The following is a 192500-nucleotide window of genomic DNA, read 5'->3' as shown; positions in this document are numbered from 1 at the left end:
GGGTTTTTTAGTTTTGTTGTTTGCGGCCCGGTTGCGCTTGGTGTTTGCCTTTATTTAATTACCCATTACACCCCCTCTACCCCCCCGCGCCCCCCCGGCGGGGGGCCCCCCGCTTCTCGTCGTGCTCGCGTCCGCGCGTCGGAAGGGCAGAGCGGCCTCGGGGCCGCTGCGGTACCCTGACGCCATGCGTGCCGTACGCCTTCTGCTTACCGAGCCGCGCTGATCAGTCCCGACCCGTCGAGCCCACGGATGCGGTCGGCATCGGCGCGGCGCCCCCTCCTGTGCGAGGGGTTTTTTCGTTTGGGCAGGCAGAGACGGCAGAGACGATCGATGGAGCTTCAGAAATCATGAGCGAGACGAACACCCCGGCCCCCGAGGCGGCCGAGGGGCACCGTTACACGGCTGCCATGGCCGCCGACATCGAGGCACGCTGGCAGGACGTATGGGACGCGGAGGGGACCTACGAGGCCCCCAACCCGACGGGTGACCTGGCCGGGGACCCCGCGGTCGTCGCGCGCCCCAAGAAGTTCATCATGGACATGTTCCCGTACCCGTCCGGTGCGGGGCTGCACGTCGGCCACCCGCTGGGGTACATCGCCACCGACGTCTTCGCCCGCCACCAGCGGATGACCGGCCACAACGTCCTGCACACCCTGGGCTTCGACGCCTTCGGCCTGCCGGCCGAGCAGTACGCCGTGCAGACCGGCACGCACCCGCGGGTGTCGACCGAGGCGAACATCGAGAACATGAAGGTCCAGCTGCGCCGGCTGGGTCTGGGCCACGACCGGCGGCGCTCGTTCGCCACGATCGACCCGGACTACTACAAGTGGACCCAGTGGATCTTCCTGCAGATCTACAACTCCTGGTACGACGCGGACGCCGCCAAGGCCCGGCCGATCGCCGAACTGGTCGCCGCCTTCGAGGACGGCTCCCGTGAGGTTCCGGGCGGCCGCGCGTGGGCCGCGCTGACCGCGGGCGAGCGGGCCGACGTACTGAACGGCTTCCGGCTGGCGTACGCCTCCGACGCGCCCGTGAACTGGTGCCCCGGCCTGGGCACCGTACTGGCCAACGAGGAGGTCACGGCCGACGGCCGCTCCGAGCGCGGCAACTTCCCCGTCTTCAAGGCCAAGCTGAGCCAGTGGAACATGCGGATCACGGCGTACGCCGACCGCCTGCTGGACGACCTGGACGCGCTGGACTGGCCCGAGGCCATCAAGCTGCAGCAGCGGAACTGGATCGGCCGCAGCGAGGGCGCACGCGTCGACTTCGCCGTCGGCGAGGACGCCATCACGGTGTTCACCACGCGTCCCGACACGCTGTTCGGCGCCACCTACATGGTGCTGGCGCCCGAGCACGAGCTGGTCGAGGAGATCGTCCCGGCCGAGTGGCCCGAGGGCACCCGCCAGGTGTGGACCGGCGGTGCGACGAACCCCCGCGAGGCCGTCGACGCGTACCGCAAGCAGGCCGCGTCCAAGTCGGACGTCGAGCGACAGGCCGAGGCCAAGGACAAGACCGGTGTCTTCACCGGCGCGTTCGCGATCAACCCGGTCAGCGGCGAGAAGGTGCCGGTCTTCATCGCGGACTACGTGCTGATGGGCTACGGCACCGGCGCGATCATGGCCGTCCCGGCGCACGACACCCGCGACTTCGCGTTCGCGCAGGCCTTCGAGCTGCCGATGCGGTGCGTCGTGGAGCCCTCCGACGACCGCGACGCCGACCCGACGGAGTGGGACGACGCGTTCGCCTCCTACGACGGCACGATCGTCAACTCGACCGGCGAGGGCATCGCGCTGGACGGCCTGGGCGTCGTCGAGGCCAAGGCCGCGATCACCGAGTGGCTGACCGAACGTGGCGTCGGCGAGGGCACCGTCAACTTCCGCCTGCGCGACTGGCTGTTCAGCCGCCAGCGCTACTGGGGCGAGCCCTTCCCGATCGTCTACGACGAGGACGGCGTCGCGCACCCGCTGCCCGACTCGATGCTGCCCCTGGAACTGCCGGAGGTCGAGGACTACTCGCCGCGCACCTTCGAGCCGGACGACGCCGCGTCGAAGCCGGAGACCCCGCTGTCCCGCAACGAGGCGTGGGTCGACGTGGAGCTGGACCTGGGCCGGGGCGAGGGCGTCAAGCGCTACCGCCGCGAGACCAACACCATGCCGAACTGGGCCGGCTCCTGCTGGTACGAGCTGCGCTACCTGGACCCGAACAACTCCGAGGCGCTGGTCGACCCGGCGATCGAGCAGTACTGGATGGGCCCGAGCGAGAACGCCCCGCACGGTGGTGTCGACCTGTACGTCGGTGGCGCCGAGCACGCGGTGCTGCACCTGCTGTACGCGCGCTTCTGGTCGAAGGTGCTGTTCGACCTGGGCCACGTCTCCTCGGTGGAGCCGTTCCACAAGCTGTTCAACCAGGGCATGATCCAGGCCTACGCCTACACCGACGCGCGCGGTGTGTACGTCCCGGCGGCCGAGGTCGAGGAGCGCGACGGCGGCTGGTTCCACCAGGGACAGCCCGTCAAGCGCGAGCACGGCAAGATGGGCAAGTCCCTGAAGAACGCCGTCACGCCCGACGAGATCTGCGAGGAGTACGGCGCGGACACGCTGCGCCTGTACGAGATGGCGATGGGCCCCCTGGACGTCTCCCGTCCGTGGGACACCCGCGCCGTCGTCGGTCAGTACCGCCTGCTGCAGCGCCTGTGGCGCAACGTGGTCGACGAGGAGAGCGGCGAGGTCACCGTCGTGGACGGCGAGCCCGGCGAGGACACCCTGCGGGCCCTGCACAAGGCGATCGACGGGGCGGGCGCCGACATGGCCGCGCTGCGTTTCAACACGGCCATCGCGAAGATCACCGAGCTGAACAACGCCCTGACCAAGGCCGGGCGCCCGCTGGAGCGCTCGGTCGCCGAGCGGCTGGTGCTCCTGGTCGCCCCGCTGGCGCCGCACATCGCCGAGGAGCTGTGGCACCGGCTGGGACACGGCGAGTCGGTCGTCCACCAGGACTTCCCGGTGGCGGACCCGGCGTACGTCGTGGACGAGAGCGTGACGTGCGTCGTGCAGGTCAAGGGCAAGGTCAAGGCACGGCTGGAGGTGCCGCCGACGATCTCCGAGGCGGACTTGGAGCAGTTGGCCCTGACCGACGAGGGCGTCGTCGCGGCGCTCGGCGGCGCGGAGATCCGCAAGGTGATCGTGCGGGCGCCGAAGCTGGTGAACATCGTCATCTGACGTCGTTCGCCCTGGTCCGACGGGGTCAGGGGGCCGTCCGGCGGCCGTCCGGCGGTCAGCCGGCGTGGCTGAGGGTTCTCCCTTACGGGCAGGTTGGGGGTTCGATTGGAACCCCTGGCCTGCCCGTTGCGTTTACCGTGGAAGGGACGGAAAAAGCAGGGGAAAGGGAACCTCATGGAGCCGGGCTCAGTGCTCATCATCGTGGCCCTGTTGATGCTGTTCACCTTCCTGGGGCTGGGGGCGTGGGCCACCGTGAAGGTGATCGGGGCGGCGAAGCGCGGCGTGGACCGGACGATCACGCAGGCCCGCCGGACCGTCGAGGACACCACCCTGAGGGCGAAGAGCCTGGGTCAGGTCGGGGTCCCGGGTGCGCTGGCGCAGCTGCGGTTGGACCTGCGGACGTCGATGCGGGCCACCCAGCAGGCCCTGTACCGGGGAGTGCAGCAGGACCCCTCGCTCAAGGAGTCCATCGGCCTGTTCGAGCGACTGAGCGCGCACGGGTACGAGCTGGACGACGAGCTGAAGCGGCTGGAGCAGGAACCGGACCGCAAGCGAACCGCGGAACTCCTGCCCGACCTGCGGGAACGCACCGCGAAGATCGTCCAGTCCGCGGATTCGCTGCGGTGGGCCGCCCGCGACCGGGCGCGTCGGTTCGCGCAGGACGACCTGTCCTCGCTGTCCGAGCAGATCGAGGTCGAGTCGGGCGCGCTGCGGGACTGGTCCCGTGAGTCGGTGGACGAACTCGCGGAGGCCGCCGCGGCCTGGGACGCGGCGCAGGAGCGGTCCTCGGGTTCCACGGCGGCCCCGGGCACCGGCCCGGGCCCGGCGGCGCGGCCGGCGGCGTTGGACCCCTCCAAGCCGGCGCAGCGCCACCCGTGGCAGAAGACGGCCCGCCCGGAGCCCACCACCTGAGACCGGCCGCGGGGGAGGTCACGATTGCGGACCGGGATCCCCCCGCGGGGTCCTGACATGGGCCCCTGGCTGCCGGACGGCCCCCTGTGGCGGTAACCTCCGGCTCATGTCCCGCCATGTCGCGATCGTCACCGATTCCACGGCCTACCTGCCTCATCCGGCGATGGCGCGGCACGGGATCACCGCCGTGCCCCTGACCGTGGTGCTCGGCGACGAGGCCCTCGAAGAGGGCACCGAGATCTCGGCACGCAGCCTCGCCCTGGCCCTGCAGAAGCGTCGCTCGGTCACCACCTCCCGACCCAGCCCGGAGGAGTTCGCCCGGGCCTACCGGGCAGCGGCGGACGCCGGCGCGGCCGGCATCGTCAGCCTGCACCTCTCCGCCGAGTTCTCCGGCACCTACGACGCCGCCGTGGTCGCCGCGAAGAACGCTCCGGTGCCCGTCCGCGTTGTTGACACCGGCATGGTCGCGATGGCCCTCGGTTTCTGCGCGCTGGCGGCGGCGGAGGTCTGCGAAGCCGGGGGATCCGTGGACGAGGCCGTGGCCGCCGCCGAGAAGCGGGCCGCGGACATGTCGGCGTACTTCTACGTCGACACCCTCGACTACCTCCGTCGCGGCGGACGCATCGGGGCGGCGCAGGCGCTCCTCGGCTCGGCCCTCGCCGTCAAACCGCTGCTCACGCTGGACGGAGGGCGGATCGAGATGCTGGAAAAGGTACGAACCGCCTCCAAGGCCATCGCGAGGCTGGAGGAGCTCGCCGTCGAGCGGGCCGGTGCGGCCCGGGTGGACGTGGCGGTGCACCACCTGGCGGCGCCGGAGCGGGCCGAGAAGCTCGCCGAGCGGCTGCGGGAACGGATCCCCGGGCTGGTCGAGCTGCACGTCAGCGAGGTCGGCGCGGTGATCGGGGCACACACCGGGCCGGGGCTGTTGGCGGCGGTCGTATCACCCCGCTGATCACCGGAACGGGTGGCCCGGTTATCCACAACGGGCTCTTCATCCACCGGAATTGATGGCTCCGAACGGAGATCGGGGCAGAGCCCTACCGTCGTGGCATGACGACTCGAACGCGTACGCGCACCCGTACTTCGCGGCCCCTGGGGGCCGGCGCCGGAGCCACCCGTGGACCTGGCCGAACGCACCGTTTCGACGATGGTCCTGGCGACCGTTCCGGTGACCGCTTCGGTCGCCGTCTCGGCCATGGTTTCAGGGGTCGGTCCGATGGTGGTGCCGGTGGCCGGTCCGGTGGTCGGGCGGTACGGATCGTGGGGCGGCGGCCACGACCGGATCCATCGGCGATGCGACGCAGGGCCGAGGCCATGCTGACGGCCCCGCCACCTGACGGTGCGGGGGAGGTGGTGGGGTCGGATCCGGTGCCCGAAGCGGTGGTGGGGCCGGTGCCGGATCCGTTGACGAATCCGGTGGGGCGCGTCGGGGAAGTGGCGACGGGTGACCCGGTGATGGGGCCCGCGGGCCGGGACGCGTGGTCCCTCGCGGTGCGGGAGCGGATGCCGGTGTGGCTCCAGGCGCACTGCGGGGTGCAGCCGAGGACGGTGGCCGCCGTGGCGGTGGTCCTGGTCGGGGCCGTCGGGTTCGCCGCGCAGCAGTACTGGACGGCGAGGCCGGAGCCGGTGACGGCGCCCGCCGTGGTGGCCCCGGCCGCGAGCCCCTCCCCGGCGGCGACCCCGGCCCGGGTCGTGGTGGACGTCAGCGGCAAGGTCCGGGAACCGGGGGTGCGGCGGCTGCCCGCGGGCGCGCGGGTGGAGGACGCGCTGGCCGCCGCCGGGGGAGCGCGGCCGGGCACGGACACCACCGGGTTGAACCGGGCCCGGGTGCTGGTGGACGGCGAGCAGCTCGTGGTGGGCGTCCCGGTACAGCCGATGGCGGCAGGCGGCGCCGCTCCCGGTCCGGGTTCGGGGCGGGGGCCGTCAGGTTCAGGGCCTGGTTCCGGTTCCGGCTCGGGACCGCTGAGTCTCGCCGGCGCCACCGTTGAGCAACTGGACGGGCTGCCCGGGGTGGGGCCGGTGCTCGCACAGCACATCATCGACTTCCGGACGGCGCGCGGCGGCTTCCGGTCCGTGGAGGAACTGCGGCAGGTCGACGGCATCGGCGAACGACGGTTCTCCGACCTGCGTGCGCTGGTGCGGCCGTGAACGGGGTCGAGCGGTCCGGCCCGACGGACCTGCGCCTGCTCGCGCCGGCGCTGGCCACGTGGGTGGCCTCGGCCGTCGCGCTGGGGACACCGGCCGGGTGGACCGCCGTCGGAGTGGGCCTCGCGGTGGCCGCCGCGGGCGGGCTGTTCCTCGCCGGGCACCGGCGACCGGGGCCGTCCTGGGGGATCTCCGCCGCCCTTGCCGCGGCCCTGCTGTGCGCGGCGGCAGGAGCCGGGGTGGCGGGTCTCCAGCGGGCCGAGGAGCGCGCCGGACCCGTCGAGGGCGCCGCCCGGGGGCATGCCCGGGTCGCGGTGGAACTCACCGTCGAGTCGGACCCCCGTACCGTCCACGGCGGAGGCGGGCCGCCCGCCGTGGCACTGAACGCGGTGGTGACCCGGATGACCGGCACCGACGGGACGCGCACCAGGGTCGAGACCCCGGTACGGGTCCTGGCCGGGCACCCGGGTTGGGCCCGGCTGCTGCCGTCCACACGGGTGGAGGCGGTGGGCCGGTTGGCGCCGGGCCGCGACGGAGAACGCGCCGTGGCACTGCTGCGCCTCGCCGGCGATGCCCCGCCGCGGGTGAGTGGCGGGCCGGACTTCTCGCAGCGCGTCGCGGGGTCACTGCGGGCCGGCCTGCGGGAGGCCACCGAGGGGCTGGCGCCCGACGCCAGGGCGCTGCTGCCCGGCCTGGTGGTCGGGGACACCTCCCGGGTGCCGACCGATCTGCACGATGCCTTCCGGGCCACCGATCTACTGCACCTGCTCGCCGTGTCGGGATCGAACCTGACCGTGGTGCTGTTCCTGCTCATCGGGCCCCCGGCCGGCGCGCAGCGCGCGGAACGGGGCGGACTGGCGCCCCGGCTGGGGCTCTCTCTTCGGGCCACCGCCCTGTGCGGAGCGGTGCTGACGTCCGGCTTCGTTGTGGTGTGCCGGCCGGAGCCGAGCGTGCTGCGGGCCGCGGCCTGCGGGGCCGTCACCCTGCTGGCCCTCGCCACCGGGCGGCGCAGGTCGCTGGTTCCGGCACTCGCCGCGGCCGCTCTGCTGCTGTTGCTGTACGACCCCTGGCTGGCCCGCAGCGTCGGCTTCCTGCTGTCCGTGCTGGCCACGGGGGCGCTGCTCACCCTCGGCCCCCGGTGGAGCGCAGCTCTGCAACGGCGGGGGCTGCGGCCCAGGTTCGCCGACGCGTTGGGGGCCGCCGCGGCCGCCCAGGCGGTGTGCGCGCCGGTCGTCGTCGTGCTCACCGCCCGGGTGAGCCTGGTGGCGGTGCCGTGCAACCTGCTCGCCGAACTGGCGGCGGGACCGGCCACGGTGCTCGGGTTCGCCACGCTGGCGGTGGCCCCGCTGTGGATGTCCGCCGCCGAATGGCTCGCCTGGTGTGCCGGGGTGCCCGCCGGGTGGATCGCCGCGGTGGCGCGGGCCGGGGCTCGACTGCCGGGGGCGGAGCTGCCCTGGCCGGGCGGGCTGCCCGGCGGACTGCTGCTCGCCGCCGCCACGGCCGCCTTGCTGCTGCTGTGCGTCCGGTGGGGGCGCCATCGCGGGCTCTGCTCCGCCCTGGCCCTGCTGCTGCTCCTGGCCGTCCTGCGGCCGCCACAGCTCACGCGTCCGTTCAAGGGCTGGCCTCCGCCCGACTGGACCTACGTACAGTGCGCCGTCGGCCAAGGGGACGCCGCCGTCCTCGCGGTGAGCCCGGGTACGGCCGTCGTGGTCGACACGGGACCGGATCCCGGCCCCGTGGACGACTGCCTGCGCGACCTGGGTGTGAGCAGGATCCCATTGCTGCTGCTGACGCACTTCCACGCCGACCATGTGGGCGGAATCTCAGGGGCGCTGCGGGGACGCGCCGTCGGTGTGATCCAGACCACCACCCTGGCGGAGCCGCACGCGCAGGCCGAAGCCGTGCGCCGTATCGCCGCCGCGGCCCGTGTGCCCGTCGTACCCGCCGCCTCGGGGGAACGCCGCCGGGCCGGAACGCTGGAGTGGCAGGTCCTGTGGCCGACGCCCGACGGCCCTGTGCCGGAGGGGCCGAACGACGCGAGCGTGGCCCTGCTCGTACGGACCTCCGGAGTGACCCTGCTCCTACTGGGGGACCTTGAACCACCTTCCCAACAGGCCCTGTTGAGGAGTCATCCGGAATTGGGGCCGGTGGACGTCCTGAAGGTCGCCCACCACGGTTCGGCACACCAGGACCCAGGACTTCAGGATCGGGTCAAGCCCAGGATCGCGATTGTTCCCGTCGGTACAAGAAACCGCTACGGGCACCCCGCGCCGGGTACGCTCGCGCGACTGCGGGCGATGGGCGCGACGGTGTTGCGCACCGATACCGATGGTTCGGTGGCGATCTCCGGAAGCGGCCCGCGGCTGCGGGCCTTTCCGTCCGGACGGCGGGGCAGGCGACGCGGGCATACCGGGCACACCCGTTCTGTTTGCCCACAACCCGGCAGCATGATCGAATGCGTCTTCGCCAGAGCGGCACAAGTCCACACAGCACGGGGGTGCACCAACCATGTTCGGACGCCGACGGGGGATGGAGACGGCCGGAAGCGCCGGTTCCCAGACGACCGCCACACTCGCGCTCCCGCACACCGCGCGACTGTTGAGCTGCCGCGTTCTCGACACGGTCCACCAGCCCATTCGCCAAGCGAAGTTCGAGGTCACCGACCCGATCGGCCGACGCGTCGTCAGCGGCGAGACCGATCCGTACGGCGGGTTCACCGCCGCCATGCCGGAGGGGGAGTACCGACTCTCGGTGAGTGCCGAGGGCTACGCGCCGTTCCACGGCGCGACGCTGGTGGGGGATCCGGCGCAGTCCGGCACCGCGGAGATCATCCTGGACGCCGTCGAGCCGCCCGTGCTGCCGGCGCCCGGCCACTGGGAACTCGACCCGACGCACTCGTCGATCGGCTTCACGGCCCGGCACATCGGCTTCGCCCGGATCCACGGCCGGTTCAGCACCTTCGCCGGGGCCGTCCGGATCGCCGAGCGCATGGAGGACTCCTCGATGCGCGTGATCATCGACGCGGCGAGCATCGACACCGGCCTGCGGATGCGCGACGATCACCTGCGCTCCGCGGACTTCCTGGACGCGGCGCGCCACCCCACGGTGGAGTTCTACAGCGAGCGTTTCATCCACCGCAGTGGCAGCCGTTGGGCGGTGGCGGGCGCGTTGACCCTGCACGGGGTGAGCCGCTCCGTGACCCTGGACACCCAGTACCTGGGACACGGCACGGGCCTGGAGGGCGAGCCGCGTGCCGCGTGTCGGGCCACCGCCGAACTGCAGCGCGAGGACTTCACCCTGAACTGGCAGTCGATGCTGGCGCACGGGATCGCGGCGATCGGTTCGAGCGTGGAAGTGGACCTGGACATCCAGATCGTGCACAAGGCGTAGGGCCCGCCCGGCGAGGCTCAGGGAGCCTCCAGCCATCCCTCGTACTCGGCGGCGAACTCGTCCAGCGCGGACGCGTCGAGGTGTTCCCTCGGGTCCTCGACGACCACCAGCCACTGGGCGTCCTCCGCGTCGTCCTCGCCGGCGAGGGCGTCGCGGACCAGTTGGGGTTCCTCGGGCACGCCGAAGCGGCCCACGAGTTCGCGCGCCACCTCCTCGGCGGCGTCACGGTCGGGCAGGACGAGTACATGTCGCGCGTTCACCCGACCATTCTCGGGTACCGCGCGAGGGGGCACGGGGGGAGGGGGACTGTCAGTGCGGCGTGGGATGCTGGAGGCGATGGCCATCAGGAAGAACTCCACCGACGATCCGCTCGCCCAGCTCACCCTCGCGGTGGGGCAGGAGGATCTGCTGCTCGACCGCGCGGTCCGGGAAGTGGTGATGGCGGCCCGTGCCGCCGACGCCGACACCGACGTGCGGGACCTCTCCTCCGAGCAGCTCCAGCCCGGCACGCTGGCCGAGCTGACCAGCCCCTCGCTGTTCTCCGAGCGCAAGGTCCTGGTCGTGCGGAACGCGCAGGACCTGTCCGCGGACACGGTGAAGGAGGTCAAGGCGTACCTCGCGGCCCCGTACGAGGAGATCATCGTCGTTCTCCTCCACGCCGGCGGCGTCAAGGGCAAGGGATTGCTGGACGCGGCACGCAAGGCGGGTGCCCGCGAGGTCGCCTGCCCGAAGATGACGAAGGCCGCGGACCGGCTGTCCTTCGTGCGGGGGGAGTTCCGGACACTGGGGCGTGCGGCCACCCCCGAGGCCTGCCAGAACCTGGTCGACGCCATCGGCAGCGACCTGCGGGAGCTGGCGAGCGCGGCCGCGCAACTGTGCGCGGACGTCGAGGGCACCATCGACGAGGCCGTGGTCGGGCGCTACTACACCGGTCGCGCCGAGGCCTCCAGCTTCACGGTCGCCGACCGGGCGGTCGAGGGGCGGGCGGCCGAGGCTCTCGAAGCCCTGCGCTGGTCGCTGTCCACGGGAGTGGCGCCGGTACTGATCACCAGCGCCCTGGCCCAGGCGGTCCGAGCCATCGGCAAGCTCGCCTCCGCTCCGCGCGGGGCCCGCCCGGGAGACCTCGCCCGTGACCTGGGCATGCCGCCGTGGAAGATCGACCGGGTCAGGCAGCAGATGCGGGGCTGGTCGGCGGACGGCGTCTCGGACGCCCTGCGCGCGGTGGCCGCCGCCGACGCGGGCGTGAAGGGTGGGGGCGACGACCCCGAGTACGCGCTGGAGAAGGCGGTCGTGGCGGTGGCCCGAGCGGCCCGCCCGAACCGGCGGTAGCCTCCGGCGGATTGACGGTTCCGGGGTGCGGGTGCGGCGTTCTCGTTCCTGCCCCGTGCCGTTCGTTTCCCGTGTCGTTCGTTTCCCGTGCCCTGCGCGGTTCGGCGGTTCGGCGGCTCTCCGGGGTGCCGGGGTGCCGGGGTGCGCTGGGACGTGTGCTGCTCCGGGCCCGTGCGGTCGGGGGCTCAGGTCCGGTTGCCGGGGGCTGCTTGTGCCGGCCGTGGGGGCGGGCCCGGGAAACGGCGTACGTAGCGCTTCTGCCAAGGGGTCTCGACGGCGCGGGGGTGGTGGTTCCCACGGACGAACTCCACCGCTCGTTCCGCCGGGACGCCGTCCAGCACCGCGATGCAGGCCAGGGCCGTACCCGTGCGACCGCGGCCGCCCGCGCAGGCGAGTTCGACGCGGTCCGTGGCCGCGCGCTCCCAGGCCAGGGTGAGGAGTTCACGGGCGCGGGACCGGTCGGAGGGGAGCCGGAAGTCGGGCCAGCGCAGCCACTCGGCCTCCCAGGGGACCTCGGGGGGTGGCGAGCCCAGCAGGTACACGGCGTACGTCGGCTCCTGGCCGGCCGGAAGGGACCGACGGAGTCCGCGTCCCCGGACGAGCCGCCCTGAGGGGAGGCGCAGGACCCCCGGGTCGGTCGAGTTCCAGGGCTCGGTCATCCGTCCAGGGTAGCCGGCGCCCCGGGCAAGGCGAAGGCCCCGGCGGCACCCTGGGGAAGGGTGGCCGTCGGGGCCTTCGGTGGTTCTGGTTGCGCCGCACCCGCGTGGCGAACGCTTCGCGTGCGGCGCGGAGTGCCGGTCAGGAGCGGGAGAGAGGGCCCGCTGGATTCCTACCCGGCGATCACATCAGGAGCTCAGCCCTGGAGGGAGGCAACCTTGATCGCCAGCGCCGACTTCTTGTTGGCGGCGGCGTTCTTGTGGATGACACCCTTCGAGACAGCCTTGTCGAGCGCACGCGAGGCGTCGCGGGAAGCCAGGGTGGCCTTCTCGACGTCGCCCGCGGCCACGGCCTCGCGGGCCTTGCGGATCGCGGTCTTGAGCGAGGACTTGACGGCCTTGTTGCGCAGGCGCGCCTTCTCGTTCGTCTTGTTCCGCTTGATCTGGGACTTGATGTTCGCCACGAAAGAGCCTTTGCAGGTTCAGAGTTTGATCTTCGGATTGCGTCCCGAACGGCTTGAGACCATACGAGACACAGCTGCTCAGGCTACCAGGCACGCTCCTGGCGGCCCAAACCGGGCGCATGCCCCCGTCCATGGGACCATGGAGCGTATATAGAGACGACTTCCCGACTACGACCCGAGAATCAGGACACTGCGTGCCCGCGATCCCCAGCCACGTGCCCGAGCCGAGCCGTACCGACCCGGCGCTGATCCGCAATTTCTGCATCATCGCGCACATCGACCACGGCAAGTCGACGCTCGCCGACCGGATGCTCCAGCTCACCGGCGTCGTCGACCAGCGGCAGATGCGCGCCCAGTACCTCGACCGCATGGACATCGAGCGTGAGCGCGGCATCACGATCAAGTCGCAGGCGGTCCGTCTGCCCTGGTCGCCCACCGAGGGCGAGGGCAAGGGCAACACGCACATCCTGAACATGATCGACACGCCGGGACACGTCGACTTCACCTACGAGGTCTCGCGCTCCCTCGCCGCCTGCGAGGGCACGGTCCTGCTCGTGGACGCCGCGCAGGGCATCGAGGCCCAGACCCTCGCCAACCTGTACCTGGCGATGGAGAAGGACCTCGCGATCGTCCCGGTGCTGAACAAGATCGACCTGCCGGCCGCCCAGCCGGAGAAGTTCGCTGAGGAGCTCGCGAACCTGGTCGGCTGCCAGCCCGAGGACGTGCTGCGGGTCTCCGCGAAGACCGGTCTCGGCGTGGACGCGCTGCTCGACAAGATCGTCGCCACGGTTCCGGCCCCCGTCGGTCCCAAGGACGCCCCCGCCCGCGCGATGATCTTCGACTCGGTCTACGACTCGTACCGGGGTGTCGTCACCTACGTCCGTGTCGTGGACGGCCAGCTCAACAAGCGCGAGCGCATCCGGATGATGTCCACCGGCGCGACCCACGAGCTGTTGGAGATCGGCGTCTCCTCCCCGGAGATGACCCCCTCCGACGGCATCGGCGTCGGCGAGGTCGGCTACATCATCACCGGCGTGAAGGACGTCCGTCAGTCCAAGGTCGGTGACACCATCACCAGCCTGCACAACGGCGCGACCGAGGCCCTCGGCGGCTACAAGGACCCGCGGCCGATGGTCTTCTCGGGCCTGTACCCGCTCGACGGTTCGGACTACCCCGACCTGCGCGAGGCCCTCGACAAGCTGCAGCTCAACGACGCCGCGCTCGTCTACGAGCCGGAGACCTCGGCGGCACTGGGCTTCGGCTTCCGCGTGGGCTTCCTCGGCCTGCTGCACCTGGACGTGGTCCGCGAGCGCCTGGAGCGCGAGTTCGGCCTCGACCTGATCGCCACCGCGCCCAACGTGATCTACCGCGTCGTCATGGAGGACGGCAAGGAGGTCAACGTCACCAACCCGAGCGAGTTCCCCGAGGGCAAGATCTCGGACGTGTTCGAGCCGGTCGTGCGGGCCACCCTGCTCGCGCCCTCCGAGTTCATCGGCGCGATCATGGAGCTCTGCCAGCAGCGCCGCGGCACGCTCCTCGGGATGGACTACCTCTCCGAGGACCGGGTCGAGATCCGCTACACGCTCCCTCTCGCGGAGATCGTGTTCGACTTCTTCGACCAGCTGAAGTCCAAGACGCGCGGTTACGCCTCCCTCGACTACGAGCCCACCGGCGAGCAGGCCTCCGGGCTGGTCAAGGTCGACATCCTGCTGCACGGCGACAAGGTCGACGCCTTCTCCGCCGTCACGCACAAGGACGCCGCCTACGCCTACGGCGTGCGCCTCGTCGCGAAGCTGCGCGAGCTCATCCCGCGCCAGGCCTTCGAGATCCCGATCCAGGCGGCCGTCGGCTCCCGCGTCATCGCCCGCGAGACCATCCGCGCGATCCGCAAGGACGTCCTCGCCAAGTGCTACGGCGGTGACATCTCCCGTAAGCGGAAGCTGCTGGAGAAGCAGAAGGAAGGCAAGAAGCGGATGAAGATGGTCGGCTCCGTGGAGGTCCCGCAGGAGGCCTTCATCGCCGTCCTCTCCAGCGACGAGTCCGGCAAGAAGAAGTAGCGGACGCCGGACGGGTGTAAAGGGCAGGTCAAGAAGCGCGCCTGTCCCATGTCGTGAGAAACGGGCCCACATGCATCCGCATGGGGGCCCGTTTCGTTATGAAGCGGCTGCTCGCCGCCCCTTACGCGTCGGGCGGGCGGCCTCTAGTCTGATCACTGCTTGATGGTTACTCGCCAGTCACAAACTCGCCAGCCGTAACGCGCAGGTCCCCACCCGCCCGTCCCAAGCGCCCCACGCCCACGCACTGCCGCGTGGACCGGTCCGGAGGATGTCGTGAGCGACACACAGACCTTGATCGAGAACCGCCCGCCCACCGTGGCGGCCCTCTTCCTTGAGCGCGTCGCGGCCACGCCGAACGCCGAGGCCTACCGCTATCCGGTCCCCGCGGCCGACGGCTCGGGGGGTCCTGACGACTGGAAGTCGCTCAGTTGGGGACAGGCGGCCGAGCGGGTGTTCGCCATCGCCGCCGGCCTCGCGGACCTCGGGCTCCAGTCGGAGGACCGGGTCGCGCTCGCCTCCAACACCCGGGTCGAGTGGATCCTGGCCGACCTCGGCGTGATGTGCGCCGGCGCCGCGACCACCACCATCTACCCGAGCACCAACGGCGAGGAGTCGGCGTTCATCCTGGCCGACTCCGAGAGCCGGGTGCTGATCGCCGAGGACGCCAAGCAGTTGGCCAAGGCCCGCGCGCACCGCGCCGGCCTGCCCCGCCTCGCCCACGTGGTGGTGCTGGACGCCGAGGACGCCGTCGCGCACGAGAGCGACCCCGAGGGTTGGGTGCTCTCCCTCGCCGATCTGGAGGCGCGCGGCAAGGAGTACCTCGCCAAGCACCCCGAGGCGGTCAAGGAGCGGATCGCGGCGATCACCGCCGACCAACTCGCCACTCTGATCTACACCTCCGGCACCACCGGCCGCCCCAAGGGCGTGCGACTGCCGCACGACAACTGGTCGTACATGGCCAAGGCCACCGTCGCGACCGGGATGATCAACTCGGACGACGTCCAGTACCTGTGGCTGCCGCTCGCGCACGTCTTCGGCAAGGTGCTGACCTCCGGCCAGATCGAGGTCGGCCACGTCACCGCCATCGACGGCCGGATCGACAAGATCATCGAGAACCTGCCGATCGTGCAGCCGACCTACATGGCCGCCGTTCCGCGCATCTTCGAGAAGGTCTACAACGGTGCCGCCGGCAAGGCGCGCGCCGCCGGCGGCGCCAAGTACAAGATCTTCAAGTGGGCGGCCGGCGTCGCCCGCGAGTACGCCAAGGTCAGCCAGGACAACTTCCGGCGCACCGGCAACGCGTCCGTCCCCCTCGGCCTCGCCACCCGCCACAAGGTCGCCGACGCGCTCGTCTACTCCAAGCTCCGCGACGCCTTCGGCGGAAAGCTGCGCGCCGCGATCTCCGGCTCCGCGGCCCTCGCCCCCGACATCGGCTACTTCTTCGCCGGCGCGGGCATCCACATCCTGGAGGGCTACGGCCTCACGGAGTCCAGCGCCGCCTCCTTCGTCAACCCCGGCGAGGCCTACCGCACCGGCACCGTCGGCAAGCCGCTCCCCGGCACCGAGGTCCGCATCGCCGACGACGGCGAGATCCTGCTGCGCGGCCCCGGCATCATGCAGGGCTACCACGGGCTGCCGGACAAGACCGCCGAGGTGCTGGAGGCCGACGGCTGGCTGCACACCGGCGACATCGGCGAGCTGTCCCCGGACGGCTTCCTGCGCATCACCGACCGCAAGAAGGACCTGATCAAGACCTCGGGCGGCAAGTACGTCGCCCCGGCCGAGATCGAGGGCCGGTTCAAGGCGATCTGCCCGTACGTTTCCAGCATCGTGGTGCACGGCGCCGACCGGAACTTCTGCTCCGCGCTGATCGCCCTCGACGGGCCCGCCATCCTGACGTGGGCCGCCGATCACGGCCTGGAGGGCAAGACGTACGCCGAGGTCGTGGCCGCGCCCGAGACGGTACGGCTCGTCGAGACCTACGTGCAGACCCTCAACGAGGGCCTCCAGCGCTGGCAGACGATCAAGCAGTTCCGGCTGCTGCCCCGCGACCTCGACGTCGAGCACGGCGACCTCACCCCGAGCCTCAAGCTCAAGAGGCCGGTCGTGGAGCGCGAGTTCAAGTACCTCATCGACGAGATGTACGCGGGCTCGAACGAGGCGTGACCCCTGGCGGCCCGAGCCTGTGGGCCGGCCGCGGTCGCGGAGCGTAAACGACCTTCGGGCGGTGCGGGACAATGGGCTCATGCCTTCCGCACTGCCCGACGGTGAACCCATGCCCGAAGACGGCTCGCTGCCGTCGCACGCCCTGGCGGGCGCCGGCGAGCGGCCGCTCGGCTTCTACCTGCACGTCCCCTACTGCGCGACGCGCTGCGGGTACTGCGACTTCAACACCTACACGGCCACCGAGCTGCGGGGCACCGGCGGCGTGCTCGCCTCCCGCGAGAACTACGCCGACACCCTGATCGACGAGGTCAGGCTGGCGCGCAAGGTCCTCGGGGACGACCCGCGGGCCGTACGGACCGTGTTCGTGGGCGGCGGTACGCCCACCCTGCTGCCCGCCGGGGACCTCGTGCGGATGCTCGCGGCGATCCGGGACGAGTTCGGGCTCGCCGAGGACGCCGAGATCACCACCGAGGCCAACCCGGAGTCGGTGGACCCGCGCTACCTCGCGGAACTGCGCGAGGGCGGCTTCAACCGGGTCTCCTTCGGCATGCAGAGCGCCAAACAGCACGTCCTGAAGGTGCTCGACCGCACCCACACGCCCGGACGCCCCGAGGCGTGCGTGGCGGAGGCGCGGGCGGCCGGCTTCGAGCACGTGAACCTCGACCTGATCTACGGCACGCCCGGCGAGTCCGACGAGGACTGGCGGGCCACGCTGGCCGCCGCGCTGGGGGCCGGTCCGGACCACGTCAGCGCCTACGCGCTGATCGTGGAGGAGGGCACGCAGCTGGCCCGCCGGATCCGTCGCGGCGAGGTCCCGATGACGGACGACGACGTGCACGCCGACCGGTACCTGATCGCCGACTCGGTGATGGCCGAGGCCGGCTACTCCTGGTACGAGGTGTCGAACTGGGCGACCTCCGAGGCCGGGCGCTGCCTGCACAACGAGCTGTACTGGCGCGGCGCCGACTGGTGGGGGGCCGGCCCCGGCGCCCACTCGCACGTGGGCGGGGTGCGCTGGTGGAACGTGAAGCACCCCGGCGCCTACGCCGCGGCGCTGGCCGAGGGCCGTTCCCCGGGCGCGGGCCGCGAACTCCTGTCGGACGAGGACCGGCGCGTCGAGCGGATCCTGCTGGAGCTGCGGCTCGTGGACGGCGTTCCGCTGTCGCTGCTGGCCCCCGCGGGCCTGGCGTCGTCCCGACGCGCCCTGGCGGACGGACTGCTGGCCCCCGGCCCGTACGAGGCCGGGAACGCCGTGCTGACCCTGCGGGGGCGGCTGCTGGCCGACGCGGTCGTCCGCGACCTGGTGGACTAAGGGCTGTCCCGCAATCCCTGGTGGATCAGCGCACGGCGTCGGACGCGGTGCATCGCAAGGCGGAGGGACGTCCTCATACCGGGCGTATTCGGGTGTTCCGACAACGCGGCGAGGTGCCGTGGCCGGCGTCGTGCGCCCGCCAGGGATTGCGGGACAGCCCTTAGGCCGGCTTCTTCGGATCCGGCCGAGCCCCGTCAGGCGGTGACGTGGTCGATCAGGTGCTCCACCGCGCCCAGCAGGGTCGGCTCCAGGTCGCGGTACGAGGTCACCCTGGACAGGATGTGCTGCCAGGCGGCGCCCGTGTTCGGCGGCCAGCCCAGCGCCCGGCAGACGCCCGTCTTCCAGTCCTCCCCGCGCGGGATCACCGGCCAGGCCGCGATGCCCAGGGCGGACGGTTTCACCGCCTGCCAGACGTCCACGTAGGGATGGCCCACGATCAGGACGTGCGGAGAGGTGACCTCGGCGGCGATCCGCGACTCCTTCGAACCCGGCACCAGGTGGTCCACCAGGACCCCCAGCCGGGCGTCCGCGGCCGGCGCGAAGTCCGCCACGATCGTCGGCAGGTCGTCGATGCCCTCCAGGTACTCCACGACCACGCCCTCGATGCGCAGGTCGTCGCCCCAGACCCGCTCCACCAGCTCGGCGTCGTGGCGGCCCTCGACGTAGATCCGGCCCGCCCGGGCCACCCGGGCCCGGGCCCCGGGGACGGCGAGCGAGCCCGAGGCCGTACGGGCCGGGGCGGCCGGGGCGCGGGACGGACGGGTCAGGGTGACCACCGCCCCGTCCAGCAGGAAGCCGCGGGGCTCCAGCGGGAACACCCGCCGCTTGCCGAAGCGGTCCTCCAGGGTCACCGTGCCGGCCTCGCAGGCCACCACCGCCCCGCAGAAGTCCGTACCGGCCACCTCGACGACCAGGTCGCGGTCCGCCGGCACCTCGGGCACGGCCTTGGCGCGCTTCCACGGCGGGGTCAGGTCGGGGGAGTACTCACGCATCCGGCGACCGTACGAGAGAGCCCGGGCTCACGCCCTCGACACGCCGAACCTCGTTGCCAGTGTGTCGCGTTGCGCACGGACGAAGGTCGCGTCGACCACCGCTCCGTGACCCGGCACGTACAGTGCGTCGTCGCCGCCCAGCGAGAGCAGCCGGTCCAGGGCCGCCGGCCACTGTCCGGGCACCGCGTCCGAGCCGGCCTGGGGTTCGCCCGACTCCTCGACCAGGTCCCCGCAGAAGACGACCTCCCGTTCGCCCGGGACGAAGACCGCCAGGTCGTGCTGGGAGTGCGCGGGTCCGAGGTTCGCGAGCAGCACCTGTACGGCGCCCAGGTCCAGCGTCCGTTCGCCCGACACCGGGTGCCCCGGCGCCACGACCAGGTCGGCGGCCTCCGCGGCCTCCGCCGCGTCCAGGCCGTGCGCGGTCGCGCTGTGCCGCAGTTCCTCGCGGCCGGTGGGCGTCGACAGCACCTTGTCCAGGCCGACCGCGCCGTGGAACTCGGCGCCCGTGAAGGCGGAGCCGCCCAGTACGTGGTCGAAATGTCCGTGCGTGAATGCGATATGGGTCACGTGCCGGCCGGTCAGCCGCTCCGCCTCGGCCCGCACCCGCGCACCCTCGCGCACGCACGAACCGGGATCGACGAGAAGAACCGAATCGTCGCCCACCACCAGCCCCACGGTGCAGTCCCACACCGGCAGACGACGCCGTCCGACCCGCCCGGTCAGCCGTTCCCAGCCCGCCTCTTCCCATTGCACGTCCATGCGGTGACGCTACCCTGGCGGGCCGCCCTTGCCTCCCGCGTACCACCCGGCCGTACACTGACCGGGGGATCTCTGGCACTCGAATGTGCAGAGTGCCAACAAGGCCCGCAACGGGACCGAACGACGACCGAAGAAGACCGACCGCATCCGGAGGTGTGCGCGATGCTCAGTGAACGCAGGCTCGAGGTGCTGCGCGCCATCGTCCAGGACTACGTCGGGACGGAGGAGCCGGTCGGCTCCAAGGCGCTCACCGAGCGGCACCGGCTCGGCGTCTCGCCCGCCACCGTGCGCAACGACATGGCGCTGCTGGAGGACGAGGGCTACATCGCCCAACCCCACACCAGTGCCGGTCGGATCCCCACCGACAAGGGTTACCGGCTCTTCGTGGACAAGCTGGCGGGGGTCAAACCGCTGTCCACGCCGGAGCGGCGGGCCATCCAGAACTTCCTCGACGGCGCCGTCGACCTCGACGACGTCGTGGGGCGCACCGTGCGGCTGCTCGCGCAGCTCACCCGGCAGGTCGCCGTGGTGCAGTACCCGTCGCTGACCCGTTCCACCGTCCGGCACGTCGAGCTGCTGTCGTTGGCGCCCGCGCGCCTGATGCTCGTGTTGATCACGGACACCGGGCGGGTCGAGCAGCGGCTGGTCGACTGCCAGACGCCCTTCGGGGAGACCTCGCTCGCCGATCTGCGGGCGCGGCTCAACAGCCGGGTGGTCGGCCGTCGGTTCACCGACGTGCCGCCGCTGGTACAGGACCTTCCGGAGTCCTTCGAGACCGAGGACCGGGCGACGGTCAAGGCCGTCCTCGACACCCTTCTCGAAACGCTCGTGGAGGAGGCGGAGGAGCGGCTGATGATCGGCGGCACCGCCAACCTCACACGGTTCGGACATGACTTTCCCCTGACGATCAGGCCGGTGCTCGAAGCGCTGGAGGAGCAGGTCGTGCTCCTCAAGCTGCTGGGCGAGGCCAACGAGTCGGGGATGGCCGTGAAGATCGGGCATGAGAATGCCTACGAGGGACTGAACTCCACGTCCGTCGTCTCGGTCGGCTACGGTTCGGGCGGCGAAGCAGTCGCCAAACTCGGCGTGGTCGGACCGACCCGCATGGACTACCCCGGAACGATGGGAGCGGTACGCGCAGTGGCACGTTACGTCGGACAGATCCTGGCGGAGTCGTAAGTGGCCACGGACTACTACGCCGTTCTCGGCGTGCGCCGCGACGCATCGCAGGACGAGATCAAGAAGGCCTTCCGTCGCCTCGCCCGCGAACTCCACCCGGACGTGAATCCGGATCCGAAGACGCAGGAGCGCTTCAAGGAGATCAACGCGGCCTACGAGGTGCTCTCGGACCCGCAGAAGAAGCAGGTCTACGACCTCGGCGGCGACCCGCTGTCCTCCTCGGGCGGCGGCGGCGCGGGCGGATTCGGGGCGGGTGGCTTCGGCAACTTCTCCGACATCATGGACGCCTTCTTCGGTCAGTCCCAGCAGCGCGGACCGCGCTCGCGGACCCGCCGAGGCCAGGACGCCATGATCCGCCTCGACCTGGAACTGGACGAGGCGGCCTTCGGGACGACCAAGGACATCCAGGTCGACACGGCCGTGGTCTGCACGACCTGCTCCGGTGAGGGCGCCGCCCCCGGCACCTCGGCGCAGACGTGTGACATGTGTCGCGGTCGCGGTGAGGTCTCGCAGGTCACCCGGTCCTTCCTGGGCCAGGTCATGACCTCGCGGCCCTGCCCGCAGTGCCAGGGCTTCGGCACCGTGGTCCCCACCCCGTGCCCCGAGTGCGCGGGCGACGGACGGGTGCGGTCCCGCCGCAGCCTCACGGTCAAGATCCCCGCCGGTGTCGAGAACGGCACCCGCATCCAGCTCGCGGGCGAGGGCGAGGTCGGCCCCGGCGGCGGCCCCGCCGGCGACCTGTACGTGGAGATCCACGAGCTGCCGCACCCGACCTTCCAACGGCGCGGGGACGACCTGCACTGCACGGTCACCCTCCCCATGACGGCGGCGGCCCTGGGCACCAAATGCCCGCTGGAGACGCTCGACGGCCTGGAGGAGATCGACATCCGGCCCGGCACCGGCTCCGGGCAGGCGATCCCGCTGCACGGGCGCGGCGTCACGCACCTGCGCGGCGGCGGGCGCGGCGACCTGATCGTCCACGTCGAGGTCACCACCCCCGGCAAGCTGGACGCCCAGCAGGAGGACCTGCTGCGCCAGCTCGCGAAGCTGCGCGGCGAGGAGCGGCCGATGGGCCAGTTCGCGCCGGGCCAGCAGGGCCTGTTCAGCCGCCTGAAGGACGCGTTCAACGGCCGCTGACCGGCCGCACGCACCCTCTCGCACGAGCCCGATCCGGGGATGTCCCGGGTCGGGCTCGATGCCGTGCGGGGCGGGGTGCGACACGGGGTCGAGCGACTTCGCAGGCGGACTATGCCAGGCGAATGCGATGATTCGGCCCGGTGCGCGGGGACGTGGCACGATGCAGTCCATGTCCTCCTCGCCGAACGGTCTCACCCCTTACCCGATCGTGCAGGCGCCCATGGCGGGCGGCGCCTCCTGTCCGCCGCTGGCCGCCGCGGTGTGCGAGGCGGGCGGGCTGGGCTTCCTGGCCGGCGGCTACAAGACCGCCGACGGGATGTACCAGGAGATCAAGCGGCTGCGCGCGCTCACCCGACGTCCGTTCGGCGTCAACCTCTTCATGCCGCAGACCGGCTACGTGGACCCGGCCGAGATCGAGACGTACCGGGGACAGCTCGCCGGCGAGGCCAACTGGTACGAGGTGTCGCTGGCCGAGGAGGACATCATCGGCACCTCCGACGACGGCTACGAGGCCAAGCTCGCCATCCTCGTCGAGGACCCCGTCCCCGTCGTGTCGTTCACCTTCGGCTGCCCGCCCCCCGCCGTCTGCGCCCGACTGCGCGAGGCCGGCACGTACACCGTCGTCACGGTGACCTCGGTGGAGGAGGCGCGGGCCGCCGAGGCGGCGGGAGCCGACGCCGTCTGCGTCCAGGGCGTCGAGGCGGGCGGCCACCAGGGCACGCACCGCGACGACCCCGAGATCGACGGCACGGCCGGGGTCGGACTGCTCGTGCTGGTCGCCCGGGTACGGGAGGCCGTGACCCTCCCGATCATCGCGGCGGGCGGGCTGATGCGCGGCGCGCAGGTCGCGGCGGTGCTCGCGGCGGGCGCGGAGGCCGCCCAGCTCGGCACGGCCTTCCTGGCCTGCCCGGAGTCGGGCGCGCACCCCCTGCACAAGAAAGCGCTGACGAACCCGCTCTTCCCGCACACGGAACTCACCCGCGCCTTCTCCGGCCGGCCCGCCAGGGGCCTGGTCAACCGCTTCATGCGGGAACACGGCCCGTACGCCCCGGCCGCCTACCCGCAGGTCCACCACCTGACCTCGGGCCTGCGCAAGGCGGCCGCCGCCGCCGGGGACCCGCAGGGCATGGCCCTGTGGGCGGGCCAGGGCCACCGGCTGGCGCGGACGCTGCCCGCCGGGGAGCTGACGGAGGTGCTCGCGGCCGAACTGGCCGAGGCGCAGAGCGCGTTGAAGGTGTTGCAGATGAGGAGAGCGTCATGACGGCCCCCGTGTTCGTGGTCGAAGAGGTCCCCGCGGGACCGGAGTTCACCCTGGAGGGCCCCGAGGGCCGGCACGCGGTGTCGGTCAAGCGGCTCAACCCCGGCGAGGCGGTGGTCCTCACGGACGGCCGGGGCCGCTGGGCCGACGCCGTCGTGAAGGCGGCCGAGGGCAAGGACCGGCTCGTCGTGTCCGTGTCCGGGGCCTTCGAGGAGCCGGCGCCCGCCGTCCGGATCACCGTCGTGCAGGCGCTGCCGAAGGGCGACCGGGGCGAGGTCGCGGTGGAGACCATGACCGAGACCGGCGTCGACGCGATCGTGCCCTGGCAGGCCTCGCGCTGCATCACCCAGTGGCGCGGCGACCGGGGCGCCAAGTCCCTCGCCAAGTGGCGCAACACGGCCCGGGAGGCGGGCAAGCAGTCCCGCCGCGTGAGCTTCCCGGAGGTGGCCGAGGCCCTCTCCACGAAGCAGGTGGCGGCGCTGCTCGCCGAGGCCGACCTGGCCGTGGTCCTGCACGAGGACCGGGACGCCCCCTCCGGAGCCCTGGCGACGGCCGAACTGCCCTCGTCCGGGTCCGTCGTCGTGGTCGTCGGTCCCGAGGGCGGGGTCTCCCCGGAGGAACTCGCGGCCTTCGCGGAAGCCGGCGCCCTGCCGTACCGGCTGGGCCCCTCGGTGCTGCGCACCTCCACCGCCGGCACCGCCGCGGTCGCCGTCCTGCTGGCCCGCACGGGGCGCTGGGGCTGAGCGGGCGGCCGGGCTGACCGGGCGGCCGGGCTGACGGGCCGCGCCACAAACCCCTGGCCGTGGCGGGGGCGTCGGCGGATACGATGCCGGGACCGATCACCTTCACGGGAGGCTCAGCAATGGCCGGGGAACCCCAGGCGGACTGCCTGTTCTGCAAGATCGTCGCGGGTGACATCCCGGCGACCGTCGTCCGGGAGACCGAGACGACCGTCGCCTTCCGGGACATCAGCCCCAAGGCGCCCACGCACGTCCTCGTCATCCCCAAGGTGCACTACCCCGACGCCGCCTCCCTCGCGGCCGCCGAGCCGGGGATCGCCGCCGACGTGCTGCGCGAGGCCGGCCAGGTCGCGGCGGACGAGAAGGTCGACGACCAGGGTTACCGGGTCGTCTTCAACACCGGCGCCGGCGCCGGGCAGACCGTCTTCCACGCGCACGCGCACGTCCTCGGCGGCCGCGGCCTCGAGTGGCCCCCCGGATAAGCCGTGTCCGTACGAGAGTTCGTGGTGCTGGGCACCGCCAGCCAGGTGCCCACCCGAAGCCGCAACCACAACGGCTACCTGCTGCGCTGGGACGGCGAGGGCATCCTCTTCGACCCGGGCGAGGGCACCCAGCGCCAGATGCTGCGCGCCGGGGTGGCCGCGCACGACATCAACCGGATCTGCGTCACCCACTTCCACGGCGACCACAGCCTCGGCCTGGCCGGGGTGATCCAGCGGATCAACCTCGACCGGGTTCCGCACCCGGTCACCGCGCACTACCCGGCCTCGGGGCAGAAGTTCTTCGACCGGCTCCGGTACGCCACCGCCTACCGCGAGACCGTCCCGCTCCGCGAAGAACCGGTGTCCGCCGACGGGACGTTGGCGCGCGAGGCCGCGTACGTCCTGGAGGCGCGACTGCTCTCACACCCGGTGGAGGCCTTCGGCTACCGGCTCGTCGAACAGGACGGGCGCCGCATGGTGCCCGGGCTGCTCGCGGAACGCGGGATCAAGGGACCGGACGTGGGCCGGCTGCTGCGCGAGGGGGAGTGGAACGGCGTCACCCTGGACGACGTCAGCGAGCACAGGCCCGGGCAGCGGTTCGCCTTCGTCATGGACACCCGGCTCTGCGAGGGCGTGTACGCGCTCGCGGAGGGCTGCGACATGCTCGTCATCGAGTCGACCTTCCTCGACGAGGACGAGCGACTCGCCACCGACCACGGCCACCTGACCGCCGGTCAGGCCGCCCGGGTGGCACGCGACGCGGGCGTCCGGCACCTGGTGCTGACGCACTTCTCGCAGCGCTACTCCGACCCGACCGAGTTCGAGCGACAGGCCCGCGCGGCCGGCTACGCGGGCGAACTGACGATCGCCGCCGACCTCGTACGGGTACCGGTTCCCAAGCGGAGCTAGGCCGTCTCTTTCGGATCTTGCGGGTCAGGCAAGATCCGGAAGAGACGGCCTGGCAGGAGACGGCTCAGACGCGCGCCCCGTCCTCGGTCCGGGCACGGGCGCGCCGGGTCGCCGGGGAGAGCAGCAGCACCCGGCGGGGCAGTCGGCGCACGGGACGCACCGAGATCTCGGCGACCTCCAGCTCCGGTGCGCCGACCCGGGGCACCGCGCCCGTCGGGGCGCCCGCGCTCGCGGCCAGCACGGCCGCCGGCGCGCCACCGCGGCGCCGGACCGAGCCCGGTACCAGCGGGCGGCCGCCCGCGTGCAGTGCGACGGCGGTCATCGGCCAGGCCACCGCCAGCAACAGGGCGCCCAGGGTCAGTCCCATGCCGGGGAAACCGACGGCCTCGGCGAGCAGGCTGCCGGTGACGGGCCCGCAGGCCACCCCGAGGGAGGAGGCGGAGCCGGCCAGCACCGCCCACCGGCCGCGCGGGTCCAGGGCCGCCGCCAGACCGATGACGTACGAGAGGACCACCGGGTAGAAGGCGTTCCAGAGGATCTCCCCGGCCGCGAAGCCGCCCAGACCCCGCGCGGAGGTGGCCACCACCACGCAGCAGGCGATCACCGCGGTGCCCGCGCCGATCGGGACGGCCCGGCCCCAGCGGGCGCCGAGGGCGGAGGCGGCCGTGACACCGACCAGGCCGGCCCCCAGCGCCGCGGCGAAGACCATGCCGAGGGTGACCTCGGACAGGCCCGCCTGCTCGGCGCCGATCCGGCCGCTGACCCCCCACAGCGAGTTCTGGGCGAGTGACCACAGCAGCAGGCCGCCCGCCAGGGCCGCCCCGGCGCGCGGGTAGGGAAGCCGCCCGGAGGCCCGTACGGCGGGGCCGGGGCCGGCCGGGCCGCCGAGTCGGGAGGTCGCGGGCCAGACCGCCGCGGCGACCAGGGCGATGGCCGCGAACGGCAGCCCGTGCCCGAGCAGGTCGCCGCCGAACCGGGGCAGCGTCAGGTAGAGCGCGCCCGCGGTCGCCGACACCGACAGCAGTCCGAGGGCGGAGGTGCGGTGCGGATCGCGCGTCCCGGCGATCCCGGAGGCGGCCACGGCGGTCGCCGTCCCGGAGCCGAAGCCGCCGATCACGGCGCCCACGACGACGAGGGGCAGGAGGGAGGTCGACGCCGCGGTGCCGTAGCCCGCGACGGCGAGCAGCAGCCCGAGCCGGGCCAGGGCGCGGGGCCCGTGGTGGGGGATGCGCGAGGCGAGGGTGAACCCGGCGCCGGCGGATCCGAGGAGCAGGGCCGAGCCGATCAGGCCGGCCTGGGCGGGGCTCAGCGGAAGGTACGCGTCGAGCCGGCCGACCACGGTCGGGAGGAGGTAGGGCGCCGCGTAACCGGCTGTGAAGAGGGCCACCAGGGGCCAGGCGGCGGGGTGCGCGGACGAGGGCGCGGGGGAGGTGATCGACACGGGTGTTTCCGTTGCTGCGCAGCTGGAACGAGGGTTCCGGAGAGTGGGCGGTGCACCTGTTTATCAAGCGCCCGCCGGTCGACAGAAGAGCGTGCCGGCGGTGATGTGCGTCACACTTGGGTTTGCGCCCGCCGAACCGGGGCAGGGGTGGCTGCTTTCCACCTCAAGCCGACTTGCAGAAACGACTCTTCGAGACTTCCACGACACTTCCACGAGACTTCGATCCGCACACGCACGAAACGGGGAGCACACCGTGACCAGTCGGGACAGCCGCATCAGCCGACCCATGAAACTGGACCCGCTCGGTCCGGTGCGGGATCCCCAAGAACCGGGCTGCGACGTCTTCCTGACGGGAACGGTCTTCCTCGACATCATCTTCACCGGCCTGGACTCCGCACCGGTCCGCGGCACGGAATCCTGGGCGCGCGGCATGGGCTCCAGCCCCGGCGGCGTCGCCAACATGGCCGCCGCGCTCGCCCGGCTCGGCCTGCGGACCTCGCTCGCCGCCGCCTTCGGGGACGACCACTACGGCGAGTACTGCTGGGACGCGCTCGAACAGGGAGAGGGCATCGACCTGTCGATGTCCCACACCCTCCCCGGCTGGCACAGCCCCGTCACGGTCTCGATGGCGTACGAGGGCGAACGCACGATGGTCTCCCACGGCCACGAGGCCCCGCCCCCGGCGGGCCCCGAGCCCTTCCCGCTGTGCCCGCCGCGCGCCCGCGCCGCCGTGGCCTCGCTGGTGCCCGGCCGGGGCGAGCCCTGGGTCGCCGAGGCGGCCCGGCAGGGCTCGCTGGTCTTCGCCGACGTGGGCTGGGACGAGAGCGGGCGCTGGGACCTGGGGGCACTGGCCGACCTGGAACACTGCGAGGCCTTCCTGCCGAACGCGGGCGAGGCGATGCGCTACACCCGCACCGACTGTCCGCGCGCGGCGGCCCGGGCGCTGGCCGAGAAGGTGCCGCTGGCCGTGGTGACCATGGGTGCGGAGGGCTCGTACGCGGTCGACGGAAGGACCGGGGAGACGGCGGAGGTCCCGGCGATCGTCGTGGACGCGCTGGACCCGACGGGCGCCGGCGACGTGTACGTGGCGGGGTTCGTGACGGGCACCCTCGCGGAGTGGCCGCTCGTGGACCGGCTCGCCTTCGCGGGGCTGACGGCCGCCCTGTCGGTCCAGGAGTTCGGCGGCTCCCTGTCGGCCCCCGGATGGCCGGAGGTCGCGCACTGGTGGCAGACGGCCCCGGCCGAGCTGCGGGGCCGGTACGCCTTCCTGGAGGAGCTGGTCCCGTCCGGGACCACACCGGGACCGAGGCGCCGCGCGGTCCCCACGATCGGCTTCCGGCACCCGGTCTAGGCCGTCTCTTTCGGATCGTGCCGGGCGGCGCGGGTCAGGCGAGATCCGAAGGAGACGGCCCAGGTCCGGGTCGACCCGCGCCCCGTCGGGCGCGCCACGACTGGCCGGGACGCGTGGCGGAAAACCTCTCGGGGATGCGCCGGTGGAGTCGTACCCTTGGTAGTCCGGAGGTCGACGACCCGAGCGACCCTTCAGTGGGAGGTATGCGCAGGCCACAGTGCCGGCCCATGACTCAGACACCGACAGCCCGCACCCCCGCGCCGGGCCAGGCGCGCGCCCACTTCACCGTTCCGGCCACCCATCCCATGGTGACCGTGCTCGGATCGGGTGACGCCCTGTTGCGCGTGATCGAGAAGGCCTTCCCGAAGGCCGACATCCATGTTCGGGGCAATCAGGTCAGCGCGATCGGCGACGCGGCGGAAGTCGCGCTGGTCCAGCGCCTGTTCGACGAGATGATGCTGGTGCTCCGCACCGGGCAGTCGATGACGGAGGACGCAGTGGAACGCTCGATCGCCATGCTCAAGGCGAACGGCAACGGCAGCGGCGACGCCGGGGACGAGACACCCGCCGAGGTGCTCACCCAGAACATCCTGTCCAGCCGAGGCCGGACCATCCGTCCCAAGACCCTCAACCAGAAGCGGTACGTCGACGCCATCGACAAGAACACGATCGTGTTCGGCATCGGTCCTGCGGGCACCGGCAAGACCTACCTGGCCATGGCCAAGGCGGTCCAGGCCCTGCAGTCGAAGCAGGTCAGCAGGATCATCCTGACCCGTCCCGCCGTCGAGGCGGGCGAGCGGCTCGGCTTCCTGCCGGGCACGCTCTTCGACAAGATCGACCCGTACCTGCGCCCGCTCTACGACGCCCTGCACGACATGATCGACCCGGATTCGATCCCGCGGCTGATGGCGGCCGGGACCATCGAGGTGGCACCCCTGGCCTACATGCGGGGCCGCACCCTCAACGAGGCGTTCGTGGTCCTCGACGAGGCGCAGAACACCACCACCGAGCAGATGAAGATGTTCCTGACCCGGCTCGGCTTCGACTCGAAGATCGTCGTCACCGGCGACGTGACCCAGGTCGACCTCCCGGGCGGGGCCAAGAGCGGTTTGCGCCAGGTGCAGGACATCCTGGAAGGGGTGCCGGACATCCACTTCTCGCGGCTCACGTCCGAGGATGTCGTCCGGCACAAGCTGGTCGGCCGTATCGTCGACGCGTACGAGAAGTACGACGACAGCCGGGACTCCACGCAGCCCCGGAACGGCTACCAGCGGAAGTAGAACCCAGCGCACCATGTCGATCGACGTCAACAACGAGTCCGGAATCGAGGTCGACGAGCAGGCGATCCTCGACATCGCCCGCTACGCGCTCGCCCGGATGAGGATCCACCCGCTGTCCGAGCTGTCCGTCATCGTCGTCGACGAGGCGGCGATGGAGCAGCTCCACATCCAGTGGATGGACCTGCCCGGACCCACCGACGTCATGTCCTTCCCGATGGACGAACTCCGTCCGCCGGCGAAGGACGAGGAGGAGCCCCCGCAGGGGCTCCTCGGCGACATCGTCCTGTGTCCCGAGGTGGCCAAGCGGCAGGGCGAGGAAGCGCCGACGCGGCACTCCATGGACGAGGAGCTCGGGCTCCTGACCGTCCACGGGGTGCTGCACCTGCTCGGGTACGACCACGAGGAGCCGGACGAGAAGGCCGAGATGTTCGGCCTCCAGGCGGCCATCGTCGACGGCTGGCGCGGTGAGCGCGGCCTGACCGGTCCGTCACCCGCGCCCACCGTCTCGTGAACGCCGCCCAACTCATCACCGGCGCGGTCCTGCTGGTGGTGGTCGCCTGGTTCGCGGCGTGCGCCGAGTCCGGGATCGCCCGCATCTCCGCCTTCCGGGCCGAGCAGGCCGTACGGGAGGGGCGGCGCGGCAGCGCGAAGCTCCTCCAGGTCTCCGCCGACCCCACCCGCTACCTCAACGTCGCGCTGTTGGTACGGGTGACCTGCGAGATGGCGGCGGGCGTGCTCGTCACGTACGTCTGCCTCGACGAGTTCGGCGACACCTGGACCGCGCTGCTCGTGGCCATCGGGGTCATGGTGCTGGTGTCGTTCGTCGCCGTGGGCGTGTCGCCGCGCACCATCGGCCGGCAGCACCCGCTGAACACGGCGACGGCGGCCGCGTACGTCCTCGTGCCACTGGCCCGGGTCATGGGCCCGATCCCGCAGCTCCTCATCCTCATCGGCAACGCGCTGACACCGGGGAAGGGCTTCCGCAAGGGCCCGTTCGCCTCCGAGGCCGAGCTGCGGGCCATGGTGGACCTGGCGGAGAAGGAATCCCTGATCGAGGACGACGAGCGCCGGATGGTGCACCAGGTCTTCGAACTCGGGGACACCCTGGTCCGCGAGGTGATGGTGCCGCGCACGGACCTGATCTGCATCGAGCGGTACAAGACGATCCGTCAGGCGACCACGCTGGCGCTGCGGTCCGGGTTCTCGCGCATCCCGGTGACCGGGGAGAACGAGGACGACATCGTCGGGATCGTCTACCTCAAGGACCTCGTCCGCAAGACGCACATCAGTCGTGAGGCGGAGTCCGACCTGGTGTCGACGGCGATGCGGCCGGCGGTGTTCGTGCCCGACACCAAGAACGCCGGTGACCTGCTGCGCGAGATGCAGTCGGTGCGCAACCACGTGGCCGTCGTCATCGACGAGTACGGCGGCACGGCGGGCATCGTCACCATCGAGGACATCCTCGAGGAGATCGTCGGCGAGATCACCGACGAGTACGACCGGGAGCTGCCGCCCGTCGAGGACCTGGGTGAGGACCGCTACCGGGTCACGGCCCGGCTCGACATCACCGACCTCGGCGAGCTGTTCGGCGTCGAGGCCTTCGACGACGAGGACGTGGAGACGGTCGGCGGACTGCTGGCCAAGGCGCTGGGCCGGGTGCCGATCGCCGGCGCCTCGGCGATCGTCGACCTGCCCGAACCGGACGGGCGACCCCTGCGGTTGACGGCCGAGTCCCCGGCGGGGCGACGGAACAAGATCGTGACGGTGCTGGTGGAGCCGGTGGTCGCGGCGGCCGGCGAGGGCGAGGAGGGCTCGGAGTGACGCCGGAGCAACTGCGCGCGTTCTGCCTGGACTTCAACGAGGCCGTGGAGGAGTTCCCCTTCACCCCCGAGACCTCGGTGTTCAAGGTGCTGGGGAAGGTGTTCGCGCTGTCGGCGCTGGGCGCCTCGCCGTTGAAGATCAACCTGAAGTGCGATCCGGACCTCGCGGTGCGGCTGCGGGCCGATCACGAGGCGATCGTGCCGGGTTGGCACATGAACAAGCGGCACTGGAACACGGTGACGGTGGGCGGGCTGCCGGACGCGATGGTCCGGGAGCTGGTGGAGGACTCGTACGACCTCGTGGTCGCCGGGCTGCCGAAGGCGGAGCGGCTGCGGCTCGACCGGCCGTGACGTGCGGCCCCGGGCCGGCGCGACGTCCTCGACGTGCGGCGGGCGGACGCCCGGTCCGATCAGGGGCGTCAGGGGTGCCGGGGGCGGGGTCGTCGCACGGCCCGTCGGGGTGCTCCCTATGCTTTCGCCCATGACCGAAAGCACCGGGAACACCGGGATCGACCCCGAGGACAACAAGATCATCACGCTGGCGCGCAGCGCCCGCGCCCGCAACGGGGTGCCCGAGGGTGCGGCGGTCCGGGACGAGACGGGTCGCACGTACGTGGCCGGGACCGTGGACCTGGACTCCCTCAAGCTGAGCGCGCTCCAGACCGCCGTCGCCATGGCCGTGGCCAGCGGGGCGCGGTCCCTGGAGGCCGCGGCCGTGGTCAGCGCGGCCGACGCCCCGTCCGACGCCGATCGCGCCGCGGTGCGGGACCTCGGCGGCCCCGACACCCCGGTCCTCCTCGCGGCCCCGGACGGCACCCTCAGGTCCACGACCCCGGCCGGCTGACGAGCCCGGGGCCGCGCGTGTCCGCCGCGCTCCCGCCCGTCCGCCGCGCTCCCGCCCGTCCGCCGCGCTCCCGCCCGTCCTCCGGGCCGGACGCGCCCGTCGGGCGGCGCGGGACGCTCAGGCCGTGGCCGTGGCCGCGGCCACGGTCACGGCGGGCCGGCGGCGGATGACCATCGCCATCAGCGCGGCCATCGCGCACAGGCCGCCCGAGGCGTACCAGACCAGGTCGTACGAGCCGAAGGCGTCGCGGGCCAGGCCGCCCAGGAAGGCCACCACGGCCGCGCCCACCTGGTGCGAGGCCAGGACCCAGCCGAAGACGATCGCGCCGTCCTCCCCGAACTGTTCGCGGCACAGTGCGATGGTCGGCGGGACGGTGGCGACCCAGTCCAGGCCGTAGAAGATGATGAAGAAGATCATCGGCGGGTGGATGGACGGGGCCAGCAGCATCGGCAGGAACATCAGTGAGATCCCGCGCAGGGCGTAGTACACGGCCAGCAGGCGGCGCGCCTCGAAGCGGTCGGTGAACCAGCCCGAGGCGATCGTGCCGACCACGTCGAACACGCCGATCACCGCCAGCAGCCCGGCCGCGGCCGTCACCGGCATGCCGTGGTCGTGGGCCGCAGGCACGAAGTGGGTCCGCACCAGGCCGTTCGTGGAGGCGCCGCAGATCGCGAAGGTGCCGGCCAGCAGCCAGAAGGGGCCGGTTCGGGCCGCCTTGAACAGCACCGTCAACGCGCGGCGCGCGGCTCCGGGGACCGGGGCGGGCTTCTCCACGTACGCGCCCCCGTACGGCGCGAGGCCCACGTCCGCCGGGTGGTCGCGCAGCAGCAGCCAGACGAACGGGACGACCACCAGCGCCGCGAGCGAGACCGTGACCGCCGCCGGTCGCCATCCGTGGTGCTCGACCAGCCAGGACAGCAGGGGCAGGAAGATCAGCTGACCGGACGCCCCGGCGGCGGTCAGGATGCCCGTGACGAGCCCGCGTCGGGCGGTGAACCAGCGGTTGGTGACCGTGGCCGCGAAAGCCAGCGCCATCGAGCCGCTGCCCAGGCCCACCAGCACGCCCCAGAACAGGATCAGTTGCCAGGACTCCGTCATCCAGAGCGTGGCCACGGTGCCGCCGGATATGACCAGCAGGGCGACGGCGACCACCTTGCGGATGCCGAAGCGGTCCATCAGGGCCGCAGCGAAGGGCGCGGTGAGCCCGTACAGGGCGAGGTTCACCGAGACGGCGAGGCCGATCGTGCCGCGCGACCAGTCGAACTCCTCGTGCAGCGGCTCGATGAGCAGGCCGGGCAGGGAGGCGGAGGCGGCGGCGCCGATGATCGTCACGAAGGCGACGGCCGCCGCGAACCAGGCGCGGTGCACGCGCCCCGGATTCCGCGGGGTGGCGGGCGCGGGGGCGGGTGTGGATGCGGGGGTGGAGGCTGTCTGCGTCACGCAGTCAGCTTCCGGCCCGCGGGCGGCGCCCGACAGTGGCCTGAACGACATGCTTCGCTACGATCGGGCCATGGAGCCCCGTGCGCACCGTGTCGTCGTCCTCGCCCTCGCCGGGCTGTTGCCCTTCGAGCTCGGCATCCCGCACCGGATCTTCGGGTACGCCAGGGATCCGGCCGGGCGCCCCTTCTACGAGACCCTCACCTGCGGGCTCCGTCCCGGACCCGTGGCCACGGACGCCGACTTCGCGGTCTCCGTCGAGCACGGTCCGGAGCTGCTGGCCACCGCCGACACGGTGGTGGTGCCCGCCTCGTACGAGCTGGGGCCGGTGTACGAGGAGGGTCGGCTGACCGAGGCGCTCGGCGCGGCGCTCGGCCACATCCGACCCGGCACCCGACTGGTCTCCATCTGCACGGGTGGCTACGTCCTCGCCGCCGGCGGGTACCTCGACGGCCGCCGGGCGACCACCCACTGGGCCTCCGCCGAGCACTTCCAGCGGCTCTTCCCGGCCGTGCGGGTCGACCCCGGCGTGCTCTACACGGATGACGGGGACGTGCTGACCTCCGCCGGGGTCGCCGCCGGCATCGACCTGTGCCTGCACATCGTGCGCCGTGACCACGGCGCGGCCGTGGCCAACGAGGTGGCCCGGCGGACCGTCGTACCGCCCCACCGGGACGGCGGGCAGGCGCAGTTCATCGAACGTCCGGTCCCCGAATCGCAGTTGGCCAGCACCACGGCGGCGCGCGCCTGGGTGCTCGACCGGCTGCACGAACCGATCCGGTTGAGCGACCTGGCCCGGCAGGAGTCCATGTCGGTACGGACGTTCACGCGCCGCTTCCGCGAGGAGTCCGGGGTCAGCCCGGGGGAGTGGATCGTCGGGCAGCGGGTGGAGCGCGCCCGGCGGCTGTTGGAGCGCACGGAACTGGCGATGGAACAGGTGGCGCGGGAGGCGGGCTTCGGGACGGCGCAGTCGCTGCGCAAGCACGTGCAGGCGGCGTTGGGGGTGAGCCCGACGGCGTACCGGCGCACGTTCCGGGCCTCGGGCGGGTCGGTGGGGGCGGGCGTACCGGCCGGGCCGGGCGCTCTCTCGCCCTCCACCCTCCCATCTTCTGATGGGTCATCAGTTGTTGCCCGTTCCGCGCATTGACTTCTCCCGCCGCCCGCTCGTGAATTGACCCCCTGTCGGAGCGACGGAACGCGGGGGCGGACAGTGCGAGCAGGACGTACGGGACGGGCCGGGGCGCGCGACAGACGGTGGGCGGCGGCCGTCGCCGTGAGCGGCGGCGTGGTGGTTCTGCTGGCCGCCACGACCGGCGGAGCGCCGGCCGCCGCCGAGGGGGAGCAGCCGCCCCCGGGACAGGTGGAGTTCCCCACGCACTGCCTCCCGCCCCAGGAGGCCGGGCTGCCGCCCGCCGACGGGCCGACGACGGCCCGGATCAGCGTCGACGACCCGGCCCCGAAGGTCGGCGACACGGTCACCGTGACGTACCGGATCGCCGCGACCCCCGCCCTGAACCCCGCCGCGAGCGAACTGCCCGCCGACGCGGTGACCCCCACCGGGCGGATCGTGCTCGCGGGCGCGCAGAGCGGCGAGGTGACCGTGGTGGGCGTCCGACGCAACGACCCGGTGCCGGCGGGCGCGACCCTGCCGGGCGTGACCATGACCGGGACCTTCACCGTCACCGCGCCCGGCGAGATCACCCTCGCCCCGGGCGGCTACACCCTGCACACCGGCCACCCCGTGGACCTGGAGACCGTGTGCACCGCGGCCGGCCCCGCCCCCGTGTCCGAGCACCTCACGGCCGCCCCCCTGCCGACGGCCAACCCGCGCGCGCTCACGCTGGGGACGGCGTACGGCAAGCCGGGCGCCCGGGTCGCCGTCACCGGCTCCGGCTTCGCCCCGGGGGCGGCCGTCACGGTGGCCGGCCGGACCGGCGCCGCGGAGACCGTCGACCGGGTGGCCGCCACCGCCGACGAGCGGGGCGTGGTCCGGGCCGAGCTGCCGGTCACCGACAAGGGGACGACGGGCGTGGTCGCGTACGAGGGCACGGCGTGGTCGGCGCGGGGCGGATCGGGGCCGGCCGCCTACACGGTGATCGACGCGGCCACGGTGATCGACCCGGCGCCGCCGGCGCCGGGCACCCGGAAGGTGACGGCGGTCGTCGAGCCGGGCGCGCTGGCCATGACCCAGGCGGGGGAGTCCGTGACGCTCGGCGCGGTCCCGTACGGGAACGGCGGGCCGGCGGCCGGCCGGATCGGCACCGTCACCGTCGAGGACGCGCGCGGCGGCCCGGCGGGCTGGTCGCTGGTCGGCAGGGTCACGGACTTCGCCGGACCGGGCGGGGTCCGGATCCCGGGCGCCTCCCTGACGTGGACGCCGCGGTGCGTCGCGGCGGCCGGGAGCCCGAGCGCCTGCCGGGCGGGCAGCGCGGGCACGGTCGGCCCGGAGGGCGCCGTGCTGGCGTCCACGGCGGACGGCGCGCCGGCGGGCGGGACCTTCACGGTGGACGCCGGGGTGGAACTGCGCGTCCCGCCCTACACCCCGCCGGGGGCGTACACGGCCGTCCTGACGCTGACCCTGTCGTGACCCGGCCGGCCGCCCGGTGGCGGCGGCTCCCCGTCGCCCTCGTCGTCGCGGGCCTGGCCTGGCTCGCCGGCGCCGGAACGGCGGCGGCCGCGGACAACGGCCGGTGGTCCGTGCTCCCCGCCGCGAACACCGTCGGACAGCGCCCGTACTTCTACCTCGCCGCCGCCCCCGGCACGGTCGCCCGGGACACCGTCACCGTCACCAACCGCACCGACCGCCCCCGCACCTTCCGGCTCTACGCCGCCGACGCCCACAACACCGCCCGCGACGGCGGCTTCGCGGTCCGCGGCCCCGACGAGCCGCGCCGTGCCACCGCCGCCTGGACGGTGCTCGCGCGGGAGCGGGTGACCGTGCCGGCCCGGGGATCGGTCGACGTCGGGTTCACCGTCACCGTCCCCGACCGGGCCGAGCCGGGGGACCACCCCGGCGCCGTCGTGGCCCTGGAGGACCTGCCCGCGGGCGCCGGCTCCGGCATCGACGTGCGGCAGGCGGTCGCCGCCCGCCTCCACCTCCGGGTCACCGGACCGACCGCCCCGGCCCTCGCCGTCCGGGACGTCCGCGTCGTCGGCGGCGACGGGCGCGCCGAGGTCACGTACACGCTCCACAACCTGGGCAATGTCACCCTCCGCCCCCGCGCCGTCCTCACCGTTTCCGGGGCCTTCGGCCGCACCGTGTCGCAGCGGACCCTCACCGGCCTGCCGGCCGAGCTGCTGCCGGGGCAGGACGTGCGGCTGAGCAGCAGGTGGGACGGCCCGCCCGCCCTGGAGTGGACCCGGCTGACGATCCGGGCGCGGGACGCGGAAGCCACCGCCGAGGGGGCCGTCGACCATGCCGCACACCCCCTCCTGACCACCTTCCTGGCGGGCGCTTCGACCGTCCTGGCGGTGGGCTGGTCGGCGCTGGGAGCCGCATCGGGGAGAATGGCCCGTATGAGCGATCGTTCCCCCGAGCCCACCGCCCCGCACCGCGCGGGCTTCGCATGCTTCGTCGGCCGCCCCAACGCGGGGAAGTCGACCCTGACCAACGCGCTCGTGGGCACCAAGGTCGCGATCACCTCCAACCGGCCGCAGACCACGCGCCACACGGTCCGCGGCATCGTGCACCGCCCGGACGCCCAGCTGGTGCTGGTCGACACCCCCGGCCTGCACAAGCCGCGCACCCTGCTCGGCGAGCGCCTCAACGACGTCGTCCGCTCCACCTGGGCCGAGGTCGACGTCATCGGCTTCTGCCTGCCGGCCGACCAGAAGCTCGGCCCCGGCGACAAGTTCATCGCGAAGGAACTCGCGGGGATCAAGAAGACCCCCAAGATCGCCATCGTGACGAAGACCGACCTGGTCGAGTCCAAGCAGCTCGCCGAACAGCTCCTGGCCATTCACCAGCTCGCCGCCGAGCTCGGCTTCGAGTGGGCCGAGATCGTTCCCGTCTCGGCCGTCGGGGACAGCCAGGTCCAGTTGCTGGCCGACCTGATCGCGCCGCTGCTGCCCGAGAGCCCGCCGCTGTACCCGGAGGGCGACCTCACCGACGAGCCCGAGATGGTGATGGTCGCGGAGCTGATCCGCGAGGCCGCGCTGGAAGGCGTACGGGACGAGCTCCCGCACTCCATCGCCGTCGTCGTCGAGGAGATGATCCCCCGGGAGAACCGCCCGGCGGACCGCCCGCTGCTGGACATCCACGCGAACGTCTACATCGAGCGGCCCAGCCAGAAGGGCATCATCATCGGCCCGAAGGGCTCCCGCCTGAAGGAGGTCGGGATGAAGTCGCGCAAGCACATCGAGGCGCTGCTCGGCACCCCGGTCTTCCTCGACCTGCACGTGAAGGTCGCCAAGGACTGGCAGCGCGACCCCAAGCAACTGCGCAAGCTCGGCTTCTGACCTCCACAGGGCGAGTTCTGACCTCCACAGGGCGAGAACAGCCGAACTAGGGCAGCCGGCGCACCTTCACCGCGTTGTCCAACCGGGTCCCGGGCCGGCCGTCAGGCCGGTTCTGGACCCGTTCGTGCTCCTCGGCCAGCAGGACCTCCCAGGCGCCCTCCGGCAGCTCCAGGTCCGCGACGACCTCGGCGGGCGTCGGGAAGTGGACGCCCTCGACCGGCGGCTCCTGCCAGGGGGCCCAGCCCGCGTGGCCGACGATCAGCAGGACTCCGCCGGGGGCCACGGCGGCGGCGGCCCGACGCAGGATCCGCTCGCGCGGGAACTCCCCGTACGAGTGCAGGAAGCAGGCGGATACCAGGTCGTACTCGCCGGCCGGGAACGAGTGCGCGAAGTCGTGCCGCTGCCACTCCACCCGGTCGCCGACGCCGGCGTCCGCCGCGTGCGAGGCCGCTCGCTCCAGGGCCACCCCGGAGATGTCGGTCGCGGTCACCCGCCAGCCCCGCCGGGCCAGCCAGACGGCGTCGCCGCCCTCGCCGCAGCCGAGGTCCAGGGCCAGGCCGGGGGCGAGGTCGCCCGCCTCGCGGACCAGGGCGGCGTTGGCCTCGCCGCTCCAGATCCGGTCGTTCTCCCGGTAGCGGCCGTCCCAGAACTCCTCGCCCGTGACCCCGGGCTCCGGGGTGGGCGGCTGGGTGTGGGTGTGCGCGTGGTCGGACACGGGAACCTCGGTCTCTCGGGGTCTCATGGGGCAGGGCACGGGCCAGGCCCCGACCCTCCGGGTGCCTGTGCCGCCGATGCTCCGCCCGGGCACCCCGAAGCGCCAAGAACTCTTGCCGTTTCGGCAACCGCGCGGCCGTCCGGGCGGACATCCGCCGCACCGCACCGCACCCGACCTCTGCCGGCGGGGCCAGAGGTGCTACCCCGCGGGTTGGACGGGCTCCGCGATGAGGGCCGTCGCCACGCGGCGGAAGCCGATCCGGCCGTAGATCCGGGCCACGTCCTCGTCTCCCGCGGACAGGAACACCGTCCGGGCCCCGCCCGCCAGCGCCTGCTCGACCAGGGCCGCCGTCACCGCGAGGGCCAAGCCCTGCCGGCGCGCCGCCGGGAGGGTGCCGACGCCGACGACCTCGGCGACGTCGCCGACCGGGATGTACTGGCCCGAGCAGAGCACCACGCCGTCCCGTACGGCCGCGGCCATCCCCGTGCCGCCCGAGGCGAGCTGATCGGAGACCCGCGCGCGGCGCGGTTCCACCGTCGGATCCGTCAGGGCCGCCGCCAGTTCGGTCGGCCCGGCCTCGCCCAGCGCCGTGCCCGGGGCCGCGAAAGCCAGCATCGGCACCGTCACCGCGGCCGCCAGCAGTGGGTCGTCCGCGCCGAGGACCCGTACGTCCGGATGGGCCGGGGTCGGCCGCACGGATTCCAGCACCATCAGCGGGTGGGAGCTGACGCGCAGTCCCGCCGTCTCCACCGCGGCCCGCAACGAGGGGCTGTTTTCGGCCACCCATTCGAAGGCCTCGGGCACCTTCAGCTCCCGTTGGCGGGCAAGCACCCGCTCCACGTCGGCCGCGGAGGCCTCGGGTCCGCCGAGCGAGGGGCGCGCGTAGTACGGCCACCCCTCGCCCTCCCGTACGAACAGGGTGAGCGGCCCGAAGTCCTCGGCCCGGGCTCCGCCCACGCGCGGGACCGTGTCGTAATACCGCTCAAGGGCGGAAAGTATCTCTGTGGTCATCCGCCAATCCAAGCAAAGCGCCTGCTCGCGGACCTCCCAATTACCGAGGGATCGCCGAGGAACCACCGGGGGATCGCCGAGGAACCACCGGGGGATCACCGCGGGCGCCCGAGGGCGGCCTACGCGCCCTCCTTCAGCACGCGCGAGATCAGATCGCGTTGGGCGTCCGACACGTACGGCTCCGCGCAGGACACGGTCTCCCCGTCCACCGTGATCCGGTACGAGAACCCGTCCCGCACCCGGTTCGGCCCGTGCCCCGGCGGACCGGGCAGCAGGGCCTGTCGGGCCAGGTGCCGCCACTCCTCCTCGTCCGGCCGGGCCGAGGTGTCCACCTCCGCCCGGCGCTCGATGCCCGCGAAACCGCCCGTCCGCACCACCAGAATCCGCATGCCCGCCTTCTTACCCCGGATCCGCCGCCTACCCCAGGCCGACCGTCGACCACGCCTTCTGGAGCGCCTGGTGCTCGGCGCCGCCGTCCCCGAAGCGCGCGACGGCCGCCGCCGTCGACAGCCGGGCGAAGTCCGCGAACTGCGCGTCCGCCGCGAGTTCCCCGCCGGTGAGGGTGTCGTACCAGATCTGTCCGGCCCGCTCCCAGGCCTTGCCGCCCAGCTCGGTCGCCACGATGTAGAAGGCGTGGTTCGGGATGCCGGAGTTGATGTGCACGCCGCCGTTGTCGCTGTGCGTGCTGACGTAGTCGTCCATCGACGCCGGCTGCGGGTCCTTGCCGAGCTCGTCGTCGTCGTACGCCGTGCCGGGTGCCTTCATCGAGCGCAGCGCGACCCCGCTGACCTCGGGGCCCAGCAGTCCCGCGCCGATCAGCCAGTCCGCCTGGTCCGCCGTCTGCTCCAGCGACCACTGCTTGATCAGGGAGCCGAAGACGTCGGACATCGACTCGTTCAGGGCTCCCGGCTGGCCCCGGTACTCCAGGTTGGCCGTGTACTGGGTGACGCCGTGGGTCAGCTCGTGTCCGATCACGTCCACCGACACCGTGAAGTCGAGGAAGAGGTCCCCGTCCCCGTCGCCGAAGACCATCTGGCGGCCGTCCCAGAAGGCGTTGTTGTAGTCCTCGTCGTAGTGCACGGTGGCGTCCAGGGGCAGCCCCGAGTCGTCGATCGAGCGCCTGCCGAAGCCCTTGAGGAAGAGGTCGTACGTGGCACCCAGTCCCGCGTACGCGCGGTTCACGGTGGCGTCCCTCGTCGGCGCGTCGCCCTCCCCGCGCACCTTCTTCCCGGGGAGACGGGTGTGGTGCAGCGCGTCGTAGACGGTGCGGCGCGGTTCGTCGGACACGGGCGCGCCGAGCGCCGGGGCGACCCCCCGGACGGTGGTGACCCGGCGCCGGGTGCGCAGCAGGGAGTCGCGTTCGAGGGTGCGCTGCGCGGTGTCGGCGCGGCGGGTGTCCTGGGATCGGGCGATGCGGTCGAGGAGATGAGGCGGGACCACCGTGCAGAAGACGGGGTGCGCGGGGTGGCGAGTGGCGTCCATGCGGGAAATGTGGCAGTGCGTGATGCCTCTGTCACTAGCAGCGACCATGATTCATTCGGTTGTCTGAAAGCGTCCGCGCCATGTTGACGGATCGACCGGACCTGACGGCCGAGAAAGTGCCTTACCTCACAAATAGGTCAAATCGGACCACCCGGTCTTGCATACTGAAACAGGTCCTCGCATCACGGCTCGGCTCGGCTACGCTCGATCCATCATGCGTTTCGGGCTGCTTCTCCTTAGCTGCCGCGGCGAGGGTCTGTAGTCGTAGGCCGGCCCCCTCCCCGCGGAGTTCGGTGTCGCGGTTTTGCGACCGCCGTCGGCCGTCCCAGAACTACGCGGAACACGCGAGGAGCCCTACGCCATGAGCCAGCAGCCTTTTGTCGGTCGCCCCACGCCCATCACGAACGCGACCCACACCCAGCGTCCCTCCGGGATGCCGATCCACAAGTACGGCTTCTACGAGCAGGTCGAGATCCCGGACCGCACCTGGCCGAACGCCCGCGTCACCAAGGCCCCCCGCTGGCTGTCCACCGACCTGCGCGACGGCAACCAGTCGCTGATCGACCCGATGACCCCCGCCCGCAAGCGCGAGATGTTCGACCTGCTGGTGCGCATGGGCTACAAGGAGATCGAGGTCGGCTTCCCGTCCTCCGGCGAGACCGACTTCAACTTCGTGCGCTCCATCATCGAAGAGGGCGCCATCCCGGACGACGTCACCATCTCCGTACTGACCCAGGCCCGCGAGGACCTGATCGAGCGGACCGTGGAGTCCCTGGTCGGCGCCAGGCGCGCCACCGTCCACCTGTACAACGCGACCGCCCCCACCTTCCGCCGCGTGGTCTTCCGCGGTTCGAAGGAGCAGATCAGGCAGATCGCCGTCGACGGCACCCGCCTGGTCATGGAGTACGCGGAGAAGCTGCTGGGCCCGGAGACCACCTTCGGCTACCAGTACAGCCCGGAGATCTTCACCGACACCGAGCTGGACTTCGCCCTGGAGGTCTGCGAGGCCGTCTGTGACGTCTGGCAGCCGGGCGAGGGCCGCGAGATCATCCTGAACCTGCCCGCCACCGTGGAGCGTTCGACGCCGTCCACGCACGCGGACCGCTTCGAGTGGATGGCCCGCAACCTGACCCGCCGCGAGCACATCTGCATCTCCGTGCACCCGCACAACGACCGCGGCACCGCCGTCGCCGCCGCCGAGCTGGCCCTGATGGCCGGCGCCGACCGCATCGAGGGCTGCCTGTTCGGGCAGGGCGAGCGCACCGGCAACGTCGACCTGATCACGCTGGGCATGAACCTGTTCTCCCAGGGCGTCGACCCGCAGATCGACTTCTCGCAGATCGACGAGATCCGTCGCACGAGCGAGTACTGCAACCAGATGGAGGTCCACCCGCGCCACCCCTACGCGGGCGACCTGGTCTACACCGCCTTCTCCGGCTCCCACCAGGACGCCATCAAGAAGGGCTTCGACGCGATGGAGGCCGACGCGGCCGCCGCAGGCAAGACGGTCGACGACATCGAGTGGGCGGTCCCGTACCTGCCCATCGACCCCAAGGACGTCGGCCGTTCCTACGAGGCGGTCATCCGCGTCAACTCGCAGTCCGGCAAGGGCGGCATCGCCTACGTCCTGAAGAACGACCACAAGCTGGACCTGCCGCGCCGCATGCAGATCGAGTTCTCCCGGATCATCCAGGCCAAGACCGACGCCGAGGGCGGCGAGGTCACGCCGAAGGCGATCTGGGACGTGTTCTCGGACGAGTACCTGCCGAACCCGGAGAACGCCGCGTCACGATGGGGACGCATCCAACTGCGCTCCGGCTCGACGGCCACCGACAAGGACGGCACGGACACGCTGACCGTCGAGGCCGTCGTGGACGGCGTCGACACGGTGCTGACCGGCACCGGCAACGGCCCGATCTCGGCCTTCTTCGACGCCCTGGCCGGCATCGGCATCGACGCCCGCCTGCTGGACTACACCGAGCACACGATGAGCGAGGGCGCCTCCGCCGTGGCCGCCTCGTACATCGAGTGCGCGATCGACGGCCGCGTCCTGTGGGGCATCGGCACCGACGCCAACACCACCCGCGCCTCCCTGAAGGCGGTCATCTCCGCCGTCAACCGCGCGGGCCGCTGACCCTCCCCGCTCCGTCCGGAACCCCGCCGCTCCACTCGGAGCGGCGGGGTTCCGCGCGTCACGGGAGAGCGGGACGTCACCGGCGTGACCTCCGCGCCGCTCCGTCCGGATGGTGCGGGCGGCCACGGCGTTGACGCGGATCCCGCCCGCCGCCCGATCCGGAGCGAGCCGCCCCGCGGGGCCGACAACCCCCGCGCCGCCAGGCCAAACGCCGCCCGGGCGGGCCGGAATCGGGCAGGCGGAGATCGGCCAAGTCCCGGATCCGGGGCATGTTGTCTTGTCACACGACTGACACATCCTCACCGATGTGGCTAACATCACGCCAACCCGGGCGATGGTGCCAGGGGTCCCGCCCGTGCCCGAAGGCCACGGGGGAGTTACGGAGGTGCGACGTGCTGCCAGCTCGGGATGGGGACGGCCGGAAGCTGACGGCCTGGGGCATCCGGACCACCTGGAGCACCGTGGGCGACGGGGAGTTCTACTGCCCCGACTGCGGGGGTGACCGCAACTACCGCCGCCGCACCGGCCGCCGCAGGTTCACCGTCCTCGGGGTCCCGTTGCTGCCGCGCGGCCAGGCCGGGCCCGTCGTCGAATGCCAGGCCTGCCGGGAGCGCTACGACGCCGACGTGCTGGACCACCTGACCACCACGCGCTTCTCGTCGATGCTCCGGGACGCGGTCCACACGGTGACCCTCGCCGTGCTGGCGGCGGGCGGAGCCGCCTCCCAGAGCGCACTGGAGGCCGCCGTGTCGGCCGTACGGTCCGCCGGGTTCCAGGACTGCACCGAGGAGCAGTTGGAGTCCCTGGTGGACGCCCTGGCCGCCGACGAGGGCCGACTGGGACTGTACGACGGCCCGGAGTGCCGCGGCGCCGCGCTGTCGATCGAGCTCCACGAGATCCTGGAGCCCCTGGCCCCGCACCTGGCCGGCCCGGGCCGTGCCTCGCTGCTGCTCCAGGGCGCGCGGATCGCCCTCGCCGACGGGCCGTACACCCCGCCCGAGCGCGAGGTGCTGGCCACCGTGGGCGCCGCGCTGCGGATGGACACGGACGAGGTGGCGCGACTGCTGTCGGCGGTCCGGGCCCCGTAGTCCGACCCGCCGCACCCGCCCGGACACCATGCGGCCCCGGCCAAGCGGGCCGGCGGTGACGCACGCCCGGACACCATGCGCCCCGCCCGCCTCGATTGCATCCGAAACCGGTCGCGCAGCCGCTCCTCGACGTAACGATCCGGCCTCGCGGGGCCGAACCGGAGCGCCGCGCGGCCCGTGCGACGACATGGAACCGGCCCCTCCGTGAGTGGAGCGCCCGGCCCGCCCCCTGGGTGGAACCCTGCGATCGGCTCTGCCGTGTCGAACGCCCGCGAAGAGGGTCCGCCCAGGTCATCACCGCGGACTTCGCGCGAGCGCAGCGCCGGCGCGGTACGGGAGACGGACTTCGCCGCCCGCCGGCCATACCCGCCCCTCGCGCGTTCCCGCCAGTGGCGGAACCTCCAGATCGGCGATCCCGGAACGTCAACACCTTGTAGAAGTCGACGATATCTGTGAGCGCCCCCGCAGGCGTTCAATTCCGGTCACACGACGAGACGCCGCCGGTAACACAGCGGGGCTTCGATGCACGTGAATTCACTGACATCCCGGCGGACCAACGGGTTCGCGACCCACTCCGGCCAGGGATGACCAGATCTCCTCTCGTTCACCTACCTATCGAAGGGCAAGGCAGAGATGGCACGTGTCGCCGCCCGGCTTTCCGTCAACGGAGAGCAGAGCCCGCACCCGGTCGACGAGGTGCTCCCCCTCCCCAAACTGGCGCTGTACGGCTTCCAGCACGTACTCGCCTTCTACGCCGGTGCGGTGATCGTTCCGATCCTCGTCGGCAGCGCGCTCAAGCTCAGTCCCGAGCAACTGGTCTACCTGATCAACGCGGACCTCTTCACCTGCGGCATAGCCTCGATCATCCAGGCCTGGGGCATGGGACGGATCGGCGCCCGGCTGCCGATCGTCCAGGGCGTGACCTTCACCGCCGTCTCCCCGATGATCGCCATCGGCCTGGGCGCGGGCGGTGGCACGGCGGCCCTGCTGGTGATCTACGGAGCCGTGATCACGGCCGGCATCGCCACCTTCGCCTTCGCCTGGATGCCCGCACGCGTCTTCCGCGTCGTGATGTCGCTCTTCCCGCCGGTGGTGACCGGCACGGTGATCACCATCCTCGGCATCGTCCTGCTCCCGGTCGCGCTCAAGGACGTCGTCGGTGGCGCCCCGCTCGTCGGCGACGGCGGGGAGCCGAGGCAACTGGCCTACGCGGTCGCCACCATGCTCTTCGTCCTCCTGCTGATGCGCCTCGGCCGCCCCTTCGTCTCCAGCATCGCGGTCCTGCTCGGCCTGGTCGGCGGCACGCTCGTCGCCTTCGCCCTCGGCGACGCCAAGTTCGCGGCCGTCGGCCAGTCCGACTGGATCGGTGTCACCACGCCCTTCCACTTCGGCGCCCCGAAGTTCGAGTGGTTCCCGATCCTCCTCATGCTGATCGTCATGCTGATCACCATGGTCGAGACGACCGGTGACACCTACGCGATCGGCGAGATCGTCGGCAAGGACGTCGACAGCGAGACCGTCGCCCGGGCGCTGCGGGCCGACGGCGCTGCCACCGCGATCGGCGGCCTGCTGAACTCCTTCCCGTACGTGGCCTTCGCCGAGAACGTCGGACTGGTCCGGGTCACCAAGGTCAAGAGCCGGTTCGTGGTCGTCGCGGCGGGCGTGATCATGATCATCCTGGGTCTGCTGCCCAAGGCCGCGGCGGCAGTCGCCGCGATCCCGCCCGGTGTCCTCGGCGGTGCCGCCACCGTGATGTTCGGCATGGTCGCCCTCGCCGGCATCCAGACCCTCGGCAAGGTGGACCTCAAGGAGGAGAAGAACGCCCTGATCGTCGGCGTGGCCCTCGCCTTCGCGCTCTTCCCGGCGACCGTCCCGGCCTTCTTCGAGAAGCACATGAGCGTGGACCTCGCCTCGCTCCTCAACAGCGGTGTGACGCTCGGCGCCACGGCCGCGATCGTGCTGAACCTGCTCTTCAACGGCCTGGGCAAGGGCGACCCACACACCGACCCGCACCCCGCCCCCGACGCCGCTCCGGAGGTCGTGCTGCCCGCCCAGGCCGACGCGCCGGTCGCCCTGGCGGCCGCACACAAGTCGGACGGTACGGACAAGTCGGACGGGACGGGCAGGGCGAGCGCGGTGGATGCGGCGGATGCGCCCGGCGCGGCGGACGGCGCGGCGACGCCCGCGGGCTGATCCGCTCCCGAGGCCCAGGCGGGCCGACGGGCCGACGGCCCCGCACCCGGACCCCGGTCCGGGCGCGGGGCCGCGTCGCTTCCCGCGTCGCTTCCCGCGTCGCTTCCCGCGCCGCTCCCCGCGCGGGTCCTCGTACGGGTCCTCGTACGGGCGTCCCCGCGCGGGTCCCCGTACGGGCGACAATGGGGCCATGAGTCTGTTCCGCGACGACGGCATCGTGCTGCGCACCCAGAAGCTGGGTGAGGCGGACCGCATCATCACGCTCCTCACACGGGGCCACGGCCGGGTGCGGGCCGTCGCCCGCGGCGTACGGCGCACGAAGTCGAAGTTCGGGGCCGGGCTGGAACCTTTCTCCCACGCCGACGTGCAGTTCTTCGCCCGGGGCAGCGAACTGATCGGCCGCAGCCTGCCGCTCTGCACCCAGACCGAGATCATCGCCCCCTACGGCAACGGCATCGTCACCGACTACGCCCGCTACACCGCCGGCACCGCGATGCTGGAGACCGCCGAACGCTTCGCCGAGCACGAGGGCGAACCGGCCGTACAGCAGTACCTCCTCCTCGTCGGCGGACTGCGCACCCTCTCGCGCGGCGAACACGAACCCCACCTCATCCTCGACGCCTTCCTGCTGCGCTCCCTCGCCGTCAACGGCTACGCGCCCAGCTTCGACGACTGCGCGAAGTGCGGGATCCACGGCCCCAACCGGCACTTCTCCGTCGCCGCGGGCGGGGTCATATGCGGAGACTGCCGCGTACCCGGCAGCGTCGTACCCTCGTCTGAGGCCATCGCTCTGCTCAGCGCTCTGCTGACGGGCGACTGGGGTCACGCGGACGCCTGCGAGGCGCGTCATGTGCGGGAGGGCAGCGGGCTGGTCTCGGCCTATTTGCACTGGCATCTGGAGCGCGGGCTACGCTCCCTGCGATACGTCGAGAAATAGGAGCTGGACATGGCACGACGCGGCATTCTGGGACGCTCTCGCCGGGAGTACAAGGTTCCCGAGCCGCACCCGTCCGGTGCGCGCCCGCCGAAGATCCCCGGCGAGCTGGTCCCGAACCACGTGGCCGTGGTCATGGACGGCAACGGCCGGTGGGCCAAGGAGCGCGGATTGCCGCGCACCGAGGGCCACAAGGTCGGCGAGGGCGTCGTGCTCGACGTGCTCAAGGGCTGCCTGGAGATGGGCGTCAAGAACCTTTCCCTGTACGCCTTCTCGACGGAGAACTGGAAGCGCTCGCCCGACGAGGTCCGCTTCCTCATGAACTTCAACCGCGACGTCATCCGCCGCCGCCGCGACGAGATGAACGAACTGGGCATCCGCATCCGCTGGGTCGGCCGCATGCCCAAGATGTGGAAGTCGGTCGTCCAGGAGCTCCAGGTCGCCCAGGAACAGACCGTCGACAACGACGCGATGACCCTGTACTTCTGCGTCAACTACGGCGGCCGGGCCGAGATCGCGGACGCGGCGCAGGCCATCGCGCGCGACGTCGCGGCCGGCCGGCTGGACCCGTCGAAGGTCAACGAGAAGACCTTCGCGAAGTACATGTACTACCCGGACATGCCCGACGTGGACCTCTTCCTGCGCCCGAGCGGCGAGCAGCGGACCTCCAACTACCTGCTGTGGCAGAGCGCGTACGCCGAGATGGTGTTCCAGGACGTGCTGTGGCCGGACTTCGACCGCCGGAACCTGTGGGCGGCCTGCCTGGAGTACGCCCAGCGCGACCGCCGCTTCGGCGGCGCCGTGCCGAACCAGGCCGAGGGCCTGACGGGCTGACGGATTGGCCGGATCCCGCCGGTAGGCTCCCTGTCATGAACACGGATACGGAGCCCTCGGCGCAGCCGGACGGGCAGGCGGTCGAGCTGGTCTACTTGTTGACCAGGGCCGACATCGTGCGGGCCCTGCGCACGCGGGACGCGCACACGGCCTCGGGGCGCCGCGCCCGGTGGGTGTTCCCCCTGGGCGGACTGATGGGCGTGGGGTTCGGCGCACTGGCCCTGGCGGAGGGGGAAGGGGTCCTCGGCAGGCCCCTGTTCTTCCTCGTCGCCGGCGCGTTCCTGTGGGCCCTGGTGTTGTTCGGTCCACAGCTTCAGGCGCGGGCCTTCGGCGGGCTGCTGGAGAAGGCGGGGGAGGCCCGGGTCGTCGTCGACGCTTCCGGCGTGCACGTGACGACCTCAGACACCCGGACGCACATCGGCTGGGCGGCCCAGCCGCGGTACACGGAGACGGACGGGATGTTCCTTCTGCTCAGCGACGACAAGCGGGCGGCGGCCATGACCATGCTGCCCAAGCGGGGCGCCCAGGACCCCGCCGACATCGACCGCCTGCGGGCCGTGCTGGACCGGAACCTGCGCCGGATCTAACCGGCAGCGGCCGCGCAGTCGGCGCAGGTCCCGAAGATCTCCACGGTGTGGGCGACGTTCACGTAGCCGTGCTCGGCCGCGATGGACTCCGCCCACTTCTCCACGGCCGGGCCCTCCACCTCGACCGCCTTGCCGCACTTGCGGCAGACCAGGTGGTGGTGGTGATCGCCGGTGGAACAGCGGCGGTAGACGGACTCGCCGTCGCTGGTGCGCAGCACGTCCACCTCGCCCGCGTCGGCGAGGGACTGCAGGGTGCGGTACACGGTGGTCAGGCCCACGGAGTCGCCGCGGTGCTTGAGCATGTCGTGGAGTTCCTGGGCGCTGCGGAACTCGTCCACCTCGTCCAGCGCCGCCGCCACGGCCGCCCGCTGCCGGGTGGATCGTCCTCGTACTGGCGCGGTATTCATCTCGCCAGGCGCAGTCGCCACCGGTTCCTCCTCGTTTCGGCCTCGGCCCATTGTGCCAGGCGGCCGAGACTCCTAGACCTTCACATCGTCGCGCGTACAGACCTCCTCGGCGCTCCGGGCGGCCTTGGCCCGACGCCGGGCCAGTGGTGTGGACAGGGCCGTCATCACCATGAAGACGGCGATGGCGAGCAGCACGATCATGGCGCCGGAGGGCGCCTCGACGTAGTACGTGGCGGCCGTGCCGGTCAGGGCGACGGTGACGCTGATCGCGATGGCGAGGCCCAGCGTCGTGGCGAAACCGCGGGTCATGCGCTGTGCGGCCGCGACGGGGATCACCATCATGGCGCTGACCAGGAGCAGGCCGACGATCCGCATCGCGACGGTGACGGTGACGGCCGCGGTGATCGCGATCAGCAGGTTCAGCGCGCGCACCGGCAGCCCGGTGACCCGGGCGAACTCCTCGTCCTGGCAGACGGCGAACAACTGCCGGCGCAGGCCGATCGTGACGGCGAGGACGAAGGCGGCCAGGATCACCATGGCGATGACGTCCTCGGACGCGACCGTGGTGATCGAACCGAACATCGACCCGAGCAACATGGTCGTGGACCCGCCGCCCAAGTTGATGATCATGACTCCGCCGGCCAGACCGCCGTAGAAGAGCATCGCGAGGGCGACATCGCCGCTGGTCCGGCCGCGGGAGCGGATCAACTCCATGCCGACGGCGCCGACGACCGCGACGAGGGTGGCCATCCACACGGGACTGGTGTGGAGGACGAAGCCCAACGCGACGCCGGTCATGGCGACGTGGCCGAGGCCGTCACCCATGACGGCCTGACGGCGCTGGACGAGGTACGTGCCGATGGCGGGGGCGGTCAGGCCGACCAGGCCGGCCGCGATCAGCGCCCGCACCATGAAGGGGTAGGTCAGGAGGTCCATCAGCTCAGCAGTCCCGTCCGGAGGGGCTCGGCGTCGTGCGCCGCGTGGGGGTGTACGTGGTCGTGGCCGGGGAGGGCGTGCTGGCCCACGGCCTCCGGAGGCGGGCCGTCGTGCATCACGCAGCCGTCGCGCAGGACGACGGCCCGGTCGATCAGCGGCTCCAGCGGGCCCAGCTCGTGCAGGACGAGCAGGATGGTCGTCCCGGCCGCCACCTGGTGCCGCAGGGCGTTCGCGAGGACCTCCTGGTTCGCCAGGTCCACGCCGGCCATCGGCTCGTCCATGATCAACAGTTCGGGTTCCACGGCGAGTGCCCGGGCTATGAGCACGCGCTGGTGCTGGCCGCCGGAGAGGGCGTTGATCGAGGCGTCGGCGTACGTGTCCATGTCGACCAGGGCCAGTGCCCGCTCGACGGCGGCCCGGTCGGCCTTGCGGAGCACCCCGAAGCGGGAGCGGGCGAGGCGGCCGGCGGAGACGATCTCCCGGACGGTGGCCGGGACGCCGGCGGCGGCCGTGGTGCGCTGCGGGACGTAGCCGACGCGGGACCACTGGCGGAAGCGCTTGAACTCGGTTCCGAAGAGGGACAGCTCGCCGTCGGTCAGCGGGACCTGGCCGACCACGGCGCGTACGGCCGTGGACTTCCCGGAGCCGTTGGCGCCGAGCAGGGCGACGACCTCACCGCGCCGGACGGTGAGGTCGATCCCGCGCAGCACGGGGCGCGAGCCGAGCGAGGCCGTGGCCCCGCGCAGGGATATGACGGGCTGGTCCGTTGTCTGATCCGACGTGGACTGCATGGCTCGCGCCTCCGTTGCTGCTGTCATCACTTGGCTCCGAGGGCCTTCTGGAGGTTCTTCAGGTTCGACCGCATGACCTCGAAGTAGTCAGCGCCCTGGGACTTGTCGGTGATTCCCTCGAGCGGGTCGAGGACGTCGGTCTTCAGGCCGGTGTCCTTCGCGAGGGCCTTGGCCGTCTTGTCGCCCGCCAGCGTCTCGAAGAACACGGTGGTCACCTTGTCCTTGGCCGCGACGCCCTGGAGGTCCTTCATGCGGGCCGGGCTGGGCTCGGACTCGGGGTCGATGCCGGAGATGCCCTCCTGGTCGAGCCCGTAGCGCTCGGCGAGGTAGCCGAAGGCGGCGTGGGTGGTGATGAAGGTCCTGGAGGCCGTGGTCTTCAGGCCGTCCTTGAACTCGGTGTCCAGGGAACCCAGTTCGGTGACCAGCGTCGCGGTGTTCTTCTCGTAGTCCGCCGCGTGCGCGGGGTCGGCCTTCCCCAGTGCCGCGCCGACGCCCTTGGCGATCTGCGCGTACTTGGCGGGGTCGAGCCAGACGTGCGGGTCCTTGCCGGCGCCGCCGTGGTCGTGGTCGTGCTCCTCGCCCTCGGCGGCGTGGTCGTGGTCGTCGTGCCCGGAGGCGGCGTGCGCCTCCAGCTCGGTGAGGGCGCCGGCGTCGACGACGTTCTTCACGCCGGACTGGGCGACGGCCTTGTCCACGGCGGGTTGCAGCGTCTTGAGGTAGAGGATCACGTCGGATTCGCCGAGGCGGCCCGTCTGCTTGGGCGTGATCTCCAGATCGTGCGGTTCGACACCCGGCTTGGTCAGGGTGGTGACCGTCACGTGCTCCTTGCCGATCCGCTCGGCGAGGAACTGCATGGGGTAGAACGACGCCGTCACGGCGAGCTTGCCGTCCGTGTTCCCTCCGGCGGCACTGGCTCCGGAGCAGGCGGTGAGGGCCGTCGCGCCGAGGGCGACGGCGCCGGCGAGGGCTGTGGCAGGTATGAGGCGTCGTACGTTCATGACATCCATTTTCATCAAAGATGGAAACGATTGTCAAAAACCCTGGTGAGGGGAGCCCGGGGGAGCCGCCGCGGGGCCGCCGGTGGGCCGGGGAAGGGCATCCCGATTTGAAAGGGGGGGTGCGGGCGCCGGTAACCTAAAGGCTTCGCCGTTCGTCCTCGTAATGAAGAGAGCACCGTGGCCGCCGACAAGATCGAAACCATCGTCAGCCTGAGCAAGCGCCGTGGCTTCGTTTTCCCGTGCAGTGAGATCTACGGCGGCTCCAAGGCCGCCTGGGACTACGGCCCGCTCGGTGTCGAGCTGAAGGAGAACATCAAGCGCCAGTGGTGGAAGGCCATGGTCACCGGGCGTGAGGACATCGTCGGTATCGACTCCTCCGTGATCCTGGCCCCCGAGGTGTGGGTGGCCTCCGGTCACGTCGCCACCTTCTCGGACCCGCTGACCGAGTGCACCTCCTGTCACAAGCGCCACCGCGCGGACCACCTGGAGGAGGCGTACGAGGCCAAGCACGGCCGCGTGCCCGCCAACGGTCTTGCCGACATCAACTGCCCCAACTGCGGCGTGAAGGGCCAGTTCACCGAGCCCAAGCAGTTCTCGGGCATGCTGGAGACCCACCTGGGCCCGACCCAGGACACCGGCTCCAAGGCGTACCTGCGCCCGGAGACCGCCCAGGGCATCTTCACCAACTTCGCCCAGGTGCAGACGACTTCCCGCAAGAAGCCCCCCTTCGGCATCGCGCAGATGGGCAAGTCCTTCCGCAACGAGATCACCCCCGGCAACTTCATCTTCCGCACGCGCGAGTTCGAGCAGATGGAGATGGAGTTCTTCGTCAAGCCGGGCGAGGACGAGCAGTGGCAGGAGTACTGGATGCAGGAGCGGTGGAACTGGTACCGCGACCTCGGCATCCGCGAGGAGAACATCCGCTGGTACGACCACCCGAAGGAGAAGCTGTCCCACTACTCGAAGCGCACCGCCGACATCGAGTACCGCTTCAACTTCGGTGGCAATGAGTTCTCCGAGCTCGAAGGCGTGGCCAACCGCACCGACTTCGACCTCAAGGCCCACTCCGCCGCCTCCGGCCAGGACCTGGTCTACTTCGACCAGGAGACCAAGGAGCGCTACACCCCGTACGTCATCGAGCCGGCGGCCGGCGTCAACCGCGCCATGCTCGCCTTCATGCTCGACGCGTACAACGAGGACGAGGCCCCGAACGCCAAGGGCGTCATGGAGAAGCGCGCCGTGATGCGCCTCGACCCGCGCCTGGCCCCGATCAAGGTCGCCGTCCTGCCGCTGTCCCGCAACGCGCAGTTGTCGCCGAAGGCCAAGGGCCTCGCCGCCGACCTGCGCAAGTTCTGGAACATCGAGTTCGACGACGCGGGCGCCATCGGCCGCCGCTACCGTCGCCAGGACGAGATCGGTACGCCGTTCTGCGTCACCGTCGACTTCGACACCCTGGACGACAACGCGGTGACCGTGCGCGAGCGCGACACCATGAAGCAGGAGCGCGTCTCCCTGGACCAGATCCAGAGCTACCTCGGCAGCCGTCTGCTCGGCTGCTAGTCGGCGATTGCCGGTCGGCGGATCCGCCGCCACGGCGTCGTCAGGGCGTCGCCGTCAGGGCCTCGTCGTCAGGGCGTCGCCGCAATGCCGGTGGCCCGGTGCGCGACGCGCACCGGGCCACCGGCATTTCTCCGTCTCCCCGTGGCGGGGCGCCTCAGGCCTGTGCGGTCCCGGCGTGCTGCTCGGCCGCAGTCGTCTCGGCGGCGGTCGTCTCGGCGGCGCGCCGTTCGCCCTCCGCCCGTGAACGCTTGCCGTAGAGGGCGGTCCAGACGCCCAGCAGGCCGAGCACCGTGTACATCGTGACGGGGCTGAGGACCACCATCGTGTCGGTGTCCAGCGCGTAGGTGAGGGCGATGCGGACCCCGGCCTCGACCAGGTAGGCCACGCCCCACACCGCGGTCATCACGATCATGGTCCGGCGGAAGCCCTCGTACTGCCACAGGCCGTTCCACCACACCGTGCTCTCGGGAGTACCGTCCGTGGCGAACTTGCGGCCGAAGTAGAACATCAGCGGCCTCGGTGCGAGCAGGGTGACGAGGCAGAGCACCCCGAACAACCCCGTCACCCCCGAGTCCTTGATCAGCAGGGCCCGGGCCGAGTGCGCGCCGATCAGCGAGACGACCGCCGTGATCACCAGGAAGACCAGGGTGACGATCGCGAACTCGTCGACCTTGCGGCGCCAGGCCAGGTGGACGGCGCTGTCGAGGACGGGCCACGCACTACTGATCAGCAGTGCGTCGAACTCTCTCCAGCCGTGGTCGTGCAACTGGTTGTAGGTGATGATCGGCGCGACCACGTTGAGCCCGATGGTCAGAATCCAGCCGAGCGCCGCGGCGCCGCCCGACCGGGCGGGTGGCGCGGGGCGGGTGCCCTGAGGTTCCGGAGCGGACAATGCTTCCCCCTGAGAAGTGCCTGACGGGTGTCTCGGGGAAGGTAGGGCAGGTCCCGGGGCCGGTGACAGGGTTCGCCGACTCAAATGATCACCAAGTCGAACGGAGCCGCCTGCTCCGCATCAACGTCGGCCGGATTGACGTCGGCCGGATCAACGTCGTCCGGATCGGGGGCAGCCGGGCGGTCCGCGGTCCGCGCTCGGGAGCCTGCGATCCGCGGTCTGTGATCCGGGGGCGTCGGGTCAGGCGCGCAGGCCCCGGATGACGAGCGAGGTGACCGCCTCGAACTCCGGGAGGATGGTCGGGGAGAGCCAGTCGGCGGCGTACTGCGGGTCATGGAACCGGCCCGTGGCGTCGAAGACGGCCCGCGCCGCGGCCGGCACGTCGGGCGCGGCCAGCGTCCCGGCCTCGACCCCGTCGGCGATGATCCGGACCAACTGCTCGATCAGCTCGCTCAGATGCCGGTCCACCACGCCGCTGTTCTCGGCGAGCAGCACGGTGTACGTCGCGAACAACTCCGGGTCGGCGCCCGCCTTCTTGCGCTTGGCCTCGAAGAGGGCCTCCAACCACGCCTCCAGTCTGGAGGGTGCCGTCTCGGCGGGGGCCGAGGCGATCTCCTCCAGCATCACGACGCTCTTGGCGAGCCAGCGGTCCGTGACGGCCTCGCGCAGCGCCGCCTTCGACGGGAAGTGGCGGTACACGCTGCCGTGGCTGACGCCAAGCGCGCGCGCCACGTCCACCACGGTCGCCTTGGTGGGGCCGAAGCGACGCAACACGTCCTCGGTGGTCTCGAGGATGCGCTCGGGAGTCAGGGGTTCGGCAGCAGCGGGGGGCATGAGTACGACCGTACAGCCGGCTCAGTGCTCACTGTCGAGGTGGGCCATCTGGGCCTCCGGGTATCGATCGCCGGCCGCCGCCCCGGCCGGGACCGCCTCCTCGATGGCGGTCAGGTCGGCGGTGGTCAGCTCCACGTCGAGGGCGCCCAGCGCCTCGTCGAGGCGGTCCCGGCGACGGGCGCCGACCAGCGGCACGATGTCCTCCCCGCGCGCGAGCACCCAGGCGATGGCGATCTGGGCGACGCTGACGCCCTTGCTGTCGGCGACCTTGCGCAGCGCGTCCACCAGGTCGAGGTTCCGGTCGAGGTTGTCGCCCTGGAAGCGGGGGCTCATCCCGCGGAAGTCGCCGGGGGCGAGCGCCCGGTCGCGACCGAAGTGGCCGCTGATCAGGCCCCGGGAGAGCACCCCGTACGCGGTGACGCCGATGCCCAGTTCGCGGGCGGTCGGCAGGATCTCCTCCTCGATGCCCCGCGAGATCAGCGAGTACTCGATCTGGAGGTCCGAGATCGGTGCGACGGCGGCGGCCCGGCGCAGGGTCTGCGCGCCGACCTCCGAGAGGCCGATGTGCCGCACGTGTCCGGCCTGGACGGCCTCGGCGATGGCGCCGACCGTCTCCTCGATGGGGACGTCCGGGTCCACGCGGGCGATCCGGTAGACGTCGACGTGGTCCCGGCCGAGCCGCTGGAGGGAGTAGGCGAGGAAGTTCCGGACGGCCTCGGGCCGGCCGTCGTACCCGGCGAAGCCGCCCTCGACCGTGCGCAGGGCTCCGAACTTCACGCTCGTCAGCGCCTGCTCGCGGGCTGCGGCGGGCGCGGTGCGCAGGGCCTCGTTGATCAGCAGTTCGTTGTGGCCCATGCCGTAGAAGTCGCCGGTGTCGAGCAGGGTGACGCCCGCGTCCAGGGCGGCATGGATGGTCGCGATCGACTCGCTCCGGTCGGCCTCGCCGTACAGGGCGGACATGCCCATGCAGCCCAGTCCCAGCGGGAAGACGGAGGGGCCGGTGGTGCCGAGGCGCCGGGGGGTGCGAGGAGTGACGGGGGCGTTCTGGTGAGTGGTCATGAAAAGAGAATGGCATGACGAGTGACAGATTTCAATATCTGTCACTCGTCAGCGTGACGGAGTCGCGGATCCGGATCCGGATCGAGGGTGGGCGGTCAGGAGGTCAGGCGCAGTGCCAGGGCTGCCGCCGAGAGCAGGGTGAGGACGGCCGCCGGGGCGAGGTCGAAGTCCTTGACGCGCAGGTGACTCACGACCGCGCCCACGAAGTAGAGGGTCACGCCGGCGGCGGCGGCCACGCCGAGGGGCGCCACCCACATGCCCGCGACCAGCCCCACCGCGCCGGCGGCCTTCAGTGCGGCCAGGACCGGCAGCAGGGAGTCCGGCACCGCCACCTTCCGCATGTTCGCGAGGACCGTCTCGTTGCGCCGGAGGGTGAGGGTCGCCGAGGCGGCGAGGACGAGGGCGAGCAGGCCGGCGACGGCGACGTAGGCGATGAACATGATGTACTCCAACGGTCGAATGTGTAGAACCATTGAATAGCATCAACGATCTGATGATCGCAATCATTTCATGAGCGCTACGATGTGGGCATGACGGCAGCACAGGACGCACCGAACCCGCCGCAGCGGCTGGGCCTGCTTCTCGCCTGGCACGGATCGGTCACCCAGACCCGCATGAAGAAGGCGCTCGGCGCGGCCGGGCTCACCCCCAGGCACGCCATGACGCTCATGCACCTGGAGAGCGGCCCCATCGGCCAGCGGGCGCTCGCGGCCCGGCTGGAGGTGGACCCGAGCGTGCTCGTCGGGATCCTGAACGACCTGGAGCGCGACGGTCTGGTGGAACGCCGACGCGACCCGGCCGACCGCCGCCGCCACAACGTGGCCATCACGGCCGCCGGCTCGGTCGCCCTCGGTGAGACGAACGCGGCCCTCGACGCCGTCGAGCTGGGCCTGTTCTCCGGCCTGTCCGGGGCCGACCAGGAAGCCCTGCGCGCGCTCCTGGCCCGGATCGACTCGCACGCCGACGACTTCGAGTGCGGGGAATAGGCCCCCGGGCACCCGCCGTACGGCAGGACGCGAGAGAGGCGAGCCGGTGCCGTGGCCGGAAGGGTTTGCCGGGTCGCGGTGTCCGGTGCGGTGCATCGCAAGGCGGAGGACTGCCTCGTGTACTGGACGTACGTGAGCGGTCCGACAATGCGGCGAGGTGCCGTGCCGGACACCGTGACCCGGGGAAGCTTTCAGGCCACAGCGCGCGCTAGGGGACCCGCGAGCCGACGTCGCGGCTCGGGGCCTCCAGGGTGCTCGCGGTGCGCAGGGCCGTCGCGCGGGCCCAGGGGCTCGTGGTCAGGAGGCCGAGCGCGAGGACGGACGCGCCGCAGAGCGTGATGATCCACCAGGCGGGCCGGGTCGCCTCCACGAAGCTCGCGCCGCCCGAGGTGCCGGCCGCCAGGACCGCGCCGATCACGGCGACGCCCAGGGTGGCCCCGGTCTGCCGGCTGGTGGAGGCCACCGCCGCCGCCACGCCCGCCTGGGCGCGCGGCATCCCGGAGACGGCCGTGTTGGTGATCGGTACGTTGACCATGCCGAAGCCGAGCCCGAAGAGCACGTAGCCGGCGAACATCAGCGGGGTCGAGGTCTCGGCCGAGAACGCCGCGAAGAGCAGCCCGCTCGCCGCCATCGTCACGCCGGCGATCGCCAGCGGCAGCCGCGGCCCGGAGCGGGCCAGGAGCCGCCCGGACACGGGCGCGCAGAGGAAGGCCATCGCGGCCATCGGCAGCATGTACAGCCCCGCGCCGAGGGCGTCGAGCTCGCGCACGTCCTGGAGGTAGAGGGTGTTCAGGAAGAGGAACCCGGACATGGCGGCGAAGGCGCTCACCGCGATCACCGTCGCTCCGCTGAACGGGGCGCTGCGGAAGAACCGGGGGTCGATCAGCGGCTCCGCCCGGCGGCTCTCGTGCAGCAGCAGCCACACCAGGGTGACCACGGCGGTCAGCGCGCAGCCGATGACCAGCGGCGAGGTCCAGCCGGCGGCCGGGGCCTCGATGATCCCGTACGTCACCGAACCCAGCAGGGCCATGACGAGCAGTTGGCCCACCGGGTCCGGGCGGCGCGCGTGTTCGGCCCGGGACTCCGGGACGTAGCGCAGGGTCAGGACGAGGGCGAGCAATCCGATCGGGAGGTTGAGCCAGAAGATGGAGCGCCAGCCGACGGTGTCCACGAGCAGCCCGCCGATCAGCGGCCCGGCGGCCATCGAGATGCCGACGACGGCGCCCCACACGCCGATGGCGCGGGCGCGTTCCTTCGGGTCCGTGAAGGTGTTGGTGATGATCGACATGGCGACCGGGTTGAGCATCGAGCCGCCCACGGCCTGGAGCATGCGGAAGACGATCAGCCATTCCAGGCTCGGCGCGAGCGAGCACAGCAGGGAGCCCGCGGTGAAGAGCACCAGCCCGAGGGCGAAGATCCTGCGGCGCCCGAGCCGGTCCCCGGTGGATCCCGCCAGCATCAGCAGCGAGGCCAGTACGAGGGTGTACGCGTCGATCGTCCACTGCATCCCCGCGACCGAGGCGTCCAGGTCGTGCCGGATGGCGGGCAGGGCGACGTTGAGGACGGTGGTGTCGAGACTGACGATGAGCAGGCTCATGCAGCAGATCGCCAAGACGAGAGTGCGCCGCCTGGGGCTCAAGTCACGCATGCTGCCGATAGTACGACTAACTAACGACATGCGTGATGCGACAATGGGCGGATGACCACGCTTCCTCCGCCTCTCGCGATCGGCCCGCACACCGTGCAGCCCCCGGTGGTGCTCGCGCCGATGGCCGGCATCACCAATGCCCCGTTCCGTACCCTCTGCCGCGAGTTCTCGGGCGGCAAGGGGCTGTTCGTGAGCGAGATGATCACGACCCGCGCCCTGGTCGAGCGCAACGACAAGACCATGCAACTGATCCACTTCGACGAGACCGAGAAACCTCGCTCGATTCAGCTGTACGGGGTGGACCCCGTCACGGTCGGCAAGGCCGTCCGCATGATCGTCGAAGAGGACCGGGCCGACCACATCGACCTCAACTTCGGTTGCCCCGTCCCCAAGGTCACCCGCAAGGGTGGCGGCTCCGCGCTCCCGTACAAGCGCAACCTGCTGCGCGCGATCCTGCGCGAGGCCGTCGCGGGCGCCGGGGACCTGCCCGTCACCATGAAGATGCGCAAGGGCATCAACGACGACCACCTCACCTACCTCGACGCCGGTCGGATCGCCGTCGAGGAGGGCGTGACCGCCATCGCCCTGCACGGGCGCACCACCGCCCAGCACTACGGCGGCACCGCCGACTGGGACGCCATCGCGCGGCTCAAGGAGCACGTGCCGGAGATCCCGGTGCTCGGCAACGGCGACATCTGGTGCGCCGAGGACGCGTTGCGCATGGTGCGCGAGACCGGCTGCGACGGCGTGGTCGTCGGGCGCGGCTGCCTGGGGCGGCCGTGGCTGTTCAACGACCTGGTGGCGGCCTTCGAGGGGCGCCCCGAGGACTTCCACAAGCCGACGCTGCGCGAGGTCGCGACCACGATGGTCCGGCATGCCCAACTGTTGGGGGAGTGGATCGGCGACGAGGCGCGCGGGGTGATCGACTTCCGTAAGCACGTGGCCTGGTACCTCAAGGGCTTCGCCGTCGGATCCGAGATGCGGGGCAGGCTCGCGGTCACGTCTTCCCTGGCCGAGCTGGGTGCTCATCTGAGCGAGCTGGATCTGGATCAAGGTTGGCCCGAGAGCGCCGACGGTCCGCGCGGTCGGACGTCCGGAAACAACCGAGTTGTCCTGCCCGAGGGCTGGTTGAACGATCCTTACGACTGCGCCGGCGTCGGCGAGGAAGCCGAGCTGGACACGTCAGGAGGCTGACAAATCGCCCTCGGCGCCGCGTGATATACGCCACGCAAGGGGCAGGTTTCGCTCAGATGAGCGCAGAAGTCACGGGTAAGACTTTCAAAGGGTGGCACTGGGTGCCACCCTTTGTGCGTTCAACTCTTGAACGCAAATGTATCGATGATCGCTCATCCGAGCGTGATCAAGCCTCAATCGACCCCTCTGTCTTCGAGATCCGAACACTCTTCGTACTTTCGCATTACTCATCGGTTACTTTCGAATGGCTGGCGCACGGGTGGTTACGGCCGTATGACGACCAAGTGGACGTACCCAGAAGCCTTCGATCTGGGTATGTTCCTGGCCGTCAGGGCAGCCACCGAGTCCTCGAGGAGTCGAGACCCGTGTCGGAAAACAAAGATCAGAAGCTCGTCTACGACTTCACCGAGGGCAACCGGGACCTCAAGGACCTTCTCGGCGGCAAGGGAGCCAACCTCGCCGAGATGACCAACCTCGGTTTGCCGGTCCCCCCCGGCTTCACCATCACCACCGAGGCCTGCAAGGTCTACCTCGAAAGCGGCGAGGCCCCGGCCGAGCTGCGCGACGAGGTCAGCGCGCACCTCGCCGCCCTCGAGGCGAAGATGGGCAAGAAGCTCGGGCAGTCGGACGACCCGCTGCTGGTCTCCGTGCGCTCCGGCGCGAAGTTCTCGATGCCCGGCATGATGGACACCGTCCTGAACATCGGTCTCTCCGACGACTCCGTGACCGGCCTCGCCTCCCAGTCCGGCGACGAGCGCTTCGCCTGGGACTCCTACCGCCGCCTCATCCAGATGTTCGGCAAGACCGTCCTGGGTGTCGAGGGCGAGCTGTTCGAGGACGCGCTGGAGGCCGCCAAGGCCGCCAAGAAGGTCACCGTCGACACCGACCTCGACGCCGCCGACCTGAAGAAGCTCGTCAAGCAGTTCAAGAAGATCGTCGCGAGCGAGGCCGGCCGGGAGTTCCCGCAGGACCCCCGCGAGCAGATGGACCTCGCCGTCGAGGCGGTCTTCGACTCCTGGAACACCGACCGCGCCAAGCTCTACCGCCGCCAGGAGCGCATCCCCGGCGACCTGGGCACCGCGGTCAACATCTGCTCCATGGTCTTCGGCAACCTGGGCCCCGACTCCGGCACCGGCGTCGCCTTCACCCGCGACCCGGCCAGCGGCCACCAGGGCGTCTACGGCGACTACCTGCAGAACGCCCAGGGCGAGGACGTGGTCGCGGGCATCCGCAACACCGTCCCGCTGGCGGACCTGGAGGGCATCGACAAGGCCTCCTACGACCAGCTCATGACGATCATGGAGACGCTGGAGACCCACTACAAGGATCTCTGCGACATCGAGTTCACCATCGAGCGCGGCCAGCTGTGGATGCTCCAGACCCGCGTCGGCAAGCGCACCGCAGGCGCCGCGTTCCGCATCGCCACGCAGCTCGTGGACCAGGGCCTGATCGACGAGGCCGAGGCCCTCCAGCGCGTCACCGGCCACCAGCTCGCGCAGCTGATGTTCCCGCGCTTCGACGAGGACGCCAAGACCACCCTGCTGGGCCGCGGCATCGCCGCCTCCCCGGGCGCGGCCGTCGGCAAGGCCGTCTTCGACTCGTACACGGCCGTCAAGTGGTCCCGCTCGGGCGAGAAGGTCATCCTGATCCGCCGCGAGACCAACCCCGACGACCTGGACGGCATGATCGCCTCCGAGGGCATCCTGACCTCGCGCGGCGGCAAGACCTCGCACGCCGCCGTCGTGGCCCGCGGCATGGGCAAGACCTGTGTCTGCGGCGCCGAGGAGCTCGACGTCGACACGAAGCGCCGTCGGATGACGGTCGGCGACACGGTCATCGAAGAGGGCGACGTCGTCTCCATCGACGGCTCCACCGGCAAGGTCTACCTCGGTGAGGTACCCGTCGTACCGTCCCCGGTCGTCGAGTACTTCGAGGGCCGCATGCACGCCGGCGCCGACGACGCCGACGAACTGGTCGCCGCCGTGCACCGGATCATGGCGTACGCGGACCGCGTCCGCCGGCTGCGGGTGCGCGCCAACGCCGACAACGCCGAGGACGCGCTGCGCGCCCGCCGCTTCGGCGCCCAGGGCATCGGCCTGTGCCGCACCGAGCACATGTTCCTCGGCGAGCGCCGTGAACTGGTGGAGCGACTGATCCTCGCGGACACCGACGGCGAACGCGAAGAGGCACTCAGTGCCCTGCTGCCGCTGCAGAAGAAGGACTTCGTCGAGCTGTTCGAGGCCATGGACGGCCTGCCCGTCACCGTCCGCCTCCTGGACCCGCCGCTGCACGAGTTCCTGCCCGACATCACCGAGCTGTCGGTCCGCGTCGCCCTCGCCGAGTCCCGCAAGGACGCCAACGAGAACGACCTGCGCCTGCTCCAGGCCGTGCACAAGCTGCACGAGCAGAACCCGATGCTGGGCCTGCGCGGTGTCCGCCTCGGCCTGGTCATCCCGGGTCTGTTCAAGATGCAGGTCCGGGCCATCGCCGAGGCCGCCGCCGAGCGCAAGAACGCCAAGGGCGACCCGCGCGCCGAGATCATGGTCCCGCTCGTCGGCACCGTCCAGGAGCTGGAGATCGTCCGCGACGAGGCCGACCAGGTCATCGCCGAGGTCGAGGCCGCCACCGGCACCCGCCTCAAGCTGAGCATCGGCACCATGATCGAGCTGCCGCGCGCCGCGCTGACCGCCGGTCAGATCGCCGAGGCCGCGCAGTTCTTCTCCTTCGGCACGAACGACCTGACCCAGACGGTGTGGGGCTTCTCCCGCGACGACGTCGAGGCCAGCTTCTTCACCGCCTACCTGGAGAAGGGCATCTTCGGGGTCTCGCCCTTCGAGACCATCGACAAGGACGGCGTGGGCGCGCTGGTCCGCAGCGCCGTCGAGGCCGGCCGGGCCACCCGCCCCGACCTCAAGCTCGGCGTCTGCGGCGAGCACGGCGGCGACCCCGAGTCGGTGCACTTCTTCCACGAGGTCGGACTGGACTACGTCTCCTGCTCGCCGTTCCGGATCCCGGTGGCGCGCCTGGAAGCGGGCCGCGCCGCCGCCGAGTCCAAGGGCTCGGACAGCCGCTGAGTCCTCCCTGAGCCGGGTTCCGGAACGGCTCGGTCGGGCACGAACCCTTCCGAGTCGAACCGGTTCCCAAGGCCGCGCCCGTCCCCGGGATTCCTGACCACCGGGGCCGGGCGCGGCCTGCTTTCGCACCACGCATATTCACCGGGCCTTTACGGCACCAGGCGGTGGACGGATCCCCACCCGTCCACCGCCTGCCGCCTATCCGCCGGACACGTCGGCGCTTCCCGGTGCGACCGACCGCCAGGCCCCGCAAAGCCCCCCACGGCCTTCACGGAGCGTTTCGGTCGCACTGGAGTGTGCCCGGCGGAGTACAGGATTTCGGTTGTCACGCCCCCGCCGAAAGGGGTTTCAACTGTGGCCGAAAGGGCGTGGTGACCACGTGTGACGGCATGCATACTCATGGGGCGGGGGGATTGCGGTTGCACAGGTGGGGGTTCGGTGCTTCGTATCCATTTCACGGGAGTGGACCTCGCACGCGTACGGATGGCAGCACGTCCCGATGCGTTGTGGGAAACGATTCTCAGTTTTCACCGTTTAAGGGACCGGCGCGATGCCCGGCTGTTCGGTGAATGGCGTACGGAAACCCGGAGCCGGTTGAATGGTGAAACAAGGCTCCTCGGCGCGCTGATACCGGGGCGCGGCTATTTCCCGGATTTCCTGACTCCGGTAGAGGGTCAGTACGGGTGGGACGTGGGCCTCGACGCCCTGCGCGGGATCCGTCCCGAACGCATGCGGCGGGAGCTGTCGCTGCTGGGCACCGGAGGCGGCTTCGGAGCGGCCTTCGGCATGCCCTCGGGCGTGAGCGACGGCGCCGACACGATGGTCCCGCGACGCCTGCGGGAGTTCATGGACGGCGGGACCAAGCACCTGCCGAGGCTGCTGGCGGAGCTCCGCGGATACCACCGGGCGGCCGTCGAGCCGTACTGGACGCACATCCAGGCGCAGATCGAGGCCGAGCGGGCCGCCCGGGGCCGGGACCTGCTCGACGGCGGCGCGGACGAGCTGCTGGCCTCGCTGCCGCCGATGCTGCGCTGGCGCGCCCCGGTCCTGGAGTGCGACTACCCCGTGGACCGGGACGTGCGGCTGCGGGGGCGCGGGCTGCTGCTCCAGCCGTCCTTCTTCTGCCGGCGCACGGCGGTGACCCTGCAGGACCCGGAACTGCCCCCGGTGCTCGTCTACCCGGCGGCGGCCCAGCTCGTCTCGACGACGCCCGGGGGCGAGGTCACCCGGCCGGTGGAGGAGCACCGCCAGCGCACCCTGGGCAAGCTGGTCGGACACACCCGCTCGGTGGTGCTGCGGGCCATCGGCGACGGCGCCACCACCAGTGAACTGGCCCGCCGGGCCGGGGTCTCGCTGGCCTCGGCGAGCCAGCACGCCTGTGTGATGCGCGAGGCGGGCCTGGTCACCACCCTGCGCCGGGGCAACGCCGTGCTGCACACGGTGACCCCGCTGGGCGCGGCCCTGCTCAAGGGCGGGGCCGTGGCGTCCTGAGGCCCGGTACGGCCGGACGGGCCGGGTTCGCACCCGTCCCGGTCCGGCCGCGGGGGACCGGAGCCGCCCGCCGGAGCTCCGGGGCCCGGGTCCTACACGCGGAAGGGGCCCGAGACCTCGTAGGTGATGCCGCCGGAGGAGCTGCCGCTCGTGCCGCGCTGACTGCTGAAGTACAGGCGGTCGCCCGCGGGGGAGAAGGCCGGGCCGGTGATCTCCGAGGAGGACTGGCCGGTGATCCGCAGGAAGGGGGCCACCACGTCGTCCGGGGTGATCACGCAGATCTCCATGTTGCCGCCGTCCTCGGCCACGTACAGATCGCCGTGGGAGGACCCGGTGACGTTGTCCACGCCGGTCAGCGGGGCCGCCCCGCCGGGGACCAGCGAGTCGTCGTAGGTCAACTCGTAGGTGCCGGCGGCGAGGTTCAACCGCCAGACCCGGTTGTCGCCCTTGGTGGTGAACCAGACCGTGTCGTTCGCGTAGTGGCAGCCCTCGCCGCCGTTGAACTTCTTGGCGCCGGAGACCTGGCTGCGGGTGACGGTCGGGGAGCCGTCCGGGTCGGGGACGCCGGCCCAGGTGAAGGAGCCGGAGGTGGCGCTGCCGGCCTTCAGGACCTGGAGGGTGCCGGCGGAGAGGTCGCCCCAGGTGGTGGGGACGAAGCGGTAGAAGCAGCCGTTCGTCTCGTCCTCGGTCAGGTAGATCACCTTCCGGACGGGGTCGGCGGCGGCGGCCTCGTGCTTGAAGCGGCCCAGCGCGGGCCGCTGGACGGAGGTGTTGATCCCGTACGGGTCGGTCTCGTACACGAAGCCGCGGTCGACCTCCTCGCAGGACAGCCAGGTGTTCCAGGGGGTCTTGCCGCCGGCGCAGTTCTGCCGGGTGCCGGAGAGGATCCGGTAGGCGCCGGTGACGGTGCCCGAGGCGTTGAAGCGCACGGCGCTCGCGCCGCCGCTCGGGTTGATCTCCGAGTTCGACACGTAGATCCATCCGGTGGCGTCGGCGAAGCAGGCGCCGCCGTCGGGAGCCTGGTGCCAGGTGTACGAGGTGCCGCCGACGACCTGCCCGGAGCGGGCGACGACGCGGCCGGTGAAACCGGCGGGCAGCATGATGCCGTTGGCGTCGGCCGCGCCGAGCGCCCCGTAGGGTCCGGCGCCGGGCTGGGCGGGGGCGGCGTGGGCGGCCCCGCGCGTCAGTGTGCCGGCGAAGGCGGCGGCCGAGGAGCCGATGACGGCGCCGCGCAGGAAGGTACGACGTTCCACGGTCACTCCTGGGGGAGACGGGCCTCGTCGTCCGGGTGGGCGGCGAGGTCGCACGCGTCGAGGAACCTAGAGGCGTCGAGTTGACGTGACGTCAATTCCTCATGACGCGGGAGCGACCTGCGCGAGGTCAATCCCCCGGCCGGGACTTCGGGGGACTCGGAGGCGCCCCGTCGGGCGCACCTCCGGCCGCGGGTCCGCCCGCGACGGCGCCCCGGACGGCCGTCCGGGGCGCGCTCGCGTCCCCCGTACGAGGAATCCTGGAAAGTTCTCGCCGGGACCGATGAGTTTCCGCGGCGCCCGCGGTCTATCCCTCGAACGCAGCGAAAAACGCTGCGGCGCCCGCGAGAGAAGAGAGACCGAGATGTCCTCCACCATGATCTTCGTCAACCTGCCGGTCAAGGACCTCGACGCCAGCAAGGCCTTCTGGGGCAAGCTCGGCTACTCCTTCAACGCCCAGTTCAGCGACGAGAACTGCGCCTCGATGGTCATCAGCGACACGATCGTCGCGATGCTCCTCACCGAGGCCCGCTTCAAGGACTTCACCCACAAGGCGATCACCGACACCTCCACCAGCACCGAGGTGCTGCTGTGTCTGAACGCCGAGAGCCGCGCCGCGGTGGACGAGCTCGTCGACGGGGCCCTCGGCGCGGGCGCCACCGAGCCGCGCGCCGCCCAGGACCACGGCATCATGTACGGCCGCGCCTTCGAGGACCTCGACGGCCACACCTGGGAGATCATGTGGATGGACCCGGCGATGATCCAGGGCTGAACCTCAGACGGAGACCGCGACGGTCCCGGTCGACAGCGCGAAAGCGGCGGCAGGCGTCCCGGCGGGCGCGGAGGTCGCGGGCGCCTCGGAGGCCGCCGGCGCCTCGGATGTCACCGGCGTCGCGGAGGTCACCGGCGCCTCGGGGATGGCAGGAGTCGCGGAGGTCGCGGTGGTCCGCACCGGGTAGGTACGGACCACCACCTCCTCGTCGTCCAGGCAGCGCCCCGATTCCAGGTCGAAACGCTGCTTCAGCAGGGGCGACGCCACGAAGGCCCTGCCCCGCGCGCACCCCACCAGCCCCCGCGACAGCACGTGCGCGCCGGTGAAGGGGTCCTGGTTGCCGATGGCGTACGGGCGCCCCGCGCGGTCGACGAACACCGCCGCCTGACTGCCGTCGGGCAGCAGCGCCGCGACGCCGCGCCCCGGCACGAGCGAGGACAGCTCGCACACGGCGAGCCAGTGATCGTCCAGCCTCAGTTCCACGGTCATCGGGTGCCTCCCACGGGCTCCAGGGTCAGGATCGCCAGGTCGGGCTTGACCTGGTCGCGTTCGGGTACGAAGCGCACCGTCGGGTCGGGGGCGCCGGGCGCGTTGACGAAGGACACGAACCGGCCCAGACGCTCCGGGTCCTGGAGCGTCTCGGCCCATTCGTCGCGGTAGTGCGCGACGTGGTCGGCCATCAGCGCCTCCAACTCGGCGCACAGCCCGAGCGAGTCGTGCACGATCACGTCCCGCAGGTGGTCGAGGCCGCCCTCCAGCCGCTCCAGCCAGGTGGAGGTGCGCTCCAGCCGGTCGGCCGTGCGGATGTAGAACATCAGGAACCGGTCGATGAGCCGGACGAGTTCGGCGTCGGACAGGTCCTGGGCCAGCAGGTCGGCGTGGCGCGGGGTGGCCCCGCCGTTGCCGCCGACGTAGAGGTTCCAGCCGCTCGCGGTGGCGATGACCCCGAAGTCCTTGCTCTGTGCCTCCGCGCACTCGCGGGCGCAGCCGGACACCGCCGACTTCAGCTTGTGCGGGGCCCGCAGACCCCGGTAGCGCAACTCCAGGTCGATGGCCATCCGGACGCTGTCCTGCACCCCGTAGCGGCACCAGGTCTGCCCGACGCAGGACTTCACCGTCCGCAGGGCCTTGCCGTAGGCGTGCCCCGACTCGAAGCCCGCGTCCACCAGCCGTGCCCAGATCCTCGGGAGCTGGTCCACGCTCGCCCCGAACAGGTCGATGCGCTGCCCGCCGGTGATCTTCGTGTAGAGGCCGAAGTCGCGGGCCACCTCGCCGATCACGATCAGCTTGTCGGGGGTGATCTCCCCGCCGGGGATGCGCGGGACGACCGAGTACGAGCCGTTGCGCTGGAGGTTCGCCAGGAAGTGGTCGTTGGTGTCCTGGAGGGCGGCTTGCTCCCCGTCGAGGACGTAGCCGCTCGCGCCGAGCGTCGGGGCCAGGGAGGCGATGATCGACCCGACGGTCGGCTTGCAGATCTCGCAGCCGTCGCCGCCCCGGGCGCCCTCGCGGCCGTGGGCGTCCAGGATCTCCCGGTACGAGGTCAGCCGGCGGGTGCGGACGATCTCGTACAACTCGGCTCGGCTGAACGGGAAGCAACCGCACAGTCCCTTGTCGGCGGCGGCCGGCAGCAACTGCCCGATGACCTTGAGGCAACTGCCGCAGCCGGTGCCCGCCTTGGTGCACTTCTTGACCTCGGGCAGGTCGGCGCAGGCGGTGATGGCCTGCTTCGTGACGTTGTGGCAGGAGCAGATCACCGCGCCGTCCGGGAGCGCCGACGGGCCGAGCGCGACGGGCGCGCCGACTCCCGCCGGCAGCACCAACTGCTCGGGGGTGACGGGCGGCACGCTGCCGGTGAGGGGGCGCAGCAGCCCGTACGCGTCCGCGTCCCCGACCAGGACCCCGCCGAGCAGCACCCCGTCGGGGGCGACGACCAGCTTCTTGTAGACGCCCGACCGGGCGTCGGAGTAGACGACGTCGAGGCAGCCCGGGGTGGTGCCGTGCGCGTCACCGAACGAGGCCACGTCCACGCCGAGCAGCTTGAGCTTGGTGGACAGGTCGGCGCCGGTGAACTCCTTCTCCCGGCCGAGCAGGTCGTCGGCCGCCGTCTCGGCCATCTCGTAGCCGGGGGCCACCAGCCCGTAGACCCGGCCGTCGGAGGCCAGCGCGCACTCGCCGATGGCGTAGACGCGCGGGTCGGAGGTGCGGCAGCGGGCGTCGACACGGACCCCGCCGCGCTCCCCGACGGTCAGTCCGCTGTCACGGGCGAGCTGGTCGCGGGGGCGGACCCCGGCGGAGAAGACCACCAGTTCCGTGTCCACGGTGGAGCCGTCGGACAGCCTCATGCCGGTGACCGAACCGTCCTCGCCGGTGAGCACCTCCTGGGTGCCGACGCCGGTGTGCACCGTCAGCCCCATGTTCTCGATGGTGCGCAGCAGCGCCCCGCCGCCGCCGTCGTCGATCTGCACGGGCATCAGGCGCGGGGCGAACTCCACGATGCGGGTGACCAGCCCCAGGCCCTGGAGGGCGCCCGCGGCCTCCAGTCCGAGGAGCCCGCCGCCGACGACCGCGCCCGCGGTGCGGGTCCTCGCGTACTCCTCGATGGCCAACAGGTCCTCGATGGTGCGGTACACGAAGCAGCCGGGGGCGTCCTTGCCGGGCACGGGCGGCACGAAGGGGAAGCTGCCGGTCGCCAGGACGAGCACGTCGTACGGGAACACCCGCCCCGAACGGGACACCACGGTGCGGGCCTCGCGGTCGATGCGCTCGGCCGGGTCGCCGAGGCGCAGGTCGATGCCGTGCTCGGCCATGAAACCGTCCGGGACCATCGACAGGTCCTCGGCGGTGCTGCCGGAGAAGTAGGAGGTCAGGTGGACCCGGTCGTAGGCGGGCCGGGGCTCCTCGCAGAGCACCGTGACGCGGTGCGTGGCCGTCGCCCCGCGCTCGGCGAGGGCCTCAAGGTACCGCTGGCCGACCATGCCGTGGCCGATGAGCACGATGGCGGGGGTGGGCGTGGGCGTGGCTGCGGCCATGATCGGGAGCCTCCGTCGTCGGTGGGCGGGTCGGTGGGCAGGGGGGACGGGCCGCTGCGGATCACCGCCGTGCGCTGCCGCTCCGCCGTCATGTCACGAGCGTGCGCGGCCGCTGTTTCCCCGCCGCATCGCCGTTGTTACCCGGACGGAACGCGCACCTCAGCACCGGGGTTAAGGGTCGGTGAGGCGTCCCTCAAGGCCGGCTTAAGGATCACGCCGGCCGCCCGCGCGCCCCCGAAACCGGCCCACCGGCCGCCTAGCGTGAGCCCCATGCGAGATGTGGCGGGGCGGGTCAAGGGCGGGATGCTGGGCGGGGCGGGGCTGGTCGTCCTGCTGTGGGCGGCCCAGGTGCACCCCTCGGCCCGGCTCGACGCGCTCTTCGCCACCGCCGCGCACCTGACCGGCCTGCTCGCGGGGTACGGGATCCTCGTCATGCTGTTCCTGATGGCCCGGGTGCCGGCCGTCGAGCACGGCGTGGGCGCCGACCGGCTCGCGCGCTGGCACGCGCTCGGCGGGCGCCACGTACTGCTGCTGTGCTTCGCGCACGGCCTCCTCGCCCTCCTCGGCTACGCCGTGTACCGGGGGATCGACGTGCTCTCCGCCGCCCGGGGGCTCCTCGGCTACCCGGCGCTCGCCGCCGCCTGCGCGGGTACCGTGCTGCTGGCCGCCGTCGGCGTCACCTCCGCGCGCGCGGTGCGCCGCCGGATTCCGCACGAGACCTGGCGCGGGGCCCACCTGACGGCGTACCTCGCCGCCGCACTGGCCTTCGGCCACCAGCTCGCCGGCCCCGACCTGGCGCTCGCCGCCTGGTTCTGGGCCCTCGCCCACGCCGTGGTCGCCGTCCTGCTGGTCTGGTACCGCGCGGTGGTCCCCGTACGGCAGGCCCTGCGGCACGCGCTGCGGGTCGCCGAGGTGCGGGTGGAGGGCCCCGGGGTGGTCTCCGTCGTCATGTACGGGCAGCACCTGGCGGAACTGCGGGCGGAGTCGGGCCAGTTCCTGCGCTGGAGGTTCCTCCAGCGGCGGCTCTGGTACACCGCCCTGCCGTTCTCGCTGTCCGCTCCGGTGCGCGGCGGCACGCTCCGCATCACCGTCAAGGCGCTCGGCGGGCACTCCCGTCGGATCCGCCGATTGCGGCCCGGCACGCGGGTGTTGGCCACCGGGCCGTTCGGGGCGCTCACCGCCGCGCGGCGCACCCGCCCCAAGGTGCTGCTGATCGCGGGCGGTGTCGGCATCACCCCGATGCGGGCCCTCTTCGAGACGCTGCCCGGCGGCCCCGGGGACATCACCCTGCTCTACCGGGCCGGCGCGGAGGAACAGCTCGTGCTGCGCGCCGAACTGGAGGCCATCGCCGCCGAGCGGCAAGCCGGGCTGCACTACCTGCTCGGGCGCTCCGACGACGCCCACGACCCGCTGGCCCCCCGGTCGCTGCTGACGCTGGTGCCCGACCTGGTGGAGCACGACGTGTACCTGTGCGGGCCGCCGGGGATGTCGGACGCGACCCGGGCGGCGCTGCTGCGCGCCGGGGTGCCGGCCGGGCGCGTGCACAGCGAGTGCTTCAGCTTCTGAACCCCCCGCGCTGCCCGTCCCTGCCCGCGCTACCCGTCCCTGCCCGCCCTGCCCGCCCTGCCCGTCCCTGCCCACCCCCTGTCCTTCCGCCCGGCCGGCCCGTCACGCCGCCCGTCCGTCCCGCGGCCCCTGAGCCCGTCGTTCCCGAGAGGCCAACGCGCCATGCGCCACCCGCTGCACGTCGCCCTGCCCGTGTCCGTTCCCGCCGCACCCGCACCCGCACCCGTACGCGCCGCCGCGGCCCGGCACCGCAAGCCGCGCCGCCCCTCGGCCCTGCGGGCCGGGGTGGCCGCGCTCGCGTCCGTACCACCGGCGCGGCGGCTCGCCGCCGGGCTGGGGCTGGCGAGCGTGTTGGCCGCGAGCGCGCTGACGGCGGCCGTGGACCCGGCGTCGCCGGTGGCTCCCGATCGGGCGCCGGCCTGGCAAAGCTCAACCTTTGCGCAAGTTTCCGGCGATTGATGGGTCCTGCACTCATCCGTTGCCTAGGGTCAGGGCCGTGCCTGACATATCCACGACCATGATCGTCGTCCTCTGCGTGGCCGCCGCCGCGGCCGGCTGGATCGACGCGGTGGTGGGCGGCGGCGGTCTGCTGCTCCTGCCCGCCCTGCTGCTCGGTCTGCCGAACGCCCATCCCGCCACCGTGCTCGGTACGAACAAGGCCGTGGCCATCGTCGGCACCGCGGGCGCCGCCGTGACGTACGCGCGCAAGGCGCCGGTGAACGTGAAGCTCGCCGTCCGCATCGGCCTCGCCGCGCTCATCGGGTCGATGGGCGGCGCCGCGCTGGCCGGCGGGATCAGCAAGGACGCGTTGCGGCCCCTGATCATGGGCGTGCTCGTCGTGGTCGCGGGCGTGGTGATCTTCAAGCCGGGCTTCGGCGCCGCCCCGTCCACCGCGCCCGTGAGTCGACACCGGGTACTGCTGGCCATCGGCCTCGCGGGTCTCGGCATCGGCTTCTACGACGGCCTGATCGGCCCCGGCACCGGCACCTTCCTCGTGCTGGCCCTCACCGCGCTGCTCCACCTCGACCTGGTCACCGCCTCGGCCACCGCCAAGATCGTCAACTGCTGCACGAACGCCGGGGCGCTGGCGATGTTCGCGTACCAGGGCATGGTGCTGTGGCAACTCGCCGCCCTGATGGCCGCCTTCAACCTGGCCGGCGCCATGATCGGGGCCCGGATGGCCCTCAGCAAGGGCAGCGGATTCGTCCGCGCCGTGCTGTTGACGGTGGTCGGGGCGCTGGTGGTGAAGCTCGGCATCGAGCAGTGGGGCTGAACGGCGCCCCCGGCCGTGAGCCCGTGACGGGCCCGGACGTGGTCCCCGACGCGTGCGCCGCCGGCGTGGTGTCGGCCCGCGGGCTCAGGCGAGGGCGGTGACCAGCAGGGCGAAGGCGGCGACGATGACGGCGACGCGGACGTAGTGGAAGCGGTCCCAGCGGTTCATCCGCTCCTTCCAGTCGGCGGGCCGGTTCTCGGTGGTCCACGTCTTGCTCTGGTTGTTGATCGGGACGAGCAACAGGAGCGACATCACCACGCTGAGCACCAGCAACCCGCCCGCGGTGACGACGAGTCCGGCGCCGTCGTGCTGCCATCCGGCGACGGCCCAGAGCGCGACGAGGACGAGCGAGCCGACGTACCAGACCGGCATGACGGCGCCGAGCATCCGGCCGCCGTGGCTTCGGCCGCGCTGGTTGCTGTCGTCGGGGAGGGCGTCGAGGATCCGGTTGATGACGAAGGCGACGGAGAACTCCACTCCCACCATCAGGCCGACGAGCACGGTGGTGACGATCTCAAGTGCGTTGAGCATGGCTACCCCTCCTGGGATCTAGCGTTGCTAGATGATGGGGCAACGCTAACCCTGCTGCCGCTTGTTTGTCTAGCAGTGCTAGGATCCACTCATGTCGGTACAGGAACGCAAGGAGCGCGAACGGGCGGTCCGCGAGCAGCTCATCGTGGCGACGGCCCGCGAACTCGCCGAGCAGCAGGGCTGGGACGCGGTCACCACCCGCCGGCTCGCCGAGCGCATCGAGTACAGCCAGCCCGTCCTCTACAGCCACTTCCGCGGCAAACGCGAGATCATCGGTGCCGTCGCCCTGGAGGGCGCCACCGAGATGGCCGCGGCGCTGCGGGCCGCGGCCTCCCTCGCGGACGGCCCGCGCGCCCGGGTCGCCGCCCTCGCCCGCGGCTACCTCGACTTCGCCGAGCGCAATCCGGCGGTCTACGACGCCATGTTCCGGCTCGACGGCGGCCTGGCGTTCGCCGACGAGGACACCCCGGAGCCCCTGAAGGACGCCTTCGCGGCCCTGTCGGAGACCCTCGGCGACGTCGCCGGGGAGGGCGTTCACCCGGGACTGTTCACCGAGGTGTTCTGGGCGGCCCTGCACGGGCTGGCGACCCTGACCCGGGCGGGACGGCTGCCCCCGGGGGACGCCGAGCGGAGAGCCGACCTGCTGGTGGACCGGCTCGCCGTGGTCTGACGCGTTGCGCGGCCTGGTGCTGTGACCGGCATCGCGCCCGGTCGCTCGCGCCCACACGGCGCAGGGGCGGATCGCCGGGCCCTGTCACCCCCGACGGGGCACCCGCCCCGGAAGCCGCTGCACTCGTTGATCACCGCCCGGTACGTCCCCTAATGGGTTCCCGTCAGGTGCGCGAAGACGACCACGTTGCCTCGGTAGCCCGTACGCGGCGAGAAGCCGCCGCCGCAGGTGATCACCCGGAGCTCGGCGCGCGGCGAAGGGCCGTACACGCGGGCGTCGGGGAAGTCCTCGGCGTCGTAGACCTCGACGGCGTGGACCGTGAACACCGCCGTACGCCCGTCCGCGCGCGCCACCTCGATCGCCGCCCCGCGGTGCAGCGCGCCCAGGTGGTAGAAGACCGCCGGGCCGGTGGTGTGGTCGACGTGTCCGGCGACGACGGCCGTGCCGACGGCGCCCGGCGTGACGCCCTCCCGGTACCAGCCCGCGAGGTCGCGCCGGGCGGGCGGCGGCACCTGGAGGCTGCCGTCGCGCTCCAGGCCGAGACCCGTCAGCGGGGCGTCCACGCGGATGACGGGGATCCGGATCCGGGTGGGCGGGGAGCCGGGGAGCGGGTCGATGCTGCCGGGGTACGAGGCCTGGGCGCTCAGCGTGTTCAGCGCCTCGGCGGGGGAGGGCAGCGGGGGCCCCGTGGTCTCGGCGGAGCCGCTGGAGACGAGCCAGACGCCGACGCAGGCGGCCAGGGCGAGGAGCCCGCCGCGGCCGGCGGCGCGGGAGGTGTCCATGTCTGCCCCCTTGCGCTGGGCGTGCCGATCCTCTGGCTGAGCCGTCGCCCGTCCCCGCGAACGGGGGGACCTCGCGGGGCGGGCGACGGGGTGCGGTACCGGTCGGACCGCGGCCGAAGCCGCGGCGGGCCTCCGTCAGCTCCGCGTGCCGCTCGCCCGGCGACGCATGAGCCAGGTACCGCACACGGCGACCGCGGCCAGGACGGCCGCTCCCGCCGTGATCTTGGCGGGGTTGGCCGTGGTGGTCGTCCCACCACCCACCCCGGTGTGGACGTGGCCCTGCGGGCCGCGTTCGGCGACGACCAGGTTGCCGGTGGCGAACTTGCCGTTCGCGCAGGTCACCCCGATGTCGTAGGTGCCGGGTCCGTGGTGGCGGGAGACCTGGAACTGCCCCACGACGACCTCCTTGTGGGTGCCCGGGACCAGCTTGAAACGGCCGCCCCCCACGGTGGTGGCGTCACCGTCGGCGCTGCTGCCGGGGCCGCACGCGTTCGTGTTCACGGTGACGGTGGCCCCGGCGGCGGCGGACTTGGGCCACACCTCCAGCGGGGCGAAGTCCCCCGCGACGAAGCCGGGCATGCCGAGGTCCGCGGCGGCCACCGCTCCGGCGACCGGGCCGGCGAAGGCGACGGCGGTCAGCGCGGTGGCGGTGAGCACGTGTGCGGTGCGTCGGCGCATGGGGACTCCTCGGGACGCGGGGTCGTGATCCCGAGGTAACCCGGGGTCGGGCCGTCGTGCCTGTTGATGAGGTGTCAGGTATGCCGGTCGTGCGGGTGTTCTCACAGGTCAAGGGCGGTGTCTGGGGCATTCGTGGCCCCCGGCCGGACGGGTGAACCGCGTCCCGCCCGCCCCCCTGCCCGAGCCTCCGGACCGCCCCCGCCCCGCCTGTCCGCCCGTCCGCCTGTCCGAGCGTGTCCGGACCGCCCGCGTCCCGCCCGCCCCGCCTGCCCGAGCGTCCGGACCGCCCCGCCGCCCCCGCCCCGCCCCCGCCGGGTGTTCAGGCGTAGGGGAGGGCGACCATCGCCGACGCGCCGGTCGGGGGCGGGTTCGACAGGGTGACTGCGGCGCCGATCACCGCGGCCTGCCCGAGTGCGATGGTCAGGCCGAGCCCCGTGCCCTGCCCCCGCTCCGGTGTTCCCGTCAGGAACCGCCGGGGCCCGTCCCGCAGTACTTCCTCCGGGAAGCCGGGCCCCTGGTCCCGGACCGTCACCGTGTTCCCGGACACCGTGACCGAGATCGGGCCCGCGCCGTGGCGCCGGGCGTTGACCAGCAGGTTCGTCAGGATCCGCTCCAGCCGGCGGGCGTCCGTGCGGACGGACCCGGGCGCGTCGCCCCCGATGACCTCAGCCGTCACCCCGGAGCGCCGGGTGATCGAGAGGGTCAGCGGCCCCAGCGGATGCGCCTCCAGGCGGGCCTCCTCCCGGTCCGCGTCCAGCCGGGCCACCTCCAGCAGGTCCTCCGTCAGGGTCCGCAGCGCCGCGACCCGGTCGCGCACCAGTTCCGTGGGCCGCCCGGGTGGCAGCAGTTCCGCGGCCGTGTGCAGGCCCGTGAGCGGAGTCCGCAGCTCGTGCGCCACGTCCGCCGTGAACCGGCGTTCCGCCTCCAACCGTTGCTGGAGACTCGCGGCCATGGTGTCGACGGCCGCCGACAGTTCGGCCACCTCGTCGCGCGTGCCCGGCGCCCCCGACGGGCTGATCCGCGCGTCCAGGTCCCCCTCGCTGATCCGCCGAGCCGTCTCCGCCGCCGCCCGCAGGTCCCGGCTCATACGGCCGGCGAGCAACGCGCCCCCGATGGCCGCCAGGGTCACGACACCCACCCCGTACGCCACCAACTGGGTGTCCAACTCGTCCAGTTCGGCCTGCTCGTGGGTCAGTGACCGCCGTACGGACAGCACGTGCTTCCCGCCCACCGGCCGGGCCGCCCACACCGTCGGGTGCTCCCCGCCCAGGTCGAGCCAGGTCGTGCGCTGCCCCGCGAGGGCCGCCTCCCGCAGGCCCGGCGGCAGGCCCGGGCAGTCGATGCGCGCGTCGATCTCCCCGACCCTGCCGAAGTCGAGTCCGCCCGTCAGCTCGTACACCTGCCGCACCCGGACCAACTGGGCCACGGCGCCCGCCCGCGCGGCCTCCCCGACCTGACGGACCCGGGCGTCGTGGATCAACAGGCCGATGGTGACCGCGACCAGCGAGCACCCCGCGGCCAACAGGACGGCGATCTTCCATCGCAGGCCGAGCGCCCCCGGCAGCCGCCGCACCCGCGCCACCGGGCGTCTCACCGGCCCACCCGCCCGCGGTCCGCGCCCGGCGAGGCCCCCGGGGCGGACGGCGCCCCGGACGCACCGCCGAGGCCGCACCCGCCGTAGCGGCGTTCCTCGCTGACGACCGTCATCCGCCGCCCGTCCCACTGGTAGCGGACGGCCTGCCGGGCGCCCGCGTCCGCCGCCGTGCGGATCAGCAGGTCACGGCCGAGGGACTCGACCGCCATCCGTCGGCCCGTCGCGAAGAGGACGGGCACGATCCCTCCGTCCCGCGCCGTGTACACGGTCAGCGCGGTCCGCCCCGACTCCGTGTCGGCCGCGACGATCAGTTCGGGCTTCCCGTCGCCGGTCAGGTCCAGGTACACCGGCGGTCGCAGACCGGGCTTGCCGGGGGCGTCGATCCGGCCCCGGGTCGCGTGGTGCGCCATGTTCCGGTCGGCCCGCACGACGGCCGCGACGTCCACCCCCGCGAGCCCGTCCGGGCCGAGGGCGGGCGCGTGCGGCAGCGGCGCCGCAGGCGTGCGCCCGGCGGCGGCCTCCCTGCCCGGGGAACGGGGGGAGTCGTCGACCCAGGCCCGCCAGAGGGGTTCGGGTCGGGGCCGGGTGGACACCGGGGGCGCCGGCTCGCCCGCGGCGAGCCCGCCGGGGGAGGCGCAGCCGCCCGACACCGCGGCGAGGGCGCACAGCAGCAGGGCGGCGAGGGAGCGGTGGGTCGATCGCGTCATGGAGGGGGCAGCCGTGGGGTGGGGGACGGGCGGATTCCGATGATGGACGGGGCCCGTCACGGGGACCGGGAGATTGTGCAACAGCGGTGCGTACGGTGGGATCGGGCGGGGGAAGTCGGGTCTTTCGGCCCGGGGCCGACCCCGTCGAACGTCCAGTGGAACCCGAAGGAGCACCCCGTGACATCGGTCGATCGGCCGGAATCGGTCGGATCACCCCCGCCGTTCTTCGTGTACGGCACCCTGCGCCCCGGCGAGGTCAACCACGACCTGTTCCTGCGGGGCCGGGTCGCCGCCGAGCAGCCCGCCACGCTGCCGGACGCCGTCCTCTACGAGGGCCCCGGATATCCGTACGCCGTCGCGCGCCCCGGCTCCGCGATACGCGGCGAGCTGATCACCCCGGCCCCCGGCCGGTACGCGGAACTGCTGGTCGCGCTCGATCTGCTGGAGGAGTACGAGGGACCGGGCCGGCCGGGCAACCTGTACGACCGGGTCGTCCGCGAGGCCCTGCTCCCGGACGGCACCCCGGTGCCCGCGTGGGTGTACCTGGCCTCCCCGCTGCTCGCCCGGGACCTGGCCGCCTCCGGCACCGAGATCCCCGGCGGCGACTGGCTCGGCCGCTGACCGGCCCCACCCGACCGAGGGGAGGGGGCGTCGCGGGACTACAGCCCCTCGGCACCCCGGTTGCGCAACCGCCGACCGTACTGCTGGAGCACCCACAGCTCCTCCTGGACCGCCGCGTGCTGCTCCGGCGGGGCCTGTGGGCTCAGGCGGGTCAGCGTGCCCTGGATCTCCAGGACCCGGCGGTCGACCGCGCGCAGGCGCACCTGCACCAGCTGGACCCCGGCGTAGATCTCGTCGACCGTCTTGGCGTGGATGGCCTCCACCGCCAGCTCCGTGACCATCGCGCGGACGGTGTCGTTCGGGGCTGCCTCGCGGACCCGTGCCAGGTAGTCGTCGGTGTCCTGGGAGGCGCCGCCGGCGTCCTGGATGGCCTGGCGGACCGCCGCGTAGGGCGGGGCGGTGAACTCGTCGATCCCGTACGCGTCGAACGCGGGGGAGACCAGCGCCGGTCGCTGGAGCGCCAGCTTGAGCAGCTCCCGCTCGGTGCGGTGGGCGGGGCTGCGCAGGTTCAGCGCGGGCCCGCCGCCGAGCGGCGCCGGCGCGGTGGGGGCGGCCGCCTCCCGGGGGCGGCCCCGGCCCTGTTGCTGTGGCTGGTTGCCGCGCTCGCGCGCCCACCGCGCCAACTGGGCGACCCGCTTGACGACGAACTGCTCGTCGAGGATGCCGAGCATGCCAGCCAGTTGGACCGCGGACTCGTGCTGGATCGAGAGGTCCTTGATGCTGGCGACGACCGGCGCCGCCTCGGCCAGTGCGGCCGCGCGCCCCGCCGGGTTCTCCAGGTTGTGCCGGGACACGATGTGTCGCAGGGCGAACTCGAACAGCGGGGTCCGGGCCTCCACCAGTCCCGACACGGCGGCGTCGCCCTGCGCCAGGCGCAGGTCACAGGGGTCCATGCCGCCGGGGGCGATGGTGATCGAGGTCTCGGCCGCGAACTTCTGGTCGTCCTCGAAGGCGCGCAGCGCCGCCTTCTGACCGGCGGCGTCGCCGTCGAACGTGAAGATCACCTCGGCGGTGGCGTTGTCCATCAGCAGGCGCCGGAGGATCTTGATGTGGTCCCCGCCGAAGGCGGTGCCACAGGTCGCGATCGCCGTGGTGACCCCGGCCATGTGGCAGGCCATGACGTCCGTGTAGCCCTCGACGACCACGGCTCGGGAGGTCTTGGCGATCTCCTTCTTGGCCAGGTCGATGCCGTAGAGGACCTGGCCCTTCTTGTAGATCGCGGTCTCGGGGGTGTTCAGGTACTTGGGGCCGTTGTCGTCGTCGCGCAGCTTGCGCGCGCCGAAGCCGACGACCTCGCCGCTGATGTCGCGGATCGGCCACATCAACCGGCCGCGGAAGCGGTCGATGGGCTTGCCGCTGCGGCTGTCCTGGGCCAGCCCGGAGGTGATCAGTTCCTTGTCGGTGAAGCCCTTGCCGCGCAGGAACCGCGTCAGGTGGTCCCAGCCGGCGGGGCTGTAGCCCACGCTGAAGTGCGTGGCGGCCGCCTGGTCGAAGCCGCGCTCCGCCAGGAACTTGCGGCCGATCTCGGCCTCGGCGCTGTCGAGCTGCTCCACGTAGAACTGCGCGGCGGCCTTGTGCGCCTCGACCAGGCGGATGCGCTCGCCCCGGCCGCTGGTGCCGGCGGTGTAGCCGCCCTCCTCGTACCGCAGGGTGATGCCGGCCTGGCCCGCGAGCCGTTCGACCGCCTCCGAGAAGGAGAGGTGGTCGATCTTCATGATGAAGTCGAGGGTGTCCCCGCCCGCCTGGCAGCCGAAGCAGTGGTACAGCCCCTTGCCGGGGCTGACCTGGAAGGACGGGGACTTCTCGTCATGGAAGGGGCAGAGGCCCTTGAGGTTGCCGCCACCCGCGTTGCGGAGCTGGAGGTAGTCGGAGACCACGGCGTCGATCGGGACCGCGTCCCGTACCGCCTTCACGTCGTCGTCGTTGATCCGTCCTGCCACCCGTGAAGTCTACGGCCGGGCGGCGGCAATCCCGTCAGGCCCCCTCCGCCACCACCAGGGAGGAAAGCGGAACCGACGGGTCCGAGAGCCTGCCCGGGTCCACCGGCGCCTTCGACCTGATCAGGGCCTGGATGTGCTCGGTGACGTCCCACACGTTCACGTTCATCCCGGCCAGCACCCGGCCGTCGGACAGCCAGAACGCGATGAACTCCCGCTTCCCCACGTCCCCGCGGATCAGCACCTGGTCGTACCCGCCGGGCGGCGCGTACCCCGAGTACTCCAGGCCCACGTCGTACTGGTCGGAGAAGAAGTACGGCACCCGGTCGTAGGAGACCTCCTGCCCCAGCATCGCCCGCGCCGCGGCCGGACCGCCGTTGAGGGCGTTCGCCCAGTGCTCCACCCGCAGCCGGGTCCCGAGCACCGGGTGGTGCGCCGCCGCCACGTCCCCGACGGCGAACACGTCCGGGTCGGAGGTCCGCAGGGACGCGTCCACCGCGATCCCGCCGCCGTGCTCCCGGTCGATCAGGGCCAGCCCCGAGGTCTCGGCCAGCGCCGTGCGCGGCGCCGCGCCGATCGCCGAGAGCACCGCGTGCGCCGGGTGCTCCTCGCCGTCGTCGGTCCGGGCGGCCAGCACCATCCCGTCGTGCCCGACGATCTCGGTGAGCCGGGAGCCGAAGTGGAAGCGGACCCCGTGCTCGGCGTGCAGGTCCGCGAACAGCCGGCCGATCTCCGGGCCGAGCACCGCGTGCAGCGGAGTCGCCTCCGGCTCGACCACGGTCACCTCGGCGCCGTACCCGCGGGCCGCCGCCGCGACCTCCAGGCCGATCCAACCCGCGCCCGCGATCAACAGGTGGCCGTTGTCCCGGCCCAGGCCGGCCAGGACGTTGCGCAACCGCTCGGCGTGCGCGAGCCGCCGCAGGTGGTGCACGCCGGCGAGGCCGGTGCCCGGGATGTCGAGGCGGCGCGGCTCCGCACCGGTCGCCAGCAACAGCTTGTCGTAGTGCAGCGCGGTGCCGTCGCCCAGCACCACCTTCTTCGCGTCCCGGTCGAGCTGCACCGCGGGCTGCCCCAGATGCAGCTCGATGTCCGAGCGCGCGTACCAGGACGGCTCGTGGACGAAGACGCTCTCGCGCTCCTCCTTGCCCGCCAGGTAGCCCTTGGACAGCGGAGGCCGCTCGTAGGGATGCTCACGTTCGTCGCCGATCAGGATCACCCTGCCGGTGAACCCCTCGGTCCGCAGCGTCTCGGCCGCCTTCGCCCCGGCCAGTCCCGCGCCGACGATGACGAATGTTCGGTGTGCGTCGACCACCTGATGCCTCCTCATAACCTCTCCGCCACATGCGACCACATGCGAGCGTCCCGCACTGAGCCTGCCCCGTGAAGGGGGAATGGCCCGATCGACTCACCCTTCGGAGCGTCAGGGCCTTCTGGTGAGACGGGCGTGAAGGGAGCGCGCGGACGCGTCGGTGAGGCAGGCGATCTGGTCGACGACCGCGCGTTTGCGGGCCTTGTCGTCCGTCGCCGCGTCGAAGATCGCCCTGAACTGCGGTTCCAGGCCCTCGGGCGCGCGGGCGCTGAGCGCCTCCGCGAGTTCGGCCAGGACGACGCGTTGGTCGGCGCGGACCCGCTCCTGCTCGTCGCGCTGCATCACGTACAGGTCCGCGACCGCCTTGAGGACGGCGCATTCGTTGCGCGCCTCGCGCGGGACCACCAGCCCGGCGGAGTAGCGGGTCAACCGGCCCGGCCCGTACGCCTCCCGGGTCGCGGTCTCGGCGGCCGTACAGAAATGGCCGATCAGTTGACTGGTGGCGTCCTTCAACCGGGCCTGGGCGATGGCGGAGCCGTCGTAGCCGTGCGGCCACCATTCCCGCTCCATCAGCCGGTCCAGGGCCTCGCGCAGTTCCTCGGGCGCGGTGTCCGCCGGCACGTACCGACCGATGGCCACCTGCCAGATCGCGGCGCGCTCGGGCTCCGCGAAGAGCAGGTTCGGGTCGAGGTGACCGGCGTGCAGGCCGTCCTCGAAGTCGTGGACGGAGTACGCCACGTCGTCCGCCCAGTCCATGACCTGGGCCTCGAAGCACTTGCGGTCGGCGGGCGCGCCCCGGCGCAGCCACTCGAAGACGGGCAGGTCGTCCTCGTACGCGCCGAACTTCACCGAGCCCGGGTCGGTGGGGTGGTCACCGCGGGCCCAGGGGTACTTGGTGGCGGCGTCCAGGCAGGCCCGGGTGAGGTTCAGGCCGACGCTGACGAGCTCGCCCGAGGCGGGATCGGGCACGAACCGCTTGGGCTCCAGGCGGGTGAGCAGGCGCAGCGACTGGGCGTTGCCCTCGAAGCCGCCGCAGTCCTTCGCGAACTCGTTCAGCGCCTCCTCGCCGTTGTGGCCGAACGGCGGATGGCCCATGTCGTGCGAGAGGCAGGACGCCTCGACCAGATCGGGGTCGCAGCCCAGGGCCAGCCCGAGTTCCCGGCCGATCTGGGCGCATTCCAGCGAGTGCGTCAGCCGCGTACGAGGGCTCGCGTCCCAGTCGTACGAACGCGTGCCCGGGGTGACGACCTGCGTCTTGCCGGCGAGCCGGCGCAGCGCGGCGGAGTGCAGCACACGGGCGCGGTCCCGCTGGAAGGCGGTCCGGCCGGGTCGTTTGTCGGGCTCGCCGGCCCAGCGCTCGGTGTCGGCCGGGTCGTACGGGTCGACGGGACGGGCGGGTGCGGTGGTGCCTTCCAAGCCTTCCATGGTCAGACGGTAACCGGAACCACCGTCAAGGCGGGCGATCCGACCGAACCCGACCCCTTACGCGACGGCCCGCTCCAGGGGGCGTTCCCGGCGGGCCAGGGCCTCCTCGTACCGTCGCACCACCAGTCGGGCCAGCGCCGGGTGCGCGCCCAGCGGCGCGGCGGCCGGCCCGCTCGCGGCGGCCGCGCTCGCGGTGGCGAACCGGCCGGGAGCGGTGAAGTACGAGGCGACGGCGACCCGGCGCCCGGTCCGGAGCGACAGGGCCCGCACGGCTTCGGGGACGCTCGGCGCGGCGGCCGAGGCGTGGCCCGGGACCACGGCGACCCCGCCGAGGCGCTCGGAGAGCAGGGCCGCGCCGAGGCGGACGTCGGCGGCGGCGTCGGGGTCGCGCGAGCCGGCCGAGGCCAGCACCACGGGCGTGCCGGGGCTCCAGCCCGCCTCCAGCAGCCGCTCGTACAGGGCCTCGACCAGCAGGGGATGCGGGCCGAGCGGCTCGGCGACCCGGGTCCGCAGATGGCCGGCCCGGGCGGCGGCCGCGGGCAGGTCCCGCTTGACGTGGTGCCCCCGGCTGAGCAGCAGCGGCACCAGGACGGCCTCGCCGGTGGCGCGGTCGAGGGTGTCGTCGAGCAGGGGCCGGTTCAGCTCGACGTGCCCCAGCCGGACGTCGAGCCGGGGGCGGAGCTCACGGACCCGTTCGAGCAGGGCCTCGACGGTGGGCAGGGCACGAGGGTCGCGGCTGCCGTGGGCCACGGCGACGAGGGTGGGCTGCATGCGTGGACTCCGTGGTGCCGGGCCCCCGGGCCGTGCCGGGGGCGCAATCCGCTGAGCTGCGTGCCGAGCTGCGCGGTGATCCGCGTCAGCAGTTCCGCGGCGGTGGAGGGAGGGAGGGGGAGGGACTGGTACTCGGGAGGGTGCGCCGACTCCGTCATGAACCGATCCTGCGGGGCCGAGATTGCCGGGGCGTTGCGCCGGGGTGACGGGTCTTTACCGACTGCTCACCGGCGCCGGTCGGGCACTGTGCTGTGCGCTCGGCGCCGGTGGGGACGCGGGCTCCGGTGGCCGGCGCACGCCCGGGGCGGTCGCCGAAACCGCGCGCCCCCTGTCCGCGTCCTGATCAGCGACACATCCGACGGCATCACCGGGGGAACACTCATGCGCGGGATCGGGAAGAGGCCGGGGCTGCCGCTGCGCACCGTCAAGGCGCGGCGGCGGGCCGTGCAGGCCGTCATGGCCGGCTGCGTGCTCGCGCTGCTGCCCTCGGCCTGGACGCACGCCGCCGCCGCGCCACGACTGCGGACCACGGCCGACGCGCCGGCGGCCGACGTGGCCGTGGTGTTCGGAGCCGGACTGTGGAACGGCAGACCCACCCCCTACCTCGCCGACCGGCTCGACGCGGCCGCCGAGTTGTACCGCGCCGGCAAGGTCAAGGTCGTCCTGGTCACCGGCGACAACAGTCGCGAGGAGTACGACGAGCCCGACGCGATGCGCACCTACCTCACCGGGCACGGGGTGCCGGACGACCGGGTCGTCAGCGATTACGCCGGCTTCGACACCTGGGACTCCTGTGTCCGTGCCAAAGAGATCTTCGGGGTGCACCGGGCGGTGCTGATCAGCCAGGGCTTCCACATCCGGCGGGCCGTCGCCCTGTGCCAGGCCGCGGGCGTGGACTCGTACGGGGTCGGGGTCGCCGACGTACACGATTCCACCTGGTACTACGGCAGCACCCGCGAGGTCTTCGCGGCCGGCAAGGCGGCGCTGGACGCGACCCTGCGGCCCGAACCGCGCTTCCTGGGACCGAAGGAGCAGGGGGTGTCGCGGGCCCTGGCCGCTCTGGCAGACTGACGCGACCGTCGGCATATGCCGATTAGTCATATGCCGATCCGTCGTGTGCGTCAGGGGTGTGGAACCGTGGCTGTTGTGGATCTGACCGGCAAGGTCGTCGTCGTCACCGGCGGAGCCCGAGGGCTGGGCGCGGCCACCGCGCGGGCCGTCGTCGACGGCGGCGGCAAGGTGCTGATCACCGACGTGCTGGAGACGGAGGGCGCCGAGACCGCTGCCGAACTGGGCGACGCGGCCCGCTTCCTGAGGCACGACGTGACGAGCGAGGCCGACTGGGCGGCGGCGCTGGACCACGCGCTCGCCGAGTTCGGCCGCATGGACGGACTGGTCAACAACGCCGGCGTGGCCACCGGTCGGTTCCTGGAGCACGAGAGCGTCGAGCACTTCCGCCGGGTCGTCGACATCAACCTGGTCGGCACCTTCATCGGCATCAAGACGGCGATCCCGCTGCTGCGCGCGAACGGCGGCGGCTCCATCGTCAACATCTCCTCCGCCGCCGGCCTCACCGGCCTCGCCCTGACCGCCGGCTACGGGGCCTCCAAGTGGGGCGTGCGCGGCCTGTCGAAGATCGGCGCGGTCGAACTCGCCGAGGCGCGGATCCGCGTCAACTCCGTGCACCCCGGCATGACGCTCACCCCGATGACCGCCCCGGTCGGCATCGAGGCCGGCGACGGCAACTACCCCGGCACCCCGATGGGCCGCGTCGGCGCCCCCGAGGAGATCGCCGCCGCCGTCGCCTTCCTGCTCTCCGACTCCGCCGGGTACATGACGGGCGCCGAACTCGCCGTGGACGGCGGCTGGACGGCCGGCCTCACCGTGAAGTACCTGACCGGCCGGTGACCCCCGCCCGGCGGGGCACCGGGCACAACGCCCCGCCCCGCCGGTCGGCCTCCCGCCACGTCACGCGCCGCGCTCCGCGCAGGTCGGCGCCGGAGCCGCCGCGAACCGGTCTCGGACATCCGTCCGATCCGCATCGAGGTTCCCGCCAGGGGGTAACCATCGGTCACGCACCGGACTCAGAAAGTGCTCGCACGCCCCTCGTGGCGGCGATGTGTCGTACCCCACACTGAGGTGCGGTGCCCCCGTCCTCGGAGCCCTGGAGGTCGCCCCCGTGCAGACCCGGACCCTGACCGTGAACGTGAGTCACCCCGCTCGGGCCGACGAACCCGTCGAGGCAGAGGCCGAAGCCGTGGACGACGAGCCCGAGGTCTTGGAGCTGATCGAACCGGTGCCCGAGCAGCGCAGGCGCAGCGCGGACAGCGGGAGCGGCGCGGGACCCTCCGCCGACCTCTTCCGACAGTACCTGCGCGAGATAGGCAGGATCCCGCTGCTCACCGCCGCGGAGGAAGTGGACCTGGCGCGACGCGTCGAGGCCGGGCTGTTCGCCGAGGAGAAGCTGGGCAACACCCCCGGCCTCGACCTCCAGCTCACCCTCGACCTGGACAAGCTCGTCGTCATGGGACGGATGGCCAAACGCCGCCTCATCGAGTCCAACCTGCGCCTCGTCGTCTCCGTGGCCAAACGCTACGTGGGCCGCGGGCTCACCATGCTCGACCTGGTCCAGGAGGGGAACCTCGGCCTGATCCGGGCCGTCGAGAAGTTCGACTACGCCCGCGGCTACAAGTTCTCCACCTACGCCACCTGGTGGATCAGGCAGGCGATGTCCCGGGCCCTCGCCGACCAGGCCCGGACCATCCGCGTCCCCGTCCACGTCGTGGAACTGATCAACCGCGTCGTGCGCGTCCAGCGCCGCATGCTCCAGGAACGCGGATACGAGCCCACCGCCGAAGAGGTCGCCGTCCACCTCGAACTGACCCCCGAGCGGGTCCTCGAGGTACTCCGTCTCGCGCAGGAGCCGGTCTCCCTGCACGCCCCGGTGGGCGAGGAGGACGACGTGGCCCTCGGGGACCTCATCGAGGACGGGGACGCCACCTCGCCCATGGAGTCGGCGGCCTTCTTCCTGCTCCGCGAACACCTCGAAGCCGTGCTCTCGACCCTCGGCGAGCGCGAACGCAAGGTCGTCCAACTGCGCTACGGCCTGGCCGACGGCCGGCCGCGCACCCTGGAGGAGATCGGCCGGATCTTCGGCGTGACCCGCGAACGGATCCGCCAGATCGAGTCCAAGACCCTCAACAAGCTGCGCGACCACGCCTTCGCCGACCAGCTCCGCGGCTACCTGGACTGACGCGCACGCCCGTCCGGACCGCACGCGGCCCGGACGGCCGAACTCGGACACGCCGAAGGGGTGCCCCCTCGACGAGGGCACCCCTTCGGCGTGTAAAAGCCCGCCCGGTCAGTCGACCTCGGCCACCGCCTGCGCGAACTGCGCCGCGTACAACCGCGCGTAGGCGCCGTCCGCCGCCAACAGCTCCTCGTGGGTGCCCTGCTCCACGATCGAACCGCTCTCCATCACCAGGATCACGTCCGCGTCGCGGATCGTGGACAGCCGGTGCGCGATGACGAAGGACGTACGGCCGTGCGCGAGACGCGCCATCGCCTTCTGGATCAGCACCTCGGTACGGGTGTCCACCGAGCTGGTCGCCTCGTCGAGCACCAGGATCACCGGGTCCGACAGGAACGCCCGCGCGATGGTGATCAGTTGCTTCTCGCCCGCGCTGACCCCCGCGCCCTCGTCGTCCAGCAGCGTGTCGTAGCCGTCCGGCAGGGTGCGGATGAACCGGTCCGCGTGCGCCGCCCGCGCGGCCTCCTCGATCTCCGCGCGGGTCACCTCGCGCGAAGCCCCGTAGGCGATGTTCTCCGCGATGGTGCCGCCGAACAGCCAGGTGTCCTGGAGCACCATGCCGATCCCGCTCCGCAGCTCCTCGCGGGTCATTTTCGCGATGTCCACGCCGTCCAGGGCGATCTCGCCGCCCGTGACCTCGTAGAACCGCATCAGCAGGTTGACCAGCGTGGTCTTGCCGGCGCCCGTCGGGCCCACGATCGCGACCGTGTGCCCGGGTTCGACCGTGAGCGAGAGGTTCTCGATCAGCGGCTTGTCCGGCTCGTAGCGGAAGGCGACCTTGTCCAGGGTGACCTGACCGCGCAGCGACTCCGGACGCTCCGGGACCTCCGCGTCCGCCTCCTGCTCCTCGGCGTCGAGCAGCTCGTACACCCGCTCCGCCGAGGCCACCCCGGACTGCACCAGGTTCGCCATCGAGGCGACCTGCGTCAGAGGCATCGAGAACTGGCGCGAGTACTGGATGAAGGCCTGCACGTCACCGATCGACAGGGTGCCCGAGGCCACCCGCAGACCGCCGACGACCGCGATCAGCACGTAGTTGACGTTCGAGATGAAGAACATCACCGGCTGCATGATGCCGCTGACCAACTGCGCCTTGAACGACGCCTTGTACAGCGCCTCGTTCTCCTCGGCGAAGACCGCCGCGGACTCCTTCTGTCGACCGAAGACCTTGACCAGGTTGTGCCCCGAGTACATCTCCTCGATGTGCGCGTTGAGCGTGCCCGTGGTCTTCCACTGCGCCACGAACTGAGGCTGCGACTTCTTGCCGATCTTCGCCGCGACGAAGATCGAGACCGGCACCGTCACCAGCGCGACCAGCGCCAGCAGCGGCGAGATCCAGAACATCATCGCCAACACGCCGACGATCGTCAGCAGCGAGTTCAGCAACTGCCCCATCGTCTGCTGGAGGGTCTGCCCGATGTTGTCGATGTCGTTCGTCGCCCGGCTCAGCACCTCGCCGCGCTTCTGCTGGTCGAAGTACGACAGCGGCAGCCGCGACAGCTTCGCCTGGAGCTCCTCGCGCATCCGGTACACGGTGCCATTCATGACGTGGTTCGACAGCCGCGTCGCGACCAGCATCAGCAGACCGGCGAGGGTGAACACCACCAGCGCCCAGATCGCCACGACCCCGACGGCACCGAAGTCGATGCCCTGCCCAGGGGTGAAGGCGGTTCCGGACAGCATGTCCGCCATGCCGTCCTGACCCTTGGCACGCAGGTCGTCCAGCGCCTGCTGCTTCGTGATCCCGGCAGGCATCTGCCGACCGACGATCCCCGCGAACACCAGGTCGGTGGCGTTCCCCAGGATCTTCGGGCCGACCACCGTGAACGCGACGCTGCCTATGACGGCGACGACCATGCCCCACAGCTTGACCCGGTCCTGTGCGAGCTGCCCCAGCAGCCGCTTGCCCGACCCCTTGAAGTCCATGGACCGCTGGGCCGGCCCCATCATCATTCGTCCTCCGGGCCCGCTCACGCCGCCTCCGCCTCCGTCAGCTGGGAGAGCACGATCTCCCGGTAGGTCTCATTGCCGGCCATCAACTCGTGGTGGCGTCCCTCGCCCACCACCCGGCCCTCGTCGAGGACGATGATCCGGTCGGCGTCACGGATCGTGGACACCCGCTGGGCGACGATGACCACGGTCGCGTTCTCCGTCTCGCGGGACAGCGCCGCGCGCAGCGCCGCGTCCGTCGCGTAGTCCAGCGCCGAGAAGGAGTCGTCGAACAGGTAGATCTCCGGCCGCTGCACGAGCGTACGGGCGATCGCCAGCCGCTGCCGCTGACCGCCGGACACATTGGTGCCGCCCTGGGAGACGGGCGCTTCGAGGCCCCCCTCCAGCGCGGACACGAAATCCTTGGCCTGGGCCACCTCCAGCGCCCGCCACAGCTCCTCGTCCGTGGCGTCCGGGCGCCCGTAGCGCAGGTTGGAGGCCACCGTGCCGGAGAACAGGTACGGCTTCTGGGGCACCATGCCGACCGTCTTGGCCAGCAGCTCCGGATCCAGCCGGCGCACGTCCTCCCCGTCGACCAGCACCTCGCCGCCGGTCGCGTCGAACAGCCGGGGGACCAGACCCAGCAACGTGGACTTGCCGCTGCCCGTGGAGCCGATCACCGCCGTCGTCTCGCCGGGACGGGCCACCAGGTCGACCCCGCGCAACACCGAGGCCTCGGCGCCGGGGTAGCGGAAGTCGGCGCCGCGCAGCTCCAACTGCCCGTGCCGCCGCAACTCGCGCACCGGGTCCGTGGGCGGGACCACGCTGGACTCGGTGTCCAGGACCTCCTGGATGCGCTCGGCGCAGACCTCGGCGCGCGGCACCATCATGAACATGAAGGTGGCCATCATCACGGACATGACGATCTGCATCAGGTAGGCGAGGAAGGCCGTCAACTGGCCGATCTCCATCCCGCCGCTGTCCACGCGCATCGCGCCGAACCAGATGACGGCGACGCTGGAGATGTTCACCACGACGATGACGACGGGGAACATCAGCGCGAGCAGCTTCCCCGAGGCCAGCGAGACTCCGGTGAGCTCCGCGTTCGCCTCCCGGAAGCGCTCCTTCTCGTACGCGTCGCGGACGAAGGCGCGGATCACGCGGTTGCCGGTGATCTGTTCGCGCAGCACCCGGTTCACGATGTCCAGGCGGGTCTGCATCTTCCGGAACAGCGGCCGCGTCTTGAAGACGATCGCACCGACCGACAGGCCGAGGGTCGGGACGACGGCGAGCAGCACGCCGGACAGCCTCACGTCGAGCGAGAGCGCCATCACGATGCCGCCGACGCACATGATCGGCGCCGAGACCATCAGGGTGAAGGTCATCAACGCCAGCATCTGGACCTGCTGGACGTCGTTCGTCGTGCGGGTGATCAGCGACGGGGCGCCGAACTGGCCCAGCTCCCGCGCGGAGAAGCTCTGCACGCGGTCGAAGACGGCGGCCCGGACGTCCCGGCCGAGCGCCGCCGCGGTGCGGGCGCCGTAGTAGACGGCCCCGATGCTGCAGGCGAGCTGCACGAGCGAGACACCGAGCATCAGCGCGCCGAAGCGCAGGATGTAACCGGTGTCACCGCTGACGACACCGTTGTCGATGATGTCGGCGTTCAGCGTGGGCAGGTAGAGGCTCGCGCAGGTCTGCAGCAGTTGCAGCAGCACGAGCAGGGCGATGGGTTTCCGGTACGGGCCCAGATGGGTCCGCAGAAGTCGTATGAGCACGCGCAGGCTCCGGTCGGCAAGATCGAGGGGGTTCGCTCCATCTTCGGCCAATCGGGTGCCCGATCCCCACCCGTTTTCGCAAAGGCAGGTCAAAAGGACCAGACCGGCTCAGCCCCCTCGCGACCGCCGCCCGGGCGTACGTCCGTTCCCGGGCCGGGGCCTAGAACGCCCCGGGGTGGATCTGCTCGCGCGTCGCGACGTACTGCCGGCGCACCGCCTGCCAGGCCGGGTAGTCCTCGCCCGGCTCGAAGACCTGCGCCGCCGGACCCGGCCAGACCGGCGGGGTGTGCGGCGCGAGGGTGCCCCGCGCCACACCGAGGGCCCACGCCGCCTGGCGGGCCGCGCCCAGCGCCGCGTAGTCGGCCGGAGCCGGGACCACGATCTGCGTCCCGAACAGGCCCGGCGCCGCCGCCTGCACGGCGGGCAGCTCGGCCGCCGCGCCCAGCAGGAACACCCGACGGATCTCCACCCCCCGGTGCCGCAGGATGTCGAGGGCGTCGGCCAGACCGCACAGCATGCCCTCGAAGGAGGCCCGCGCCAGGTGCTCCGGCTTCATGGAGTCCCTCCGAAGCCCGGACAGGGTGCCGGCGGCCTGCGGCAGGTTCGGAGTCCGCTCGCCCTCCAGGTACGGCAGCAGTACGAGGCCGTGCGCACCCGGAGTCGACTTCAGCGCCAGCGCGCTCAACCCCTCCAGGTCGGTGCCGAGCATCTCGGCGGTGCCGCGCAGGGTCCGCACGGCGTTGGAGACGTTCACCACCGGCAGGTGCATGCCGCCCGCGTCGGCGAGCGAGGTGATCAGGCCACCGGGGTCGGGCAGCGCCTGGTGGTGCACCGCCATCACCGAGCCGGAGGCGCCCAGCGACACGACCGCGTCGCCCAGACCCAGGCCCAGCCCGAGGGCGGCGGCCATGGTCTCGCCGGTCCCGGCGGATATCAGCAGCCCCTCGGGAGTGGTGCCGGCGGCGTCGGCCGGGCCCAGCACCTCGGGCAGCAGTGCCTGATGACCCAGGGCCAGTTCGACGAGGTCGGGGCGGTAGGTGCCGGTGGCCGTCGACCAGTAGCCGGTGCCGGACGCGCCGCCCCGGTCGGTGGTGCGGCGGGCGGGCCGGCCCAGCAACTGCCAGACGAGCCAGTCGTGCGGGGACATCAACACGGCCACCCGGCGCGCCGCCTCGGGCTCGGTACGAGCCAGCCAGGCCAGCTTCGAGATCGGCTGCGCGGAGTGCGGGACGCAGCCCACGGCCTCGGCCCAGCCCCGACGACCGCCGAGCACCTCGATCAGGTCGGCCGCGGCGACCTGCCCGCGCTTGTCGTTGCCGATCAGTGCCGGACGCACGAGGGCACCCTGCGTGTCCAGGGGGAGCAGGCCGTGCTGCTGCGCGGAGACCCCTATGGCCTGGACCCCTTCGAGGAGACCGCCGCCGGCCGCCTCGCCGAGCGAGAGCAGCCACGCCTGGGGGTCCGTTTCGTGGGGGTTCGCGCCCCCCGGTTCGCCCGTCGGCTGCGGATGGGGCGCGTAGCCCTGGCGCAACACGGCACCCGTGTCGGCGTCACAGACGACGATGCGAGTGAAGGTGGAAGAGCTGTCCAGCCCGGCGACTATCCCCATGCGGAGAATTCTGCCGCACGGACCGGCGGGCTCCGCCGTCGAGGAGGCCTCCCGGCCACGGGCCGCGAGGCCTCCGACCGGCCTCAGGTGTTGCTGGTGCCCCAGTCGTCCTCGCCGCCGGCGCCGGTCCCCCGACCACGCAGGTTCCGGACCCGCTCGGCGAACGCCTCCGGCATCTTGTCGCCGACCTTGTCGCTCACCGCCGCGAAGGCCTTGCCCGCGTACTGGCGACCGCTGTGACCGGCCGTCTCCGCGGCATTGCGGACCGCCGGGTTCTGCGCGATCTCGCGGGCCGACTTCTTCAGCTGCTCGTACCGCTCGCGCCCGGCCCGGGTCCCGAGCACGTACCCGACGGCCAGTCCGACCGCGAACGTGACCTTGTACCGCATGCCTGTCACCCTTCGTCGTGTGGTGCCCGGCCTGCTGCCGATACCGATTGGCGGAGCACCCCCCTGCTTGCGCTAATCTATGACTCGCAACGGGCGCTCGCCCCCCGGCAAACGCCGGAGGTGGGCTGTTCGGTGCAACGCAGCAATCCCCTGTAGCTCAATTGGCAGAGCAGCCGACTGTTAATCGGCAGGTTACTGGTTCGAGTCCAGTCGGGGGAGCGCGGTCCCCTGTAGCTCAATTGGCAGAGCAGCCGACTGTTAATCGGCAGGTTACTGGTTCGAGTCCAGTCGGGGGAGCAAAGAAGAGGAGGGCCCGCAAGGGTCCTCTTTTTTTGTCCTGATTCCGGAACCGGGCAGCACTCGGCGCGGTCTCTCTGGACAGCGAAGCCGATCATGCGAGGCATCCGAGGCAGGAGATCGTATGAGCGGCTATGCTGCGGCAGACGGCGCGCACACATGTACGCGCCACGCCGTAAAGGGGCGGTAGCTCAGCCGGTTAGAGCAGCGGACTCATAATCCGTCGGCCGTGGGTTCGAGTCCCACCCGCCCCACCGCGGGGCTGGTTCGCAGAAACGTTGCGACCAGCCACTTTGGTGCCCCGCCCGGGCTTCCTGGGTCGGGGCACCCTCTCGTTTCCGGCCTCGTGCGTGGGTGATGGCGAGCCGAGCGCAGGGTCCCGTGTCGACGAGGCTCACACCGTGATCGCGAACCCGGGGACGGAGTACGCCCGTCGCCGCGCGGGGTGGTGACCGGCATGTGGCGGGAGGCCGCGCTCGGCGACGAACGCGTTACGCCGGTCCGGTAGCTTGCCGGCATGTCTGAAGACGAGGACTACCTCGACAAGAGCCCGTCCGCCGCACGTATGGGAAAGGCGGCCGAGTACCTGGTCGCGGCGTCCTGCATCCTCGCCACACACGGCGAGTTGAACGTCTCCACGTCGATGGTCGACGACGAGGGTGTCGACCTCGTGTTCCATCGCCGGGGCGGTACGGCGACGCTGGCCGTGCAGGTCAAGTCCCGTATGTCCACCACCTCGGTTGTGCGGAAGGGGCAGTGCCTGGCGAACGTGCGCTCGCAGACGTTCCAGCCGAGGCCCGACCTGGACATGTTGTTCATGGCGGTGGACGTGGAGAGGGGCGCGATCATGACCGCCTGGTTGGTGCCGAGCCCGGTGTTCGCGGACATGGTGAAGGAGCCCAACGGCAAGGGCCAGTACAGGTTTTCCGCCTCCATGAAGGAGGGGTCGGGGGACCGCTGGAGCCCCTACCGGCTGACCGCCGCACAGCTCTCGCAGCGGATCCTGACCCGACTGTCCGAGCTGGAGAAGTCCAGTGCCTAGTGCTGTGACCTGAATGGTTTGCCGTGTCACAGCCGTGCGGGGCGGCGGGCGCGGGGCGTCCGTCAGGCGGTCGGGCAGGCCGCGGCCGGGTTGTCGTGGGTGAGGGCGCAGACCATCTGTGCGCCGCGTCGGTGGTCGGGGTAGGCCGTGAGCAGTTCGGCCTCGAAGTCGTTCCACTGGCGGGCGATCTCGGCGGTGGCCCCGGCCGTGGCATGCCGGAAGTTGTCGCCCGTCCTCGAACGGGCGGACGCGGCGGTGTCCTTGTTCAGGGCGCGGTTGTGGGCGACGCGGCCGGCGCAGTCGGGGGGCTTGACCCCGGTGGAGTCCATGTCGGGGTAGCAGCCGGTGGTGAGGTCCCGGGGGATCCGCTCGCGCGCCTCCCGGGTCCACTCGGCGTCCGTCATGGCGCTGTAGCGGCGGATGTCGAGGAACGGCGCGACGTCCGTGCGCCCCAGTCCGGGCGGGTTGTCCAGGCCGACCGGACCGGGGGCCGGCCGGTCGACCCAGTTGGAGTGCGAGTAGAAGTCCTCGATCTGGTGCCAGCCGCGGCCGAGCTGTTCGAGCACGGCGCACTTGGCCCGCCCGGGCTTGCCGTCCCACACGCAGGGGGAGGACAGGTCGACCTGGTCCGCGCGCACCTTCCCGTCGGAGTCGACGAGGCCGTCCGCGGCCCGGACCGCGGTGCGGAAGCGGGCGACGGAGGTACGGACGCAGGCGAGGAGCTCGGTGGTGGCCTCGTCCCGGGTACGGGGGTAGTCGCGGGCGTGGCGGGGTTCGAGGTGGTCGGCGTTGTCGCAGTGCAGGGGGCCGACGTCGAAGTAGGGGCGGTGGTCGTTGGCGTTGATCGCCCCGCCGCGCGCGTCGGCCATCGCGGTCAGGGTCACCGGCTCCCAGGGCAGGGCGGCCCGGGTGATGTCCTCGTGGTTGTCTCCGGTGAAGGCGTGGGCGGGGCCGCTCGGCACGGCGGCCAGACCGGCCGCCAGGAACGCCGCGGCGACCGCGGAGGCGGGCCGGGACCGGCCGGGGAGCGGAGGACGGGACATGCGGGGGCTCCAGGCGTCCGAGGGCGTGCCGCGGGGAGGGCCTGCCCTGCCTCCATGCTGCGCGCCCACCCCGGGCTCCGCACGCGCGGGGCGGGCGGTCGGCGCGACCGCCTGCCTCCGCCGCGATGTCACCGGGATCCGCACGCGCGCGGTGGGCGGCCCGCTCGGACGCCCCGTCCGGCGTGCCCCGGCGGTCGCTACGGCTCCGTCGAGCGGGGCTGGGTCGAGGGGATCCGTTGGGTGAAGAACAGGGCGATGAGCGCGGCGAAGGCCAGGATGGCGAGGGCCGCGCGCAAGCCGTCGAGCCTGGCGTCGGCATTGGCGGCCATGGCCGCCTCGGCCACCTCCGGGCTCGTGCCGGCTTCGTCCAGGGCGGTCGCCAGTTGGGCGTCGGACAGGAACGGCGCGCCGCTCTGGAGCTGGGCGGTCGCCTGGTTCTTGACGCTGTCCGGGACCGCCGGATTCGCCTCGACGGTGGTCAGGAAGGAGGCCGTGAGCGCCCCGATCATGATCGATCCGGCGAGTGCCGTGCCGATCGAGGCGCCGAGGTTGGTGACGGCGTTCTGTACGCCGCCGACCTCCGCGCTCTGTGCCTGCGGCACCGCGGACACGGTGACCGACCCGAGCTGGGACGCCAGCGCGCCCATGCCCAGCCCGATCAGCAGGAGCGGGAGGGTGACGATCTCCGCCCCGGCGCCCGCGTCGATCGCGGCCATCAGCACCACCGCTCCCGCGAGCAGCGCGAGGGTCCCGAGCCGTACCACTCGGCGCGGCGAGACGTCGGGGAGGAAGCGCGGGATCAGGGTCGCGGCCGCCAGCAGGCTCACCGAGAGCGGCAGAAGACGGGCCCCGGTCTCCAGTGCGGACAGGCCCAGGGCGACGGACAGGTAGAGCGGGACGACGAAGAACACGCCCATCTGCACGAGGTACTGGAAGAAGAACATCGTCAGGCCGCCGGTGAGCTGCTTGTTCCGCAGCATGTCGGGATCGACGAGGGGGTCCCGGCCCCGCTCGACGACCTTCGCCTCCCAGTGCAGGAAGAGGCGGATCAGCAGCAGACCCGCCAGCATCAGCCACGTCGTCAGGGACACCCCGATCCACGACGGCGCGTCGGGCTTCGGCTGGAACCAGCCCCATTCGTCGGACCGGAGCACGCCGTAGACGAAGGTTCCCAGCCCGAGCGCGGAGAGGACGGCGCCCCCGTAGTCGACGCTCCGGCGTTCACCGGGCGGGGCGTCCGCGATGCGGCGCGCGAGGACGAGGATGGCGAGCACCACCACTACCTCGCCGGCGAAGACCCACCGCCAGGAGAAGTACGTCGTCGCGACGCCGCCGATGAGCGGTCCGACCGCGATGGCCACGGCCCCCGCCGCGACGACGAGCCCGTAGGCGGCGGGACGCCGTTCGACGGAGAAGTTGCCGGCGACGAGCGCCACGATCGCGGGCAGGATGAGGGCTGCTCCGATGCCCTCCAGGAACGCCCAGCCCACGAGCAGCACGGACAGGTTCGGTGCGAGCGCCGTGGTGAGGGAGCCGGCCCCGTAGACACAACAGCCGATCATGAACGCGCGTCTGCGGCCGATCAGTGCCCCGACCTTGCCGCCGGGGATCATGAACATGGCCATCACGAGGGTGTAGGCGGTGATCGCGCCCTGGATGCCCGTCACGGTCGTGCCCACGTCCTCGGCCACGGTGGCGATGGAGACGTTCATGACGGAACTGTCGAGTGCCATCAGGAATTGACCGGACGCGAGCGTCAGCAGGACGAGTCGCGCCTTCGCCGAACCCTCGGCCGTGCTGGGGGAAGCCATTTCCGCATGGTTCCAGCCGTCCGGGGGCCGGGAGGGATGGCGCGCCAGGCGGTCAACCGGACGGGGGCGGCCTTCCCCGTGCGGGCCTTCGCCGGGCGGGCCTTCCCCGTGCGCGAGGTACGGGCGAGGCCCGCCGGGCCGCCGGCCCGACTCGCCGGACCGACCCGCCGGCGCGGACGCGGACCGGACCGCCGGCCCGGCCGCCGACCCGCCGGCCCGGGCCGGCGGGTCGGGCCCCTAGACGTCCTCCGTGTCGTCCGCCACGAGGCGCAGTACGTCCATCAGGTCCTGGCGGCGCGCGTACGCCACGCGTTGGCGGTGGGCGCCCGAGCCGTCGCGCAGCAGGCCCGCCAGGGTCTTGGCCGCGTGGTCGAGGTCGCCGGCCGCCGCCAGTTCCGGGGCGATCCGGTCGAAGAGGGCTTCCGCCAGGTCGGCCGCGGGGAGTTCGGTGCCGGAGTACGGGTCCAGGCCGAAGCCCTCCAGACCGTCGTGGGCCGCCCGCCAGCGGGCCAGGCGCAGTACGTCGTCCCGCACCGGCGGGTCGGGGAGGTGTTCCGCGATCTCGCGCAGGGCCGTGGCCACCAGGGCGCGGGCCAGTTCCGCCTGGAGGATGGCCGAGTCGATGTCCGAGGACATGTCGGGCGCCCGGATCTCGAGCGTCGGCCAGTGCCCGGACGGGCGGAGGTCCCAGTAGACCATCTTGGTGTCCAGGGCCGCCCCGGAGCCGAGCAGGGTCTGTACCGAGCGTCGGAAGTGGGCCGTGGACGTGTAGTGCGGGGGCAGGCCCGCCGAGGGCCAGCCCGCCCAGGCCATCGCGCGCCAACTGGAGTGGCCGGTGTCACGGCCGCCCCAGAAGGGCGAGTTGGCCGCCAGTGCGATCAGCGTGGGCAGCCAGGGTCTGACCCGGTTGGACACCGCCACGGCGGTGTCCACGTCGAGGGTGCCGATGTGGATGTGGCGTCCGCAGCTGACCAGGGTGTCGGTCAGGGCGCCGAACCGGCGGTGCTGTTCGCGCTGGCGGGGTTCGTCGTCGGTCAGGTGCAGCGGCCCCTCCATGGCCAGGATCGGCGAGGGCGCCGCCAGCAGCCGGCAGCCGTGGGCGCGGGCCGCCGCGCCGAGGGAGCGCCGCAGGGTGGCGAGCTCCGCCCGCAGGGTGACCGCCGAGTCCGCGATCGGGGTGGCGATCTCCACCTGGTAGCGGGTTCCCTCGGGGTGCAGCTCGTGCGGCAGCCCCGCGGCGGTGGCGAGGACGAGGGGGGCGGCCGGGACCACGCGCAGGGTGCGGGCGTCGACGAGGAGGAACTCCTCCTCGACCCCGAGCGTGAGAGTGGCCGTGTCACCGCCCATGAGGTGCGGCCCGCCGTTGCCCGCGGCGCGGATGCCGGTGTGACTGGTGCTCGTCGTGCTGTTGCCAGGTTCGATCACTACGCCTCCCTGGACATACGAGTCTTTTCATCATGAGCCGAGCGGGAGGCGGGGAGGGTACGCCGATTCGGTCAAATGTCCGGTGATAATGGCGAGTTAGCGGCAAGATCCGACTCGGGGTGGGGTGCCCGGTTCCGGTGGGGCGGCTGTTGCGCGGACGTGAACGGGCGGGAAAAGGACGAGAGCCGCGCGCGAGCCGCTGGTTATCATCCGATGTGACCGGTACGACGTCCCCTCCCCGACCCGAGCGGCGCATATTCGCCGACCTGACCCCGCTGCGCACGTCCCCGGACTACCGGCGGCTGTGGGTCGGCGGGACCATCTCCTGGATGGGCCAGGCGATGACCGCCTTGGCCATCTCCCTCCAGGTCTACGAGATCACCGGGTCCAGTTTCTCCGTCGGGCTCGTCGGCCTCTTCTCCCTCGTGCCGCTCGTGGTCTTCGGTCTCTACGGCGGCGCCATCGCGGACACCGTGGACCGGCGCAAGCTCGGCCTCCACAGCTCCACGGGGCTGGCGGTCCTGTCCGTCGCACTGGCCGCCGCCGCGCTCCTCGACTACCACCGGGTCTGGCTGCTCTACACGATCGTCGCGCTCCAGGCGGTCTGCGGGGCGCTCAACGGGCCGGCCCGGTCGGCGATGATCCCGAGGCTGCTGCCGCCCGAGCAGCTCCCCGCGGCCAACGCGCTGGGCTCCGTCACGATGACCTCCGGCACGATGATCGGCCCCGTTCTGGGCGGGCTCGTCGTCGGCTGGTGGGGATACCAGGCCGCCTACCTCGTCGACGCCGTCACCTTCTGCGCCGCCCTCTACGCGATGTGGCGGTTGCCCTCGATGAAGCCCGACCGGGCCGAAGGGGTCCGGGGCCGGGCCTCCGTGCTGGACGGGCTGCGGTTCCTCGGGACCAGGCCCAACATTCGGATGACCTTCTTCTCGGACATGGCGGCCATGGTGCTGGCCCACCCCCGCGCGCTGTTCCCGGCCATCGCCGGGCTCTGGTACGGCGGCGACGCCAAGACGGTCGGCCTGCTGGTGGCGGCGCCGGCCGTCGGGGCGCTGCTGGGCGGGGTGTTCTCCGGTTGGCTGGGGCGGATCCGGCGGCACGGCCTGGCCATCCTCCTGTCCGTCGCCGCCTGGGGCCTGGCCATCGCCGTCTTCGGGCTGACCCGGAACCTGTGGCTCGGGCTGTTCTTCCTCGCCCTCGCCGGCTGCTCCGACACCATCTCCATGGTGTTCCGCTCCACGATGATGCAGGCCGCCAGCCCCGACGAGATGCGGGGCCGGCTCCAGGGAGTCTTCATCGTGGTCGTCGCGGGCGGGCCCAGGCTCGGGGACTTCCTCGCCGGGACGGTGGCCGACCTGACCTCGCCCGCCGTGGCGATCACGGGCGGGGGACTGGCCTGCGTCCTGGTGGTGGGACTGCTGGCCACGTGGTGGCGCGGGTTCGCACGGTACGACGCCAGGTCGCCGCAGGCCTGAACGCGGTCCCGGTGCCGGTGCCGGTGCCGGTCCGGGTGCCGGTTCGGGCGGCTGTGCCCGCCGCTGGTCGGCGACGACGGTCCTCAGCGTTTCGCCGCGACCACCCCGCGCGCCACCCCCAGGGCCACCAGATCCTGGGGGCGGACGCGGAGCTGGTCCGCGGTGGCCGGAGCCTGGTCGGCGGGGCGCTTGAGGATGGCCGCCGCCAACTCCGGGGCGATCACCGAGAAGTAGCTGTCCGGGGTGACCCAGGTGTTCCCCGGCGCAGCCAGCGCCAGGGCCCCGCCCGAGCCGCCCTCGCCGATCAGCAGGGTGGTCACCGGCACCGAGGCCCCGGCCACCGCCGCGAACGTGTCCGCGATGGCCGCGCCCGCGCCCGCGTGTTCGGCGGCGGCGTCGTTGGCCGCGCCCGGGGTGTCCACCAGGGTCAGCACGGGGATCCCGAGCCGGTCCGCGAGGCGGATGACACGGGCGGCCGTCCGGTAGCCCGCCGGGCGGGTGGCGGTGCCGCACTGGGCGGCGTACGCGACGGCCCGCCCCTCCCGCAGCCCGAACCCGCACATCATCCCGGGGTCCGTGCCGCCCGCCCGGTCCCCCGACAGGGGCAGGCGCAGCGCGAAGTACGCGTCCAGGTACGCCCGGGCGCGCGGCCGATCCGGGTGCCGGGCCTGGCCGACGGCTTCCCAGCCCGTCGCGGGCGGCGTCGCGTCCGCCAGCGCGGCCGGGGGGTCGACCGGCTCCGCCGACCGGGGTGCGGCCAGCAGGCGCAGCCAGTCCGTCACGGTGCCCGGCAGTGACGCGGCGGGCACCACGGCGTCCACGTGCCCGGCCGCGTACTGCCCCTCGGCGGTGTAGGCCGCCGGGTCCGCGTCGGCCGGCCGCACCCGTGACCCGGCGAAGCCGACCTGCGCCCCGGGGAGCGCGAGCACCACGTCGGCGCCCGCCCCCAGGGTCGCCCAACCGCCGCCCGTGGTCGGGTCCCGCAGGACCGCGATCTGCGGGAGCCCGGCGGCGCGCGTCAGCACGGACTGCCGGGCCACCCGCTGGAGTTGGGTGAGGGCGAGCATCCCCTCCTGCATCCGGGAACCGCCGGTGGCGATCAGGGACACCAGGGGGAGCCGGTGCGCGCGAGCGTGGCTGTACGCGGCTTCGAGCCGGTCTCCGGTGCGCTCGCCCAGGGACCCCCCGAGGAAGCCGAACTCGAAGGAGATCAGGGTCGCTTCGTGACCGCCGACACGGACGGTACCGGTGACGACGGACTCCCGCTCGCCGGTCCGCAGCTCGGCGCGGGCGCGGGACTCGTCGTACCCGCTCCACGCGAGGGGGCCGTCGGCCGGCGACTCCCTCGGCGGTACGGGGAGTTCGACGAAACTGCCGGGGTCGGCGAGGGAGGCGATGGCCGCGCGGGCCGAGAGGCGGGTCACGGGCTCACCCTAGAGGGTGAGGAAGATCCCCGCCGGGTCGGTCCCCGCGGTCCGGTGGTCCCTGCGGTCCGGTGGTCCCTGCGGTCCGGCGGTCCGGTGGTCCGGTGGTCCCTGCGGTCCGGTGGTCCGGCGGTCCGGCGGTCCGGTGGTCCGGTGGTCCCTGCGGTCCGGTGGTCCCCGTGGTTCGGTGGTCCCTACGGTCCGGTGGTCCCCGCGGTCCGGTGGTCCGGTGGTCCCTACGTCCGGTGGTCAGGGGGCCCGGTGGTCCGGTCAGGGGGCGGACCGTTCCACCGGGATCCACAGCTCCGCGTCCGCCCGCTCCCCGTCCGGGGACAGTCGCACGCGCAGGATCTCCGGTCCCGGCCTGCTCAGGTACGGGTTCGAGGGGAACCACTGCGTGAACACGTCCCGCCACAGGTACTGGAGCGACTGCGGGAACGGGCCCGAGTTCTCGAAGACGGCCCACGTGCCCGCCGCCACGACCAGGGAGTCCAGGTCCGGCGGTACCTCGCCGCCGGTCACGACCCCGTGGTAGTAGTCGAGTTCGGTGCCCTCGGCCCGGCTCGGGTCGAGTTGGTCGCTCACCGCGACGATCCCGGCCGGCTCCTGGTCGGACAGCTCCGCGACCCGTCGCAGGACCTGCGGGTCGATGCCTCGGATGAACGCGGCGATGGCCGGGTTCGCCCCCTCGTGGACGAGGGGGACGCGGGCCTTCAGGCCGGCCACCCGGAACCCCGCCTTCTCCATGATCCTGTATCGCATGCTGCTGCTCCCTTCGACGATGAGGCGGAAGGACATCCGGGGCTGGGAACTCAGCGTCGCGCCCGTCCGGCGGGCTTCGCCCGGGCCCACGCCGTGTACGGCGCGGAACGCCCGCGCGAAGGCCTCGCCCGACCCGTAGCCGTGGCGCGTCGCCACGTCCAGCAGGGTCCGTTCGCCGGCCAGCACCTCGGCGCCCGCCAGGGTCAGCCGCCGGCGACGGACGTACTCCGAGAGCGGCATGCCGGCCAACGCGGAGAACATGCGCCGGAAGTGGTACTCCGACGTCATCGCCACACGCGCCAGTTCGGCCGCGTCGATCGGCTGGTCGAGGTGCGCCTCGATGTGTTCCATGGCCTGGTTCAGGCGCTCCAGCATTCCCGGACTCCTTCCCTTTCGAGGACCCACGCTAGGGCGGGCCCACCCTGCCCCACCCGACATCCTGTGCCCGTCCCGGTCTGCCCGTCCCCGGTCCTCCCGTCCCCGTTCGGTCTGCTCGCTCCGTCCGCTCCGTCCGCCCCGTCCGCCCGGCTCACGAACCGACTGATGGGTCGACCACGGGCCGGCTCACAGGCCGGCTCAGGGCCCGGCTCAGGTCCAGGGGAGGGGGAAGGCGATCTTCAGGGCGTAGGCGGCGACGAGACCGTGACCGAGGCGGAAGGTCCAGACGCGGACGGCGGGGGAGACCCTGGCCCCCGCGAAGGAGCCGAGGACGACGAGGAACTGCTGCCAGAGCAGGGAGGCGAGGGCGACGCCCGCGAGGAAGGCGGCTCCGGTCGGGCCGCTGCGCAGCCCGGCGCCCTGGGCGGTGGTCAGCGCGGCGAAGTAGAGCGCGGTGGTGGGGTTCACGGCGGTGAGGGCGACATAGCGTCCGAAGACCCCGCCCGGCCGGGGGGACCCCGCCCCGACCGCCGGTGGAGCGGGCGCGGCGGGCGTCGTGGGCGCCGCGGATTGCGCGGGCGCGGTCGTCGCGGAGCACAGCCCCCGCGCGGCGATCACCAGCAGGATCAGGGCGGACGCCAGTCGGACCCAGGCCTCGACGGGCGCGACGTGGGAAGCGACCCAGGGCCCCAGCATCGTGGCGAGCGTCGCGTAGCCGAGGTCCACCGTCGCGATGCCCACCGCCGCGGCCACGGCCGCGCCCCGGTGCCGCATGGCCTCCTGGAGCAACAACACGCTCATCGCACCCATCGGCATCGCCACGCCCAGTCCTGCCACCGCTCCCGACACCGCCGGAGCCATCAGTTCGCTCATGCCCGTGAGGATGCGTCGGTGTCCCCGCGTACGGCGGTGAGTATCGGCCGGGGCTGCGACAATCGCGGCATGGACCGTCTCGACAGGGAGATCCTCGGCATCCTGCAGCAGGATGCGCGGATCTCGTACCGCGATCTCGGCGTCCGCGTCGGACTCAGCGCCAACGCGACCGCCGACCGTGTGCGCCGCATGCGCAAGGACGGGGTGATCCTCGGATTCACCGTCGTCGTCGACCCGGCCGCCGACACCCGGGGCGGGCTCGTCGTCTTCATCGACCTCACGCTGCGCCAGGACGTCACCAACGAGGAGTTCGAGCAGCGGGTCGCCAGGCTGCCCGGGATCACCGAGGTCGTGCACGTCACCGGGGAGTACGACTACCTCGTGCGGGCCCGGGTCGCCGACGCGCCGGCCCTCGACGCGCTGTTGCGCCGCCTCAAGCGGGAGACCGGGGTGGCCCAGTCCAGCACCCGCCTCGCCCTGCGCTCGGCGAACACCCCCTAGCGCTGTGACCAGGTCGTATCCCTGCCGCAGGGAGTGCGGCAGGGAGTGCGGCGGGGGTGTGGCGGGCTCGGCTCCGTCGGCCGGGCGAACGGCCCCCGCCCCCGCCTACGACCGCGGCTTCTCCACCGACTTCGTGGTCGTGCCCGGGGCGGTTTCGGGCGTGCCCCGGAGCGGCGACTCCCAGGTCAGTGTCGTGCCCCGGGCGCCCGTCTCCGTGCGGCCGTCGTCGGAGACCGTCAGCCTGACCCGGGTGGAGGTGGCGTCCACCCCGACCCGGATGGAGGTGACCTCGGCCCGCCGGTGGGCCGCGGCCAATGCCCCGCGCAGGGTGGACAGCAGGTCGCCGGCCACCGGTTCCGTGAGCAGGGTGTCCACGGCGCCCTCGAAGTGCACGGACGGTTGGAAGCCCAGCGGCACCGCCGCGCCGCCCGTCTCGCGCAGCACCCGGCCGCGGAAGGTGGTCGGGGCGTCGGTGGGCGGTTGCTGCAGGGCGAAGATGGCCGTGCGGACCTCCTGGATCGTGGAGTCCAGTTCGTCGACCGCCCGGCCGAGTTCGTCGCCCACGGTGTCCCCGGCGGGGGCGGCCGCCGAGCGCTTCTTGGTGCTCTCCAGCATCATCTCCGTCGCGAACAGCCGCTGGACCACGAGGTCGTGCAGGTCCCGCGCGATCCGGTCGCGGTCCTCGTACACGGCCAACTGCTCCCGGTCGTGCTGCGCGTCCGCCAAGACGAGCGCCAGCGCCGCCTGGGAGGCGAACTGCGAGGCCAGCAGCCGGTCCACCGCGTCGTACGGCCGACCGCCCCGCTCCCGGGGCAGCGCGAGTGTGCCGATCAGCTGACCGCCGCTCTGCAAGGGGAGCATCATGCTGGGGCCGAAACGCACCCGCACGTGCGTGGTCATCCGCGGATCCGTCGCCGAGTCCTCTATGAAGACCGGCTCGCCGCCCAACAGTTGCTCCAGGACCGCCGAGCCGGGGGCGATGGCGGTGCCGACCATGTCGCCGGGGTCGCCGTGCGTGGAGGCCGCGACGATCTCCATGCCGCCCTCGGGCGTCGGCTGGAGCACCACGCCGGCCGCGGCGTCCGCGAGCAGCCGGGCCCGTTCGGCCACGCACTTCAGCGCGTCCGCGGCCGGGCGGCCCGCCAGCAGGGCCGTGGTCACGGCGGCGGCGCCGTCGATCCAACGCTCCCGGCGGCGCGCGGTCTCGTACAGCCGGGCGTTGCCGATCGCTATGCCCGCCTGCGAGGCCAGGACCCGCAGCAGCGCGAGGTCCTCGTCCGTGAACGGGCCGCCGCCCTGCTTCTCCGTGAGGTACAGGTTGCCGAAGACCTCCGTGTGCACCCGGATCGGCACTCCGAGGAAGGTCCGCATGGGCGGGTGGCCGGGCGGGAAGCCCACCGAGCGGGGGTCCCGGGTGAGGTCGTCCAGCAGCAGCGGCCGGGCCTGCGCGATCAGCGCTCCGAGCACCCCGGACCGGCCGTCGGGCAGCCGGGGGATCGCGGCCCGTTCGGCGTCGGTCAGTCCGGTGGTGAACAGTTCGGTCAGCCGGGCGCGCTCGGGGTCGACGACGCCGAGCGCGCCGTAGCGGGCGCCGCACAGTGCGGCGGCCGATTCCACGATGTGCTGGAGGGTGGTGCGCAGCTCCAGTTCGGAGCCGACCGAGAGGACCGCCTCCAGCAGGGCGGGCAGGGCGGACCGTTCGGCCGCGGTCTCCTTCGGGTCCAGCGTCATCCGGCCAGCGGGTTGAGAACCATGGGGGTGATCTTTCCTTCGAGCATCGCGCCGAGACCCAGTACGGCGCACACGTCGGGCCGTTCCGCGATGGCGACGGGCATCCCGGTCGCGTCCCGCAGCATCTGGTCCAGGCCCGGCAGCAGGGCGCTGCCTCCCACCATCATGATCCCCCGGTCCGTCAGGTCCGCGACCAGGTCCGGCGGGCAGTCCCGCAGCACCTTGCCGATCCCGTCGAGCACGGCGGTCAGCGGGGTGAAGATCGCGTCGCGGACCGCGGCGGTGTCCACCTGTACCGAGCGGGCGAGCCCGGTGGCCACGTCGCGGCCGTGGATGAGGGTGGAGGCCGGTCCGTCGGGGGTGATGCCGTTGCCGTGCAGGGCCAACTGGAGCGGTCGGACGGCCTGACTGGGCAGCATCAGCTCGTGCGCGTGGCGCAGGTGCTGGACGATCGCGTGGTCGATGGCCTCGCCGCCGACGGGGATCCGCTCGGCCGTGACGATCGAGCCGAGGGAGAGGACCGCCACCTGCGTGGCCGCCGCCCCACACACCATGATCATGGTCGCGGTCGGCTGCTCCACGGGCAGGCCGCAGCCGACGGCCGCCGCGATCAGGGTGTCGACGAGTTCGACACGCCGGGCGCCGAGCCCGACCAGCGTCTCCACGGTGGCCCGCTGGGCCAGTGGATCGGCGTCGTGCGGGGTGCAGGCCGCGGCCCGCAGCCGGGGCTTGCGGCGCAGGGCGCGCCGCAGCTTCTCGCCGAGGAGGTGACGCAGCATCCGCTGGGCCATCTCGATGTCGACGACGGTGCCGCCGGAGACGGGGCGCACGACCCGGATGTAGTCGGGTGTGCGGCCGGTCATCCGTTCGGCGAAGGTGCCCACGGCGATGAGTGCACCGGTCCGCGTGTTCACGGCGGCGACGCTGGGTTCGTCGACGACGAGGCCGGCGCCCTTCACGTACACGCGGGTCCTGGCCGCCCCGAGGTCGACGGCGACGTGGCAGCGGCGCAACTGGTCAAGGCTGACGGTCACGGCGGATCCTCCCGAGTGCGCTGGCGCAAGGAGACCGACGGCTGCCGGTCGCAATTCATATCTTCTCGGGTAAATGGGGTATGGCGCCCGTTGGAATGCTCCGGGTGGGGTGTGCCTGATGGGTCGAGAGGTGCTGCACGGGGGTGGATTTCTGTACCGACAGGCAACACGATGCGCGCACCGTCCGCGCTACTCGCGCGTAACAAGGTAAAGGGGAGCCGATGCTGACGCCCCGCCAGAGAGTCTTGGCGTTCCTGACCCCCGACCCCGACCCCGCCCCCGCCCCCGCACCCGGTCCGGTCAGCCGCCGCCGGGCCGGACCTCCTGGAGCAGCCCGTAGGTGAACTCCGCGACGTACGGCGCCCCCGACGCGGCGAACGCCAGCCGCCACCGCGTCGGGGCGGTTCCCTCCATCGGCCGAACCGGGGCGAAGGCCCGCGCCACCTCGTCCACCGTCGCGGACCAGGGCAGCAGGTCCGCCGCCGTCTCCAGGACGGGCGCGGGCGCGCCCGGGGCCCGTACCAGCCACTCGTTCCACACCGCCCCGTCGGGCGCGGCCAGCACCTCGAAGCGCAGGTCGGGCCAGAGCGGCACCGGCCACAGCAGGGCCTCGCACTCCAGGTCGCCGATCCTGCGGCGCGCGGTGGACTCCGCCGGGCCCAGCACCGACCGGTAGCGGGCCAGCGCACCGCGCGAGCGCGGCGACCTGACCATGGCCTGCCAGCGCTTGTTCGCCTCCCGCTGCTCCGCGAGCGAGGCGCCGAGGCGGAGTCGGGCCGCCTCGGCGAGGTCCGGCCGGAAGTCGGCCATTCTGCGCAACAGCACCAGTTGGAAACCGGCCGGGCCGAAGGGGCCCGGGGTGGTCGGGCCGTGGTTCAGCGTCATGGAGTCCACGATTCCACACAGAATCCTTACGTTCCCGGGACCCGGATGTGCTCCGTCGCCGCATAGCCTGCGGGCGCCATGAACTTCTGCCACGCCTGCCGGAGACACCTCAATGGCGCACTGGCGTGCGCCGGGTGCGGAACCCCGGCCGAATACCTGCCCCCCGCGGCGCCGACCGCCCCCGCCGACCCGGCCGGGTACGCCGAGCCCGGGTACCCGGAGCCGGGACACCCCTCGCCGTACGCCCGGCCGGAGTACGCGCCGCCGGAGCAGGCGCCGCAGTACGCGGAGCCGCAGTACGCGCCGTCGGGGTACGCCGAGCCCGGCCATCCGGGGTCCGGGTACGTGGCGTCCGAGTACGCGCCGCCCGAGTACGTCGCCTCCGAGTACGCGCCGCCCGGGTACGTCGACCACGCGGCGCCCGGGTACGTCGAGCCCGGGTATCCCGAGCCCGATCGGGAGCGGCCCGAGGCGTCCGAGGCGTACGTCGAGTCGCTCGTCACGCTGTCGGGCCCGGCCGAAGGCCGGTCCGGGGCACGGCGCCGCACCGCGAACCGCAGGAGCCGGACCGTCCTCGCCGTGGGGCTCGGGCTGGCGCTGGCGACCGGCGGGTCCGTGGCGCTGGCCCGCATGGTGACCGACGAGGAGCGCACGGACCGGGCGACGGAGGTCGTGCTGACCGACGACGCGGGGCCGCAGCAGCCGGTCCCCGCTCCCGCCCTGCCGAGTACGGCCGCACCCTCGGCGCCGTCGAAGGGCGGCGGGAGTGCGAAGGCCTCCGTCATCGCCACGCGGACGAACGGGCCCACCGGGGCGCCGAGCGGTTCCGCGGAGCCGGGGCCCGAGGAGAGCGCCTCCACCCCCGAAGAGGAGTCGCCGTCGTCCTCCCGGACCGCGGGTCCGGGACCGGGTCCGTCCGTGAAGCCCTCGACCTCGGGCCGGCCGTCGCCGAGCGCGTCGTCCGGGACCGCGAAGCCGAAGCCCACGGCGACCCCGACACCCACCCCCACGCCGACGCCGACCAAGAGCGAGTGCTGGATCTGGTTCCTCTGCTGAGGGGCGGGGCGATCAGCCCAGCATCCGCCTGAGCAGGTCCCTCAGCGCGGTCCGCTCGGCCGTGGACAGGCCGGCCAGCGGTTCGCGCGCGAAGTCCAGCGACTCGCGCAGCCGGTCCGCGGTCTGGAGCCCCTCCTCGGTGGCGGCGGCCAGCTTCACGCGGCGATCGGCCGGGTCCGGGCGACGTTCGACCAGGCCGCGGCTCTCCAGCCGGTCCACGATGCCGGTGACGTTCGACGGCTCGCACTTCAGCTTCTGCGCGATCTTGCGCATGGCCGTCGGTTCCAGGGAGAGCAGGTTCAGCACCCTGGCCTGGGCTCCGGTGAGCTGGTGGCTGGCTGCCGCGTGCTCGTACTCCTGGTGGTAGCGGGCCACGACGTCGCCGATGAGCTCGACGACCTCGAGGGTCAGTGGGTCTGCGCGACGACTGGGCATGGATCCAGCGTACCCATTTACTTGACAACATGAAATATCCAGGAGCATGGTTGTTTCAGGTTGTGAAGCATTTCTTCCGCCCTTCACCCCCCCGAGCGTCAGGAGCGCACCATGTCCCAGATCCCCGCCGTGAGCCGCGAGTGGCACCTCGTCCGCCGCCCGCAGGGCTGGCCCGTCGCCGAGGACTTCGCCCTGCGCGAGGTCCCCGTGAACGCGGAGCCCGCGCCCGGCCGGATCCTGGTGCGCAACCTCCACATGTCCGTCGACCCGTACATGCGCGGCCGGATGAACGACGTGAAGTCCTACGTACCGCCCTTCCAGCTCGACAAGCCGATGGACGGCGGCGCGGTCGGCGAGGTCGTCGCCTCCGCCGACGAGCGCTTCGCGGTCGGCGACCACGTCCTGCACGGCCTGGGCTGGCGCGAGTACGCCGAACTGGACGCCAAGCACGCCACCAAGGTCGACGGCTCGCTCGCCCCGCTCTCCACCTACCTCGGCGTGCTCGGCATGCCGGGCCTGACCGCCTACGCGGGCCTCTTCGAGGTCGCCTCCTTCAAGGAGGGCGACGCCGTGTTCGTCTCCGGCGCGGCCGGCGCGGTCGGCAGCCTGGTCGGCCAGTTCGCCAAGATCAAGGGCGCGTCCCGGGTGATCGGCTCGGCCGGCTCGGACGAGAAGGTGACGCTCCTCACGGAGAAGTACGGCTTCGACGCCGCCTTCAACTACAAGAACGGCCCCGTCGCCGACCAGCTGAAGGAAGCCGCCCCCGAGGGCATCGACGTCTACTTCGACAACGTCGGCGGCGACCACCTGGAAGCCGCGATCTCCTCCCTCAAGGTGCACGGCCGCGCCACCCTCTGCGGGGCCATCGCCCAGTACAACGACACCGAGCCCGCCCCCGGCCCGCGCAACCTCGTGCAGGTCATCGGCAAGCGCCTGCGCCTGCAGGGCGTGCTGGTCGGCGACCACGCCGACATCCAGCAGCAGTTCGTCCAGGACGTCGCCGGCTGGCTGCGCTCCGGCGAGCTGCGCTACGACGAGACCGTCCACGAGGGCGTGGAGAACGCGACCGAGGCCTTCCTCGGAATGCTGCGCGGCGAGAACACCGGAAAGATGATCGTTTCTTTCACCGGTTAGGCTCACTGCACACCGTCGTGATCGTGGGCGCGAGTCACGGCGATTACCAGGAGGATCTTCTTACATGTCCATCCAGCAGTCCGATGTCGCGTACACCGCTGTCGCCACCGCCGAGAACGGCCGTGACGGCCGCGTCGCCACCAACGACGGCAAGCTCGACGTCGTGGTGAACCCGCCGAAGGAACTCGGTGGCAGCGGCGCCGGCACCAACCCGGAGCAGCTGTTCGCCGCCGGCTACAGCGCCTGCTTCCAGGGCGCCCTGGGTGTCGTCGCCAAGAACGAGAACGCCGACATCTCCGGCTCGACCGTCACCGCCGAGGTCGGCATCGGCAAGAACGACGACGGCTTCGGCCTGATCGTCAAGATCTCGGCGTCGATCCCGAACGTGGACGCCGCCACCGCCAAGGACCTCATCGAGAAGGCCCACCAGGTCTGCCCGTACTCCAAGGCGACCCGCGGCAACATCACGGTCGAGCTGGCCGTCTGATCCCGCACCCGCTCGTCGCGAAGGCCGCGCCCCTCAAGGGGGCGCGGCCTTCGCCGTAAACTGCGCGCATGAGTGCTTTCGCGGGGGGATTCCGGTACCTGCTCGCCGGACAACGGTGGGTCTTCGGCCACGGACGGTGGTTCGGCGTCGGCCTGCTGCCGGGACTGGTCGCGCTCGTGCTGTACGTGGGCGCCCTCATCGGGCTGGGATACGGCGCCGACGACCTCGTCGGTTGGCTGACGCCCTTCGCCGACGACTGGGGCTCGCCCTGGCTGAGCCTGTTCCGCGGCTTCCTGACCGCGCTGGTCTTCAGCCTCGGACTCTTCCTCGCGGTGGTCACCTTCACCGCCGTGACCCTGCTGGTCGGCCAGCCCTTCTACGAGTCCCTGTCCGAGCAGGTCGACCGGACCGAGGGCGGCGAGGTCCCCGAGTCCGGCCGAAGCCTGTGGCTGGACCTGTGGATCTCCGCGCGTGACAGCGTCCGCCTGCTCGGCCGGGTGGTGCTGTACGGGATCCTGCTGTTCGCCCTCGGGTTCATCCCGGTGCTCGGGCAGACCGTGGTCCCGGCGATCGGGTTCTGCGTCTCCGGCTACTTCCTCACCCAGGAGCTCACCTCGGTCGCCCTTCAGCGCCGCCGCGTCGACCTCGACGAGCAACTGGTCCTGCTGCGGGCCCGGCGCGCGATGGCGCTCGGCTTCGGCGTCCCGCTGGTGCTGGCGTTCCTCGTCCCGCTGGTCGCCGTGTTCCTGATGCCGGGCGCCGTGGCCGGGGCGACCCTGATGGCCCGCGACATCGTGGGCGCGGACACCGACCCCGAGGGCCCCGACGGGGGAGCCGACCCCGACGAACCCGTCCAGGGCCCCCCGGCGCCGCAGGCCACCGGCTTCGGCCCGCCGCCGCCCGCCTACTCCTGAACGGCCGCGCTCGCCCCGGGCCCCGCGTCAGTTCCGGCCGGCCCGGCGGCGCAGCAGGGTGATCGCCCCGGCCGTGTCCTCGAGCGCGTGCGCCGGGTCGGCCGCCAACCGCTCGCGCATCAGGTCCAGGTACGGGGTGATCAGCCCGGCGTCGACCCCCTGCTCCGCGGCCGTGCGCAGCAGGGTCCCGCTCGCGGTGACCTGCATGGACAGGTTCGACACCACCTCGGTGGTGAAGTCCCCCGAGGTCAACCGCTCGGCGGCGTTGCCCACGAAGAAGCCCATCGCGCCCAGCCACTGCGACAGCAGCGGCGCCAGGTCCTTCGGGGCGACGTCCTCGCCCTCGATCAGGGCGTAGGCGTGCGAGATCCCCGCGAACAACCCGTACATCGCGCTGAGCAACGCCACGTCGTGCAGGGCCGCGTGCCCCGGGTCCTCGCCGACGAAGCGGGACCCGGCCGGTACCTCCAGCGTCGCCCTGTGGCGGTCGAAGAGGGGCCGGGAGCCGCTGTAGAAGACGTAACCGCCGGCCTCCGGGACGCCGATCATCGACGGGGTGGCCATGATCCCCGCGTCGATGAACCGGGCCCCGCGTGCCTCGGCCCAGGCGGCGCGCGAGCGACCCTCCGCGGGGGTCCCGGTGGTGAGGTCGACCAGGTCCCGGCCCCTGAGGTCGACCCCGTCGAGGGTCGAGCCGACGGAGGCGTCGTCCAACAGACACAGGACGACCAGTTCGTTCGCGGCGACCGCCTCGGCGGGGGTCGCGGCGACGCGCGCGCCTTCGGCGGCCAGGGCCTCCGCCTTGGCGGTGGTGCGGTTCCAGACGGTCAGGGGGTGCCCGGCGGCCAGCCAGGTACGGGCGAGGGCGGTGCCCATGTCGCCGAGTCCGAGGAGGGTGAGCGGTGTCTTCACGAGGTTGTCGGTCATGACGTTCAGCCTGGTCGCAGCCCGTGAGACGCTCAAGTACGCACTTCGGAGTGGGTGGTTACCCCGAGGTGAGCGAACAGGTGGGAGGGGTGCGCGATGGCGATGACACGAAGGCCCGGGGCGGATCACTGCGGGATCGCCGCGGCGATGTCCGTGATCGACGGCAAGTGGAAGGTCTCCCTGCTGTGGGAGTTGGAGCAGCGCCCGCGCCGTTTCGGTGAACTGCGCCGGCTGGTCCCGGGGGTCTCGGAGAAGGTGCTCTCCGCGCAACTGCGGGAGTTGGAGACGGACGGGATCGTGCACCGCGAGGTCTACGACGAGGTGCCGCCCCGGGTGGAGTACTCGCTGACCCCGCTCGGCAGGGAACTGAACGAGGCCCTGGCCCCGCTGGGCGCATGGGGCGGCAGGCACCTGCTCCCCGCCCCCGCGCCGACGGGACCGGCCGATCAGCCCACCGCGGCGTACGAGTCGACCGAGCGCTTGGTGTAGGCGCCGGGCGTCTGCCCGAAGTGGCGGCGGAAGGCCAGGATGTAGCCGTTGGTGCTGACGAATCCGACCCGGGCGGCGACCACGCTCACCAGGTGGCCCTGCCCCAGCAGTTCCAGCGAGTGGTTCAGCCGCAGCCGGGTCCGCCACTCGGAGAAGGCCAGGCCCGTCTCCGTACGGAAGGCCCGCCGCAGGCTCGTCGAGCTGGTGTACAGGTCCTCTGCCCACTCCGTCGCGGTGCGCGGGTCGGCGGGGGTGCGGGCGAGTTCCCGGGCGACGGCCCCGGCGGCCCGGCTGGTCGGTTGGGGCAGCGGGAGGCAGTCGCGGTGGGCCGCGCAGAGGGCGGCGAAGACCGCCGGATCGTCCTCGGACACCTCGGAACTGCGCATCCGGGCCAGCAGCAACCGGCGCTGTTCGGTGGTCGCGTTGACGGTGGTCGCCTCGGTGTACGGCAACGCGTGCAGGCCGGCGTCGAACCCCTCGACCGCGATCACCGAGTCGCTGTCGAAGCGGGCGCTGTGCCACACCCCGGCCGGTATCCACAGGGCCACGGACGGGGTCAGCTCGTGCTCCCGCTCGCAAGCGGTGACGACGATCCGCCCGATCGGCACGTACAGGAACTGGTGGAACGCGTGGACGTGGGGCGGGTGTCCGCCCGCCGCGATGAAGTCCTCGTCCACCGTCTGCTCCTCCGACCGGTCTGCCGCCACTGCGCCGTGACCCCCCAGTGTGGGCGGTGCCACCCGGCACCGACCCCCGCCAAAGAAGGTAAGGGTAGCCTAAGTAGTCATGAGGGTGGGGTGGCCGCCTCCAGCGCGTCCACACTGCCCGACATGACGGTCCGCACGTGCCGGGTGAGGTGTTCGACCGGCCAGTCCCACCAGGCGATCGCGAGGAGCCGGGCGACGTCCGCCGGCTCGTACCGGGAGCGGATCAACCGGGCCGGATTGCCGCCGACGATGCCGTAATCGGGGACGTCGTCCACCACGACCGCGCCGGAGGCGATCACGGCGCCGTGGCCGATCCGCACACCCGGCATCACCATGGCGCCGTGCCCGAACCAGACGTCGTTGCCCACCACGGTGTCCCCGCGCCCCGGCAGGTCGGTGATCAGGTCGAAGTGGTCGGCCCAGGCGCCGCCCATGATCGGGAACGGGAACGTCGAGGGCCCGTCCATCCGGTGGTTGGCGCCGTTCATGAGGAAGTGCACACCGGTGCCCAGCGCGCAGAACCTCCCGATGACGAGCCGCTCCGGCCCGTAGTGGTGGAGCACGTTGCGCGTCTCGAACGCCGTCGCGTCGTCCGGGTCGTCGTAGTACGAGTAGTCGCCCACCTCGATCAGCGGGGACGTCACCAACGGCCGGAGCAAAACCACCCGCGGCTGCCCCGCCACGGGGTGCAGCACCGACGGGTCGGGCGGGAGGGGGCTCATGCCGGCACCTCCGCCGTCACCACGCCCTGCGTGTGGTCGTCGGCCTCGACCACCGTCGAGCCGTCCGGGGCCCAGACGGCCGCCCCGCCGCAGCCCGTCCACGGGCCGGCGGGTCCGACGTGGTTGGCGAGGACCACGTACAGGCCGTGCTCCTTGGCGATCCCGGGATACACGGTGGTCCGCTCCGCGACCCCGGCGCCCGTTCCGTAGAGGGAGCTCGCCAGATGGACCGCGCAGCCGTCGGCCGCGCCCCGGCCGGGCAGATCGGGGAAGTGGTTGTCGAAGCAGATGCCCAGGCAGAAGCGGATCCCGCCGAGCTCGAAGCGGCCGTCGACGGTACCGGGCGCGAAGGCGTCCCGTTCGTGCTCGAAGAGGTGCTGCTTGGCGTACGTCGTCACGTGCGCGCCGTCCGCGTCGTGGACCAGGGTCGCGATGGCCGGCAGCGGCCCGTCGGTGCGCAGCGCGGCGTTGACCGCGGTGGCGATCCCGGCGGAGCGCAGGGGGTCCAGTCTCGGATCGTCGGGTCCCGTCAGCCACAGCCCGGGGTCGGCGGTCAGGGCCTCGATCTCGTAGCCGGTCAGGGCCAGTTCGGGCAGGACGACGAGTTCGGCGCCCTGGTCGCGGGCCGCGACCGCGAGGGCGGCGGCCTTCGCGGAGTTGGCGTCGACATCGGCCGGGACGCAGGTCATCTGGGCTGCGGCTATCCTCATGCGCTCAGCATGCCGGCCTGGCCTTCACCCCGTCCGGCTGGGCCGTGCGGGTCCCTGTGCGGGTCGCTACGGCGCCTCGGGGGCGGCCCGGAGCAGCGTCAGGAACGAGCGGAACGCGGCCGGCATGTCCACCGACTCGGGGGAGAGCAGCCACTGGTACTGGAGCCCGTCCATCACCGCCGTGAGCAGGGGTGCCGCCTGCTCGGGGGTGAGGCCCGAGGGCAGCCGGTCGCCGAACTCGGCCCGCAGTACGGCGGCCATCTCGCCCCGGACCTGCGCGTACCGCTCGGTGAAGAACTCCCGGGCGGGGTGCCCGTCGGTGACGCTCTCGCCCAGCAGCGCCGAGAAGGTCTGCACGATGCCCGGGCGCATCGCGTTGTAGTCCACCAGCGAGGCCAGCAGGTCCAGTCGCCAGGTGTCCGCGGAGGCGCGCGAGCCGCCGCCGGTGTCCCAGCGGTCGCGCTCCTCCAGCACCGCGACCAGCAACGCCTCCTTGGTCGGGAAGTAGTGCAGCAGGCCCTGTTGGGTCAGGCCCACCCGTTCCGCCACGGCGCCCAGGGACGCTCCCCGGTACCCGCGTTCGGCGATCACCTCGACCGCCGCGCGGACGATGTCGCCGCGCCGTTCCTCGCTCCTCGCCCTGACCATGGCCGGCACTCCCTCCGCGTCACACCCCTGCCCGCAGGACCGTACGCGATCCGCGCCCGACAAGGTCGGATCACAAGAATGTAACGAACCCTACCGTTCACCAGGTAGCAGGTCCACGATGGGGTCACCGCACCACGCCGCACCCCGCACCCGATGAGGAGGCTCGGCCGTGACCGATGCCGAACAGGTCCGCCACGACACCGCGGAAGCCGCACTCGACAAGCTCGACCTCGACACCAAGACCCGGCTCCTGGCCGGTCAGGACATGTGGTCGCTGCCCGCCCTCCCGGAGATCGGCCTGGGTTCCCTGGTCATGTCCGACGGCCCCATCGGGGTGCGCGGCGTGCGCTGGACCGCCGACGACCCCTCCATCGCCCTGCCGTCCCCGACGGCGCTCGCCGCCACCTGGGACCCCGCCCTCGCCCGCCGCGCCGGCCGCCTCCTGGCCCAAGAGGCCCGCCGCAAGGGCGTCCACGTCCTGCTCGCCCCCACCGTCAACCTGCACCGCTCCCCGCTCGGCGGCCGGCACTTCGAGTGCTACTCCGAGGACCCGTACCTCACCGGCGTCATCGGCACCGGTTACGTCAACGGGGTCCAGGACGGCGGCGTCGGCACCACCGTCAAGCACTTCGTCGGCAACGACGCCGAGACCGAGCGCTTCACCGTCGACTGCGTCATCGCGCCCCGCCCGCTGCGCGAGCTGTACCTGGCCCCCTTCGAGGACATCGTCACCAACGCCCGCCCCTGGGGCATCATGACCGCCTACAACCGGGTCAACGGCACGTCGATGACCGAGAACACGTACCTGGTCAACGAGGTCCTGCGCGCCGAGTGGGGCTTCGACGGCGTCAACGTCTCCGACTGGATGGCCGCCCGCTCCACCACCGGCGGCATCCTCGGCGGCCTCGACGTGGCCATGCCCGGCCCGCGGACCGTCTACGGACCCGCCCTCGCCGAGGCCGTCCGCGCCGGCGAGGTCCCCGAGGCCGCCGTCGACGACGCCGTGCGCAACGTCCTGCGGCTCGCCGCCCGCGTCGGCCTCCTGGAAGGCGCCCCCGCCGTCGTCACCGACCCCCCGACCGCGATCGACGGGCAGGCCCTGGCCCGCGAGATCGCCGCCCGCGGCACCGTCCTCGTACGCAACGAGATCGTCTCCGGCGAGCGGCGCGCGCTGCCCCTCGACACCCGCCCCGGCCGCACCGTCGCCCTCCTCGGAGCCGCCGCCCGCGACGCCCGCGTCCTCGGCGGCGGCTCCGCCACCGTCTTCCCCGAGCGGATCGTCTCCCCGCTCGACGGCCTCACCGCGGCCCTCCCCGACGGGGCGCTCACCTTCCGCGTCGGCGCCGACCCCGCCGAGGAACCCGTCCCCGCCGACAAGGGCTTCGCGCTGCGCGCCGTCTGCCGCGACGCCTCCGGAGCGGTCCTGGGAGAGGGCGGCCTGCCCACCGGTCAGGTCCAGTGGATCGGCGACGACCTGCCCGAGGGCGCCACGTACGAGACGATGGCGAGCATCGAGGTCACCGGCACGTTCCTGCCGCGCGAGAGCGGCGAGCACACCTTCGGCACCCGCGGGCTCGGCGCCTTCGCCCTCGCCGTCGACGGCCGCACCCTCTGGGAGGGCGTCCAGGAGATGGGCGACGAGGCCGACCCCTTCGAGGCCTTCTTCGGGGCGCCCAGCGAGCGCGCCCGGATCCCGCTGACCGAGGGCGAGCCCGTCGAGGTGTCGCTGACCTTCCAGGTCCCCGACGTCACCGGTCTGCCCCTGAAGGCGATCATGTTCTCCCTGCTCCACCTCGGCCCCCGGCGCGACCCCGACGAGCTCATCGCCGAGGCCGTGGAGGCCGCGCGGGCCGCCGACACCGCCGTGGTGGTCGTCGCCACCACCGAACGCGTGGAGTCCGAGGGCTTCGACCGCACGGACCTGACCCTGCCCGGCCGGCAGAACGACCTGGTCGCGGCCGTCGCCGCCGTCAACCCGAACACCGTGGTCGTGGTCAACGCCGGTTCCCCCGTGGAGCTGCCCTGGCGCGCGGACGTGGCCGCCGTGCTCCTGACCTGGTTCCCCGGGCAGGAGGGCGGCGCCGCCCTGGCCGACGTGCTCCTCGGGGACGCGGAGCCCGGCGGGCGACTGCCCACCACCTGGCCCGCCGCGCTGACCGACGCGCCCGTCACCGAGGTGACCCCGACCGACGGCAGGTTGGAGTACCGCGAGGGGCTCCTCGTCGGCTACCAGGCGTACGAGGACCGGGGCGTGGCCCCGGCCTACCCGTTCGGCCACGGCCTCGGCTACACGGACTGGACGTACGACTCCCTGGAGGTCACCGGCACCACCGCCCGCGTCCGCCTCACCAACACCGGCACCCGGACCGGCCGCGAGGTCGTCCAGGTCTACCTCGCCCCGATCGCCGACACGGTCGAGCGCCCCGCGAGCCGGCTCGCGGCCTTCGCCTCCGTCGAGGCGGGCCCCGGCGAGAGCGTCGAGACGGAGATCGAGCTGCCCGCCCGGGCCTTCGAGATCTGGGACGAGGACACGCGCGGCCGGCGGCGGATCGACGGCCGTTACGAGGTCCGCGCGAGCCACGCGCACGGCGACACCCGCCTCACGGCCACCCTCGACGTCCGCTGACCTGCCACATGGCCGGAAACCACCCATGAACCGGACCGGGGGCGGGTCCTGACCCCCGCCCCCGGTCCGTACCAACCGTCAACGCGGCGGCTTCGCCGCCGTCACCTGTCGGTGCGCGAGTTCCGCCAGCCGAGCCTGCCCGTTCTTCCCCGGATGGAAGAAGTCCCAGCGGCTCAACTGCTCGGCCGAGAACGGGTACTGGAACACGGCGCCCCCGTCGTATCGGCAGAGCGGGTCCTTCGCGCAGACCTCGCGCAGTACCTCGTTGTACTCGACCACCCGCGCCCGCACCTCCTCCCGCCGCGAGGTCGCGCCCGTCGCCAGGGAGAGCGGATCGGCCAGCATCGACTGGCAGATCCCCAGCTTCCAGATCTGGCGCACCATCGGCAGGTCCTTGCCCTGCTCCCACAGTCGCTGGAGGTCCGGCACCGAGGAGACGTACACCTGGGAGGTCGGGGACGCCGTCCGCAGACCGGCCAGCGCCTTCTCGAACCCGGCCCGGAAGTCGGCCACCGAGGTCATCGACGAAGCCAGCGGTCGGCAGGCGTCGTTGGAGCCCACCATCACCGTGACCAGCTCGGGCTTGTGCGCGGCGGCCGAAGCCAGCTGCCCCGGCAGGTCCGCCATGCGCGAGCCGGTCACCGCGAGGTTCCAACTGCGCGCGGGCGCCTCGGCGGCCCCGATGAGGCGGTTGGCGAGGGAGTCGACCGCCGGGTCGTCGCCGGTCGCCCAGGAGACCTCCGGGCAGTCCGCCAACACCGAACAGGCGTCGAAGCCGCGCGTGATGGAGTCGCCCACGGCGGCGATCGAGGTCGGCGCGGTGTTCCAGCGGGGACCGGCCTGCGCCCCCCGCTCGCCCTCGGACGCCGACTCGCCGCCGTCACACCCCGTGACCACCCCGGCCAGCACGGCGACCGCCGCGACCGCGCCCGTCAGCTTCCTGCGCGCGCGACGGCGTGGAGCGGTGGTGCCCATCGGGTGGTCCCTCCCTTGTCGCCCCGTGTCGTTCCGGGGCGTCCTGCTGAGTGAATGCTCTGCGTTCGCGGGGTTTGGAGCGACCGTACGTCACACCGGGACCCCCCGCGCACGGTAGCTTTTTCCCGTGGCGTTTCGGCCGCACGTCCCACGACGCAATGTCAGATCATTTCCGGTAAATTACATCACGTCACATACTGTCCGTTTTCTGGAGTTTATTCCCGACCTCGTCCCACACTGGAGGTCCCGGTGACGACACGTGGAGTTCTGTACGTGCATTCCGCGCCGCGTGCGCTCTGCCCGCACGTGGAATGGGCTGTTGCGGGCGTACTCGGGGTGCGGGTGAACCTCGACTGGATCAGACAGCCCGCCTCACCCGGCACCTGGAGAGCCGAATTCTCCTGGCAGGCCGAAGCGGGCACCGCGTCGAAACTCGCCTCCGCCCTGCGAGGCTGGCACCTGTTGCGCTTCGAGGTGACGGCCGAACCCTGTTCGACCTCCGAGGGCGAGCGGTACAGCTCCACCCCGGAACTCGGCATCTTCCACGCCGTCACCGGAATGCACGGGGACATCCTCGTGCCCGAGGACCGACTGCGTGCCGCCCTCGTGCGGTCCGCGCACGGCGAGACCGACCTGGAGGCCGAGATCGCCAAACTGCTCGGCAAGCCCTGGGACGACGAGTTGGAGCCGTTCCGCCACGCCGGCGAGGGCGCTCCGGTGCGCTGGCTCCACCAGGTGGTCTGACCCCGCGACACACGGACGACACGTGAGAGGGGCCCCACCCGGCAACCGCCGGGTGGGGCCCCTCTCACGTGGTGCGCGCGACTCAGACGGAGCGGAACGCCAGCGAGACGTTGTGGCCGCCGAAACCGAAGGAGTTGTTGATCGCGGAGATCGGACCGTCGACGGGCAGCTTGCGCGGCTCGCCGCGGACGATGTCCGCGTCGATGTCGTCGTCCAGGTCCTCGACGTTGATCGTCGGCGGGGCGATCCGGTTGTACAGCGCCAGCACGGTCGCCACCGTCTCGATGCCGCCGGCGCCACCCAGCAGGTGACCGGTCATCGACTTGGTCGCGGAGATCGCGATGTGGTCGAGGTCGTCGCCCAGGACCTTGCGCAGGGCCTTCAGCTCGGCCGTGTCCCCCTGCGGGGTGGACGTGGCGTGCGCGTTCAGGTGCACCAGCTCGGCCGGGTCCAGACCCGTGTTGTCGAGCAGGTTGCGCAGCGCGGCGGCGACGCCGCGGCCCGTGGGCTCCGGCTGCGCGATGTGGTGGCTGTCCGCGGACAGACCCTGACCCAGGACCTCGCAGTACACCCGCGCACCGCGCGCGGCGGCGTGCTCGGCGGACTCCAGGATCACGACGCCGGCGCCCTCGCCGAGGACGAAGCCGTCACGGGCCTTGTCGTACGGGCGCGAGGCCTGCTCGGGGTGCTCGTTGTTCTTGGACATCGCCATCATGTTGGCGAACGCGGCGATCGGCAGCGGGTGGATCGCAGCCTCGGTACCGCCGGCGACGACCACGTCGGCACGGCCGGTACGGATCATCTCGACGGCGTAGCCGATGGCCTCGGCACCCGAGGCGCACGCGCTGACCGGGGTGTGAACGCCCGCGCGGGCGTTGACCTCCAGGCCGACGTTGGCCGAGGGGCCGTTCGGCATGAGCATGGGGACGGTGTGCGGGGAGACCCGGCGCACACCCTTCTCCTTCAGTACGTCGTACTGGTCGAGCAGGGTCGTCACGCCACCGATACCGGAGGCGATCACGGTGCCCAGACGCTCGGGCTCGATGGACTCGTCCTCGCCGGCCGGGGCGGTGTAACCCGCGTCGGCCCAGGCCTCACGGGCCGCGATGACGGCGAACTGCGCCGAGCGGTCCAACTTGCGGGCCAGCGGACGGGGCAGTACCTCGCTCGGGTCCACGGCGGCCTGCGCGGCGATACGGACCGGCAGTTCGGCGAAACGCTCGCCCTCCAGGGGCGATACGCCGGAACGGCCGGCAAGCAGACCTTCCCAGGTCGAAGCGCTGTCGCCACCCAGCGGAGTGGTTGCGCCGATACCGGTGACGACCACGGTGCGATTGGTCGGGCTCACAGGAATTCTTTCTCCACGTCTCAGGGGGTGCTGAATTGTCACGGCGCCACCGCCAGGTGGCGACAAACGCTCGTCAGGCTCAGGCCTGGTTCTTCAGGATGTAGTCGGCGGCGTCGCCGACCGTCTTGAGGTTCTTGACGTCCTCGTCCGGGATCTTGACCTCGAAGCGCTCTTCGGCGGCGACGACGACCTCGACCATGGACAGCGAGTCGACGTCCAGGTCGTCGGTGAAGGACTTGTCGAGCTGGACGTCCTCCTGCGGGATGCCCGCGATCTCGTTGACGATCTCCGCGAGACCTTCGAGGATCTCTTCCTGCGTGGCGGCCATGTGGCGCTCCTTCTTTAGCTGACTGGATGTTCAGGGAGGGAAAGGGATCCCGACCCTAGGGGAGGGTAACGACCGTCGCGGCGTAGACGAGTCCCGCCCCGAAGCCGATGACGAGCGCGGTGTCGCCGCTCTTCGCCGCACCGGTCGCCAGGAGCCGCTCCATAGCGAGCGGAATCGAGGCGGCCGAGGTGTTGCCGGTGGTCTCGACGTCACGGGCGACCGTGACGTGCTCCGGCAGCTTCAGAGTCTTCACCATCGAGTCGATGATCCGCATGTTTGCCTGGTGCGGAATGAAGACGTCCAGGTCGTCCGCGGTGATCCCGGCCGCGTCGAGCGCCTGCTGGGCCACCTTGGCCATCTCGAAGACGGCCCAGCGGAAGACCGCCTGACCCTCCTGGGTGATGGCCGGGAACTTCTCACCGCTGTCGGTGCTGCGGTACTCGTTCCACGGCACGGTCTGCTTGATCGTCTCGGACTTGTCGCCCTCCGAACCCCACACCGTGGGGCCGATGGCCGGCTCGTCCGAGGGGCCGACGACCACGGCGCCGGCGCCGTCGCCGAACAGGAAGGCCGTCGCGCGGTCCTCCAGGTCGGTGAGGTCCGACAGCCGCTCGACACCGATGACGAGGACGTACTGCGCCGACCCCTCCACCACCAGGCCCTTGGCCAGGGTCAGGCCGTAACCGAACCCGGCACAACCCGCGGAGATGTCGAAAGCGGCGGGCTTGACCGCCCCGATCCGGTGCGCGATCTCCGTCGCGACGGCCGGGGTCTGCTTGAAGTGCGACACCGTGGAGACGATCACGGCGCCGATCTGCTCGGGGGAGACCCCCGCGTCGGCCAGTGCCTTGCCCGAGGCTTCCACCGACATCGCGGCGACGGTCTCCTGGGGCGCGGCCCAGTGCCGGGTCGCGATGCCCGAACGCGAACGGATCCACTCGTCGGACGAGTCGATCGTCTCCAGGATGACCTCGTTGGGCACCACGCGGACCGGACGGTAGCCGCCCACCCCGAGGATGCGGGCGTACGGGGAGCCCTTGGCCGGCTTGATCTTCGACATGCTGTGTGGGCTCCTTCTCTCAGACCGCGTGCTCGGCGAGGAGCGCGGCGGCCTTGTCGAGATCGTCCGGCGTCTTCAGGGCGACGGTCGGCACGCCCTTGAGCGCACGCTTGGCCAGCCCCTGCAGGGTGCCGCCCGGGCAGAGCTCGACGATCCCGGTGACGCCCAGTTCGACGAACGTCTCCATGCACAGGTCCCAACGGACCGGGTTGGCCACCTGGCCGACCAGACGGGCGACGACGTCGGCGCCCGTGGTCACGACCCGGCCGTCCTTGTTCGACACGTACGCCGGCACCGGGTCCGCCGGGTCGAGGGCCTCGGCGGCCTTCTCCAGCGTGGTGACCGCGTGCGCCATGTGGTGGGTGTGGAACGCGCCCGCGACCTTGAGGGCGACGACCTTCATGGAGCCTTCGGGCTTCTCGGCCACGAGGGCCGCGATCTGCTCCGCGGTGCCGGCGGCCACGATCTGGCCCGCACCGTTGATGTTCGCCGGGGTCAACCCCAGCTTCTCCAGGTGCGCGACGACCACCTCACGGTCGCCGCCCAGCACCGCGGCCATGCCGGTCTCGGTGATGGCGGCGGCCTCGGCCATCCCGAGCCCCCGGGTGCGTACGAACGACAGCGCGTCGTCCTCGCTCAGCACACCGGCGTACGCGGCCGCGGTGATCTCACCGACGCTGTGACCCGCGACCGCGCCGAAGGCGGTCGTGGTGCCGAGCGCGGAAGCGGACAACAGACCCGCGGCGACCAGCAGCGGCTGGGCCACCGCCGTGTCGCGGATCTCGTCCGCGTCGGCCTTCGTGCCGTAGTGGGCAAGGTCGAGCCCGATGGCGTCGGACCACCCCGCGACGCGCTCGGCGGCGCCGGGGAGTTCGAGCCAGGGAGTCAGGAAGCCGGGCGTCTGAGCGCCTTGGCCTGGAGCGACGAGTACGAGCACCCTCACACTCTCTCTTGTATGTGGCCCGCGCCGCCCGTGGGGACAGGGACGAAGAACCGACGGGGTAATTGTTGATGTCCGACAAAAGTCTAGGACTGGGGGTCGCCGTCGGCCAGGCGCCCCAGGATCAGGGCGATCCGCAACGTGAACGCCGAACGGACATCAGAGGGTGACCAGCCGGTGACGTCGGTCACACGTCGGAGCCGGTAGCGCACCGTGTTCGGGTGCACGAACAGCATCCGCGCGGCCCCTTCCAGACTGCTCGCCTGCTCCAGATAGACGCTCAGCGTCTCCAGGAGTGCCGACCCCGCCTCCTCCAGTGGTCTGTAGATCTCCTCCACCAACTGATCCCTCGCCGAGGGATCGGAGGCGATCGCGCGCTCGGGCAGGAGATCATCCGCCAGAACGGGGCGCGGCGCGTCCTGCCACGCCGTACAGGCCTTCAGTCCGGCAGCGGCGGCCTGCGCCGACTTCGTCGCGTTCAGCAGGTCCGGGACCACCGGACCCGCCACCACGGGACCCGCCGCGAACGGCCCGATCAGGGACTTCGCCACCTGCATCGGGTTGTCGCTGCCGCCCGCGATGACCACCAGCCGGTCGCCCAGCACCCCGGTGAGGACCTGGAGCTTGTGGTGTCGCGCCGCGCGCCGGATCGCCTCGACCGTCAGCTCGCTGTCCCCGTCCGGGGCGGTGCCCAGGACGACGCACACGTGCTCCGGGGAGTTCCAGCCCAGCGCCGCGGCCCGGGACAGGGCGCCCTCGTCGGCCTCGCCCGACAGCACCGCGTTGACGACGAGGGACTCCAGCCGGGCGTCCCACGCCCCGCGCGCCTCGGCCGCCTGGGCGTACACCTGGGCCGTCGCGAAGGCGATCTCCCGGGCGTACACCAGCAGCGCCTCCCGCAGGATCGACTCGTCGCCGGGGGCCGCGACCTCGTCGATCGCGGTCTCCATCACCTCGATCGTCGTACGGACCATCTCCACGGTCTGCCGCAGCGTGATCGCCCGGGTCAGCTCGCGCGGAGCCGTCCCGAACACGTCGGTCGAGATCGCCTGCGGGGTCTCCGGGTGCCGGAACCACTCCGTGAACGCGGCGATGCCCGCCTGGGCGACCAGGCCGATCCAGGACCGGTTCTCCGGAGGCATCGCCCGGTACCACGGCAGGGTCTCGTCCATGCGCGCGATGGCGTTGGCGGCGAGCCGACCGGAGGATTTCTCCAGCCTGCGCAGCGTCGCGGTGTGCGGATGGGCGGGATGCACGGCATGCGCCGGGTGCGCTGGGCTGATCTCGGGAGAAGGCTCACGTTCGGGTTGGGGCACGGGACAAGACTGCCCTATCGGCGCCCCGGCGCGGACTCCGGTCTCGCGGCGGGGCGCCCGCGCCCCGAGTCGCGCCGCGACCACCGGGGTCTACGGTGGCCTTCATGATTGATGTACGCCGCGCCGCCGACCGGTACGAGGGCGGGGACCCGGCCGCCGGGATCACCACTCGGCACGCCTTCTCCTTCGGATCCTTCTACGACCCGGACAACATCCGCTTCGGCCCGGTGCTGGCCTGCAACGAGGAGACCCTGCGGCCCGGCTCCGGCTTCGAGGAGCACGCGCACAGCCACACCGAGATCGTCACCTGGGTGGTCGAGGGCGAACTCACCCACAAGGACAGCGCCGGCGGACACAGCGGACAGGTCCGCCCCGGCGACGTACAGCACTTCGCCGCCGGATCCGGTGCGCGGCACGTCGAGCGCAACGACGGCCCCGAGCGACTGCGGTTCGTACAGACCTGGCTCGCCCCGCTCGTCGCGGGCGGCGAGCCCTCGTACACGCTCGTCCGGGATCTCGCCGACGACACCGCGTACGAGATCCCCGCGGCCGGAGCCGTCCTGCGCGTGCGGCGGCCCGGCGCGGGCGAGCGGGTCCCCGTGCCGGCCGCCGAGCGGGTCTACCTGCACGTCGTCCGCGGGGACCTGCGGATCGACGGGGAGGAGCTGGGCCCCGGCGACTCGGCGCGGATCACCCGCGAGAGCGGGCTGGAGATCACCGCCGGCTCCCCGGGCGAACTGCTGATCTGGGAGCTTCCGTAGCGGCCGCCCCGCGGATCGCGGCGGAGGCGGCGGGTCAGGAACGCAGTTCGGCGAGGACCGCGTCCGTGAACGGGGTCCAGGCCTCCACGGCCCACGGGCCGAAGGCGCGGTCGGTCAGCGCCACGCACGCGGCGCGCGCGTCCGGGTCCACCCACAGGAAGGTGCCCGACTGGCCGAAGTGCCCGAAGGTCCGGGGCGAGGACGTGTGACCCGTCCAGTGCGGGGACTTGCCGTCGCGGATCTCCAGGCCGAGCCCCCAGTCGTTGGGGGACTGGTGCCCGTAGCCCGGCAGGACGCCCTTGAGACCCGGGTGCACGACGGCGGTGGCCTCGGCGACGGTGCGGACGTCGAGCAGCCGGGGTGCCTGGAGCTCGGCGGCGAACCGCGTCAGGTCGGAGACGGTGGACACGCCGTCCTTCGCGGGGGAGCCGTGCAGCACGCTCGACACCATGCCCAGCGGTTCGAAGACGGCCTGGTGCAGGTACTCGGCGAAGGGGATGCCGGTGGCCTTCGCGATGTGGTCGCCGAGCACCTCGAAACCGGCGTTGGAGTACAGCCGGCGCTGCCCGGGAGGCCCCGACACGCGGTGCTCGTCGAAGGCCAGCCCGCTGGTGTGCGCCAGCAGGTGACGGATCGTGGAACCCTCCGGTCCGGCCGGTTCGTCCAGTTCGATCGCCCCCTCCTCGTACGCGACGAGGGCGGCGTACGCGGCGAGCGGCTTGGTCACCGAGGCCAGCGGGAACGGGTGGTCGACGGGGCCGTGGGAACCGGCCGTGCTCCCGTCGGCGCGGACCACGGCGGCGGCGGCCGTCGTCACCGGCCAGTTCTCGATGATCCGCAGACTCTCCAGGCTGTTCTCCATGCGGCCGAGCCTACTTGCCTGGAGTGCGCTCCAAGGTTTTAGCGTGGAGTCATGAGCCTGACGCAGACGCGGTACACGATCAGCGAGGTCGAGGCCCGCACCGGTCTGACCCAGCACACGCTGCGCTGGTACGAGCGGATCGGCCTGATGCCGCACGTGGACCGCTCCCACTCGGGCCAGCGGCGGTTCACCGACAAGGACCTCGACTGGCTGGCCTTCGTGGGCAAACTGCGCGCCACCGGAATGTCGGTGGCGGACATGGTCCGGTACGCGGAACTGGTCCGCGAGGGCGCGCACACCGTCGACCAGCGGCGCGAGCTGCTGGAGCGGACGCGCCACGAGGTGCGGTCGCGGATCACGGAGCTGACCGACGCGCTCGCCGTACTGGACTACAAGATCGGGATGTACTCGATGGGCACGACGACGGGGAAGGCACGGCCATGACGGAGCACGACAAGGTCATCGAGCAGGTCGAACTGGGCAAGGGCGGCCCGCTGGTGGGCGTCCAGGGCCTGGGCTGCATGGGCATGAGCGAGTTCTACGGGGACACGGACGAGGCGGTCGCCCGGCAGACCCTGGAGGCGGCGCTGGCGGCGGGGGTCACCCTCATCGACACCGCGGACGTCTACGGGCGAGGCCGCAACGAGGAGTTCATCGCGCCGTTCGTGGCCGCCCACCGGGACGAGATCACCCTGGCCACGAAGTTCGCCATCGAACGCAACGACGACCCCCACTACCGGGGCATCCGCAACGACCCCGCCTACGTCCGGCAGGCCGTCGAGGGCAGCCTGCGCCGGCTCGGGACCGACGTCATCGACCTCTACTACATGCACCGGCGCGACCCGGCCGTGCCGTTCGCCGAGTCGGTGGGCGCCATGGCCGAGCTGGTCCGGGAGGGGAAGGTGCGGTACCTGGGGCTGAGCGAGGTCACCGGGGCCGAACTGCGCGAGGCGCACGCGGTGCACCCGATCACGGCGCTCCAGTCGGAGTGGTCGCTGTTCAGCCGGGACGTGGAACGCAGCGCGGTCGGCGCGGCGGCGGAGCTGGGCGTGGCCTTCGTGCCCTACTCCCCGCTCGGGCGCGGCTTCCTCACCGGGGCGTTCGCGGACGCGGGCACGGACCTGTCGGCGGACGACTTCCGCAGGTACCAGCCGCGGTTCACCGGCGACAACGCCAGGACCAACGCGGCGCTGCTGGCGCCCGTCCGGGAGATCGCCACCGCCCACGGGGCGACGCCCGCGCAGATCGCCCTGGCGTGGGTGCAGCAGCGGGCGAAGGTGCACGGCCTGCCGGTGGTCCCGATCCCGGGCACCCGCAAGCCGGGCCGACTCGCGGAGAACGCGGCCGCCACCCGCATCACCCTGACGGCCGCCGAACTGGCGCTGCTCGAACCGATCGCCTCCCGGGTGGCGGGCGACCGGTACCCCGACATGAGCTCCACGTCGGCGGCGCGGGAGGGCTAGGGCGGCTCTTCCGGATCTTGCCTGACCCGCGCCGGGCCGTCTCTTTCGACCGGGCCGTCTCTTTCGGATCCGGCGCGGTGGTGGGGGAGGCCGTCTTCCCGCGGGGAGGCCGTCCTCCGCCGCCGCGCTCAGACGTCGGCCGCGAAGCGGTCGCGCAGGGCCGCGTACTCGGCGTCGGTGAGCAGGCCCGCGCCGTGCAGTTCGCTCAGGTGGCGGAGTCGCTCGTCGGTCTGGGGGTGCGGGACGGAACCACCCCTGCCGCCGACGGCGGCGAGGACGGACGCCGCGAACGGCAGCGACTCGTGCACCGCCCCGTATCCGATCCCGAACACCGCGGCCGCCAGGTCGTGGTCGGGCCGCGCGTCACCGGCGGCGACCCCGTCCCGGGGCAGGAGCCGCAGGTGGCCGTCCGGGCCGTCGGGGGAGCGCCACTCGACCCCGCCGATCTCGGCCAGCGGATACCGCTGGTCGCCCGCCTTCCACTTCGTGCTGCTGGCGCCCGTGCGCGACCACTGGAAGGTGACCGCCGAGCCGTCGAAGGCCACTCGTGCGTCGTACGCCTTCAGGTGGATCGGCGGCTCCGGGACGCGGACCAGGAAACGGTCGGCCGGTTCGGCGGGTCCCAGCCGCCCCCGCAGGGCGTCGACCAGCGAAGCCGCCTGGGGTGCCCGATCGCCCGGCAGGACCAGCCGGTACGGATCGCAGACGTCCTTCAGCTGCCCCGCGGCGGCCTCCATCAGCGGATCCGCCCCCGGGCGCGGGACGGCGCGCAGAACCGCCGTGTCCCGTTTTCCCCCGGTCACGGTCACCTCGGACAGCGCCTCCAGGGGGATGTGTCGTTCCCCCAGGGCGTGCCAGAGCCTCGGTGTGCGCAGCCCCCTCGTGAAGCGGATGATCACCGAGTCCGAGTCGAGCTCCCAGACGGCATGGTTTCCGGCCAATACATCCCCCATGCGGGACATCGTAGAGGGACGGGCCCCCGCGCGTCCTCTGGCCGCAGGAACGGTTTTCCCGCTCTCCATGCCCGGTGGTGCCCGTTCGCCCTTGTCAGCCCTTGTCAGCCATCGTCAGCCACGGTCTGTGAAGAAATTCCGTTGCCACAGCCGTCGGCGCCGCTCGCGCACACGACGGAAGCGAAGGTGCCGGTTCCGATCTTGGCGAAGTTGGCCAACGAGGCCGTACCTGGCTCGAAGTAGCCGTTGTGGCTCCCGGCGCCGGCCGAGGACAGCCGCCGCGCGCCGAAGGCCCGGGAGACCGGATCCGCTCCGTGGCCCACCCCGCCGACCTCCAGGTGCGGCACGTCGGCGATCCAGTCGCCGGGGTCCCGCGTCGCCCACACCCGTGCGCGGGTGTGCAGGTCGGCGGCGCTCGACGCGCGCATGCCCGGGCTGCCCGCCACCACCACGTCGGTCACCCGCGCCGGCAGGTGGTGCGCGGCGACCCCGCACACCACCGACCCGTAGCTGTGGCAGAACAGGGCCACGCTGGCGTTCCCGGGCAGGGCCGTCGCGAGCGACTCCAGCCGGGCGGCTCCGTCCGCGGCCAGCCGGCCCGTGGCGGCGTCCACGCCCACGCCTATGGGCGCGGTGTACCCGGCCCAGGCGATGACGGCGGTCCGGCCGTCGGGCGCGGCCGCGCGCTCGGCCTCGTACAGGGACTGCGCCATGCCGACGGGAGAGGTGAGCCGGCGCCGGCTTCGCTCGAAGGTGACCACGTCGGTGTCGACCCCGGGCACGATCACCGACACGCGGCGGGCCCGGTCGAGGTCGCCGAAGACCTCGGCGACGAGCCCGTCGCCGGTCGGGTCGAAGGTGAGGATCTGCCGGTCGGGATCCGCGAGGGACTCGAAGCGGTGCACGCGGCGGGTGGCCTCGGCCCGGTCCGTCGGGGTCACGCCGACGTCCCGGCTGCGGGCCTCCTCGACGCGTCGGGCCTGCTCCAGGCCGCGCAGGTTGGCCCGGTAGCGGGTGGTGGCCGGGACCCCGTCGAGGTTTCCGACGACGAGCGGGTAGTCGTCCGCGAGCCGGCCGCGTTGGGCGTCGTCGAGGCCGGCGAAGAAGCGGGCCACCGTGCGGACGGGTGCGTCGGCCGGCGGCAGCGGCCGGCCGTCGATGCGGGCCACGGCCCACGCCGAGAGCGCGACGGAGCGCGGGGAGACGCCCGACTCGGGGCGGTGGACGGCGGTCCAGCCCGTGGTCACCAGCATGACGAGGACGACCGCCAGCACGAACAGGGTGCGCAGGGCGGCGGGGCGCTCGGAGGCGCCGGCGAGGTGGTGGACGGGGCCGGGCAGGTTCACTGGAGCCAGCCTAGGAGACCGTTCGAGTCAGTGGCGCGCCAGGTGACGGGCGTCACCGCCGACCGTGTCACACCGGCGTGATCCATTCCGCGCGTCGACGCCTCGTCCCCCGCCCGCCGGCTCGCCCCGCACCCCGTCGTATACACGGCCTGCTACGCGGGCCGCCGCCAGTGCGCGGCCAGTGCCGGACCGATCTGGTCCAGATACGCCTCGGTCATCCGCCGGATCGCGGCCACGCTGGTGTCCTCGCCCTGGCCCCACAGGCGACCGGTGACCCGCATCACCCCGGAGAACGCGGCGACGACCACCCGGGGGCGCGGGTCGACGTCCAGGTCCAGACCCTCGCGGGCGGCGATCAGCCGGGAGGTCTCCTCCTCCAGCTCCGTGGAGCGCCGCAGATGGACGGCGAGCAGGGCCGGCGTGGACTCGATGAGCTGGTAGCCGCGCATGTACAGGTCGACGGGGACCACCTCGGAGATGGCCTCCTCGACGGTGTCCCAGCCGGCGAGCACCGCGTTGCGCATGGCCTCCAGCGGCCCCTCGGAGGCCGGACGGGCCCGCAGTTCGGCGACGAAATGGGACTCGACGATGTCCTGGACGGCGAAGGCGACCTCCTCCTTGTTCGCGAAGTAGCGGAAGAAGGTGCGCTGGGAGACGTCCACCGCGTCGGTGATCTCGTCGACGGTCGTCTGCTCGTAGCCCTGCTCGATGAAGAGCAGGAGGGCGGCGCGCAGCAGCGCGTCGCGGGTGCGCCGCTTCTTGCGTTCGCGCAGTCCGGCCGCCGGGGCAGCCGGGGCGGGCCGCAGGTCGGTCATCACCGTGGGTTCCCTTTCTGACGCTCAGTGAGCGGTCAGGGTACCTGTGACCGACCTGACAGTTACTGTCTCGTTAAGCCGTCTGTGAAGTGTCAGTCGCTGTCACTAGCCTGTTCGCATGACTAGTCAGACCACCGTCAAGGACCGGGGACCCGCCGGGGGGCGAGGCCCGGCATCGGCCCGCACCGGACTGCGCGGCCACCCCTGGCTGACCCTCTTCGCCGTGGCGATCGGCGTCATGATGGTCACCCTCGACGGCACGATCGTCGCCGTCGCCAACCCCGCGATCCAGAAGGACCTCGGCGCCTCGCTCGCCGACGTGCAGTGGATCACCAACGGCTACCTGCTCGCCCTCGCTGTCTCCCTGATCACCGCCGGCAAGCTCGGCGACCGCTTCGGACACCGACAGACCTTCCTCATCGGCATAGCCGGCTTCGCGGTCTCCTCGGCCGTCATCGGCCTGTCCACCGGCGTGGAACTCGTCATCGGCTTCCGCGTCGCCCAGGGCCTCTTCGGCGCCCTGCTGATGCCCGCCGCGCTCGGCCTGCTGCGCGCCACCTTCCCCGCCGAGAAGCTCAACATGGCCATCGGCATCTGGGGCATGGTCATCGGCGCCTCGACCGCCGCCGGCCCCATCGTCGGCGGCCTGCTCGTCGAGCACGTCAACTGGCAGTCCGTCTTCTTCATCAACGTGCCCGTCGGCATCATCGCGCTCGCCTTCGGCCTGGTCATCCTGCTCGACCACCGGGCCGAGAACGCCCCGCGCTCCTTCGACGTCCCGGGCGTCCTGCTGCTGTCCGGCGCGATGTTCTCGTTGATCTGGGCCCTCATCAAGGCCGCCGAATGGGGCTGGGGGGACTCGAAGACCCTGCTCTTCCTCGCCGCCTCCGTGATCCTGTTCGTGCTGTTCGCCGTCTGGGAGACCAAGGTCTCCGAGCCGCTGATCCCGCTCGGCATGTTCCGCTCCGTGCCCCTGTCGGCCGGCACCGTCCTCATGGTGCTGATGGCCTTCGCCTTCATGGGCGGCCTGTTCTTCGTCACCTTCTACCTGCAGAACGTGCACGGCATGAGCCCGGTCGACAGCGGCCTGCACCTGCTGCCGCTCACCGGCATGATGATCATCGGCTCGCCGCTGGCCGGCGCCGCCATCACCAAGGTCGGCCCGCGCGTCCCGCTCGTCTCCGGCATGGTCGCCACCGCCGTCGCCTGCTTCGGGATGGCCCGGCTCACCCCGGACACCGCCACCCTCACCATGTCGATCTGGTTCGCCCTCCTCGGCCTCGGCCTCGCCCCCGTCATGGTCGGCGCCACCGAGGTCATCGTCGGCAACGCACCGCTGGAACTGTCCGGCGTCGCCGGCGGACTCCAGCAGGCCGCCATGCAGGTCGGCGGCAGCCTCGGCACCGCCGTCCTCGGCGCGGTCATGGCCGGCACCGTCAGTGACTCGTTCGGGGACAACTGGATCAAGGCGCAGCTCCCGCCGCTCACCCCCGAACAGCTCGACCTCGCCGAGAAGGGCGTCCAGGTCGGCATCGCGCCCGTCCCCGAGGGCGTCCCCGCCGAGGTGGCCCAGGCGATCACCACGGTCGCCCACGACACGTTCGTGTCCGGCATGAGCACCGCCTTCACCGTCGCGGGAGTGGTCGCGGTCCTCGCCGCGGTCGTGGCCTGCTTCACCAAGCGCGGCGACAACGCCCCCGCAGGGGCGGGCGCGGCCCACATCTGAGCCGGCCCGAAACCCCCGCGACGGCGTCAACCTCGTACGCCCGACAGCCCCGCCGGACGGCTCCGGCGGGGCTGTCGCCTATCCGGGTGGACCCGCCCGCGCCCTCTTCCGCCCGCCCGTCGCCGCAGGTCAGCGTGGTGCCATCGGAAACCCGGAAACGGTCCGGGACCCCGTGTCCACAAGGAGTTGACCCGTCATGCGTACGAGTTTCCCGACCCGCCCCAGCACCTTCCTGGCCGCCGCCGTCCTCGCCGCCACCGCCCTGATCCCCGGCACGGCCACCGGCGCGCACGCCGCCGGGCCACCGCCCCTCGCGCCCTGCGCCCCCGGTCAGCTGTGCCTGTGGGCGAAGCCGGACTTCAAGGGCGCCAAGCAGACCCACGAGCTGAGCACCGTCAGCATCAACAGCTGCACCGCCCTGCCCCCGGGGACCAGCGCCCAGTCGCTCGCCAACCGGGTCGGCCGCCCGGTGACCACGTACCAGTCGGCCGAATGCGCGGAGACCGGGGAGTTCCAGACCTACCCGGGCGACGGGGTCTGGCTGCCCTCCTCGCCCTACCAGGTCAGGGCGTTCAAGGTGTGGGAGCGGTAGCCCCGAGCGGCGCCGGGGACCCCGGCCGGCCGACCGCGGCGGCGGGTCCGGGCCCGGCGGCCCCGTGGTCCCCGAGCGGGCCGGTCCCCACGCCGCCGAGCCGGGCGACCTCGTCGCGCAGGGCCCGCACCTCGGCGGTCAGCTCGGCGATCGCCGCGGTCTGGGCCCGCTCCACCTGGTCGTCGCGCTCGAAGCGGGAGATGAACCAGGCCGCGATGTTCGCCGTCACCACACCGAGCAGGGCGATCCCGGACAGCATCAGCCCGACCGCCAGCAGCCGGCCCAGCCCGGTCGTGGGGGAGTGGTCCCCGTACCCGACCGTCGTCATGGTGGTCACCGACCACCACAGGGCGTCCCCGAGGTTCTTGATGTTGCCCTCGGGGGCGTCGCGCTCCACGCTCAGCACCGCGAGCGAGCCGAACATCAGCAGCCCGACCACCGAGCCCGCCACGTAGGTCGTCAGCCGGATCTGCGGCGCCATCCGGGCCCGCCGCCCCACCAACATCAGCGTCGACACCAGCCGCAGCAGCCGCAGCGGCTGGATCATCGGCAGCAGCACCGCCGCCAGGTCCAGCCAATGGGTCCGCACGAAGGCCCCGCGGGCCGGCGACAGGAACAGCCGCACCAGGTAGTCGGCGGCGAAAGCCCCCCACACCACCCACTCCGCATGGGTGCACGCCCGGTGCACGACCGGGCCCGCGTCGGGCGCGACGATCGGCACGGCATAGGCGACGGCGAACGTCAGGGCGAGGACGAGCAGCGGGGTCTGCGTCCGCCGCTCCCACCGCGACTGCCGGGAGGCTTCCTTCATGCCCAGCATCGTAAGGAATGCGTAAACCCCGTGAGAACGCAGAAGGGAGCGGGGCCGGGGCATCCGCCCCGACCCCGCTCCCGACGATCAGCCCGTCACGGGCGTCAGGCGTCGCCGCCCGCCGCGCCCGGATCGGCCGCGGTGACGTCCAGCAACTGGTACCGGTCGATCGCCTGCTTCAGCAGCGAACGGTCGACCTTCCCCGCCTTCGCCAGCTCGGTCAGCACCGCCAGCACCACCGACTGCGCGTCGATGTGGAAGAACCGGCGCGCCGCGCCCCGCGTGTCCGCGAAGCCGAAGCCGTCCGCGCCCAGCGAGGTGTACGCACCCGGCACCCACCGCGAGATCTGGTCCGGCACCGACCGCATCCAGTCCGAGACCGCCACGAACGGCCCCTCGGCACCCGACAGCTTCCGGGTCACGTACGGGACGCGCTGCTCCTCCTCCGGGTGGAGCAGGTTGTGCTCCTCCACCGAGACGGCCTCGCGGCGCAGCTCGTTCCAGGAGGTAGCCGACCAGACGTCCGCCTTGACGTCCCAGTCCTCGGCCAGGATCCGCTGGGCCTCCAACGCCCACGGCACGGCCACGCCGGAGGCCATGATCTGCGCCCCGATGGTGCCCGCCGCACCGGCCGAGACCCGGTGGATGCCCTGGAGGATGCCGTCCACGTCCACGTCCGCCGGCTCGGCGGGGTGCTGGATCGGCTCGTTGTAGACCGTCAGGTAGTAGAAGACGTCCTCCGCGTCGGGCCCGTACATCCGCCGCAGACCGTCCTTGACGATGTGCGCGATCTCGTACCCGTACGCCGGGTCGTACGCCACACAGCCCGGGTTGGTCGACGCCAGCAACTGGGAGTGACCGTCGGCGTGCTGGAGGCCCTCACCCGTGAGGGTGGTTCGACCCGCCGTCGCACCCAGAACGAAACCGCGAGCCAACTGGTCGGCCATCTGCCAGAACTGGTCACCGGTGCGCTGGAAACCGAACATCGAGTAGAAGACGTACACCGGGATCAGCGGCTCGCCGTGCGTCGCGTACGCGGAACCCGCCGCGATCAGCGAAGCCGTGCAACCCGCCTCCGAGATGCCGTCGTGCAGCATCTGGCCCGTCGGCGACTCCTTGTACGCGAGCAGCAGCTCGCGGTCGACCGCCTCGTACTGCTGACCCAGCGGGTTGTAGATCTTGGCGCTCGGGAAGAACGCGTCCATGCCGAAGGTGCGGTACTCGTCGGGCGCGATCAGCACGAACCGCCTGCCGATCTCCTTGTCCCGCATGAGGTCCTTCAGGATGCGGACGAAAGCCATCGTCGTGGCGATCGACTGCTGACCCGAACCCTTCCTGGCCGCCGCGTAGGTCTTCTCGTCCGGCAACTGGAGCGGCTTCGCGCGCACCACACGGGTCGGCACGTAGCCGCCGTGGGCGCTGCGCTGGTCGTGCATGTACTGGATCTCGGGGGAGTTGCGGCCCGGGTGGTAGTACGGCGGCGCGCCGCCCTCCAACCGGGCGTCCGTGATCGGGATGTGCAGGCGGTCGCGGAAGCGCTTGAGGTCGTCGACCGTCAGCTTCTTCATCTGGTGCGTCGCGTTGCGGCCCTCGAAGTTCGGGCCCAGCGTCCAACCCTTGACCGTCTGCGCCAGGATCACCGTCGGCTGACCCTTGTGGGCCTTGGCCGCCGCGTACGCCGCGTAGACCTTCTTGTGGTCGTGACCGCCGCGACCCAGGTGCTGGATCTGGTAGTCGCTCATGTTCTCGACCATCGCGCGCAGCCGCTGGTCGCCGCCGAAGAAGTGCTCGCGGATGTACGCGCCCGACTCGGTGGCGTACGTCTGGAACTGCCCGTCCGGCGTCGAGTTCATCTTGTTGACCAGGATGCCGTCACGGTCCTGGGCCAACAGCGGGTCCCAGGAACGGTCCCAGATCAACTTGATGACGTTCCAGCCGGCGCCGCGGAACTGCGACTCCAACTCCTGGATGATCTTGCCGTTGCCGCGCACCGGGCCGTCGAGCCGCTGGAGGTTGCAGTTGACGACGAACGTCAGGTTGTCCAGGCCCTCGCGGGCGGCGATGGACAACTGCCCCAGCGACTCCGGCTCGTCCATCTCGCCGTCACCGAGATACGCCCAGACGTGGGACTTGGAGGTGTCCGCGATGCCGCGCGCCTCCATGTACCGGTTCATCCGCGCCTGGTAGATGGCGCCGAGCGGACCGAGACCCATCGAGACGGTCGGGAACTCCCAGAAGTCCGGCATCAGCCGCGGGTGCGGATAGCTGGACAGACCGTACGGCGCCTTCGACTTCTCCTGCCGGAACGCGTCGAGCTGCTGCTCGGAGAGCCGGTCGAGGAGGTAGGCGCGGGCGTAGATGCCGGGGGAGGCGTGACCCTGGAAGAAGATCTGGTCGCCGCCGTCGCCCTCGTCCTTGCCCCGGAAGAAGTGGTTGAAGCCCACGTCGTAGAGGGAGGCGGAGGAGGCGAAGGTCGCGATGTGACCGCCGACGCCGATCCCGGGACGCTGGGCGCGCGAGACCATGACGGCCGCGTTCCACCGGGTCGCGTTCAGGACCTTGCGCTCGATCTCCTCGTTGCCGGGGAAGAACGGCTCGTCCTTGGTGGCGATCGTGTTGACGTAGTCCGTGCTGCGCATCTCGGGCACGGCCACGCGCTTCTCGCGGGCCCGCTCGATCAACCGCAGCATCAGGTAGCGGGCGCGTTCACGGCCCCGCTCGTCGACGGCGGCGTCCAGGGAGTCGAGCCACTCCTGCGTCTCCTCCGGATCGAAGTCCGGGACCTGACTCGGCAGGCCGCCAATGATGATCGGATTGCGATCGGATGCGGAAGCCACGCTGTTCCTTCGCTGTCGGGGGAGTCGTGCCTAGGGGTCGCCGCCTCCCATGGTCTTACGCTCGGCCGAAATCTTCACCTCTACCACTGGGTAACCCCTGGAAACTCCGGGCACCGCGAGTGGAGCGGGGAGAAGGGGCGCCGAGCGGTCGGCGAGCGGGTACGGCCAAATCGCAACCTTACGCCCAAGACGATCAGCCGGTTCGGAAGACCGTTCGCCCCTCAAACAGGCGGGAAAGTCCTCAAGCGGCGACGAATGAGCCGCAATGGTGTGGGATGAATCACCCGGGGCGCGGGAGGGAAGGCTGAAAGTTGCGGCGAGACGGCCGCAATCGTCACCGTTTCGACGGTCTCGGCGGCCGGGTACTTGCGCGATCCGCCGCGCCCGTGTGGACTACGCCCAATGCTGCGCGTACGCGCGCCGCCGAAAGACATTCACCGAACATGAGCAGGAGGCACCCCGTGAGCGCGACCGCGGACCACGCGGAGACCAGTCTGGTTTCCAGGCTGGGTTTCGAGTCCGAACAGGTGGTCCAGGAGATCGGCTACGACGACGACGTCGATCAGGAATTCCGTGACGCCGTCGAGAGTCACATCGGCAACGATCTCGTCGACGAGGAGTACGACGACGTCGCCGATGCGGTGCTGCTCTGGTTCCGGGACGAAGACGGCGACCTGACGGACACGCTGGTCGATTCCATCAACTTGGTGGAGGACGGCGCACTGATCCTGCTGCTGACCCCCAAGACCGGTCGTCCCGGCTACGTCGAGGCCAGCGACATCAGCGAGGCCGCCGAAACGGCCGGCCTGTCGCAGACCAGGAGCGTCAGCGTCGGCAAGGAGTGGGCCGCCACCAAGTTGGTGACCCCCAAGACCGCAGCCAAGTCCAAGCGCTGAGCCGCGCCCCGCAGTCAAGCGGACAACGCACCCCGCCGACCGGAATCGACCCCGGTCGGCGGGGTGCGTTCGTTGCGCTCCCCGGCCCCGTCGTCGACGTGGCGCCCGGCGCCACCGTCACCACAGGGCCTAGGCTGCACTCACCCGAACAGCTCAACGCACGCGTGCGGGAACGAAGGGATGCGACAGATGGCGATCGAGGTCGGCGACAAGGCCCCGGACTTCGAACTCAAGGACAACCACGGTGCCACCGTGCGGCTCTCCGACTTCCGGGGGGAGAAGGCCGTGGTGCTGCTCTTCTACCCGTTCGCCTTCACCGGCGTCTGCACCGGCGAGCTGTGCGAGCTGCGCGACCGGCTGCCCCGGTTCCAGAACGACGACGTGCAGTTGCTGGCGGTCTCCAACGACTCCGTGCCGACCCTGCGGGTCTTCGGCGAGCAGGAGAACCTGGAGTACCCGCTGCTGTCGGACTTCTGGCCGCACGGCGAGACCTCCCGCGCCTACGGCGTCCTCGACGAGGAGAAGGGCTGCGCGGTCCGCGGCACCTTCATCATCGACAAGGACGGCATCGTGCGCTGGACCGTCGTCAACGGCCTGCCCGACGCGCGTGACCTGAACGAGTACATCAAGGCCCTCGACAGCCTCTGAGGGGCCCGGAAGGTCCACGAGACGCGCTCGCGGGCATTGTTTCCGGGCATTGTTCCGCACGAAAATTCAGTTACAGGCGGGAACCCGTCACTAGGATCGGAACGTTGATCCGGTAGCAACCGCACGACGGGGCCCCGCCCCACACAAAACCTTATGGAGGACCCGTGGGAGTCAGCCTCAGCAAGGGCGGCAACGTCTCGCTGACCAAGGCCGCGCCTAACCTGACGGCGGTCATCGTCGGTCTCGGCTGGGACGCTCGCACCACCACCGGCGTCGACTTCGACCTCGACGCCAGCGCGATCCTGACCAACGACCAGGGCAAGGTCGCCAACGACTCGAACTTCGTGTTCTTCAACAACCTGAAGAGCCCGGACGGCTCGGTCGAGCACACCGGCGACAACACCACCGGTGAGGGCGAAGGCGACGACGAGGCGATCAAGGTCAACCTCGCCGGTGTCCCGGCCGACGTGTCCAAGATCGTCTTCCCCGTCTCGATCTACGAGGCCGAGAGCCGCCAGCAGAGCTTCGGCCAGGTCCGCAACGCGTACATCCGCGTCGTGAACCAGGCCGACAACACCGAGCTCGCCCGCTACGACCTCTCCGAGGACGCCTCGACCGAGACCGCCATGGTCTTCGGCGAGCTGTACCGCAACGGGGCGGAGTGGAAGTTCCGCGCCATCGGCCAGGGCTACGCCTCGGGCCTGCGCGGCATCGCGCAGGACTTCGGCGTCAACGTCTGAGCCTCAGCTCCACGGCCGCTCCCGCGGCCGCATCCCGTCCGGCGCCGTGCACTGTGTGTACGGCGCCGGACCGGCTTGTACCACCGGCACCACCATCACCACGTCGTCCGGGGAGGACCACAACATGGGCGTCACACTCGCCAAGGGGGGCAATGTCTCCCTGTCCAAGGCCGCACCGAACCTCACCCGGGTTCTGATCGGACTCGGCTGGGACGCGCGCTCGACCACGGGGGCGGACTTCGACCTCGATGCCAGCGCGCTCCTGTGCAACAGCGGCCGGGTGCTCGGGGACGATTACTTCGTCTTCTACAACAACCTGACGAGCCCCGACGGCTCCGTCGAACACACGGGGGACAATCTCACCGGCGAGGGTGACGGTGACGACGAGTCGATCATCATCGACCTGAGCAAGGTGCCCGCCCAGGTCGACAAGATCGTCTTCCCGGTCTCGATCCATGAGGCGGAGGCCCGCCGGCAGAGCTTCGGCCAGGTCAGCAATGCGTTCATCCGCGTGGTCAACCAGGCCGACGGCCAGGAACTGGCCCGCTACGACCTCACCGAGGACGCCTCCAGCGAAACGGCGATGATCTTCGGCGAGGTCTACCGGTACGGCGGCGAATGGAAGTTCAGGGCCGTGGGGCAGGGGTACGCGTCGGGGCTCCGGGGCATCGCTCTAGACTTCGGGGTCAACGTTTCGTAAAGCCGTACAACACGATGGGGTGCCAGTGGTTCTCAAAACCTTCGGCTGGTCGTTCGCAGTCACTGCGCTCGGTCTGGTCGCAGCGGTGTTCTACGGGGGGTGGACCGCTTTCGGAATCGTGGCGATCCTTTCGGTCCTCGAGATCTCGCTGTCCTTCGACAACGCGGTGGTCAACGCCGGAATCCTGAAGAAGATGAGTGCCTTCTGGCAGAAGATCTTCCTCACGATCGGCGTGCTCATCGCGGTCTTCGGCATGCGACTGGTCTTCCCCGTCGTGATCGTTGCGATCAGTGCCAAGATCGGCCCTATCGAGGCCGTCGATCTCGCCCTCAATGACAAGGACATGTACCAGCAGTTGGTGACGGACGCTCACCCGTCCATCGCCGCCTTCGGTGGCATGTTCCTGCTGATGATCTTCCTTGACTTCATCTTCGAGGACCGGGACATCAAGTGGCTCGCGTGGCTGGAGCGCCCGCTGGCCAAGCTCGGCAAGGTGGACATGCTGTCCGCGTGCATCGCGCTGATCGTCCTGCTCGTCACCTCGATGACCTTCGCCGCCAACGCCCACCAGCACGGCGGAGCGCACGTCGACAAGGCCCAGACCGTCCTGATCTCCGGTATCGCCGGTCTGATCACCTACATGGTCGTCGGCGGACTCTCCGGCTACTTCGAGAACAAGCTCGAAGAGGAGGAGGAAGCCGAGCACGAGGCCGAGGAGGAGGCCAAGAAGACCGGCAAGCCGGTCTCCGCGGTCGTCATGTCCGGCAAGGCCGCGTTCTTCATGTTCCTCTACCTCGAAGTCCTCGACGCCTCCTTCTCCTTCGACGGGGTCATCGGCGCCTTCGCCATCACCAACGACATCGTGCTCATGGCCCTCGGCCTCGGCATCGGTGCCATGTACGTCCGTTCGCTGACGGTCTACCTGGTCCGCCAGGGCACCCTCGACGACTACGTGTACCTGGAGCACGGCGCGCACTACGCGATCGGCGCGCTCGCCGTGATCCTGCTCGTCACGATCCAGTACGAGATCCACGAGGTCATCACCGGCCTCGTCGGTGTCCTCCTGATCGCCTGGTCCTTCTGGTCTTCCGTGCGCCGCAACAAGCGCCTGGAGCTGGAGGAATCACCCGCCGAGGCATGACCGCGGCGTTAATGCGGAACGCTCCATTTGCGGGGCGGCCCAAGGGTCCCTCCCGGACGACGTCCGGGGGGCCACGGACCCGGCGGGCCGCCCCGCTTCCGTACGTACAGGGGATACCGGGGATACAGGGGCAAGGGGGGAAGATGAGTTTCTTCGAGGGGTTCTTCGACGGCATCAGGGGCGCGCGGGCCATGCGGTTCGACTCGGGTCAGGCCTCCTCCAACGCGATCGAGCTGACCAAACGACATCCGACGGTGTCGCTCACCAAACAGCAGGCGGTGCACGGCAATCTGCGGGTGAACCTGTCCTGGCGGATGCGCACCTCCGACATAGGAGGCCGGTCCGGGCAGAGCGGCCGGCTCTTCCGGCACCCCTTCAAGCTGTTCAAACCGGACATGGTGCAGGCGCACACCCAGGGCATGGTCAACGTCGACCTCGACATCGGTTGCCTCTACGAACTCGCCGACGGCACCAGGGGCGTGGTCCAGCCGCTGGGGAACCTGCACGGGGACATCAACAGCCCGCCGTTCGTGAAGCTCAGCGGCGACGACCGGTTCGGGGCGCCGTCCGGCGAGACCATCTTCGTCAACCTCGACCACGCCGAGGAGATCAAGCGGCTGCTCGTCTTCGTCTACATCTACGACCAGACCCCGGCCTTCGACCGGACGCACGCCCTGGTCACCCTCTACCCGATCACCGGGCCGCGGATCGAGATCCCGTTGGAGGAACGACACCCGCAGGCCCGCTCCTGCGCGGTGGTCTCCCTGGAGAACGTCAAGGGGGAACTGATCGTCCGCCGCGAGGTGAAGTTCGTGTACGGCTTCCAGGCCGAACTGGACCGCCTGTACGGGTGGGGGCTCCAGTGGGGGCGGGGCTACAAGAGCACCAAGGCCTGACCGCGACCCGCGAGCCGCGGGGCCGGTCCCGGGCCGCCCCCGGGATCGTTCTCGGGGCCGTCCCCGGGGCCGTCCACGCGGTTGGCACCGGGGCCGGCCCCGATCCGGGTCAGCGGCGGATGAACTGCGGGCCCTGCACCGGCAGCCGGAACGTCGGATCGCCGCCCGGGCCCGGCACCGGGGCCGGCGACACCGGCTGCGGGTACCCGTACGCGGGCTCGACGGCGGGCGGGGCCTGGGTCGGCGGAGCGGGCGGCGGGGTCGGGGGTCGCATGGCGGCCGTCTGATCCTCGCTCGGGCCCGCGGCGGGGCTCGCGGCGGCCTCGGCATTCTCGTCGACCGAGATCCCGTGATCGGTGGCCAGCCCGACCAGGCCGTCCGAGTAGCCCTCGCCGAGCGCGCGGAACTTCCACCCGTCCCCGCGGCGGTACAGCTCACCGCAGATGAGGGCCGTCTCGGCGCCCGTCTCGGGGTGCACCTCGAAGTAGGCCAGCGGTTCGGCGCCGCCGCTCGGGGTGGCGTCGTACAGCAGGATCCGCAGGTCCCGTACCCGCTGGAAGGGAACGTCCTCGGCGGAGGCCACCACCAGGATCCGGTCCACGGCCGGGGTCACGGCACGCAGATCGGCCTGCACGGCGTCCGTGATCGCGTCGCCGATCTGCTTCTTGCCCAGTCGCCACACGGCCCCCGAGGGGTGCCGGGGCTGGTTGTAGAACACGAAGTCCTCGTCCGAGCGCACGCGCCCGTCCGCCCCCACGAGCAGTGCGGAGGCGTCCACGTCGGGCACCTCGGGCCCGGTGGTCCACCGCAACACCGCCCGGACCGCCACGGCGGCCACCGGGATGTTCGAGCCCTTCTGCATCGCGTGCGTCATGCCCGTCATCCTGCCCTCCCGGACATGACCTGGACAATGCGGCCCCCCGTTGGCCCTTGTACCGAACGCAAGAGCTGGGCATGGTGCAAGAGGGTTACCTGAACTTCATGTGCTTGAGGAACTCTTGACTCAAGTTCGTACGTACTATTACCGGCCACGTCAGTTGGGCCGCCGAAGCAGTACGGGGGAAGCACATGCGTCACTTCGGGCACATATCGCCCACGGTCCGCAAGGACCTCTTCCACCAGGAGCCGGTCGAGTTCACCGCCGCCTCCCCCTCCCGCCTGCTCGCGGCCGCACTCGGCGCCACCCTCTACAGTCCCGCCACCCGCCCCCACCTCGCCGCCGACATCCGCAAACAGGCCGCCCGCGGAGTCCTCTCCATGGTCCTCTGCCTGGAGGATTCCATCAGCGACGCCGAGGTCGGGTCCGGCGAGACGAACCTGATCCGCCAGTTCGAGGCACTCGACGAGCAGGACGACGAGCTCCCCCTGCTCTTCATCCGCGTCCGCACGCCCGAGCAGATACCCGACCTGGTGCGCCGGCTCGGCGGCACGGTCCGGCACCTGGCCGGATTCGTACTCCCGAAGTTCACCGAATCCCGGGGTACGGCCTTCCTCGACGCCGTGGCCGAAGCCGAGAGCCGCCACGGGCTGTCCCGCCTGTATGCCATGCCCGTCCTGGAAACCCCCGACCTGCTGCACCTGGAAACCCGCGTCGAGGCCCTCGCCGGCATCTCCCGCACGGTCAACCGCCACCGCGAGCACGTCCTGGCCCTGCGCCTGGGCGTCACCGACTTCTGCTCCGCGTACGGACTGCGCCGCACCCCGGACATGACCGCCTACGACGTGCAGATCGTCGCGGGCGTCATCGCCGACGTGGTCAACGTGCTCAGCAGGGCCGACGGCACCGGCTTCACCGTCACCGGACCCGTCTGGGAGTACTTCCGCAGCCAGCAGCGCCTCTTCAAGCCGCAGCTGCGGCGCAGCCCCTTCCTGGAGGAGGGCGTCGAGGAACTGCGCACCGCCCTGATCGAACACGACCTGGACGGCCTGCTGCGCGAGATCGAGCTCGACCGGGCCAACGGGCTGATGGGCAAGACCTGCATCCACCCCGCGCACGTCACGCCCGTCCACGCCCTGTCCGTCGTCTCCCACGAGGAATTCAGCGACGCCCAGGACATCCTGCGCCCCGAGCGCGGTGGCGGCGGCGTGATGCGTTCCGCCTACACGAACAAGATGAACGAGGTGAAGCCCCACCGGGCCTGGGCCGAGCGCACCATGCTGCGCGCGGAGGTCTTCGGTGTGGCGCGTGAGGAGGTCGGCTTCGTCGACCTGCTCACGGCCGGGCTCCAGGTGTGAGACCGCCCGTGACCGCCGACAATCTTCAAGACGTTCGAGGCGTTCAACAAGACGTTCGAGGCGTTCAGGACGTTCAAGACGTTCAAGACGAGAGAGGCAAGACGATCGAAGAGGTGTGGTCGGGAACCTGGGTCGCGGACCGGCTGGGCGTCAGCCTGGAGCAGGGCGCCAGAGCCGCGGGCGCGGCGGGCTCGGCAGGCTCGGTAGGGGCGTCCGGCGCGTCCGGGGAGCCGCCGCTGAAGGAGCTGCTCGGGCTCGCGCTGCGGCGCAACCCCAAGCGGGCCCACCTGCTGGTCTCCCGGGTCCTGGGCAAGCACGTCCCGCAGTCCCCGGCGGTCGTCCACGGCGCCGGGTACGGCCTCGGGCAACGGGTGCGGGAACTCCTCGGTGACGCCGCCGCCGACGCGGTCGTCCTCGGGTACGCCGAGACCGCCACCGGCCTCGGCCACAGCGTCGCCGACGGTCTCGGGCCCGCCCCGTACCTGCACTCCACCCGCCGCCCCGTGCCGGGCGTCGCGCAGGCCGGCGGCTTCGAGGAGGCCCATTCGCACGCCACCTCGCACCTGCTGCTGCCCGAGGACCCGCGATTGTTGGCCGGCAACGGTCCGCTGGTCCTCGTCGACGACGAGTTCTCCACCGGCAACACGGTCCTGAACACCATCCGCGACCTGCACGCCCGCCACCCGCGCGGGCACTACGTCGTGGTCGCCCTGGTGGACATGCGCTCCGAGGCCGACCGCGGCCGGCTCGACGCGTTCGCCGCCGAGCTGGGAGCCCGGGTCGACCTCGTCGCCCTGGCCTCCGGGACCGTGCGACTTCCCGACGGGGTGCTGGCCAAGGGGCAGGCGCTGGTCGAGGAGTACGAGACGGCCGAGGACACCGCGGCTTCGGGTGTCGATGTGTCCGCCGCCCCGGTCCGGCGGGTCGCACTGGACTGGCCCGCCGGGGTGCCCGACGGCGGCCGGCACGGTTTCACCCCCGCGCACCGGGCCCGACTGGAGGCCGCCCTGCCCGCCCTCGCCGGGCGGCTCGCCGAGGCCCTGGACGAGGCCCTGGGCGAGGGCTCGGGCGAGGGCTCGGGCGACGGCTCGGGCCCGGGACCGCGCCCGGCACCCGTACGGGTCCTCGTCCTCGGCAACGAGGAGCTGATGTACGCGCCGCTGCGACTCGCACTGGCCCTGGAGGAATCCTGGGCCGCCCGTCCCGCGCCCGGCACCGGGGCGACCCGCGAGGTCCGCTTCTCCACGACCACCCGCTCGCCCGTGCTCGCCGTCGACGACCCCGGCTACGCCATCCGCAGCCGCCTGGTCTTCCCGGCGCACGACGCCCCGGCCGACGGGCCCGGCGACCGCTACGCCTACAACGTCCTCGACACCGCCGGCGGTGGCTTCGACGCCGTCGTGGCCGTCGTCGACTCCCACGGCGACACCGCCGCCCTGCACGCCCCCGACGGGCTCCTGGCCCGGCTCGCCCCGCACACCGGGCGGGTCCTGCTGGCCGTCGTACCGTCGTACACCCCCACCTCGTCCCAGCGGCAGGAGCCGATCATGACCGAGCCCCTGCGCGGGCCCGCCTTCTCCTCCTACGCCGCCGAGGACGTCGGCTGGTTGCTCCAGGACTTCTCCGACGTGGAACTGGAGGCCCCGACCGAGGAACGCGAGGAGGCCATCCAGGCGGGCGGCGCGCACTACGCGGAGTCCCTGCCCGTGGAGTACCAGCCGTCGCCCGCGTACCAGGAGCTGTACCAGAGCGCGCTGACCGCCTCCGCGGCCCGCATCGCCCGCGCCGTCGGCACCGTCACCGAGACCGTCCTCGCGGAACGCTCCCCGTCCCCGGTCCTGGTCTCCCTGGCCCGCGCGGGCACCCCCGTCGGCGTACTGATGCGCCGCTGGGCGCAGACCCGGCACGGCCTTGACCTGCCGCACTACGCCGTGTCCATCGTCCGCGGTCGGGGCATCGACGCCAACGCGCTGCGCTGGCTGGCCGCCCACCACGACCCCGCCGACATCGTCTTCGTCGACGGGTGGACGGGCAAGGGCGCCATCACGCGCGAGCTCGCCGCCGCCCTGGCGGAGTTCGACGGCTTCAACCCGGAGATCGTGGTCCTCGCCGACCCCGGCTCCTGCGTGCCCACGTACGGCACCCGCGAGGACTTCCTCATACCCTCCGCCTGCCTCAACTCCACCGTCTCCGGTCTCATCTCCCGTACCGTCCTGCGCTCCGACCTGGTCGGCCCCACCGACTTCCACGGCGCGAAGTTCTACCGCGAACTCGCCGGAGCCGACGTCTCCGTCGACTTCGTCGACACCGTCGCCGCGCACTTCGACGCCGTGGCCGACTCCGTCCACGACGAGGTCAAGGAACTGCTCGCCGCCGACCGGACCCCCACCTGGGTGGGCTGGGCGGCCGTGGAACGCATCAGCGAGGAGTACGGAATCCACGACGTGAACCTGGTCAAGCCCGGCGTGGGCGAGACGACGCGGGTGCTCCTGCGCCGGGTCCCGTGGAAGGTCCTGGCGCAGCGCGGCGCCGGGGCAGACCTCGACCACGTACGCCTGCTCGCGGAGCAGCGGGGGGTGCCGGTCGAGGAAGTCGACGGTCTGCCCTACACGTGCGTGGGCCTCATCCACCCTCGTTTCACGCGCGGCGCCACCGGTGCCGACGGAAAGGCTGTGTCCGCCAAGTGACCGTCCTCGTAGCCAGTGACCTCGATCGTACGCTCATCTACTCCACGGCCGCCCTCGCGCTGACCATGCCCGACCCGTTGGCCCCCCGGCTGCTGTGCGTGGAAGTGCACGAGCACAAGCCGCTGTCGTACATGACGGAGACGGCGGCGGGGCTGCTGACGGAGCTGTCCGCGGACCCGGACGTCGTCTTCGTGCCGACCACGACGCGCACGCGCAAGCAGTACCAGCGCATCCGCTTCCCCGGCCGCCCGGCGAAGTACGCGATCTGCGCCAACGGCGGACAACTGCTCGTCGACGGGATCCCGGACCGGGACTGGCGCCGGGACGTCGCGACGCGGCTGGCCGAGGAGTGCGCCCCCCTGGAGGAGGTCCACGCCCACCTGCTGGCCACCGCGGACCCGGCGTGGCTGCGCAAGGCGCGCATCGCGGAGGACCTGTTCGCGTACCTGGTCGTCGAGCGGGACCTGGTACCCCCGGAGTGGCTCAAGGCGCTGGCGGAGTGGGCCGAGCCCCGCGGCTGGACGGTGTCCCTCCAGGGCCGCAAGATCTACGCGGTTCCGCGTCCGCTGACCAAGAGCGCGGCCATGCGGGAAGTGGCCCGGCGCACGGGTGCGACCACGACGCTGGCCGCCGGCGACTCGCTGCTGGACGCCGACCTGCTGTTGGCCGCCGACCGCGGGTGGCGACCGGGGCACGGCGAACTCGCCGACGCCGGCTGGAACGCGCCGTCGGTCACCGCCCTGACGGTGGCGGGCGTCCTCGCCGGCGAGGAAATCGTCCGGGCTTTCGGGCGAGCGGCCGGTACGGCGGGCCGCTGACTCGGCAGACTGGTGCCCATGACCAAGGGCAACAGCACCAAGATCACCGATGAGTTGTACCGCTACGTGCTCGCGCACAACCCCCCGCTGAACGAGGTTCAGCGGGGGCTCGTCGCGACCACCTACGAGAAGTTCCCGGACAGTGCCGGGATGCAGTCGGCCGAGGAACAGGGGCCGCTGCTGGCCTTCCTGGTCCGACTGACCGGCGCCCGCCACATCGTCGAGGTCGGCACCTTCACCGGCTTCTCCTCCCTGTCGATGGCGCAGGCGCTGCCGGCGGACGGCAAGCTGATCGCCTGCGACGTCTCGGAGGAATGGACGGCGTACGGGCGCGCGGCCTGGGAGGCGGCGGGCGTCGCGGACCGGGTCGAACTGCGGATCGGCAAGGCACTGGACACCCTGTCGGCCATGCCGAGGGAACCCCACATCGACATGGCCTACGTCGACGCCGACAAGGAGAGCCAGATCGCGTACTGGGAGGAGCTCGTGCCGAGGCTGCGGCCCGGCGGGCTGATCGTCACCGACAACACGCTGTTCCACGGGTCCGTGCTCGACGAATCAGCCACGGGCTCGGCGGCGGGCGTCCGCGCGTTCAACGAACACGTACGGGCGGACACCCGAATGGAATCCGTGCTGCTGGCGATCTCGGACGGGCTGACGCTGTCGCGCAAGGCCTGACGCTGTCGCGGCGGCCTGCGACGCGGGGCAAGGCTGCCTGAGCGACGCGGGGCAAGCTGCCTGAGTGACGCGGGGCAAGGCTGCCTGAGCGACGCGGGGCAAGGCTGCCTGAGCGACGCGGGGCCAAGCCGGCTGAGTGACGCGGGGCGGCGGTCTCAGCCGCAGCCGCCTCCGCCGCAGCAGCCGCCTCCGCCTCCACCCATGGGGGCGGAGGCGGGCGCGCCGCCCGAAGACCCGCCGACGGCGACGGCGGAGAGCAGCTTCACGGTGTCGGCGTGCCCGGCGGGGCAGTCGGCGGGAGCGGACGACTCGGCCATCGGACGACTCACCTCGAAGGTGTCGTCGCAGGTCCGGCAGCGGTATTCGTAACGAGGCATGCGGACAGGCTACGCAGTGCGCGGGCCGTCCGGTATCCCACCAAGGCGTACGCACCGGCGGGTTCCCCACCAGGGGGCTGGGGGCTATCCGCGGAAACCGCTCCTGGACCGCGCCCGCTGCTCGCGGGCCGCCTCCTCGGGGTGGCGCGCACGCCAGTACGGATTGTCGTGCGGCAGGGCGCTGCCCACCCGCCCGTACATCCCGAACCACATCAGCATCACGCCGACCACGAAGCTGAACAACACGTTCGGGATGTGGAAGGCGAGGAAGTTCATCCCGGTGTCCAACAGGGCGAGGTTCACGAACCCGCTCGCGATGAACAGCACGCCCAGCACGATGTTCAGCGTCGAGGCGAAGTTCCCGCCCACCACCATCCCGCAGATCAGCAGCAATCCCACGAGGATCGACAGGACGCTCAACGCCCCGTTCGTGTTCAGCGTGAGAACCGTGTCGCCGCCCGTGTCGAAGAAACCGATCCGGTCGATCAACCCCAGGATCCCGAAGACGATCAACAGCAACCCGGTCAGACCCGCGCCCACCCGGTACACCCTGCTCAGGCGGTGATCCACGGGAAGGTGCTCGTCCAGCCGGGTACGGACCGGCCGACGCACGCGCGGCCCCGTATGGGTGGTGGCCATGATCCGGCCTCCTCTGCCTCGGATGCCTCGGCCGCACGCCCGGCGGCGGCAGCCGCAGGTACTACCCCCCCACCAGCATCCGCCGCCCGGCCGCCCCCGACAACCTCGGCGCCGCCGCATGCCGCCGCCGCGTGCGGCGGGGCGCTCCCGCGTGCGGTGGCGCGCTCAGGAGCGGCGGCTCATCCGTGGCCGCGCTGCTCGCGGATGTCGGCGACCACCCGGTTCACGGACACACGCACACCCTCCATCTCCTGAAGGAAATGCCAGTAGTCCGGATGCCGCCCCTCCAACCCCGCGAGCGCCCGGTCCATCCGCGCCACCGACTCGTCCAGCGGCCCCGCGTGCCGCGGATCGGGCACGCTGCGGCCCTCCATCGCCAGCCGCTGCGCGTCCCGGATCGCGAACCGCGTCCGGCGCACCTCCTCCTGCGGATCCCGCGCCACCGCCTCCAACCGCGTCAACCGGTCCTGCGCCGCCGACACCGCCTCGTCGGTCACGTCCAACGAACCGCGCACCGCCTCGATCAACCCGGTCACGTCCGCCCAACGCTGCTCATCGCGCGCCCGGCCCGCCTCGACCAGCCGCTCCTCCGCCCGAGCGACCTCCCGGACCGCCTCGTCGGGCACGTGCTGAAGGTCCTGCCAACACGCCGCCGAGAACCGCCGCCGCAACTCGCTGAGCACCGGATCCACCCGATCCGCCCGATTGCGCAACGCCTGCGCCCGGGTCCGCAGACTCACCAGCCGCCGATCGATCTCGGCCGCCCGCTCCGGCAACCGCGCCGCCTCGGCCCGTATCCCCTCCGCGTCCCGAAGGATCCGATCCGCCCGCCGCACCGTCTCCTGCACCCCGTGCTGGGCGGCGCCCTGGTTCAACTTGGTCAGCTCCGGACCCAGCGCCGCCAACCGCGCCGCCAGATCGTCCGCCCGCATCCCCTTGCCGCGCACCTCGTCCAACGCGTTGCTCGCCGCCAGCAGCGCTGCCCTCGCCCGCTCCCGCGCCGGCGCAACCCGCGCCAACTGCGTCTCCGCCTTGTCCAACAGCGGCCGCAACCCCTGCTCGAACCGCTCCAGCTCACCCTTGACCCGGATCAGCTCGTCCCGAGCCCGTGTCAGCTCCTGCGTCGCCCTCGCCGCGACCGAGGCCTCCAGCTCGACCCGGTCCAGGTCATGCGCGTCCACCGCCTCGATGTACACATGGCTGACCTCGTCGATCCGCCGCCCGAGCGCGGCGAACCCCTCCGCCGCCCGCAACGCGTCCGGCGAACCGTCCGCCGCCGCGATCGTCTCGATCGAGATCCGCAGATCCCGCTGCGCCGTGTCCAGGTCGTAGAACGCCGCCGCGGCGGCATCCTTCGCCGCCTGCGCGTCCGCCCGCCGACTCTCGTCCCGCCCGCCGAACCACCGCCGGGATGCCGTCGTCACAATCCCTCTCCCGTACCGCGTCCGCCATGCCCCGATCCATTCTCCCTTACGACAACGGGTTTGCGTGGGGGGTGCGCCCGCCATGTAGGCTGTTCACTCATCCACGGGTGCGTAGCTCAGGGGTAGAGCGCTGCTCTTACAAAGCAGATGTCGGCGGTTCGAAACCGTCCGCGCCCACCAGCACAAAGGCCCCCAACCGATCATGGTTGGGGGCCTTTGACGGTTCCAAGTGACGGCAGTGGCCTACTCGGTCGGCCGCCGACGGCGCAGCATCCGGTCCATGTGTCCCATGGCCTCGCGCCTGCCGCCGTCAGCCACGTGGGTGTAGATGTTCATGGTGACGGCGATCTGTGAGTGACCCAGGATCTCCATCACCACCCGCGGTGCCACCCCGGCTGCGAACAGCAGGGTGGCGCACCCGTGCCGCGCGTCGTGCAGCCGGATCCGCGGCAGGCCGGCGTCCTGGCCGATGCGCTCGAAGGACCGGCTGATGTTGCGCGGCTCGATCGGCCGGCCGGTGCGGGTCGTGAACACGTAGTCGCTCTCCTCCCACTCCTTGTCCTTGGCCGCGGCCTGCAGCGCGACCTGGCGCATCCGCTGCCAGCGCAGGGGCGCCACGCACATCCGGGGGAGCGGGATGGCCCGGCTCCGCCGGTTCTTGGTCGAGTCCGCGTACAGCTCCTTCTGCACGCGCTGGATCTGGTTCCGCACGGTCAGGGTCCGGCGGTCGAGGTCGATGTCGGACCAGCGCAGCCCGAGGATCTCGCCCCGGCGCAGCCCCAGGGCGACCGCCAGCACGAACGCGGCGTACAGCGGGTCGCGCCGACTGGCCTCCAGGAACGCGAGCGTCTCGTCGAGGTCCCACGGCTTCAACTCACGCTGGACGACCCGCGGAGCCGGCACGAGCATCACCACATTGCGGCTGATCAGCTCCTCCCGGTTCGCCGCCGTGAGTGCGCTGCGCAGCACGCGGTGCGACTCCTTCGCCGTCGCGGCGGAGGCCTGCGCGGTCACGGCGGCCAGCATGCGCCGCACGTCCCGCACTCCGAGGGTTTCCAGACGCTTAGAGCCCAGATGCGGGATGAGGTACAGACGGACGTGGGTCTCGTACTTCGCGTACGTCGTCTTCTTGCGGTCGTGCCTGACGAACGTCTCCAGCCAGAACGGCAGCCACTCGGAGAGCTTGGCCGAGCGGGTGGGCGTCGGGATGCCCTGCCGGTCGCGGAGAACCAACTCCTGACGCTTGGTGTCGCACTCTTCCCAGGTTTTGCCGTAGACGGTCTTCCGACGGCGTGTGCCGTCGGGCTGCGGAACGTAGACGCGCGCCTCGTACCGACCGTCGCTGCGCTGCCAGATGCTGCCAGCGCCGTTCGGGTTCCTCTTGCGTGCCATCAGGCTGCTTCCTCCAACTTGGCTTCCAGATATGCGCGAACGCTGTCTGCGGGGATCCGGCGCGAACGGCCCTCGGTGAAGCTCGGGAGGGCGCGGGAGCGGATCAGGTTGTAGACGGTGAAGCGGCTGAGCCGCAGGGCCGCCATGACCTCGGGGACAGTCAGGGCCTGGTGGGTAGTGGGCAGGGGGGAACTCACAGCGGCCTCCGGGGCGGTGGTCAGTGCGTGTGTGTCCGAGGCTGGGATTTCTGCGTCACCGCGTCACCTGCGTCATTTATGGGTTTGACCTGCGGTTTTGGGGTGACGCAGCAGGGGTTCGTGTGTCATCGGCTGTGTCACCCGCGTCATCGGGGTGTCGGAGGGGGTGACGCAGGTGACGCACGATGACGCAGCCGTGGGCCGTCTGCGTCACCCCTGTATTCGCAGGTCACCGGCCGTTTCGGGGGTCGTGGTGACGCGGGTGACGCAGCATTTCCTCTCTTAGGAAAAGAGGGGGGTGGTTTCTGTTGTGGTGAGCTCCGCTCAAGGCGAAGTGAGGGGCCGCTTCGCGGCACGACCTTTGCGGCGGCGGCGAGCCGCCGGACAGGCAAGAGGAGCACCCCCGGCCACGACGGGGGGCGTGCTCTTCTTGCCTTTACAGGGGCGCCCCAGGGGCTGCGGGTCAGAACGCGGGTTCCTGTCGGCCCGGCGGTTCGGGGGCCGGTCGGGTCATTGCGATGTAGCGGGCGGCTTTGGTGCGGCCCCAGTCGACGAGGACGCCGCGGGCGGCGAGGGTGGGTTGGAGGCGCTTGAGGCGGTCGGAGAAGACTTTGCCGGTGGTGGGCCACCCTTTGGGCAGGGGCCTGAAGTCCTCGCCGGCGTAGAGCTGGGTGACGGCGTGCAGCCACTCCGCGGACGTCATCCGGACCTCCTCGCCCGGCTCGGCGCCGGCTGCGTGCTTGAGGACGGCCTGCGCCATGAGGTCGCCCTCGATCACGTCGTCGTTCAGTTCGTCCAGGCCCGCCCGGTAGGCGTGGAGGGCGCCGAAGCCGCTTGCGGCGTCGAGTTGGGCGCACAGGTGCGCGAAGTCGGCCATGCGCAGGTCGGTGGGGGTGTCAGCCTCGGCAGCCCGGACTTTGACGGTGAGGTCCAGGACGGAGCCGAGGATGGCCGGCAGTTTCTGCGCGTACTCCGTCCACAGCTCCGCTTCGGTCCGGCGTACCCGGGGCCGTACCAGGCGCAGGGGCAGGAGGCGTTCGGCGAGGTCGGGGCGGATGACGCCGACGTCGATGCCGGTCAGCAGGAGGGGGCGGCGGTAGCGGGAGCGGTAGACGTCGCCGTCGCTGAACAGTGCCCGCTTGATGCTCTCGGCGCCGGTCACGATGCAGCACATCAGGTCGGAGAGGTCCGGGGGCAGGTGGGAGAGGTTGTCCAGGGCGGTGATCCATCCGGCGGCGACGGCCGTGATCAGGTTCTCTTCGTCCTTCGGGGCACGGCGCAGGTCGCCGGTCATGCCTTCCACGATCCGCATCAGCATGCGAGCCGCGGTGGACTTCCCCGCGCCCTGGGGGCCGGTGAGGAACGGCGCGGGGACGGGCACGGACGGTTCCAGGCAGCCGATCACCCACGCCACGGCCAGGCACTCGCTTTCGGCGCCGGCGAAGTTGCACAGCCGCAGCAGGGCGTCAATGCCCTTGCCGTCGGTGTCCTTCTCGGGGAGGGGGAGTTCGCCGGTGAGTTGGGTGCGCCGCCAGCAGACCTCTCGCGGGTCGGGGACGCGGATGTCCCAGCCGTTGGGGTGGATGCGGACGGACTGGCCGTCGTCGCGGCCCAGGTCGAGCCAGGTCGCGCCGTCGAATCCGGGGGCGACCCTGATGTGAGTGGCTTGTACTTCCTGGCTGAGGGCGAGTGCTTCGATCAAGTCGAGGGCCTCCTTGAGGGCGGTGCCGTTGAAGGAGCCTTTGCCGTCGTTGTAGAGGTCGACCATGAGTTCCTGGCGGTGGCTGCCGGTCGTGCCCTGGGAGCGGATGGGGCGGGCGACGGGGTGGCCGTTGCGCTGCGCGTAGACGGTGCCTTCTGTGGTGCGGAAGTACCGGAAGTGGTCTCGTGCGTAGTCGGTGATGACCTGTCGCGCCGGGTTCTTGTCGTCGTCGGCCACAGTCACAGCCCCAGTGCGGTGCGGGCGTTGGCCCAGGCGGTGGTGCAGTGCCGGGGTGACTCCCCCTTGACGTGCGCGGCGGTGAACAGCCGCTCGACGTGGCCCTCGGTGAGGCAGCCGCACCGGCCGTGCTTGGACAGAACGGCGAGGAAGACCCGGTAAACGGTGTTGTGGATCCCGCTGCCGGCATCGGAGATGGACCGCTCCGCCATGGCAATGCCACGTTCCAGGTAGGCGGGAGTCCGGTGGCAGCAGACCCCGCCCCCGGTCGCCGTGGGCAAGGTGATCGCGTGCACGACAGGGCGTGGCGGCGTCTCCTGCCTCACGATCAGCGCGCGGACGGAATCCGGCAGCTCGGTGATCGAACCGGTACCAGGGCCATACCAGCGGGCATAGGTCATGAACGACTTGATGTCGACGCTGGCCCGGATCTTGTTGCCGGACTGCATGGCGCCTCGGTAGATCCAGTGCTGCCCGCGGGTGGTGGCGACGACCTTGGTCTCAGGCAGGTTCTGCCGGGCCCAGGTGATGGCGTCGGCGTCATCCAGGTCCACGACAGTCAGGCCCGCGCCGCCGGGGTGGTAGGCGATCGCCTCCGCCTGGCGCCAGCAGGTGGCCCAGGCCTGGGAGGTGAGGACGTCGGGGTCGGTGGTCGCGGCAGCCCAGGCGTGGCAGGGGCGGGGGCACTGGCAGGGACCGGCGGCGATCATGTGGGGCCGGTCGCCGCACGCCGAGTCGGTGCAGGCACGGCAGTTCCCGAAGGGGAGCTTGCCCTCGCGCAGTGGCAGCACGGGCAGCCCGAGTTCGGCGAGCCACAGCGCGGTTCGCAGCGCGCCGCGCGCGTGCATCGGGACACTCATCCGGCCACCGCCCCAGCCTGGTTGCGGACGAGAAACGCACGCCCGAGCCACTCGGAGTAGGCAGGCGGGATGGCTTCGGTGAGTTCCTCGCGCACGTCGGTCCACGTGATGCCCATCGCGGCCTGCGCTTCGGGAACGGTGGCCTTGCCACCGCCCTCCCCGTATGCGGCGACGTAGGGGCCGTCTCGGTAGATGCCGTGGCGCCAGCCGCGGACGTAGCCGCGGTGCCGGGGGTGTTTCGGTCGTTCGGTGGTCCAGCGGCCCAGTTCAAAGTTGCGGTGGCGGAGCACTGCGAGGCCGAACTGTTCGCCGCACAGGGTGATGTCCTTGCGGACGTCGGCCTTCCCGTCGGGCTGCTCGATCACGTACGGCAGCCCAGACGCATCCAGGAGCTTGCGGGTGGGGGCCACCAGGTCGACGTGATTCCCGCCCCAGCCGCGGGAGCGGTTCGTCCCGATGGTGAGCGCGCACCGCTTCTGGCACGGCGGCGAGGCGTGGGCGGCGGCGAACCGTCGGATCTCGCCGGATGCGATCAGGTCGGCGAGGACGGCCAGGGCGTCACCCTGGATGAAGGTGAACGGGTACCGGGGCCGTGGGCGGATGTCGACGCCGGTGATGTCGAATCCGGCGCGGTGGTAACCCATGGCCGCGCCGCCGGCGCAGCAGAACAGATCCAGTAGGGCGGGCCGGGCCTCTCGCCGAATGTCGGTGGTGTGGGTCATGCTGGACTCCTCAGCTCTTGGCTCTCTGTTGAGTTGTGCTGGGGAGGGCGGCCCGGCTTTGCTGAGACGGGGCCGCCCTCGTTGTGTTTCTCAGCGGGTGCAGCCGGGCGCGGGGCTCGCCCGTCTCGGCTGCGGTTTGTCAGTTAGGCCAGGGACTGCAGCAGTAGGCGCAGGTGCGCCCGTTCCCACTCGGCGTGCGCCGCTGTCTGTAGGTCGAAGTCGTCCGGAACCGGTACGGGGGTGAGGGTTGCTCCTCGCCAGCCGCATGGGCAGGCGGCGCGCAGGGTGTCGGCGTGGTCGCGGGGGTCGAGGTCGCTTCCCCAGCCGATCTGTGGGGCGTCCTGCCCGGCGAGAGCTGCGCGTGCCAGCGGGTAATGCGTGGTGCCGCGGCCGTCGGTGTACTCGCGTGTCACGTCAGGTCTCCGGGTGGCGTGTGTGGTCGGTCGCGACGTCGATGAGGCGTTTGGCCTCGTCGGGGGTGACGTGGCGGTAGCGGACGCTGACCTTGCAGCCGGCATGCGGGCAGCGAACTGTCCGCTTGCCGGTGAGGAGTGCTGCCGCGTCGGAGATTCGTTCCGACAGCGGCGGGGATGCCGGGGTCTGGTTCATGGGCGGGCCTTTCAGCGGCTGTTGAGGGTGCCGGTCTGCCTGCGTAGGTCGTCGACGAGGCGGAGGATCTCGTGGGCCACTTCGGTGATCGCCTGGAGTTGGTCTTCCAGGTCCGTGGGGTGTGGCGCGGTGAAGGAGAACGAGCGTTCGTTTCTCGGCTGCTTGGTGAAGCGGAACGACACGTGGGGCTCCTGTCGGGTCAGATGTTCAGGTGGTGGGCGCGTTGGATGGCGGCTTCCCACACGCCGCGTACCTGGGCTCCGTTGTGGTTGTCGTTCCAGGTGGGGATGGACTCCCAGTGCTTGCCGTGCTGGCGGCGGGCCTCGTCCAGGAGCAGGTTCCCGGCGTCCCGGTAGGCGCTGTTGCGGGTTCCTGCCGCGGCTCGTAGTGCGCCGATGGAGCAGCGGGCGCCTTCGGGGTGGATGAGCCGGTGCTTGGCCCAGCCGTGGGTGTCGAGGAAGGCGAGGGCGTCGGTCAGGGTCTTCTCGACGGCCCCGGCCTGGTGCACGGCCGGTGCGGCGAGGATGACGGAGACCGGTGCGGGAGCGGCCGGGGCCGCGGGCGTGACCGGTTCCGTTGCGGGGTCGAGGAGTTGGAACGCCTTCGCGTACAGGCCGCGGTCGACGGGGGTGAAGTGGGTGTCCGTGGTCGTGTTCATGCTGACCTCCACAGGTTGTTCTCGTTGATGACCTCGTCGCGCTTCTTCAGCTCGGACAGGCGCGGCCTGACGTTCCTCACGGGCGTGCCGAGCTTTCGGGCGATGGTTTCGGCGGTCATGGGCATGGATTCCTTTTGGAGGAGTTCGAGGATTCGCGGCTTGATCAGCTCCTGTCCGCCCGAGGAATCGGCCGGCGCGGCGGCGCCGGTCTGGGCCCGCTGCTGGGGCACAGGCGTTCCGTGCTGGGCTTTGGTGAGGAGGTCGGTGAGGCTGCCGACCAGGTTCTTTCCGCGCTGGTCGACCATCGGGGTCCGCGTGATCGCGTCCCGGTGACGCCAGGCTTCGCAGTCCTCCACAGCGACGGGAGGCAAACCCGCAGCAAGGGAGGAGGGGGGCACGTCCAGGTGCAGGGAGCGGAACTGGACGGCCTGGGAGCCGGGGGTGAGGAGGTAGCCCAGGCCGAACGTGCCGTCCTCGGGATTGGCGGACGCCGTGGTGTCCAGGCCGGACATGTCCCGGTCGGCGACCTTCAGGGCCTGGCCGGGCCAGGAGTCGGGGATCATCGACAGGTCGATGCCTTCCGCGCCCTGGACCGCGTTCGCGCCGACCAGGGAGCCCTGCCCCCGGGCGCAGCGCAGGAACACCGCGCCGCCGCCGATCAGGAGCTGGGAGCGGATGATCGAGGAGTTCCCGAGGTCTTCGGCCAGCGGGGTCTGGGTGGCCAGGACCACGCCGATGCCCCGCTTGAGGGAGCGGCGGGTCATCTGCTCGACGATCGCCTTGGCCTCCAGGTGGTACGGGGAGGAGGCCGACAGCAGCATGTGTGCTTCGTCGATGACGGTCAGGGCCAGGGGATCCGTGAACGGGAAGGACGGGGAGCGGTAGCGGGCTTCGCGGTCGAGCATTAGCGCGTAGGCCAGCCGCAGGGCGCCCATTGCCTCGTCCAGTCCGTCCCCGCAGTGGGCGGTCAGGCCCGCTCCGGCGATGGTGCCGGCCTGCGGGGACGCCAGGATCACCGCGATACCGGACTTGATAGCGGAGAGCAGGATCTGTTCCAGGACTCCGGACTTTCCGGAGCGAGACCCGCCCACCAAGTAGAGGTGGCGGGCGCCGGAGCCTGGCTGGGCCAGGGGGACGAGGGCGGCGGTGGCGTCGATGTAGGTGCCCAGGCGGACGTAGCCGCGCGCGTCCATGGCCAGTTCGTCCGCGACCGTGGAGAGCATCGTGCCGTGCATCAGCGCGTGTTCCTTCATCACGCGCACCCCCATCTGCGAGGGCTTGTCGGTGGGCGCGAGGGCGACCTGAATGTTGGTCAGGTTCAGGTTTCCTGCGAGGTCTTGGATGTTGACGGCCCCGATCGCTTTCCGTTCCCGGGTGGCGATTCCTTCCCAGTCCAGGGGCCCGTCGTAGCGGGTGAGGGTCAGGGTGGTGCCGGGCATCGCGCCGTCCGCGATGGCGACGTGCGCGGCCCACACCTCCTCCGGAGTCGTCGGAGCACCGCCGACGATCTGCGGTGCTGCCGTCGGCTTCCTGAGGTGGACGGTGATCGGCAGCGCGTTCGGGGCGAAGTGCTTGGGGGCACCCATCTCCACCTGGGAGACGGGGACCTTGTAGACGGAGGCGACATCGGCGGCCTTCACCCGGACTTGCTGGCCCTGGGGCAGCGTGATGATCCCGGTGAACGACGCGTGGTCATCCCCGGCGTCGATGGCGAGCTGGGCGAGGCCGGCGCCGGCCTGGATGAGCTTGCGGCCCTCGGTCTGGGTGGGGCCGGAGATGAACTCCGTCCACCACGCGGTGATCAGTTGTGCCTGCGAGGTCTGCCCCGCCGTGGTCGTGACCGGGAGCGCGGGTACCTCGCCGGCGGTGTTGCGGTGGTGAGCCAGGGCCGCCGCTCCGGCGGGGACGGCGAGTCCGAGGGCGAACAGGGGGTCCATGCCGGCGGCGAGGATCTGGTGTGCGGCGATGCCGGACCCGGTGGCGGTGATCCCGCAGGCGATCAGGGAGCGCAGGGCGGGAGCGGAGGCGTGGATGGCCCACGCCCCCGCTCCGGCCGCTCCGGCGAGCAGGGCGGACCAGGGGCCGGCCACGAGGGAGGTCACCGCGAGAGCGGCGGGCGCGTACTGGACGAACTGTGCTCGGGTCGGCCCCATGATCCGGTTCTCCTTACTGCTGGGTGTAGAAGGAGGCTTCGGCCATCTCGACCGGGGAGGAGCCGACCGCGTCGGCGATACCCCCGTGCTCGGATTCGACGGTGGTCTTCGCGTCGTCGGCGGCGTGGGCGGCACTGTCCGCGGCGGCCGTGTACGCGCCCGCCGCTTCCTTCGCGCCGGTCATCACGACGGCGGCGTCCGCGAACTCGGCGGTCGTCGCGCTGTCCACGGCCAGGGCCTTCATGGTCTCGGAGGCGTCCTGCATCTGCTCGGCCGTGTCGTCGACGGTGGTGGCGAGGGTGGTGACGGTCTCGGAGTGCTTGTGGACCTGGTGGGTGAGCCAGGCGAGCTTGGCGCGCAGCGCCGCGTACGTGGCGGCGTCCTTCAGGGATTCGGTGACAGACATGCAGGCCTCTTCCTCGTCTATCGCGCGTTGTAGAAGTCGCGTTCGGCGGGCTTGGTCAGCGGCGAGTCGGCGACGGCCCGGAAGATGGCGCCGTGGCGGACCTCGGCGTTCGCCGACGCGGTGCGGCACTCCTCCTCGCCGCCCCGGATCTGGTCGTGGAGCTTCCTGGCGGCGGCGGCCTGGAGGTCGAGTTGCTCCTTGAGAAGTTCGCACTTGCCGATGAGGTTGGCGCCGACGCCCTTCTCGCTGATCGCTGCGATCAGCTCGTCGCAGTCCGCGGCGAGCTGCGCGGAGGCGTCCACGAGATCCAGGCACTTGTCGGCGCTGGACAGGCACAGGTTGGCCGCGCCTTCGGCGAGGTCGATGACCTGGGTGAGATTGATGACCTCGCCGCCGCTGTAGGTGCGGGACTTCCCGGCGGCGGTGGTGACGTGGACGCCCTTGTCGTCGACGGTCGCGGTGTGCGGAACGGGCGGGTTGGGCTGCATCGCGGGGTCCTTCCTGATCTGGGCGGGGAGCGTGACGATCGGAGGCGGGGGGATCGTGCCGGGCGGCGGAATCGTCGGCGCCGGCGACGTGGGAGGCGCGGCAGTGGGCGGCGGTGTCGGGGCCGTGGTGGGCTTCGGCGGCGCGGCCGTCGTCGGCCCGGTGGGCTTGGGGGGTGCGGTCGGCATCGGCGGCACGGTCACCCCGGGATCCGGCGCGGCGGGCCCCGCGGGAGGTGTGGCGGCAGGGGAACCGGAAGGCTTGGTCTTCGGTTTCTTCAGGTAGGCGGAACGCCACCCGTCACGCAATCCGCCGGCCAGATGGGCGCCCGCGATCAGCCCGTAATGCGCTTTCGCCGCCGCGTTGTAGGAGGCGTTTCGGAAAGTGTCCGGCGCCTTGGTCGGCGCCCATTTGGCTTTCGGTTTCGGCGGGGGCTTCTTGATGCCCGCCTGCTCGTATTTGCCGTGGGTGTTGTCGACGCCGACGAGGTAGGTGATGGCGAGGAGAATGAGGAGTTCCACGAGCCTCCTTCCGTGACACTGTGTAGTTGAGGAGTGATACCGGTTACCGGTTACAGGCCCTGTGCGCGCCGGTTCTGGCCTCCAGAGGCGGGGTTCAGCGGGGGCTGAAGCCTGTAACCGGTAACCTGTAACCGGCGTGGACGAGCGCTCAGCGTGACGAGCCGATGTCGGCGACCGTGTCGTTCGCGGTCTGGAAGACCGATTCGAGAGTTCCGCGAACCTCTTCACTGAACGGCGTGTACGGGAGGAAAATCCCGGAGACGATCAGCATCAGACTGATCGCCATCTGCTTTCCCTTGGTCTTCTTGAACGTGAAATACAGGGCCCAGCAGATCAGGACCAGGGCGAAGAACTGGAGCGTCATCTCACGCACCCTTCTCGAAGGTGAATCCCTTGTTGTTCACGGGGACGGCCACACTGGAACCGGAGGGGTTGGAGAGTTTCTTGAAGGCGATCAGTCCGCCGCCGCCGACGAGCGCCACCCACAACCACGGGCTCGACGCGATGTCACCGCCCGCGCCGGCGGACTCCTTCGCCTTGGGCGCCGAAGCTCCACCGAGGGTCGGGGCGTCGCAGGCGGGGATCCTCGCGACGTCGTAGGAGGCGGCCTTGGCCACCGCCGCCGCCCGGATCTTGCTGCACTCCAGGTAGACGGCCATCTCCCGCTCGTAGAGCGTCTTGGCCGCGGCCTCCAGGGTCTGCGCCCGCTGCTTGTCGGCCTCCACCTCGACCAGGGTGTGCGCGGCCTTCTCCTGGGCCCGGGCACGGTCTTGGGCGGCCTGTTCGCCCTGCATGCTGGTGACGGCCACGACCGTGCCGCACACCGCGAGGACCGCGATCGTGCCGGACACGGCGAGAGCGGCCGTGTTGCGGCGGACCCCGCCGAGCTTGCCGATCGTGGTGGAGAACTTGGACGACGTGCTGGGCTTGGCCGGGGCCTCGGGGTTCAGGCGAGTGAACTCCTCGTCCCAGTCGATTCCGGACATGGCGGTTCCCTCCTTCCAGTGCTGGGCCGTACAAGGTCAGAGCCGGTTGGACTCCAGGGCGAAGAACAGGGTGGTCGCGCGCTCCATCTCCGGGTGATCGGCGATCACGTACCGGCGAAGGGCCTGGAACGCGTCGTAGCGGGTCGTCCCGGGCGGCGGGGTGTAGGTGCCGCTCTGCGTCATCGACGCCCGCCCGGGCAGCTCCAAGGTCAGCGTCCAGAAGTGCGAACCCTGTGCGGCGGGGGTCGGGGTGGTGGTCTGTGCGTGGGGCGTGGTCACGTGAATCTCCTGATCGGGTCGGGGGTTCAGGCGGCGCGCCGTTCGGGGAGGTCGTGGCAGGCCACGCACATGCCGAGCGAGGTCGGGATGACGTAGGGGAGGTGGTCGCGGCAGACGGGGCACCGGCGGCGGGCCGCGTTCGCCTTCTCCAGGGCCGCCCAGCGATCGGGGGTCATGGGCCGGACCGGCTTCGCGAGGTCGATCCGGTAGAGGTAGGCGACCAGCGGGCCACGCCGCCGGCGGGGCCGCTCGACCTGGGCGACGACGCCTTGTCCGCCGGGTCGGAGCCCGGCGGCGCGGAGTTGGCGCCGGGTGGCCAGTCCGTCCGGGGCCAGGTGCCACCGGTAGACGGGCAGGGTGCTCATCGACTCAGGGCCGGTGCGGGAGCACCGCCGTCGCGGAGTTCCTGGTAGCGGGCTGAGGCCCAGCCGACGGACCAGCCGGACAGCTCGGCGGCCACCCGGACGGCGAGCCCGGCCGTGAACGCGGACTCCACGACTGCGCGGGCCCGGTCCTCGGGGAGCTTCTCCGCGGGCGGGCCAGCGGACAGCAGCTCGGCGCGTTCACGCTCGATCCGCTCCTGTTCACGAGCCTGTTCACGGCGTTCACGCTCTACCTGCTCGGCACGGGCCTGACGCTCCCGCTCGTCCTTCTGCCGGGCCTCCAAGTCGCGCTGTTGCGCGGCCTGGCGTTCAAGGCGTTCACGCTCGACCCGCTGCTGTTCACGCTCGTGTTCACGGCGTTCACGCTCCGCCCGATCGGCAGCCGCGGCGGCCTCTGCCCGCTCGCGTTCCTCGCGGCGGATCCGCTCCTGCCGGTCGGCTTCCTCGCGGATCAGACGGGCTTCGTGTTCACGCTGTTCACGAGCGGCGTTCGCTTCGTGGTCGCGCTGTTCACGAGCCTCCCGCAGCCGCTTCTCCTCCCGCTCCGACGCCTTGCGGTCCCGCTCCTCCTGCTCGGCCCGCTTACGGGCTTCGACGGCCAGGACGGCGGCGGTCAAGGCCCGCCGGTAGGCAAGGCCCGCTTCGGCGGTGACGATCAGCAGGAGCGGTGCGACGGAGTGGATCGCCACCCCGACCAGGTCACGAGCCAGGGCGGATGCGCCGATGTTGAGGACGAGGGTCATGGCGCCGGTCATCCACCGCAGCGCGACCGGCCAAGGACCGCCGTGCCCGCCGAGACGGGCCAAAACGGAGTCGAGGCGGACCACGATCACCACCGCCGCGTCCACGACGAGCGGCAGAATCGGGGCCGTCCAACGCCACTCCACGGCGGTGTGGTCGGCCATCAGCGGGGTGACCGTGAGGACGGAGTAGAGCATCGCGCCCCCGACGATCAACCACGTCCCGACCGACAGAGCACGCTCCGATGAACGGATCTGAACACGGTTCACGACGCGACCTCCGCCCGTGAACGCTCCCCCGCCAAGACGACGACCTTGGCGTAGCCGACGAGGAGGAGGCGGGCGCCGGCGTAGTCGACCTCGGTCTGCAAGACCTGCGTGCGACCCCCGGCATGAACACCGCGACTCACACGGCCGGGGTCGATCCTCAGCTCTTCACGCCACGCCTCGAAGGCGCCGAGACCATCGTGGAAGGACAGCTCCAAACGGTCGGGGTAGACCGTGGACACCGCCACGGCTGGCGCCGGCAGATGCGGGTAGTCGACGGCGAGCAGACGCAGCGCCCGCAGCGGTACGTCCAGGCCTTGCAGGAGCAGAGCGTTCATGCGGCACCTGCCGGCATGCTCGCGATGGCCTGGTTGATCAGGTCACGGCGGGCCGTCAGCATCCGCCGGCGGGCCCTGCGGATCCGCTGGGCGTCCAGCTCGGACGGCGTCCGGTCCAGTACGGCGATCTCCGCGTCGAGCAGGTCGACGTCCGCGAGGATCAGCGGCATCTCCCACTCGATCGCGTCCAGCTCCGCGTCCGAGGGCTCAAGGTCGGTCGGTAGGACCGTAACGTGCTTCTGACGTGCAACGATGGGCTTCATGGGTCTTGCTCCTTCTACGGAGGAACGGGACTCAGCAGCCCCTGGCGTGTCCGCGCCGGGGGCTGCACTGCGTTGAGGGGTGAGGTCAGGCGGGGCGCGGGTAGTGACTGACGCTCGGCCGGGTGTGGGCCGAGTCGGTCTCGCAGTCGGCGGCCCAGCTCTGGTGGGACCAGCACGTCTTGCGGTCGTCGGCGTGCATGCCGGCGTCCTCCAGCTCGTTGTCACGCTGGATCGCCGCGGCGAGCTTCTTGTTCATGGCGAACCCCTTCCGGGGCCGGTGTCTCCGGCTCCCCTCAGCCCCGCCCGTACAGCGCCGAAGCGGCGGACGGGCGGAGGAGGCAACCGGCCGCAACCCGGAGGGCGCGGCGGTAGATCGTTCGATGTCTCTTTCGGGGACGGACTGCCGTGTGAGGTACAGCCCGCAATCCCCGTTGTAGGCAGAGACCTGCCATCCGGACTGACAAGGGATCGACCACCTCTCGGCGGACGACTGTCCGGTATCCCTCCCCCCGTCCACTGCGAGGCTCCTGGTCGTGACTCCTGCACTCAACTACTCATGTGCAGGAGTTACGAGTAAGAGAGTGCTGCACTCCTGTAGAGGAGTCAACCGGCAAGGCCGCTAATTGCTTTGCTGTCTGGCTCAAATGTGGCGGGTCGTCAGTCTGCGGCAGGGATGCGGTACTCAAGAATGAACTGGTCAGCACTCATGAGGGTGTCGCAGACCTCGACCACTCGACCTGACTCAATTTGAGCATCCCGCGTGAGGTGAATGACGGGTGCACCCGGGCTCAGACTCAGCGCGGTCTGCTCCTCCTTGGTGGCCAGGCGGACGCGCACCGTCTCTCGGAACTCCACCAAGAGATCCCCCTGCTCTTCGAGGCGGGCGTAGATTCCTCCCGGCCCCGGGTTCTCTTCCCTCAGCTGCGGGACACTCTCGGCCAGGTCCCAGGGCAGATACGACGTCGCCTCCTCTGTGGGGATGCCGTCGCTGTAATAGAGGCGGCGGCGTGCCAGCACCTTCGCGCCAGCCGGCAGCCCAAGACGCGTGGCCACCTCGGCCGGGGCTTCGGTCTGCCCGACGAAGAGCACCCGTACACTCGGCCTCGCCCCGGCTTGCTCGGCCTCTGCCAGGTAAGCAGCCTTGCCTGCCTTCCTGTGCGACCGGCGAAAGCGGTCACTGGACTTCCGCTGCACCGGCGCAGCCTTCCGGACGAACGAGCCGCGCCCGTGGTGCGTGTCGACCAGGCCTCGAACCCGCAGCTCAGTCATCGCCTTGCGGACAGTTCCCTGTGCGACGGAGTAGCGATCCATGAGTTCGGACTCGCTCGGCACCTTCTCCCCGGGGCGGAGCTTTGCCCGAGGATCCGCGAGTGCTTCACGGATCTGCTGGCTGAGGTCGTCCGCGATCTGAAGGTAGCGGGGGCGACCTGCATCACGTGCTGTCGAGAGAGGCATACTTCGCTGATTCTCCTAGACTCATGTATATGACTAACGCTACCGCCGAGAGGCCGCTGCACTCCGTCTCGGTCGCCGGAATCGTCATCCGGGATGACGGACGTGTGCTCGTGATCCGGCGCGCCGACAACGGGGCTTGGGAGCCACCAGGCGGCATCCTCGAACGGGATGAGCGGCCCGAGGAAGGCGTGGTGCGGGAGGTGGCGGAAGAGACCGGGATCGCCGTAGAGGTGGAGCGGCTCACAGGGGTCTACAAGAACCTCACCCTTGGCGTGATCGCCCTGGTCTTCCGGTGCCGACCTGCCGGCGGGGCGGAACAATTGTCCGATGAATCGACGGCGGTCCGCTGGCTCACCCCAGACGAGGTAGAGCAGTCAATGAAGGAAGTCTTTGCCGTGCGTGTGGCCGACGCCTTGGACTGCACGGTGCCGCATGTCCGGTCACACGACGGGGTTCGACTGCTCGCGGCCTGACGACCGTCTTGCGGTAGAGGTCAGTGAACACCGAAGCCGCTGGCGGCACGGATTCACTGGCGGCCGAGCTGCACTTAGATGTCGGTGCCAGCATTTTGGCTATTTCTTTCGATATGCCGGAATCGGTGAAAGTGCTTCAAAATGACAGTTGGGCGGGATACCGTCCCAGCTCAGCAAGCCTGCTCCCCGCGCCCGCGGGGATGACCCCGACTCCGCAAGGACGACGGCGGAAGCGTCCCCCTGCTCCCCGCGCCCGCGGGGATGACCCCTACCGGCCACGGAGGGCAAGATGAAGGACGAGCTGCTCCCCGCGCCCGCGGGGATGACCCCCTGTCGCGCGCCGCTTCGCCGTGCCCACCTCGCTGCTCCCCGCGCCCGCGGGGATGACCCCGCGCGAAGCTGAAGAGGGAGGGCGACGACGAACTGCTCCCCGCGCCCGCGGGGATGACCCCAGACCGTTGGCCATGAGGGCCAGCTGGGTGGACTGCTCCCCGCGCCCGCGGGGATGACCCCCTCACCCCGGAGGAGGACGACCGGGTCGCCGACTGCTCCCCGCGCCCGCGGGGATGACCCCGTGGCGCGCTCCACTTCACGCGGCCAGCGACCCTGCTCCCCGCGCCCGCGGGGATGACCCCTGACGGTGAGCCGCATCGGCGGGGGCGCCGAGCTGCTCCCCGCGCCCGCGGGGATGACCCCGTGGTCGGGCCGAAGCGGAGCCGCCAGATTCGCTGCTCCCCGCGCCCGCGGGGATGACCCCGAGGTCGTGGACCTGATCGGGATCCGCACCTACTGCTCCCCGCGCCCGCGGGGATGACCCCAGGTCCGCTAATCGGTTAGCGGATCACCAACGCTGCTCCCCGCACCCGCGCGGATGAACCTCCGGCCGCGCTTTTCAACGCCCAGGTCCGCGGCTGCTCCCCGCAACTCCAGGAACGGCAATGCGGGCCCGCCGTGACAGATCCGTTGTCCTGTGTCTTTGTCCAGTGCTCGGACGGCCGCCTGGGTTCACCGCCGTGCAAGCGCGGTGTCCGGGCTTCTGCGCGGACGGCCGCGAACCCCGGTGAACGGCCACGCGGACAGTTGGAGAGCATGTTGGGGGCAACCCAGGCCTGGTGACGGGCATGCCCCATGATCATGGCTCTGGCCAACCTCTGGCCAGCATGACTGCCGCCAAACGGGCGCGAGAGTCAAAAGCCCAGGTGGGGGCAAGGGGGAGTTGCGCCACATGATCGGTCTTGAAAACCGTCATGGCGCGATCCACCGCGGGCCCAGCTTGCACCCCCATCGCAGCGGAATGGCCCCTGATCAGGATCCAGGATCAGGGGCCGTTCCGTTCCGCCGCGCCTGGGGTCGACCGGCGCTCCCGGTCCCTCCCCGCCACATCCCAGCCGGGCAGTCGGAACCGAGACGTCTTGATCCGCCAGGTACGGGATGCAGAAGCGACCGACCCGGACGGTCGGCCGTGGCCCCGCTCAGGCAGGGGATGGTGCGGCGATCGCCCTTCGCCAGCGCCACAGCTGACCACCGCCCCGCACTGTCAGCGAGAGCAGCGGGTGCACAGCTGCACCGTTCGAGTTGGGCAGTCGCGGCATCCGGCGTGCGTCCCGGTATGTGGTCGAGGGCAGACGGAGCGGGAGTGGCAGCCACACGAGTGGACGCCGCGCCCCTCGCCGCCTTTCCCTGAGTCGTCCAGATGCCCGAGCGTTCGCCGTCCAGCGAAACCCCTCGCGCTGTCAGTGGCAAAGGCTAGGCTCCTGTGCCTGATCGTGAGCAGGGGGACGTTGATGAGCACAGCTACATCTGGGGACGACGGCGCGCGACACTTCCCACCACCGTACGCGCCGGGGCCGGACTGGCAGGCGCTTGCCGATGCCACGGCCGCTGAACGGCGGCGGCGGAAGACACTGGCAACTGTAGGCATCGCTGTCGCTGGCGCCACTGTGGCGATCGTCGGGGCAATCAAAGGCGCACAGGGTAAGCCGGTCGAACCCCTAAACCTTATGCCGGCCGTGTGGGTATCAACGGCCCTTCTCGCCATCTTGGTTGGGGCCACCGTTTTTCACCTAATCACTCGTCGCCAGTACATGGCGAACCAGAACAAGGGCTTCACGGCCAAGCTGCAGGCTCAGGAGGAGTACCACCAGCAGGCTCTGGAGAAGCTCCGCAAGACGACTGAGTTGGCCACGCTGATGGAGCTAAACCAGGGCCAGATCGGCGAGTACCACCGCATCGTCACTGATCAGGCCGACAAGGCGTTCAGGTCGTCCCGTACGGCGATGGGGGTGGGGCTGTTCCTTCTCGTGTGCGCGGCGGTCGGCGGCGTGTACGTCCCCCTCGAAGAGATCCGCTGGTTCATCGCAGCCCTCGCGGCGTTCAGCACCATGCTGGCGGGCTACCTCAGTAAGACGTACATGATTCTCTATCGCGAGTCCATCAGCCAGCTCAATCGCTACTTCGATCAACCGGTGCTGAACAGCTACTACCTGACGGCTGAAAGGCTAACCCAAAGCCTTGACCGTGAGCACGTGGTGGAGATTCGGCGGCAGATCATCAGTGAAGTGCTGGCGACCAGCTCGCGCCTTGGCGCAAAGGGCACAAACACGGCGCCGGCAGCCGTCAGCCCGAAGCCCAAGAAGCAGGCAGCCAAGAAGCGGGTTCCTCGGCAGGGAACTTCTTCCCAGAATGGCCAAACGGCCTGATTTCCTCCTGCCTGAAGTGACGAACAACCTTGCTGCCGTCCAGCGCCCTCATGCCTGCTACCGCGATTCCGCCGGTTCCTCACCACTCACGTTGTCGAATGCCAGCGGAAACACACCACCCGCCCTTCGGGAGAAGGCTGGGAGAAAATCTTGCCCGGACCGCCCTCGGGAACCAACAGTTGCCGATGCTCTGACCAGCAATTTTGTGGCGGCAGCCACGTGGTCGAGCACTGCTGACCTCGTTCGGGACGAAGAGGTCGTGGGTTCAAATCCTGCCCCCGACTTCGTCAGACCAGGTAAGTGGCTTGATCCGCATCGCGGGCCAGGCCCTTCCTGCAATTCTGTAGGCGGGCTCTCCGGAGTCGACCGTGCGGTCGGCCACGTAGTGCGTGCCGCGCCTGACGGCAGTCGCTGACGGCAACGTGGGCGTACATCAACGGGTCGGTGCCCACTGAGCAAGCCCTCCGGAGTAGTGGGCGCTGACTGGTTGCCTGGCCCCCTTCGTGGCGGGACGAGCTTACAAAGCAGATGTCGGCGGTTCGAAACCGTCCGCGCCCACCAGCGAAAAGACCCCCCGCCGATCACGGCGGGGGGTCTTTTGCATCCACATCTGACATCAACGGGAGCGGTCAGAGGCAGCCGGTCCGCCGCCTCGACAGACAGCCCACGTGCCCGATGGCCTCGAAGCGGGCCCGACGTGCGCAGCCAAGCCGGCCGCCAACTCCGCACGGCGTGACACGGCGAAGCCGTGGTACTCGTCGAACGAGCGATGTACGGCAGCACCACCGATGAGGCGAAGCCGGGGCGGCCCTCGCGAACCTTCACGGTGGAACTTGGTTGTCCCCACACCGCGACTACTACTCCTGGGACTTCGACCCACAGCGGCAGCAGTCGCACTGATCGCTAGGCCAAGTGTGTCAGGGCAAGAGTGCGACTGATTCAGAAGAGATAGAGACAGGCTTACAACCAAGTCCTACGTGCCACAACCGCGCCAGACGGGGCGGGGACTCGCGGGGAACCGCAGACGCTGGAAGGGACCACTGCGGACGGGCGCCGAAGTCAGCATCTTGCAGGTCAGGCACCAACTCGCCACACCTCGCTCCCTAAAACGATGGCGTCAGCGGCCCTGCTCTCCCGGGCACAACACCCACCACCGCTCGACCTGAGCGCCGGCTCCGATGCCACAGGCGGCCGGCACTCTGTCGACAGCAGCCAGAGGGGGCCCTATGTCCGTACCGAGTAAGTGGAAGATTGCGCAGCATTGGGATGAAAGCCCGATAAGGGGTGATTTCGCACCACACCTGTTTCTTGATGAGCCGTGTTGCTTCGCCTGTGGGTGGTTCTCTGAGCGGTGGAAACGGGCCACTCCCCAAGCTTCATGGCAACGCGCCAATCTCGAACGAGCTCACATCGCCCCCAGGAGCCTCGGTGGACCAGACGACGCGAGCAACCTGCTCCTGCTCTGTAAGCCGTGCCATCAAGAATCACCAGACTGGATGGACCCAGAGCAGATGGCTCGCTGGATCGCGACCAGAGATGAGCGCCCCAGTAGGGAACTTGAGACCTTCATGGCTTGGTTTGCCGCCGCCGAGAAGGCTCCGGATTTCAAAGACGCTCTAGCCTCTGTCATCGCAGAAGAGGGTGCAACTGAGCGGATATCCGTGCTCCTCCGGGACCTCCTCGGCCGAGCTGGAACACACTTCGGCATTGGATTCAGCCAAGGTACCCGTGTCGCCGTGCTTCAGGCAGCTGCCGATGAGATCAACAGGCATGTTCAGCAAGTAGGCGGCGAGGCTGCTGAACCTCGATCGGTTGACATTCAAGACTGACATCAACGACTGCGGACAGCAGCGGTTGTGAGCGACCTCGCTTAGCCACACCGTCCACACAGACCCACAGCCAAGCTGAGCCTTGATCGAACGTACAAGGCAGATGTCGGCGGTTCGGACCGTTCGCGCTCGCAAGGGCAAAGGCCCTCCGCCGATCGTGGTTGGGGGTCTTTCGCATGCCGCGTCGACGTCACCACATGATCCGCGCGGGTAGTCGGCTCCGAGTGTGGGTCCGGGTGTCGAGTTCGTTCCCGCGCGGCGACGCCGACTGCTTGGGAGCCTTCCAGGAAGGCGATGTGCATCATGCTCAAGAGCACGGCCCGATCCGCCCGCGCCTCGTCCAGCGAATGGCGAGAACGCCTTCGGGTCCCCGGCGACCGCGACCATGTCGCCCATCCGGCTGTGCAGGATGCCGGCGGCCTTCGCGAACTCGGCGTACGCCTCGCGCCGCTGCTGGTACCTGTGCTCGACTTGCGTATGACGAAGCTGGGCCACCTGCATCTCTCGATTCAGGCGGGCCCGTGTCCGTGCGGCGACCGTGGTGAACTCGTCGTCGCGCCGGCCACGACGGCCGAGCCGGCAGCGATCACAGCCGTCCACAAGGCGTCCATGGCGCCGAGGGTATGCGCGGCATCATGTGCGCCGCTCGGTGGTTGCTTCGACCGGTTTGAGAGCGGGCCCAAGGCGCATGCATCGCGCCGGACTTGGGTCGTTCGTGATTGAGGTCCATGTGTTCGGGCCTTGATCGCGGGCGCTGTGGGAAGGGCGGGTTCGCCGTCTTGGCGGGGGGCTGGGGGCGTGGGATGGTCTGGGGATGGGGGAGTGGGTTGTCGCGGGGGTCGCGGTGTTGGTCGCCGGCGCGGTGTACGTCGTGGTGGAGCGGGCCGCGGGTGTGGCGTTCGAGCGGCGGCGGGACGCGGAGCGGGCGCGGTTGCTCGCGCGGACGCGGGGGGAGGCGGCGGTTGAGCCGGAGGCGCGTGATCCCAAGTACGGGGACACCGGGTACGGGGACACCGGGCGGCTCGCTCCGAGGACGGTCGGGGCCGCGCAAGCGGGCGATCGGCACGACGAGTTCACCCCCCTTCTCGTCGAGTACTACGCCTACGGGCTGACGCAGGCGCGGAGCAGCTTCGTGACCAGCCAGCGGTTCGCCGGCGTGGGGGCGACCATCCTGCTGCTGGGGGTGGCGCTGGCCGTGTGGAAGGCGGAGAGCAGCGGGGATCTGTACCTCGGAGTGGTGACCAGTTCGGTCGGGCTGGTCGTCACCCTCATGGGGCAGTTGTTCCACCGGCGGGCCGACATCGCGCTCCGGCACATGGCCGACCAGACCGCCTCGCTGCGGGACGACAGGCGGGCCGCCGAGTCGATGGCCCGGGCCGTCGAGCTGCTGGAGGAGGTCGCCGACCCCGAGCTGAGGGGGCGGCTGCAGGCCGGGTTGATCATGAAGCTTTCCGGGGCCGAGCTGCCCCGGTAGCGGGATAGTGGAGACATGTGCCGTTCCATTAAGACCCTGCGCCCGCCCGTCCTTCCCGAGAAGGCCACCGAGGAGGAGATCCGCGCGGCCGCGCTTCAGTACGTGCGCAAGGTGTCCGGCTTCCGGGCGCCCGCCGCACACAACCAGGAGGTGTTCGCCGCAGCCGTCGACGCCGTCGCCGACGCGACCCGGGACCTGCTGGACGGGCTCCAGGTCAGGGGAGCCCACGCCGCTTCCTGAGCAGGGTGGCCCGGCGCGGGCCGGCCCGCGCCGGGAGTGGGGCGGGTCCCCGCGGCGGGCGGGGCCTGCGGCCGCTCCCTCCGGTCAGGCCATCCGCTCCGTACGGCGGCGGATCACCCACGCGCCGGCGCCGAGGGCGCCCGCGACGAGTACCCCGCCCAGGGCGACCTGGCCCGGGCTCATCGTGTCGATGCTGCCGCCCAGGCCGCCGCGGGCGGCGCCCGTGGCCACGTTCAGGGTGACGGTGACCCGCTCGCCGCTGCCTCCGCACTCGTAGGTGACGGGGTGCGATCCGATGCGGGCGTTGCGGTAGACGGTGGCGCTGCCGAACAGGTTGGTGGCCTCCAGATTGCCCGGCGTCAACTGGACATCGGGGAACGCGGGGGAGGTGGCCCTGCCGGTCTTGGTGCCGCAGCCCTGGACGTTCAGGCTGACCCGACCGCCGGGAGCGACCGTGTTCGGGGACAGAGTGGCGGTGGGGCGGGCGTAGGCCAGGGTGACGGGTGTGACGGCGGCGACGACGAGCGTCGCGGCCGCGCCTCTCATCAGGTGGTGCCGGATGCGGGTGGCGGGCATGGAGAGAACTCCTCGGGCTCCTCGAAACGGCGCGGCCAGGGCACGGGTGTGACGCGGATTCGGTCGCGCACCGTGCTGTGGACGCTAGAAGCCCCGACCGGCGGCGGCGATCCCTGCCGGGTGAACGGGTGACGCACCACCCCCAGCCGGGCTAGGCCGTCTCTTTCGGATCTTGCCTGACCCGCGCCGCCCGGCACCGCACCTCGCCGCATTGTCGAGGCACCCGAGGACGTCCAGTACTCGGGAGCCTCTCCGCCTTGCGATGCACGGCACCGGACGACGCGGGCCTGACCGGCAAGATCCGAAAGAGACGGCCCAGCGGGCCACCGTACGGGCGACCCGTACCCACGGATGCCCCGGGTGCACGGGCGCCCGCCGGGCGGGGCTCAGGTCGCCGCGGCGGGGCCCGGTCCCGGGCGGCGCAGCAGGAACGCCGCCAGCGAACCCGCCGCGAACAGCGCGATCAACGACACCGCGGTACCCAGCCACGTCGTACCGAGCCACTGCGTACCGAAGTAGCCCAACGCCACGCTGTACCCCGCCCAGGTCATGCCCGCCAGGACCGACCAGGGCAGGAACTCCTTGACCTCGCGCTGAGTCTTGCCCGCACCCAACGAGACCACCGACCGGCCCGCCGGGGCGAACCTGGCGATCACCACCAGGGCCCCGCCACCACGCGCCAACGCCACGCCCAGCCGCTCGTGGGCACGGGTCAGTCGACGGGAACGGGCGATGGCCCGGTCCAACCGGGCACCCCCGCGCCGCGCCAACCGGAACGCGGCCATGTCGCCCAGCACCGAAGCCGACGTCGCGATCACCAGCAGCGCCATGATGTCCGGCACCTGATCGGGAACCGGCGTCGGCGAACCCGCGGCTCCCGCGGCGGCTGCGGCGGCCGCCGCAGTGATCACCAACACCCCGCTCGGCAACACAGGCAGGAACACGTCGAGCACCACGGACACCGCCACCACGGCGTAAATCCAGGGGCTTGTGGTCAGCGACCCCAGAGTCTCGAGCAAGTGGTACTCCCCAGTCCGAAGCGCCGCGTCGTCGCGGGGAGCGGCAGGGGCGGCTTGACAGCCAGACAGCGTACGCCCGGGAGTAACCTCCCGGATCCCCGGGGTGACGATACGACGACTCCCCGGTGTACGTGTCCCCGGTGTACGTGGCTATGGCTTGTGGCTTCATCCGGATGCGCGCGGTCGCGTTCAACTCGGACGCGTACGTCGCGTTCAGCTCATCGCGGTTCGGTGAGCTCGCGATCCAACACGGTCGTCAGCCGGGCCTTCGATCCGCGCCCCCACCCCGTCCGCGCCTGGTCCAGTCGGAGCCGGGCCGTGCGACCCGCCAGCTCCAGCGTCATCAGCTGATTCCCGAACCAGGGACCGCCCGTACGCCGCCAACTCAGCGGCGGCCGGCCCGTCCGCCCGTGCCGGGAGAAACCGCGCCCCAACCACCGCCCCACCCGCGACCAACCCAGCCGGAAACCCCACTTCACGGCCGTGTGGATGGAGTTGTGTACGGGCGAGCACGTCAACTGGAACACCCGCGCCGTACTCGGTATTCGGGGCTCGGCCACATACGCGTGATGCACGTCGCCTGACAGCACGCACACCGTCGCCGGTGCCCGCGGGCCCGTCCCCACCTCCTCGATCAGATCGCTCAACGCCACGAAGGACTCGGGGAACGCCGCCCAGTGCTCCAGATCGCTGCGCCGCCGCAGATCCTCCCCGATCCGTGCCCACCGGGGCCCCCGCTCCCCGCGGCACAGGGCGGCGTTCCACACTTCCGCGTCATGGATCAACGGGGGCATCAGCCACGGCAGCGAGGAGCCGATCAGCAGGTGGTCGTAGCCACCGTGCCCGTCCAGGGCGTTGTCCCGAAGCCACTCCTGCTCGGCGGGGTCGAGCATCGCCCGCCGGTCCTCGGCCAGCACCCGCGCGGCCCGCGTGTCCACCATCAGCAACCGCGAGCGGCCGAAGTCCCGCCGGTAGCTCCAGCGGGCCGAGCCCGGATCGGCGTCGGCCACGGCGGCGAAGGCACGCAGGGCGTCCGTCCCGTCGGGGGTGGCCCGTACCGCCTCGTACAGCGGGTCGGCCTCCAACTCGGCAGGGGAGAGGTTGCCGAGGTGCTGATGCACCCAGTACGACATCAATCCGCTCAGCACCCGCTCCGACCACCAGGGCGTCGCCCGCATCTCCGCCAACCAGGCCGCGCTGGTGTTCCAGTCGTCGATGACATCGTGGTCGTCGAAGACATGCAGGCTCGACACCGTCGACAGCAACCAGCGGATCTCCGGGTCCAGCCAGGACTCGTAGTACAGCCGGGTGTACTCCTCGTAGTTCGCGACCTGCGCGCCCGGCGCCTCGCGCAGGTCCCGGCGGGCCGCCAGCCACTGCTTGGTCGCCCGCGAGAGGTGGTCGGCGTACACCTGGTCGCCGAGCAGCAGCAGGACGTCCGGTCTGATCGCTTCCGGGTCGGCCGCCAGCCGCGCCGCGAGGGTGTCCAGCGCGTCCGCGCCGTGCGGCCCGCGTCGGTCGGCGGGCGGCGCGGCCTGGCGACACGATCCGAACGTCACCCGAAGCCCGGGAGCCGGCCGGCCGGGCCCCGCGACGGCGGGCGCGGTGATGGTGCTGGGCGGGAAACCGCTGTCGGGCAGCGGCCACACCCGGGCCCCGGCGAGCCGGACCTCGTACTCGGTGGTCGTGCCCGGGGTCAGGCCGGTGACCGGGACCAACGCATAGTGGTGGCCCTCGATCTGGAAGGTGTGCGCACGGCCGCCCGCCCCGTCCGCGCACAGCACCTCGGCCGTGCACGGGCGGTCCGCCTCGACCCATATGGTCGCGGCGCCGCCCGTGTCCCAGTCGACGTAACGCAGCAGCGGCCCCAGACGCAGTCCGGCCATGAGACTCCCCCTCCTTCATGTCCCCTTCGATCACGGTAAGGGGTGGAGGGGGAGCCTGGCCTCCCCCTGGCGGGGGAGAAAGATCGCGCTACGTCAGGGGGAGGTGGGGCAGGTCGCGTCGGTGGTCGATCGGCTGCGGTCAGCAGCCGTCAGCAGCCGTCAGCAGCCGTCAGCAGCGGTCCAGCGGTCAGCAGCCGTTGAGGACGTTCGACAGGGCGGTCTTCTCGCCGGTGTCCATCTTCAGGCCCCAGTACTGCTTCACCTGGACCCACATCCGGGCGTACGTACAGCGGTAGGCGGTGCGCGACGGCAGCCATTTGCCGGGGTCCTGGTCGCCCTTGGCCTGGTTGACGTTGTCGGTGACCGCGATGAGCTGCGGGCGGGTGAGGTCGTTGGCGAACTGCTGGCGCTTGGCCGTGGTCCAGGAGGAGGCGCCCGAACGCCAGGCCTCGGCGAGCGGGACCATGTGGTCGATGTCGATGTCGGTCGCCGCGGTCCAGGTGGCGCCGTCGTACTCGGAGTACCAACTGCCGCTGACGGCGGCGCAGGCGGAGTCCTGCACGACGTTCACCCCGTCGCGCTTCAGGACCGTCTCGCGGGTGTTGCAGGTACCGGAGACGGTGCTCCAGTGCGGGAACTGGTCACGGCTGTAGCCGCTGAGGGAACCTTCCGCCGCAGGTGTGACCGTGGCCAGGTACGAGCGCGCGGCCGCGGCGCTGATCGGGGTGGGCGGGGAGGCCTGGGCGGTCGGGGCGCTGACGAGGGTGGTCAGGGCGGCGAGCGCGGAGGCTGACGCGAGTACGCCGATTCGACGCGCGTAGACGGAGGGTATGAGGGCCATGAGGGGCTCCCTGGATGCGGGGGGTGGTGGCCGTGCGACCCCGGTGGGGCGCGGCCATGGTTGCGGCGCCGGATGTCGCTCGGGTGGGCGCCAGGTGACAGGTTGCCGACATGGGCACGTCACATCAAGTCGTCCAACGGTCCCCAGATGTGCGGAAGTTGTGATTCCGGGCCATGAGGTGGGGGCGATCCGGGGTCAACGTCGCAAACCGGACGCGCGCGAACTCGCCGACCGCGTCGGGCGGTGTGGTGTGGGGCGGTGCCGGCCGGGGGCTTCCGGGTGCTTCCGGGTGTGGGCCCCGGCGCCGGGGCGGGTGCGCGGTCGGGCGTATGCGCTCAGGAGTGTGGTCCGGCGTGCGGTCCGGAATCTGCTCGGGAGTGCGGTCCGGCGCTTCGGGCCGGGCGGCGGGTCGGGCGTCGCGCCAGGTCGGCAGGGCCGGGCGGCGGGCCGGGTCGGCAGGGCGGGGCGGGGTGGCTGAACGGCGGGGCGGGGTGTGAAGGGGGTGCCCGACCCGGACGTTGCCGGTGGCGTGGGTGTGCGGCCTGCCGGGAGGTGTCCGGGGAGCCGATACCGGTGAGTGGGAGGGGCGGGCGGGGCGTATGCGCACGGGCAAGGTGGCGGGTCTGTCGACTCCTTGCGGGTGCTGCGGGTGCTGCGGGTGCTGCGGGTGCCGTGGGTGTCGTGGGTGCATGTGAAAAGGCGCGTGGCCGGGCGGTCAACCGGGCCACGCGCCTTTTCGGCCTGTGGGTCAGACGGCGGGTGTGAGCGTGAGGTGGATGGTCCCGTCCGGGGTGCTGTGGACGCGGATCGACGTCAGGTCGGGCACGTGGGCCGCGGGGCCGTGCGCAATGGCCCTGGGGCCTATGCCGAGGACCCGCATCCCGGCGGCCTGACCTGCGGCGATACCTGCGGCGGAGTCTTCGAGGACGATGCAGTCGGCCGGATCCACACCCAACTCGGCGGCGCCCTTGAGGAACCCTTCGGGGTCGGGCTTGCTGGCCGCGACCGACTCGGCCGTCACCCGTACGTCGGGCATGGGCAGCGCCGCGGCCGTCATCCGGGCCCGGGCCAGCGCGGCGTCGGCGGAGGTCACCAGTGCGTGCGGGAGGTCGGCGATGGCGGCCATGAACTCGGGCGCGCCGTCGATAGGGACCACGCCGTCGGTGTTGGCGGTCTCGCGGGCGAGCATCTCCACGTTCTCGGCGTGGTTGAGCTCCATCGGCCGCTCGGGGAGAAGGATCGCCATCGTGGCGTAACCCTGACGCCCGTGGACCACCTTGAGGGCCTCGTGCGGGTCGAGCCCGTGGGACACGGCCCAGTCGCGCCAACAGCGTTCGACCACGGCGTCGGAGTTGACGATGGTGCCGTCCATGTCCAGGAGCAGGGCCTTGGCGGTGAGGACGGTCGGGGTCGAGGCGGTGGTGCTGGCCGGCATCGGCGGGCTCCAGACGGGGCGGAGAAAGAAACAAGTGGTTCCGCCCACCGGTCAGGGAGTGAAGGCGGAACCACTTTGTTCCCACACGATACAAAATCTGAGGCGGTCTGTGCCACCGGGTGCCCGGCGGGGAGTCCTTCCGGGGTGGGGGCGTGGTGTGCCGTGTACGGCGCTACTGGTCAACTTGGCTTTTGGCGTGGCGAGTTGAGAATGCGGCTGTCGGCTCGACGGTCGGGGGCGGTGACGAACGGCACACGGCCGAGTCGCCGGCCGGGGCCCGGTGGGTCGCCGGGAGAGGCGTCGGTGGCGGGGCGTACGGGGCGTACGGGGCGTACGGGTGTGTGGGCGAGCGGGCGTGCAGGTGCCCGGCGGGCCGGGTGCCGTTCGCGAAGCGGCTCCGGCTGCGCCGGGATCTTCGGGGCTCCGCCCCGTACCCCGCGCCTCAAACGCGGGCGAGGCTGGATCACCGGACCGGTCGGCGAGGCTGGAATGGACCGGGGTGAGCGACCGCCTAGCCCTCCAGGGCGCGGCGGGTGGCGGGGCCGTAGACGCCCCAGGGGTCACCTTGGATGTCGTTGTACCACTGGAACTCCGACACGGCGTTCTCCACCGACCTGCCGTACCTGCCGTCCATCCTGCCGCGGTACAAACCTTGCCCCGACAGGAGTTGCTGGAGCCTCTTCACCTCTGATCCGGAGTCTCCGTACGCCAGGGTCGGCCCCTGTACCGGGGGCGGTGGGGGCGACTGGGGCTTGGGGGTCCGGCTCGGCTTCGACGGAGAGGGCGAGGTGGGCGGGGCGGTGGAACGGGACGGGCTCGGCGTGGGGGAGGGTGACGCCGAACGCGATGCGCTCGCGCTCGGCGACGCGGAACGGGACGCGGACGGTGACGGCGAGGCCGACCGGCTTGCTTTCGGGCTGGGCGAGGCCTCCGGCGGACCGGTGGGAGCCAGGCTCGCCACGGGGCCCGACGGTTTCGCGTCCAACAGCGCGGTATCGGTCTTCCCGGGCTCCGAGGATCCCCCCAGCGCCAGTGCGAGCGCCGTACCACCCAGGGCCACCACGGTGCAGGCGCCGGCCAGGAGCAGCACGAGCCGTTTGCGCTTCCTCTGGCCCCCACCCCCACCCCCTCCACCCTCGATTCCCGTTTGGGGACCCTCGCCGAAGGACCCGCCCGGCCTCATGGCATGGCCCCCGCCGTTTCCCATGGCGTGGCCCGCGCCGTATCCCGCGTCCGGGCCCGTGCCGTATCCAGCGCCCGGGCCTGCGCCGTATCCCGCGTCCGGGCCTGCGCCGTATCCAGCGTCCGGGCCTGCGCCGTATCCAGCGTCCGGGCCTGTGCCGTATCCCGCTCCGGGGCCGCCGGTGCGCCGGGGCGGGGTGCCCGGGGTGGTGCCCGCGGGGGGCCCTCCCGGGGTCGGGGCGCCGGTGATCGGCGGGACCGGGCGGAGGGGGACCGTGTGGTCCGACCAGGCCTGTGGCGACCGAGGCGGCACGGGTATGCCGTACGCCGGGGTGTCGTGCGAGGGCGCGGGTGCTGCCGGGGGGACCGGGGGCAGCAGCTCCGTCGGGGCATCGCCGAACGGGCTGCCGGGCGACGGCCGGGTCGGATCGGCCATCGCGCCCAGCACCGGCTGCGGGCTCGCCGAAGCGGAACCCGACTGCCCGGGGTCGGGCAGGGATACGTACGGGCGAATGCGCAGGGGGTTGAAACCCGCCCCCGGCGCGCACTCGCAGCCGACGCCCTTGGCGCCGCAATCTGGACAGCGCTCAGCGCTCACTGGAACCCTCCCTGGCCACTGCCTGCGATTATGCAGACCCGCCGGGCCCGCCCCAACCCTCCCGAGAGGCCATAACCGGACACACCGCTCAGGATGGAGATGTTGATCCGGCCTGAGGAGGAATCGATGGCCCAGGATGTGACCGCGTCGGCCGTGCAGCCCGGCCCCGGCGGTGAGCGCGCCTCACGTGACGTACTCGTTTCCATCGGCGCCCTGCTGCTGGGGCTGCTGATCGCCGCACTCGACCAGACCATCGTCTCCACCGCCCTGCCGACCATCGTCAGTGAGCTCGGCGGCATGGAGCACCTGTCCTGGGTCGTCACCGCCTACATGCTCGCCTCCACCGCCGCCACGCCGCTGTGGGGCAAGCTCGGTGACCAGTACGGGCGCAAGAGGCTGTTCCAGTACGCGATCGTGATCTTCCTGGTCGGGTCCGCCTTGTGCGGGATCGCCCAGGACATGGCGCAGCTCATCGGTTTCCGAGCCCTCCAGGGTCTGGGCGGCGGCGGGCTGATGGTGTTGTCCATGGCGATCGTCGGGGACATCGTCCCGCCCCGTGAGCGCGGCAAGTACCAGGGTCTCTTCGGCGCCGTCTTCGGCGCGACCAGCGTCCTCGGACCGCTGCTCGGCGGCCTGTTCGTGGACCAGCTGACCTGGCGCTGGGTGTTCTACATCAACATCCCCATCGGTCTTGTCGCGCTCGCCGTCATCGCCGCCGCCCTCCACATTCCGGTGCGCTCCACGAAGCACACCATCGACTACCTCGGTACCTTCCTCATCGCCTCCGTCGCCACCTGTCTCGTCCTCGTCGCCTCCCTCGGCGGTACCACCTGGGCCTGGGGTTCGGCCCAGATCATCGGTCTGGCCGTTCTCGGCGCCGTCCTGCTGGTCGCCTTCGTCCTGGTCGAGCGGCGGGCCGCCGAGCCGGTCCTGCCGCTGAAGCTGTTCGCGATCCGTACCTTCACCCTCTGCTCGGTGATCAGCTTCGTCATCGGCTTCGCGATGTTCGGCGCGATGGTCTATCTGCCGACCTTCCTCCAGGTCGTCCGGGGCGTCTCGCCGACGATGTCCGGTGTCCACATGTTGCCGATGGTGTTCGGTCTGTTGATCGCCTCCACCGTCTCCGGGCAGATCGTCAGCCGCACCGGGCGCTGGAAGGTCTTCCCGATCGCCGGCACGGGTGTGACCGCGATCGGACTGCTGCTCCTGCACCAGTTGCAGCGCACCAGCTCCGACTGGGAGATGGGGATCTACTTCTTCGTCTTCGGAACCGGACTCGGCCTGGTCATGCAGGTCCTCGTCCTCGTGGTGCAGAACGCGGTCAGCTACGAGGACCTCGGAGTCGCCACCTCCGGCGCCACCTTCTTCCGCTCCATCGGAGCCTCCTTCGGCGTCGCCATCTTCGGCACGATCTTCACCAACCGGCTCGACGACCAGCTCTCCTCCGCGCTGGCCGGTGCGCAGCTCCCGGCCGGTGTGACCGTCGCGGGGCTGGAGGCCGACCCGCGGGCCATCAGCGCGCTCCCCGCCGACCTGCGCACACGGGCGCTCGACGCCTACTCCACCTCCATCACCGACGTCTTCCTCTATGCCGTGCCCATGGTGCTCGTCGCCTTCGTGGTGGCCTGGTTCCTCAAGGAGGACAAGCTCCGCGCATCCGTCACCGCACCCGATGTGACCGAGACCCTCGCCTCCAATCCCGTCCAGCGGTCCTCACACGAGGAGGTCGCCCGCGCCCTGTCCGTGCTCGGGACGCGCGAGGGCCGTCGGCACGTCTACGAGAAGATCACCGCGAAGGCGGGGTACGACCTGCTGCCCGCGTCCAGTTGGATGCTGCTGCGGATCAAGAAGTACGGGTCCACGGACCCGTCGGTGCTCGCCGACCGCACCGGCGTGCCGATCAAGGTGATCACGGACGCGGCCCGGCAGGTCGAGGGGCGCGGACTCGCGGTACGCGACGGGCTGTCCCTGATCCTGACCGACCCGGGCCGAGAGAGCGCCGCCCGGCTGGCCGCCGCCCGGCAGGAATCCCTCGCCGAACTGCTCGGCGACTGGTGGGGGCCGGACCGGCCGACCGACCTGATCAAGCTGGTCGAGGAACTCAACGCGGAACTGTGCGGATCCGACTCCGAGGAGCCCTACGACACCCTGCCCCGCCGGGACCACGCCGCCCCCTGACCCCGCTCGAACACCGCCCCCTACGTCAGGGGCTTCTCGAACCAGTGCTCCGCGTAGGGGCCGGAGTTGTACGCGGGTATCTCCGCGTATCCGTGCCGTGCGTACAGAGCCCGGGCCTCCACCAGGTCGGACCGGGTGTCCAGCCGTACGCGCTCGGCGCCCAGCGCGCGGCCCGCGTCCTCCAGGGCGGTGAGCAGCGCCGCTCCGCCTCCGGTGCCGCGGGCGCGCCGGTCGACGTACACCCGTGTCAGCTCGGCGGTGACGGGGTCCAGCAGACGAATGCCGCCGCACGCCAAGGCGCGGCCGTCGAGTCTGCCGACGACGAACCGGCCCGTGGGTGGCAGGAGGTCGTCGGCGGGGAAGTCGAGCATGCCCTGGTCGATCTCCGCCTCGGTGACGGAGCGCTTCCAGTACCGCCCGGCGACCTCCGCGTAGTACGCGCGGCGCAGAGCCGTTCCGTCGGGAGTGGTGAATGGTTCCGGGGCGACCTTCCAGGTGCCCGTGCCGGTGATGACGTCGTTGTCGCTGTTCATGGCGTCATTGTGCGAGAGGGGAGGGGAGGTCCGCGTTGGAATATCCACAGGGGTGGGCCGATGATAGTGAAAAGGACAAACCGTGCACATGGAGGGCGTGAACCGTCATGTCGGAGCATCCTGACTGTGCCCTGATCCGCCGCGGCTACGAGGCCTTCGGCAAGGGCGACCTGGAGGCGTTGGGCGCGATGATGACGGCCGACGTCATCCACCACATGCCCGGCAACAACCCGCTGTCGGGGCACCACAAGGGGCGGGAAGCCGTCATGGGCCTCTACCGCCGCCTCGCGGAGGAGACGAACGGGACGCTCCGGCTCCACCTGGAGTCGGTCATGGCGGACGGCCGCGGCCACGTCATGAGCTTCCACACCGCGCGCGGCGACCGGGGCGACCGGGGGATCGAGATCCGGGAGGGGCTGTTCTTCACGATCGTCGGGCACAAGATCACCGACATCGACGGCTGCACCGAGGACATCGACGAGGCCGACGCGTTCTGGTCCGCCCGACCCGACCTGCCGGCCTGATCCGATACGACCTGCTCGGGCCCGACCCGACAGGCGGGAACACCACCCGAACGGCGGGAAGGCCCGGGGCCTCGGCCCCGGGCCTTCCCGCCGTCCTCGTTCACGCCTGCTTCGGCGCCGCCTGCTGGACGACCTCGAACGACCACACCGAGGACCCGGAGGCCGCCGGCTTCGGCCGCTCCCCGCCACCCGCGCCGCCGCCACCCGCGCCGCCGCCCTGGTGGGCCGCCTTCATCGGGCCGTCCATCCACGCCTGGAAGTCCTCCTCGGAACGCCACCGCGTGTAGACGAGGTACTGGTCGGTGCCCTCCACGGGGCGCAGCAACTCGAACCATTCGAAGCCGTCCGAACCCTCCACGGCCCCCGCCCGCGAGGCGAAGCGCTGCTCCAGCACCTCTCGCTGCTCGGCCGGCACGGTCAGTGCGTTGATCTTCACGATGCTCATGAACGCCATCCTAGGGATCCGCGAGGGATATCGTCCTTCGGGTAATCAAGTGGTGCGTGAGGCGCGGCAGCCGGGTGGAGTCGAGGTTGCGGCCGACAGGGCGGGAGGCCTGCGAGGCGTGGCTGACGCGGCAGAGCACAGCGGTGGCAACGGGCGTGTCGGGGTCATAGGCGATCGCGGCAGACCGGGAGCGCTGCATCTCCTGCTGTGGGCGCTCGCGGGCGCGCTCGCGGTGAGACAGGCCGTCGCCGTGTTGCGGGTGCCGCCGGCGCGATGGCTCGACGGCTTCCACCTCCCGGACGGTCTGCCGGGCTCGCTCTACGCGAGCGGATCCGGCCAGTTCACCGGTACCCCTTTCGCGGGACTGGTCCTGAAGCCGCTGGCCGGTCTCGCGGCGCCCTCCCTGGAAGTGGCCTGGACCTGCGCCACCCTGCTGTTCGTCGCCGCGATCGGGCTGGTCGCCGCGCGCGGCCTGCCCGATCCGGTGCCCCGGCGTGCCGCGTTGCCGGCCGCTCCCGTGCTGGTCGCCCTGATGATGGTCTCGTTGCCCGTCCGCGAGGCCGCGTCGCCGGGTCAGACCGCCGTCCTGCCCGTGCTGTTGGTGCTGCTCGCCGTCTTCCGGGTGCCCGGCGAACGCCCCGCCGGGTTCCTCGTCGGTCTCGCGGCCGCCCTGCAGCCCGGACTGCTGCTGTTCGCGCCGCTGTTGTGGCTGACCGGGCGCCGCCCCACCGCCAAGGCCGCCGCCGTGACGTTCGCGGGCGCGACCGCCCTGTCCTGGGCCTCGCTGCCGCGCGACTCGTGGACGTACTGGGTCGAGCACCTCGCCGGCACCGGCCTCGGGCGCGCCCCCGACGGCCTCGCCAACCAGTCCGTGCACGGCGCGCTGCTCCGCCTGGGCCTGAGCGGGCCCGCCGAGATCGCCCTGTACGCGGCGCTCGCGGGCGTGATCCTGTGGATCGGGCTGCGCCGCGCGGTCCGTTACGCCCGCGACGGCCAACTGCTGCTCGCCGTCGCGATCACCGGCTGTGTGGCCGTCGCCGTGTCCCCGGAGGGCTGGCGCCACCAACTGCTGTGGGTGCTGCTCGCCGTCGCCGGCAGGGTGGGCAGGCGGGCCGCCGACCGGACCGTCTGGCCGGTCGCCGTCGTGCTCGCCGTGGTCCTGCCCAGTACCGTGCTGCTGCCGAACCTGGGCGTGCTGGCCGTCGTACGGGACAACGTGCTGCTGCTGACCGCCCTCGCGGCGGCGTGCGCGGTGCCGTTCCTGTCGCGTTCCTCGCCGTACTGGCGCGATCCCGTGCCCACCGCGTACGGCCGGCCCGCCGCCGCGCGCTGGTCCCGGGTGCCGCTGCTGCCGTTCTGGCGGCGCGTGCTGTCCCGCCCGAACCTGCTGCTGGAACTGCTGTTGACACGGGTCTGCTACTCGATCTACTCGCACATCCGGGCCGCCGCCACCGCCGGCCGCGACCTCGCGGAGGCCAACGGCAGCCGGATCCACGGGATCGAGAAGGCGCTCGGCATCGACATCGAGCACGCCGTCAACCACGCCGTGGTGAAGACGCCCTGGCTGGAGGCGTTCTTCGACTTCTACTACACCTCCTTCCACTTCGTCGTCCCCATGGGGATCCTGGTGGTCCTGTACTGGCGCCGCCCCGCCGACTACCGCTGGGCGCGTGCCTCGCTGGGGCTGGCCACGGTCCTCGCGCTCCTCGGCTTCTGGCTGTACCCGCTCGCGCCGCCGCGCCTGATGCCCGACCTCGGGTTCATCGACACCGTGCACGGGGTGCAGGACCTCGCGAACCCGCAGTACGGGGCGATGACCGCGATCTCCAACCAGTACGCGGCCATGCCCTCGTTGCACTTCGGCTGGTCGCTGTGGTGCGGGATCGTGGTCGTCGTACTCGCCCCGAAGGGTTGGCAGAAGCTGCTGGGCGCCCTGCATCCGCTGTTCACGGTGTGCGCGATCGTGGCCACCGCGAACCACTGGGTGCTCGACGCGGTCGGCGGAGCGCTCGTCGTCGGCGCCGGGTTCGGGCTGGTGCACGTACTCTCCGGGCCGCGCGGCGAGCGGGCCGGAGCCGAGGCCGGGTTGACGCTGCCGCGGCCCCGGACCCCCGAGCAGGAGGGCAGTGCCCACCCGGCAGGGGAGCGCACCACCGCCTGACGGTCGGTCCGGCGGAGGGCGCTGGAGTGCGGAGGCGCGGGGACCCGTCCGGGGCGGTCGGGCGGGGCGCGGGGACGCCGGCCGGGGCGGCCGGGGCGGTCCGGCGGCCGATCGCGGCGATGCGCGGCCGAAGGGGTGCCGGAGCGGTCTCGACACCGCTCCGGCACCCCTTCGGTGGATCGCCGCGTTCGTCCAGGATCCGCCCGGCACGGTGGTCCCGCCACTCGGGGCCCCCGGCAGGATCCGGAAGAGCCCGCTCGGGCCGTCTCTTTCGGATCGCACCGGACGCCGCTGCCCTGGCCGGCACGATCCGGTGGAGCCCGCTTAGTCCGGCGGGAGTTGGGCCACCACGAGGGCGATGGCCGCTTCGGCGGTGTCCGTCTCGCCGATCACGTTCGTCATGCGGGGGCCGCGTACCCGGAACCGGCCGTCGGCCAGCGGCTCGACCGCGGGCACGCCCACGTTGAACGGGGGGCTCGTGCGGGAGCTGAACCACAGGGTCCAATGACTGGTGAACGGGTACAGCCGTCTGAGTCGGGGTTCCTTGGAGGCAGCTTCTATCAGCGCCAGGACGCCCTGGCCCATGGTCTTGGAGTCGGCGCGGTCGAGCACCAACTGCCACGTCAAGGGCATCCGCTGCCAGCGTGCTTCCACGGCGTCGGCGGGCCCGCGTTCGTCCTGAAGGTTCATCCGCGCAGTGTGCCGCGCCACCGGCTCCGGGACAACGGCCAAGAAGGTCACAACCGGAACATCGCAACCGGAACGTCACAACGGGAGGGTCACAACCGGAACGTCACGGCGGAAGGCCGCAACCGGACCGTCACGGCCGGAAGCCCATGATCGCAAGGCCATAACCGGAAGGTCGCGACCGGACCGTGACGGGCAGGTGGACGGCACGGGTCGGTGGACACCACGGGCCGGCGGACACCACGGGCAGGTGGACGGCAAGGGCCGGCGGACACAACGGGCCGGTGGACGGCAGGGGCCGGGCGCGGGATGGAGCGGCCCCCCGCCGCCCGGTCGCCCCCGCCACCCCCGGCCCCCGCCGCCCCGGTCGCGGGTCAGCGGCGGCTGACCCGGAGTTCCTTGATGCCGTTGAGCCAGGCGGCGCGCAGCCGCCTCGGGCCCTCGCCGGCCAGGCGCAGGTCGGGCAGGGCGTCGGCGAGCGCGTTGAAGATCAGGTCGATCTCCATGACGGCCAGCGACTTGCCGAGGCAGAAGTGCGGGCCGCCGCCGCCGAAGCCCAGGTGGGGGTTGGGGTCGCGGGTGATGTCGAAGACGTCCGGGTTCTCGAAGACCTCGGGGTCGTGGTTGGCGGAGGAGTAGAACATCCCCACCCGGTCGCCCGCCTTGATCTTCTGGCCGCCCAGTTCGGTGTCCTGGGTGGCGGTCCGCTGGAAGGACACCACCGGGGTGGCCCAGCGCACGATCTCCTCCGCCGCCGTGGCCGGCCGCGTCGCCTTGTACAGCTCCCACTGCTCGGGGTGGGTGAGGAAGGCGTGCATGCCGTGGCTGATCGCGTTGCGCGTGGTCTCGTTGCCCGCGACGGCGAGCAGCAGCACGAAGAAGCCGAACTCGTCGGAGCCCAGGTTGCCCTGTCCCTCGGCCGCGACCAACTGCGTGACGATGTCCTTGGCCGGACACTCCTTGCGGGCCGCCGACAGGTTCATCGCGTAGCCGATGAGTTCCATCGCGGCGTTCGCGCCGACCTCCTCGGTGATCGCGTACTCGGGGTCGTCGTAGGCGACCATCTTGTTCGACCAGTCGAAGATCCGGAGCCGGTCCTCCTGCGGCACGCCGATCAGCTCGGCGATGGCCTGGAGGGGGAGTTCGCACGCCACCTGCGTCACGAAGTCGAAGCTGCCGTCCGCGGAGGCGGTCACCGCCTCCGCGACGATCTTCCGCGCCCGCTCCCGCAGGGCCTCCTCCAGGCCGCGGATCGCCCGCGGGGTGAAGCCGCGCTGGACGATCTGGCGGACGCGGGTGTGTTCCGGCGGATCCATGTTCAACATGATCAGGCGCTGGGCATCGATCTGCTCGCGCGCGATGTGCTCGTTGAAGCGGATGATCGCCGTGTTCGTGGTCGAGGAGAACAACTCGGGGTGCGTGGAGACGTACTTGACGTCCGCGTGCCGCGTCACGGCCCAGTAGCCCTCGTCGTCGAAACCGGTGATGCCCCGCCGCTGCGGGCACCACCACACGGGGGCGGTCTGCCGGAGCCGTGCGAACTCCGGGAAGGGGATCCGGTCCTGGAGGAGGTCGGGGTCGGTGGCGTCGAAGCCTTCGGGCAGCGCGGGGCAGGGCATCGGGCGACTCCAAGGTCTGACGGCCCATCAGAAGTTGGCTCGAAGGTAGTAACGAGTTCCAGAAGTGACAAGGGCTCCGGCGTCAACTGTTGCGTGTGGAATCCGTGGAGCCGCGTGCAAGACCCTTGCGTGCCGGGCCTTCAGGTCATAAGACTGCGGAGGGAACTAGAACGCGTACTAGTTCAGGGCGGGGCGCCGGGACGGCCCGCCGCGTCGGCACCGTGCAGGAGAGGACGAGCTCATGGCCGCGGAACCCGTCATCGTCGAAGCCGTACGCACCCCCATCGGAAAGCGCGGGGGCGCCCTCGCCAACCTTCATCCCGCCTACCTGCTCGGTGAGACCTACCGCGAACTCCTCGCCCGTACCGGAATCCAGCCCGACTGCGTGGAGCAGATCGTCGGCGGCACCGTCACCCACGCCGGCGAACAGTCGATGAACCCCGCCCGCAACGCCTGGCTGGCCATGGGCCTGCCCTACGAGACCGCCGCGACCACCGTGGACTGTCAGTGCGGCAGCTCCCAGCAGGCCAACCACATGGTCGCCAACATGATCTCCGGCGGGGTCATGGACATCGGCATCGCCTGCGGCGTCGAGGCCATGAGCCGGGTCCCCCTCGGCTCCGGCTCCAAGCACGGCCCCGGCAAGCCCTTCCCCGACGAGTGGAACGTAGACCTCCCGAACCAGTTCGAGGCCGCCGAGCGCATCGCCCGCCATCGGGGACTGACCCGGGAGGACGTCGACACCCTGGGCGTGCTCTCCCAGGAGCGGGCCGCCACCGCCTGGGCCGAGGAGCGCTTCAAGCGCGAGACGTTCGCCGTGCAGGTGCCGACCACCGAGGCGGAACAGGCCGCCGGTCAGGGCATGTGGCGGCTGGTCGACCGCGACGAGGGGCTGCGGGACACCTCCATGGAGGGCCTCGCCCGACTCAAGCCGGTCATGCCGACCGCCGTGCACACCGCCGGGAACTCCTCGCAGATCTCCGACGGCGCCGCGGCCGTGATGTGGGCCTCGCGCAAGATGGCCCGCGCGCTGAAACTCAAGCCGCGCGCCCGGATCGTGGCCCAGACGCTGGTCGGCGCGGACCCGCACTACCACCTGGACGGGCCGATCGACGCGACACGGGCCGTGCTGGGCAAGGCCGGGATGTCCCTGCGGGACATCGACCTCGTGGAGATCAACGAGGCCTTCGCCTCCGTCGTCCTCAGTTGGGCGCAGGTCTTCGACCAGGACCTGGAGAAGGTCAACGTGAACGGCGGCGGCATAGCGCTCGGCCACCCCGTCGGCGCCACGGGCGCCCGACTGATCACCACCGCGCTCCACGAGCTGGAACGGCGCGACAAGGAGTTCGCGCTGATCACCATGTGCGCGGGCGGCGCGCTGGCCACCGGCACGATCATCCAGCGGCTGTAGCGGCTGTAGCGGCCGCGTCCGCACCACCACCGCGCGAGCGGTCTCGGACCCAGTGGGATGGGAAGCCGAAGGCCCCGACGGCCGGACCTGGGGAGGCCGGCCACCGGGGCCTTCGCATGTCTGTCACCGCCTTGTGGGCGGGTTCCGCGTCGCTGCGCGGAGGATGTTCTCGTCGCCTTGTGGGCGGGAAGTCTTGCGCCGCCTCGCGGGCGGGTCCTGCCGGGTCCACTGCCACTGGTCGGCTTAGTACCAGTGGTGGGACTGCCAGAAGTTCCAGGCGCCGACAGGGCTGCCGTAGCGGGAGTTCATGTAGTCCAGGCCCCACTTGATCTGGGTCGCCGGGTTGGTCTTCCAGTCCGCGCCCGCCGAGGACATCTTCGACGCCGGCAGAGCCTGGACCAGGCCGTACGCACCGGAGGAGGAGTTCGTGGCGGTGTGGTTCCAGCCGCTCTCGCGAGAGACGATCTTGGAGAAGGCTTCGAACTGGGCCGGGTCCTTGATCATCTGCTGCGCGATGGACTTGGCGTTCATCGGGGCCGCCTGGGCCGGGACCGTGGCGAGCATGGAACCGGCGACGCCGAGGGCGAGGACGGAACCGGCGATGGCCTTCTTGGAGGCGGTGATGCGGCGGATGACGGTGTTGGACACGGAATGGCCTTCCGTAGGGGACGGGGACGGCCGCAAGCACGCCGAAGACGTGCGTGAGCCACTCACGCGGTGGAGAGGGGTTCGTCGGCGGGGGGTGAAGTACCCCTGCCGCCTTGCGACTCATCCAGTTCTACAGACGCCCCGATGGCCTGGCAACGACCCCTCTTACTAGCGGTCCTCGCAGGCGGGGTGTTTCGACCCCCCTGCCCTCCGACCGGTCTTCGCGCAGGTGGGGGCCGCTCGCAGGGGGTGGATACGGACCCCTTGGGGGCTACTAGTCCCTTTCGTATGTGACGTGCGTCCTGTGGGGCGGGTCACCGGCGGGGGCCCCGAATCTCACCCTCCGTGCTCGCCCGTACTCCTTCTGGGCGTGGGGTTGGAAACGGACTAAACCCCCGAATCAAAGGAAATTGGTGCATCGAAGGCGGCCTTTCGGGTCGCCCGCCGCAAGGCCTTCAGCAGGGTGGCGCCGAGGGTGAGGGTCAGGACCACGGTCAGCGCCGCCCGCCCCAGGTCCCAGCCCAATGAGGTCGCCAGGCAGTACGCGACGAACCGCGCCAGGTTCTCGGCCACCGGGTCCCCGGGGTGGAAGGAGACGCCCTGCCCCATGCCCTGCAGGATCACCCACCCCTGGAGGTTCATGATCGTGCCGTACGCGAACGAGCCCACGAACCCGTACGCCGCGAGCATGCCCAGTTCCACCCGCCCCCGGATGCGGTCCGGACCCGGCAGCAGACCGGCCCCCAGCGAGAACCAGCCCAACGCCAGCATCTGGAACGGCATCCACGGCCCGACCCCGCCCGTGAGCAGGGCGGACGCGAACATCGTCACCGAGCCCAGGACGAAGCCGAAGCCCGGACCCAGCACCCGGCCGCTCAACACCATCAGGAAGAACATGGGCTCCAGGCCCGCCGTGCCCGCGCCCAACGGTCTGAGCGCCGCACCGACGGCGGCCAGCACGCCGAGCATCGCGACGGCCTTGGCGTCCATGCCGTTGTCGGCGATCGTCGCCACGACGACCGCGACGAGGAGGGGCAGCAGCGCCGCGAAGAGCCACGGGGCGTCCTGGGAGTGGGCCAACCCCGACTGCCGGTCCGCGAGCAGCGGCCAGCCGAACGCGACGATGCCGATCAGGGTGACCAGGACCAGTGCGACGGCGGCGCGGGGGCCGATGCGGACGGGACGGACGGAACGGACGGAACGGGTGGGGCGGGTGGAACGGGTGGTGCCGTCGACGGGGCCTGCCGGGCCCGCCGGGCCTGCCGGGCCCGCCGGGCCTGCCGGGCCCGCCGGGCCTGCCGGGCCCGCCGGGCCGGTCGGATCAGCCGGGTCGGCGATGCGCGTGGTGCGGGGGGTGCGGGGGGTGCTCATGGGGCGAGCCCCCCGGCCGTGCCGTCGTCCCCGGAGCCCCCGGAGCCCCCGGAGTCACCCGAGCCCCCCGAGCCCCCGGAGAGGGCGCGCGCGACCTGGGACACCGTGAGCCACTGCCCCGGCGCCAGGATCTTGGCCACCTGCGGGGCGAAGGCGGGGGAGGAGACCACCACCTCGGCCGTCGGGCCGTCCGCGACGATCTCCCCGCCGGCCAGGATCACCACCCGGTGCGCGAGCTCGGCGGCGAGTTCCACGTCGTGCGTGGCCAGGACGACGGCGTGCCCCGACGCGGCGAGCGAGCGCAGGATCCCGATCAGCCGGGCCTTGGCGGCGTAGTCCAGGCCGCGGGTGGGCTCGTCGAGCAGCAACAGGGCGGGCTCGCCGGTCAGGACCAGGGCCAGGGCGAGCGCGAGACGCTGCCCCTCGGAGAGGTCCCGGGGGTGGGTGTCGTCGGGCACGTCCGGCAGCAGCGCCGTCACCAGGTCCCGGCAGGTTCCGGGCGCCGCGCCCGCGTCGGAGTCGGCGGCGGCGCACTCGGCGGCGACCGTGTCGGCGTACAGCAGGTCCCGGGGGTCCTGCGGGACCAGCCCGACGTGGCGGACCATCTCCGGCGGCGGGGTGCGGTGCGGGGTGCGACCGCCGACGAGCACCTTGCCGGTGGTCGGCTCGATCGTGCCGACGAGGGTCGCGAGCAGGGTGGACTTGCCGGCGCCGTTGCGGCCCATGAGGGCGACGGTCTCGCCGGGGGCGATCGTGAGGTCGATCCCGTGGAGGACCTCGGCCCGGCCCCGACGCACGGACACGCCCGTGACCGTGGTCGTCGTGACGTCGATGCCGGGCCCGGCGGCGGGCGCGGGCGGGGTGCGGCGCAGCAGCCGGGCCAGCCGGCCCGGGCCCTCGGGGCGGCTCGCCGTACCCGGCGCCTTCGCGGGTCCGGACGGCGCCCGGCGCCCCGCCTCGAACCCCTCGAACGCCGCCGGGGCCGGGCCCGCCCCCGCGTCCTGCGGCAGGCGGGACCTCAGGGGGCCGGCCAGACGGCGTGCGTCGCGGACCGACAGGGGCAGGGGGGACCAGCCCGCGAGCCGGCCCAGGGAGATCACCGGGGGATACACGGGGGAGACCGCCATGATCTCCGCCGGACTCCCCATGACCGGGGCCGCGCCCGGCGACGGCAGGAGCAGCACCCGGTCCGCGTACTGGACCACCCGCTC

At 71.6% G+C, this 192500-nt stretch carries 177 protein-coding genes, 4 tRNA genes, 6 pseudogenes and 1 CRISPR repeat array (1 of these 188 cut by a window edge); of the genes and pseudogenes, 86 read left to right on the top strand and 101 right to left on the bottom strand.

Annotated elements, in window-relative coordinates; all coding sequences use genetic code 11:
* Positions 1 to 347 precede the first annotated feature (347 nt).
* The 6 genes and pseudogenes from leuS to ACFYW3_RS07730 all read left to right on the top strand — a co-directional run bounded on the left by leuS (position 348) and on the right by ACFYW3_RS07730 (position 9665).
* On the top strand, positions 348 to 3218 hold the full coding sequence (gene leuS / locus ACFYW3_RS07755) for a leucine--tRNA ligase (RefSeq protein ID WP_351758531.1): 2871 nt from the start codon (positions 348 to 350) through the stop codon (positions 3216 to 3218).
* Positions 3219 to 3392: 174 nt separating this feature from the next.
* On the top strand, positions 3393 to 4130 hold the full coding sequence (locus tag ACFYW3_RS07750; protein ID WP_351758532.1) for a hypothetical protein: 738 nt from the start codon (positions 3393 to 3395) through the stop codon (positions 4128 to 4130).
* 106 nt (positions 4131 to 4236) lie between these two features.
* The gene (locus tag ACFYW3_RS07745) at positions 4237 to 5082 is read left to right on the top strand and encodes a DegV family protein (RefSeq protein WP_351758535.1); all 846 of its coding nucleotides are present in this window, start codon (positions 4237 to 4239) and stop codon (positions 5080 to 5082) included.
* 341 nt (positions 5083 to 5423) lie between these two features.
* On the top strand, positions 5424 to 6278 hold the full coding sequence (locus tag ACFYW3_RS07740) for a helix-hairpin-helix domain-containing protein (RefSeq protein WP_389385822.1): 855 nt from the start codon (positions 5424 to 5426) through the stop codon (positions 6276 to 6278).
* Positions 6275 to 8659, top strand: a pseudogene (locus ACFYW3_RS07735) (ComEC/Rec2 family competence protein); the annotation flags it as partial. The gene ACFYW3_RS07740 and the pseudogene ACFYW3_RS07735, both read left to right, overlap by 4 nt.
* Before the next feature lie 124 nt (positions 8660 to 8783).
* Positions 8784 to 9665: a YceI family protein gene (locus ACFYW3_RS07730; protein ID WP_351758539.1), complete on the top strand. Its 882-nt coding sequence runs from the start codon at positions 8784 to 8786 to the stop codon at positions 9663 to 9665.
* Positions 9666 to 9682: 17 nt separating this feature from the next.
* Here ACFYW3_RS07730 and ACFYW3_RS07725 read toward each other — a convergent pair whose 3' ends face one another.
* Positions 9683 to 9925 carry a hypothetical protein gene (locus ACFYW3_RS07725; RefSeq protein WP_389385821.1) on the bottom strand — a complete coding sequence of 81 codons (243 nt, stop codon included), beginning with the start codon at positions 9923 to 9925 and terminating at the stop codon, positions 9683 to 9685.
* A gap of 76 nt (positions 9926 to 10001) precedes the next feature.
* Between ACFYW3_RS07725 and holA the strand changes: the two genes are divergently transcribed.
* Positions 10002 to 10994 carry a DNA polymerase III subunit delta gene (gene holA / locus ACFYW3_RS07720; protein WP_389385820.1) on the top strand — a complete coding sequence of 331 codons (993 nt, stop codon included), beginning with the start codon at positions 10002 to 10004 and terminating at the stop codon, positions 10992 to 10994.
* A gap of 185 nt (positions 10995 to 11179) precedes the next feature.
* Here holA and ACFYW3_RS07715 read toward each other — a convergent pair whose 3' ends face one another.
* Both ACFYW3_RS07715 and rpsT read right to left on the bottom strand, forming a co-directional pair.
* Positions 11180 to 11653 carry a protein phosphatase gene (locus tag ACFYW3_RS07715; protein ID WP_389385819.1) on the bottom strand — a complete coding sequence of 158 codons (474 nt, stop codon included), beginning with the start codon at positions 11651 to 11653 and terminating at the stop codon, positions 11180 to 11182.
* Between the two features lie 194 nt (positions 11654 to 11847).
* On the bottom strand, positions 11848 to 12114 hold the full coding sequence (gene rpsT / locus ACFYW3_RS07710; RefSeq protein ID WP_053681998.1) for a 30S ribosomal protein S20: 267 nt from the start codon (positions 12112 to 12114) through the stop codon (positions 11848 to 11850).
* A gap of 194 nt (positions 12115 to 12308) precedes the next feature.
* Here rpsT and lepA point away from each other — a divergent pair, with 194 nt between their 5' ends.
* The 3 genes from lepA (at position 12309) to hemW (ending at position 17649) form a co-directional block, all read left to right on the top strand.
* On the top strand, positions 12309 to 14171 hold the full coding sequence (gene lepA, locus ACFYW3_RS07705) for a translation elongation factor 4 (RefSeq protein ID WP_351375886.1): 1863 nt from the start codon (positions 12309 to 12311) through the stop codon (positions 14169 to 14171).
* A 273-nt stretch (positions 14172 to 14444) separates the two neighbouring features.
* Entirely contained in the window at positions 14445 to 16337 is a 1893-nt protein-coding gene (locus ACFYW3_RS07700; protein WP_351758549.1) for a long-chain fatty acid--CoA ligase, read from the top strand.
* Positions 16338 to 16416: 79 nt separating this feature from the next.
* On the top strand, positions 16417 to 17649 hold the full coding sequence (hemW, locus tag ACFYW3_RS07695; protein WP_351758551.1) for a radical SAM family heme chaperone HemW: 1233 nt from the start codon (positions 16417 to 16419) through the stop codon (positions 17647 to 17649).
* 194 nt (positions 17650 to 17843) lie between these two features.
* Here hemW and ACFYW3_RS07690 read toward each other — a convergent pair whose 3' ends face one another.
* Positions 17844 to 18641 (bottom strand): DUF3097 domain-containing protein, encoded by a 798-nt coding sequence (locus tag ACFYW3_RS07690; RefSeq protein WP_351758554.1) that lies wholly within the window; start codon positions 18639 to 18641, stop codon positions 17844 to 17846.
* 27 nt (positions 18642 to 18668) lie between these two features.
* On the bottom strand, positions 18669 to 19400 hold the full coding sequence (locus ACFYW3_RS07685) for an MBL fold metallo-hydrolase (protein WP_389385817.1): 732 nt from the start codon (positions 19398 to 19400) through the stop codon (positions 18669 to 18671).
* Between the two features lie 162 nt (positions 19401 to 19562).
* Between ACFYW3_RS07685 and hrcA the strand changes: the two genes are divergently transcribed.
* The 6 genes from hrcA (at position 19563) to ACFYW3_RS07655 (ending at position 25105) form a co-directional block, all read left to right on the top strand.
* Positions 19563 to 20579, top strand: a complete 1017-nt coding sequence (gene hrcA, locus ACFYW3_RS07680; protein ID WP_053681993.1) for a heat-inducible transcriptional repressor HrcA — start codon at positions 19563 to 19565, stop codon at positions 20577 to 20579.
* The gene (dnaJ, locus tag ACFYW3_RS07675) at positions 20580 to 21716 is read left to right on the top strand and encodes a molecular chaperone DnaJ (RefSeq protein WP_351758559.1); all 1137 of its coding nucleotides are present in this window, start codon (positions 20580 to 20582) and stop codon (positions 21714 to 21716) included. It abuts the gene before it with no gap.
* Between the two features lie 169 nt (positions 21717 to 21885).
* Positions 21886 to 22977 carry a nitronate monooxygenase gene (locus tag ACFYW3_RS07670; protein WP_351758561.1) on the top strand — a complete coding sequence of 364 codons (1092 nt, stop codon included), beginning with the start codon at positions 21886 to 21888 and terminating at the stop codon, positions 22975 to 22977.
* Entirely contained in the window at positions 22974 to 23717 is a 744-nt protein-coding gene (locus tag ACFYW3_RS07665) for a 16S rRNA (uracil(1498)-N(3))-methyltransferase (protein ID WP_351375907.1), read from the top strand. Before ACFYW3_RS07670 ends, ACFYW3_RS07665 begins: the two co-directional genes overlap by 4 nt.
* A 119-nt stretch (positions 23718 to 23836) precedes the next feature.
* Positions 23837 to 24196, top strand: a complete 360-nt coding sequence (locus ACFYW3_RS07660; RefSeq protein ID WP_351758567.1) for a histidine triad nucleotide-binding protein — start codon at positions 23837 to 23839, stop codon at positions 24194 to 24196.
* Between the two features lie 3 nt (positions 24197 to 24199).
* Positions 24200 to 25105: a ribonuclease Z gene (locus ACFYW3_RS07655; RefSeq protein ID WP_351758570.1), complete on the top strand. Its 906-nt coding sequence runs from the start codon at positions 24200 to 24202 to the stop codon at positions 25103 to 25105.
* A 64-nt stretch (positions 25106 to 25169) separates the two neighbouring features.
* On the opposite strand, the gene ACFYW3_RS07650 is transcribed toward ACFYW3_RS07655, so the two are convergent.
* Positions 25170 to 26546: an MFS transporter gene (locus tag ACFYW3_RS07650; RefSeq protein WP_389385816.1), complete on the bottom strand. Its 1377-nt coding sequence runs from the start codon at positions 26544 to 26546 to the stop codon at positions 25170 to 25172.
* A gap of 286 nt (positions 26547 to 26832) precedes the next feature.
* On the opposite strand from ACFYW3_RS07650, the gene ACFYW3_RS07645 reads away from it, so the two are divergent.
* From ACFYW3_RS07645 to ACFYW3_RS07620, 6 genes are all read left to right on the top strand, one after another.
* Positions 26833 to 27897 (top strand): PfkB family carbohydrate kinase, encoded by a 1065-nt coding sequence (locus tag ACFYW3_RS07645; protein ID WP_351758598.1) that lies wholly within the window; start codon positions 26833 to 26835, stop codon positions 27895 to 27897.
* Between the two features lie 227 nt (positions 27898 to 28124).
* Positions 28125 to 29177, top strand: a complete 1053-nt coding sequence (locus ACFYW3_RS07640; protein WP_351758575.1) for a PhoH family protein — start codon at positions 28125 to 28127, stop codon at positions 29175 to 29177.
* A gap of 13 nt (positions 29178 to 29190) precedes the next feature.
* On the top strand, positions 29191 to 29688 hold the full coding sequence (gene ybeY / locus ACFYW3_RS07635; RefSeq protein WP_351758576.1) for an rRNA maturation RNase YbeY: 498 nt from the start codon (positions 29191 to 29193) through the stop codon (positions 29686 to 29688).
* On the top strand, positions 29685 to 30998 hold the full coding sequence (locus tag ACFYW3_RS07630) for a hemolysin family protein (RefSeq protein WP_351758578.1): 1314 nt from the start codon (positions 29685 to 29687) through the stop codon (positions 30996 to 30998). The genes ybeY and ACFYW3_RS07630 overlap by 4 nt, the downstream gene beginning before the upstream one ends.
* Positions 30995 to 31348, top strand: coding sequence for an MmcQ/YjbR family DNA-binding protein (locus tag ACFYW3_RS07625; RefSeq protein WP_267826243.1), 354 nt, complete (start codon positions 30995 to 30997; stop codon positions 31346 to 31348). Before ACFYW3_RS07630 ends, ACFYW3_RS07625 begins: the two co-directional genes overlap by 4 nt.
* Positions 31349 to 31478: 130 nt before the next feature.
* Positions 31479 to 31841, top strand: a complete 363-nt coding sequence (locus ACFYW3_RS07620; protein ID WP_351758580.1) for a cytidine deaminase — start codon at positions 31479 to 31481, stop codon at positions 31839 to 31841.
* A gap of 117 nt (positions 31842 to 31958) precedes the next feature.
* Here ACFYW3_RS07620 and ACFYW3_RS07615 read toward each other — a convergent pair whose 3' ends face one another.
* A complete protein-coding gene (locus tag ACFYW3_RS07615; RefSeq protein ID WP_389385815.1) occupies positions 31959 to 33281 on the bottom strand; it encodes an MFS transporter in 1323 nt (440 codons plus the stop codon).
* 70 nt (positions 33282 to 33351) lie between these two features.
* Between ACFYW3_RS07615 and ACFYW3_RS07610 the strand changes: the two genes are divergently transcribed.
* From ACFYW3_RS07610 to era, 4 genes and pseudogenes are all read left to right on the top strand, one after another.
* On the top strand, positions 33352 to 34425 hold the full coding sequence (locus ACFYW3_RS07610; RefSeq protein WP_389385814.1) for a GlxA family transcriptional regulator: 1074 nt from the start codon (positions 33352 to 33354) through the stop codon (positions 34423 to 34425).
* Between the two features lie 141 nt (positions 34426 to 34566).
* A complete protein-coding gene (locus ACFYW3_RS07605; RefSeq protein WP_389385975.1) occupies positions 34567 to 35865 on the top strand; it encodes a beta-xylosidase in 1299 nt (432 codons plus the stop codon).
* Positions 35862 to 36287, top strand: a pseudogene (locus ACFYW3_RS07600) (WxL protein peptidoglycan domain-containing protein); the annotation flags it as partial. The gene ACFYW3_RS07605 and the pseudogene ACFYW3_RS07600, both read left to right, overlap by 4 nt.
* 498 nt (positions 36288 to 36785) lie before the next feature.
* Positions 36786 to 37736 carry a GTPase Era gene (era, locus tag ACFYW3_RS07595; protein WP_053682004.1) on the top strand — a complete coding sequence of 317 codons (951 nt, stop codon included), beginning with the start codon at positions 36786 to 36788 and terminating at the stop codon, positions 37734 to 37736.
* A 46-nt stretch (positions 37737 to 37782) separates the two neighbouring features.
* Here the strand turns inward: era and ACFYW3_RS07590 are convergent, their stop codons facing one another.
* From ACFYW3_RS07590 to ACFYW3_RS07575, 4 genes are all read right to left on the bottom strand, one after another.
* Positions 37783 to 38478: an SAM-dependent methyltransferase gene (locus ACFYW3_RS07590; RefSeq protein WP_389385813.1), complete on the bottom strand. Its 696-nt coding sequence runs from the start codon at positions 38476 to 38478 to the stop codon at positions 37783 to 37785.
* Between the two features lie 171 nt (positions 38479 to 38649).
* Positions 38650 to 39462 (bottom strand): GNAT family N-acetyltransferase, encoded by an 813-nt coding sequence (locus tag ACFYW3_RS07585; protein WP_351763589.1) that lies wholly within the window; start codon positions 39460 to 39462, stop codon positions 38650 to 38652.
* A 119-nt stretch (positions 39463 to 39581) separates the two neighbouring features.
* The gene (locus tag ACFYW3_RS07580; protein WP_351763587.1) at positions 39582 to 39851 is read right to left on the bottom strand and encodes a protealysin inhibitor emfourin; all 270 of its coding nucleotides are present in this window, start codon (positions 39849 to 39851) and stop codon (positions 39582 to 39584) included.
* 28 nt (positions 39852 to 39879) lie between these two features.
* The gene (locus tag ACFYW3_RS07575; protein ID WP_351763585.1) at positions 39880 to 40944 is read right to left on the bottom strand and encodes a M4 family metallopeptidase; all 1065 of its coding nucleotides are present in this window, start codon (positions 40942 to 40944) and stop codon (positions 39880 to 39882) included.
* A gap of 361 nt (positions 40945 to 41305) precedes the next feature.
* Between ACFYW3_RS07575 and leuA the strand changes: the two genes are divergently transcribed.
* From leuA to ACFYW3_RS07545, 6 genes are all read left to right on the top strand, one after another.
* Complete coding sequence (leuA, locus tag ACFYW3_RS07570) at positions 41306 to 43078, top strand: 2-isopropylmalate synthase (RefSeq protein WP_351763583.1); 1773 nt, start codon at positions 41306 to 41308, stop codon at positions 43076 to 43078.
* A gap of 392 nt (positions 43079 to 43470) precedes the next feature.
* The gene (locus ACFYW3_RS07565) at positions 43471 to 44166 is read left to right on the top strand and encodes a TerB family tellurite resistance protein (RefSeq protein ID WP_351763581.1); all 696 of its coding nucleotides are present in this window, start codon (positions 43471 to 43473) and stop codon (positions 44164 to 44166) included.
* Positions 44167 to 44799: 633 nt separating this feature from the next.
* On the top strand, positions 44800 to 46359 hold the full coding sequence (locus ACFYW3_RS07560; RefSeq protein ID WP_389385812.1) for a nucleobase:cation symporter-2 family protein: 1560 nt from the start codon (positions 44800 to 44802) through the stop codon (positions 46357 to 46359).
* A 190-nt stretch (positions 46360 to 46549) separates the two neighbouring features.
* Positions 46550 to 47296: a DNA repair protein RecO gene (recO, locus tag ACFYW3_RS07555; protein WP_351763624.1), complete on the top strand. Its 747-nt coding sequence runs from the start codon at positions 46550 to 46552 to the stop codon at positions 47294 to 47296.
* Positions 47297 to 47305: 9 nt separating this feature from the next.
* A complete protein-coding gene (locus tag ACFYW3_RS07550; protein WP_351763623.1) occupies positions 47306 to 48127 on the top strand; it encodes an isoprenyl transferase in 822 nt (273 codons plus the stop codon).
* 35 nt (positions 48128 to 48162) lie between these two features.
* Positions 48163 to 48714: a YcxB family protein gene (locus ACFYW3_RS07545; RefSeq protein WP_389385811.1), complete on the top strand. Its 552-nt coding sequence runs from the start codon at positions 48163 to 48165 to the stop codon at positions 48712 to 48714.
* On the opposite strand, the gene ACFYW3_RS07540 is transcribed toward ACFYW3_RS07545, so the two are convergent.
* The 4 genes from ACFYW3_RS07540 to ACFYW3_RS07525 are packed head-to-tail and all read right to left on the bottom strand — an operon-like array spanning position 48711 to position 51846.
* On the bottom strand, positions 48711 to 49142 hold the full coding sequence (locus ACFYW3_RS07540) for a Fur family transcriptional regulator (RefSeq protein WP_078999356.1): 432 nt from the start codon (positions 49140 to 49142) through the stop codon (positions 48711 to 48713). The two genes, ACFYW3_RS07545 and ACFYW3_RS07540, sit on opposite strands and share 4 nt — an antisense overlap.
* A gap of 51 nt (positions 49143 to 49193) precedes the next feature.
* A complete protein-coding gene (locus tag ACFYW3_RS07535) occupies positions 49194 to 50057 on the bottom strand; it encodes a metal ABC transporter permease (RefSeq protein WP_078999354.1) in 864 nt (287 codons plus the stop codon).
* Positions 50057 to 50848, bottom strand: a complete 792-nt coding sequence (locus ACFYW3_RS07530; RefSeq protein WP_351763626.1) for a metal ABC transporter ATP-binding protein — start codon at positions 50846 to 50848, stop codon at positions 50057 to 50059. The genes ACFYW3_RS07535 and ACFYW3_RS07530 overlap by 1 nt, the downstream gene beginning before the upstream one ends.
* A 26-nt stretch (positions 50849 to 50874) precedes the next feature.
* Complete coding sequence (locus ACFYW3_RS07525; protein ID WP_389385810.1) at positions 50875 to 51846, bottom strand: metal ABC transporter substrate-binding protein; 972 nt, start codon at positions 51844 to 51846, stop codon at positions 50875 to 50877.
* 177 nt (positions 51847 to 52023) lie between these two features.
* On the opposite strand from ACFYW3_RS07525, the gene ACFYW3_RS07520 reads away from it, so the two are divergent.
* Positions 52024 to 53406, top strand: a complete 1383-nt coding sequence (locus ACFYW3_RS07520; RefSeq protein WP_351375964.1) for a glycine--tRNA ligase — start codon at positions 52024 to 52026, stop codon at positions 53404 to 53406.
* Between the two features lie 154 nt (positions 53407 to 53560).
* On the opposite strand, the gene ACFYW3_RS07515 is transcribed toward ACFYW3_RS07520, so the two are convergent.
* From ACFYW3_RS07515 to ACFYW3_RS07500, 4 genes are all read right to left on the bottom strand, one after another.
* Positions 53561 to 54298, bottom strand: coding sequence for a VC0807 family protein (locus tag ACFYW3_RS07515; protein ID WP_389385809.1), 738 nt, complete (start codon positions 54296 to 54298; stop codon positions 53561 to 53563).
* Positions 54299 to 54538: 240 nt separating this feature from the next.
* On the bottom strand, positions 54539 to 55132 hold the full coding sequence (locus tag ACFYW3_RS07510) for a TetR family transcriptional regulator (RefSeq protein ID WP_389385808.1): 594 nt from the start codon (positions 55130 to 55132) through the stop codon (positions 54539 to 54541).
* 21 nt (positions 55133 to 55153) lie between these two features.
* Positions 55154 to 56191, bottom strand: a complete 1038-nt coding sequence (locus ACFYW3_RS07505; RefSeq protein ID WP_389385807.1) for an aldo/keto reductase — start codon at positions 56189 to 56191, stop codon at positions 55154 to 55156.
* Positions 56192 to 56286: 95 nt separating this feature from the next.
* Complete coding sequence (locus ACFYW3_RS07500) at positions 56287 to 56643, bottom strand: DoxX family protein (protein ID WP_389385806.1); 357 nt, start codon at positions 56641 to 56643, stop codon at positions 56287 to 56289.
* A 78-nt stretch (positions 56644 to 56721) separates the two neighbouring features.
* Here ACFYW3_RS07500 and ACFYW3_RS07495 point away from each other — a divergent pair, with 78 nt between their 5' ends.
* A complete protein-coding gene (locus ACFYW3_RS07495) occupies positions 56722 to 57177 on the top strand; it encodes a MarR family winged helix-turn-helix transcriptional regulator (RefSeq protein ID WP_351756019.1) in 456 nt (151 codons plus the stop codon).
* Positions 57178 to 57385: 208 nt separating this feature from the next.
* On the opposite strand, the gene ACFYW3_RS07490 is transcribed toward ACFYW3_RS07495, so the two are convergent.
* On the bottom strand, positions 57386 to 58825 hold the full coding sequence (locus tag ACFYW3_RS07490; protein WP_389385805.1) for an MFS transporter: 1440 nt from the start codon (positions 58823 to 58825) through the stop codon (positions 57386 to 57388).
* A gap of 51 nt (positions 58826 to 58876) precedes the next feature.
* On the opposite strand from ACFYW3_RS07490, the gene dusB reads away from it, so the two are divergent.
* The 3 genes from dusB to ACFYW3_RS07475 all read left to right on the top strand — a co-directional run bounded on the left by dusB (position 58877) and on the right by ACFYW3_RS07475 (position 64584).
* Entirely contained in the window at positions 58877 to 60019 is a 1143-nt protein-coding gene (dusB, locus tag ACFYW3_RS07485; RefSeq protein WP_351375984.1) for a tRNA dihydrouridine synthase DusB, read from the top strand.
* Between the two features lie 365 nt (positions 60020 to 60384).
* Entirely contained in the window at positions 60385 to 63093 is a 2709-nt protein-coding gene (ppdK, locus tag ACFYW3_RS07480) for a pyruvate, phosphate dikinase (protein WP_053681959.1), read from the top strand.
* 438 nt (positions 63094 to 63531) lie between these two features.
* Entirely contained in the window at positions 63532 to 64584 is a 1053-nt protein-coding gene (locus ACFYW3_RS07475; protein ID WP_351756025.1) for a helix-turn-helix domain-containing protein, read from the top strand.
* Between the two features lie 92 nt (positions 64585 to 64676).
* On the opposite strand, the gene ACFYW3_RS07470 is transcribed toward ACFYW3_RS07475, so the two are convergent.
* On the bottom strand, positions 64677 to 65837 hold the full coding sequence (locus tag ACFYW3_RS07470; RefSeq protein ID WP_389385804.1) for an alkaline phosphatase PhoX: 1161 nt from the start codon (positions 65835 to 65837) through the stop codon (positions 64677 to 64679).
* Between the two features lie 361 nt (positions 65838 to 66198).
* Here ACFYW3_RS07470 and ACFYW3_RS07465 point away from each other — a divergent pair, with 361 nt between their 5' ends.
* Complete coding sequence (locus ACFYW3_RS07465) at positions 66199 to 66606, top strand: VOC family protein (protein WP_053681958.1); 408 nt, start codon at positions 66199 to 66201, stop codon at positions 66604 to 66606.
* Positions 66607 to 66780: 174 nt separating this feature from the next.
* On the opposite strand, the pseudogene nirD reads toward ACFYW3_RS07465, so the two are convergent.
* Positions 66781 to 67095, bottom strand: a pseudogene (nirD, locus tag ACFYW3_RS07460) (nitrite reductase small subunit NirD); the annotation flags it as partial.
* Entirely contained in the window at positions 67092 to 69635 is a 2544-nt protein-coding gene (gene nirB / locus ACFYW3_RS07455) for a nitrite reductase large subunit NirB (RefSeq protein WP_389385803.1), read from the bottom strand. The pseudogene nirD and the gene nirB, both read right to left, overlap by 4 nt.
* 270 nt (positions 69636 to 69905) lie before the next feature.
* Between nirB and ACFYW3_RS07450 the strand changes: the two genes are divergently transcribed.
* The 3 genes from ACFYW3_RS07450 (at position 69906) to ACFYW3_RS07440 (ending at position 72474) form a co-directional block, all read left to right on the top strand.
* Positions 69906 to 71201, top strand: coding sequence for a ferredoxin reductase family protein (locus ACFYW3_RS07450; RefSeq protein WP_351756034.1), 1296 nt, complete (start codon positions 69906 to 69908; stop codon positions 71199 to 71201).
* A gap of 162 nt (positions 71202 to 71363) precedes the next feature.
* Complete coding sequence (locus ACFYW3_RS07445) at positions 71364 to 71660, top strand: hypothetical protein (RefSeq protein WP_389385802.1); 297 nt, start codon at positions 71364 to 71366, stop codon at positions 71658 to 71660.
* A 37-nt stretch (positions 71661 to 71697) separates the two neighbouring features.
* The gene (locus tag ACFYW3_RS07440; RefSeq protein ID WP_351756038.1) at positions 71698 to 72474 is read left to right on the top strand and encodes a TSUP family transporter; all 777 of its coding nucleotides are present in this window, start codon (positions 71698 to 71700) and stop codon (positions 72472 to 72474) included.
* Positions 72475 to 72558: 84 nt separating this feature from the next.
* Here the strand turns inward: ACFYW3_RS07440 and ACFYW3_RS07435 are convergent, their stop codons facing one another.
* Positions 72559 to 73005, bottom strand: coding sequence for an anthrone oxygenase family protein (locus ACFYW3_RS07435; RefSeq protein ID WP_389385801.1), 447 nt, complete (start codon positions 73003 to 73005; stop codon positions 72559 to 72561).
* 91 nt (positions 73006 to 73096) lie between these two features.
* Between ACFYW3_RS07435 and ACFYW3_RS07430 the strand changes: the two genes are divergently transcribed.
* Entirely contained in the window at positions 73097 to 73675 is a 579-nt protein-coding gene (locus ACFYW3_RS07430) for a TetR/AcrR family transcriptional regulator (protein ID WP_389385800.1), read from the top strand.
* A gap of 149 nt (positions 73676 to 73824) precedes the next feature.
* Here ACFYW3_RS07430 and ACFYW3_RS07425 read toward each other — a convergent pair whose 3' ends face one another.
* The 4 genes from ACFYW3_RS07425 to ACFYW3_RS07410 all read right to left on the bottom strand — a co-directional run bounded on the left by ACFYW3_RS07425 (position 73825) and on the right by ACFYW3_RS07410 (position 77436).
* The gene (locus ACFYW3_RS07425; protein ID WP_351756044.1) at positions 73825 to 74457 is read right to left on the bottom strand and encodes a class F sortase; all 633 of its coding nucleotides are present in this window, start codon (positions 74455 to 74457) and stop codon (positions 73825 to 73827) included.
* Between the two features lie 135 nt (positions 74458 to 74592).
* Positions 74593 to 75135, bottom strand: a complete 543-nt coding sequence (locus ACFYW3_RS07420) for a hypothetical protein (protein ID WP_389385799.1) — start codon at positions 75133 to 75135, stop codon at positions 74593 to 74595.
* 319 nt (positions 75136 to 75454) lie between these two features.
* Complete coding sequence (locus ACFYW3_RS07415) at positions 75455 to 76729, bottom strand: ATP-binding protein (protein WP_389385798.1); 1275 nt, start codon at positions 76727 to 76729, stop codon at positions 75455 to 75457.
* On the bottom strand, positions 76726 to 77436 hold the full coding sequence (locus tag ACFYW3_RS07410; protein ID WP_351756049.1) for a hypothetical protein: 711 nt from the start codon (positions 77434 to 77436) through the stop codon (positions 76726 to 76728). Before ACFYW3_RS07410 ends, ACFYW3_RS07415 begins: the two co-directional genes overlap by 4 nt.
* Positions 77437 to 77613: 177 nt before the next feature.
* On the opposite strand from ACFYW3_RS07410, the gene ACFYW3_RS07405 reads away from it, so the two are divergent.
* Positions 77614 to 78057, top strand: a complete 444-nt coding sequence (locus ACFYW3_RS07405) for a gamma-glutamylcyclotransferase family protein (protein WP_389385797.1) — start codon at positions 77614 to 77616, stop codon at positions 78055 to 78057.
* A gap of 38 nt (positions 78058 to 78095) precedes the next feature.
* Here the strand turns inward: ACFYW3_RS07405 and dnaG are convergent, their stop codons facing one another.
* The 4 genes and pseudogenes from dnaG to ACFYW3_RS07385 form a co-directional block, all read right to left on the bottom strand.
* A complete protein-coding gene (gene dnaG / locus ACFYW3_RS07400; protein ID WP_351756052.1) occupies positions 78096 to 79997 on the bottom strand; it encodes a DNA primase in 1902 nt (633 codons plus the stop codon).
* Positions 79998 to 80031: 34 nt separating this feature from the next.
* Positions 80032 to 81306, bottom strand: a complete 1275-nt coding sequence (locus tag ACFYW3_RS07395; protein ID WP_351376021.1) for an FAD-dependent oxidoreductase — start codon at positions 81304 to 81306, stop codon at positions 80032 to 80034.
* A gap of 108 nt (positions 81307 to 81414) precedes the next feature.
* The gene (locus ACFYW3_RS07390; RefSeq protein WP_389385796.1) at positions 81415 to 82728 is read right to left on the bottom strand and encodes a deoxyguanosinetriphosphate triphosphohydrolase; all 1314 of its coding nucleotides are present in this window, start codon (positions 82726 to 82728) and stop codon (positions 81415 to 81417) included.
* Positions 82729 to 82785: 57 nt separating this feature from the next.
* A pseudogene (locus ACFYW3_RS07385) lies at positions 82786 to 83657 on the bottom strand (sirohydrochlorin chelatase).
* A gap of 223 nt (positions 83658 to 83880) precedes the next feature.
* Between ACFYW3_RS07385 and ACFYW3_RS07380 the strand changes: the two are divergent.
* From ACFYW3_RS07380 to ACFYW3_RS07370, 3 genes are all read left to right on the top strand, one after another.
* The gene (locus ACFYW3_RS07380; RefSeq protein ID WP_351756059.1) at positions 83881 to 84570 is read left to right on the top strand and encodes an ElyC/SanA/YdcF family protein; all 690 of its coding nucleotides are present in this window, start codon (positions 83881 to 83883) and stop codon (positions 84568 to 84570) included.
* Positions 84571 to 84600: 30 nt separating this feature from the next.
* Positions 84601 to 85407, top strand: coding sequence for a glucose 1-dehydrogenase (locus tag ACFYW3_RS07375; RefSeq protein WP_389385795.1), 807 nt, complete (start codon positions 84601 to 84603; stop codon positions 85405 to 85407).
* 211 nt (positions 85408 to 85618) lie between these two features.
* On the top strand, positions 85619 to 86752 hold the full coding sequence (locus ACFYW3_RS07370) for an RNA polymerase sigma factor (protein ID WP_389385794.1): 1134 nt from the start codon (positions 85619 to 85621) through the stop codon (positions 86750 to 86752).
* A gap of 108 nt (positions 86753 to 86860) precedes the next feature.
* Here ACFYW3_RS07370 and ACFYW3_RS07365 read toward each other — a convergent pair whose 3' ends face one another.
* The 4 genes from ACFYW3_RS07365 to ACFYW3_RS07350 form a co-directional block, all read right to left on the bottom strand.
* Positions 86861 to 88783, bottom strand: a complete 1923-nt coding sequence (locus tag ACFYW3_RS07365; protein ID WP_351756063.1) for an ABC transporter ATP-binding protein — start codon at positions 88781 to 88783, stop codon at positions 86861 to 86863.
* Positions 88780 to 90513: an ABC transporter ATP-binding protein gene (locus tag ACFYW3_RS07360; protein WP_351756066.1), complete on the bottom strand. Its 1734-nt coding sequence runs from the start codon at positions 90511 to 90513 to the stop codon at positions 88780 to 88782. Before ACFYW3_RS07360 ends, ACFYW3_RS07365 begins: the two co-directional genes overlap by 4 nt.
* 160 nt (positions 90514 to 90673) lie before the next feature.
* Positions 90674 to 92122, bottom strand: a complete 1449-nt coding sequence (locus tag ACFYW3_RS07355; protein ID WP_351756069.1) for an FGGY family carbohydrate kinase — start codon at positions 92120 to 92122, stop codon at positions 90674 to 90676.
* An 83-nt stretch (positions 92123 to 92205) separates the two neighbouring features.
* A complete protein-coding gene (locus tag ACFYW3_RS07350; RefSeq protein WP_351756071.1) occupies positions 92206 to 92511 on the bottom strand; it encodes a YtxH domain-containing protein in 306 nt (101 codons plus the stop codon).
* Positions 92512 to 92657: 146 nt separating this feature from the next.
* Here ACFYW3_RS07350 and ACFYW3_RS07345 point away from each other — a divergent pair.
* From ACFYW3_RS07345 to ACFYW3_RS07330, 4 genes are all read left to right on the top strand, one after another.
* Positions 92658 to 92730, top strand: a tRNA-Asn gene (locus ACFYW3_RS07345).
* 5 nt (positions 92731 to 92735) lie between these two features.
* Positions 92736 to 92808 (top strand) — tRNA-Asn (locus ACFYW3_RS07340).
* Positions 92809 to 92988: 180 nt separating this feature from the next.
* Positions 92989 to 93062 (top strand) — tRNA-Ile (locus ACFYW3_RS07335).
* A gap of 263 nt (positions 93063 to 93325) precedes the next feature.
* Positions 93326 to 93850 (top strand): hypothetical protein, encoded by a 525-nt coding sequence (locus ACFYW3_RS07330; protein WP_389385793.1) that lies wholly within the window; start codon positions 93326 to 93328, stop codon positions 93848 to 93850.
* Between the two features lie 62 nt (positions 93851 to 93912).
* Here the strand turns inward: ACFYW3_RS07330 and ACFYW3_RS07325 are convergent, their stop codons facing one another.
* The 3 genes from ACFYW3_RS07325 to ACFYW3_RS07315 all read right to left on the bottom strand — a co-directional run bounded on the left by ACFYW3_RS07325 (position 93913) and on the right by ACFYW3_RS07315 (position 98129).
* Complete coding sequence (locus ACFYW3_RS07325; RefSeq protein WP_389385792.1) at positions 93913 to 94893, bottom strand: hypothetical protein; 981 nt, start codon at positions 94891 to 94893, stop codon at positions 93913 to 93915.
* Between the two features lie 197 nt (positions 94894 to 95090).
* On the bottom strand, positions 95091 to 96704 hold the full coding sequence (locus ACFYW3_RS07320; protein WP_389385791.1) for an MFS transporter: 1614 nt from the start codon (positions 96702 to 96704) through the stop codon (positions 95091 to 95093).
* 237 nt (positions 96705 to 96941) lie between these two features.
* Entirely contained in the window at positions 96942 to 98129 is a 1188-nt protein-coding gene (locus ACFYW3_RS07315; protein WP_351751615.1) for a glutamate--cysteine ligase, read from the bottom strand.
* Between the two features lie 215 nt (positions 98130 to 98344).
* Here ACFYW3_RS07315 and ACFYW3_RS07310 point away from each other — a divergent pair, with 215 nt between their 5' ends.
* Positions 98345 to 99607 carry an MFS transporter gene (locus ACFYW3_RS07310; RefSeq protein WP_389385790.1) on the top strand — a complete coding sequence of 421 codons (1263 nt, stop codon included), beginning with the start codon at positions 98345 to 98347 and terminating at the stop codon, positions 99605 to 99607.
* An 83-nt stretch (positions 99608 to 99690) separates the two neighbouring features.
* Here ACFYW3_RS07310 and ACFYW3_RS07305 read toward each other — a convergent pair whose 3' ends face one another.
* The 3 genes from ACFYW3_RS07305 to ACFYW3_RS07295 form a co-directional block, all read right to left on the bottom strand.
* Entirely contained in the window at positions 99691 to 101031 is a 1341-nt protein-coding gene (locus ACFYW3_RS07305; protein ID WP_351751612.1) for a carboxyl transferase domain-containing protein, read from the bottom strand.
* A 270-nt stretch (positions 101032 to 101301) separates the two neighbouring features.
* Entirely contained in the window at positions 101302 to 102168 is an 867-nt protein-coding gene (locus ACFYW3_RS07300; protein ID WP_389385788.1) for a GyrI-like domain-containing protein, read from the bottom strand.
* A 213-nt stretch (positions 102169 to 102381) separates the two neighbouring features.
* Positions 102382 to 103044, bottom strand: a complete 663-nt coding sequence (locus tag ACFYW3_RS07295) for a LysE family transporter (protein ID WP_351751609.1) — start codon at positions 103042 to 103044, stop codon at positions 102382 to 102384.
* Between the two features lie 69 nt (positions 103045 to 103113).
* Between ACFYW3_RS07295 and ACFYW3_RS07290 the strand changes: the two genes are divergently transcribed.
* The gene (locus tag ACFYW3_RS07290) at positions 103114 to 103545 is read left to right on the top strand and encodes an Lrp/AsnC family transcriptional regulator (protein ID WP_389385787.1); all 432 of its coding nucleotides are present in this window, start codon (positions 103114 to 103116) and stop codon (positions 103543 to 103545) included.
* A gap of 105 nt (positions 103546 to 103650) precedes the next feature.
* On the opposite strand, the gene ACFYW3_RS07285 is transcribed toward ACFYW3_RS07290, so the two are convergent.
* The 3 genes from ACFYW3_RS07285 to ACFYW3_RS07275 all read right to left on the bottom strand — a co-directional run bounded on the left by ACFYW3_RS07285 (position 103651) and on the right by ACFYW3_RS07275 (position 107195).
* The gene (locus ACFYW3_RS07285) at positions 103651 to 105276 is read right to left on the bottom strand and encodes a GAF domain-containing protein (RefSeq protein WP_351751606.1); all 1626 of its coding nucleotides are present in this window, start codon (positions 105274 to 105276) and stop codon (positions 103651 to 103653) included.
* A complete protein-coding gene (locus ACFYW3_RS07280) occupies positions 105273 to 106310 on the bottom strand; it encodes a rod shape-determining protein (protein ID WP_053677815.1) in 1038 nt (345 codons plus the stop codon). The genes ACFYW3_RS07285 and ACFYW3_RS07280 overlap by 4 nt, the downstream gene beginning before the upstream one ends.
* Positions 106311 to 106610: 300 nt before the next feature.
* The gene (locus ACFYW3_RS07275) at positions 106611 to 107195 is read right to left on the bottom strand and encodes a hypothetical protein (protein ID WP_389385786.1); all 585 of its coding nucleotides are present in this window, start codon (positions 107193 to 107195) and stop codon (positions 106611 to 106613) included.
* A gap of 78 nt (positions 107196 to 107273) precedes the next feature.
* Between ACFYW3_RS07275 and ACFYW3_RS07270 the strand changes: the two genes are divergently transcribed.
* Positions 107274 to 108251 (top strand): hypothetical protein, encoded by a 978-nt coding sequence (locus ACFYW3_RS07270; RefSeq protein ID WP_389385785.1) that lies wholly within the window; start codon positions 107274 to 107276, stop codon positions 108249 to 108251.
* Between the two features lie 12 nt (positions 108252 to 108263).
* Here the strand turns inward: ACFYW3_RS07270 and ACFYW3_RS07265 are convergent, their stop codons facing one another.
* The gene (locus tag ACFYW3_RS07265; RefSeq protein WP_053677821.1) at positions 108264 to 108686 is read right to left on the bottom strand and encodes a MarR family winged helix-turn-helix transcriptional regulator; all 423 of its coding nucleotides are present in this window, start codon (positions 108684 to 108686) and stop codon (positions 108264 to 108266) included.
* A 111-nt stretch (positions 108687 to 108797) separates the two neighbouring features.
* Between ACFYW3_RS07265 and ACFYW3_RS07260 the strand changes: the two genes are divergently transcribed.
* From ACFYW3_RS07260 to ACFYW3_RS07250, 3 genes are all read left to right on the top strand, one after another.
* Entirely contained in the window at positions 108798 to 109820 is a 1023-nt protein-coding gene (locus tag ACFYW3_RS07260; RefSeq protein WP_351751602.1) for an NADP-dependent oxidoreductase, read from the top strand.
* A gap of 64 nt (positions 109821 to 109884) precedes the next feature.
* A complete protein-coding gene (locus ACFYW3_RS07255) occupies positions 109885 to 110307 on the top strand; it encodes an organic hydroperoxide resistance protein (protein ID WP_053677825.1) in 423 nt (140 codons plus the stop codon).
* A 68-nt stretch (positions 110308 to 110375) separates the two neighbouring features.
* Positions 110376 to 111221: an EI24 domain-containing protein gene (locus ACFYW3_RS07250; protein WP_389385784.1), complete on the top strand. Its 846-nt coding sequence runs from the start codon at positions 110376 to 110378 to the stop codon at positions 111219 to 111221.
* A gap of 27 nt (positions 111222 to 111248) precedes the next feature.
* Here ACFYW3_RS07250 and ACFYW3_RS07245 read toward each other — a convergent pair whose 3' ends face one another.
* Positions 111249 to 112148, bottom strand: coding sequence for an NAD(P)-dependent oxidoreductase (locus ACFYW3_RS07245; RefSeq protein WP_389385782.1), 900 nt, complete (start codon positions 112146 to 112148; stop codon positions 111249 to 111251).
* A 96-nt stretch (positions 112149 to 112244) separates the two neighbouring features.
* On the opposite strand from ACFYW3_RS07245, the gene ACFYW3_RS07240 reads away from it, so the two are divergent.
* On the top strand, positions 112245 to 112637 hold the full coding sequence (locus ACFYW3_RS07240) for a winged helix-turn-helix transcriptional regulator (protein ID WP_389385781.1): 393 nt from the start codon (positions 112245 to 112247) through the stop codon (positions 112635 to 112637).
* Here the strand turns inward: ACFYW3_RS07240 and ACFYW3_RS07235 are convergent.
* The 4 genes from ACFYW3_RS07235 to ACFYW3_RS07220 all read right to left on the bottom strand — a co-directional run bounded on the left by ACFYW3_RS07235 (position 112595) and on the right by ACFYW3_RS07220 (position 115424).
* Complete coding sequence (locus ACFYW3_RS07235) at positions 112595 to 113314, bottom strand: AraC family transcriptional regulator (protein ID WP_351751598.1); 720 nt, start codon at positions 113312 to 113314, stop codon at positions 112595 to 112597. The genes ACFYW3_RS07240 and ACFYW3_RS07235 overlap by 43 nt on opposite strands.
* A 107-nt stretch (positions 113315 to 113421) precedes the next feature.
* Positions 113422 to 114066 (bottom strand): CatB-related O-acetyltransferase, encoded by a 645-nt coding sequence (locus tag ACFYW3_RS07230; RefSeq protein ID WP_389385780.1) that lies wholly within the window; start codon positions 114064 to 114066, stop codon positions 113422 to 113424.
* On the bottom strand, positions 114063 to 114776 hold the full coding sequence (locus ACFYW3_RS07225; protein ID WP_389385779.1) for a carbon-nitrogen hydrolase family protein: 714 nt from the start codon (positions 114774 to 114776) through the stop codon (positions 114063 to 114065). The genes ACFYW3_RS07230 and ACFYW3_RS07225 overlap by 4 nt, the downstream gene beginning before the upstream one ends.
* Positions 114777 to 114842: 66 nt before the next feature.
* A complete protein-coding gene (locus tag ACFYW3_RS07220) occupies positions 114843 to 115424 on the bottom strand; it encodes a TetR/AcrR family transcriptional regulator (protein WP_351751594.1) in 582 nt (193 codons plus the stop codon).
* Positions 115425 to 115593: 169 nt separating this feature from the next.
* Here ACFYW3_RS07220 and ACFYW3_RS07215 point away from each other — a divergent pair, with 169 nt between their 5' ends.
* The gene (locus ACFYW3_RS07215) at positions 115594 to 118050 is read left to right on the top strand and encodes a glycoside hydrolase family 3 protein (protein ID WP_389385778.1); all 2457 of its coding nucleotides are present in this window, start codon (positions 115594 to 115596) and stop codon (positions 118048 to 118050) included.
* Between the two features lie 78 nt (positions 118051 to 118128).
* Here ACFYW3_RS07215 and ACFYW3_RS07210 read toward each other — a convergent pair whose 3' ends face one another.
* Positions 118129 to 119025: an SGNH/GDSL hydrolase family protein gene (locus ACFYW3_RS07210; protein WP_389385777.1), complete on the bottom strand. Its 897-nt coding sequence runs from the start codon at positions 119023 to 119025 to the stop codon at positions 118129 to 118131.
* Positions 119026 to 119274: 249 nt separating this feature from the next.
* Here ACFYW3_RS07210 and ACFYW3_RS07205 point away from each other — a divergent pair, with 249 nt between their 5' ends.
* A complete protein-coding gene (locus tag ACFYW3_RS07205) occupies positions 119275 to 119769 on the top strand; it encodes a DUF3145 domain-containing protein (RefSeq protein ID WP_053677844.1) in 495 nt (164 codons plus the stop codon).
* A gap of 82 nt (positions 119770 to 119851) precedes the next feature.
* Here ACFYW3_RS07205 and fabF read toward each other — a convergent pair whose 3' ends face one another.
* From fabF to ACFYW3_RS07180, 5 genes are all read right to left on the bottom strand, one after another.
* A complete protein-coding gene (gene fabF, locus ACFYW3_RS07200) occupies positions 119852 to 121117 on the bottom strand; it encodes a beta-ketoacyl-ACP synthase II (RefSeq protein ID WP_351751589.1) in 1266 nt (421 codons plus the stop codon).
* Between the two features lie 79 nt (positions 121118 to 121196).
* Positions 121197 to 121445, bottom strand: a complete 249-nt coding sequence (locus ACFYW3_RS07195; protein WP_053677848.1) for an acyl carrier protein — start codon at positions 121443 to 121445, stop codon at positions 121197 to 121199.
* 55 nt (positions 121446 to 121500) lie between these two features.
* A complete protein-coding gene (locus ACFYW3_RS07190; RefSeq protein ID WP_389385776.1) occupies positions 121501 to 122505 on the bottom strand; it encodes a ketoacyl-ACP synthase III in 1005 nt (334 codons plus the stop codon).
* A gap of 19 nt (positions 122506 to 122524) precedes the next feature.
* Positions 122525 to 123442 (bottom strand): ACP S-malonyltransferase, encoded by a 918-nt coding sequence (locus ACFYW3_RS07185; RefSeq protein WP_389385775.1) that lies wholly within the window; start codon positions 123440 to 123442, stop codon positions 122525 to 122527.
* An 89-nt stretch (positions 123443 to 123531) separates the two neighbouring features.
* Positions 123532 to 124728, bottom strand: coding sequence for a helix-turn-helix domain-containing protein (locus tag ACFYW3_RS07180; RefSeq protein ID WP_351751630.1), 1197 nt, complete (start codon positions 124726 to 124728; stop codon positions 123532 to 123534).
* Positions 124729 to 124865: 137 nt separating this feature from the next.
* Between ACFYW3_RS07180 and ACFYW3_RS07175 the strand changes: the two genes are divergently transcribed.
* On the top strand, positions 124866 to 125522 hold the full coding sequence (locus ACFYW3_RS07175) for a pirin family protein (RefSeq protein ID WP_351751585.1): 657 nt from the start codon (positions 124866 to 124868) through the stop codon (positions 125520 to 125522).
* 34 nt (positions 125523 to 125556) lie between these two features.
* Here the strand turns inward: ACFYW3_RS07175 and ACFYW3_RS07170 are convergent, their stop codons facing one another.
* On the bottom strand, positions 125557 to 126372 hold the full coding sequence (locus ACFYW3_RS07170; RefSeq protein ID WP_389385974.1) for a serine hydrolase domain-containing protein: 816 nt from the start codon (positions 126370 to 126372) through the stop codon (positions 125557 to 125559).
* 63 nt (positions 126373 to 126435) lie between these two features.
* Between ACFYW3_RS07170 and ACFYW3_RS07165 the strand changes: the two genes are divergently transcribed.
* Positions 126436 to 126828, top strand: coding sequence for a MerR family transcriptional regulator (locus tag ACFYW3_RS07165; RefSeq protein ID WP_351376111.1), 393 nt, complete (start codon positions 126436 to 126438; stop codon positions 126826 to 126828).
* Positions 126825 to 127847 (top strand): aldo/keto reductase, encoded by a 1023-nt coding sequence (locus ACFYW3_RS07160; RefSeq protein ID WP_389385774.1) that lies wholly within the window; start codon positions 126825 to 126827, stop codon positions 127845 to 127847. The genes ACFYW3_RS07165 and ACFYW3_RS07160 overlap by 4 nt, the downstream gene beginning before the upstream one ends.
* A 128-nt stretch (positions 127848 to 127975) precedes the next feature.
* On the opposite strand, the gene ACFYW3_RS07155 is transcribed toward ACFYW3_RS07160, so the two are convergent.
* From ACFYW3_RS07155 to ACFYW3_RS07145, 3 genes are all read right to left on the bottom strand, one after another.
* The gene (locus tag ACFYW3_RS07155; RefSeq protein ID WP_351751581.1) at positions 127976 to 128800 is read right to left on the bottom strand and encodes a DUF4429 domain-containing protein; all 825 of its coding nucleotides are present in this window, start codon (positions 128798 to 128800) and stop codon (positions 127976 to 127978) included.
* A gap of 104 nt (positions 128801 to 128904) precedes the next feature.
* On the bottom strand, positions 128905 to 130053 hold the full coding sequence (locus ACFYW3_RS07150) for an alpha/beta hydrolase (RefSeq protein WP_351751626.1): 1149 nt from the start codon (positions 130051 to 130053) through the stop codon (positions 128905 to 128907).
* A 245-nt stretch (positions 130054 to 130298) separates the two neighbouring features.
* On the bottom strand, positions 130299 to 130961 hold the full coding sequence (locus ACFYW3_RS07145; RefSeq protein WP_351751580.1) for a TetR family transcriptional regulator: 663 nt from the start codon (positions 130959 to 130961) through the stop codon (positions 130299 to 130301).
* Positions 130962 to 131098: 137 nt separating this feature from the next.
* Here ACFYW3_RS07145 and ACFYW3_RS07140 point away from each other — a divergent pair.
* Both ACFYW3_RS07140 and ACFYW3_RS07135 read left to right on the top strand, forming a co-directional pair.
* Positions 131099 to 132687, top strand: a pseudogene (locus ACFYW3_RS07140) (MFS transporter); the annotation flags it as partial.
* 196 nt (positions 132688 to 132883) lie between these two features.
* Positions 132884 to 133279, top strand: coding sequence for a peptidase inhibitor family I36 protein (locus tag ACFYW3_RS07135; protein WP_351751578.1), 396 nt, complete (start codon positions 132884 to 132886; stop codon positions 133277 to 133279).
* Here the strand turns inward: ACFYW3_RS07135 and ACFYW3_RS07130 are convergent.
* Positions 133260 to 134090, bottom strand: a complete 831-nt coding sequence (locus ACFYW3_RS07130) for a potassium channel family protein (protein ID WP_351751577.1) — start codon at positions 134088 to 134090, stop codon at positions 133260 to 133262. The two genes, ACFYW3_RS07135 and ACFYW3_RS07130, sit on opposite strands and share 20 nt — an antisense overlap.
* A 104-nt stretch (positions 134091 to 134194) precedes the next feature.
* On the bottom strand, positions 134195 to 136927 hold the full coding sequence (gene aceE / locus ACFYW3_RS07125) for a pyruvate dehydrogenase (acetyl-transferring), homodimeric type (RefSeq protein WP_351751576.1): 2733 nt from the start codon (positions 136925 to 136927) through the stop codon (positions 134195 to 134197).
* Between the two features lie 461 nt (positions 136928 to 137388).
* Between aceE and ACFYW3_RS07120 the strand changes: the two genes are divergently transcribed.
* From ACFYW3_RS07120 to ACFYW3_RS07095, 6 genes are all read left to right on the top strand, one after another.
* The gene (locus ACFYW3_RS07120) at positions 137389 to 137823 is read left to right on the top strand and encodes a DUF3052 domain-containing protein (protein ID WP_053677871.1); all 435 of its coding nucleotides are present in this window, start codon (positions 137389 to 137391) and stop codon (positions 137821 to 137823) included.
* A gap of 189 nt (positions 137824 to 138012) precedes the next feature.
* The gene (locus ACFYW3_RS07115; protein WP_351376132.1) at positions 138013 to 138471 is read left to right on the top strand and encodes a peroxiredoxin; all 459 of its coding nucleotides are present in this window, start codon (positions 138013 to 138015) and stop codon (positions 138469 to 138471) included.
* 164 nt (positions 138472 to 138635) lie between these two features.
* Complete coding sequence (locus tag ACFYW3_RS07110) at positions 138636 to 139211, top strand: TerD family protein (protein ID WP_053677874.1); 576 nt, start codon at positions 138636 to 138638, stop codon at positions 139209 to 139211.
* 124 nt (positions 139212 to 139335) lie between these two features.
* A complete protein-coding gene (locus ACFYW3_RS07105) occupies positions 139336 to 139911 on the top strand; it encodes a TerD family protein (protein ID WP_053677921.1) in 576 nt (191 codons plus the stop codon).
* A gap of 25 nt (positions 139912 to 139936) precedes the next feature.
* Positions 139937 to 141052 (top strand): DUF475 domain-containing protein, encoded by a 1116-nt coding sequence (locus tag ACFYW3_RS07100; protein ID WP_351751575.1) that lies wholly within the window; start codon positions 139937 to 139939, stop codon positions 141050 to 141052.
* 143 nt (positions 141053 to 141195) lie between these two features.
* Positions 141196 to 141948 carry a Tellurium resistance gene (locus ACFYW3_RS07095; protein ID WP_351751573.1) on the top strand — a complete coding sequence of 251 codons (753 nt, stop codon included), beginning with the start codon at positions 141196 to 141198 and terminating at the stop codon, positions 141946 to 141948.
* A gap of 109 nt (positions 141949 to 142057) precedes the next feature.
* On the opposite strand, the gene ACFYW3_RS07090 is transcribed toward ACFYW3_RS07095, so the two are convergent.
* Positions 142058 to 142822: a TerD family protein gene (locus tag ACFYW3_RS07090; protein WP_351751572.1), complete on the bottom strand. Its 765-nt coding sequence runs from the start codon at positions 142820 to 142822 to the stop codon at positions 142058 to 142060.
* Positions 142823 to 143016: 194 nt separating this feature from the next.
* Between ACFYW3_RS07090 and ACFYW3_RS07085 the strand changes: the two genes are divergently transcribed.
* The 4 genes from ACFYW3_RS07085 to ACFYW3_RS07070 all read left to right on the top strand — a co-directional run bounded on the left by ACFYW3_RS07085 (position 143017) and on the right by ACFYW3_RS07070 (position 148366).
* The gene (locus tag ACFYW3_RS07085; RefSeq protein ID WP_266947397.1) at positions 143017 to 144183 is read left to right on the top strand and encodes an HpcH/HpaI aldolase/citrate lyase family protein; all 1167 of its coding nucleotides are present in this window, start codon (positions 143017 to 143019) and stop codon (positions 144181 to 144183) included.
* A gap of 104 nt (positions 144184 to 144287) precedes the next feature.
* On the top strand, positions 144288 to 146870 hold the full coding sequence (locus ACFYW3_RS07080) for a phosphoribosyltransferase (protein WP_389385973.1): 2583 nt from the start codon (positions 144288 to 144290) through the stop codon (positions 146868 to 146870).
* On the top strand, positions 146867 to 147688 hold the full coding sequence (locus tag ACFYW3_RS07075) for an HAD family hydrolase (protein WP_389385773.1): 822 nt from the start codon (positions 146867 to 146869) through the stop codon (positions 147686 to 147688). Before ACFYW3_RS07080 ends, ACFYW3_RS07075 begins: the two co-directional genes overlap by 4 nt.
* Positions 147689 to 147706: 18 nt before the next feature.
* Positions 147707 to 148366, top strand: coding sequence for an O-methyltransferase (locus ACFYW3_RS07070; protein WP_389385772.1), 660 nt, complete (start codon positions 147707 to 147709; stop codon positions 148364 to 148366).
* A gap of 155 nt (positions 148367 to 148521) precedes the next feature.
* Here ACFYW3_RS07070 and ACFYW3_RS07065 read toward each other — a convergent pair whose 3' ends face one another.
* The 3 genes from ACFYW3_RS07065 to ACFYW3_RS07055 form a co-directional block, all read right to left on the bottom strand.
* A complete protein-coding gene (locus ACFYW3_RS07065; protein ID WP_053677889.1) occupies positions 148522 to 148743 on the bottom strand; it encodes a zinc ribbon domain-containing protein in 222 nt (73 codons plus the stop codon).
* Positions 148744 to 148827: 84 nt separating this feature from the next.
* A complete protein-coding gene (locus ACFYW3_RS07060) occupies positions 148828 to 149382 on the bottom strand; it encodes a DUF4383 domain-containing protein (protein WP_351751564.1) in 555 nt (184 codons plus the stop codon).
* Between the two features lie 179 nt (positions 149383 to 149561).
* Positions 149562 to 150806: a hypothetical protein gene (locus tag ACFYW3_RS07055; protein ID WP_389385771.1), complete on the bottom strand. Its 1245-nt coding sequence runs from the start codon at positions 150804 to 150806 to the stop codon at positions 149562 to 149564.
* Positions 150807 to 150911: 105 nt separating this feature from the next.
* On the opposite strand from ACFYW3_RS07055, the gene ACFYW3_RS07050 reads away from it, so the two are divergent.
* Positions 150912 to 150986: transfer RNA gene (locus tag ACFYW3_RS07050), tRNA-Val, on the top strand.
* A 63-nt stretch (positions 150987 to 151049) separates the two neighbouring features.
* Here the strand turns inward: ACFYW3_RS07050 and xerC are convergent.
* The 21 genes from xerC to ACFYW3_RS06945 all read right to left on the bottom strand — a co-directional run bounded on the left by xerC (position 151050) and on the right by ACFYW3_RS06945 (position 165460).
* Positions 151050 to 152198: a tyrosine recombinase XerC gene (gene xerC / locus ACFYW3_RS07045; protein ID WP_389385770.1), complete on the bottom strand. Its 1149-nt coding sequence runs from the start codon at positions 152196 to 152198 to the stop codon at positions 151050 to 151052.
* The gene (locus tag ACFYW3_RS07040; protein ID WP_053614155.1) at positions 152198 to 152395 is read right to left on the bottom strand and encodes a helix-turn-helix domain-containing protein; all 198 of its coding nucleotides are present in this window, start codon (positions 152393 to 152395) and stop codon (positions 152198 to 152200) included. The genes xerC and ACFYW3_RS07040 overlap by 1 nt, the downstream gene beginning before the upstream one ends.
* 463 nt (positions 152396 to 152858) lie before the next feature.
* Complete coding sequence (locus ACFYW3_RS07035) at positions 152859 to 154334, bottom strand: ATP-binding protein (RefSeq protein ID WP_389385972.1); 1476 nt, start codon at positions 154332 to 154334, stop codon at positions 152859 to 152861.
* A 2-nt stretch (positions 154335 to 154336) separates the two neighbouring features.
* The gene (locus tag ACFYW3_RS07030) at positions 154337 to 155194 is read right to left on the bottom strand and encodes a bifunctional DNA primase/polymerase (RefSeq protein ID WP_389385769.1); all 858 of its coding nucleotides are present in this window, start codon (positions 155192 to 155194) and stop codon (positions 154337 to 154339) included.
* Entirely contained in the window at positions 155191 to 155916 is a 726-nt protein-coding gene (locus ACFYW3_RS07025; protein ID WP_389385768.1) for a DNA methylase, read from the bottom strand. The genes ACFYW3_RS07030 and ACFYW3_RS07025 overlap by 4 nt, the downstream gene beginning before the upstream one ends.
* Before the next feature lie 143 nt (positions 155917 to 156059).
* Entirely contained in the window at positions 156060 to 156329 is a 270-nt protein-coding gene (locus ACFYW3_RS07020; protein ID WP_389385767.1) for a hypothetical protein, read from the bottom strand.
* A gap of 1 nt (position 156330) precedes the next feature.
* On the bottom strand, positions 156331 to 156525 hold the full coding sequence (locus ACFYW3_RS07015; protein ID WP_389385766.1) for a hypothetical protein: 195 nt from the start codon (positions 156523 to 156525) through the stop codon (positions 156331 to 156333).
* Positions 156526 to 156536: 11 nt separating this feature from the next.
* A complete protein-coding gene (locus tag ACFYW3_RS07010; protein ID WP_389385765.1) occupies positions 156537 to 156707 on the bottom strand; it encodes a hypothetical protein in 171 nt (56 codons plus the stop codon).
* Positions 156708 to 156724: 17 nt separating this feature from the next.
* A complete protein-coding gene (locus ACFYW3_RS07005) occupies positions 156725 to 157183 on the bottom strand; it encodes a hypothetical protein (RefSeq protein WP_389385764.1) in 459 nt (152 codons plus the stop codon).
* Positions 157180 to 159336, bottom strand: coding sequence for a hypothetical protein (locus ACFYW3_RS07000; protein WP_389385763.1), 2157 nt, complete (start codon positions 159334 to 159336; stop codon positions 157180 to 157182). The genes ACFYW3_RS07005 and ACFYW3_RS07000 overlap by 4 nt, the downstream gene beginning before the upstream one ends.
* A gap of 13 nt (positions 159337 to 159349) precedes the next feature.
* Positions 159350 to 159742, bottom strand: coding sequence for a hypothetical protein (locus ACFYW3_RS06995; RefSeq protein ID WP_389385762.1), 393 nt, complete (start codon positions 159740 to 159742; stop codon positions 159350 to 159352).
* A 17-nt stretch (positions 159743 to 159759) separates the two neighbouring features.
* Positions 159760 to 160749 (bottom strand): hypothetical protein, encoded by a 990-nt coding sequence (locus tag ACFYW3_RS06990; RefSeq protein ID WP_389385761.1) that lies wholly within the window; start codon positions 160747 to 160749, stop codon positions 159760 to 159762.
* Between the two features lie 148 nt (positions 160750 to 160897).
* Positions 160898 to 161113, bottom strand: a complete 216-nt coding sequence (locus ACFYW3_RS06985; protein WP_389385760.1) for a hypothetical protein — start codon at positions 161111 to 161113, stop codon at positions 160898 to 160900.
* A gap of 1 nt (position 161114) precedes the next feature.
* A complete protein-coding gene (locus ACFYW3_RS06980) occupies positions 161115 to 161735 on the bottom strand; it encodes a hypothetical protein (RefSeq protein WP_389385759.1) in 621 nt (206 codons plus the stop codon).
* A gap of 36 nt (positions 161736 to 161771) precedes the next feature.
* Entirely contained in the window at positions 161772 to 162014 is a 243-nt protein-coding gene (locus ACFYW3_RS06975) for a hypothetical protein (RefSeq protein ID WP_267800066.1), read from the bottom strand.
* A 26-nt stretch (positions 162015 to 162040) separates the two neighbouring features.
* A complete protein-coding gene (locus ACFYW3_RS06970) occupies positions 162041 to 162379 on the bottom strand; it encodes an RRQRL motif-containing zinc-binding protein (RefSeq protein WP_389385758.1) in 339 nt (112 codons plus the stop codon).
* Positions 162376 to 163407, bottom strand: a complete 1032-nt coding sequence (locus ACFYW3_RS06965) for a DUF2637 domain-containing protein (protein ID WP_389385757.1) — start codon at positions 163405 to 163407, stop codon at positions 162376 to 162378. Before ACFYW3_RS06965 ends, ACFYW3_RS06970 begins: the two co-directional genes overlap by 4 nt.
* Positions 163404 to 163742, bottom strand: coding sequence for a hypothetical protein (locus ACFYW3_RS06960; RefSeq protein WP_389385756.1), 339 nt, complete (start codon positions 163740 to 163742; stop codon positions 163404 to 163406). Before ACFYW3_RS06960 ends, ACFYW3_RS06965 begins: the two co-directional genes overlap by 4 nt.
* A complete protein-coding gene (locus tag ACFYW3_RS06955) occupies positions 163739 to 164005 on the bottom strand; it encodes a DUF6284 family protein (RefSeq protein ID WP_389385755.1) in 267 nt (88 codons plus the stop codon). Before ACFYW3_RS06955 ends, ACFYW3_RS06960 begins: the two co-directional genes overlap by 4 nt.
* A gap of 85 nt (positions 164006 to 164090) precedes the next feature.
* The gene (locus ACFYW3_RS06950; protein ID WP_389385754.1) at positions 164091 to 164261 is read right to left on the bottom strand and encodes a hypothetical protein; all 171 of its coding nucleotides are present in this window, start codon (positions 164259 to 164261) and stop codon (positions 164091 to 164093) included.
* A 401-nt stretch (positions 164262 to 164662) separates the two neighbouring features.
* Positions 164663 to 165460: a GntR family transcriptional regulator gene (locus ACFYW3_RS06945; RefSeq protein WP_389385753.1), complete on the bottom strand. Its 798-nt coding sequence runs from the start codon at positions 165458 to 165460 to the stop codon at positions 164663 to 164665.
* A 29-nt stretch (positions 165461 to 165489) separates the two neighbouring features.
* Here ACFYW3_RS06945 and ACFYW3_RS06940 point away from each other — a divergent pair, with 29 nt between their 5' ends.
* The 7 genes and pseudogenes from ACFYW3_RS06940 (at position 165490) to ACFYW3_RS06910 (ending at position 172175) form a co-directional block, all read left to right on the top strand.
* Positions 165490 to 165933, top strand: a complete 444-nt coding sequence (locus ACFYW3_RS06940; RefSeq protein ID WP_389385752.1) for an NUDIX domain-containing protein — start codon at positions 165490 to 165492, stop codon at positions 165931 to 165933.
* A 179-nt stretch (positions 165934 to 166112) separates the two neighbouring features.
* Positions 166113 to 166873: direct repeats of the CRISPR family, unit length 29 nt; unit sequence CTGCTCCCCGCGCCCGCGGGGATGACCCC.
* 844 nt (positions 166874 to 167717) lie between these two features.
* Positions 167718 to 168632 carry a hypothetical protein gene (locus ACFYW3_RS06935; RefSeq protein ID WP_389385751.1) on the top strand — a complete coding sequence of 305 codons (915 nt, stop codon included), beginning with the start codon at positions 167718 to 167720 and terminating at the stop codon, positions 168630 to 168632.
* Between the two features lie 1178 nt (positions 168633 to 169810).
* A pseudogene (locus ACFYW3_RS06930) lies at positions 169811 to 170125 on the top strand (HNH endonuclease); the annotation flags it as partial.
* A gap of 3 nt (positions 170126 to 170128) precedes the next feature.
* Positions 170129 to 170461 carry a hypothetical protein gene (locus ACFYW3_RS06925; protein ID WP_389385991.1) on the top strand — a complete coding sequence of 111 codons (333 nt, stop codon included), beginning with the start codon at positions 170129 to 170131 and terminating at the stop codon, positions 170459 to 170461.
* Positions 170462 to 170764: 303 nt separating this feature from the next.
* Positions 170765 to 171184 carry a hypothetical protein gene (locus tag ACFYW3_RS06920; RefSeq protein ID WP_389385750.1) on the top strand — a complete coding sequence of 140 codons (420 nt, stop codon included), beginning with the start codon at positions 170765 to 170767 and terminating at the stop codon, positions 171182 to 171184.
* 91 nt (positions 171185 to 171275) lie between these two features.
* Positions 171276 to 171935, top strand: a complete 660-nt coding sequence (locus tag ACFYW3_RS06915) for a hypothetical protein (RefSeq protein WP_351751558.1) — start codon at positions 171276 to 171278, stop codon at positions 171933 to 171935.
* Positions 171936 to 171950: 15 nt separating this feature from the next.
* Positions 171951 to 172175, top strand: a complete 225-nt coding sequence (locus ACFYW3_RS06910; RefSeq protein ID WP_053677899.1) for a DUF2277 domain-containing protein — start codon at positions 171951 to 171953, stop codon at positions 172173 to 172175.
* 84 nt (positions 172176 to 172259) lie between these two features.
* Here ACFYW3_RS06910 and ACFYW3_RS06905 read toward each other — a convergent pair whose 3' ends face one another.
* From ACFYW3_RS06905 to ACFYW3_RS06880, 6 genes are all read right to left on the bottom strand, one after another.
* Positions 172260 to 172751 carry a hypothetical protein gene (locus ACFYW3_RS06905; RefSeq protein ID WP_389385749.1) on the bottom strand — a complete coding sequence of 164 codons (492 nt, stop codon included), beginning with the start codon at positions 172749 to 172751 and terminating at the stop codon, positions 172260 to 172262.
* Positions 172752 to 173137: 386 nt separating this feature from the next.
* Entirely contained in the window at positions 173138 to 173770 is a 633-nt protein-coding gene (locus tag ACFYW3_RS06900) for a VTT domain-containing protein (protein ID WP_351751556.1), read from the bottom strand.
* Positions 173771 to 173988: 218 nt separating this feature from the next.
* The gene (locus ACFYW3_RS06895; RefSeq protein WP_351751554.1) at positions 173989 to 175656 is read right to left on the bottom strand and encodes an alkaline phosphatase D family protein; all 1668 of its coding nucleotides are present in this window, start codon (positions 175654 to 175656) and stop codon (positions 173989 to 173991) included.
* Between the two features lie 187 nt (positions 175657 to 175843).
* Positions 175844 to 176488 carry an HNH endonuclease family protein gene (locus ACFYW3_RS06890; protein ID WP_389385971.1) on the bottom strand — a complete coding sequence of 215 codons (645 nt, stop codon included), beginning with the start codon at positions 176486 to 176488 and terminating at the stop codon, positions 175844 to 175846.
* Between the two features lie 757 nt (positions 176489 to 177245).
* Positions 177246 to 177932 (bottom strand): HAD-IA family hydrolase, encoded by a 687-nt coding sequence (locus ACFYW3_RS06885; RefSeq protein WP_389385748.1) that lies wholly within the window; start codon positions 177930 to 177932, stop codon positions 177246 to 177248.
* A gap of 511 nt (positions 177933 to 178443) precedes the next feature.
* On the bottom strand, positions 178444 to 179115 hold the full coding sequence (locus ACFYW3_RS06880; RefSeq protein ID WP_389385747.1) for a peptidoglycan-binding protein: 672 nt from the start codon (positions 179113 to 179115) through the stop codon (positions 178444 to 178446).
* A 696-nt stretch (positions 179116 to 179811) separates the two neighbouring features.
* On the opposite strand from ACFYW3_RS06880, the gene ACFYW3_RS06875 reads away from it, so the two are divergent.
* The gene (locus ACFYW3_RS06875) at positions 179812 to 181890 is read left to right on the top strand and encodes an MFS transporter (protein WP_351751551.1); all 2079 of its coding nucleotides are present in this window, start codon (positions 179812 to 179814) and stop codon (positions 181888 to 181890) included.
* A 20-nt stretch (positions 181891 to 181910) separates the two neighbouring features.
* Here the strand turns inward: ACFYW3_RS06875 and ACFYW3_RS06870 are convergent, their stop codons facing one another.
* Entirely contained in the window at positions 181911 to 182423 is a 513-nt protein-coding gene (locus ACFYW3_RS06870; protein WP_351751550.1) for a GNAT family N-acetyltransferase, read from the bottom strand.
* A gap of 107 nt (positions 182424 to 182530) precedes the next feature.
* On the opposite strand from ACFYW3_RS06870, the gene ACFYW3_RS06865 reads away from it, so the two are divergent.
* The gene (locus ACFYW3_RS06865) at positions 182531 to 182947 is read left to right on the top strand and encodes a nuclear transport factor 2 family protein (RefSeq protein ID WP_351751548.1); all 417 of its coding nucleotides are present in this window, start codon (positions 182531 to 182533) and stop codon (positions 182945 to 182947) included.
* Positions 182948 to 183047: 100 nt separating this feature from the next.
* On the opposite strand, the gene ACFYW3_RS06860 is transcribed toward ACFYW3_RS06865, so the two are convergent.
* Positions 183048 to 183392 carry an antibiotic biosynthesis monooxygenase family protein gene (locus tag ACFYW3_RS06860; RefSeq protein ID WP_389385746.1) on the bottom strand — a complete coding sequence of 115 codons (345 nt, stop codon included), beginning with the start codon at positions 183390 to 183392 and terminating at the stop codon, positions 183048 to 183050.
* Positions 183393 to 183510: 118 nt separating this feature from the next.
* On the opposite strand from ACFYW3_RS06860, the gene ACFYW3_RS06855 reads away from it, so the two are divergent.
* Positions 183511 to 185553, top strand: coding sequence for a bifunctional glycosyltransferase 87/phosphatase PAP2 family protein (locus ACFYW3_RS06855; RefSeq protein WP_389385745.1), 2043 nt, complete (start codon positions 183511 to 183513; stop codon positions 185551 to 185553).
* A gap of 324 nt (positions 185554 to 185877) precedes the next feature.
* On the opposite strand, the gene ACFYW3_RS06850 is transcribed toward ACFYW3_RS06855, so the two are convergent.
* The gene (locus tag ACFYW3_RS06850; RefSeq protein ID WP_053679035.1) at positions 185878 to 186243 is read right to left on the bottom strand and encodes a DUF6193 family natural product biosynthesis protein; all 366 of its coding nucleotides are present in this window, start codon (positions 186241 to 186243) and stop codon (positions 185878 to 185880) included.
* A gap of 371 nt (positions 186244 to 186614) precedes the next feature.
* Positions 186615 to 187859, bottom strand: coding sequence for a cytochrome P450 (locus ACFYW3_RS06845; protein ID WP_389385744.1), 1245 nt, complete (start codon positions 187857 to 187859; stop codon positions 186615 to 186617).
* 241 nt (positions 187860 to 188100) lie between these two features.
* On the opposite strand from ACFYW3_RS06845, the gene ACFYW3_RS06840 reads away from it, so the two are divergent.
* Positions 188101 to 189270: a steroid 3-ketoacyl-CoA thiolase gene (locus tag ACFYW3_RS06840; RefSeq protein ID WP_053679039.1), complete on the top strand. Its 1170-nt coding sequence runs from the start codon at positions 188101 to 188103 to the stop codon at positions 189268 to 189270.
* Positions 189271 to 189513: 243 nt separating this feature from the next.
* Here the strand turns inward: ACFYW3_RS06840 and ACFYW3_RS06835 are convergent, their stop codons facing one another.
* From ACFYW3_RS06835 to ACFYW3_RS06825, 3 genes are all read right to left on the bottom strand, one after another.
* Positions 189514 to 189918: a transglycosylase SLT domain-containing protein gene (locus ACFYW3_RS06835; protein WP_351751543.1), complete on the bottom strand. Its 405-nt coding sequence runs from the start codon at positions 189916 to 189918 to the stop codon at positions 189514 to 189516.
* Between the two features lie 387 nt (positions 189919 to 190305).
* A complete protein-coding gene (locus ACFYW3_RS06830; protein ID WP_389385743.1) occupies positions 190306 to 191289 on the bottom strand; it encodes an ECF transporter S component in 984 nt (327 codons plus the stop codon).
* Positions 191286 to 192500, bottom strand: partial view of an ABC transporter ATP-binding protein gene (locus ACFYW3_RS06825; RefSeq protein WP_389385742.1) — the 3' portion only. Its footprint extends 606 nt past the window's final position; 1215 of the gene's 1821 nt are visible here — the last part of the coding sequence; its start codon lies off the right edge, out of view; it ends in the stop codon at positions 191286 to 191288. Before ACFYW3_RS06825 ends, ACFYW3_RS06830 begins: the two co-directional genes overlap by 4 nt.

It is taken from the genome of Streptomyces sp. NPDC002602, assembly GCF_042889445.1.
Classification (GTDB): Bacteria; Actinomycetota; Actinomycetes; order Streptomycetales; family Streptomycetaceae; genus Streptomyces.
Note: the sequence above shows the minus strand (reverse complement) of the source record. Positions and strands in the feature narration are given on the sequence as shown.

Bases quoted from the DNA above. Each gene is read 5' to 3' on its own strand.
- ACFYW3_RS07000 (WP_389385763.1), bottom strand. From the start codon at position 159,336: ATGGGGCCGACCCGAGCACAGTTCGTCCAGTACGCGCCCGCCGCTCTC.
- ACFYW3_RS07250 (WP_389385784.1), top strand. From the start codon at position 110,376: ATGAGTGCTTTCGCGGGGGGATTCCGGTACCTGCTCGCCGGACAACGG.
- ACFYW3_RS07060 (WP_351751564.1), bottom strand. From the start codon at position 149,382: ATGGCCACCACCCATACGGGGCCGCGCGTGCGTCGGCCGGTCCGTACC.
- ACFYW3_RS06915 (WP_351751558.1), top strand. From the start codon at position 171,276: ATGGGGGAGTGGGTTGTCGCGGGGGTCGCGGTGTTGGTCGCCGGCGCG.
- ACFYW3_RS07130 (WP_351751577.1), bottom strand. From the start codon at position 134,090: ATGAAGGAAGCCTCCCGGCAGTCGCGGTGGGAGCGGCGGACGCAGACC.
- ACFYW3_RS07465 (WP_053681958.1), top strand. From the start codon at position 66,199: ATGTCCTCCACCATGATCTTCGTCAACCTGCCGGTCAAGGACCTCGAC.
- ACFYW3_RS06955 (WP_389385755.1), bottom strand. From the start codon at position 164,005: ATGAAGCCCATCGTTGCACGTCAGAAGCACGTTACGGTCCTACCGACC.
- leuS (WP_351758531.1), top strand. From the start codon at position 348: ATGAGCGAGACGAACACCCCGGCCCCCGAGGCGGCCGAGGGGCACCGT.
- ACFYW3_RS07325 (WP_389385792.1), bottom strand. From the start codon at position 94,893: ATGTCCCGTCCTCCGCTCCCCGGCCGGTCCCGGCCCGCCTCCGCGGTC.
- ACFYW3_RS07375 (WP_389385795.1), top strand. From the start codon at position 84,601: ATGCCGATCCGTCGTGTGCGTCAGGGGTGTGGAACCGTGGCTGTTGTG.
- ACFYW3_RS07025 (WP_389385768.1), bottom strand. From the start codon at position 155,916: ATGACCCACACCACCGACATTCGGCGAGAGGCCCGGCCCGCCCTACTG.
- ybeY (WP_351758576.1), top strand. From the start codon at position 29,191: ATGTCGATCGACGTCAACAACGAGTCCGGAATCGAGGTCGACGAGCAG.
- recO (WP_351763624.1), top strand. From the start codon at position 46,550: ATGAGTCTGTTCCGCGACGACGGCATCGTGCTGCGCACCCAGAAGCTG.
- hemW (WP_351758551.1), top strand. From the start codon at position 16,417: ATGCCTTCCGCACTGCCCGACGGTGAACCCATGCCCGAAGACGGCTCG.
- ACFYW3_RS07175 (WP_351751585.1), top strand. From the start codon at position 124,866: ATGATTGATGTACGCCGCGCCGCCGACCGGTACGAGGGCGGGGACCCG.
- ACFYW3_RS07445 (WP_389385802.1), top strand. From the start codon at position 71,364: ATGCGCCACCCGCTGCACGTCGCCCTGCCCGTGTCCGTTCCCGCCGCA.
- ACFYW3_RS07580 (WP_351763587.1), bottom strand. From the start codon at position 39,851: ATGCGGATTCTGGTGGTGCGGACGGGCGGTTTCGCGGGCATCGAGCGC.
- ACFYW3_RS07295 (WP_351751609.1), bottom strand. From the start codon at position 103,044: ATGAGCGAACTGATGGCTCCGGCGGTGTCGGGAGCGGTGGCAGGACTG.
- era (WP_053682004.1), top strand. From the start codon at position 36,786: ATGGCCCGTATGAGCGATCGTTCCCCCGAGCCCACCGCCCCGCACCGC.
- ACFYW3_RS07105 (WP_053677921.1), top strand. From the start codon at position 139,336: ATGGGCGTCACACTCGCCAAGGGGGGCAATGTCTCCCTGTCCAAGGCC.
- ACFYW3_RS07660 (WP_351758567.1), top strand. From the start codon at position 23,837: ATGGCCGGGGAACCCCAGGCGGACTGCCTGTTCTGCAAGATCGTCGCG.
- ACFYW3_RS07525 (WP_389385810.1), bottom strand. From the start codon at position 51,846: ATGAACGTACGACGCCTCATACCTGCCACAGCCCTCGCCGGCGCCGTC.
- ACFYW3_RS07380 (WP_351756059.1), top strand. From the start codon at position 83,881: ATGCGCGGGATCGGGAAGAGGCCGGGGCTGCCGCTGCGCACCGTCAAG.
- dusB (WP_351375984.1), top strand. From the start codon at position 58,877: ATGACCACGCTTCCTCCGCCTCTCGCGATCGGCCCGCACACCGTGCAG.
- ACFYW3_RS06885 (WP_389385748.1), bottom strand. From the start codon at position 177,932: ATGCCGGCCAGCACCACCGCCTCGACCCCGACCGTCCTCACCGCCAAG.
- ACFYW3_RS06950 (WP_389385754.1), bottom strand. From the start codon at position 164,261: ATGAACAAGAAGCTCGCCGCGGCGATCCAGCGTGACAACGAGCTGGAG.
- ACFYW3_RS07510 (WP_389385808.1), bottom strand. From the start codon at position 55,132: ATGCCCCCCGCTGCTGCCGAACCCCTGACTCCCGAGCGCATCCTCGAG.
- ACFYW3_RS06960 (WP_389385756.1), bottom strand. From the start codon at position 163,742: ATGAACGCTCTGCTCCTGCAAGGCCTGGACGTACCGCTGCGGGCGCTG.
- ACFYW3_RS07210 (WP_389385777.1), bottom strand. From the start codon at position 119,025: ATGGGCACCACCGCTCCACGCCGTCGCGCGCGCAGGAAGCTGACGGGC.
- ACFYW3_RS07745 (WP_351758535.1), top strand. From the start codon at position 4,237: ATGTCCCGCCATGTCGCGATCGTCACCGATTCCACGGCCTACCTGCCT.
- ACFYW3_RS07420 (WP_389385799.1), bottom strand. From the start codon at position 75,135: ATGCGCCGACGCACCGCACACGTGCTCACCGCCACCGCGCTGACCGCC.
- ACFYW3_RS07070 (WP_389385772.1), top strand. From the start codon at position 147,707: ATGACCAAGGGCAACAGCACCAAGATCACCGATGAGTTGTACCGCTAC.
- ACFYW3_RS07135 (WP_351751578.1), top strand. From the start codon at position 132,884: ATGCGTACGAGTTTCCCGACCCGCCCCAGCACCTTCCTGGCCGCCGCC.
- ACFYW3_RS07425 (WP_351756044.1), bottom strand. From the start codon at position 74,457: ATGGACACCTCCCGCGCCGCCGGCCGCGGCGGGCTCCTCGCCCTGGCC.
- ACFYW3_RS07450 (WP_351756034.1), top strand. From the start codon at position 69,906: ATGCGAGATGTGGCGGGGCGGGTCAAGGGCGGGATGCTGGGCGGGGCG.
- ACFYW3_RS07495 (WP_351756019.1), top strand. From the start codon at position 56,722: ATGACGGCAGCACAGGACGCACCGAACCCGCCGCAGCGGCTGGGCCTG.
- ACFYW3_RS07730 (WP_351758539.1), top strand. From the start codon at position 8,784: ATGTTCGGACGCCGACGGGGGATGGAGACGGCCGGAAGCGCCGGTTCC.
- ACFYW3_RS07530 (WP_351763626.1), bottom strand. From the start codon at position 50,848: ATGCAGTCCACGTCGGATCAGACAACGGACCAGCCCGTCATATCCCTG.
- ACFYW3_RS07165 (WP_351376111.1), top strand. From the start codon at position 126,436: ATGAGCCTGACGCAGACGCGGTACACGATCAGCGAGGTCGAGGCCCGC.
- ACFYW3_RS06920 (WP_389385750.1), top strand. From the start codon at position 170,765: ATGCTCAAGAGCACGGCCCGATCCGCCCGCGCCTCGTCCAGCGAATGG.
- ACFYW3_RS07095 (WP_351751573.1), top strand. From the start codon at position 141,196: ATGAGTTTCTTCGAGGGGTTCTTCGACGGCATCAGGGGCGCGCGGGCC.
- ACFYW3_RS07255 (WP_053677825.1), top strand. From the start codon at position 109,885: ATGTCCATCCAGCAGTCCGATGTCGCGTACACCGCTGTCGCCACCGCC.
- ACFYW3_RS07350 (WP_351756071.1), bottom strand. From the start codon at position 92,511: ATGCGGTACAAGGTCACGTTCGCGGTCGGACTGGCCGTCGGGTACGTG.
- ACFYW3_RS07285 (WP_351751606.1), bottom strand. From the start codon at position 105,276: ATGACGCTGGACCCGAAGGAGACCGCGGCCGAACGGTCCGCCCTGCCC.
- hrcA (WP_053681993.1), top strand. From the start codon at position 19,563: ATGCTCAGTGAACGCAGGCTCGAGGTGCTGCGCGCCATCGTCCAGGAC.
- ACFYW3_RS07090 (WP_351751572.1), bottom strand. From the start codon at position 142,822: ATGACGCACGCGATGCAGAAGGGCTCGAACATCCCGGTGGCCGCCGTG.
- ACFYW3_RS07030 (WP_389385769.1), bottom strand. From the start codon at position 155,194: ATGAGTGTCCCGATGCACGCGCGCGGCGCGCTGCGAACCGCGCTGTGG.
- ACFYW3_RS07610 (WP_389385814.1), top strand. From the start codon at position 33,352: ATGGAGCCCCGTGCGCACCGTGTCGTCGTCCTCGCCCTCGCCGGGCTG.
- ACFYW3_RS06880 (WP_389385747.1), bottom strand. From the start codon at position 179,115: ATGAGGCCGGGCGGGTCCTTCGGCGAGGGTCCCCAAACGGGAATCGAG.
- ACFYW3_RS06860 (WP_389385746.1), bottom strand. From the start codon at position 183,392: ATGAGCATCGTGAAGATCAACGCACTGACCGTGCCGGCCGAGCAGCGA.
- ACFYW3_RS06980 (WP_389385759.1), bottom strand. From the start codon at position 161,735: ATGTCCGGAATCGACTGGGACGAGGAGTTCACTCGCCTGAACCCCGAG.
- ACFYW3_RS07190 (WP_389385776.1), bottom strand. From the start codon at position 122,505: ATGTCGAAGATCAAGCCGGCCAAGGGCTCCCCGTACGCCCGCATCCTC.
- ACFYW3_RS07275 (WP_389385786.1), bottom strand. From the start codon at position 107,195: ATGACGCTGAACCACGGCCCGACCACCCCGGGCCCCTTCGGCCCGGCC.
- holA (WP_389385820.1), top strand. From the start codon at position 10,002: ATGGCCATCAGGAAGAACTCCACCGACGATCCGCTCGCCCAGCTCACC.
- ACFYW3_RS07155 (WP_351751581.1), bottom strand. From the start codon at position 128,800: ATGGGGGATGTATTGGCCGGAAACCATGCCGTCTGGGAGCTCGACTCG.
- ACFYW3_RS07015 (WP_389385766.1), bottom strand. From the start codon at position 156,525: ATGAACCAGACCCCGGCATCCCCGCCGCTGTCGGAACGAATCTCCGAC.
- ACFYW3_RS06995 (WP_389385762.1), bottom strand. From the start codon at position 159,742: ATGTCTGTCACCGAATCCCTGAAGGACGCCGCCACGTACGCGGCGCTG.
- ACFYW3_RS07290 (WP_389385787.1), top strand. From the start codon at position 103,114: ATGGACCGTCTCGACAGGGAGATCCTCGGCATCCTGCAGCAGGATGCG.
- ACFYW3_RS07260 (WP_351751602.1), top strand. From the start codon at position 108,798: ATGTCCCAGATCCCCGCCGTGAGCCGCGAGTGGCACCTCGTCCGCCGC.
- ACFYW3_RS06875 (WP_351751551.1), top strand. From the start codon at position 179,812: ATGTTGATCCGGCCTGAGGAGGAATCGATGGCCCAGGATGTGACCGCG.
- ACFYW3_RS07645 (WP_351758598.1), top strand. From the start codon at position 26,833: ATGAAACTGGACCCGCTCGGTCCGGTGCGGGATCCCCAAGAACCGGGC.
- ACFYW3_RS06830 (WP_389385743.1), bottom strand. From the start codon at position 191,289: ATGAGCACCCCCCGCACCCCCCGCACCACGCGCATCGCCGACCCGGCT.
- ACFYW3_RS07490 (WP_389385805.1), bottom strand. From the start codon at position 58,825: ATGCGTGACTTGAGCCCCAGGCGGCGCACTCTCGTCTTGGCGATCTGC.
- ACFYW3_RS06985 (WP_389385760.1), bottom strand. From the start codon at position 161,113: ATGACGCTCCAGTTCTTCGCCCTGGTCCTGATCTGCTGGGCCCTGTAT.
- ACFYW3_RS07435 (WP_389385801.1), bottom strand. From the start codon at position 73,005: ATGCTCAACGCACTTGAGATCGTCACCACCGTGCTCGTCGGCCTGATG.
- ACFYW3_RS06925 (WP_389385991.1), top strand. From the start codon at position 170,129: ATGGACCCAGAGCAGATGGCTCGCTGGATCGCGACCAGAGATGAGCGC.
- ACFYW3_RS07740 (WP_389385822.1), top strand. From the start codon at position 5,424: ATGCGACGCAGGGCCGAGGCCATGCTGACGGCCCCGCCACCTGACGGT.
- ACFYW3_RS07230 (WP_389385780.1), bottom strand. From the start codon at position 114,066: ATGAGCCCCCTCCCGCCCGACCCGTCGGTGCTGCACCCCGTGGCGGGG.
- ACFYW3_RS07430 (WP_389385800.1), top strand. From the start codon at position 73,097: ATGTCGGTACAGGAACGCAAGGAGCGCGAACGGGCGGTCCGCGAGCAG.
- ACFYW3_RS07005 (WP_389385764.1), bottom strand. From the start codon at position 157,183: ATGAACACGACCACGGACACCCACTTCACCCCCGTCGACCGCGGCCTG.
- ACFYW3_RS07665 (WP_351375907.1), top strand. From the start codon at position 22,974: ATGACGGCCCCCGTGTTCGTGGTCGAAGAGGTCCCCGCGGGACCGGAG.
- ACFYW3_RS07410 (WP_351756049.1), bottom strand. From the start codon at position 77,436: ATGACGCGATCGACCCACCGCTCCCTCGCCGCCCTGCTGCTGTGCGCC.
- ACFYW3_RS07355 (WP_351756069.1), bottom strand. From the start codon at position 92,122: ATGGGGATAGTCGCCGGGCTGGACAGCTCTTCCACCTTCACTCGCATC.
- ACFYW3_RS06935 (WP_389385751.1), top strand. From the start codon at position 167,718: ATGAGCACAGCTACATCTGGGGACGACGGCGCGCGACACTTCCCACCA.
- ACFYW3_RS06895 (WP_351751554.1), bottom strand. From the start codon at position 175,656: ATGGCCGGACTGCGTCTGGGGCCGCTGCTGCGTTACGTCGACTGGGAC.
- ACFYW3_RS07300 (WP_389385788.1), bottom strand. From the start codon at position 102,168: ATGCTGGAGCGCCTGAACCAGGCCATGGAACACATCGAGGCGCACCTC.
- ACFYW3_RS07685 (WP_389385817.1), bottom strand. From the start codon at position 19,400: ATGGACGTGCAATGGGAAGAGGCGGGCTGGGAACGGCTGACCGGGCGG.
- ACFYW3_RS07620 (WP_351758580.1), top strand. From the start codon at position 31,479: ATGACCGAAAGCACCGGGAACACCGGGATCGACCCCGAGGACAACAAG.
- ACFYW3_RS07330 (WP_389385793.1), top strand. From the start codon at position 93,326: ATGTCTGAAGACGAGGACTACCTCGACAAGAGCCCGTCCGCCGCACGT.
- ACFYW3_RS07150 (WP_351751626.1), bottom strand. From the start codon at position 130,053: ATGCTGGTGACCACGGGCTGGACCGCCGTCCACCGCCCCGAGTCGGGC.
- ACFYW3_RS07690 (WP_351758554.1), bottom strand. From the start codon at position 18,641: ATGCGTGAGTACTCCCCCGACCTGACCCCGCCGTGGAAGCGCGCCAAG.
- leuA (WP_351763583.1), top strand. From the start codon at position 41,306: ATGAGCCAGCAGCCTTTTGTCGGTCGCCCCACGCCCATCACGAACGCG.
- ACFYW3_RS06945 (WP_389385753.1), bottom strand. From the start codon at position 165,460: ATGCCTCTCTCGACAGCACGTGATGCAGGTCGCCCCCGCTACCTTCAG.
- ACFYW3_RS07145 (WP_351751580.1), bottom strand. From the start codon at position 130,961: ATGACCGACCTGCGGCCCGCCCCGGCTGCCCCGGCGGCCGGACTGCGC.
- ACFYW3_RS07575 (WP_351763585.1), bottom strand. From the start codon at position 40,944: ATGGACGCCACTCGCCACCCCGCGCACCCCGTCTTCTGCACGGTGGTC.
- ACFYW3_RS06850 (WP_053679035.1), bottom strand. From the start codon at position 186,243: ATGAACCTTCAGGACGAACGCGGGCCCGCCGACGCCGTGGAAGCACGC.
- ACFYW3_RS06870 (WP_351751550.1), bottom strand. From the start codon at position 182,423: ATGAACAGCGACAACGACGTCATCACCGGCACGGGCACCTGGAAGGTC.
- ACFYW3_RS07670 (WP_351758561.1), top strand. From the start codon at position 21,886: ATGTCCTCCTCGCCGAACGGTCTCACCCCTTACCCGATCGTGCAGGCG.
- ACFYW3_RS07750 (WP_351758532.1), top strand. From the start codon at position 3,393: ATGGAGCCGGGCTCAGTGCTCATCATCGTGGCCCTGTTGATGCTGTTC.
- ACFYW3_RS07505 (WP_389385807.1), bottom strand. From the start codon at position 56,191: ATGACCACTCACCAGAACGCCCCCGTCACTCCTCGCACCCCCCGGCGC.
- ACFYW3_RS07535 (WP_078999354.1), bottom strand. From the start codon at position 50,057: ATGGACCTCCTGACCTACCCCTTCATGGTGCGGGCGCTGATCGCGGCC.
- ACFYW3_RS07585 (WP_351763589.1), bottom strand. From the start codon at position 39,462: ATGACCACAGAGATACTTTCCGCCCTTGAGCGGTATTACGACACGGTC.
- ACFYW3_RS06865 (WP_351751548.1), top strand. From the start codon at position 182,531: ATGTCGGAGCATCCTGACTGTGCCCTGATCCGCCGCGGCTACGAGGCC.
- ACFYW3_RS07560 (WP_389385812.1), top strand. From the start codon at position 44,800: ATGGCACGTGTCGCCGCCCGGCTTTCCGTCAACGGAGAGCAGAGCCCG.
- ACFYW3_RS07160 (WP_389385774.1), top strand. From the start codon at position 126,825: ATGACGGAGCACGACAAGGTCATCGAGCAGGTCGAACTGGGCAAGGGC.
- ACFYW3_RS07265 (WP_053677821.1), bottom strand. From the start codon at position 108,686: ATGCCCAGTCGTCGCGCAGACCCACTGACCCTCGAGGTCGTCGAGCTC.
- ACFYW3_RS07545 (WP_389385811.1), top strand. From the start codon at position 48,163: ATGAACACGGATACGGAGCCCTCGGCGCAGCCGGACGGGCAGGCGGTC.
- ACFYW3_RS07320 (WP_389385791.1), bottom strand. From the start codon at position 96,704: ATGGCTTCCCCCAGCACGGCCGAGGGTTCGGCGAAGGCGCGACTCGTC.
- ACFYW3_RS07270 (WP_389385785.1), top strand. From the start codon at position 107,274: ATGAACTTCTGCCACGCCTGCCGGAGACACCTCAATGGCGCACTGGCG.
- ACFYW3_RS07225 (WP_389385779.1), bottom strand. From the start codon at position 114,776: ATGAGGATAGCCGCAGCCCAGATGACCTGCGTCCCGGCCGATGTCGAC.
- nirB (WP_389385803.1), bottom strand. From the start codon at position 69,635: ATGGCCGCAGCCACGCCCACGCCCACCCCCGCCATCGTGCTCATCGGC.
- ACFYW3_RS06845 (WP_389385744.1), bottom strand. From the start codon at position 187,859: ATGCCCTGCCCCGCGCTGCCCGAAGGCTTCGACGCCACCGACCCCGAC.
- ACFYW3_RS07245 (WP_389385782.1), bottom strand. From the start codon at position 112,148: ATGACCGACAACCTCGTGAAGACACCGCTCACCCTCCTCGGACTCGGC.
- ACFYW3_RS07640 (WP_351758575.1), top strand. From the start codon at position 28,125: ATGACTCAGACACCGACAGCCCGCACCCCCGCGCCGGGCCAGGCGCGC.
- ACFYW3_RS07590 (WP_389385813.1), bottom strand. From the start codon at position 38,478: ATGAGACCCCGAGAGACCGAGGTTCCCGTGTCCGACCACGCGCACACC.
- ACFYW3_RS06905 (WP_389385749.1), bottom strand. From the start codon at position 172,751: ATGCCCGCCACCCGCATCCGGCACCACCTGATGAGAGGCGCGGCCGCG.
- ACFYW3_RS07065 (WP_053677889.1), bottom strand. From the start codon at position 148,743: ATGCCTCGTTACGAATACCGCTGCCGGACCTGCGACGACACCTTCGAG.
- ACFYW3_RS06970 (WP_389385758.1), bottom strand. From the start codon at position 162,379: ATGAGCACCCTGCCCGTCTACCGGTGGCACCTGGCCCCGGACGGACTG.
- ACFYW3_RS06940 (WP_389385752.1), top strand. From the start codon at position 165,490: ATGACTAACGCTACCGCCGAGAGGCCGCTGCACTCCGTCTCGGTCGCC.
- ACFYW3_RS06910 (WP_053677899.1), top strand. From the start codon at position 171,951: ATGTGCCGTTCCATTAAGACCCTGCGCCCGCCCGTCCTTCCCGAGAAG.
- ACFYW3_RS07220 (WP_351751594.1), bottom strand. From the start codon at position 115,424: ATGGTCAGGGCGAGGAGCGAGGAACGGCGCGGCGACATCGTCCGCGCG.
- ACFYW3_RS06840 (WP_053679039.1), top strand. From the start codon at position 188,101: ATGGCCGCGGAACCCGTCATCGTCGAAGCCGTACGCACCCCCATCGGA.
- ACFYW3_RS07715 (WP_389385819.1), bottom strand. From the start codon at position 11,653: ATGACCGAGCCCTGGAACTCGACCGACCCGGGGGTCCTGCGCCTCCCC.
- xerC (WP_389385770.1), bottom strand. From the start codon at position 152,198: ATGGCACGCAAGAGGAACCCGAACGGCGCTGGCAGCATCTGGCAGCGC.
- ACFYW3_RS07115 (WP_351376132.1), top strand. From the start codon at position 138,013: ATGGCGATCGAGGTCGGCGACAAGGCCCCGGACTTCGAACTCAAGGAC.
- ACFYW3_RS07390 (WP_389385796.1), bottom strand. From the start codon at position 82,728: ATGGAAGGCTTGGAAGGCACCACCGCACCCGCCCGTCCCGTCGACCCG.
- ACFYW3_RS07240 (WP_389385781.1), top strand. From the start codon at position 112,245: ATGGCGATGACACGAAGGCCCGGGGCGGATCACTGCGGGATCGCCGCG.
- ACFYW3_RS07550 (WP_351763623.1), top strand. From the start codon at position 47,306: ATGGCACGACGCGGCATTCTGGGACGCTCTCGCCGGGAGTACAAGGTT.
- ACFYW3_RS07195 (WP_053677848.1), bottom strand. From the start codon at position 121,445: ATGGCCGCCACGCAGGAAGAGATCCTCGAAGGTCTCGCGGAGATCGTC.
- ACFYW3_RS07085 (WP_266947397.1), top strand. From the start codon at position 143,017: ATGCGTCACTTCGGGCACATATCGCCCACGGTCCGCAAGGACCTCTTC.